The sequence below is a fragment of the Streptomyces sp. NPDC001153 genome (assembly GCF_053598315.1).
Window position 1 is genome coordinate 1 of record NZ_JBSFJZ010000019.1, and the last position, 180,531, is coordinate 180,531.

At 71.8% G+C, this 180,531-nt stretch carries 154 protein-coding genes, 2 tRNA genes, 3 pseudogenes and 1 riboswitch; of the genes and pseudogenes, 64 read left to right on the forward strand and 95 right to left on the reverse strand.

The genetic code is table 11. The features are described from left to right. Nucleotides 1-380: 380 nt before the first annotated feature. On the reverse strand, nt 381-1,388 hold the full coding sequence (locus ACWDEN_RS22190) for a stage II sporulation protein M (protein ID WP_351603086.1): 1,008 nt from the start codon (nt 1,386-1,388) through the stop codon (nt 381-383). A gap of 153 nt (nt 1,389-1,541) precedes the next feature. On the opposite strand from ACWDEN_RS22190, the gene ACWDEN_RS22195 reads away from it, so the two are divergent. Then, nucleotides 1,542-2,501, forward strand: a complete 960-nt coding sequence (locus ACWDEN_RS22195; RefSeq protein ID WP_351603084.1) for an RDD family protein — start codon at nt 1,542-1,544, stop codon at nt 2,499-2,501. A 106-nt stretch (nt 2,502-2,607) separates the two neighbouring features. Here the strand turns inward: ACWDEN_RS22195 and ACWDEN_RS22200 are convergent, their stop codons facing one another. Then, nucleotides 2,608-3,222 (reverse strand): hypothetical protein, encoded by a 615-nt coding sequence (locus ACWDEN_RS22200; protein WP_351603083.1) that lies wholly within the window; start codon nt 3,220-3,222, stop codon nt 2,608-2,610. Nucleotides 3,223-3,413: 191 nt separating this feature from the next. Next, complete coding sequence (ahcY, locus tag ACWDEN_RS22205; protein WP_351603082.1) at nt 3,414-4,871, reverse strand: adenosylhomocysteinase; 1,458 nt, start codon at nt 4,869-4,871, stop codon at nt 3,414-3,416. 492 nt (nt 4,872-5,363) lie between these two features. Here ahcY and ACWDEN_RS22210 point away from each other — a divergent pair, with 492 nt between their 5' ends. Then, nucleotides 5,364-7,706, forward strand: a complete 2,343-nt coding sequence (locus ACWDEN_RS22210) for a fructose-specific PTS transporter subunit EIIC (RefSeq protein WP_450859941.1) — start codon at nt 5,364-5,366, stop codon at nt 7,704-7,706. Nucleotides 7,707-8,147: 441 nt separating this feature from the next. Further along, nucleotides 8,148-8,807, forward strand: a complete 660-nt coding sequence (gene lepB, locus ACWDEN_RS22215) for a signal peptidase I (protein WP_450859996.1) — start codon at nt 8,148-8,150, stop codon at nt 8,805-8,807. A 9-nt stretch (nt 8,808-8,816) separates the two neighbouring features. Here lepB and ACWDEN_RS22220 read toward each other — a convergent pair whose 3' ends face one another. The 6 genes from ACWDEN_RS22220 to ACWDEN_RS22245 all read right to left on the reverse strand — a co-directional run bounded on the left by ACWDEN_RS22220 (nt 8,817) and on the right by ACWDEN_RS22245 (nt 14,665). After that, nucleotides 8,817-9,797 (reverse strand): cation diffusion facilitator family transporter, encoded by a 981-nt coding sequence (locus ACWDEN_RS22220; protein WP_450859942.1) that lies wholly within the window; start codon nt 9,795-9,797, stop codon nt 8,817-8,819. Between the two features lie 170 nt (nt 9,798-9,967). After that, nucleotides 9,968-11,119: a mannose-6-phosphate isomerase, class I gene (gene manA / locus ACWDEN_RS22225; protein ID WP_351603076.1), complete on the reverse strand. Its 1,152-nt coding sequence runs from the start codon at nt 11,117-11,119 to the stop codon at nt 9,968-9,970. A 112-nt stretch (nt 11,120-11,231) separates the two neighbouring features. Beyond that, nucleotides 11,232-12,359: an SIS domain-containing protein gene (locus ACWDEN_RS22230; protein WP_450859943.1), complete on the reverse strand. Its 1,128-nt coding sequence runs from the start codon at nt 12,357-12,359 to the stop codon at nt 11,232-11,234. 60 nt (nt 12,360-12,419) lie between these two features. Further along, the gene (locus tag ACWDEN_RS22235; RefSeq protein WP_351603072.1) at nt 12,420-12,590 is read right to left on the reverse strand and encodes a Trm112 family protein; all 171 of its coding nucleotides are present in this window, start codon (nt 12,588-12,590) and stop codon (nt 12,420-12,422) included. A gap of 146 nt (nt 12,591-12,736) precedes the next feature. Then, nucleotides 12,737-14,101, reverse strand: a complete 1,365-nt coding sequence (locus tag ACWDEN_RS22240; protein WP_351603070.1) for a phosphomannomutase/phosphoglucomutase — start codon at nt 14,099-14,101, stop codon at nt 12,737-12,739. A gap of 141 nt (nt 14,102-14,242) precedes the next feature. Continuing rightward, nucleotides 14,243-14,665, reverse strand: coding sequence for a DUF3499 domain-containing protein (locus ACWDEN_RS22245; protein ID WP_351603068.1), 423 nt, complete (start codon nt 14,663-14,665; stop codon nt 14,243-14,245). 590 nt (nt 14,666-15,255) lie between these two features. Between ACWDEN_RS22245 and ACWDEN_RS22250 the strand changes: the two genes are divergently transcribed. Then, a complete protein-coding gene (locus tag ACWDEN_RS22250) occupies nt 15,256-15,639 on the forward strand; it encodes a metallopeptidase family protein (protein ID WP_351603066.1) in 384 nt (127 codons plus the stop codon). A gap of 159 nt (nt 15,640-15,798) precedes the next feature. Here the strand turns inward: ACWDEN_RS22250 and ACWDEN_RS22255 are convergent, their stop codons facing one another. The 3 genes from ACWDEN_RS22255 to ACWDEN_RS22265 form a co-directional block, all read right to left on the reverse strand. Further along, entirely contained in the window at nt 15,799-17,340 is a 1,542-nt protein-coding gene (locus tag ACWDEN_RS22255) for a DUF5719 family protein (RefSeq protein WP_450859944.1), read from the reverse strand. Beyond that, nucleotides 17,337-21,053 (reverse strand): glycosyltransferase, encoded by a 3,717-nt coding sequence (locus tag ACWDEN_RS22260; protein ID WP_450859945.1) that lies wholly within the window; start codon nt 21,051-21,053, stop codon nt 17,337-17,339. Before ACWDEN_RS22260 ends, ACWDEN_RS22255 begins: the two co-directional genes overlap by 4 nt. Nucleotides 21,054-21,246: 193 nt before the next feature. Further along, nucleotides 21,247-21,510 carry a WhiB family transcriptional regulator gene (locus ACWDEN_RS22265; RefSeq protein ID WP_003975777.1) on the reverse strand — a complete coding sequence of 88 codons (264 nt, stop codon included), beginning with the start codon at nt 21,508-21,510 and terminating at the stop codon, nt 21,247-21,249. A gap of 615 nt (nt 21,511-22,125) precedes the next feature. Between ACWDEN_RS22265 and ACWDEN_RS22270 the strand changes: the two genes are divergently transcribed. The 4 genes from ACWDEN_RS22270 (at nt 22,126) to ACWDEN_RS22285 (ending at nt 26,048) form a co-directional block, all read left to right on the forward strand. Continuing rightward, nucleotides 22,126-22,620 carry a cysteine dioxygenase gene (locus ACWDEN_RS22270; protein WP_450859946.1) on the forward strand — a complete coding sequence of 165 codons (495 nt, stop codon included), beginning with the start codon at nt 22,126-22,128 and terminating at the stop codon, nt 22,618-22,620. A gap of 34 nt (nt 22,621-22,654) precedes the next feature. After that, the gene (gene cofD, locus ACWDEN_RS22275) at nt 22,655-23,614 is read left to right on the forward strand and encodes a 2-phospho-L-lactate transferase (protein WP_351603058.1); all 960 of its coding nucleotides are present in this window, start codon (nt 22,655-22,657) and stop codon (nt 23,612-23,614) included. Continuing rightward, nucleotides 23,611-24,930, forward strand: coding sequence for a coenzyme F420-0:L-glutamate ligase (locus tag ACWDEN_RS22280; RefSeq protein ID WP_351603056.1), 1,320 nt, complete (start codon nt 23,611-23,613; stop codon nt 24,928-24,930). The genes cofD and ACWDEN_RS22280 overlap by 4 nt, the downstream gene beginning before the upstream one ends. A 95-nt stretch (nt 24,931-25,025) precedes the next feature. Further along, nucleotides 25,026-26,048 carry a DNA-3-methyladenine glycosylase family protein gene (locus ACWDEN_RS22285; RefSeq protein ID WP_351603054.1) on the forward strand — a complete coding sequence of 341 codons (1,023 nt, stop codon included), beginning with the start codon at nt 25,026-25,028 and terminating at the stop codon, nt 26,046-26,048. A 172-nt stretch (nt 26,049-26,220) separates the two neighbouring features. On the opposite strand, the gene ACWDEN_RS22290 is transcribed toward ACWDEN_RS22285, so the two are convergent. Both ACWDEN_RS22290 and ACWDEN_RS22295 read right to left on the reverse strand, forming a co-directional pair. Then, nucleotides 26,221-27,303, reverse strand: coding sequence for a mannose-1-phosphate guanylyltransferase (locus ACWDEN_RS22290; protein ID WP_351603052.1), 1,083 nt, complete (start codon nt 27,301-27,303; stop codon nt 26,221-26,223). A gap of 186 nt (nt 27,304-27,489) precedes the next feature. Further along, on the reverse strand, nt 27,490-28,887 hold the full coding sequence (locus tag ACWDEN_RS22295) for a peptidoglycan recognition protein family protein (RefSeq protein ID WP_450859947.1): 1,398 nt from the start codon (nt 28,885-28,887) through the stop codon (nt 27,490-27,492). 129 nt (nt 28,888-29,016) lie between these two features. Here ACWDEN_RS22295 and ACWDEN_RS22300 point away from each other — a divergent pair, with 129 nt between their 5' ends. The 4 genes from ACWDEN_RS22300 to ACWDEN_RS22315 all read left to right on the forward strand — a co-directional run bounded on the left by ACWDEN_RS22300 (nt 29,017) and on the right by ACWDEN_RS22315 (nt 34,834). Then, entirely contained in the window at nt 29,017-29,772 is a 756-nt protein-coding gene (locus ACWDEN_RS22300) for a TIGR03089 family protein (RefSeq protein WP_450859948.1), read from the forward strand. Nucleotides 29,773-29,885: 113 nt separating this feature from the next. Next, entirely contained in the window at nt 29,886-31,106 is a 1,221-nt protein-coding gene (locus ACWDEN_RS22305; RefSeq protein ID WP_450859949.1) for an LCP family protein, read from the forward strand. 231 nt (nt 31,107-31,337) lie between these two features. Then, nucleotides 31,338-33,098, forward strand: coding sequence for an LCP family protein (locus tag ACWDEN_RS22310; RefSeq protein ID WP_351603044.1), 1,761 nt, complete (start codon nt 31,338-31,340; stop codon nt 33,096-33,098). A gap of 131 nt (nt 33,099-33,229) precedes the next feature. Beyond that, nucleotides 33,230-34,834, forward strand: a complete 1,605-nt coding sequence (locus tag ACWDEN_RS22315) for an LCP family protein (protein WP_351603098.1) — start codon at nt 33,230-33,232, stop codon at nt 34,832-34,834. Between the two features lie 39 nt (nt 34,835-34,873). Here ACWDEN_RS22315 and ACWDEN_RS22320 read toward each other — a convergent pair whose 3' ends face one another. Continuing rightward, the gene (locus tag ACWDEN_RS22320) at nt 34,874-35,911 is read right to left on the reverse strand and encodes a glycosyltransferase family 2 protein (RefSeq protein ID WP_351603042.1); all 1,038 of its coding nucleotides are present in this window, start codon (nt 35,909-35,911) and stop codon (nt 34,874-34,876) included. A gap of 128 nt (nt 35,912-36,039) precedes the next feature. On the opposite strand from ACWDEN_RS22320, the gene ACWDEN_RS22325 reads away from it, so the two are divergent. Further along, nucleotides 36,040-37,548, forward strand: a complete 1,509-nt coding sequence (locus tag ACWDEN_RS22325) for an LCP family protein (RefSeq protein WP_450859950.1) — start codon at nt 36,040-36,042, stop codon at nt 37,546-37,548. 13 nt (nt 37,549-37,561) lie between these two features. On the opposite strand, the gene ACWDEN_RS22330 is transcribed toward ACWDEN_RS22325, so the two are convergent. Next, nucleotides 37,562-38,110, reverse strand: coding sequence for an acyl-CoA thioesterase (locus ACWDEN_RS22330; RefSeq protein WP_351603038.1), 549 nt, complete (start codon nt 38,108-38,110; stop codon nt 37,562-37,564). Between the two features lie 119 nt (nt 38,111-38,229). Between ACWDEN_RS22330 and ACWDEN_RS22335 the strand changes: the two genes are divergently transcribed. After that, nucleotides 38,230-39,552, forward strand: a complete 1,323-nt coding sequence (locus tag ACWDEN_RS22335; protein WP_450859951.1) for an LCP family protein — start codon at nt 38,230-38,232, stop codon at nt 39,550-39,552. 88 nt (nt 39,553-39,640) lie between these two features. Here ACWDEN_RS22335 and ACWDEN_RS22340 read toward each other — a convergent pair whose 3' ends face one another. Next, on the reverse strand, nt 39,641-40,003 hold the full coding sequence (locus tag ACWDEN_RS22340; protein WP_351603034.1) for a four-helix bundle copper-binding protein: 363 nt from the start codon (nt 40,001-40,003) through the stop codon (nt 39,641-39,643). Nucleotides 40,004-40,168: 165 nt separating this feature from the next. Further along, entirely contained in the window at nt 40,169-41,326 is a 1,158-nt protein-coding gene (locus ACWDEN_RS22345; protein WP_351603032.1) for an acyl-CoA dehydrogenase family protein, read from the reverse strand. Nucleotides 41,327-41,507: 181 nt separating this feature from the next. Here ACWDEN_RS22345 and ACWDEN_RS22350 point away from each other — a divergent pair, with 181 nt between their 5' ends. Further along, nucleotides 41,508-42,851 (forward strand): UDP-glucose dehydrogenase family protein, encoded by a 1,344-nt coding sequence (locus ACWDEN_RS22350; RefSeq protein ID WP_450859952.1) that lies wholly within the window; start codon nt 41,508-41,510, stop codon nt 42,849-42,851. Between the two features lie 105 nt (nt 42,852-42,956). On the opposite strand, the gene ACWDEN_RS22355 is transcribed toward ACWDEN_RS22350, so the two are convergent. Then, entirely contained in the window at nt 42,957-43,463 is a 507-nt protein-coding gene (locus ACWDEN_RS22355) for a CGNR zinc finger domain-containing protein (protein ID WP_450859953.1), read from the reverse strand. Between the two features lie 95 nt (nt 43,464-43,558). Here ACWDEN_RS22355 and ACWDEN_RS22360 point away from each other — a divergent pair, with 95 nt between their 5' ends. Further along, a complete protein-coding gene (locus ACWDEN_RS22360) occupies nt 43,559-43,933 on the forward strand; it encodes a VOC family protein (protein WP_351603026.1) in 375 nt (124 codons plus the stop codon). A 20-nt stretch (nt 43,934-43,953) separates the two neighbouring features. Then, nucleotides 43,954-44,346 (forward strand): VOC family protein, encoded by a 393-nt coding sequence (locus ACWDEN_RS22365; protein WP_450859954.1) that lies wholly within the window; start codon nt 43,954-43,956, stop codon nt 44,344-44,346. Between the two features lie 2 nt (nt 44,347-44,348). Here the strand turns inward: ACWDEN_RS22365 and ACWDEN_RS22370 are convergent, their stop codons facing one another. The 4 genes from ACWDEN_RS22370 to ACWDEN_RS22385 all read right to left on the reverse strand — a co-directional run bounded on the left by ACWDEN_RS22370 (nt 44,349) and on the right by ACWDEN_RS22385 (nt 48,575). Continuing rightward, on the reverse strand, nt 44,349-45,443 hold the full coding sequence (locus tag ACWDEN_RS22370) for a dipeptidase (protein ID WP_351603022.1): 1,095 nt from the start codon (nt 45,441-45,443) through the stop codon (nt 44,349-44,351). 265 nt (nt 45,444-45,708) lie between these two features. Then, nucleotides 45,709-46,887, reverse strand: a complete 1,179-nt coding sequence (locus tag ACWDEN_RS22375) for a dipeptidase (RefSeq protein WP_351603020.1) — start codon at nt 46,885-46,887, stop codon at nt 45,709-45,711. A gap of 6 nt (nt 46,888-46,893) precedes the next feature. Next, entirely contained in the window at nt 46,894-47,415 is a 522-nt protein-coding gene (gene purE / locus ACWDEN_RS22380) for a 5-(carboxyamino)imidazole ribonucleotide mutase (RefSeq protein WP_351603018.1), read from the reverse strand. After that, nucleotides 47,412-48,575: a 5-(carboxyamino)imidazole ribonucleotide synthase gene (locus tag ACWDEN_RS22385; protein WP_351603016.1), complete on the reverse strand. Its 1,164-nt coding sequence runs from the start codon at nt 48,573-48,575 to the stop codon at nt 47,412-47,414. Before ACWDEN_RS22385 ends, purE begins: the two co-directional genes overlap by 4 nt. Nucleotides 48,576-48,757: 182 nt before the next feature. On the opposite strand from ACWDEN_RS22385, the gene ACWDEN_RS22390 reads away from it, so the two are divergent. Then, nucleotides 48,758-49,264 carry a GtrA family protein gene (locus ACWDEN_RS22390; RefSeq protein WP_351603014.1) on the forward strand — a complete coding sequence of 169 codons (507 nt, stop codon included), beginning with the start codon at nt 48,758-48,760 and terminating at the stop codon, nt 49,262-49,264. Nucleotides 49,265-49,270: 6 nt separating this feature from the next. Here ACWDEN_RS22390 and ACWDEN_RS22395 read toward each other — a convergent pair whose 3' ends face one another. Then, a complete protein-coding gene (locus tag ACWDEN_RS22395; protein WP_351603012.1) occupies nt 49,271-50,542 on the reverse strand; it encodes an ATP-binding protein in 1,272 nt (423 codons plus the stop codon). 44 nt (nt 50,543-50,586) lie between these two features. Beyond that, nucleotides 50,587-51,264: a response regulator transcription factor gene (locus ACWDEN_RS22400; RefSeq protein WP_020940464.1), complete on the reverse strand. Its 678-nt coding sequence runs from the start codon at nt 51,262-51,264 to the stop codon at nt 50,587-50,589. A 516-nt stretch (nt 51,265-51,780) separates the two neighbouring features. On the opposite strand from ACWDEN_RS22400, the gene ACWDEN_RS22405 reads away from it, so the two are divergent. Further along, nucleotides 51,781-53,286, forward strand: a complete 1,506-nt coding sequence (locus ACWDEN_RS22405) for a peptide MFS transporter (protein WP_351603010.1) — start codon at nt 51,781-51,783, stop codon at nt 53,284-53,286. A 90-nt stretch (nt 53,287-53,376) separates the two neighbouring features. On the opposite strand, the gene ACWDEN_RS22410 is transcribed toward ACWDEN_RS22405, so the two are convergent. The 7 genes from ACWDEN_RS22410 to ACWDEN_RS22440 form a co-directional block, all read right to left on the reverse strand. Then, entirely contained in the window at nt 53,377-54,654 is a 1,278-nt protein-coding gene (locus ACWDEN_RS22410) for a hypothetical protein (RefSeq protein ID WP_450859955.1), read from the reverse strand. Beyond that, nucleotides 54,651-55,706 carry a hypothetical protein gene (locus ACWDEN_RS22415; protein WP_450859997.1) on the reverse strand — a complete coding sequence of 352 codons (1,056 nt, stop codon included), beginning with the start codon at nt 55,704-55,706 and terminating at the stop codon, nt 54,651-54,653. The genes ACWDEN_RS22410 and ACWDEN_RS22415 overlap by 4 nt, the downstream gene beginning before the upstream one ends. Before the next feature lie 32 nt (nt 55,707-55,738). Then, a complete protein-coding gene (locus tag ACWDEN_RS22420; protein WP_450859956.1) occupies nt 55,739-56,704 on the reverse strand; it encodes a COG1470 family protein in 966 nt (321 codons plus the stop codon). A gap of 82 nt (nt 56,705-56,786) precedes the next feature. After that, nucleotides 56,787-57,461: an LPXTG cell wall anchor domain-containing protein gene (locus tag ACWDEN_RS22425; RefSeq protein ID WP_450859957.1), complete on the reverse strand. Its 675-nt coding sequence runs from the start codon at nt 57,459-57,461 to the stop codon at nt 56,787-56,789. A 178-nt stretch (nt 57,462-57,639) separates the two neighbouring features. After that, a complete protein-coding gene (gene serS, locus ACWDEN_RS22430; RefSeq protein ID WP_351603000.1) occupies nt 57,640-58,923 on the reverse strand; it encodes a serine--tRNA ligase in 1,284 nt (427 codons plus the stop codon). Nucleotides 58,924-59,295: 372 nt separating this feature from the next. After that, nucleotides 59,296-59,865, reverse strand: coding sequence for an ATP-binding protein (locus ACWDEN_RS22435; RefSeq protein WP_450859998.1), 570 nt, complete (start codon nt 59,863-59,865; stop codon nt 59,296-59,298). Between the two features lie 356 nt (nt 59,866-60,221). After that, entirely contained in the window at nt 60,222-60,599 is a 378-nt protein-coding gene (locus ACWDEN_RS22440; RefSeq protein WP_351602998.1) for an STAS domain-containing protein, read from the reverse strand. 246 nt (nt 60,600-60,845) lie between these two features. Between ACWDEN_RS22440 and ACWDEN_RS22445 the strand changes: the two genes are divergently transcribed. Then, nucleotides 60,846-61,742 carry an RNA polymerase sigma factor SigF gene (locus ACWDEN_RS22445; RefSeq protein WP_351602996.1) on the forward strand — a complete coding sequence of 299 codons (897 nt, stop codon included), beginning with the start codon at nt 60,846-60,848 and terminating at the stop codon, nt 61,740-61,742. Between the two features lie 312 nt (nt 61,743-62,054). Beyond that, nucleotides 62,055-63,638 (forward strand): RICIN domain-containing protein, encoded by a 1,584-nt coding sequence (locus tag ACWDEN_RS22450; RefSeq protein WP_450859958.1) that lies wholly within the window; start codon nt 62,055-62,057, stop codon nt 63,636-63,638. Between the two features lie 30 nt (nt 63,639-63,668). On the opposite strand, the gene hutI is transcribed toward ACWDEN_RS22450, so the two are convergent. Genes hutI through hutU form a run of 4 tightly spaced genes read right to left on the reverse strand, consistent with a single transcriptional unit; the run spans nt 63,669 to nt 69,092 of the window. Further along, nucleotides 63,669-64,844, reverse strand: a complete 1,176-nt coding sequence (gene hutI, locus ACWDEN_RS22455) for an imidazolonepropionase (RefSeq protein WP_351602993.1) — start codon at nt 64,842-64,844, stop codon at nt 63,669-63,671. A gap of 20 nt (nt 64,845-64,864) precedes the next feature. Further along, nucleotides 64,865-66,223: a formimidoylglutamate deiminase gene (locus tag ACWDEN_RS22460; RefSeq protein WP_351603094.1), complete on the reverse strand. Its 1,359-nt coding sequence runs from the start codon at nt 66,221-66,223 to the stop codon at nt 64,865-64,867. Further along, a complete protein-coding gene (locus ACWDEN_RS22465) occupies nt 66,214-67,431 on the reverse strand; it encodes an allantoate amidohydrolase (RefSeq protein WP_450859959.1) in 1,218 nt (405 codons plus the stop codon). The genes ACWDEN_RS22460 and ACWDEN_RS22465 overlap by 10 nt, the downstream gene beginning before the upstream one ends. Then, a complete protein-coding gene (hutU, locus tag ACWDEN_RS22470) occupies nt 67,428-69,092 on the reverse strand; it encodes a urocanate hydratase (protein WP_351602991.1) in 1,665 nt (554 codons plus the stop codon). The genes ACWDEN_RS22465 and hutU overlap by 4 nt, the downstream gene beginning before the upstream one ends. A gap of 158 nt (nt 69,093-69,250) precedes the next feature. On the opposite strand from hutU, the gene ACWDEN_RS22475 reads away from it, so the two are divergent. The 5 genes from ACWDEN_RS22475 (at nt 69,251) to ACWDEN_RS22495 (ending at nt 72,968) form a co-directional block, all read left to right on the forward strand. Continuing rightward, entirely contained in the window at nt 69,251-70,642 is a 1,392-nt protein-coding gene (locus tag ACWDEN_RS22475; protein ID WP_450859960.1) for a diaminopimelate decarboxylase, read from the forward strand. Nucleotides 70,643-70,821: 179 nt separating this feature from the next. Next, nucleotides 70,822-71,208, forward strand: a complete 387-nt coding sequence (locus tag ACWDEN_RS22480; RefSeq protein WP_351602987.1) for a hypothetical protein — start codon at nt 70,822-70,824, stop codon at nt 71,206-71,208. Beyond that, nucleotides 71,205-72,020 carry a transcriptional regulator gene (locus ACWDEN_RS22485; RefSeq protein ID WP_450859961.1) on the forward strand — a complete coding sequence of 272 codons (816 nt, stop codon included), beginning with the start codon at nt 71,205-71,207 and terminating at the stop codon, nt 72,018-72,020. The genes ACWDEN_RS22480 and ACWDEN_RS22485 overlap by 4 nt, the downstream gene beginning before the upstream one ends. A gap of 31 nt (nt 72,021-72,051) precedes the next feature. Next, nucleotides 72,052-72,573, forward strand: coding sequence for a roadblock/LC7 domain-containing protein (locus tag ACWDEN_RS22490; protein ID WP_450859962.1), 522 nt, complete (start codon nt 72,052-72,054; stop codon nt 72,571-72,573). A 20-nt stretch (nt 72,574-72,593) separates the two neighbouring features. Then, nucleotides 72,594-72,968: a roadblock/LC7 domain-containing protein gene (locus ACWDEN_RS22495; protein WP_351602982.1), complete on the forward strand. Its 375-nt coding sequence runs from the start codon at nt 72,594-72,596 to the stop codon at nt 72,966-72,968. Here ACWDEN_RS22495 and ACWDEN_RS22500 read toward each other — a convergent pair. From ACWDEN_RS22500 to ACWDEN_RS22510, 3 genes are all read right to left on the reverse strand, one after another. Beyond that, entirely contained in the window at nt 72,965-73,549 is a 585-nt protein-coding gene (locus ACWDEN_RS22500) for a hypothetical protein (RefSeq protein ID WP_450859963.1), read from the reverse strand. The genes ACWDEN_RS22495 and ACWDEN_RS22500 overlap by 4 nt on opposite strands. Before the next feature lie 92 nt (nt 73,550-73,641). Next, the gene (locus ACWDEN_RS22505; RefSeq protein ID WP_351602980.1) at nt 73,642-74,547 is read right to left on the reverse strand and encodes a MurR/RpiR family transcriptional regulator; all 906 of its coding nucleotides are present in this window, start codon (nt 74,545-74,547) and stop codon (nt 73,642-73,644) included. Then, nucleotides 74,544-76,070: an aromatic amino acid ammonia-lyase gene (locus ACWDEN_RS22510; protein ID WP_450859964.1), complete on the reverse strand. Its 1,527-nt coding sequence runs from the start codon at nt 76,068-76,070 to the stop codon at nt 74,544-74,546. The genes ACWDEN_RS22505 and ACWDEN_RS22510 overlap by 4 nt, the downstream gene beginning before the upstream one ends. Before the next feature lie 251 nt (nt 76,071-76,321). Between ACWDEN_RS22510 and ACWDEN_RS22515 the strand changes: the two genes are divergently transcribed. Continuing rightward, nucleotides 76,322-76,744 carry a hypothetical protein gene (locus tag ACWDEN_RS22515; RefSeq protein ID WP_351602976.1) on the forward strand — a complete coding sequence of 141 codons (423 nt, stop codon included), beginning with the start codon at nt 76,322-76,324 and terminating at the stop codon, nt 76,742-76,744. A gap of 4 nt (nt 76,745-76,748) precedes the next feature. On the opposite strand, the gene ACWDEN_RS22520 is transcribed toward ACWDEN_RS22515, so the two are convergent. Further along, nucleotides 76,749-77,510: an SDR family oxidoreductase gene (locus tag ACWDEN_RS22520; protein ID WP_450859965.1), complete on the reverse strand. Its 762-nt coding sequence runs from the start codon at nt 77,508-77,510 to the stop codon at nt 76,749-76,751. Nucleotides 77,511-77,657: 147 nt separating this feature from the next. Between ACWDEN_RS22520 and ACWDEN_RS22525 the strand changes: the two genes are divergently transcribed. Further along, on the forward strand, nt 77,658-78,524 hold the full coding sequence (locus ACWDEN_RS22525; protein ID WP_450859966.1) for a helix-turn-helix transcriptional regulator: 867 nt from the start codon (nt 77,658-77,660) through the stop codon (nt 78,522-78,524). A 374-nt stretch (nt 78,525-78,898) separates the two neighbouring features. Here the strand turns inward: ACWDEN_RS22525 and ACWDEN_RS22530 are convergent, their stop codons facing one another. Continuing rightward, nucleotides 78,899-80,290 (reverse strand): cystathionine beta-synthase, encoded by a 1,392-nt coding sequence (locus tag ACWDEN_RS22530; RefSeq protein WP_228624605.1) that lies wholly within the window; start codon nt 80,288-80,290, stop codon nt 78,899-78,901. A 159-nt stretch (nt 80,291-80,449) separates the two neighbouring features. On the opposite strand from ACWDEN_RS22530, the gene ACWDEN_RS22535 reads away from it, so the two are divergent. From ACWDEN_RS22535 to ACWDEN_RS22545, 3 genes are all read left to right on the forward strand, one after another. After that, entirely contained in the window at nt 80,450-81,469 is a 1,020-nt protein-coding gene (locus ACWDEN_RS22535; RefSeq protein ID WP_351602970.1) for an SGNH/GDSL hydrolase family protein, read from the forward strand. 174 nt (nt 81,470-81,643) lie between these two features. Beyond that, on the forward strand, nt 81,644-82,864 hold the full coding sequence (locus tag ACWDEN_RS22540; RefSeq protein ID WP_351602968.1) for an acetyl-CoA C-acetyltransferase: 1,221 nt from the start codon (nt 81,644-81,646) through the stop codon (nt 82,862-82,864). 289 nt (nt 82,865-83,153) lie between these two features. Further along, on the forward strand, nt 83,154-83,945 hold the full coding sequence (locus ACWDEN_RS22545; RefSeq protein WP_351602966.1) for a hypothetical protein: 792 nt from the start codon (nt 83,154-83,156) through the stop codon (nt 83,943-83,945). A 38-nt stretch (nt 83,946-83,983) separates the two neighbouring features. On the opposite strand, the gene ACWDEN_RS22550 is transcribed toward ACWDEN_RS22545, so the two are convergent. Continuing rightward, a complete protein-coding gene (locus ACWDEN_RS22550) occupies nt 83,984-84,295 on the reverse strand; it encodes a hypothetical protein (RefSeq protein ID WP_351602964.1) in 312 nt (103 codons plus the stop codon). Nucleotides 84,296-84,394: 99 nt separating this feature from the next. On the opposite strand from ACWDEN_RS22550, the gene ACWDEN_RS22555 reads away from it, so the two are divergent. Continuing rightward, on the forward strand, nt 84,395-84,625 hold the full coding sequence (locus ACWDEN_RS22555; RefSeq protein WP_020940491.1) for a DUF4287 domain-containing protein: 231 nt from the start codon (nt 84,395-84,397) through the stop codon (nt 84,623-84,625). A gap of 75 nt (nt 84,626-84,700) precedes the next feature. Here ACWDEN_RS22555 and ACWDEN_RS22560 read toward each other — a convergent pair whose 3' ends face one another. The 3 genes from ACWDEN_RS22560 to ACWDEN_RS22570 all read right to left on the reverse strand — a co-directional run bounded on the left by ACWDEN_RS22560 (nt 84,701) and on the right by ACWDEN_RS22570 (nt 87,167). Further along, complete coding sequence (locus ACWDEN_RS22560) at nt 84,701-85,561, reverse strand: Bax inhibitor-1/YccA family protein (protein WP_351602962.1); 861 nt, start codon at nt 85,559-85,561, stop codon at nt 84,701-84,703. Between the two features lie 186 nt (nt 85,562-85,747). Then, nucleotides 85,748-86,923, reverse strand: coding sequence for a 4-hydroxybenzoate 3-monooxygenase (locus tag ACWDEN_RS22565; protein ID WP_351602960.1), 1,176 nt, complete (start codon nt 86,921-86,923; stop codon nt 85,748-85,750). A gap of 157 nt (nt 86,924-87,080) precedes the next feature. Beyond that, nucleotides 87,081-87,167: transfer RNA gene (locus tag ACWDEN_RS22570), tRNA-Leu, on the reverse strand. Between the two features lie 426 nt (nt 87,168-87,593). On the opposite strand from ACWDEN_RS22570, the gene ACWDEN_RS22575 reads away from it, so the two are divergent. After that, nucleotides 87,594-88,364, forward strand: coding sequence for an ABC transporter ATP-binding protein (locus ACWDEN_RS22575; RefSeq protein WP_351602939.1), 771 nt, complete (start codon nt 87,594-87,596; stop codon nt 88,362-88,364). Beyond that, entirely contained in the window at nt 88,364-90,892 is a 2,529-nt protein-coding gene (locus tag ACWDEN_RS22580; protein WP_351602937.1) for an ABC transporter permease, read from the forward strand. Before ACWDEN_RS22575 ends, ACWDEN_RS22580 begins: the two co-directional genes overlap by 1 nt. A 57-nt stretch (nt 90,893-90,949) precedes the next feature. On the opposite strand, the gene ACWDEN_RS22585 is transcribed toward ACWDEN_RS22580, so the two are convergent. Beyond that, nucleotides 90,950-92,242 (reverse strand): class I SAM-dependent methyltransferase, encoded by a 1,293-nt coding sequence (locus ACWDEN_RS22585; RefSeq protein ID WP_450859999.1) that lies wholly within the window; start codon nt 92,240-92,242, stop codon nt 90,950-90,952. A 253-nt stretch (nt 92,243-92,495) separates the two neighbouring features. On the opposite strand from ACWDEN_RS22585, the gene ACWDEN_RS22590 reads away from it, so the two are divergent. Continuing rightward, nucleotides 92,496-93,092 (forward strand): hypothetical protein, encoded by a 597-nt coding sequence (locus tag ACWDEN_RS22590; RefSeq protein WP_351602935.1) that lies wholly within the window; start codon nt 92,496-92,498, stop codon nt 93,090-93,092. 106 nt (nt 93,093-93,198) lie between these two features. On the opposite strand, the gene ACWDEN_RS22595 is transcribed toward ACWDEN_RS22590, so the two are convergent. After that, nucleotides 93,199-94,578 (reverse strand): NAD(P)/FAD-dependent oxidoreductase, encoded by a 1,380-nt coding sequence (locus tag ACWDEN_RS22595; RefSeq protein ID WP_351602933.1) that lies wholly within the window; start codon nt 94,576-94,578, stop codon nt 93,199-93,201. Between the two features lie 561 nt (nt 94,579-95,139). On the opposite strand from ACWDEN_RS22595, the gene ACWDEN_RS22600 reads away from it, so the two are divergent. Further along, a complete protein-coding gene (locus ACWDEN_RS22600) occupies nt 95,140-95,397 on the forward strand; it encodes a hypothetical protein (protein ID WP_450859967.1) in 258 nt (85 codons plus the stop codon). Nucleotides 95,398-95,467: 70 nt separating this feature from the next. Here the strand turns inward: ACWDEN_RS22600 and ACWDEN_RS22605 are convergent, their stop codons facing one another. From ACWDEN_RS22605 to ACWDEN_RS22630, 6 genes and pseudogenes are all read right to left on the reverse strand, one after another. Beyond that, nucleotides 95,468-96,463, reverse strand: a complete 996-nt coding sequence (locus tag ACWDEN_RS22605; protein WP_351603090.1) for a Ppx/GppA phosphatase family protein — start codon at nt 96,461-96,463, stop codon at nt 95,468-95,470. Between the two features lie 204 nt (nt 96,464-96,667). Beyond that, nucleotides 96,668-97,069: pseudogene (locus ACWDEN_RS22610) on the reverse strand (DUF501 domain-containing protein); the annotation flags it as partial. A 27-nt stretch (nt 97,070-97,096) separates the two neighbouring features. Next, nucleotides 97,097-97,573 (reverse strand): FtsB family cell division protein, encoded by a 477-nt coding sequence (locus ACWDEN_RS22615; RefSeq protein WP_351602929.1) that lies wholly within the window; start codon nt 97,571-97,573, stop codon nt 97,097-97,099. Nucleotides 97,574-97,687: 114 nt separating this feature from the next. Next, nucleotides 97,688-98,974 (reverse strand): phosphopyruvate hydratase, encoded by a 1,287-nt coding sequence (gene eno, locus ACWDEN_RS22620; RefSeq protein ID WP_351602927.1) that lies wholly within the window; start codon nt 98,972-98,974, stop codon nt 97,688-97,690. A gap of 348 nt (nt 98,975-99,322) precedes the next feature. Continuing rightward, nucleotides 99,323-100,015 (reverse strand): transglycosylase family protein, encoded by a 693-nt coding sequence (locus ACWDEN_RS22625; protein ID WP_351602925.1) that lies wholly within the window; start codon nt 100,013-100,015, stop codon nt 99,323-99,325. 4 nt (nt 100,016-100,019) lie between these two features. Beyond that, nucleotides 100,020-100,192: riboswitch (cyclic di-AMP (ydaO/yuaA leader) on the reverse strand. A gap of 182 nt (nt 100,193-100,374) precedes the next feature. Next, the gene (locus tag ACWDEN_RS22630) at nt 100,375-101,466 is read right to left on the reverse strand and encodes a transglycosylase family protein (RefSeq protein WP_351602923.1); all 1,092 of its coding nucleotides are present in this window, start codon (nt 101,464-101,466) and stop codon (nt 100,375-100,377) included. A 300-nt stretch (nt 101,467-101,766) separates the two neighbouring features. On the opposite strand from ACWDEN_RS22630, the gene ACWDEN_RS22635 reads away from it, so the two are divergent. Then, nucleotides 101,767-102,450: a DUF899 family protein gene (locus ACWDEN_RS22635; protein WP_450859968.1), complete on the forward strand. Its 684-nt coding sequence runs from the start codon at nt 101,767-101,769 to the stop codon at nt 102,448-102,450. On the opposite strand, the gene ACWDEN_RS22640 is transcribed toward ACWDEN_RS22635, so the two are convergent. From ACWDEN_RS22640 to ACWDEN_RS22670, 7 genes are all read right to left on the reverse strand, one after another. Continuing rightward, nucleotides 102,444-103,754, reverse strand: a complete 1,311-nt coding sequence (locus ACWDEN_RS22640; RefSeq protein ID WP_450859969.1) for a cytochrome P450 family protein — start codon at nt 103,752-103,754, stop codon at nt 102,444-102,446. The two genes, ACWDEN_RS22635 and ACWDEN_RS22640, sit on opposite strands and share 7 nt — an antisense overlap. A gap of 427 nt (nt 103,755-104,181) precedes the next feature. Further along, entirely contained in the window at nt 104,182-105,252 is a 1,071-nt protein-coding gene (locus ACWDEN_RS22645) for a nucleoside triphosphate pyrophosphohydrolase (protein WP_351602917.1), read from the reverse strand. An 85-nt stretch (nt 105,253-105,337) separates the two neighbouring features. Next, nucleotides 105,338-105,991 carry a SurA N-terminal domain-containing protein gene (locus ACWDEN_RS22650; RefSeq protein ID WP_351602915.1) on the reverse strand — a complete coding sequence of 218 codons (654 nt, stop codon included), beginning with the start codon at nt 105,989-105,991 and terminating at the stop codon, nt 105,338-105,340. A 150-nt stretch (nt 105,992-106,141) separates the two neighbouring features. Next, nucleotides 106,142-106,969 carry a glycoside hydrolase domain-containing protein gene (locus ACWDEN_RS22655; protein ID WP_450859970.1) on the reverse strand — a complete coding sequence of 276 codons (828 nt, stop codon included), beginning with the start codon at nt 106,967-106,969 and terminating at the stop codon, nt 106,142-106,144. Nucleotides 106,970-107,052: 83 nt separating this feature from the next. Beyond that, entirely contained in the window at nt 107,053-108,546 is a 1,494-nt protein-coding gene (locus ACWDEN_RS22660) for a protein kinase domain-containing protein (protein ID WP_450860000.1), read from the reverse strand. Nucleotides 108,547-108,584: 38 nt separating this feature from the next. Then, entirely contained in the window at nt 108,585-109,235 is a 651-nt protein-coding gene (locus tag ACWDEN_RS22665; RefSeq protein ID WP_351602910.1) for a hypothetical protein, read from the reverse strand. Between the two features lie 111 nt (nt 109,236-109,346). Further along, a complete protein-coding gene (locus ACWDEN_RS22670; protein ID WP_450859971.1) occupies nt 109,347-111,641 on the reverse strand; it encodes an N-6 DNA methylase in 2,295 nt (764 codons plus the stop codon). Nucleotides 111,642-111,829: 188 nt separating this feature from the next. Between ACWDEN_RS22670 and ACWDEN_RS22675 the strand changes: the two genes are divergently transcribed. Together ACWDEN_RS22675 and ACWDEN_RS22680 are read left to right on the forward strand one after the other, a co-directional pair. Then, the gene (locus ACWDEN_RS22675; protein WP_351602906.1) at nt 111,830-112,504 is read left to right on the forward strand and encodes a hypothetical protein; all 675 of its coding nucleotides are present in this window, start codon (nt 111,830-111,832) and stop codon (nt 112,502-112,504) included. A 245-nt stretch (nt 112,505-112,749) separates the two neighbouring features. Beyond that, a complete protein-coding gene (locus ACWDEN_RS22680) occupies nt 112,750-113,469 on the forward strand; it encodes a hypothetical protein (RefSeq protein WP_351602904.1) in 720 nt (239 codons plus the stop codon). A 25-nt stretch (nt 113,470-113,494) separates the two neighbouring features. Here ACWDEN_RS22680 and ACWDEN_RS22685 read toward each other — a convergent pair whose 3' ends face one another. The 6 genes from ACWDEN_RS22685 to ACWDEN_RS22710 form a co-directional block, all read right to left on the reverse strand. Further along, nucleotides 113,495-114,238, reverse strand: coding sequence for an N-acetyltransferase (locus ACWDEN_RS22685; RefSeq protein WP_351602902.1), 744 nt, complete (start codon nt 114,236-114,238; stop codon nt 113,495-113,497). Between the two features lie 51 nt (nt 114,239-114,289). Next, complete coding sequence (locus ACWDEN_RS22690; RefSeq protein ID WP_351602900.1) at nt 114,290-114,784, reverse strand: hypothetical protein; 495 nt, start codon at nt 114,782-114,784, stop codon at nt 114,290-114,292. A 59-nt stretch (nt 114,785-114,843) separates the two neighbouring features. Then, entirely contained in the window at nt 114,844-115,557 is a 714-nt protein-coding gene (locus ACWDEN_RS22695; RefSeq protein ID WP_351602898.1) for an HNH endonuclease family protein, read from the reverse strand. 507 nt (nt 115,558-116,064) lie between these two features. Further along, the gene (mfd, locus tag ACWDEN_RS22700) at nt 116,065-119,598 is read right to left on the reverse strand and encodes a transcription-repair coupling factor (RefSeq protein WP_351602896.1); all 3,534 of its coding nucleotides are present in this window, start codon (nt 119,596-119,598) and stop codon (nt 116,065-116,067) included. Nucleotides 119,599-119,830: 232 nt separating this feature from the next. Next, nucleotides 119,831-122,410 carry an ABC transporter permease gene (locus ACWDEN_RS22705; protein ID WP_351602894.1) on the reverse strand — a complete coding sequence of 860 codons (2,580 nt, stop codon included), beginning with the start codon at nt 122,408-122,410 and terminating at the stop codon, nt 119,831-119,833. Then, entirely contained in the window at nt 122,407-123,195 is a 789-nt protein-coding gene (locus ACWDEN_RS22710) for an ABC transporter ATP-binding protein (protein WP_351602892.1), read from the reverse strand. Before ACWDEN_RS22710 ends, ACWDEN_RS22705 begins: the two co-directional genes overlap by 4 nt. A gap of 420 nt (nt 123,196-123,615) precedes the next feature. On the opposite strand from ACWDEN_RS22710, the gene ACWDEN_RS22715 reads away from it, so the two are divergent. The 3 genes from ACWDEN_RS22715 (at nt 123,616) to ACWDEN_RS22725 (ending at nt 127,502) form a co-directional block, all read left to right on the forward strand. Continuing rightward, nucleotides 123,616-125,121 carry an MFS transporter gene (locus ACWDEN_RS22715; RefSeq protein ID WP_351602890.1) on the forward strand — a complete coding sequence of 502 codons (1,506 nt, stop codon included), beginning with the start codon at nt 123,616-123,618 and terminating at the stop codon, nt 125,119-125,121. A gap of 210 nt (nt 125,122-125,331) precedes the next feature. Continuing rightward, on the forward strand, nt 125,332-125,859 hold the full coding sequence (locus tag ACWDEN_RS22720) for a DUF485 domain-containing protein (protein WP_351602888.1): 528 nt from the start codon (nt 125,332-125,334) through the stop codon (nt 125,857-125,859). After that, on the forward strand, nt 125,856-127,502 hold the full coding sequence (locus ACWDEN_RS22725; protein ID WP_351602886.1) for a sodium/solute symporter: 1,647 nt from the start codon (nt 125,856-125,858) through the stop codon (nt 127,500-127,502). The genes ACWDEN_RS22720 and ACWDEN_RS22725 overlap by 4 nt, the downstream gene beginning before the upstream one ends. 346 nt (nt 127,503-127,848) lie before the next feature. On the opposite strand, the gene ACWDEN_RS22730 is transcribed toward ACWDEN_RS22725, so the two are convergent. The 7 genes from ACWDEN_RS22730 to ACWDEN_RS22760 all read right to left on the reverse strand — a co-directional run bounded on the left by ACWDEN_RS22730 (nt 127,849) and on the right by ACWDEN_RS22760 (nt 134,919). Further along, a complete protein-coding gene (locus ACWDEN_RS22730; protein WP_351602884.1) occupies nt 127,849-128,736 on the reverse strand; it encodes a cellulose-binding protein in 888 nt (295 codons plus the stop codon). A 96-nt stretch (nt 128,737-128,832) separates the two neighbouring features. Continuing rightward, entirely contained in the window at nt 128,833-129,204 is a 372-nt protein-coding gene (locus ACWDEN_RS22735) for an EthD family reductase (RefSeq protein WP_351602882.1), read from the reverse strand. Then, complete coding sequence (locus tag ACWDEN_RS22740; protein WP_351602880.1) at nt 129,201-129,758, reverse strand: dihydrofolate reductase family protein; 558 nt, start codon at nt 129,756-129,758, stop codon at nt 129,201-129,203. The genes ACWDEN_RS22735 and ACWDEN_RS22740 overlap by 4 nt, the downstream gene beginning before the upstream one ends. Nucleotides 129,759-129,884: 126 nt before the next feature. Then, entirely contained in the window at nt 129,885-130,502 is a 618-nt protein-coding gene (locus ACWDEN_RS22745) for a sigma factor-like helix-turn-helix DNA-binding protein (RefSeq protein ID WP_450859972.1), read from the reverse strand. A gap of 30 nt (nt 130,503-130,532) precedes the next feature. Then, the gene (locus tag ACWDEN_RS22750; protein ID WP_450859973.1) at nt 130,533-130,820 is read right to left on the reverse strand and encodes a sigma-70 family RNA polymerase sigma factor; all 288 of its coding nucleotides are present in this window, start codon (nt 130,818-130,820) and stop codon (nt 130,533-130,535) included. A 63-nt stretch (nt 130,821-130,883) separates the two neighbouring features. Next, on the reverse strand, nt 130,884-133,889 hold the full coding sequence (locus tag ACWDEN_RS22755) for an SUKH-4 family immunity protein (protein WP_450859974.1): 3,006 nt from the start codon (nt 133,887-133,889) through the stop codon (nt 130,884-130,886). Nucleotides 133,890-133,899: 10 nt separating this feature from the next. Beyond that, the gene (locus ACWDEN_RS22760; RefSeq protein WP_351614231.1) at nt 133,900-134,919 is read right to left on the reverse strand and encodes an SMI1/KNR4 family protein; all 1,020 of its coding nucleotides are present in this window, start codon (nt 134,917-134,919) and stop codon (nt 133,900-133,902) included. Nucleotides 134,920-135,216: 297 nt separating this feature from the next. Between ACWDEN_RS22760 and ACWDEN_RS22765 the strand changes: the two genes are divergently transcribed. Beyond that, complete coding sequence (locus ACWDEN_RS22765) at nt 135,217-135,732, forward strand: YwqJ-related putative deaminase (protein WP_450859975.1); 516 nt, start codon at nt 135,217-135,219, stop codon at nt 135,730-135,732. Nucleotides 135,733-135,783: 51 nt separating this feature from the next. Continuing rightward, nucleotides 135,784-136,278: an SUKH-3 domain-containing protein gene (locus ACWDEN_RS22770; RefSeq protein ID WP_351614237.1), complete on the forward strand. Its 495-nt coding sequence runs from the start codon at nt 135,784-135,786 to the stop codon at nt 136,276-136,278. Between the two features lie 63 nt (nt 136,279-136,341). On the opposite strand, the gene ACWDEN_RS22775 is transcribed toward ACWDEN_RS22770, so the two are convergent. Continuing rightward, nucleotides 136,342-137,655, reverse strand: coding sequence for a sensor histidine kinase (locus ACWDEN_RS22775; protein ID WP_351614240.1), 1,314 nt, complete (start codon nt 137,653-137,655; stop codon nt 136,342-136,344). Nucleotides 137,656-137,821: 166 nt separating this feature from the next. Here ACWDEN_RS22775 and ACWDEN_RS22780 point away from each other — a divergent pair, with 166 nt between their 5' ends. From ACWDEN_RS22780 to ACWDEN_RS22810, 7 genes are all read left to right on the forward strand, one after another. Continuing rightward, nucleotides 137,822-138,694, forward strand: coding sequence for a hypothetical protein (locus ACWDEN_RS22780; RefSeq protein WP_450859976.1), 873 nt, complete (start codon nt 137,822-137,824; stop codon nt 138,692-138,694). 6 nt (nt 138,695-138,700) lie between these two features. Beyond that, nucleotides 138,701-138,771, forward strand: a tRNA-Gln gene (locus ACWDEN_RS22785). A gap of 113 nt (nt 138,772-138,884) precedes the next feature. Continuing rightward, nucleotides 138,885-140,333, forward strand: a complete 1,449-nt coding sequence (glmU, locus tag ACWDEN_RS22790; RefSeq protein ID WP_450859977.1) for a bifunctional UDP-N-acetylglucosamine diphosphorylase/glucosamine-1-phosphate N-acetyltransferase GlmU — start codon at nt 138,885-138,887, stop codon at nt 140,331-140,333. A gap of 154 nt (nt 140,334-140,487) precedes the next feature. Continuing rightward, on the forward strand, nt 140,488-141,468 hold the full coding sequence (locus ACWDEN_RS22795; protein WP_228624688.1) for a ribose-phosphate diphosphokinase: 981 nt from the start codon (nt 140,488-140,490) through the stop codon (nt 141,466-141,468). 207 nt (nt 141,469-141,675) lie between these two features. Beyond that, nucleotides 141,676-142,272: a 50S ribosomal protein L25/general stress protein Ctc gene (locus ACWDEN_RS22800; RefSeq protein ID WP_351614249.1), complete on the forward strand. Its 597-nt coding sequence runs from the start codon at nt 141,676-141,678 to the stop codon at nt 142,270-142,272. A 75-nt stretch (nt 142,273-142,347) separates the two neighbouring features. Then, nucleotides 142,348-142,953, forward strand: coding sequence for an aminoacyl-tRNA hydrolase (gene pth, locus ACWDEN_RS22805; protein WP_351614251.1), 606 nt, complete (start codon nt 142,348-142,350; stop codon nt 142,951-142,953). Nucleotides 142,954-143,005: 52 nt separating this feature from the next. Continuing rightward, nucleotides 143,006-143,521, forward strand: a complete 516-nt coding sequence (locus ACWDEN_RS22810; protein WP_450859978.1) for a hypothetical protein — start codon at nt 143,006-143,008, stop codon at nt 143,519-143,521. 243 nt (nt 143,522-143,764) lie between these two features. On the opposite strand, the gene ppc is transcribed toward ACWDEN_RS22810, so the two are convergent. Then, nucleotides 143,765-146,497 carry a phosphoenolpyruvate carboxylase gene (gene ppc / locus ACWDEN_RS22815; RefSeq protein ID WP_351614258.1) on the reverse strand — a complete coding sequence of 911 codons (2,733 nt, stop codon included), beginning with the start codon at nt 146,495-146,497 and terminating at the stop codon, nt 143,765-143,767. Nucleotides 146,498-146,798: 301 nt separating this feature from the next. Between ppc and ACWDEN_RS22820 the strand changes: the two genes are divergently transcribed. Genes ACWDEN_RS22820 through ACWDEN_RS22830 form a run of 3 tightly spaced genes read left to right on the forward strand, consistent with a single transcriptional unit; the run spans nt 146,799 to nt 148,998 of the window. Continuing rightward, on the forward strand, nt 146,799-147,806 hold the full coding sequence (locus tag ACWDEN_RS22820) for an acyl-CoA desaturase (RefSeq protein ID WP_450859979.1): 1,008 nt from the start codon (nt 146,799-146,801) through the stop codon (nt 147,804-147,806). After that, nucleotides 147,803-148,480 (forward strand): TetR/AcrR family transcriptional regulator, encoded by a 678-nt coding sequence (locus ACWDEN_RS22825; protein WP_067049993.1) that lies wholly within the window; start codon nt 147,803-147,805, stop codon nt 148,478-148,480. The genes ACWDEN_RS22820 and ACWDEN_RS22825 overlap by 4 nt, the downstream gene beginning before the upstream one ends. Nucleotides 148,481-148,509: 29 nt before the next feature. Further along, nucleotides 148,510-148,998 (forward strand): hypothetical protein, encoded by a 489-nt coding sequence (locus ACWDEN_RS22830; RefSeq protein ID WP_351614260.1) that lies wholly within the window; start codon nt 148,510-148,512, stop codon nt 148,996-148,998. Here ACWDEN_RS22830 and ACWDEN_RS22835 read toward each other — a convergent pair. Both ACWDEN_RS22835 and ACWDEN_RS22840 read right to left on the reverse strand, forming a co-directional pair. Continuing rightward, a complete protein-coding gene (locus ACWDEN_RS22835; protein ID WP_351614263.1) occupies nt 148,947-149,330 on the reverse strand; it encodes a VOC family protein in 384 nt (127 codons plus the stop codon). The genes ACWDEN_RS22830 and ACWDEN_RS22835 overlap by 52 nt on opposite strands. Nucleotides 149,331-149,332: 2 nt before the next feature. Further along, nucleotides 149,333-150,157 (reverse strand): trans-aconitate 2-methyltransferase, encoded by an 825-nt coding sequence (locus ACWDEN_RS22840; RefSeq protein ID WP_351614266.1) that lies wholly within the window; start codon nt 150,155-150,157, stop codon nt 149,333-149,335. 88 nt (nt 150,158-150,245) lie between these two features. Here ACWDEN_RS22840 and tamR point away from each other — a divergent pair, with 88 nt between their 5' ends. Continuing rightward, nucleotides 150,246-150,743: a MarR family transcriptional regulator TamR gene (gene tamR / locus ACWDEN_RS22845; RefSeq protein WP_351614269.1), complete on the forward strand. Its 498-nt coding sequence runs from the start codon at nt 150,246-150,248 to the stop codon at nt 150,741-150,743. Here tamR and ACWDEN_RS22850 read toward each other — a convergent pair. Beyond that, nucleotides 150,702-151,475: a LuxR C-terminal-related transcriptional regulator gene (locus tag ACWDEN_RS22850; protein ID WP_450859980.1), complete on the reverse strand. Its 774-nt coding sequence runs from the start codon at nt 151,473-151,475 to the stop codon at nt 150,702-150,704. The genes tamR and ACWDEN_RS22850 overlap by 42 nt on opposite strands. Before the next feature lie 257 nt (nt 151,476-151,732). Between ACWDEN_RS22850 and ACWDEN_RS22855 the strand changes: the two are divergent. Continuing rightward, nucleotides 151,733-152,170 (forward strand): annotated as a pseudogene (locus ACWDEN_RS22855) (GNAT family N-acetyltransferase); the annotation flags it as partial. A gap of 260 nt (nt 152,171-152,430) precedes the next feature. On the opposite strand, the gene galK reads toward ACWDEN_RS22855, so the two are convergent. The 3 genes from galK to galT are packed head-to-tail and all read right to left on the reverse strand — an operon-like array spanning nt 152,431 to nt 155,656. After that, nucleotides 152,431-153,597 (reverse strand): galactokinase, encoded by a 1,167-nt coding sequence (galK, locus tag ACWDEN_RS22860; protein ID WP_450859981.1) that lies wholly within the window; start codon nt 153,595-153,597, stop codon nt 152,431-152,433. Beyond that, nucleotides 153,597-154,574, reverse strand: a complete 978-nt coding sequence (gene galE / locus ACWDEN_RS22865; RefSeq protein WP_450859982.1) for a UDP-glucose 4-epimerase GalE — start codon at nt 154,572-154,574, stop codon at nt 153,597-153,599. The genes galK and galE overlap by 1 nt, the downstream gene beginning before the upstream one ends. Beyond that, on the reverse strand, nt 154,571-155,656 hold the full coding sequence (gene galT / locus ACWDEN_RS22870; protein ID WP_450859983.1) for a galactose-1-phosphate uridylyltransferase: 1,086 nt from the start codon (nt 155,654-155,656) through the stop codon (nt 154,571-154,573). Before galT ends, galE begins: the two co-directional genes overlap by 4 nt. A gap of 180 nt (nt 155,657-155,836) precedes the next feature. Here galT and ACWDEN_RS22875 point away from each other — a divergent pair, with 180 nt between their 5' ends. Together ACWDEN_RS22875 and ACWDEN_RS22880 are read left to right on the forward strand one after the other, a co-directional pair. Then, nucleotides 155,837-157,528, forward strand: a complete 1,692-nt coding sequence (locus ACWDEN_RS22875; RefSeq protein WP_351614282.1) for a sodium:solute symporter family protein — start codon at nt 155,837-155,839, stop codon at nt 157,526-157,528. A 21-nt stretch (nt 157,529-157,549) separates the two neighbouring features. Further along, nucleotides 157,550-157,894 (forward strand): hypothetical protein, encoded by a 345-nt coding sequence (locus tag ACWDEN_RS22880; RefSeq protein WP_351614284.1) that lies wholly within the window; start codon nt 157,550-157,552, stop codon nt 157,892-157,894. Between the two features lie 201 nt (nt 157,895-158,095). On the opposite strand, the gene ACWDEN_RS22885 is transcribed toward ACWDEN_RS22880, so the two are convergent. The 10 genes from ACWDEN_RS22885 to rsmI form a co-directional block, all read right to left on the reverse strand. Next, entirely contained in the window at nt 158,096-158,779 is a 684-nt protein-coding gene (locus tag ACWDEN_RS22885; RefSeq protein WP_351614287.1) for a helix-turn-helix transcriptional regulator, read from the reverse strand. 229 nt (nt 158,780-159,008) lie between these two features. Beyond that, nucleotides 159,009-160,763, reverse strand: a complete 1,755-nt coding sequence (locus tag ACWDEN_RS22890; protein ID WP_450859984.1) for an outer membrane protein assembly factor BamB family protein — start codon at nt 160,761-160,763, stop codon at nt 159,009-159,011. Between the two features lie 97 nt (nt 160,764-160,860). After that, entirely contained in the window at nt 160,861-162,645 is a 1,785-nt protein-coding gene (locus ACWDEN_RS22895; RefSeq protein WP_450859985.1) for an outer membrane protein assembly factor BamB family protein, read from the reverse strand. 576 nt (nt 162,646-163,221) lie between these two features. After that, nucleotides 163,222-165,030: an ABC-F family ATP-binding cassette domain-containing protein gene (locus ACWDEN_RS22900; RefSeq protein WP_450859986.1), complete on the reverse strand. Its 1,809-nt coding sequence runs from the start codon at nt 165,028-165,030 to the stop codon at nt 163,222-163,224. A 254-nt stretch (nt 165,031-165,284) separates the two neighbouring features. Continuing rightward, a complete protein-coding gene (locus ACWDEN_RS22905; protein ID WP_450859987.1) occupies nt 165,285-166,178 on the reverse strand; it encodes a 4-(cytidine 5'-diphospho)-2-C-methyl-D-erythritol kinase in 894 nt (297 codons plus the stop codon). Further along, nucleotides 166,175-167,125 carry a 16S rRNA (adenine(1518)-N(6)/adenine(1519)-N(6))-dimethyltransferase RsmA gene (gene rsmA, locus ACWDEN_RS22910; protein WP_450859988.1) on the reverse strand — a complete coding sequence of 317 codons (951 nt, stop codon included), beginning with the start codon at nt 167,123-167,125 and terminating at the stop codon, nt 166,175-166,177. The genes ACWDEN_RS22905 and rsmA overlap by 4 nt, the downstream gene beginning before the upstream one ends. A gap of 145 nt (nt 167,126-167,270) precedes the next feature. Continuing rightward, the gene (locus ACWDEN_RS22915; RefSeq protein ID WP_450859989.1) at nt 167,271-168,923 is read right to left on the reverse strand and encodes a ubiquitin-like domain-containing protein; all 1,653 of its coding nucleotides are present in this window, start codon (nt 168,921-168,923) and stop codon (nt 167,271-167,273) included. A gap of 188 nt (nt 168,924-169,111) precedes the next feature. After that, the gene (locus tag ACWDEN_RS22920; protein ID WP_450859990.1) at nt 169,112-170,008 is read right to left on the reverse strand and encodes a TatD family hydrolase; all 897 of its coding nucleotides are present in this window, start codon (nt 170,006-170,008) and stop codon (nt 169,112-169,114) included. 47 nt (nt 170,009-170,055) lie between these two features. Further along, nucleotides 170,056-170,484, reverse strand: a complete 429-nt coding sequence (locus ACWDEN_RS22925; RefSeq protein WP_450859991.1) for a hypothetical protein — start codon at nt 170,482-170,484, stop codon at nt 170,056-170,058. A 352-nt stretch (nt 170,485-170,836) separates the two neighbouring features. Further along, nucleotides 170,837-171,700 carry a 16S rRNA (cytidine(1402)-2'-O)-methyltransferase gene (gene rsmI / locus ACWDEN_RS22930; protein ID WP_450859992.1) on the reverse strand — a complete coding sequence of 288 codons (864 nt, stop codon included), beginning with the start codon at nt 171,698-171,700 and terminating at the stop codon, nt 170,837-170,839. A gap of 124 nt (nt 171,701-171,824) precedes the next feature. Between rsmI and ACWDEN_RS22935 the strand changes: the two genes are divergently transcribed. Then, nucleotides 171,825-173,573 (forward strand): dolichyl-phosphate-mannose--protein mannosyltransferase, encoded by a 1,749-nt coding sequence (locus tag ACWDEN_RS22935; RefSeq protein ID WP_450859993.1) that lies wholly within the window; start codon nt 171,825-171,827, stop codon nt 173,571-173,573. Between the two features lie 246 nt (nt 173,574-173,819). Then, entirely contained in the window at nt 173,820-175,490 is a 1,671-nt protein-coding gene (locus ACWDEN_RS22940; RefSeq protein ID WP_351614319.1) for a penicillin-binding transpeptidase domain-containing protein, read from the forward strand. Here ACWDEN_RS22940 and ACWDEN_RS22945 read toward each other — a convergent pair whose 3' ends face one another. After that, complete coding sequence (locus ACWDEN_RS22945; RefSeq protein WP_351614321.1) at nt 175,491-175,829, reverse strand: SsgA family sporulation/cell division regulator; 339 nt, start codon at nt 175,827-175,829, stop codon at nt 175,491-175,493. A 288-nt stretch (nt 175,830-176,117) separates the two neighbouring features. Here ACWDEN_RS22945 and ACWDEN_RS22950 point away from each other — a divergent pair, with 288 nt between their 5' ends. From ACWDEN_RS22950 to ACWDEN_RS22960, 3 genes are all read left to right on the forward strand, one after another. Further along, nucleotides 176,118-176,579 carry a MarR family winged helix-turn-helix transcriptional regulator gene (locus ACWDEN_RS22950; protein ID WP_351614323.1) on the forward strand — a complete coding sequence of 154 codons (462 nt, stop codon included), beginning with the start codon at nt 176,118-176,120 and terminating at the stop codon, nt 176,577-176,579. Nucleotides 176,580-176,686: 107 nt separating this feature from the next. After that, nucleotides 176,687-177,133, forward strand: coding sequence for an organic hydroperoxide resistance protein (locus tag ACWDEN_RS22955; RefSeq protein ID WP_450859994.1), 447 nt, complete (start codon nt 176,687-176,689; stop codon nt 177,131-177,133). A gap of 83 nt (nt 177,134-177,216) precedes the next feature. Next, on the forward strand, nt 177,217-178,377 hold the full coding sequence (locus ACWDEN_RS22960) for a serine hydrolase domain-containing protein (protein ID WP_351614327.1): 1,161 nt from the start codon (nt 177,217-177,219) through the stop codon (nt 178,375-178,377). A 37-nt stretch (nt 178,378-178,414) separates the two neighbouring features. Here ACWDEN_RS22960 and ACWDEN_RS22965 read toward each other — a convergent pair whose 3' ends face one another. Genes ACWDEN_RS22965 through ACWDEN_RS22975 form a run of 3 tightly spaced genes read right to left on the reverse strand, consistent with a single transcriptional unit; the run spans nt 178,415 to nt 179,869 of the window. Further along, a complete protein-coding gene (locus ACWDEN_RS22965) occupies nt 178,415-178,690 on the reverse strand; it encodes a DUF1876 domain-containing protein (protein ID WP_351614330.1) in 276 nt (91 codons plus the stop codon). A gap of 55 nt (nt 178,691-178,745) precedes the next feature. Next, complete coding sequence (locus ACWDEN_RS22970) at nt 178,746-179,636, reverse strand: NAD(P)-dependent oxidoreductase (protein WP_450859995.1); 891 nt, start codon at nt 179,634-179,636, stop codon at nt 178,746-178,748. A gap of 56 nt (nt 179,637-179,692) precedes the next feature. Then, entirely contained in the window at nt 179,693-179,869 is a 177-nt protein-coding gene (locus tag ACWDEN_RS22975; RefSeq protein WP_351614333.1) for a hypothetical protein, read from the reverse strand. Between the two features lie 220 nt (nt 179,870-180,089). Here ACWDEN_RS22975 and ACWDEN_RS22980 point away from each other — a divergent pair. Then, a pseudogene (locus tag ACWDEN_RS22980) lies at nt 180,090-180,531 on the forward strand (hypothetical protein); the annotation flags it as partial.

Here is a 180,531-nt window from a genome sequence, read left to right on the forward strand (position 1 = left end):
AACGGTCGCTTCCTTCGTACTCACCCTCTCGGGCTTTCCTCCGGGCGCTTCCCTTCGGTGTTTCCGACTCTATCAGATCTTTTCTCGATCCGATTTCCTCGGTGCTTTCCAGGTTCCCGCTCTCGCGTTTCCCTTTCCGGCGATTCCGACTTTATCAGAAGTTCTTGGCCGGTCTGACCGGCTGCTCATTTCTGAGTAATCGGGAGGTGCTCCTCGGAGATGTCGTTCTCGACTTCTCCGGAAGCTCGTAGAGTCTAACCTTCGCCGATGAACTTGTCCAGTTCCAGGCAACTGTTTGAATCTACCTCCCCGCGCCACCCGTGTCAACGGGTCTTGCGAGGCGAACAGGAGAGTAGCAGCTCACAGGGGTGGAACGCACATCAAGCAGCGGTGGGCACCGAGGCGCTGCGGTCCGTCGCTTCTAGATCGCCGGTCTCACCTGCGCGTACTGCTCGGCCCCCCAGGACGTAGACGTACGTCAGGAATGCCAGCTCGGCCAGGACGCCGATCCCGATGCGGGCCCAGGTGGGCAGGCCGGACGGGGTGACAAAGCCTTCGATGGCGCCGGAGACGAAAAGGACCAGGGCGAGTCCGATCGCCATGCCGACGGCCGCGCGTCCTTCCTCGGCGAGAGCGGTGCGCCGGCTGCGGGGACCGGGGTCTATGAGGGTCCAGCCGAGGCGCAGACCCGTACCGGCGGCGACGAAGACGGCGGTCAGTTCGAGCAGGCCGTGAGGGAGAACCAGTCCCAGGAATGTGTCGAGTCGGCCGGCGGAGGACATCAGGCCGAAGCCGACGCCCAGGTTGAGCATGTTCTCGAAGAGGATCCAGAGGACAGGCAGGCCCAGGAAGACGCCCAGGACCAGGCACATCGCGGCTGCCTGGGCGTTGTTCGTCCACACCTGGGCGGCGAAGGCCGCCGCGGGATGGCTGGAGTAGTACGTCTCGTACTCGCCGCCGGGGCGGGTCAGGTCGCGCAGCCGGCTGGGCGCCGCGATCGACGACTGCACGTGAGGGTGGGTGCCGATCCACCAGCCCAGGAGGATCGCGATGGCCGTGGAGACCAGTGCCGTGGGGACCCACCAGTGGCGAGCGCGATAGACGGCGGCCGGGAAGCCCTGGCCCAGGAAGCGCGTGACGTCACGCCATGAGGAGCGGCGGGTGCCGGTGACGGCGCTACGCGCGCGTGCCACCAGTTGGCTGAGCCGTCCTGTCAGCTGGGGGTCCGGGGCGCTGGACTGGATGAGGGACAGGTGGGTGGCGGTGCGCTGGTAGAGGGCGACGAGTTCGTCGGCCTCGGCCCCGTTGAGGCGGCGTCGGCGGCGGAGCAGGGCGTCGAGGCGGTCCCATTCGGCTCGGTGTACGGAGACGAAGACGTCCAGGTCCATCGGGTCTGCCTGCTCCTCGGCTGGTCGTCGACTGCTCGTCGTGGAGTCGTCGTGATGCTCTCGATCGCGGTCAGATAGTCGCACCGGCGCGCGATGTGCCCACAGCTTGGCAGACTTGCGCTTCCGGGGGCAGATCACGGAAGGACGGCGGGCGTGAGTGAGCTGGTGACGGGCGAGGCGGTAGCGCTCGAACTGCGGCCGGCAAAGCTGCCGAGCAGGGCGCTGGCCGTGTTGCTCGACCTCGTGGTGGCCGTGGTCGCGTACGTCGTCGTCACCATCGCGGTGGTGGTGTCGACCGCCTCGCTGGACGAGGCCGCGCAGGTGGCGCTGTCGATCGCGACGTTTCTGCTGGTGCTGGTCGGCGGGCCGATCGCGGTGGAGACGCTCAGCCATGGGCGTTCGCTCGGGAAGCTGGCCTTCGGGCTCCGCGTGGTACGGGACGACGGTGGGCCGATCCGGTTCCGGCACGCGCTCGTGCGGGGTGCGATCGGTGTGGTCGAGATCCTGCTGACCTTCGGCGTGATCGCCTGCATCGCCTCGCTGGTGTCGGCGCGGGGCCGACGGCTCGGCGACGTGTTCGCGGGCACCCTCGTCGTGCGTGAGCGAATACCGGCAGGACGGGCCGGGTTTCTTCCGCCGCCGCCTCCGTGGCTGGCGGGGAGGTTCGCCGGGCTGGACCTGTCGGCGGTGCCGGACGGGCTGTGGCTGGCGGTCCGGCAGTACCTGAGCCGGATGGGGCAGCTCGATCCGCAGGTCTCGATGGGGATGGCCCAGCGGCTCGCGGCCGACCTCGCGGCGCGGACGGGAGCTTCTGTGCCGCAGGATCTGCCGGCGGCGGCCTTCCTGGCGGCTGTGGTGCACGAGCGGCAGTCACGCGAGGCCCGGCAGGCGTTCGGCCCCGCTGGTTTCGCCCCACAGGCGGCCCCGCCCGGCGCACCGGCCGCTTATCGACCACCTGCTTCTGCCCAGCCAGCCGCTCCCCAGCCGCCCGCTCTTGCCGAGCCGCTCTCTCACGCTCGGCCGCCGCAGGCTCCGCTTCCGCCGTCAGCCGTACCGCCGCGGGAGGAGCCGCCTCCAGACTCCCCGAGCACCGGTTTCGCGCCGCCGGCGTAGAAGAGGTCTCGTAGAAGAGGTCTCTTCGATCCCCTTTCAACGTCCTCTCAACGTCCTCGCGGGTCCGAACCCGTCCGATGGTTCCGGCGGCCTTTCCCCTCGCCGTTCAGTCGAACGTCGACGGCGGTGACTGGAGGTCCTCCAGCTCGATCCCGGGTGCGGCCAGGACGACGTCCCCGGCGATGTGAACCGTGTGCCGCTCACCGGTGTCCAGGGCTGTGACCTGGTATTCGTCCACGACCAGGGGGCCGTTGTCAGTGGCGTGTGTTTCGCTGTTCACCAGGGCCCAGGACTGGTCCACGGTGCGGGGGGCGAGGACCGGGTCCGTGAAGGCGACCAGGCGTACGCGGGTCGCGTCGGAGGAGGGGGTGAGGCGCAGGAGACGAGCGGTGGCGACGAGGAATGCGGGGGACGTGCCGGTGAAGGCGTGGGCGCGCACATTGCCTTCTGTGGCATGGGTTCCGGTGGGGTCGGTCCGGACCCAGGTGACGCCGTCGAGGGCGGCGCCACGCACCTGCCACTCCCCTGCGTGGAGTTCGAGGCGAATGGGGCGGCCGAGGTCGTCCAGGGCGAGGTCGATCGAGCCGCGGTGCTCGCCGGCGGGGCTGGTCAGCCGGGAGACATAGCGCCAGCCGGAGGGGCCGGGGGCGCACTGGAAGTGTTCGTCGCCGAGGGGGGTGTGATCGTGCGGATCGTGGAGCGAATAACGGCCGCGGGGCATGGGGGTCCTGGGTCTTCGACGGGCTGACGGTCCGGCCGGGTCACTGGTTTCCGCGGTGCCGTCCGGCGGGACCGGCCAAAGGGACAGGCCCCCGGCACGGGGGTGCGGGGGCCTGCCTCGGGGGCCTGCTGCCGGGAAGCGCGCTGGTGCACAGTCTGCTCCCCGGCGGGCGGGACTACGGAGTCACCGGCTCAGTAGCGGTAGTGGTCCGGCTTGAACGGGCCGTCGACCTCCACGCCGATGTACGCCGCCTGCTCCGGGCGCAGGGTGGTGAGCTTGACGCCGAGCGCGTCCAGGTGGAGGCGGGCGACCTTCTCGTCGAGGTGCTTGGGCAGCACGTAGACGCCGATCGGGTACTCATCGGGCTTGGTGAACAGCTCGATCTGGGCCAGGGTCTGGTCCGCGAAGGAGTTGGACATCACGAACGACGGGTGACCGGTGGCGTTGCCCAGGTTCAGCAGGCGGCCCTCGGAGAGCACGATGATCTTCTTGCCGTCCGGGAAGGTCCAGGTGTGGACCTGCGGCTTGACCTCGTCCTTGACGATGCCCGGGATCTTCGCCAGGCCGGCCATGTCGATCTCGTTGTCGAAGTGGCCGATGTTGCCGACGATCGCCTGGTGCTTCATCTTCGCCATGTCCGAGGCGAGGATGATGTCCTTGTTGCCGGTGGTGGTGACGAAGATGTCGGCGGTCTCGACGACCTCGTCCAGGGTGGTGACCTGGTAGCCGTCCATCGCCGCCTGCAGGGCGCAGATCGGGTCGATCTCGGTGATGATCACGCGGGCGCCCTGGCCGCGCAGGGACTCGGCGCAGCCCTTGCCCACGTCGCCGTAGCCGCACACGACGGCGGTCTTGCCGCCGATCAGGGTGTCCGTGGCGCGGTTGATGCCGTCGACGAGGGAGTGGCGGCAGCCGTACTTGTTGTCGAACTTCGACTTGGTGACCGCGTCGTTGACGTTGATCGCCGGGAACAGGAGGACGCCATCGCGCTGCATCTCGTACAGGCGGTGGACACCCGTGGTGGTCTCCTCGGTGACGCCGCGGATCTCGGAGGCCAGCTGGGTCCACTTCTGGGGGTTCTCGCCCAGGGTGCGGTGCAGCAGCTGGAGGATGACGCGGTGCTCGTCGGACTCGGCGGTGTCCAGGGCGGGGACCTCGCCGGCCTTCTCGTACTCGACGCCCTTGTGGACGAGGAGGGTGGCGTCGCCGCCGTCGTCCAGGATCATGTTCGGGCCGCCGGTGGGGCTGTCCGGCCAGGTCAGCGCCTGCTCCGTGCACCACCAGTACTCCTCCAGGGTCTCGCCCTTCCAGGCGAAGACCGGGATGCCCTGCGGGTTGTCCGGCGTGCCGTTCGGGCCGACGGCGATGGCGGCGGCCGCGTGGTCCTGGGTGGAGAAGATGTTGCAGGAGGCCCAGCGGACCCGGGCGCCGAGGGCGACCAGGGTCTCGATGAGCACGGCGGTCTGCACGGTCATGTGCAGGGAGCCGGTGACGCGGGCGCCGGCGAGGGGCTGGGCCTCGGCGTACTCCTTGCGGATCGCCATCAGACCGGGCATCTCGTGCTCGGCGAGGGTGATCTCCTTGCGGCCGAACTCGGCCAGCGAGAGGTCGGCGACCTTGAAGTCCTGTCGGTTCTCGACAGTCGTCATTACGAGCTGCTCCTCGGGATCGGGGCGAGGTTGGGTACGGCTGGTCTGCGCGGCGGCGGACACAGGGGTGCCCGAGAAGAGGACACAGGCATGCCCACGTACGCGCAGCGCAGTCCGTCGGAGGCCCTCTCTCCCTCGGTCGGTCCACTCGGGACCGCCCGACCGCCATCAGCAGCGACGTCTGGCTCCGTCCCAAGCTACACCGGACGGCCCGGTCGGCCCCAGTCCGCCTCCGCATGGTTCGAGCCGTCCGGGAGGCGGTTTCGAGGCGCGGAGCGGGGGTTTCGAGGCGCGGCGCGGGGGCAGGAGCGGCGCCGACGCGGGTACGGAAAGCCCCGCGACAGGAGCCCACAGGCCCGTGGTGAAGGACGACTTCCGCGCCTTGGGGCCGGGGTCGGGGTGGTGCAGGATGCAGGGGGGCCGGGCCGTCCGGTCCCGGTCGCGGGGTGTCCGGGACGGCGCCTCGTGCGACGAAGGTGTGAGGAGACAGACGTGACCAGTCCGGCCGACCCTCCCTCCACGGGTGACCACGATGACGAGCGAGGGCGCGTGAAACTGCTGGCGGTGACCGCGTGCCCGACCGGCATCGCGCACACGTACATGGCCGCGGAGAAGCTCGCGCAGGCCGCGGCGAGCCGTGGCATCGAGATGAAGGTGGAGACCCAGGGATCCATCGGGGCCGAGAACGTCCTTGATGACAACGATGTCATAAGCGCGGACGGGGTCATCGTCGCCGCCGACAAGGACGTCGACCTGAGCCGTTTCGCCGGCAAGCGGGTGCTGACCGTCGGGGTCGCCGAAGGTATCCACCATCCCGAGCAGCTGATCGAGCGGGTGCGGTCGGCGCCCGTGTACGCGCCGGGCGGGGCCGCGAGTGGTTCGGCGACGGTGGCCTCCGGCGGCGGCAGGGAGCGGGGGCCGGTGTACAAGGCGCTGATGAACGGGGTGTCGTACATGATCCCGTTCGTCGTCGTCGGCGGTCTGCTGATCGCGGTGTCGCTCGCGCTCGGCGGCCATGCCACGTCCAAGGGCTTCGTGATCCCGGACGGCACCTTCTGGGCCCATGTCAACGCGATCGGCGGGATCGGCTTCCAGCTGATGATCCCGGTCCTGTCCGGCTACATCGCCTATGCGATCGCCGACCGGCCCGCGCTGGTACCGGGCATGATCGGCGGCTGGATCGCGAACACGGGCGCGCTGTACGACTCCAAGGCGGGCGCGGGATTCATCGGGGCGATCGTGACCGGGTTCCTCGCCGGGTACCTGGTGCTGTGGATCAAGAAGGTACGGGTGCCGAAGTTCGTGCAGCCGATCATGCCGATCATCGTGATCCCGATCGTCGCTACGACGGTGCTCGGACTGTTCTTCATCTATGTCATCGGCAAGCCGATCTCCTGGGTGTTCGAGCATCTGACGAGCTGGCTCGGCGGGATGACGGGGACGAGCGCGATCCTGCTCGGCGCGATTCTCGGGCTGATGATCGCGTTCGACATGGGCGGGCCGGTGAACAAGACGGCGTTCCTGTTCGGCGCCGGGCTCATCGCGAGCGGCAACCAGACGGTGATGGGCATGTGTGCCGCCGCGATTCCGGTGATGCCGCTCGGGCAGGGACTGGCCACGCTGATCCGGCGGGGGCTGTACACCGAGCAGGAGCGGGAGACGGGGCTCGCGGCGCTGTTCATGGGGTGCTTCGGCATCTCGGAGGGCGCGATTCCGTTCGCGGCGGCGCGGCCGGCGCAGGTGATCCCGGCGAACATGCTGGGTGGGGCGGTGGCCGGTGCGGTTGCGGGGGTGGCCGGGGTGAAGGACGCGGTGCCGCATGGGGGGCCGATCGTGGCGGTGCTGGGTGCGGTGAGTGGGGTGCCGGTGTTCTTCGTCGCCGTGGTGATCGGGGCGGTTGTCACTGCGCTGGCGACCGTGGCGCTGGTTGATGTGAGGGGGCGTCGGGGGCGTGTGGGGGCGGTTGGTTCGGGTTCGGGGGCGGCGTCCGGTGCGGGTTCGGGGGTGGTGGGGATTGGGTTCCCACTCGCACGACCCGTGCGGCAATCGTCGTCGGGCGTGGGTGGTGCCGGTGACGGGGTTGCCACCTCGGGGGACGGGCCGACGGGTGGCGCTGGTGAAGGGGCTCCCGCGTCGGAGGATGTGTCGGTGGGTGCTGGGCGCGCTGGGGAGAGGGCTTCCGTGGCGGAAGGGGTGGCGGTCGAGGGCGTCGTGCCTGGGCGGGCCGGCGCCGGGGCTCCGGGGGCTGGTACCGATGCCGTGGTTTCGGTGGGCTCGGTCCAGGCGGGCGCCGTTGAGGATTCCGCGGAAGGCGGGCAGCCGGAGGAGGACCGGGACGCCGGGCGGGCTGGGGATGCGGTGGTTGAGGATCGTGGGCCCGTGGTGTTGTCCGGCTATCTCGGTGAGCGGACCGTGAAGGGCGCGCTCCGGGCCGTGGAGAAAGAAGCCGCTGTCCGGGAGATGGCGGAGTTGCTTGCGCGGAGCGGGCGGGTCGCCGATGTGGATGAGCTGGTGGCGACCGCGCTACGGCGTGAGGAGCAGGGGACGACCGGGCTCGGGGAGGAGATCGCGATCCCGCACGCCAAGACGGACGCGGTGACCGCGCCGGTCGTCGGCTTCGCGCGCTCCGCCGAGGGCGTCGAGTGGGGCTCGCTGGACGGTACGAAGGCCCGGCTGATCTTCATGATCGCCGTGCCGGAGGCTGCCGCGGGCGACGAGCATCTGCGGATCCTCGCACTGCTGTCCCGCAAGCTGATGGATCCCGGTTTCCGGGAGCGGCTGCTGGCGGCACCGGACGAGCACGCGGTACTCGGCGTGCTCGCTGAGGTCGGGTGAGCTGAGAAAACCAAGGGGCTGGGGACCAGGAAGCAGGGAGGGGGAAGGGGTGCGGGGTGCGGGTTGCGGGTCCTTGGCTCGCCCGAAGTCCGGGGATCCGCGCTCCTGCTCTTCGGTCGCGGAGTCGCCCCCGTCTCGGGCCCGGATCCGCAACCGTGTCCTCGGTCCCGACTCGCAACTCGTAACCCCGCCTTCGCCCCGGACCCGCTGCCTCGCCTTCGGCCCGGCCGGGCCCCCCGGTCATCGGCCCGAACCCGCACCCCCCATCCCCCGCCCCGAACCACGCACCCACACCCGCACCCGCACCCGCCCGACAAACGCGCCGTGCCGCACGCCCTGCCGCACGCCCCCTTCATGCGGTGGCGCTGTTCTCCGCGCCTCGGATGGGCCGCTTGGGGAGGACGGGGTATGGCGGGCAGAAGGCGGGGGCGGGGGCTCGGGATGTGGGCGGTTCTCGTGGGGGTGTCGGGGCTGGTGCTGGGGGTTGGCGCTTTTGGCTGTGCAAGGGACGCGTACGGGGTCTCCACCGTGGGTGGCGGCAGCATGCGGCCGGCGTATGAGCGGGGTCAGCGGGTCGTCTGGGAGCGCGTCGACGGGAGTGGGGTGCGGCGCGGTGACGTCGTGATGTTCACGCCGCCGGAGTCGTACGGCTTCGCCGGGCAGCTGATGAAGCGGGTCGTCGGTGTGGGCGGGGATCGCGTGCGGTGCTGCACGCTGGTGGGTTCGCGGGAGCGGGTGACCGTGAACGGGAAGCCGATCGAGGAGCCGTATGTGTACGGCGGCGACGCCGACGGCGCGCACCAGCGGTATGACGTGCAGGTCCCCAAGGGGCGGCTGTTCCTCCTGGGTGACTACCGTGCGAACTCCAACGACTCGCGGTTCCACCTCGACGAGCAGGGCGGGACGGTCTCCGTGCACGCGGTACTGGGCCGGGTGACGGATGACCGCACGGTCCCCGCTCTGCTGGTGACGGCCATGCTCCTCGCGCTTGTGCTGCTGCTCATCGGCGTCGGCGTGGGCATCGGTTTCCTCGCCGTACGGCGGCGGAGGGCGCCGGAGATGCCGCGGATGCCCTGGCCGGTGCGGCCGAGCGGCAGCTGAGGTCCCGGTTCAGTGGCCGGCGGCGTGCGGGGTCGGGCCGCCCGGGGTGGCCTCCGGGTCCGGGCCCTTGGCCGCCTCGGCCTCGCTGTAGATGTCCGGTTCGAGGTAGATGACGCGGGCGATGGGGACGGCGGCGCGGATGCGGGCCTCGGCGGCGTCGATGGCGTTCGCGACCTCGCTGGCCGTGTCGTCGTGCCGGACGGCGATCTTGGCGGCGATGAGCAGCTCCTCGGGACCGAGGTGGAGCGTGCGCATGTGGATGACGCCGGTGACCGTGTCGCCGTCGACCGTCGCCTCCTCGATCTTCTTGATCACGTCCGGGCCCGCCGCCTCGCCGAGCAGCAGCGACTTGGTCTCGGCGGCCAGGACCAGGGCGATGCAGACGAGCAGGACACCGATGCAGACCGTGCCGACGCCGTCCCAGACGCCGTCTCCGGTGAGTACGGACAGGCCGACGCCGAGGAGGGCCAGGACGAGGCCGATCAGCGCGCCGAAGTCCTCGAGCAGGACGACGGGCAGCTCGGGGGCCTTGGCGCGGCGGATGAAGTCCGTCCAGGACTGCTTTCCGCGCAGTTCGTTGGACTCCTTGATGGCCGTGCGGAAGGAGAAGCCCTCGGCGACGACCGCGAAGATCAGGACGCCCACCGGCCAGTACCAGTGCTCCAGTTCGTGCGGGTGGCTGATCTTCTCGTAGCCCTCGTAGATGGCGAACATGCCGCCGATGGAGAACAGCACGATCGAGACCAGGAAGGCGTAGATGAAGCGCTCGCGGCCGTAGCCGAAGGGGTGCTGCGGGGTCGCCTCGCGCTGGGCCTTCTTGCCGCCGATGAGCAGCAGGAACTGGTTGCCGGAGTCGGCGAGCGAGTGGACGCCCTCGGCGAGCATCGAGGAGGAGCCGCTGAACGCGAACGCCACGAACTTGGATGCCGCGATCGCGAGGTTGGCGCCGAGTGCCGCCACGATCGCCTTCGAACCGCCTGACGCGCTCATGTGTTCGCGTTGTCCCTTCGCCCTGGTCGTCGCCCTGGTGCGGCGCCTTCGTACGGCCACGCCGTCAGGCGTGTCCCGGCTTTGCCCGGCCTTTGCCGGTGGGCCATTGTTGCAGCCCGGCCGGGCTCCGCCGCGTCAGGTATCCACACCCTCGGTCATACGATCACAGGTCATACGATCACAGTGGCGCGGAAGATCGTGCCCGTGCCCGAGATCTGCGCCGTCTCGCCGGCCGGGACGAAGACCGACTGACCGGGGCTCAGCTCGTGCTCGCCGGCGCGGACCGAGCCGGCCGTGCAGAGCAGGATCTGCGGGGTGTCGAGGGTGAGGTCGTGGGCGGCGGCGCCCTCGGGGAGGACGTACCGGGAGAGGCGGAACTCGTCGATCGGCGTCTCGTAGACCTCCTCGCCGGCCGGGGAGGCCTCGGGGCGCAGGACGCCCGGGTCGCCGGCCTCGAAGCGGACGACGCGCAGGAGTTCGGGGACGTCGACGTGCTTGGGGGTCAGACCGCAGCGCAGGACGTTGTCGGAGTTGGCCATGATCTCGACGCCGAGGCCGCTGATGTACGCGTGCGGGACTCCGGCGCCGAGGAACAGGGCCTCGCCGGGCTGCAGGCGGACGTGGTTCAGCAGCATCGCCGCGATGACGCCGGGGTCGCCCGGGTAGTGCTGGGCGAGGTCGGCGTAGGGGGCGTAGTCGCCGCCGAGGCGCGCGCAGGCGGCAGCGGCCTCGGCGACCGTGTGCGCCATCTCCTCCGGGTCAGCGGTGAGGATCGCGGTGAGCACCTCGCGCAGGGCCGCGTCCTCGGGGTGGGCGTGCAGCAGGTCGACGTACGGCTTGAGGGCGGGGACGCCGAGCCCGTCGAGCGCGTCGGCGGCCCGGACCGGGTCGCGGAAGCCGCACAGGCCGTCGAACTCGGTGAGCGCGCAGATCAGTTCGGGCTTGTGGTTGGCGTCCTTGTAGTTGCGGTGCGGGGCGTCGACCGGGATGCCGCGGCGCTCCTCGTCGGCGTAACCCTCCCCGGCCTGTGCCAGGTTGGGGTGCACCTGGAGGGAGAGGGGCGCGCCGGCGGCGAGGATCTTGAGGAGGAAGGGCAGGCGCGGGCCGAACTTCGCCACGGCCGCCTTGCCCAGCTCGTCCTCCGGGTTCGCGTCGATGACCTCGACGAGGCTCCCGCGTGCGGTGCGCGAGGGGGCTCCCGGGTGCGCGCCCATCCACATCTCCGCCTGCGGTTCACCGGTCGGCTCGACGCCGAGGAGGTGCGGGATGGCGGTGGGCGAACCCCAGGCGTAGGGGCGGACGGTGTTGTCGAGGCGGTCCATGTGTCTTCTCTGTCTCCGTACGTACGGCTGCCCCGGCGCCGGTGCTGGTGCCGGGGCCCGGTACTGGTTGCCGTGCTGATGGTGGGCGCGGTGGTTCCGGCCCGTAGCCAGATCAGGCCCTCGAAGCGAGCGCCAGGTAAACAGCGGCGAAATCCGTGACGGCGATCAGTTCCGCGAGCGTCTCCAGTTCGCCGCCCTCCTCCGGTTCGAGTTCGCTGATCGGCGTGTCGTGGCTGAGAGCCAGGTCACGGGCGGCGGGGGCGGCGGTGAGGCCGCTGATCGGGCGGTCGCGGAGCAGCACCACGCGCGCGTGCAGGGCGGGCGGCTCCTCGACGCGGTCCCGGAAGAAGTCCTCGGGGTCGGCGCTGGCGGCCAGCGGGCCGGCCAGCAGGGCGCTGTGTGCGGAGAGCGCCTCGGGGAGTTCGGCGACGAGCGCGGGGCGGCCGGCGAGCTCGGCGAGGGCGGCGGCGAAACGGCGCCCGGCGGGGCCCGCCGACGGCCCTTCCGCCCACACCACGGGCAGTGCGTCGGCGAGTTCGGCGGCGAGGGTCTTGGCCGGGTTGCTGTAGGTCGCGATGGCGGGGCCGCAGCGCTCGGCGATGTAGTCCAGGCGGTCGGCGATCTTCTCCAGGGCGTCCGGCGGGGCGCTGATCAGTCCGATCCGGTCCAGCAGCGCCAGCAGCGGGGTGAGCAGCGCCCAGAAGACGCCCGGGGAGGACGCGGCGAGGGGTTCCTCCTGGTCGTACGGCGCTGTCGCCATCGGTACGAACAGACCGTGGGCGCCGGCGACCGCCTCCGCGAGCGGGGTCTGGGCCGGGGCCACGGCGACGACCGAGACGCCGCGGCGGTAGGCCTGGTCGGTGAGGAGGGTGAGGCTCGGTTCGGTGCCGTCCGGGGTGGCGATCAGCAGCAGGTCCACGGAGCCGGCCCAGCCGGGGAGCTCCCAGCGCAGGGCACCCGCGGCCGGGGCCACGCCGGTCGGGGCCAGGCGGACCACGGGGCTGCCGACGCCGGCCAGGGTGCCGAGGAGGTCGGCGGTGTGGGTGGCGGCGGCGCCGGGACCGGCGATGAGGACGGCGCGGGGACGGCCGTCGGGCTTGAGATCGCCGACACCGGCCTCGACGGCGTGCCGGGCGGCGGTGCGCACGCGGGCGCCGGCCTCGGCGGCCCCGCGCAGCAGGCCTCGGCGGTCGGCCTCGGCGAGGCCCTCCGGGGTGTCGAGCAGCGATTCGTCCAGCATGGGCGGTTGCCTCCGATCGCCGGGGTCCTGTGTGGGTTGTCTACGACATGAGGGGCGTCGTCACTGGGGGCGGCGGGCCTCGTCCACGAGGAGGACCGGGATGCCGTCGCGGACGGGGTAGGCGAGGCCGCAGTCCTGACCTGTGCAGATCAGCTCGGTGTCCTGCTCCTTGAGGGAGGCGTGGCAGGCCGGGCAGGCGAGGATCTCCAGGAGGCCGGCTTCCAGCGGCATGGCGTGTCCCTTCGGGAGGCGTTGTTCGTGACTGTGGATGTGCCTGGTCAGCGTACCGCTGGTGGACGGGCCGGGCCGGGCTGTCGGCACCGTCCAGGGGGCGCCGCCCCCTGGACCGGCCCGGTCGGCCGACAGTGCCCGACGTCTCAGCCCCTGATGATCGCCAGGGCCTCGTCCCTGATCTTGGTCATCGTGGCCTCGTCCTTCGCCTCGGCGTTCAGGCGGAGGAGGGGCTCGGTGTTGGAGGGGCGGACGTTGAACCACCAGTCGGCGGCGGCGACCGTGAGGCCGTCGAGGTCGTCCAGGGTGACGTCGGCGCGGTTCTCGTACGCGGCGCGGATCGCGGCGAGGCGGGCGGACTGGTCGGCGACGGTGGAGTTGATCTCACCGGAGCCGGTGTAGCGGTCGTACTGGGCGACGAGGGCGGACAGCGGGCCCTCCTGGCCACCCAGGGCGGCGAGGACGTGCAGGGCGGCCAGCATGCCCGTGTCGGCGTTCCAGAAGTCCTTGAAGTAGTAGTGCGCGGAGTGCTCGCCGCCGAAGATCGCGCCGGTGCGGGCCATCTCGGCCTTGATGAAGGAGTGGCCGACGCGGGTGCGGGCCGGCGTGCCGCCGTTCTCCTTCACGACCTCCGGGACGGTACGGGAGGTGATGAGGTTGTGGATGATCGTGCCCTTGCCGCCGTTGCGGGCGAGTTCGCGCGCGGCGACCAGGGCGGTGATCGCGGACGGCGAGACCGGGTCGCCGTGCTCGTCCACGACGAAGCAGCGGTCGGCGTCGCCGTCGAAGGCGATGCCGAGGTCGGCGCCCTCCGCCGGGACGCGCTTCTGCAGGTCCACGAGGTTGGCCGGGTCGAGCGGGTTGGCCTCGTGGTTGGGGAAGGTGCCGTCCAGTTCGAAGTACATCGGGACGAGGGTCAGGGGCAGGCCGGCGAAGACCGAGGGGACCGTGTGGCCGCCCATGCCGTTGCCGGCGTCGACCACGACCTTCAGCGGGCGGATGGAGGTCAGGTCGACCAGGGAGCGGAGGTGCGCCGCGTAATCCTCCAACGTCTCGCGGGTGCTCAGGGTTCCCGGCTCGGCGACCGGCTCGGGAGCGCCCGACTCCAGCCACTGCTCGACCAGTTCGCGGATCTGCGCGAGACCGGTGTCCTGGCCGACCGGGGCAGCGCCCGCGCGGCACAGCTTGATGCCGTTGTACTGGGCCGGGTTGTGCGAGGCGGTGAACATGGCGCCGGGCAGGTTCAGCGCGCCCGAGGCGTAGTACAGCTGGTCCGTGGAGCACAGACCGATCTCGGTGACGTCCACTCCGCGGTCCGCCGCGCCGCGCGCGAAGGCGCGGGACAGGCCGGGGGACGAGGGCCGCATGTCGTGGCCGACGACGATGGCCGCCGCACCCGTCACCTCCGCGAAGGCGGCGCCGAAGAGCCCGGCCAGTGACTCGTCCCACTGGTCCGGCACCACTCCGCGTACGTCGTACGCCTTCACGATCTGCGACAGATCAGCAGTCACGGCCAACCCTCCTGAAAGTCCTATGGGTGCCCACAAACTACCCGGCGGGGGTAAGGGGGAGGTGTGCGGACACCGGGTGGTGGCCCAGTCGTGACCGGAGGTGGCGTACGGTGCGCCGGTTTGACGGCCGTGGAGGTGGGCTCAGCTGTCCGGGGAGCGCAGGACGCGCAGGTGGCCGCGGCGGGCGACCTCCATGGGGTCCGCCGTACGGCCTCCGCCGCCCGCCTCGGCCGCGCGCTCCTGGGGGCGGGCCGCCTCGCGCACGGCGTTGGCGAGCGCTTCCAGGTCGTCTCCGCTGGGCCGCGCGGGTGCGGAACCGTCGAGGAGGCGGACGACCTCCCAGCCGCGGGGGGCGGTGAGGCGTTCGGAGTGCTCGGCGCACAGGTCGTAGCAGTGCGGCTCGGCGTAGGTGGCGAGCGGGCCGAGGACCGCGGTCGAGTCGGCGTAGACGTACGTCAGCGTCGCGACGGCGGGTCGGCCGCAGGCGGTGCGCGAACAGCGACGTACAGGGCTCACGACGTTGGACGGTACCGCACTCTTGAGCGGGCCGCGACGACTCTCCACCAGGTCACTCCACCGTGTCGTGCTGTGAAACGCCCCACACACCCCTTCGGGGAGGCCCTGCTGACCTGCGCGGACGGGTTCTCGGCCGGTTTTGGGCGCGGCTCGATACGGTCATGAGTCAGTACAAACACCGTCAATTGCCTTGAGTTCGGCGGTCTTGGAGGGTTACGGAAACGAGCCAGACGTTGGCCGGAATGGTCAACCTGCGACATGGGAGCGGCGAGGGCCGATCGGAGCCGAACGGGGCCGATCGGCGGCGGGCTGATCGGCGGCGCCGCCGTCGGCCGAGAGGGGGCCGTGGGCGGGCGGGGAGCGAGCCCGTGGCTGGCAGGGAGCGGCGCCGTGGCGGGGCGTGGACGGGGAGCGTGGTCGGGGGGCTGATGGGGGCTGGTCGTGGGGGGCTGGTCGGCGGTGGGTGGCCGGGGGTGCTGGTCGAGGGTGGCCGGTCGGTGGCGTGAGGGGGGTGGGTTGCCGTGTGGGGTCGGGCGGGGAGGGCGTGCGGGGACTACCCTTCCCCAGTGATGGACAACCGTGTACCGCCCCGTGCCGCCGGCCCCGGGCCCCGTCGCCGTGATCGTCACGGCAGGGGCATGCGGGGGCCGATCGCACCGCCGCAGGTGCCGCTGGCGGCCAGCCGTGCCGATGTGTTCGCGGACCTGGTGCAGGACTCCGTGGAGCGTCTCGAGCGGCGGTGGCCGCAGCTTGCCGACATCGACTTCCTGGTGCTGGAGGTGCCCCGGCTGGAGGGGCGGGGTGAGCAGGTGTGGAGCGACGAGGCCGTGCCGTTGGGCGGGGTCGTTCCCGCGCGGGACGGGCGGCAGGCGCGGGTGGTCGTGTACCGGCGGCCGGTGGAGATCCGCACCAAGGGGCGGGACGAGCGGGCCGCGCTGGTGCACGAGGTGGTCGTGGAGCAGGTGGCCGAGTTGCTCGGGCTGACTCCGGAGACGGTGGACCCGCGGTACGGGGAGGATTAGGGCGGGCCGACGGGGTACGGCGTTGGGGCCCTGTGCTGTGGCTGGACGACGGGACGTCTCGCCTCCCCGCGCCTGCGGGTGCCGCCCCAGCGGCACGGCTGCCCGCAGCGGCGGCGGCACCCGCACCCGCACCCCGACGGCGCTACGAAACCCCGCCCCTCACTTCTGCAGCACCGACAGGTCCTCCGTCGTCTCCGGTACCGCCACCATGCCGCGGTCGTTCGGGAGGGTTTGGATGGTGAAGCCGGGGACTCCGGACTCCGTGGCGGTAAGGGTGCGGGAGGCGTAGACCGGGCCGCCGGAGGCGGTTTCGACGGTGAGGGCGTAGGTACCGTTGAGGCCGGAGGGGACGGGGACCGGAACGTCCTCGGTGGTGCCGGACTTGATCGTGTACGTCTTCGTCGTCGCCGTCCCGCCCTCGCTGCCCGCCGAGGCGGTCACCTTGACCGTCGCCGTGGCGGTGGGTGCGGTCAGGGCCAGGGTCGTGCCCTTGGCGCTGTTGTCGGCCGAGGTCGCGCGCGTGCCGACGGGGGCGGTGGCGGGGATGTAGGCCGTCTCTTGCTTGTCGCCCTTGCCGCGGACGACCCGGAGGGCCGCCACGACCGGGACCGCGTGGTCCGTGGGGGTCAGCACCAGGGAGCCCGCCTCGCCGCGGGTCACCGCGCCGAGGTCGGCCGTGGTCGTCACGCCCGACTTCACGTGCAGGGTCTCGTTGCCCGCCGGGGTGATCAGGCCGCCCGGTGCGGCCAGGCGGACCTTCAGGTCGGCGTCGTCGCCGCCGGGGGTGAAGACGATCAGGCGGACGTCGGTGGCGTCCTTCGGGATGCCGGGCAGGACCAGGCTGCCGGCCGGGTCGGCGGCCGCGGCCAGCCAGTCGCCGCCCGCCTTGTCGTCGAGAGCCTGCACCGTCGCGCCGACCCGGCCGCTGCGCACGCTGACGTGCACGGTCAGGTCGGCCTGCTGTGTGTCGGTGAGTGTGGACAGCAGGACCGGCTTGCTCGCGTGCGGCGGGACGGTGAGGTTCTCGCCGAGCGTCGACTTGATCGCGCCGTCCTTGCCGTACAGCTCGATGTCGACGACCGCGGCGGAGTCGTCGGGGTTGGTCAGGTGGACGTAGTCGGTGCGGCCGGTGGCCGTGCTGGCGCCCGGGAACCAGAAGTCGGTGTCCGCGGCGGTGCAGTTGACGCCCTGCAGGCCGCGGCCGGTGCCGGCGGCGACCTCGGTGGTCTCCTGGACGGTCCAGCCGGGCGCGTACTTCCCGTCGGCGGTGCCGATGAGCGCGGGCGCGTCGGCGCCGGAGGTGTCGCCGGTGACCGGGGTGCCCGGCGCCTTCGGGGTGAGCACCGGTTGGCCCGCCGTCTTCTTCCCGCTCTTGGACCCCTTCGAGCCCTTGCCCGTACCGGGGTTGCCCGTGCCGGGGTTGCCCGTGCCGTCCGCCGAGTCCTCGCCGGCCGCCTGGAGTTGGGCCTTGCCGTCGGTCGCCGTGCCCTGGGTGACGGGGGTGAACGACGTGTACGACGTGCTGGCGATGTCCGAGATGCTCGGCGCCGGGCACAGCAGGCTCGTGCGCTGGACCGGCAGGTTCGCGGCCGCCTTGGGGGCGGAGGCACCGGACGCGGACGGTCCGGCGAACGCGGCGAACGCGGTGACGGCGGCCAGCGCGCTGCCTGCGGCGATCAGGGACAGGGTGGTGCGGTTCACTGCTGGCTCCCGTCGGGGCGCTCGCTGCCGGTGCCGTGGGGGTGCTGGGCCTGGTCGTAGCCCTGCTGGGCGGGGTCGTACGCCGGGCCGTAGCCCTGCTGGTAGGCCGTCGGGTCGTAGGGCATCTGGTCGGCCGTACCGCCGTAGGCGTACGGGTCGTACTGGCCCTGGCCCTGGCCCGTCCGGTACGGGTCGGCGGCCGGGTAACCCTGCTGGTCGTAGCCGGAGTGCGGGTACTGGCCGCCGTTCTGGTACTGGCCGGTTCCGTAGCCCGCGTATCCGGCGTACGAACCCTGGTCCCACTCCTCGTAGGACTGCTGGTGGGGTACGGCGGCCGGGGGCTCCTCCGGCAGCGGCGGTGCTGCCGGCTGCTCCTCGCCGGCCTGCTCCTCCGTGGCCTGTTCCTCGGTGGCCTGTTCCTCGGCCTGGGCGCGCAGCCGGCGGGCGCGGCGGCCCTCGCCCTCGATGGCCTGGGCGGGCAGCGGCTCCTCCTCGGGCAGGTCGTCGTCGACGTCGCGGCGGCGGCCGGGCAGGGCGAGGACGACCAGGACGACGGCGAGCGCGCCCTGGGCCCACAGCCAGGCGGTGTGGGTGACCGGATCGCTGTAGGTGACGTCCAGCCTGCCGCCGTCGGCGGGCAGTTGGAAGCCCTGGGCCCAGCCGTCGAGCGTGGTGCGGGTGAGCGGACGGCCGTCCAGGGTGGCCGTCCAGCCGTCGGAGGCGGTGTCGGCGAGGCGCAGGACGCGGCCGGCCGGGCCGGCGGGGACGGTGGTGTGGATCTCCACCGGGCCGGCGGAGACCGGCCGGCCGGTGCCCGAGCCGCCGGCGGGGACGATCGTCGCGCGGGAGACCTCCTGGTCGACACGCCACAGGGCGCTGCCGTTCTGCTGGCTGAGCCGGGTCAGGCCGGGGGTGGTGTCGAGGACGCGGGTGATGTCGCGGGGCGCGCCCTTGTGGACGAGGACGTAGCGCACGGCGAAGCCGCCGAGTTCGTCGGCCTGGTCGGCGCCGGAGCCGGCGACGAGGTTGGCGACGACCTTGTCCAGCCGGGTGTTCTGGCCGTCGGCGGCGCTGATCTCGGCGTCGCCCATGCGGGCGCCGGAGCCGCGGACCAGGGTGTAGCGCACGCGCGCGGTGGAGTCGCTGTCCAGGATCAGGGTGCGGGCCCGGTCGCCGGTGGTGGAGTCCTCGGCGACGAACGCGGGCACCTGGGTCGGGTCGCGGCGCTCCAGCGGGCCGGCGGCGCCGCGGATCATCCAGCCGGCGGCGACGAGTAGCGGGCCCGCGGCGCAGGCGAAGGCGATCAGGGCGGCCACGGGCTGGCGCCAGCCGAAGCTCTGCTCGGCCACACGCGCGCGTGCGCCGTCGGCGCCGAGGGCGGCGGCGGCCAGCAGGGCGATGCCGTAGACGAGGGTGGCCGGTCCGGCCCAGGCGGACCTGTTGGACAGGGCGGCGAAGACGAGGCCGGCCAGGGCGACCGCCCAGGCGGTGCGGATGGCCGACTGCCGCTCGGAGCGCAGGAGTGCGGCGAGGGCGGCGAGGACGATGCCGATGAGCATCAGGCCGTGCACGGTGCCGGGGCCGCCGGGGCTGGCGCCGAGCAGGTCGAGCGCGGAGGCGGCCGAGGTGCCGTAGGCCAGTCCTGCTTCCTTGAAGAAGCCGGTCGGGAGCAGGGTCAGCGACCAGGGGGCGAGGACCAGCAGCGGGGTGCCGAGCTGGGCGAGGAAGCGCAGGAGGTGCGCGACGAGGTCGCCGCGGCGCAGCACGAGCACGCCGATGCCGAGGAGCAGCGCGATGGGCCAGACGATCGGCGTAAAGGCGGTGGTGATGGTCAGCAGCAGCGCGTACGCCCAGGTGGCGCGCCAACTGCCGCGTGCTCCGGAGCGGTTGGCGAGGCCGCCGGCGGCGATGCCGGCACGCGCGATGAGCGGCAGCAGCACGGCGAGCACGGCGGTGCCGATGCGGCCGCCGGCCAGGGCGCCCGTGGTGGCGGGCAGGAACGCGTAGGCGATGGCGGCCCAGGCGCGCAGCAGCCGGGAGGTGACGAGCGGCCGGGAGGCGAAGTAGGCGGTGAATCCGGCGAGCGGTACCGAGGCCACCATCAGGACCGTCATCGCGAGTCCGGTGGAGCCGAACAGGATCGTGGCGAGGGTGGCGACGATCGCGAGGTAGGGCGGGCCTGCCGGGGTGCCGCCCGCGCCGACCGGGTGCCAGGAGTCGGCGAAGCGGGACCACAGGTCGCCGGCGCCGGCCGGGGCGGGCAGCAGGGCGCCGCCCCCGAGCGCGCCGCCGCCGAGCAGGGCGCGGCAGGCGGCCAGGGAGATGAGCAGCAGGACGAGGAAGAGCACGGGGCCGGGTTTGCGGGCGATCCGCCTGAGCCGGGCGAACTGCTCGACCTCCAGGAAGTCGGCGTCGTCGCCGCCGGGCCCGGACTCCACGGCGCCGCCGTGCCGGCCGGCCCGGAGGGAGTCGTCGGAGCTGCTGGTGAAGTTGGCGGCGAGCTGTTCCACGGTGGCCCGGATGGTGGCGCCGGGCGGCGGGAAGAGCCGGCGCAGTTCGCCCTTGTCGATCTGCGAGGGCCCGCGGCGGCGCCGCGCGGCGAAGATCCGGCCCGGGCGCAGCAGGGTGGCGAGCAGGCCGCGGATCTCGTCGACGGCCTGGCCGGGCACCTTGCCGACCAGGTAGGCGACGGTCCGCAGGAGCGTGCCGAAAACGAGCCGCAGGAACGCCCAGGGCAGCGCGGCGCCGCGGGTGTTGACGAGCAGGGTGTAGACGGCGCCGGCCTTGTCGACCTTGTGCGGGGAGGCGGCGGTGCGGCCCACGCAGTCGACGGTGCGGCGCTCGCGGGAGGCGGCCTCGGCGTGCCGTACGACCGCGTCGGGGGCGATCAGGACGCGGTGGCCCGCGGTGTGGGCGCGCCAGCACAGGTCGACGTCGTCGCGCATCAGGGGCAGCCTGCGGTCGAAGCCGCCGAGCTGTTCGAAGACGTCGCGGCGGATGAGCATGCCGGCGCTGGAGACGGACAGCACGGTGCGCACGTGGTCGTGCTGGCCCTGGTCCTGTTCGCGGCGGTCCAGGCCGGTCCAGCGGCGGCCGGAGTTGGCGATGGAGACGCCTACCTCCAGCAGTTGCCGGCGGTCGTACCAGCCGCGCAGCTTGGGGCCGACGACCGCCACGTCGTCGCGGCCCAGTTCGAGTTCGTTGTCGACGACGCGCAGCAGTTCGGCGAGGGCGTCGGGGTCGGGCGCGCAGTCGTCGTGCAGCAGCCAGAGCCACTGGACGGGCTCGCCGTGCGGCAGTTCGGGCATGTCGTAGGCGTCGTCGCGCCACGTGCGGGTGACCGGGTCCCAGCCGCTGGGGCGCTTGAGGTACGGCAGCTCTTCCGGGGTGAGGACCGGGGCGGTGCGGCTCGCTTCCTCGACGGCCTGGCCGAAGCCGGTGCGGCGGGCCAGGTGCAGGACGTTGGCATCGCCGAGGGCGTCGGTGAGCAGCCGGGCGGAGTCGTCCGCGCTGCCGGTGTCGGCCGCGACCGCGTACTGCACGGGTCGCTCCTGGCCGAGCAGCCCGGCGAGGGCGTCGGGCAGCCAGCGGGCGCCGTCGTGGGCGACGAGGACCGCGGTCACCACGTGACGCGGGAACTCGGGTGGGCGGGACGGGTCAAACGCCGCGGCGGCATCCGGGTCTTGGACTGCCGTATGACTGTGCACGGACATCGAGGTACGGGCCCCGGTTCGATGGACTGCGGTGGACGCCCGCGCCCTCTCGGGAGCCGAGGGGACAGCGGGGCGTCTCGGACGAGCGACCACACTATCGGCTGACCATGACGTCGGCCCGCCGCCTGTGGATAACCCACCGGCAACGGGCCGTTCGTGACGTTTTGGTGTGGATTTGTGCGCGTCCGTGCGGTCAGACGGCCGCCTTCTTCAGCCGGCGGCGCTCCCGCTCGGACAGGCCGCCCCAGATGCCGAAGCGCTCGTCGTTGGCGAGGGCGTACTCGAGGCACTCGGAGCGGACCTCACAGGCGAGGCAGACCTTCTTCGCCTCTCTGGTGGAGCCGCCCTTCTCGGGGAAGAAGGACTCGGGGTCGGTCTGGGCGCACAGCGCGCGCTCCTGCCAGCCGAGTTCCTCGTCCGCGTCGTCGACCAGCAGTTGCTGCACCAGCTCGGTCATGTGCGCCCCTCGTCTGTCTTTCGCGTCCCCGTGTGCGTTGCCGTTACCGATTTCGGCTGAACGACACGAGTGAAATTACAAGTGTGCTGCTCCGGGCGAGTCAAGCCGAGATCTGCTATTGGGCCCGTTATTCACTCTGCGGAACCAAGCCCGTGCGGAAAGTGTTCAAATCGCCTTAAACCGTGACACGCAGACGAGGCCCGGAGGGGCACCCGGAACCCGTACGGACATCTATACGGAGAAGGACGCCCTGGCGTTCGATCGCGTTCCGCGCGGCTTGAGCGCCGGATGTGCCCCATGTGTCCCGACACCCCGATGAACAAACCTTTCACCTCCGAGATGAACCGGATGAGGTGAAACCTGTCCCACATGCCGGGCGCCGAGTTGACACTGCGGGTGTGAACCGATGTCCTAGTGGGCATGCTCGCGCACTTGGCACTCACCTCGACCCGCACCGCCGGGTCCCTCGGTGCTGCCCGGTCCCGCTGTAGCTGTTGTCGCTGTTCCGGCTGTTGAGCCCACCCTGCTCCAGCTGTGGGCCGCGTCCCCCGGGACCCGGTTCTCCCGTTCTCCGTTCCCTCCGGCCGTCTCCCACCGAGGAACCACCGCACCACCATGAACAGTGACAACGACCTCCAGATCGCCGGCGACATCCTCGAAGTCCCGCACCTGCTCCAGCCGCCGCGCGAGCACCCGGCCACCGTTGCCGAGTTCGTGGGTCTCGCCCGCCGGATCGCCGCCGACAGCTCCCAGTGGGAACACCTCGTGCGGTACGACGCGACGAGCCGCTGGTACCACCGGCTGCGCACCGGCCCCGGCTACGAGGTGTGGCTGCTGTCCTGGGTGCCGGGGCAGGGCAGCGGGCCGCACGACCACGGCCGCTCCTCCGGTGTCCTGACCGTCCTGGCGGGCACGCTCACCGAGCGCACCGAACGCGCCACGCGCGCGTTGACGGCGGGAGCACAGCGGGTGTTCGCGCCCGGGTACGTCCACGAGGTCGTCAACGACACCCTGGAGCCGGCGGTCAGCCTGCACGTGTACCACCCGGGCCTGACCCAGATGCCGATGCACACCTCCCCGCACTGCGAGGCTCGTCCGGTGACTGCCTGACGCGTTGTCGTACCCGCCTGCAACACTGGGCCCCATGCGCATTGTGGTTCTGGCAGGCGGCATCGGCGGTGCCCGGTTCCTGCGCGGTCTGAAGCGGGCCGTGCCGGACGCGGACGTCACGGTGATCGGCAACACCGGCGACGACATCCACCTCTTCGGGCTGAAGGTCTGCCCGGACCTCGACACGGTGATGTACACGCTGGGCGGCGGCATCAACGAGGAGCAGGGCTGGGGGCGGTCCGACGAGACCTTCCACCTCAAGGAGGAACTGGCGGCCTACGGGGTCGGACCGAACTGGTTCGGCCTCGGCGACCGGGACTTCGCCACGCACATCGTGCGCACGCAGATGCTCGGCGCGGGTTATCCGCTCAGCGCCGTCACCGAGGCGCTGTGCGACCGCTGGAAGCCGGGCGTGAGGCTGATCCCGATGACCGACGACCGCGTCGAGACCCATGTGGCCGTCGAGGTGGACGGCGAGCGCAAGGCGGTCCATTTCCAGGAGTACTGGGTACGGCTGCGGGCCTCCGTCCCCGCCGAGGCCGTGCTCCCGGTCGGCGCCGAGCAGGCCAAGCCGGCGCCCGGCGTGCTGGAGGCCCTCGCCCAGGCGGACGTCATCCTCTTCCCGCCGTCCAACCCGGTCGTGTCCATCGGCACCATCCTCGCCGTGCCCGGAATCCGGGAGGCGATCGCGGACGCGGGCGTACCCGTGATCGGCCTGTCCCCCATCGTCGGGGACGCCCCGGTGCGCGGCATGGCCGACAAGGTGCTCGCCGCGGTCGGCGTGGAGTCCACGGCCGCCGCGGTGGCCGAGCACTACGGCTCCGGTCTGCTGGACGGCTGGCTGGTCGACACCGTGGACGCGGCCGCGGTCGAGCGGGTCGAGGCGGACGGCATCCGCTGCCGGGCCGTACCGCTGATGATGACCGACGTCGACGCGGCCGCGCAGATGGCGCGGGAGGCGCTGGCGCTGGCCGAGGAGGTGCGGGAAGCGTGAGCGAGGAGCGCCCGGAGTGCCGCCCGGAGTACACGGTCCGGGCCCTGTCGGGCATCCCCGAGGTGCAGCCGGGCGACGACCTCACCAAGCTGATCGCCGCGGCCGAGCCGGGCCTGGCCGACGGGGATGTGCTGCTCGTCACCTCCAAGATCGTCTCCAAGGCGGAGGGCCGCGTCGTCGAGGCGGCCGACCGGGAGGCGGCCATCGACGCCGAGACGGTCCGGGTGGTGGCCCGGCGCGGCACCCTCAGGATCGTGGAGAACCGGCAGGGCCTGGTCATGGCCGCCGCCGGGGTCGACGCCTCCAACACCCCCGCCGGCACGGTGCTGTTGCTGCCGGAGGACCCGGACGCGTCCGCGCGCGCGATCCGCGACGGCCTGCGCGCCGCCCTCGGCGTCGACGTCGGCGTGGTCATCACCGACACCTTCGGGCGCCCCTGGCGTTCGGGGCTCACGGACGTGGCGATCGGCGCCGCCGGGGTGCGCGTGCTGGACGACCTGCGCGGTGGCACGGACGCGTACGGCAATCCGCTCAGCGCCACGATCGTGGCCACCGCGGACGAACTGGCCGCCGCCGGCGACCTGGTCAAGGGCAAGGCGGCGGGCCGGCCGGTCGCTGTGGTGCGCGGCCTGCCGCACGTGCTGGCCCCCGAGGACGGCGAGGGCGCGCGGGCTCTGGTGCGGACCGCGCGGGACGACATGTTCCGGCTCGGCACGTCCGAGGCGGTCCGCGAGGCGGTGACCCAGCGGCGTACGGTCCGGGCGTTCACCGACGAGCCCGTGGACCCCGGCGCGGTACGGCGCGCGGTGGCGGCGGCGGTGACCGCACCGGCCCCGCACCACACCACCCCCTGGCGGTTCGTCCTGCTGGAGTCGGCCCGGTCCCGGACCCGGCTGCTGGACGCGATGCGGGACGCCTGGATCGCCGACCTGCGCCGGGACGGCAAGAGCGAGGAGTCGATCGCGAAGCGGGTGCGCCGCGGTGACGTCCTGCGTCACGCGCCGTATCTGATCGTCCCCTGTCTCGTCATGGACGGCTCCCATCACTACGGAGACGCGCGGCGGGACGGCGCCGAGCGGGAGATGTTCGTCGTCGCGATGGGCGCGGGCGTGCAGAACCTGCTGGTCGCGCTCGCCGGGGAGCGGCTGGGCTCGGCGTGGGTGTCGTCCACGATGTTCTGCCCTGACGTGGTGCGCGGGGTGCTCGACCTGCCCGCGGACTGGGAGCCGATGGGCGCGGTGGCGGTCGGGCATCCGGCCGAGGAGCCGAGACCGCGACCGGAGCGGGACGCGGGGGCCTTCATAGAGGTGCGCTGAGTTCGGCGTACGCGGCCGTAGCCGGCGTACGACCGCCTAGTCTCGAAGGACGGCACAGGCTCCCTTGGGCCTCACAGCACCTCACAGGACCTCACGTGGCAGGACGTTTCGCTCAGCGCCCCACGCGTACGACCGTGCGCGGCGGCCATGCCGGCGTGCCCGCGGGCGGCGCTGCCGGGATACCGCGGCAGGCTTCGGCTCCGGCGCGGGTACGGCGGTGGGTGCCGGACGGGCCGCTCGATCTCGGGCTGGTGCTCGGACCGTTGCGGCGCGGGCCCGCCGACCCCACGTTCCGGGCCACCGCGGACGGTTCCGTGTGGCGGGCCGGCCGTACGCCCGCCGGGCCGGGCACGCTGCGGGTACGGGCGTACGGCGGTGAGGTGCTCGGAGAGGCGTGGGGGCCGGGCGCGGAGTGGCTGCTGGACCGGCTGCCCGAGTGGCTCGGCGCGGCCGACGAGCCGGAGGCGTTCGTGCCCCGGCACCGGGTCGTGGCCCTGGCGCGGCATCGGCGGCCGGGGCTGCGGCTGACGCGGACCGGGCTGGTGCTGGAGTCCTTGATCCCGTCGGTGCTGGAGCAGAAGGTCACGACGGATGAGGCGTACCGGGCGTGGCGGTTGCTCGTGCGGAAGTTCGGGGAGCGCGCACCGGGACCGGCGGGGGCTGGGGAACGGCCGATGTTCGTGATGCCGGCGCCGCGGACGTGGGCGTTGATTCCCTCCTGGGAGTGGCATCGGGCCGGGGTCGACGACAAGCGGGCGTCGACGATTCTGCGGGCCGTACGGGTCGCCGCGCGGCTGGAGCAGGCTGTGGGGATGCCGGCGGCCGAGGCTCAGGCGCGGTTGGAGGTCGTGCCGGGGATCGGGCCGTGGACGTCGGCGGAGGTGGTGCAGCGCAGTCATGGCGCGGCGGATGCGGTGACCGTCGGGGATCTGCATCTGCCGGGGATCGTGGGGTGGGCGCTGGCGGGGGACCGGCATGCCGACGATGCGGTGATGCTGCGCTTGCTGGAGCCGTATGCCGGGCAGCGGCACCGGGCGGTCCGGTTGATCCTGCTGAGCGGGAACGTGCCCGCGCGCAGGGCGCCGAAGATGCCCCGGATGGACATCGGGTTGCTGTGAGGCGCCCTGTGCTGGGGGACGCGGGGGTGGGGGGTGAGTTCGCTTGCCCGCGCTCGCGCAATCGCGAGCAACCACGACGCGCCCGCAGGCGAAGCACCCGCGGAACCGCCCCCGGCACATGAGGCCCCGGGGGCGCAGCCCACATGCGTGGCGGCGTCCCCGGGGGCCCTGGTTACTGGTCGGAGGAGAAGCGCACCGCGCCCGCCGGGATGCGGGCGTCGCACCACACGCGTACTCCCTCGCGGAGTTCGTTGTCGGCGCCGATGACCGCGCCGTCGCCGACGACCGCGCCGGTGAGGACCGTGCGTTCGCCCACGCGGGCCCTGGTGCCGATGAGGGAGTCGGTGATGACGGCGCCCGGTTCGATGACGGCCCCGGGGAGGATCGTGGAGCCGGAGACCCGCGCGCCCTCGGCCACGAACGCGCCCTCGCCGACCACCGTGCCGCCGGTCAGCTTGGCGTCCGGCGCCACCGTCGCCGTGGGAAGGATCAGGCGGTCGCCGCAGCGGCCGGGGACCGCCGGGGACGGGGCGCGGCCCAGGACCAGGTCGGCCGAGCCGCGGACGAACGCCGCCGGGGTGCCGAGGTCCAGCCAGTACGTGGAGTCGACCATGCCCTGGAGATGGGCGCCGGCCGAGAGGAGGTCGGGGAAGGTCTCGCGCTCCACGGACACCGGGCGGCCCAGCGGGATCGTGTCGATGACCGAGCGGCGGAAGACGTACGCCCCCGCGTTGATCTGGTCGGTGACGATCTCCTCCGGCGTCTGCGGCTTCTCCAGGAAGGCGAGGACGCGGCCGGTCTCGTCCGTGGGGACCAGGCCGTAGGCCCGCGGATCCGTCACCTTCGTCAGGTGCAGGGAGACGTCCGCGCCGGTCGACTGGTGGGTGTCGACCAGGGCCCTGATGTCCAGACCCGTCAGAATGTCGCCGTTGAAGATCAGCACCGGGTCGTCGGGGCCGGAGTGCAGACGCGAGGCGACGTTGCGGATGGCGCCGCCCGTGCCGAGCGGCTCCTCCTCCGTCACGTACTCGATGCGCAGGCCCAGGGAGGAGCCGTCGCCGAAGTACGGCTCGAAGACCTCCGCCAGATAGCTGGTGGCGAGGACGATGTGGTCCACGCCGGCCGCCTTGGCGCGCGCCAGCTGGTGCGTGAGGAACGGCACCCCGGCGGCGGGGACCATGGGCTTGGGCGTGTGCACCGTGAGCGGACGCAGCCGGGTGCCTTTGCCGCCGACCAGGAGGATCGCTTCTGTCACCTGTCGTCTCTGCTTCCTGCCGGGATCGGCCGACCTACTCGTTTCACTCGTTTCGGCCGGTCAGTGTATGCAGACCGTAGCGGCGGCTCCCTTGACAACCACCCGGTTTCCCACGAGATCGGTGAGAGAACGGTGTGAGAGCGGCGAGCCGACGATGACGGCGCCGAGCACGCACCCCCGGCCGGCTCAGCGCCCCTGGTAGCGCGCTGCGCTGGAACGGGCCGTACCGAGCTTGGCGTAAAGCCGTTTGCCGGGGCACTCGGTGGCGAATCCGTCCCGATGGCCGGAGATCACGTGCAGTCGTACCTTCTTACCCTTGGCGTAGAGGTTGCCACCACCCGACGTGAGATATGTCCTGCCGCGCGGATCGGCTCCGTAGAGTCCGAGCTTCCACGCGATGAGCCGGGCGACGGCCGTCACCGCGGCGCCGGACGGCTTCGCCGTGCCGTACGAGCCGATCACGGCGATGCCCATGCTGTTGTTGTTGAAGCCGAGGGTGTGCGCGCCGAGGACCGCCTTCGCCACGCCACCGGCCCGGCCCTCGTAGATGGTTCCGCACTTGTCGACGAGGAAGTTGTAGCCGATGTCCCGCCAGCCCATGCTCGCGACGTGGTAGCGGTAGATACTGCGGATGACGGAGGGGGCTTGCGAGCAGCTGTACTTGTTGCCGGAGGCCGTGTGGTGCACGAAAGCCGCCTTGAGCTTCTTCGTGTAGACGAACCCGCTCTGGCGCAGGGACTCGTCCGCGCCCCAGCCGCGGCGGGTGACGATCCGCGGGCGCGGCCCGATGTACGGCCTGGCCCGCACCGGACCTTCCAGGCGGGCGAGTTCCCGCTCGGTGGCCCGCTTGCCCAGCGCCGGGATCTCCAGGACGCCGAAGCGGGCGATGTCCGTGTTGGCGGCGGAGGCCGCGCGTGCCGCCTCCGAGCGCGGACCGGTACGGGGCGCCTGGGCCGGCGCGTCCCCGGGCGCCGCCTCCGCACCGGGGTCGACGAGTTCCAGGCGCAGGCCGGAGGGCAACGGGGGCTCCGGGCGCTGGAGTTCGGCCGTACCCCCGTCCCACGCCTCCCCGCCGGCGGCGCGCACCCGGAGGTCCACGCCGTCGGATTCGCCCACCCACAGCGGTGCGGTCGCCCCGCGCACCCGCCGCGCGTCGCGTTCCGCCGTACCCGGGTCGGCGCCGTGGTCGGCGTTGTGCGTCTCGACGTCCTGCCAGCCGGACCACTTCCCCGTCCGCGCCGACCGGGTCCGCACCTGGACCCGGCCGTGCAGTTCGGCGTCCGGGTCGTCCCAGACGACCCCGACCAGCGAGAAGTGCTCGCCGTCGGACCGGTACAGGCCCTGTTCCGGGGCGGTGCCGAGGACCCGCTCGCGGGACAGGGGGACGAGGGGCAGCGAGCGCGTGCTGCCCGGCACACCGGCCGCGGGCGGCCGTACGGATGCGGCGGCCACGGACGGCCGTGCGGGTGCGGCGGCCGCGGGCAGGGCCAGCAGCGGAAGCGCGAGGGCCGCGGCGCAGGTGACGCCGATCGAGGAGACGGCGATCGAGGGGGCGCCGTTGGACGAAGTCAGGAATCCACGCATAGCCATGATCTTGGGCATAGTCATACAAATCTGTCCATCCATGAACTGACGGACCGTCGGAAACCGTTCCGCCGAACCGGTGGCCCCACCGCACGCTGCGCGCGCCCGCCCGCGCGTACCCTTTCCCGGGTGAACGCCACCGATCGCACCCCTGCCGACCTGCTGGCTTCCGCGCTCGCCGCGGACCCCGGCCGCCCGCTGGTGACCTTCTACGACGACGCCACGGGCGAACGCGTCGAACTGTCCGTGGCCACCTTCGCCAATTGGGTGGCCAAGACCGCGAACCTCCTTCAGGGAGACCTGTCCGCCGGTCCCGGTGACCGGGTCGCGCTGCTGCTGCCCGCGCACTGGCAGACGGCGGTGTGGCTGCTGGCCTGCTCCGCGGTGGGGGCGGTGGCGGACGTCGGCGGGGATCCGGCCGCGGCGGACGTCGTCGTCAGCGGGCCGGACTCGCTGGCCGCGGCGCGGGCGTGCCGGGGTGAGCGGGTGGCGCTGGCGCTACGGCCGCTCGGCGGACGGTTTCCGCAGGCCCCGGAGGGGTTCGTCGACTACGCGGTGGAAGTGCCCGGTCAGGGGGACCGGTTCGCGCCGTTCGCTCCGGCGGACCCCGACGAGCCCGCGCTGATCGTCGCCGGGCGGGAGTTCAGCGGGGCGGAGGTCGTTCAGCGGGCCCTGGCCGAGGCGCCCTCGCTGGATCTGACGGGGCCCGGATCGAGGCTGTTGTCCGGGCTGTCGTACGACACCTGGGAAGGGGTCGGCGCGGGGTTGTACGCGCCGCTGGTCACCGGCGGATCCGTGGTGCTGTGCCGGCATCTGGACCGGCTGGACGAGGAGGCTCTCGCCAAGCGGATCGAGAGCGAGCGGGTGACCGCCGTGCGCCGCTGAGCGGCACCGCCGTCCCCCGAGTGGAGTAGCACAGGGCGCTTCCCCCGCCCTGCCCCGCCATGGTCGTAAGAGCAGGACGTGACGCTCGTACGCCATGAGGGGGTGCCCCGACCGTGCCTGACACCGCAGGCAAGGCCCTCGGTCCCGGCCCCGGTCCCGGGGCCTCCGCCACCGGCACAGGGCTCGTACGGCGGCGTCGGCGGCGGTGGCTGCGAGCGACGGCGCTCGGTGCCGCCGTCCTCGTCGCGGCGGCCGCCGGGACCGGCTGGGCCCTCTACGCCAAGCTCAGCGCGAACATCACGGCGGACGACGCGGCCGCCCGCGAACTGGCCCGGTACGAGCGGGAGCGGCCCACCGAACTGGTGCGGGGCGCGCAGAACATCCTGCTGATCGGGTCGGACACGCGGGCCGGGGAGGGGAACTCCGCGTACGGGCCGGATCTGGGCAGCGAGCGGTCGGACACCACGATCCTGCTGCATCTGGCCGCCGACCGGCGCAGTGCCACCGCCGTGTCGCTGCCGAGGGATCTGATGGTGGACATCCCCGGCTGCCGGCAACCGGACGGCAGCCGCAGCGAGCCGGTGTTCGCGATGTTCAACCACTCCTTCCAGCTGGGCGGTTCGGCGTGCACGATCCGGACCGTGGAGAAGCTGACGGACATTCGGATCGACCATCACGTGGTCGTGGACTTCAGCGGGTTCAAGAAGATGGTGAACGCCGTCGACGGGGTGCAGGTCTGCCTGAAGGAGCCCATCGACGACAAGGCGGCCCTGCTGAAGCTGCCCGCCGGCAGGGTCACGCTCAACGGGGAGCAGGCGCTCGGGTTCGTGCGGGCCCGCAAGTCGCTCGGCGACGGCAGCGACACCGAACGGATGGAACGCCAGCAGCGGTTCCTCGGCGCGCTCGTCGACAAGATGCAGAGCGGCGATGTGCTGCTGAACCCGGTGAAGCTGTATCCGGTGCTCGACGCGGCGACCTCCTCGCTGACCACGGACCCGGAACTGGCCAGTCTGCGTGGCTTGTACCAGTTGGTGCGCGGGCTGCGCCAGATCCCCACCGAACGGGTGCAGTTCCTGACGGTGCCGAGGGAGTCGTACGTCTACGACGCCAATCGTGACCAACTCGTGGAGCCGGAAGCCGAGAAGCTGTTCGCCCGGCTGCGGGCCGACCAGCCCGTGGCGGTGACCCGGGAGACACCGCAGCAGGCCCCGGAAACCGGGGCGGAGACGAGCGGGGGGACGGGCGGAACGGACGGCGAGGGCGAGCCGCCCGCCGGCCCGTCCCCCACACCGACATTCCGCGGGAACACCGCCGCCGAACACACCTGCCAGTGATGCGCACATCAAGACGGCGAACTTCCGTCCGGGAAATGAGGCGGATTGCCCAGTTGTAGGCACGGGGAATTTGTCACCGGCGTCGCTTGACGCTGAACTGGGCGGATAGTGTGAGCGATCCGGTGCACCCGGCCGCGAGATCCGTCCTGGGGCCGTGCACTGTTTCACCGAGACCCGAGCGTCTTTGAGGGGGAAGGCGCCGCGTGGCCCCGACGGAGGATTCGGACAACCGTGGACGCGCAAGGCCGTGGGCGGGCGGACAACATCGATCCCGCAGACCAGTGGGTGCTCAATCCGAACACCGGCGAATACGAACTGCGACTGGGCCCTTCCGCAGAGCAGTCGTCGGTTCCCGGACCCCGCAGACCCGCCTCCCGGGCGGGCTCCGGTGCGCCGCGCCGCCGTGACGACTCGGCACCCGGCGCGACGCGTGAGCCGCGCCAGGGGCGCGGGGACGCCGTACCGCCGCCGCGGTCGGGCCGGCGCCGGGGCGGCGAGCCGGAGACCCCGCAGGGGCGCAGGGCCGCCCGGCGGCCGGTGAAGAAGAAGTCGAAGGCGAAGAAGGTGCTGGCGTGGACCGCCGGCGGCACGGCCTTCGTGCTCGTCGCCATCGGCACCGCCGGCTATCTCTACCTCAAGCACCTCGAGGGCAACGTCACCACGACGGACGTCGGCAGCGCGGCCAAGAACGGCTTCAGCAAGGACGACGCCTTCAACATCCTGATCATCGGCACCGACAAACGCACCGGGAAGGGCAACACGGGCTACGGCGACAAGGGCAGCGTCGGGCACGCCGACACCAACATCCTGCTGCACGTCTCCAAGGACCGGACGAACGCGACCGCGCTCAGCATTCCGCGCGACCTCATCGTCAACGTGCCGGACTGCCCGACCAAGGAGGCCGACGGCACCGAGAAGGTCATCCCCGCTACGGAGAACGTCCGCTTCAACACCAGCCTCGGACAGGACGGGCGGGACCCCGGCTGCACCATGCGCACCGTCAAGGAGGTCACCGGCATCCAGCCGGACCACTTCATGATGGTGGACTTCAACGCGGTCAAGACGCTGACGACGGCCGTCGGCGGCGTGGACGTCTGTCTCGCGCACGCGGTGAACGACAAGGAGTCGCATCTCAACCTGCCCGCCGGCAAGCACAAGATCGAGGGCGAGCAGGCGCTGGCCTTCGTCCGCACCCGGCACAGCTGGGGCAACCAGGGCGATCTGGACCGCATCAAGGTCCAGCAGCAGTTCATGGCCTCGCTGATGCGGAAGATGTCCTCCAGCGACACGCTCACCAACCCGAGCAAGCTGATCGACCTCGCCGAGGCCGCCACCAAGGCGCTGACCGTCGACAAGGGCATCGGCTCCGTGGGCACGCTCAAGGACATCGCGCTGGAGCTGAAGAAGGTGCCGACGAAGAACATCACCTTCGTCACGGTGCCGGTGAAGGACAACCCGGCGGACGGTGTCGTCCACAAGACGGTGATCGTCGACCCGGCGGTCGCCCCGCAGGTGTTCGACGCGATCAACAACGACGTCTCCTTCACCGAGGTGAAGAAGAAGCAGAAGGCGGAGAAGGACGCGGAGGCCGCACGCCTGAAGGGCAGCAGGTCCGCGCCCTCCGACGTGCGGGTGCGGATCCTCAACGGCGGTGCCGTGGGCGGCAGCGCGCAGCAGACCCTGGACTGGCTGCAGAACCAGCAGGGCGTGCTCAAGTCGGAGAACGCGGGCAACGCGCCCGCGGAGCTGGACAAGACCACGCTGGAGTACGCGCCCGGCCAGGCGGCGCAGGCCCGCGAGCTGGCTCAGCTGATGGGGCTGCCCGGTTCCGCGCTCAAGCCCGGCAAGAGCGTGATCAACTCCCAGGGACTGCCGGCGATGACGCTGACCCTGGGCAAGGACTTCAAGGGCGCGGGTGTCTCGCTCACCGCTCCGAAGAAGGCTCCGGACGTGGACAAGTCCACGGCGGACAAGGTGAAGTGCGCGTCGTAGGTAACCCAACGGGCCCGTCGTGCGTCTAACCGGACGCGGGACGGGCCCGTTGTAACGCGCAAAGGGTGGGGAGGGCAGGAAGTTTGGCGCAGAGCGATGTGCGAGGGCAGGACCCTGCGGTCGACGACACGATGTCGCTCGCACCGCAGGACCGGGACACACCGGAGCGGTCCAGCCGGCACGGCGGGGGGCAGCGCAGAGGGGGTTCCACGGCCGAGCGGCCACGGCGCAGACGGCGCGCCCTGCGCTGGTCCGCGACCGTGCTGGCGGTGGTCATACTCGGTACGGCGGGAGCCGGTTACCTGTACTACCAGCACCTGAACGCGAACATCCGGAAGGGCGCGCGCAGCAGCGGCGACGGCAAGGCGCAGAAGACCGCACCGAACGCCGCCGGCCAGACGCCGCTGAACATCCTGCTGATCGGCTCGGACAGCCGTAACTCGGCCGAGAACCTGAAGCTCGGCGGCAGCAAGGCCAGCGTCGGCGGCCCCCCGAACGGGGACGTGCAGATGCTCATCCACCTCTCAGCGGACCGCAAGAGCGCCGCCATGGTGAGCATCCCCCGGGACACCCGTGTCGACATCCCCCCGTGCAAGGACCCCGACACCGGCAAGTCGTACCCGGCGACGAACGACATCATCAACACCACCCTGGGCCGTGGCGGGGCCGGCTGCACACTGTCCACCTGGGAGAACCTCACCGGGGTCTACATCGACCACTGGATGACGATCGACTTCTCCGGTGTGGTGCGGATGGCGGACGCCATCGGCGGGGTCGACGTCTGTGTGAAGCAGAACGTGTGGGACCACCCGACCCCTGCCCAGCCCGGCGGCTCCTGGCTGAAGATGACGGCCGGCACGCACAAGGTCCAGGGCGTGCAGGCACTGCAGTGGCTGCGCACCCGGCACGCCTGGGGCAGCGATCCCTTGCGGGCCCGCGCCCAGCACATGTACCTGAACTCGATGATGCGTACGCTGCGGCAGCAGAACGTCTTCACCGACACCGGGCGCCTGATGAACCTGGCCGAGGCCGCCACCAAGTCCCTGAAGGTGTCCGAGGAGATCGGCACGGTCAAGAAACTGTACGACCTGGGCATGGAGATGAAGTCGGTGCCGTCCGACCGCATCACGTCGGTGACGATGCCCAACCTCCCCGATCCGCAGGACCCCCGCAACCACGTCGTGCCGGACAAGGCGAACGCCGACAAGCTGTGGCAGATGCTCCGCGACGACGTGCCGCTGGACAAGAACGGCGACAAGAACGGCTCCGGTACGAAGCAGGTCTCGAGCAGGCCCGCCCCGGCCAAGACGCCCTCCACGGATCCGAGTCGGCTCGGGGTGCTGGTGCAGAACGGCACGCAGACCTCGACCGAGGCCGCCGTGCAGCACCGGGCTTCGGCGGTCAGCGACGTCCTCGTACAGGCGGGCTACGCCAGGGCGGCGGCCGACACCTCGGGCACGCGGTCGGTGGACAAGACGATCGTGCAGTACCCGAGCACGGATCTGCAGGGCGACGCCGAGGCCGTGGCCAAGGCGCTGGGGATCCCGGCGAGTTCGGTGACGCGCTCGACCGACGTGTCCGGCGTCACGGTCGTCGTCGGCGCGGACTGGCGCACCGGGACGTCGTATCCCAAGGAGTCGAAGCCGAAGGCCGGGGACATCCCGGACGGCACCGACGCCGTCAACGGCTCGGACACGTCGAAGTGCATGGACGTGTACAAGCCCTATCAGTGGTGACCGGTGCCGGGGCCCCGGCGACGGGGCCCCGGCACATGGTCAGGCGCTGTACACCGCCGGCCGCCGCGAGGCGATGACCTTCCGCGCCAGCGACTTCGGGCTGGTCAGAAAGCCCCAGCCCCACGACATGTGCATCGTGGCCAGGGCCACCGGGATCTGCAGCCGGGCCTTCGGGGACAGCCCCTTGCCCGCCGGGAGCGAGCCCGCGACGATCGCCGCCAGATAGCCGCCGGGCACGACGAGGGCCCACGGGGTGAGCACCACGCCGACCACTGTGCCGGCCGCTATCGCGCACACCGCCGCCGGCGGGGCGAGGTAGCGCAGGTTGATGGAGCCGGAGTGGTAGCGGGCCACGACGTGCCGCCAGCGGCCGTAGTCCTTGTACTGCTTGGCCAGCGCGCGGACGGAGGGCCGCGGCCGGTACGACACCTTCAGCTCGGGCGAGAACCAGATGAGTCCGCCCGCCTCCCTGATCCGGAAGTTCAGCTCCCAGTCCTGGGCGCGGATGAACTCCTCGTTGTAGCCGCCCTGCTGCTCCAGGGCCTCGCGGCGGAACACCCCGAGGTAGACGGTGTCGGCGGGCCCGGCCTCGCCGCCCGTGTGGAAGGCGGCGTTGCCGACCCCGATCTTCGAGGTCATCGCGGCGGCGACGGCGTGCTCCCAGTCGTTCTCGCCCTCGGCGTGCATGATGCCGCCGACGTTCTGCGCGCCGGTCTCCTCCAGGAGCCTCACAGCGGTGGCGATGTAGTTCGGCGAGAGCATGCCGTGGCCGTCGACGCGGACCACGATCGGGTGCCGGGAGGCCTTGATCGCCGCGTTCAGCGCGGCGGGGGTACGGCCGGTGGGATTGGGGACGGTGTGCACGCGCTTGCTCTGGGACGCGGTCTCACGGACCAGCTCGGCGGCGATCTCGTCCGTGCGGTCCGTGGACGGACCGAGGGCGATCACGACCTCCATCTCGCCGGCGTACTCCTGCGCGAGGATCGCTTGGACGGCCCCGCGCAGATGCCGCTCCTCGTTGAGGACGGGCATGATCACAGATACGGCGGGGTGTCGCACGTCGGGCTTGGCGTTCATAGGGGGCTCACGTTACCGCGAACGGGGGACACCGGTGCGCGCCGCCGGGGCGGAGGGCCGGGCTGGAGATCGTATCGGCCTACCGTGCTCACGGATCCCACGTACGGCCTCGTCCGGAGGTGTCCCCGTTGGCAAGCCCGCCCCGGTCCCCCGCTCGTCCGCAGCGCCGACCGCAGCCACCCCGCCGTGTGCCGCGTCCGCCCGAGCGGCCCGTGCGGTCCGTACGGCCGCCCCGGCGGCCCCGGTGGGCCATGCGAGCGGTGAGCACGCTGTCCGTCGTGGTGCTCGCCTCCGCCGGGATCGGGCACGCGGTGATGAGCAGCCTGGACGCGGGGATCGCCCGCATCGACGCCTTCAAGGACATGAAGAACCGGCCGCGCGCGGGCCAGGGCATGAACATCCTGCTGGTCGGCACCGACGGCCGCGACAGGATCACCGCGCGGGAGCGGCGGGAGTACCGGCTGGGCGGGGTGCCCTGCCACTGCACCGACACCATGATGATCGTGCACGTCTCGGAGAACCGGGAGCGGGCCACCGTGGTGAGCCTGCCGCGCGACTCCTACGCCGAGGTGCCCGCGCACACCGACGCCGCCTCCCGGCAGGAGGTCGCAGCGCACCCGGTCAAGCTCAACGCGGCCTACGCCGAGGGCGGTCCCCAGCTGACCATCCGCACGGTCGAGAACATGACCCATGTGAAGATCGACCACTATCTGGAGGTCGACTTCACCAGCTTCATGCGGACCGTGGACGTCCTCGGCGGGGTGAACGTCTGCACGACGACCCCGCTGAAGGACTCCTACACCGGCCTCGACCTCAGCCCCGGCACGCACATGCTGAGCGGCGGGCAGGCCCTGCAGTACGTGCGGGCCCGGCACGTGGACTCGGCGAGCGACTTCGGCCGGATGCAGCGGCAGCAGCGGTTCCTCGCCGCGCTGATCGAGCGGGCCACCTCCTCCGGGGTGCTGCTGAACCCGATGCGGTTCAGGGACGTGACCCGCGCGGTGCTCGGCTCGGTCCGCGCCGACGAGGGTTTCGGCACCGACGAACTGCTCGACCTCGGCCGGGCCATGCGGAACTTCTCCCCGTCCTCCTCCGAGTTCGCCACCGTGCCCATCGTGCAGATGAACTACACCGTCAAGGGCCTCGGCTCGACCGTGAAGTGGGACCAGGCCAAGGCGGAGCAGCTCTTCTCGGCCCTGCGCGACGACAAGCCGCTCACCGTGGACCAGCCGCAGCGCGGCCACGGCCCCGCGCCCTCGGCGCCCGTGGAGGTGGATCCGCGGCAGATCCGGGTCCAGGTGGAGAACGGCACCGGCACGATCGGCCTCGGCAAACGCGTCGACGCGGGGCTCGCGGCGACCGGCTTCGCCACGACACGCCTGCCGGTGACGGCCGCCGCGCACGTGCCGCACACCGTGATCTCCTACGACCCCCGCTGGGACCGCTCGGCCCGGGCCCTGGCGGCCGCCCTGCCGGGGGCCCAGCTGCGCGCCGTACCGGGCCAGGGCCCGCTGCTGAGGGTGATCGCCGGGGCGGACTTCAAGGACGTGCACAAGGTGCACTTCGAGGACCCCGCCCAGCCGCAGCAGACGGCTGTGCGCGGCAGCGAGGTCGTGTGCCCGGGCGCCGGCTCATGAGGCGCGGCGGCTGCTAGTCCTCGAAGCCTTCGGCGGCGCGCTTCTCCCGCAGCTCGCGAATGGCCCGGCGGCGGGCCAGGCGGTGGGTGCGGCGGATCTGGGCCTCCTGGTAGCGGCGGCGGTCGCGGTCGGTCTCCGGGACCACCGGCGGCACCCGGCGCGGCTTGCCGTCCGCGTCGACGGCCGCGAAGACCAGGTAGGCGGAGCCGACCTGGGTGGGCGGGGCCGACTCGTTCCAGCGCTCGGCGAGGACCCGGACACCGACCTCCATGGAGGTCCGGCCGGTCCAGTTCACCTGCGCCTTCACATGGACCAGATCACCGACGCGGACCGGCTCCAGAAAGGCCATCTCGTCCATCGACGCGGTCACGGCGGGACCGCCGGAGTGCCGGCCCGCCACGGCGCCCGCCGCGTCGTCGACCAGCTTCATGATCACGCCGCCGTGCACCGTCCCCAGCAGGTTGGTGTCGTTGTGGGTCATGATGTGGCTGAGGGTGGTGCGCGAGGCGGAGGTCGGCTTGCCGGGGATGTCCGGTTCCGCGTCCGTGACCTGGTCTGTCATGCCCTCCACCTTATGCCGAACGACATTCGCCGGATTTTGTGTCAGCTTCGCAACAGGGCCGCCCTTATTTTCCGACAGCTCTTGTAACCCTCACACCGGCGCCCTGCACACTGGGGCGCATGAATGACTGGCCCGAGGGATGGTCCGACGACAACGGCGGCCCGCGCTACGGACGCGGCAGTGCCGGCGCACAGCCGGAGGGCGCCCGCGTGATGCGGCAGGTGCGGCGCGGCCCGGCGGTACCGCCCGGGCAGCGCTCCTACGGCGACCCCGGCCCGGCGGCGCCGCCGTACGGGGCCGGAGTCCCCCAGCAGCCGTCGTACGTCGACGGCCAGGGATACGACGACGGCTCCGGTTACGACAGCGGCTACAACACCGGGCAGGTGTACGGCGGCGGGCAGCGCGGCGGCGGCTTCGTGCCCAACGACAACGACCCGGACCCCGAGCTCGACCACTACCGGCCGCGCCCGAACTGGCGGCGCCGGCTGAAGTGGACCGCGCTCACGCTCGTGACCGTGCTGGTCGTCGCGTCCGTCGCGACCTACTTCTGGGCCGACTCCAAGCTGCGCCGCGAGGTCGACCTGTCCAAGGTCATCGACCGGCCGGCCACCGGCTCCGGCACGAACTACCTGATCGTCGGCTCGGACAGCCGTGAGGGCATGTCCAAGGCGGACGAGAAGAGGCTGCACACCGGCTCCGCCCAGGGCAAGCGCACGGACTCGATGATGATCCTGCACGTCGGCGACAACGGCGACACGCTGATCTCGCTGCCGCGCGACTCGAACGTGACGATCCCCTCGTTCCAGGGCTCCACCTCCGGCAAGATCCGCCCCGCCATGGGCCAGAACAAGCTGAACGCGGCGTACGCGTTCGACGGCCCGACGTTGCTGGTGCGCACGATCGAGTACAACACCGGTCTGCACATCGACCACTACGTGGAGATCGGCTTCCAGGGCTTCGCCAAGATCGTGGACGCGGTCGGCGGTGTCACCATCAACATCGACAAGGGCTTCAAGGACTCGTACTCGGGCGCCGACTTCAAGGCCGGCAACCAGACGCTGAACGGCGCGCAGGCCCTCGCCTTCGTCCGCACCCGGCACGCGTTCGCCGCCTCCGACCTGCAGCGCACCAAGAACCAGCAGAAGTTCCTGTCGGCGCTGGCCCACCAGGTGGCCACCCCCTCGACCGTCCTCAACCCCTTCAGGTTCTACCCGACCATGGGCGCGGGCCTGGACTCCCTGATCGTCGACAAGGACATGTCCCTGTGGGACCTGGCCTCGATGTTCTGGGCGATGAAGGGCGTCCAGGGCGGTGACGGCACGTCGATGAACATGCCGATATCGGGCTCCGTCGGCGGCAACCTCGTCTGGGACAAGGCCAAGGTCAAGACGCTGGTGAACGAGCTGAACAACGACCAGAAGGTCACCGTCTCCGGCAACTGACCGACCCTTCGGACAGCACGTACGGAGAAGCCGTACCGAGAGCGAGGGCACCCCTGCGGGTGCCCTCGCTCTGCCGTCCGGGCAGGGCTCACATGCCGGCGCCCGCCATCGCCCGACAGGTTTCCGCGCAGCGGCGACACGCCTCCGCGCAGCGCATCATCTGCTGGTCGTCCGGCATGGACATACACGCCTCGGCGCACATCTCGCACACCTTGGCGCAGAGCGTGCACATCTCGGCGGACATGGGCGAGCGGCGCATCATCATGTCGGCGCACATGCGGGTGGTCTCGGAGCAGTCCATCAGGGCGCGCATGACCTGCATCTGCTGCTGGCCGCCCTTCTGCATGCAGGAGCTCATGGTCTCCTCGCACATGCCGTGGCAGTCCATGCAGGCCTCGATGCAGTCCTGCACCTGCTGGGTGAGCGCCGGCATCATCTGGGACTGGGTCATGGCTCCTCCTCGGAGAGGCGGGGGCCCGGGGCGGGCCCCGTGTGCTTTCCGTCCTACGTCGGCCGCGCCCGGCCCGCATGTGACCGACCGGTCGTAAGGTGCGGCCGAACAGCAGAAAGGCGCCCCGGAGGACGCCTTCTGGATGAGACCCGAAGCCCCTTGCCGCTACGGCAGGTTGCGGGCCATGACGATGCGCTGGACCTGGTTCGTTCCCTCGTATATCTGCGTGATCTTGGCGTCGCGCATCATGCGCTCCACCGGGTAGTCACGGGTGTAGCCGTAGCCGCCGAGCAGCTGGACGGCGTCCGTGGTGACCTCCATCGCCACGTCCGAGGCGAAGCACTTGGCGGCGGCGCCCAGGTAGGTGAGGTCGGCGTCGCCGCGCTCGGAGGCGGCGGCGGCCTGGTAGGTGAGGGCGCGGGCCGCCGAGATCTTCATCGACATGTCGGCGAGCATGAACTGGATGCCCTGGAAGTCGGCGATCGGCTTGCCGAACTGCTTGCGCTCCTGGACATAGCCCTTGGCGTAGTCGAAGGCGCCCTGCGCGACACCGAGCGCCTGCGCGGCGATGGTGATGCGGGTGTGGTCCAGGGTCTTCATGGCGGTCATGAAGCCGGAGCCCTCCTCGCCGATCATGCGGTCGGCGGGGATGCGGACGTTGTCGAAGTAGACCTCGCGGGTCGGGGAGCCCTTGATGCCGAGCTTCTTCTCCGGGGCGCCGAAGGAGACGCCCTCGTCCGACTTCTCGACGACGAACGCCGAGATGCCCTTCGAGCGCTTGGCGGGGTCCGTGACCGCCATGACCGTGTAGTACTCGCTCACGCCGGCGTTGGTGATCCAGCGCTTCACGCCGTTGAGGATCCAGTGGTCGCCGTCGCGGACCGCCTTGGTCTTCATGCCGGCCGCGTCCGAGCCCGCCTCCGGCTCGGAGAGGCAGTACGAGAACATCGCGTCGCCCTTGGCGAGCGGGGTCAGGTACTTCTTCTTCAGCTCCTCGCCGCCGGAGAGGATCACCGGGAGGGAGCCGAGCTTGTTCACGGCGGGGATGAGGGAGGAGGACACGCAGGCGCGGGCCACCTCCTCGATCACGATGACCGTGGCGAGCGCGTCGGCGCCGGCGCCGCCGTACTCCTCGGGGACGTGCACCGCGTGCAGGTCATTGGCGACGAGGGCGTCGAGGGCCTCCTGCGGGAAGCGGGCCTCCTCGTCCACCGCCGCGGCGTACGGCGCGATCTTCGCCTCGACCAGGGAGCGGACGGCGTCGCGGAGCATGTCGTGCTCCTCGGACGGGCGGTACAGGTCGAAGTCAGCCGATCCGGCCACGGTCTCTCACGCTCCAAAGACGCAGTGATACTGACGCTAATTACCGTTAAGTAACTCAAATTTTAGAGGGCCGCCCGCAGCACGCCTACGTGAGCTACACGACAGCGGGGAGATTGCCCGTCGAGGGGCCCGACTATGCTCAGGGGCCGCATCACCGACGTACCCGAGCTGGAGCGCATCCATGAGCCTGAAGATCACCGTGATCGGCACCGGTTATCTCGGTGCCACGCACGCCGCGGCCATGGCCGAGCTGGGCTTCGAGGTGCTGGGACTCGATGTCGTACCCGAGAAGATCGCCATGCTGGAGCGCGGCGAGACCCCCATGTACGAGCCGGGTCTCGAGGAGCTGCTGCGGCGGCACGTCGCCGGGTTCGAGGGCTCCACCGGACGGCTCCGCTTCACCACCGACTGGGCCGAGGTCGGCGCCTTCGGTGACGTCCACTTCGTGTGCGTGAACACCCCGCAGCGGCACGGGGACTACGCGGCCGACATGTCGTACGTCGACTCCGCGTTCTCCTCGCTCGCCCCGCATCTGCACGGCCCGGCGCTGGTCGTCGGCAAGTCGACCGTGCCGGTGGGCTCGGCCGAGCGGCTGGCCGGCCACCTCGCCGAGCACGCCCCGGCGGGCGCGGACGCCGAGCTGGCCTGGAACCCGGAGTTCCTGCGCGAGGGCTTCGCCGTGCAGGACACCCTGCACCCGGACCGGATCGTGGCGGGTGTGCGCAGCGAGCGCGCCGAGAAGCTGCTGCGCGAGGTGTACGCGACCCCGATCGGCGAGGGCACGCCGTTCGTCGTCACCGACTTCCCCACCGCCGAGCTGGTGAAGACGGCCGCGAACTCCTTCCTCGCCACCAAGATCTCGTTCATCAACGCTATGGCGGAGGTGTGCGAGGCCGCGGGCGGTGACGTGGCGAAGCTGGCGGAGGCCATCGGGCACGACGACCGGATCGGGGCGAAGTTCCTGCGCGCCGGGATCGGCTTCGGCGGCGGCTGTCTGCCCAAGGACATCCGGGCGTTCATGGCCCGGGCCGGTGAGCTGGGCGCGGATCAGGCCCTGACCTTCCTGCGCGAGATCGACTCGATCAACATGCGCCGGCGCGGGCAGATGGTCGAGATGACCCGGGAGGCGCTGGGCGGCGGCTCCTTCCTCGGCAAGCGGGTCGCGGTGCTCGGCGCCACGTTCAAGCCCGACTCGGACGACGTGCGTGACTCGCCCGCGCTGAACGTGGCCGGCCAGATCCACCTCCAGGGCGGCCAGGTCACCGTGTACGACCCGAAGGGCATGGAGAACGCCCGCAAGGTCTTCCCCACCCTGGGGTACGCCGGCTCCGCGCTGGAGGCCGTGCGGGGTGCCGACGTCGTCCTGCACCTCACCGAGTGGCGGGAGTTCCGCGAGGTGGACCCGGCGGCGCTGGGCGAGGTCGCGGCGGCGCGGCTGATCCTGGACGGCCGCAACGCGCTCGACCCGGAGCTGTGGCGCCGGGCGGGCTGGACGTACCGGGCGATGGGCCGTCCGACGGCCTGAGGACATACGGTGACGCCGGTTCGGCCGAGGCTCAGTCGGCCGAACCGGCGTCTTCCCGCATTCTGCACCACCGGACACATACGTGGCCGGTGAACTCCCTGTGTCCTACCCCTCTTTGGCCCGGTACCGGCGCATCTTCGCCCGCGCCCCGCACACCTGCATCGAGCACCAGCGGCCGCGGCCGGCCGGGCTGCGGTCGTAGTACGCCCAGTGGCAGGTCCCGGCCTCGCAGGCCTTCAGCCGCATCCAGGTGCCCTCCGCCAGCCCCGCGGCGACGGCGGCGGCGACCCGGGAGAGCAGCGGGGCGTCCGGGGCGGGGGCGAGGGCCGCGGAGCCGTCCCGTTCGTCGACCGCGACGTACAGCGGTGCGCGGGACAGCAGCGTGCCGAGCGGGGTCACCTCGCGGTGCGGCCGGTGCCCGGCGTGCGCGAGCAGCACGGCCCGCAGCGACTCCCGCAGCTCCCGTGCCTCCTCCAGCCCGTCCTCGGCGATCCCGAAGCGTCTCCGGCCCTCCTCGGTGTCCAGCGTGTCGGCGCCGGTCTCGAGGTCCAGCGTGTTGACCAGGGACTCGACCAGCGCCAGGGCTCCGGGGGCGGCCGATCTCTCATTCATGGTTGCGACGTTACCTCCAATGCGGGAGCATGCAGTAACCGTTACCGGTTGCCCGCCACTATGGGTAACTCGGTCTGTGTCACAAGGAGGTAGTCATGGCTCTCGCCAAGCTCGGTGTCGTGGTGCTGGACTGTCCCGACCCCCGTGCGCTGGCCGGCTTCTACGCCGAGGTGCTGGGCGGCACGGTGGAGGTGCAGGGAGACCCCGAAGACGACGGGTGGGTCGACCTGAAGGTGCCCGGCGGGACGGCGCTGGCCTTCCAGCGGGCGCCCGGGTACGTGCCGCCGCAGTGGCCCTCGCCGGACGCCTCGCAGCACTTCCATCTGGACCTGGTGGTGGAGGACCTCGACGCGGCGGAGAGGGGGGTGCTGGAGCTGGGCGCCAAGCCGCTGGACGCGGAGGACCGCGAGCGGACCTTCCGTGTGTACGCCGACCCGGCTGGGCACCCGTTCTGTCTGTGCGCCTGCTGAGCCGTCCGGAGGAGGACACCATGGCGTCCGTCGCCCGTTTCCGTTCCGTCGTGCTCGACTGTCCCGATCCGCACGCGCTGGCCGCCTTCTACGCGGCCGTGGCCGGGGGCACCCCGGACGCCGAGGACGACGACTGGGTCGTCCTGCGGGTGCCCGACGGGCCCCGGCTGGCCTTCCAGCGGGCCGAGGGGTACACGCCGCCGGAGTGGCCCCGCGCGGACCGCAACGGCCAGCAGTTCCACCTCGACTTCGACGCGGGCCGGACCTGGGCGGAGATCGACGTGGCCCATGAGCGGGTACTGGCGCTGGGCGCCCGGCCGCTGGACCTGGAGGACCGGGAGAAGAAGGACTTCCAGGTGTACGCCGACCCGGCCGGGCATCCGTTCTGCCTGTGCCGGATCGACCACGAGTGACGCTAGGGCGCGTCCAGTTCCCCGATCTTCGCGGTCGACGCCTCCCGGCGGTGCTGCGCGGCCTTCGCGGCGAAGTCCGCGCCGCGCAGCACCCGTTGGACGTTGCCCCAGGTCAGCAGGGCCAACTCGGGCTCGGACCAGCCGCGTTGGAGCAGCTCGGCGATCAGGTGGGGGTAGCGGGAGGCGTCGGCGAGGTCGCGGGGGTGGGCGGCGCCGGAGTCGTAGGTGCCGGACAGGGCCACGCAGTCCGGGCCGGCCACGTCGCGGACGTGGTCGAGGTGGTCGGCGACGTCACGGACCGTCGGCCCGGTCTGCTCGGCGGTCAGCGGCACCATGCACAGGCCCTTCGCCGCGCCCAGCGAGGTGAGCAGCTCGTCGGGCAGGTTGGCCGGGTGCGGGCGCAGGGCGCGGGCGGCGGAGCGGGTGCACAGCACCGGGGTCCTGGACAGCGCGAGGGCACGTTCGGTGGTGGCCCGGGAGGCGCCGGAGACATCGGCGAGCACACCGAGCCGGTTCATCTCGCGCACCACCTCCTCGCCGAACCGGGTCAGCCCCGGCTCCCCCGCCCAGGCCGTGCCCGCGAGCGTGAGCACGCGCAGGCCGAGGGCGTGCAGGACGCGCAGGATGCCGAGGGAGTCGTCGAGCGCGGTGGCGTGCGCGGGGCCCAGCACCACGGCGACCCGGCCGCAGTTGCGTGCGTCGATGATCTGCCCGGCGGTGCGCGCCAGGCGCAGCCCTTCCGGATGGGCCTCGATCACCGAGCTCGCCTGGTCCAGCTGTTCCAGGGTCGCGGCCGTCGCACGGTCGCCGCCGGGGCCCTCGGGCAGGTGCAGCGACCAGAACAGCACGCCCACGTGGCCCGCACGCAACCGGGGTATGTCGGTGTCGATGGCCGCCTCGCCCAGCTCCAGGTCGTACCAGGGCAGATGGCGCAGGGCCCACGGCAGTCCGCTGTAGCCGTCGGCGACCGGGTGGGCGGCGAGCAGGGCGTGGGCGCGCCGCAGGGACGCGGACTCGGAGGGGAAGGGGTCGTCCGGCAGGGCCTCGTCCTCGCCGACCTCGGTCGTGCCCGGGATGTCGTCCTGGAGGTCGGCCATGGCGGGGCTCCGTACGTCGTCGTTGCTTACGCCGGTCGTGAGCTACGTCGTGCTGGGTCGTATCGCCACGGTCGCACGGCGGGAAGGACGGCTTCCTGGTGAGTGGGGCGTTCGGGGGTACGGCCGGTCAGGCGTCCCGCACGCTCCTGGCTCGTCACCCGCCAGGGCCTGCGAGGCTCGTGGTCGTGTGCCGCCCATCCCTTCCGGTGGTACCGGAGAACCGGACTGCTTCGGTACGGCCTTCCGGTACCACGAGAGAGGCTGCTCAGCCGTCCAGCGACTCGATGGTGGCGTGCGACGGGGCACGGGTGGCCTGGAGATCGCGGGCCACGTCCTCCGCCGCGCCCAGCACCCGTACCGCGTTCTGCCAGGTCAGCTTGGCCAGGTCGGACCTGGACCAGCCCCGGTCGAGCAGCTCGGCGAGCAGGTTCGGGTAGCCGGAGACGTCGCTGAGGCCGTCCGGGGTGAAGGCGGTGCCGTCGTAGTCGCCGCCGATGCCCAGGTGGTCGACGCCGGCGACCTCGCGCATGTGGTCCAGGTGGTCCGCGACCGTGGACACCGTGGCGACCGGGCGCGGGGTGCGCTCCTCGAAGGCCGCGTGGATCTTCATCGCCTCGGGGCTGGTGTCGAGGTGGTGCAGGCCGTGGGCGCGCATGTTCTCGTCGGCCGCCGCCGTCCAGTCGACGGCCGCCTGGAGCACGAACTTCGGCACGAACGTCACCATCGCCATGCCGCCGTTGGCGGGCAGCCGCTCCAGGACGTCGTCGGGGATGTTGCGCGGGTGGTCGCACACGGCCCGCGCGGAGGAGTGCGAGAAGATCACCGGCGCGGACGTGGTGTCCAGCGCGGCCCGCATGGTCGTGGGGGCCACGTGGGAGAGGTCGACCAGCATGCCGAGGCGGTTCATCTCGCGGACCACCTCGCGGCCGAAGGCCGAAAGGCCGCCGACCTTCGGCTCGTCGGTCGCCGAGTCCGCCCAGTCGTTGTTGTCGTTGTGGGTGAGCGTCATGTAGCGCACGCCCAGCTCGTACAGACCGCGCAGGGTGCCGAGGGAGTTGTCGATCGAGTGCCCGCCCTCCGCGCCCATGAGGGAGGCGATACGGCCCTCGGCGCGCGCCGCCTCCATGTCGGCGGCGGTCAGCGCGGCCCGCAGGTCGGCGGGGTGCCGGGCGATGAGCTGCCGTACGCAGTCGATCTGCTCGAGGGTCGCCGGCACCGCCCCGGGCAGGTCCGAGCGCACGAACACCGACCAGTACTGCGCCCCCACCCCGCCCGCGCGCAGCCGCGGGATGTCGGTGTGCAGATGGGCGTCCTGGCGTACGGCGATGTCGCGGGCGGCGAGGTCGTAGCGGACCTGTTCGCGCAGCGCCCACGGCAGGTCGTTGTGGCCGTCGACGACCGGGAACTCGCGCAGCAGGGACCGTGCTTCGTCGGTTGAGGTCATTGCCTGTTACTTCCCGAAGCCGAAGCCGCTCGACCCCTCGACCTTGGAACGCAGCCGCTTGCCCTTCTCGGTGGCCTGGTCGTTGAGGTCGTGCTGGAAGTCGCGCATCTTGTGCAGCAGGTCCTCGTCGTGGGCGGCGAGGATGCGGGCCGCGAGGAGACCGGCGTTGCGGGCACCGGCGACGGAGACGGTGGCGACCGGGACACCGGCCGGCATCTGCACGATGGACAGCAGGGAGTCCATGCCGTCGAGGTACTTCAGCGGCACCGGCACGCCGATGACCGGCAGCGGGGTGACGGAGGCGAGCATGCCCGGCAGGTGGGCGGCACCGCCCGCACCGGCGATGATCACCTTCAGTCCGCGGTCGGCGGCCTGCTCGCCGTAGGTGATCATCTCGCGGGGCATGCGGTGCGCGGAGACGACGTCGACCTCGTAGCCGATCTCGAACTCGTCCAGGGCCTTGGCGGCGGCCTCCATGACGGGCCAGTCGGAGTCCGACCCCATGACGATGCCAACAACGGGGCTCATTCGGTGATCGTGCCTCTCAAGTAGCCGGCAGCGTGACGGGCGCGCTCCAGCACGTCGTCCAGGTCGTCGCCGTAGGTGTTGACGTGGCCGACCTTGCGGCCGGGCTTCACGTCCTTGCCGTACATGTGGATCTTGAGCTTGGGGTCGCGGGCCATGCAGTGCAAGTACGCGGAGTACATGTCCGGGTAGTCGCCGCCCAGGACGTTGACCATCACGGTCCACGGGGCGCGCGGGCGCGGGTCGCCGAGCGGGAGGTCGAGGACCGCGCGGACGTGGTTGGCGAACTGCGAGGTGATCGCGCCGTCCTGGGTCCAGTGGCCGGAGTTGTGCGGGCGCATGGCCAGCTCGTTGACCAGGATGCGGCCGTCGCGGGTCTGGAACAGCTCGACCGCGAGGTGCCCGACGACATCGAGTTCCTTGGCGATGGTCAGGGCCATTTGCTCGGCCTGGAGGGCGAGGGACTCGTCCAGGCCGGGCGCGGGGGCTATGACCGTGTCGCAGACGCCGTTCACCTGCCGGGACTCCACCACCGGGTAGGCGACGGCCTGGCCGTGCGGGGAGCGCACGACGTTGGCGGCGAGCTCGCGGACGTAGTCGACCTTCTCCTCGGCGAGGACCGGGACGCCGGCCCGGAACGGCTCGGTGGCCTCCTCGGCGGTCTCCACGACCCACACGCCCTTGCCGTCGTAGCCACCGCGCACGGTCTTGAGGACGACCGGGAAGCCGCCTGCGCCGGCTCCCTCCCACCCGCCCAGCTCAGCCGCGAACCGGACCACGTCCTCCGGGTCGGCGACGATCCGGTGCCGCGGGCACGGGATGCCGATCAAGTCGAGCTTCGCGCGCATCACGCCCTTGTCCTGGGCGTGCACCAGCGCGTCGGGCCCCGGACGCACGGGGATACCGTCCGCCTCCAGGGCCCTGAGGTGCTCGGTGGGTACATGTTCGTGATCGAAGGTGATCACATCGCAACCGCGCGCGAACTCACGCAGCGTGTCGAGATCGCGATAGTCGCCGATGACGACATCGCTCACGACCTGCGCCGCCGAGTCCTGAGGGGTGTCACTGAGAAGCTTGAACCTGATGCCCAACGGGATGCCCGCCTCGTGCGTCATACGCGCGAGCTGCCCCCCGCCGACCATGCCGACTACCGGGAACGTCACACCCCTAGCGTATCGGCCACGCCGGGGCGACCGGATCGCGTCCCTCACACGATCTCTTACCGGTCGCTTTCCACCCTCTTTCCGATCTGTTTCCTGGACTTGGGCTTGTGCACAGGCGGCGGTGGATTCACCCGGATAGCATGGCTGGGCTGACGAAACCTACCGACGGGAGCTGCACAGCCATGGAACCTCGTTCCTCGGGGCTGCAACGGCTTGTACGCGAGGTGGCCAAGTTCGGCACCGTCGGCGTTGCGGGCATCTTCGTCAACCTCGGCGTGTTCAACCTGGTCCGCCACGTCTCCGGCCTTCCGGTGGTGCGCGCCAGCATCATCGCGACGGTGGTCGCCATCGCGTTCAACTACGTCGGGTTCCGTTACTGGACGTACCGGGACCGCGACAGGGGCGGCCGTACCAAGGAGCTCACGCTCTTCCTCTTCTTCAGCGCGATCGGCCTGGTGATCGAGAACGGCGTGCTGTACGCGGCGACCTACGGCTTCGGCTGGGACAGTCCGCTGCAGAGCAACGTCTTCAAGTTCGTCGGCATCGGCGTCGCGACCCTCTTCCGCTTCTGGTCGTACCGCACCTGGGTGTTCCGCGTGCAGCCGACGCAGGAGGCGGAGTCGATCCTGGTGGCCGAGTCGAAGAGGCCCCACTCCGAGCCCGAGCCGAAGTCCCAGCGCGTTCCGTAAACCGGTTCAGCGCACCGTCGGCCGGTCCTCCTCCGGCTTGCGGGCCGGCGGTGTACGTGAGAGGAACAGGCCGAACACCGGCGGCTGGGCCTGGAGCAGTTCCAGCCGGCCGCCGTCGGCCTCCGCGAGGTCGCGGGCGACGGCCAGTCCGATCCCGGTGGAGTTCCGGCCGCTGATCGTGCGCTCGAAGATCCGCGCGCCGAGGTCGGCGGGAACACCGGGGCCCTCGTCGGTGACCTCGACCACGGCCTGGTTGCCGGTGACCCGGGTGCGCAGCGCGACGGTGCCGCCGCCGTGCATGAGGGAGTTCTCGATCAGCGCCGCGAGCACCTGGGCGACCGCCCCCGGCGTGCCGACGGCCTGCAGATGCCGCTTGCCGGAGCTGACGATGGCCCGGCCGGCGCTGCGGTAGGCGGGCCGCCACTCGGCGAGTTGCTGCTGGATGACCTCGTCCAGGTCGAAGGTGACGGCGGAGCCGGTGCGCGGGTCGCGGGAGTTCGTCAGCAGCCGCTCGACCACGTCGGTGAGCCGCTCGACCTGGGTGAGCGCGACGTTCGCCTCTTCCTTCACGATGTCCGGGTCGTCGGTGAGGGTGATCTCCTCGAGGCGCATGGACAGCGCGGTCAGCGGGGTGCGCAGCTGGTGGGAGGCGTCGGCGGCCAGGCGCCGCTCGGCGGTCAGCATGCGGCCGATCCGCTCGGCGGAGGAGTCCAGCACATCGGCGACCCGGTCCAGCTCGGGGACGCCGTACCGCTTGTGCCGGGGGCGCGGGTCGCCGGAGCCGAGGCGCTCGGCGGTCTCCGCGAGGTCGGTGAGCGGGGAGGCGAGCCGGTTGGCCTGGCGTACGGCGAGCAGTACGGCCGCGACCACCGCGAGCAGCGCCACCAGGCCGATGATCAGCAGGGTCCGGCCGACCTCGCGGGTGACCGCGGAGCGCGGCTCCTGCACGGTGACGGTCTCGCCCTCCTCGCCCTGCTGGGTGGCGTGGATGGCATCGCCCTGCGGCCGGGTCCCGATCTCTATCGGCTGCCGGCCGGGCATGCGGATGACCGCGTACTGGTCCTTGGCGACCGGATTGCGCAGCACGTCCGCGTTGACGTTCTCCGCGGCGAGGATCCGGCTGTCCACGATGCTGGCCAGCCGCACCGCCTCGGAGTCCACCCGTTCCTGGGCGCTGTTGCTGATCGTCCTGGTCTCGACGATCACCAGGGAGATACCGAAGACGGCGATCACCACGAGGACGACGGCGAGGGTGGACTGGATGAGACGTCGGCGCATGTTCTGTTACCTGAGGTGATCGCTGGTCCCCCGCGCGGGGAACCTCAGCTCTTCTCGAAGCGGAAGCCCACTCCACGCACCGTGGCGATGTAGCGGGGGTTCGCCGCGTCGTCGCCGAGCTTCTTGCGCAGCCAGGAGATGTGCATGTCGAGGGTCTTGGTGGAGGACCACCACGTGGTGTCCCAGACCTCGCGCATCAGCTGGTCGCGGGTGACGACCCGGCCGGCGTCCCGCACCAGCACGCGCAGCAGGTCGAACTCCTTGGCGGTGAGCTGGAGTTCCTCGTCGCCCATCCACGCCCGGTGCGACTCGACGTCGATGCGCACCCCGTGCGTGGCCGGCGGCTGCTGCGGCTCGGCGGCACCGCGCCGCAGCAGGGCCCGTACCCGGGCGAGCAGTTCGGCGAGCCGGAAGGGCTTGGTGACGTAGTCATCGGCGCCCGCGTCCAGGCCGACGACGGTGTCCACCTCGTCGGCCCGCGCGGTCAGGATGAGGATCGGCACGGTGTGGCCGTCGGCCCGCAGCCGGCGGGCGACCTCCAGGCCGTCCATGCCCGGCAGGCCCAGGTCCAGTACGACCAGGTCGACGCCGCCCTGCATTCCGGCGTCCAGCGCGGTGGGTCCGTCCTCGCGCACCTCGACCTCGTAACCTTCCCGGCGCAGGGCGCGGGCCAGCGGCTCCGAGATGGACGCGTCGTCCTCGGCGAGCAGTACACGGGTCATGGAGTGATGGTAGACCGCCCGCGTGCGGTGCTGGGGTGTGATCGTTCCAGGAACTCTTACCTTCGTACGCCGCCGGCGTGTCGCTGGTACGAACCATCGCTCTGGGGATGCGATCGTAGGAGAGACCTTCGATTCCGGTCCTGCGGTTCCTTCGACACCTGTGATCCGCGTCTCAAGTCCTTCCATATCCGGCAGTGTCCTGCCTTACAGTGACCTGAACGCCTGTAGTACACCAGGGGACCTTCGGCGGGCAGACGACGCTGAAGGTCTCTTTTGTGTGCGGGCTGATCAAGATCGCTCTTGGTCGGCCTTGAAAGGAATGACCTCTGGCCGGGCTCCGCAGCGCATCGACGCGCGACGGGGCGTGGATCCCGGTGGTCGCCGTCCACCGCTTCCGAGACCCGGAGGCGGACTCCCCTCGGGCGTTGGGGGCGGACGACCGACCCCGCCGGTGCCGGCCGCACCCCCACCGGGCGCGTAACGCTCTACGCGCGTCCCGACCAGCAAGGAACGACCATGGCGTCCAGCCTGACGAAGGACTCGGTCCGCCCGGGCACCCCCGGTTCCGAGAAGACCTTCTTCGGCCACCCCCGCGGCCTGGCCACTCTCTTCATGACCGAGATGTGGGAGCGATTCTCCTACTACGGCATGAGGGCTCTGCTCCCGCTGTACCTGGTGGCCCCGGGCGGCCTGCACATGAGCGCGGGCACGGCCACCGCGATCTACTCGGTGTACGTGTCGCTCGTGTACCTGCTCGCCCTGCCCGGCGGCTGGGTCGCGGACCGCTTCCTCGGCCCCCGCAAGACGGTCGCCGTCGCGGGCATCATCATCATGCTCGGCCACCTGTGCCTCGCACTGCCCGTGGCCGCCAGCTTCTTCGTCGGCCTGGGTCTCGTCGCCATCGGTTCGGGTCTGCTGAAGGCCAACATCTCCACGATGGTCGGCCACCTCTACAAGGGCCCGGACGACCCGCGCCGGGACGGTGGCTTCACCCTCTTCTACATCGGCATCAACCTGGGCGCCTTCGCCGCGCCGCTGGTCATCGGCACCGTCGGTGAGAACGTCAACTGGCACCTGGGCTTCGCCCTCGCCGCGCTCGGCATGGCCCTGGGTCTGGCCCAGTACCTGCTGGGCGGCCGCCACCTGAACCCGAGGAGCAGCGAGGTCCCGACCCCGCTGACCCCCGCGGAGAAGTCCGCCACCCTGCGCAAGGGCCTGATCTGGCTCGCCATCGCGGCGGTCTTCTACGGCGTCGTCGGCGGCACCGGCCACTTCACCCTGAACTGGGCGCTGATCCCGCTCACCCTCATCGGTCTGATCGTGCCGATCCTGGTCATCGCCCGGATGCTGCGCGACAAGGACCTGGACTCGGGCGAGAAGTCGAAGGTGTCGGCGTACGTCTGGTTCTTCGTCGCCGCCGCCGTCTTCTGGATGATCTACGACCAGGGCGGCTCGACCCTGTCGCTCTTCGCGGACAGCTCGGCCAAGAACTCGATCGCCGGCTGGACGTTCCCGGTCTCCTGGTACCAGTCGGTCAACCCGGTCATGATCATGGCGCTGGCGCCGGTCTTCGCCTGGGCGTGGCTGTGGCTGAACCGGCGCGGCAAGGAGCCGAGCACGATCGTGAAGTTCGCCTCCGGCCTGGTGCTGATCGGTGCGTCCTTCTTCCTCTTCCTCGCCCCGCTGTCGATCGCCGAGGGTGGTCACAAGGCCGCGGCGATGTGGCTGGTCGCGATCTACTTCGTGCAGACAGTCGGTGAGCTGACGCTGTCGCCGGTGGGTCTGTCGGTGACGACGAAGATGGCGCCGAAGAAGTACGCCTCGCAGATGATGGGCGTCTGGTTCCTCGCGGTCACCGCGGGCGACTCGATCACCGCGCTGGTGTCCAACCCGGCCGTCGGCGGCGTCAACCTCGACAAGATGGGCTTCGTCGCCCTGGAGGCCGTGCTCGCCGTGATCGCCGGTGCGGCGGTGTGGATGTACCGCAAGAAGGTCAACAAGCTGATGGGCGACGTTCACTAGTCGTCCGGACCTGGCCGAGAGAGGGCCGCTGCACCCCGGTGGGTGCGGCGGCCCTCTTTCATGTCGGGAGGGTCAGCCCTGTCAGGAGGATCAGCGGGCCCTTCGTTTCGGCATGAACGTGAACACCGCGCCGCCCAGCAGGATCGCCGTGCCCGCCACCAGGCCGAGGGCCTTCAGGGCGCCGTGGTCGCTCGCGCCGGTCTGGGCGAGGCCGCCGGAGCCGGAGGTGCTGCTGCCGCCGGCCGAGGAGGTGCCTCCGGACGTCGACGTGCCCCCGGACGAGCCGCCCGGCTGCCGGCTGGTGTCCAGGGTGAGCGAGACCTCGGTCTTCGTCGGCGTGCACGTCGTGGTCGTACCGAGCGCCTTGACCGTGAGGACGCCCGGGGACAGCGTCGAGGTGCCGCTCGCGCCGGGCTTGTAGGTGCCGGTGAGATCGGGGATCTCGATCGGGTCGCCGGACTTGATGTCCTTGGCGTTCGTCGGCCCCTCCACATGCACCGTGCCCTTGTCGGCACCGCCCAGCACCACCTCCATGGACGGCTTGACGGACCCCTTCGGGATGTCGGCGGGGCTGTTCATCACCGACTTCTTGAACTGCACGGTGAGGTCGAAGTCCCCGTTGTTCTTCCTGGCGTTGATCTGCACCGGCGAGGTCGCGTTCTTGTCGCCGATCGGGGTCTTGCAGGCGTAGGGGATCTGCACCTCCTTGCCGGTGAAGTCGGTCTGGCCACCACTGCCGCCGGTCGCCGTGGGGGAGGCCGTGCTCGTCGGTGTGGCCGACTGCGTGGGGGTCGTCGACTGGGTCGGTGTCGGGCTGGAGGTGCCGCCACCGCCCCCCGTCACCTGGATGGTCGCCGCCTTCTGCACGGTCTCCTTGGGCGTGCACCTGGTGTCGGTCGACATCGCGTTGACGGTGTACGCGTCCGGCGTCAGCGTCACCTCGCCGGCCGTCGTCAGCTTGATGCTGCCCTTCATGTCGGACAGCACCATGGCGGCGCCCTTGGGGATCGCCGGGTTCTGCCGGGGCCCCTGCATCGCGATGTCCGCGACCTGCGCCCCGGCCGCCTTCAGAATCCCGGACGGCTGGACCGAGTTGGCGGGCAGGTCGATGATGTCGGGGTTCTTGGACGCGGCCTGGACGAACTTCCACACGACGTCCACCGTGTCGCCGACCTTCGCCGTGGCCGGCGCGGTGATCTCGACCTTCGTGGTGCCGTCGATCGGGCTGATGCCCGCGGGCGGCACGCAGTGGGTGGCGTACGACACCTCGGCCGCCTGCGCGGGGCTCGCGGCCAGGCCCAGCAGGACGCCCGCACCGCTCAGCGCCAGCGCGGCGCCCGCGGCCGTACCTCTCCTTCGGATGCTCACGTCGGTCCTTTCGTGGTGGGAGTCGTGGGACTCGTCGGGCTGTCGGTGTGCGGTGCGGAGAGCCGGCCGGCCGGGTCGCCCGGGACGGAGTCCGGGGCGAACCACGGCAGGGTCGGGTTCGTGGGGGGCGCATCCCCGGTGCGGGAGCGCGGCAGCCGCAGGGCGGGCCGGGGCAGCCGCGGGGTGCCGGTACGGCGGGCGGCGCCGGGCCGGCATGGCCGCAGCCGGTCCACCACGGCCATGCCGATGCGGAACAGCGCGGCCGGGACGACCAGGCAGAGCAGGATCCAGAAGAGCGTCACGCCCCAGGGGCGGCCCACGCCCCACGGCTGTTCGGCGAGCACCCTGCCGTCGTACTCGAGGGAGACGGTGTAGTCGCCGTGCGCCCCGGCGGACAGCTCGACCGGCAGCCTGACCTCGGCCTTCCCGCCCGGAGCCAGGGTGCCGTGCCACTGCCGGTCGTCCCACTGCGGGGCGAAGACGCCGTGCGCGGAGCCGACCTGGAACACCGGGTCCTTGACCGTGCCGGAGCCGGTGTTGCCGACGGTGAAGACGAGGGTGCGGCTCGGCGGCGCCCCGAACCAGGTGAGCAGTCCGCTCGACCCGGTCAGCCGCGTGTCGGAGAGAATCGCCAGCCGGCCCCCGGACTGTTCGGCGGGCAGCGGAGCCACGGGATGCCCGGCGACCTGCAGGACGGCGTCCGCCTCCGCCCCGGGACCGGTGACGGTGGCCACGTGCACCACACAGGGGCAGGGCACGGGCGGCTCGGCGACCGGGAGTTCCCGGCCGAAGGCACCCTGGGCGTCGGTGGTCACGGCCCGGCCGTCGCCGTTCGCGCAGGAGTTGGTGCCGCCGATGACACCCCGGGCCGGTGTGGCCCGCCCACACACCAGCACCATCAGCAACGTGTGCGACCGCCAGCCGCTGCCCCTGACGGTGACCGAGCCACCGGCACCGGCCTGAGCCGCCGACAACGTCACGACGGGTCCGCCCGCGGCGGACGCCGGGCCACCGCCGGCCGTCAGCACAAGCAGCGCGAGCAACGCCGCCATGGCCGACAGCCGCAGGCCCCTCACCTTCCCGCTCACTTCACCGCGCCTTCCGTCAACTCACCTCGGGGGTGGGGGGTCTCGGCAACGACAGCGCCCCGCGGGCGCTCGGGCACCGGCCCCCCGGCCGCGGTACGGCTCCGCCGCCTGCGCACGGCGAGCACCGCGACCGTCCCCACCAGCAGCGCACCGCTCGTCCCCGCCACCGTCGGCCACGGCACGAACCGGGCCGACGTGGTCGCCGTGCCGTGGGCTCCGCCCGGGGCCGTGACCGTCAGCCGTACGTCGACCGCGTCCAGCGCGGGCCGGTCGGGCCAGGGCTCGGCGAGCCGCACGCGGGCGCCGGGGCGCAGGTGGACGGGGAGGGTGCGCGGCGCACGGTCCAGGAGCCGGCCGAGTACGCCGTCCGCGCGCACCGCGAGCCTCGGCACCAGGACGGTCGTACCACGGTTGACCAGCTCGTACGTGATGCGGTCGGCGTGCACGGCGAGGTGCTCGACGGTCAGCGCGGCGAGCGCCGGGCCACCGACGCGCAGCCGGACCGGGACGCTCGCCGTACGCCCCCGTGTGTCCCGCGCCACGACGGCACCGGAGCGGTCGCCGGGCGCGGCCCCGGCCGGCACGGTCACGGTGAAGGGCACCTCGGCGCGGGTGCGGGCCGGGACGCGTATCCCGCCCTCGGCCTTCTCCGCGAAGACCGTGGGCAGTCCCGTTCCGGACAGCCGTACGACGACGGGCGCCCGCCCGGGATTGGTGACGGACACCGTGTCCTGCAGGACCGTCCCCGGCGGGCCCTCGGCGTAGAAGGACGGACGGCCGCCGCCCGCCGGCGCGATGGACCACTGCGCGGACGCGGCGAAGGCGCCGGGTGCGGCGCCCACCACGGCTCCCCATGCGGCGCACAGGCACAGGGCCGCGGGCAGAGCGGCGCGCGCCGGAAGCGATGCGCGGGTCCGGGGCGAGCACCGATGGCGGGTCAGGGCGCGGGCGGCGGACGGCATGGGCGGCTCCGGCGGTTGGCCTGGGTTGCGGCGGTGGCTCGGCTTCGGCGGTCGGTCCGGTTTCAGCGGTCGTCGGTCCGGCTCAGCGGCGTACGGTCTGGCGGCGGGTCAGCCAGAGCGTGCCCGCCGCGCCGGCGAGGAGCACCGTGCCGCCGAGTGTGCCGAGGGCGATCGCGCTGTCCTCGGGGCCCGTCTGCGGGAGCTGCCCGCCGGAGGGCGAGGAACCGCCGGAGGAGCCCGACCCGCCGGCCGCGGTCACGTCCAGCGTGAGCCCCGGCTTGGGGCTGTTGGTCGGCGTGCAGGTCGTCGTCGTACCGAGCGCCTTGATGATCAGCGTGCCCGGCGTGAAGGTGACCTTGCCGGTCTTCTTCGGCGTGTAGGTGCCGCTCAGGTCGCTGATCCTGATGGGGGTGTTGGCGGGGATCGCGGCCGCGTTGGCCGGTCCGCTGACCGGCACCGTGCCGCTGTCGGCGCCGCCCAGCACGATGCTCGCGCTCGGGGTCATCGCGCCCTTGCCCAGCTCGACGGGGCTGGAGGAGACGCCCTTCTGCCAGGACATGGTGATCTTGTAGCCGCTGCCGCTCTTGACGCCCGTCATGTCGATCGGCGAGACGGCGCTCTTGACGCCGATCGGGGTCTGGCAGCGGTAGTTGACGTCGACGACATCGGCGTGGGCCGCCGGCGCGGCCAGCAGCACCACCGAGCCGGCCAGGGCCGCGGCGGACGCGAGCGCGGCGGTTCGTTTCGGGTACGACACGGTCGGTCCACCCCATTCGTTCCGGATTCGTTCGGACGAGCAGTTCCTGACGGCGTATCAGATTTGGCCGTCAAGGTACGCCCGGCGTCGCGAGGAGGGAAGACGCATCACACGCCGGAGTTGTGGCGATCCGGCGTGTGTGACGCGTGGCTGGAGTGGAGGGTGGGCCCGGGACGTCCTACGGCCTGCGCAGCACCTCCGGCAGGCCCCAGCGCCGCAGCACCTCGGGCACGGCGACCGTTCCGTCGGCCCGCTGGTGCTGTTCCAGGAGCGCCGGCACCAGACGGCTGGTGGCCAGGCCCGAGGCGTTGAGGGTGTGGACGTACCCGGCCTTGCCGCCGCCCGCCGGGCGGTACCGGATGCCGCCCCGCCGGGCCTGGTAGTCGCGGGCGTTCGACACCGAGCTGACCTCGGCGTAGGTGCCCAGGCTGGGCAGCCACACCTCGACGTCGTACGTCCTGGCCTGCGCGGCGCTGGTGTCCCCGGCGGCGAGCCGGGTGACCCGGTAGTGCAGGCCGAGACCGGCCACCAGCTCCTCCGCCCGGCCGAGGAGTTCCCGCTGGGCCGCGTCCGCGTCGGCGGGCCGGGTGAGCTGGAACATCTCGACCTTGTTGAACTGGTGACCGCGCAGGGTGCCGCGCTCGGCGGTGCGGTGGGCGCCCGCCTCCTTGCGGTAACAGGGCGTGTAGGCCACGTACTTGAGCGGCAGCTCGCGCTCGTCGAGGGTCTCGCCGTGGTGCAGGGCGGCGAGCGCGGTCTCGGCGGTGGGCAGCAGGAACCGCTCGGGGCGGCCGTCGGCCCCGCGGTCCGTGACGAAGACGTCGTCGGCGAACTTCGGGAACTGGCCCGCGGTGTAACCGGCCTCCCAGGTGAGCAGGTGGGGCGGCAGCACGAAGGTGTAGCCCGCCCGGCGGTGGCTGTCCAGGAAGTGGTTGAGCAGGGCCCACTCCAGCGCGGCACCCTCGCCCCGGTAGACCCAGTTCCCGCTGCCGGCGAGCGCGGCGCCGCGCCGGTGGTCGACCAGCCCGAGGTCCTCGGTGAGCCGCACGTGGTCGCGGGGCGGGAAGCCGAACTCCGGGCGGGTGCCCTCGGTGCGGACGACCTCGTTGTGTTCCTTGCCGCCCGCGGGCACGTCCGGGTCGGGGAGGTTCGGCAGGCCGTCGAGGAACGCGCGGTGTTCGGCGTCCAGCCGGCCGTGCGCGACGGTGGCCTCCGTGACCCGGTCGGCCAGTTCCGCGGCCGTGTCGAGGAGTTCGTCCGCCGGTGTGCCGGCCCGGCGGCGGGCCGCGATGTCCGCCGAGACGCGGCGTCGCTCGCCGCGCAGCCGCTCCAGGGCCGTACGGGCCTCACGCAGCCGTTCGTCGAGGGCGAGGAAGGCGTCGAGGTCCACGTCCAGGCCGCGTTTGGCGAGGCCTTCGCGGACGCGTCGGGGGTGCTGCCGGATGAGGGTGACGTCAAGCATGGTGCTGCCCAACTGGTCGGCGGGGCGGCACGGTCCGCCCCGGGTCGGTTCCCTCGGGGCGTGGGCGAGAGGGTGCTCGCGGTGCCACCACGCCTTCGCCGTCGTACGACGGCCTCTACGGGCCCGATGACGGGGGCCGGCCGGCGGGGCATGGGGGCCGTCGTGGCGCGGCGGTCCGTTCCTCCCCGCACTCGGGAGGGGATTCACGCCGGGGTGCGAGGCCGCCTTCACAGCGGCTGGCGGCTCTCTCGGCTCGCTGGGTCCCGGGCTACTTGTCTCCGTCAGCGCGTTGCGCCCAGCGTAGGCAGTGCCGTACCCGGCGAAAACCGAATTTCCACGCGCCGGGCACGGAACCGACCGGAGACCGACGGCCTACGCCGGAGCGCCCAGCTCCGCCCACACCGTCTTGCCCGGGCGGCCCGCGGTGCGGACGACTCCCCAGTCCAGGCAGAGCCGCTGCACGATGAACATGCCGTGGCCGCCGGGGCGGCCGGCGCGATGGGGGGTGCGGGGGGCGGGCTGGCCGGTGCCGCGGTCGGAGACCTCGATCCGGATCACCTTGTTGTCGCAGGCCAGGAGCAACTCGTCGGGGCCCTCGGCGTGCAGGCAGGCGTTGGTGACCAGTTCGGAGACGACGAGCAGCACATCCTCGGCCGCGGCCCGCTGGTCGGCGCCGGCGGCGGGCAGCCAGCCCCATGCGTACAGCGCCTGACGGGCGAAGTCGCGGGCGAGCGGGACGACCCCGCTCTCGCCCTGCAGGCCGATCCTGCGGACCTGCGGCCCGCCGATGCCCTGAGTGCCGCCGGCGGGCCCGGGCGGCACGGACGGCGCGGCTGCCCCCGTGGGCGCGCCTGCCGTCGGCGCACCCTCCTCGGACGCCCCGGAAGCGCCGCTGGGCTCCGGGCCGCGGTCGCCCGGCGAGTAAGGCCGGGTGGTCATCAGCGCTTCACCTCACCGATTCACCAGTTCATGGTCCAAAGGGCCGGCACTGCTCCGTGCAGGCCGGTCCGTACGTCGTCCGCCCGTGGTCCGTACCTCGTACGGCCACCGTCCGTACGTCGTCCGGCCGCTGTCCGCGCGGGGTGTCCCGCTCGCCCCTCCGTCCGTCGCACGTATGTCCCGTCCAGTCGTTTCGCCGGTGCCGGGGCGGTCCGGGACCGGCGCTCGTCAGGGTGTGCCCCGCCTCCTCCTGCCCTCTCCTGCCCGGCCGATCCGGCACAACACCCCTGTTTTCGGCGTTGCCGGGCGCGGGCGCGGCGCCCGGGTCCGGAGGCATGCGGGAGGGCGGGACGGCGGACTCAGTCGCCGCCGTCGGCCAGGGCCGCCTCCACGGAGTCGTGCACGGTGAAGACCGCCTCGGCCCCGGTGATCTCGAACACCCGGGCGACCACCGGCTGCATCCCCGCCAGATGGACCCCGCCACCGGCGGCCTCCGCCTTCAGCCGGGCGCCGAGCAGGACGTTCAGGCCCGTGGAGTCGCAGAACTCCAGGCGCGTGCAGTCCACGACGAGGCGTGAGAAGCCCTTGGCCAGGAGGTCGTCGAGGGGTTCGCGCAGAAGATCGGCGGTGTGGTGATCGAGCTCACCCGCCGGTGTCACAACGGCGCTGGAGCCCTCTTCCCGCACCTCCACCAGAAGCCGGCCCGACTGTGCGCTGCCGACCGTCCCGTGGTCCATGCCGTCTCTCTCCCGAGGTCGTGGACGCTGACTGCTCTCGAACATTACGCCCTCCATGTGCACTCCGGCACCCGAAGAACCTCACGGAAGTGGACATATCACAACAGAACGCACTTGCGATCGCCTCCGTCGAACGGGTAGGGCTAGTAGGAACATCTTTCGCTACACGCCGGCTTTGGAGGCGCCGCACACCGCAGTGCACGTATTGGCATCGGCAGCCATATGCCGAGAACGATGGAGGACACCATGTCACCCCGGCTCGACGCATCGCATACCCCGATCGCGACGTCGACACCCCCACCGGAACAACTGGATCATCCCATCGACCCCCTCGACCCCTTCGAGGGACTCCCGGAGATCCCCCCGTACGACGAGATCGGCCCGGTCGACGCGCGGGCCCTGTCCAAGACCCTGTTCGAGCGCCTGGAGTCGCTGGAGGAGGGGACGCACGAGTATGCGTACGTCCGCAACACCCTCGTCGAGCTCAACCTCGCGCTCGTCAAGTTCGCCGCCTCCCGCTTCCGCTCCCGCAGCGAGCCGATGGAGGACATCATCCAGGTCGGCACCATCGGCCTGATCAAGGCGATCGACCGCTTCGAACTCGCCCGCGGAGTGGAATTCCCCACCTTCGCGATGCCGACGATCATCGGCGAGATCAAGCGTTTCTTCCGCGACACCTCGTGGTCCGTGCGCGTTCCGCGCAGGCTGCAGGAGCTGCGCCTGGACCTGGCCAAGGCCGGGGACGAGCTGGCCCAGCGGCTGGACCGGGCCCCGACCGTCCCGGAGCTGGCCGAGAAGCTCGGCATCTCCAACGACGAGGTCGTCGAGGGCATGGCCGCCTCGAACGCCTACACCGCCTCCTCGCTGGACGCCCAGCCGGAGGAGGACGAGACGGAGGGGGCGCTCGCGGACCGCATAGGGTACGAGGACCACGGCCTGGAGGGCATCGAGTACGTCGAGTCCCTCAAGCCGCTCATCGCCGAACTCCCGCAACGGGACCGGAAGATCCTCGCCCTGCGGTTCGTGGCGAACATGACCCAGTCGGAGATCGGCGAGGAACTCGGCATCTCCCAGATGCACGTGTCCCGGCTGCTGTCCCGGACCCTGGTACGGCTGCGCAAGGGTCTGACGGTCGAGGAGTGACCTCCGCGTCCGCTGCGGTGACGCCTTGACGGCGGTCCGGCCACCCGTGCCGGGCCGCCGCGGCGTTCCCGTCGCCGGGCCCACCTCTCCGGTTGGCGCGGGTATCCACGAATCCGCCCGCCACACCGGATTCCTGGCACCCCTTCGGGCCAACTGCCCCCGTGATCCCAACCGTTATGCTGTTACCCGCGGAAACCTCTTTCCCCGGCCGTCCCCCTCGACCACTATGGCCCCCCGAACTGGCTACTGGCCGGTATGTCAGGCCCGGGACCGCAACGGCGCGGTTCCCGGTGGTACGAGGAGGCTGGACACATGGCTGAGGGGGACGGGGCCGGAGCGGGCGGAACCGAGGCGGGTGGCACCGGTCCGGGCGTCACCGGGACCGGCGGTGAGTACGAGGCCGCGCCGGACGCCCGGCTGGCCGAACTGCTCCGCTCCCCCACGGCGACGGCGTACCCCGCCCTGCAGGAACTGCGCCGCCGGCACCACCCGGCGGTCCTGGCCTACGCCCGGCTGTGCGCCGCGGGCGAGTCCGCCGCCCGCCGGCTGGCGGCCGAGGTGTTCACCACGGCGGCCCGCGAGACGGCCCGCGGTGTCGACCCGGCCGTACCGCTGCGCCACCGGCTGCTGCTGCTCGCCGCACGGCTGGCGGCCGGCTGGGCGCGCGACGAGCGCTCCGCCGGCGTGGACCCCGGGCTGCTGCTCGTGCTGAACGCCTCCGGCCTGCCCGAGGGCCCCACCCCGCCCCTGCTCCCGGCGTTCCGCTCGCTGCCCTCCCGTATCCAGGGCCTGATCTGGTACGGCGTGCTGGAGGCGGAGCCGCAGGCCAGCACCGCCGCCTTCCTCGGCCTGAGCGGCGTCGACGTGGCTTACGGCACCCCGCAGGCCCTCAAGGCCCTGGCCCAGGCCTGCCTCCGCGACCGGCTCGCCGCCTCCGACGACCCGCGCTGCGCCGACTTCCGCCGGCTGATCGAGGAGGCGGTACGGCCGGACGGCCCGCGCCGCAGCCCCGACCTGGACGCCCACATGGCCCGCTGCCCGCACTGCACGGCCGCCTTCGAGGATCTGCGGGCCCTGCGGGACGCGCCCCGGCAGACCCTGGCGGAGGGCCTGCTGCCGTGGAGCGGAACGGCCTACATACGCGCCGGGGAGCCCCCGGCCGCCCCCGGCCCCGCCGCCGTACGTCCGTCCTGGCCGCCCCGGAGGCGCCTCCTGCTGGCCTCGGCGGCCCTGGGCGTGGCCCTGACCCCGCTCCTGGTGTTCGCCCTCACCCCGGCCCACACCGACGACCAGCAGCCGACGGCCGCGACGCCCACGCCGCCACCGGTGACGGTGACGGCCACGGTCTCCGTCACCCCGTCCCCGTCGCCCTCCCCCACGAGCTCCCCCTCCGCCGGGTCCCCTTCCCCCACGCCGAGTCCGTCCCGCCCGGCCACGCACCCGCCGCGCACCCGGAAGCCCACCGCCACGCCGACGCCGTCGTTCGCACCGCCCGGCACCCTCTTCGCCCAGGTGGTGAACCTGGCGACGGGCCGCTGCCTGGACATCCGCGACGGCGATCTGTCGCAGGGCAACGACGTCATCACGGCCCCCTGCTCCTCCGCCGACACCCAGCGCTGGAGGTTCGACACCTATCTGGGCGTACTGCGCTCCGGAGCCGACGACACCTTCTGCCTGGACAGCCGGGGCTCGACCGACCGCGGCCTGGGCATCTGGACCTGCGACTCGGTCTACGGCGGCAACGGCGACAACCTCCGCTTCACCATCGACCCCGGCGGCACGATCCGCCCGGACATCGCCATCGAGACGGCGGTGACCCCGGACGGCGGATACGGCGTGTCCCTGCAGCCCCTGGACGACAGCGCGGAGCAGCGGTGGCGGGCGGGGGCGCGGTGAACCGGGCCGCCGCCCACAGGCGATCCCCGCTCAGACCACCCGAGCTCCGCGCCGCCACACCCCGCTGACCAGGGGCACGCCCGGCCGGTAGGCGAGGTGGACGTGGCTGGGGGCGTCCAGGAGGGTGAGGTCGGCACGGGCGCCGGGGGCGAGGCGGCCGATGTCGGTGCGGCGCAGGGCCGCCGCGCCGCCCGCCGTGGCCGACCAGACCGCCTCGTCCGGGGTCATCCGCATGTCGCGCACGGCCAGGGCGATGCAGAAGGGGACCGAGGAGGTGAAGGACGAGCCCGGGTTGCAGTCCGTGGACAGGGCCACCGTCACGCCCGCGTCCAGCAGGCGGCGGGCGTCCGGCCACTCGGCGCGGGTGGAGAACTCGGCGCCGGGGAGCAGGGTGGCCACGGTGCTGCCGTTCGCCAGGGCGTCCACGTCCGCGTCCGTGAGGTGGGTGCAGTGGTCGGCACTGGCCGCGTCCAGTTCTACGGCCAGCTGGACGCCGGGGCCGTAGGAGAGCTGGTTGGCGTGGATGCGGGGGTGGAGGCCCTTGGCCTTGCCCGCGGTGAGGATCGCGCGGGCCTGGTCGCCGTCGAAGGCGCCCTTCTCGCAGAACACGTCGATCCAGCGGGCGTGCGGCGCGCAGGCGTCCAGCATCTCGCCGGTGACCAGGGCGACATAGGCCGCCGGGTCCTCGGCGTAGTCGGGCGGGACGACGTGCGCGCCGAGGTACGTCACCTCGTCGGTGTGCCGGGCCGCGAGGCGCAGCGCGCGGTACTCGTCCTCGACGGTCAGGCCGTAGCCCGACTTGGTCTCGAACGTCGTCGTGCCCTGGCGCAGAGCCTCGTCGAGGTAACGGGTGAGGTTGGCCTCCAGTTCCGCGTCGCTCGCCGCCCGGGTGGCCGCGACGGTGGTGCGGATGCCGCCCGCCGTGTAGGAGCGGCCGGACATGCGGGCGTTGAACTCCTGCGTGCGGTCTCCGGCGAAGACCAGGTGCGAGTGGGAGTCCACGAAGCCCGGCAGCACCGCCCGGCCGCCCGCGTCGACCCGATTGTCAGTGGCGGGTGCTTTGCTGGATTCACCGGTCCACGCGACGGTGTCGCCTTCGATGACGACGGCCGCGTCCTGGATCAGGCCGAGGGGGGAGCCGTCACCGAGGGAGGGGTCGTTGGTGACCAGCGTGGCGATGTTGGTGATGACGGTGCTGCTGCTCATGGTGTCCTCGTGGGTGGTGGTCAGGAGCGGAGGGCTTCGACTGCCCGCGCGAGGGCCTGTGGCACATCGGGGACGAGCGTGTGCGCCCCGTCCCGTACGACATGCCGACCGCCGACGACCGTATGCCGTACGTCCGCTGCCGTCGCGGCGAATACGGCCGTCTCGGCGCCCAGCCTGGGCAGCGGGCCCGCTGTCCTGACCGAGTCCAGGGCGATCGTCGTGAAGTCGGCGAGCGCGCCGGGTTCGAGGGTGCCGGCCTCGTCCCAGCCGAGGGCGGCATGGCCGTCGGCGGTGGCGGCCCGCAGCAGGGCGGCCGCCGTCCAGTGCCCCCGGGTGCGGGTGCGCAGCCGCTCGTTCAGCTCCATCGCGCGCGCCTCTTCGAGCAGGTCGATGACGGCGTGGCTGTCGGAGCCGAGGGAGAGCGGGGAGCCGGCCCGCTGCAGGGCGACGGCCGGGCCGATGCCGTCGGCCAGGTCCCGCTCGGTCGTCGGGCACATGCAGGTACCGGTGCCCGAGCCGCCGAGCAGGGCGATGTCCTCGTCGGTGAGATGGGTGTTGTGCACACCGGTGGTGCGCGGCCCGAGGACGCCGTGGTCGGCGAGCAGCCGGGTGGGCGTGCAGCCGTGCGCGGCGAGGCAGGCGTCGTTCTCGGCGGTCTGCTCCGACAGGTGCACATGCAGCGGGGCCCGCCGCTGCTCGGCCCACCCCGCCACGGTCGCCAACTGCCCTGCCGGCACGGCCCGTACGGAGTGAATCGCCGCCCCGATCCGCGCGTGATCCCGCTCCTTGAGAACTGCACAGCGTTCGGCCCAGGCCTCCGCGCTGCCGTCGGAGAACCGCAGCTGGTGGGGGTTGGGCGGCTCGCCACTGTGCTTGTTCACGATGGCGGAGGACAGGTAACAGGTGTCGAGGAGGGTGATCCGGATGCCGGCCTCGGCGGCGGCGGCGACCAGCGCCTCCCCCATGGCGTTGGGGTCGGCGTAGGAGGTGCCGCCGGGCGCGTGGTGCACGTAGTGGAACTCGCCGACGCAGGTGACGCCGGCCAGGGCCATCTCGGCGTACACCGCGCGCGCCAGGGCGTGGTAGGTGTCCGGGGTCAGGTGGTCGGCGACGGAGTACATCACCTCGCGCCAGGTCCAGAAGGTGCCGGAGCCGACCTGGACGGTGCCGCGCAGCGCCCGGTGGAAGGCGTGGCTGTGGGCGTTGGCGAGCCCCGGCAGGGTGAGCCCGCGCAGCACCTCGGCGCCGGGCGGCGGAGCGGGCGTCCCGGTGCGGACGGCACTGATCCGGCCGTCCTCGGTGTCGAGGGCCACGCCCGGCTCGACGTTCGTGCCGAGCCAGGCGTGCTCCAACCAGTAGGTCCGCTTGGTCACCTGCAGGCCAGCCCTTCCAGTACGTCGGCGAGCGCGCGCACCCCGGCCACGCAGTCGTCCTCGGCGGCGAACTCGGCCGGGGAGTGCGAGACACCGGTGGGGTTGCGCACGAACAGCATGGCGGTCGGAATGCTGCCGGAGAGGATTCCGGCGTCGTGTCCCGCCCCGGTCCCGAGGACGGGCACCTTCAGGCCGGTGTCCTTGCCCAGGATGCGGGCGAGTTCGTCGCGCAGGGCGTGGTCGAACTCGACGACCGGGGTGAAGGACTCCCGGACCACGTCCAGGTCGATGCCGTGGGCGTCCGCGTACTCCCGGGCGGCCTTCTCGATCCCGCCCACCACGGTGTCCAGGGTGTCCTGGTCGGCGGCGCGGGAGTCGAGCCAGCCGCGCACGAGGGAGGGGATCGCGTTGACCCCGTTGGGCTCCACGGCGATCTTGCCGAAGGTGGCGACGGCACCGGCGAGTTCGGCCTCGCGGCGGGCGGCGAGCACGGTCTCGGCGTAGGACAGCATCGGGTCGTGGCGGTCGGCCAGCCGGGTGGTGCCGGCGTGGTTGGCCTCGCCCCGGAAGTCGAACCTCCAGCGGCCGTGCGGCCAGATGGCACTGGCGATGCCGACCCGGTCGCCGGACAGGTCCAGCGCACGCCCCTGCTCGACGTGCAGCTCGACGAAGGCGCCGATCCGGGCCAGCCGCTCCGGGTCGGCCCCGATGTCCTCGGGGTCGTACCCGGCGGCCTCCATGGCCTGCGGGAGGCTGATCCCGTCGGCGTCGGTGAGCCGGTGGGCCTGCTCGGCGCTCAGCTGTCCGGCGGTGAGCCGCGAGCCGACACAGGCGAGCCCGAACCGGGCGCCTTCCTCGTCACCGAAGTTGACGACGGCCAGGGGCTTCGCGAACCGCAGGTTCCTGCTCCGCAGCTCGTCGAGGGCCGCGAAGGAGGACACCACACCGAGAGGGCCGTCGAAGGCACCACCGTCGGGTACGGAGTCCAGGTGGGAGCCGGTGACGACGGCGTCCCCGGCAGCGGGGTCACCGAACCAGGCCCACTGGTTGCCGTTCCGGTCCACCTCGTACGTCAGCCCGCGCGCCCCGGCCTGCTCCTTGAACCAGGCCCGGCAGTCGGCATCGGCACCGGTCCAGGCGTAGCGCCGGTAGCCGCCGGAGGCGGAGCTGCGGCCGATCGGCAGCAGCTCCGCCCACATGCTGTGGAAACTCACGCGTCGTCACCCTCGCGCATGGGCACCCGGACACCGCGCTCCCCGGCCACCGACTCCGCGATGTCGTACCCGGCGTCCACGTGCCGGATGACACCCATGCCCGGGTCGTTCGTCAGCACCCGGCGAATCTTCTCGCCACCCAGCTTCGTGCCGTCGGCCACGGTCACCTGCCCGGCGTGAATGGACCGGCCCATGCCCACGCCGCCACCGTGGTGGATGGACACCCACGACGCGCCGGAGGCCACGTTCACCATGGCGTTCAGCAGCGGCCAGTCGGCGATCGCGTCGGACCCGTCGAGCATGGCCTCGGTCTCGCGGTACGGCGAGGCCACCGAGCCGCAGTCCAGGTGGTCGCGGCCGATCGCCAGCGGAGCGGCGAGCTCGCCGGAGGCCACCATGTCGTTGAAGCGCTCGCCGGCCTTGTCGCGCTCGCCGTAGCCGAGCCAGCAGATGCGCGCGGGCAGACCCTGGAAGTGGACGCGCTCGCCGGCCATCTTGATCCAGCGGGCCAGGGACTCGTTCTCCGGGAACAGCTCCAGGATCGCCTTGTCGGTCTTGGCGATGTCGGCGGGGTCACCGGACAGGGCCGCCCAGCGGAAGGGGCCCTTGCCCTCGCAGAACAGCGGCCGGATGTAGGCGGGGACGAAGCCGGGGAAGGCGAACGCCCGGGCGTAGCCGGCCAGTTGGGCCTCGCCGCGGATGGAGTTGCCGTAGTCGAAGACCTCGGCGCCGGCGTCCATGAAGCCGACCATGGCCTCCACGTGCTTCGCCATGGACTCGCGGGCCCGGGTGGTGAAGCCCGCCGGGTCCTTCGCCGCCTCGGACGCCATGTCCTCGAAGGCCACACCCACCGGCAGGTAGGACAGCGGGTCGTGGGCGGAGGTCTGGTCGGTGACGATGTCGATGGGGGCGTTCATCGCGAGCAGCTGCGGGACCAGCTCGGCCGCGTTGCCGAGGACGCCGATGGACAGCGGCTTGCGCTGGTCGCGGGCCTCCACCGCCAGCTGGAGCGCGTGGTCGAGGGAGTCGGCCCTGACGTCCAGGTACCGGTGCTCGATGCGGCGCTCGATGGCGCGCGGGTCGCAGTCGATGCAGATCGCGACGCCGTCGTTCATCGTCACGGCGAGGGGCTGGGCGCCGCCCATGCCGCCGAGGCCGGCGGTCAGGGTGATGGTCCCGGCGAGGGTGCCCTCGAACTTCTTCGCGGCGACGGCGGCGAAGGTCTCGTAGGTGCCCTGGAGGATGCCCTGGGTGCCGATGTAGATCCAGGAGCCGGCGGTCATCTGGCCGTACATGGTCAGGCCGAGGGCCTCCAGGCGGCGGAACTCCTCCCAGTTGGCCCAGTCGCCGACCAGGTTGGAGTTGGCGATGAGGACGCGCGGGGCCCACTCGTGGGTCTGCATCACGCCGACCGGGCGGCCGGACTGGACCAGCATGGTCTCGTCCTGCTTGAGGGTCTTCAGGGTGCGGACCATGGCGTCGAAGGAGCGCCAGTCACGGGCGGCCTTGCCGGTGCCGCCGTAGACGACGAGCTTGTCGGGGTGCTCCGCGACCTCCGGGTCGAGATTGTTCTGCAGCATGCGCAGGGCGGCTTCCTGCTGCCATCCCAGGGCGCTCAGTTCCGTGCCGCGCGGTGCTCGTACGGGGCGGGGTCCCGACATCGTCTGCCTCCTCCTGTTGCCATGTCTATTCACATCCTGTCGCTCTGAATAGACCTAGTCAATACATCGGGGCGACCCCGTCCGCACGCCGTCGGTGTTTGGCTGGATGTACGCGAGACGGACACGCGGGGACACGAGGGGACACGAGGGGAGAGGCCGTGGAGCGGGACCTCGAAGTGGAGCGGGACCTCGGAAGGGAGGCCCTGAAGCGCGCCGCGCGGCGGGACGAGGCGGTGCGGGCCGCCGTGGAGCAGGGGCTGCTGGGGCCGGACGCGGCCGTGGCCGGGCTGCTGGACGTGACCGGGATCCGGGAGTCCGCGGCGGCCCTGCGGGCGGCGTTCGACGCGGTCGTGCCGCCCGGGACTCCGGTGCTGCACGCCTTCGCGGTGAAGGCGACCCCGCTGGTGCCCGTACTGCGGCTGCTGCACGAGGCGGGCATCGGCGCGGAGGTGGCGAGCCCGGGCGAGCTGGCGCTGGCGCGGGCGGCCGGGGTGCCGGCGGCCCGGACCGTGCTGGACTCGCCCGCCAAGACCCCGGCGGAGCTGCGCGAGGCACTGGCGCTGGGCATCGCGGTGAACGCCGACAACCCGCAGGAGCTGGACCGCCTGGACGCCCTGGTGCGGTCCGCACCCACCGGCTCCCCGCTGGGCATCCGGGTGAACCCGCAGGTCGGCGGCGGCACGATCGGGGCGACCTCGACGGCGACGGCGACCTCCAAGTTCGGGGTGGCACTGCGCGACGAGGGGGCGCGCGAGTGGGTCGTACGCGCGTATCTGGACCGGCCGTGGCTGACCCGGCTGCACGCGCACACCGGCTCGCAGGGCATCCCTGTGGCACTGCTGGCGCGGGGCGTGGCGGAGACGTACGCGCTCGCGGAGGAGATCAACGAGCGGGCGGGGCGGCGGCAGATCGACACCCTCGACATCGGCGGCGGACTGCCGGTGAACTTCTCGGCCGAGGCGACGGCACCCTCCTACGCGCACTACGCCCGGTTGCTGGCCGAGCGGGTGCCGGGGCTGTTCGACGGGCGGTACGGGCTGGTGACCGAGTTCGGCCGGTCACTGCTGGCCAAGCACGGGACGGTGGTGGCCCGGGTGGAGTACGCCAAGAGCGCGGGCGGGCGGCGGATCGCGGTGACGCACGCCGGCGTGCAGGTGGCGACGCGGACCGTGTACGCGCCGGAGGCGTGGCCGCTGCGGATCGCCGCCTACGACGCCAAGGGGCGGCCGAAGCCGGGACCGGAGGTGGTGCAGGACGTGGCCGGGCCGGCCTGCTTCTCGGGCGACCTGCTGGCGGAGGGGCGCGCGCTGCCGCTGCTGGAGCAGGGCGACTACGCGGCCGCGCTCGACACGGGCGCGTACTACTTCGCCCACCACTACGCCTACAACTCCCTTGTCCGGCCGGGCATTTACGGCTTCGCACCGGACGGCTCGGCGGGCGTCGCCTTCGCGACCGTACGGGAGCCGCAGACCATCGCGGAGGTGGTGACGGAGTCCGGCGGAGCGCACCCGGACGCGCTCACCACCCTGGGGACCCCGGGAAGCCGTTGACGCACCCCCGGCGCCCTCGAACAAATGGAGCAACTCTCCTGACACAGTGGCCAGTTGACCCACACTAGTACGCCGGACGCATGTTCCACCGGAAAATGCCAAAGGCTCCACCTTCCCCGCGCACGGTGCGTAGTGTCGCTGTCACTCAGCCGGAGAACCAGGCGGGAGGGGAGCCACCGGTGCCCGGAATCGACGAGTGCCTGCTGGAAGCGATGCGATTGCCCGGTGCCCGGGGAGCGGCACTGGTGGACTGGACGAGCGGACTGGCCCTCGGCACGGTCGGCGAGGCGCCCGGCGGCGACCACGAGACGACCGCCGCCGAGGCCGCCGAACTGGCCCGGATGGCCGCCGAGCACGGCGCCTTCGCGGCCCGGACCGACGACGGGCACCCACCCGTCGAGGACGTGATCGTCAGCAACCGCGACAGCTACCACCTGCTGAGATTCGTGGACACGTCCTTCGACAGCAGCGTCTTCCTGCACCTGTGGCTCGACCGCGAGGAGGGCAACCTCGCGCTCGCCCGGATCCGGCTCGGCGAGATGGCGGCCCGGCTGGTGCTGGGATGACCGTGGTGCAGATACCTCCGCCCCCGCTGCCGGTGCGGGACAAGTCGGCCACGCGGGCGCTGTCACCGATGCTGACCCGGCTCGCCGAGGAGCGGGCCACCGGCGTCCTGGTCCGCGAGCACGGCACCCTGTACCTCGCCGAGGGCCGGGTGGTGCACGCCGAGAGCCCCTTCGCCCCCGGTCTCGACGTGCTCCTCACGGCCCACGGCACCCTCGCCGCCACCGCCTGGCAGCGGGCCGCAGACCGGACCTCCGGCCCGCTGCACGCCGCCGAACTCCTGCTGGACTCCGGGCTGTTGCCCGCGGGCGCGCTGGAGCTGTGCCATCTGGACGCCCTCTACGACGCCGGGTACTTCGCACTGGCCCCGAGCAGCGCCCCGGGCCGCTTCCGCTACGACAGCGCGCCCCGGACCGGCCCGCTGCCCTCGGTCCCGGTCGTCGCCCTGGAACGCGAGACGCTGCGCCGCCGGCTGCTGCTGCACCGGCTGTGGCCCGACCCGGCCGCCGACAGCGCCCCGCTGATCCGTGCGGACCCGGCGGGAGCACGCACCGCCGCCGCGCCGGTCACGCCCCGGCAGCGGGCGGTCCTGGACCGCGTGGACGGCGTCCGCACGGCCCCCGGGATCGCCCGGAACCTGGGCCGGCAGGCCTTCCACACGCTGGTCGACGTACGCCGGCTCGTGGCCGCCGGCCATGTCGCACCCCGGCCGGCAGCGCCCGCACCGCCGCCCGCACCGCCGCCCCCACCCCCGGTCACCGACCCCGACATCGCGCTGCTGAAGAGGCTCAGGGATGCGCTGGAGGCACTTTGAACGGCACCGCCCCGCCGAGAGGAGAGAGCTGATGGCGTCCGAGGAGGACCTCGAGGCCGTCGTGGACGAACTGCACCGGCTGCGCAACCGGGTCCCGCAGCTCACCGGCGCCCTGGCGGCCGGCGTCGACGGTCTCGTCGTCGCCCACGACGCGCCCGGTGTCGACCCGGAGGGCCTGGCGGCCCTCACCGCCGCGGCACTCGGCGTCGCCGTACGGGTCGCCGACGCCACCGGCAACGGCGGCTTCCGGGAGCTGCTGGTGCGCGGCGAGCACGGCTATGTCGCCACCTACGCGGCCGGCCGCACCGCCGTACTCACCCTGCTCGCCGAGGGCCGGGTCAACGTCGGCCGGCTGCATCTGGAGGGCCGCCGCGCCGGAGCCCGCATCGGGGAGCTGCTCGACGCCGCCGACGCCGCCGCCCGGGAGGCCGGCCGGCGCGGACGGCCGCTGGGCGCCGCCGGCACCGCACCCCCGGCCCGTACCCGCACGACCCGCACACCCCGCACGCCCCGCGCCACGAGCGCCGACGCGCGCACCGCAACCGACAGTTGAACCGTCAGAGAGGATCCACCATGGCCAACACCGAGACCGCGCTGAAGGAAGCCCTCACCTCCATCGAGGGCGCCACCGGGGTCGCGCTCGTCGACTACACCAGCGGGATGGCGCTGGGCACGATCGGCGGCAGCAAGACCTTCGACCTGAACGTGGCCGCCGCGGGCAACACCGACGTGGTCCGCGCCAAGATGCGCGCGATGGAGATGCTGGGCCTCAAGGGCGAGATCGAGGACATCCTGATCACGCTGTCCGACCAGTACCACATGATCCGCCTGCTCAAGGGCCGCGGCGGCAACGGCCTGTTCCTGTACCTGGTCCTGGACGCCGGCCGGGCCAACCTGGCGATGGCGCGGCACCAGCTCAAGAAGATCGAATCGGAGCTCGAGGTCTAGACCAGTGCGCCGGTGCGGCGGCGGGCCCCGCCCGGGGCCGCGTCGCCGGCCGCGATGCCCGTACCGCGCAGGCCCTTGACGGCCTTGCCCGCCGGGCTGCCGCCGCGCCGGTCGAGCCAGTCCACACGCACCCACAGCAGCGTGTCCTCGGCGCGTTCGCGGCGCCCGATCCAGGCGGCCTTCAGCCGCAGCCCGGCGCCGAGCCCGGCCAGCAGCATGCCGCCGGCCGCGGGCACCGCGAAGGCCGAGCCGAGCGCCACGGCGAAGGCCGCCAGCAGCCACCAGCGGTGGCCCCGGCGCCAGTTGCGCACGGTCACCGCCCGGTCCTGCAGCACGTCGTACTTGCCCGCGCGGGCCGCGCCCCGGGCGAGGGCGCCGTACCGGCCCCGCCGCACCAGTGCCACGACCGCCGCGCCGACGAGGAACAGCGCCGCCCCGGCGAGCACCCCGGTCCGGCGCCCGGTCAGCCCGGACGGCAGCACCCCGAACCCCGCGGCGAACACCCCGAACCACCACAGCGGTGCGGCCCCCGCCCGTACGACGACGGCCACCCGGGCCAGCCCCTGTCCTCCGCGCGCCACGTCAGCCTCCCGTGTCACGTGTCCGCAAAGCGTTTTGAGTCTTGGGGGGAAGCTAGCGGGCGAACGTGAGACGAATCTGAGAGCGCGCAGGCCTATTCGACGAAGAGCCCGCGGGACGCCGCCGTGGCGTCGAACTCCTCCAGCCGGGCCTGCGCCTCGGGCAGGTCGTCGCAGAGCGCCTCCAGCAGCACCCGTCCGAGCAGCATCGGCGCGCACGCGGTGTCGAAGGCGAGCCCCGTGCCGACGGCTGCGGGCAGCAGCAGGTCGGAGTACTTGGCGACCGGCGCGAACGCGGAGTCGGCGACCGTGACCGTCGTCAGGCCGACGTCCTTGGCGTAGGCGAGGGTGTCGACGACCTCGCGCGGATGCCGGGGCAGCGCGAAGCACAGCAGCGCGGAGGCGCCCGCGCGGACGGCCGCGTCGATACGGTCCTGGATCATGGTGCCGCCCTCGTTGAGCAGCCGGACGTCCGGGTGGACCTTGGCGGCGAAGTAGGCGAAGCCGTACGCCTGGGAGGCGGCGGCGCGCAGGCCGAGCACGGGCAGCGGGCGGGAGGCGGCCAGGATCCGCCCGGCCCGCTGCACCGGGCGCGGGTCGGCGAGCAGGTCGGCGAGGTGCCTGAGGTTCTCGATCTCGGCCTCGACGGCCTGCTGGTACTCGTTGAAGGCGCCCGCCTCGGCGGCCGGTTCGGCGGGGACGACCTCGCGCAGGTGCTTGCGCAGCGCCGGATAGCCGTCGAAGCCGAGCGCCACGGCGAACCGGGTGACCGACGGCTGGCTGACCCCGGCCAGTTCGGCGAGCTCCACGCTGGACAGGAAGGGCACGTCGGCGGCCCGCCGGACCATGCTGTGCGCGATCCGGCGCTGGGTCGGCGTGAGCCGGTGGCCCTCGAACAGCGCCTGGAGCCGGTTCGCGGGGCTGTCCGTGACACCGGGGACACCGGGGGCCGTACCGGACGGGACACTCTCCGTCGCGTCAGCACTCCTGTCCACGCTCATGACGTGCTCCCCCTCCAGATGTCCGTGAACCGGTCGAGCAGTGCGGCCGCCTCCGTCACGTCGTCCGTGAGCGGCCGGTCGGCCGGATCGGCGTCCAGGACCGACTCGGCGAGCGCGAACGCCCGGCCGGCCGGCAGCCCCGGGTCGGGCCGCAGGTCGCGCTGGCGCAGCGCACGGACGGCGGCGACGAGCTCGCAGCCGACCACCAGACGATACGCAGCGCACGCGCGCAGGGTCTGCCGCGCGGCGAGCGAGGCGAAGCTGGCCTGTTCCTCGACGCCCCGGGAGAGTACAGCGTGGCCGAGCGAGGCGGGCGCGGAGAAGGCCCGCAGATCGCCGAGGGCCGCTCCGGCCGCGTACTCCAGGATCATCACGCCGGAGGAGGCCGGCTCGTGGTCGGCGAGGAAGGGGCGCAGCCGCGTGTAGGCGGGCTCGTTGAGCGTGGACAGGCGGGAGGTGGACAGCCGGGCCACCTGGGTCAGTGCGAGCCTGAAGTGGTCGAGGGCGAGAGCCAGTTGGGCCTGGTAGAAGCCGCCGTGGTGGTAGGCGGCCTGGTCCTCGGGGGCGATGAGCGGGTTCTCGGCGGCCGCGTTGATCTCCACGGTCAGCACCTGCTCCAGGGCGTCGGCCGCGTCGTGCGCCGGGCCGTGGATCTGGGGCAGGCAGCGGAAGCCGTAGGGGTCCTGGATCCGGCCGAGCGGCGGGGTCGGCCGGTCGGCGGCACCGATCAGCTCCCGCATCCGCCGGGCCACCTCGGTGCTGCCCCGGTGCGGGCGGGCGGCGTGCACGGGGGCGGCGTACGCCTCGTGGGAGCCGTCGACGGCGATGAGGGACAGGGCCGCGACGACCTGGGTGGCGCCGACGAGCCCGCGCAGCTCGTGCAGGGCCAGCGCGGACTGGCCGAGAGTGAGGGCGTTGCTGCTGATCAGGGCGAGGGCGTCGTTGTTGTCTAGGGGTTGGGCGGCGGGGCCGCGGGCGCCGCGCCAGGGGTGTTCCCCGGCGAGCGCGAGCCCGACCTGGGCGAGGGCGGCTATGTCGCCGGTGCCGACGGAGCCGAACTCGTTGACGACCGGGTACGCGCCGCTCTCCAGGGCCTCGCACAGGGCGGTGACCACGCCGGGCCTGAGGCCCGCGCCGCCGGCCAGCAGCTGGTTGGCGCGGACGGCGAGCATGGCGCGCACCTGGCGGGCGGGGAGCTCCTCGCCGATGGCGCCGGCGTGGCTGCGCAGCAGGCGCAGGCCGTGGCCGGCGGCGGCCTCGGTGGGCACGTCCTCGTTCCGGTTGGCGCCCACGCCGGTGGAGCGGCCGTAGACGCGCCCGGTGGCGGCGATCTGCCGGGCGGCGTTCCAGGAGTGCTCCGCGCGCCGCAGCGCGTCGGCCTCGGGGACGGGACGCGCGGCGCCGTCGGCGAGCCGCACGACGTCCTCGACGCCGAGCCCGGCCCCGTCCAGGACCACGGGCGCGGACCGCCCGGACGGCAGGGACGGCACGGACACCGGTGCGTCCACGATGCGAGACGACATCAAGCCCAGACTCCCCTCGACCCGGACACCTGTTCTCGCCCTTACCTCACGTCGACGAGCTATTCACACACCAAGAACTCTGCATGATGTTATGCAGCCGGGCAAGGGACATCTCATGATCCGGTTCGACGACCTCCGATGACGTGGCGAACGCCCACGCCGGGCAGCACGGCCCGGTGAGGTGGCCGGGTGTCCGAAGAGGGGGGCTGTCCCCAGTGCGGAAGGTCTGAGCGCTGCCTAACGTATCCGTCATGACCGGAACGGACGGGCGGGACACCGACCTGAGAAAAGAACTCGACGCCACCCTCCAGACCCGCAGGGAACTGGGCGAGGAGTACGAGTCGGCGCTGGTCGACTCCTTCCTGGAGAAAGTCGACCAGCGCATCGACGGCGCGGTCGAGCGGCGGTTGAGGCGGACACTGGCCGAGCAGCGGATGCAGGTGGCGCGCGGCAGCCGCACCGGGGACGGCGCGGACTCCTGGGCCGAGCGGTTCGGCCTGGCCGTCATCTCGCTGGTGCTGGCGATCCCGCTGTCGGCGATCGGCGCCTACAGCGTCGGCCTGTCCGGCCTGCTGATCTCCTGGGGCGGCATCGTCGGCGTCAACCTCGTCCAGGCCGCCCGCACCAATCCGGACCTGCTCAGGGGCCGCCGCCGCGCCTCCGAAGAGGACTGACCCCTCACGCCTGCCGGGTCGGCAGGACCATGATCTGGCGGAGGTTGACGTGCCGGGGCCGGCTGGTGGCGTAGGCGACGACATCGGCGACCTCGGCCGCCGACAGGCTGCCGATCGCGTCGAGCATGCCGTCCAGCTGGCCGGACAGTTCCGCGCTGTCGATGTGTGTCGCCAGCTCGGTCTCCGTCAGCCCCGGCTCGATGTTCGTCACCCGCACGTCGAGCGGCCCCAACTCGGAGCGCAGGTTGTTCGAGAGATGGGTGACGGCCGCCTTGGTCGCCCCGTACACCGCGTAGTTGGGGAAGGTGAGGTGGGCGCCGATGGAGGAGACGTTGACGAGGTCGGCGGTACGGCCCTCGCCGGCGGCGCCCACCAGGTCGGCGGTGAAGGCGCGGATGATCCGCAGCGCTCCGGTGACGTTGGTGTCGAGCATCCGCTGCCACTCGTCGAGCCGGCCGTCGGCGACGGGGTTCGGGAGCATCACTCCGGCGTTGTTCACGACGAGGTCGACGGTGCCGAAGGTCTCGTGCACCAGATCCCGGGCGGCCGTCACGGACGCGTCGTCGGTGACGTCGGCGGTCACGGCGAGCGCCTCGCCCCCGCCGGCCCGGATCTTGTCCACCAGTTCCTGAAGCCGGTCCGCGCGCCGGGCGAGCAGCGCCACCCGGGCGCCCTCGGCGGCGAGTTGCAGCGCGACGGCCTCGCCGATGCCGCTGGCGGCTCCGGTGACGACGGCGGTACGGCCGGACAGGTTCTCGTACGACATGGGTGTTCCCCCTGGTGATGGGCGCCGGGGCGGCTCCCCGGCGGCCGGCACCAGCCTTGCCGCCTCCGCCGGCCGTACCCAGGGCTGGGCTTTTCCTGGGTCTGCCAGTACCAGGTTGGCGACCGGCCGCTCCCCTACGATCGAGGTATGGACGGGGACTGGCTGGAAGGGGAAGTCGGCGACTTCCTGCGCTCGCGACGTGCACGGATCCAGCCCGAGGAGGTGGGGCTGCCCAGCCACGGGCGGCGCCGCGTACCGGGCCTGCGCCGCGAGGAGGTGGCCCAGCTCGCGGGGGTCAGCGTCGACTACTACATCCGGCTGGAACAGGGCCGGGGCACGAGCGTGAGCGACGCGGTGCTGGACGCGATCGCGCGGGTGCTGCGGCTGGACGAGACCGAGCAGGCGTACCTGCGGACGGTGGCGCGCCCGCAGCACCGGCAGCACGGGCGGCAGGGGCAGCGGGCGGTCCCGCCCCGCATCCGTCCGGGCATCCAGGTCCTGCTCGACGGCATGGAGCGCAACCCGGCCTTCGTGCTCGACCCCCGGATGAACGTCGTGGCCTGGAACGCGATCGCCGACGCGCTGAGCGGCTTCGGCCGCATGACACCGGGGGAACGGAGCGTGCCCCGGCAGGTCTTCCTCTCCCCGGACGGCCGGAACCTCTACCCCGAGTGGGCGGCGGTGGCCGCGCAGACGGTGGCCCATCTGCGGGTGCTGTCGGGCCGGTACGCCGACGACCCCGAGCTGTGCGCGCTGGTCGGCGAACTGTCCCTGAAGAGCGAGGACTTCCGCCGCCTGTGGGCCGACCACGAGGTCAGGGAGTGCGCGTACGGCGTGAAGCAGGTACGACACCCGGTGGCGGGCCTGCTGACCCTGCCGTACGAGACGCTCACGATGCCGGCGGCCCCGGACCGGACGATCGTGGTGTACACCCCCGAACCGGGCTCGGAGACGGCCGAACGCCTTGCATTGCTGGGCAGTTGGAAAGCCGCGACGGCCGCAACCGCTCATTGAGGAACCACGACGGCGGGCAACCACCTCCGCGAGAGCGGCGCCGGCTCAGGCGCAAAAGGGGTGTGCGCGGGGACCGCCGCACCCCCGTTGCCGGGGGGCGGGACGACGGCGGTCCCCGCGAAGGACGCGGGCCGGGTCAGGGCCGGACTTCTCGCGTCCGTGGCGTCCATGGAGGTCCGGGAGCCGCTCCGGAGGTCCTAGGCGCCGTTCGGCGCCGGCCGGGGAGGGGAGCCGCTCCCGCCCCCGCCGACACCCACCAATGTGCCGGACCCGTGTTAAGCCGGTGCTGCGCGCACGTGACGCGCTCGTACCACTTCCGCGAACCCCGCACCGCCCGAGCCACGCCAGTGAACCCCCAGTTCACCGGGGGTTCGCTACTGCTTCCCGCCCTTGGCGAGGAAGGCCAGCAGGTCCTGCCGGCTGACCACGCCGGTGGGCTTGCCCTCGACCAGGACGATCGCCGCGTCGGCCGAGCCGAGCACGCTCATCAGGTCACCGACCGGCTCGCCGGAGCCGACCTGGGGCAGCGGGGCGGACATGTGCTTCTCCAGCGGGTCCTCCAGGGAGGCGCGCTTGGAGAACAGGGCGTCCAGCAGCTCCCGTTCCACCACGGACCCGACGACCTCGGCGGCCATCACGTCCGGGTGACCGGCGCCCGGCTTGACGACCGGCATCTGCGAGACGCCGTACTCGCGCAGCACCTCGATGGCCTGGCCGACGGTCTCCTCCGGGTGCATGTGCACGAGGGAGGGGATGGTGCCGGCCGCCTTGTCGTTCAGGACGTCACCGACGCGGGCGCTCGGGCCCTCGTCCTCCAGGAAGCCGTAGTCGGCCATCCACTCGTCGTTGAAGATCTTGCTGAGGTAGCCGCGGCCGCTGTCCGGAAGCAGTACGACCACGACGTCGTCGGGCCCGAGCCGCTCGGCGACCCGCAGCGCCGCGACGACGGCCATACCGCAGGAGCCGCCCACCAGCAGGCCCTCCTCCTTGGCGAGCCGGCGGGTCATCTGGAAGGAGTCCTTGTCGGACACGGCGACGATCTCGTCCGCGACGGTGCGGTCGTAGGCGGTCGGCCAGAAGTCCTCGCCCACGCCCTCGACCAGGTACGGCCGCCCGGACCCGCCGGAGTACACCGAGCCCTCGGGGTCGGCGCCGACGACCTTGACGCGGCCGTCACTCACGTCCTTCAGATACCGGCCGGTGCCGGAGATGGTGCCTCCCGTGCCCACGCCCGCCACGAAGTGGGTGATCTTCCCCTCGGTCTGCTCCCACAGCTCGGGACCGGTCGAGTGATAGTGCGAGAGCGGGTTGTTGGGGTTGGAGTACTGGTCCGGCTTCCAGGCGCCCGGGGTCTCGCGGACGAGCCGGTCGGAGACGTTGTAGTAGGAGTCCGGGTGTTCCGGAGCGACGGCGGTCGGGCACACGACGACCTCGGCGCCGTAGGCCCGCAGCACGTTGATCTTGTCGGTGGAGACCTTGTCGGGGCACACGAAGATGCACTTGTACCCCTTCTGCTGAGCCACGATGGCCAGGCCCACACCGGTGTTGCCGCTGGTCGGCTCGACGATCGTGCCGCCCGGCTTGAGCTCGCCGCTCTGCTCGGCGGCCTCGATCATGCGCAGGGCGATGCGGTCCTTCACGGAACCGCCCGGGTTGAAGTACTCCACCTTGGCCAGCACGGTGGCCTGGATGCCCTCGGTCACGTTGTTGAGCCGCACCAGCGGGGTGTTGCCGACGAGGCTGATCATCGAGTCGTGGAATTGCACCGTTGTCTCCGGTTGCTGCAAAAGATGTGGTCTTAGTGGTGCCGCCAGCCTAAGGCCAGCTGTGTGGCCGGGGCGGCCGTTCACTCCCCGTTGAGATTGACGCACGGTCCGTACGGGGCAAGGAGTGGGTGAACGGCTACGAGGAGGTGGCGGCGACGCATGACGAGCATGTCGAGGGCGAGGGTGGCCCGGCGGATCGCGGCCGGAGCGGCGTACGGCGGTGGCGGGGTCGGGCTGGTCGGGGCGGCCGCGGTCGGCCTGCTGCTCGCGGAGGTACGGCTGGCCCGGCGCCATGTGGGCAACCACAGCGGCGGCCGCGTTCCCATGGCCGACGGCGTGTACGGCCACACCTACGACGTCCCCGGCGAACCGCCCCTCCGCCTGACCATGCTCGGCGACTCCACGGCGGCCGGCCAGGGCGTGCACCGGTCGGGCCAGACGCCGGGCGCGCTGCTGGCGTCGGGGCTGGCGGCGGTGGCGGAACGCCCGGTGGAGCTGCGGAACGTGGCGCAGCCGGGGGCCCGGTCCGACGACCTGGACCGCCAGGTGGCGCTGGTGCTGTCGGGGGCGTCGCCCGTCCCGGACGTCTGCGTGATCATGATCGGTGCGAACGACGTGACCCACCGGATGCCGCCGACCCGTTCGGTACGGCATCTGTCGGCGGCGGTACGACGGCTGCGCACGGCCGGTGCGGAGGTGGTCGTCGGCACCTGTCCCGACCTCGGCACCATCGAGCCGGTGCAGCAGCCGCTGCGCTGGCTCGCCCGGCGGGCCTCGCGGCAGCTGGCGGCGGCGCAGACGATCGGGGCGGTGCAGCAGGGGGGACGGACGGTGTCGCTGGGCGACCTGCTGGGACCGGAGTTCGAGGCGAACCCGCGGGAGCTGTTCGGGCCGGACAACTACCACCCCTCGGCCGAGGGGTACGCGACGGCGGCCATGGCGGTGTTGCCGACGGTGTGCGCGGCGCTGGGCCTGTGGCCGGCGGAGGAGGAACGGCCGGACGTGTCGCGGCGCGAGGGCTTCCTGCCGGTCGCTCGCGCGGCTGCCGAGGCGGCGTCGGAGGCGGGTACCGAGGTCACGGCGGCGATGCCGACGGGGCCGCGGGGACCGTGGGCGCTGCTGAAGCGGAGGCGGCGGCGCCGCGTACCGGAGGCCGAGCCCGCCCGCCCGTCCCTGTGACCTGGGCGGCGACCGGGCCCGCCCGCGCATGACCGGCCGAGTCACGGGAGGCAAAAGCAAGCGCTTAGTAAACTGCGGCCAGTGTCACACCCCGACACCGGTGACCTGGACCATACGTAGCGGTAACTTCCCAACCGGCCCTGCCCGTACAAAACCCCGTTCACTGGAGCCGTGATGCCCGAAGCCGTCATCGTCTCGACCGCCCGCTCCCCCATCGGCCGCGCCGTCAAGGGCTCCCTGAAGGACCTGCGCCCCGACGACCTGACCGCCACGATCATCCAGGCCGCCCTCGCCAAGATCCCCGAGCTGGACCCGAGGGACATCGACGACCTGATGCTCGGCTGCGGCCTCCCCGGCGGCGAGCAGGGCCACAACCTGGGCCGTGTCGTCGCCGTGCAGATGGGCATGGACCACCTGCCGGGCTGCACCATCACCCGCTACTGCTCCTCGTCCCTGCAGACCTCCCGCATGGCCCTGCACGCCATCAAGGCCGGTGAGGGCGACGTCTTCATCTCGGCCGGTGTCGAGACGGTCTCCCGCTTCGTCAAGGGCAGCTCCGACGGTCTGCCGGACACCCACAACCCGCTGTTCGCCGAGGCCGAGGCCCGCACCGAGGCGGTCGCCCAGCAGGAGGGGACGACCTGGCACGACCCGCGCGAGGACGGCCTGCTGCCCGACCCGTACATCGCGATGGGCCAGACCGCCGAGAACCTGGCCCGCGCCAAGGGCATCACCCGCCAGGACATGGACGAGTTCGGCGTCCGCTCGCAGAACCTGGCCGAGCAGGCCATCAAGAACGGCTTCTGGGAGCGCGAGATCACCCCGGTGACCCTCCCCGACGGCACGGTCGTCAGCAAGGACGACGGCCCGCGCGCCGGCGTCACCCTGGAGGGCGTCGCCGGCCTGAAGCCGGTCTTCCGCCCGGACGGGCTCGTCACCGCCGGCAACTGCTGCCCGCTCAACGACGGCGCCGCCGCCGTCGTCATCATGAGCGACACCAAGGCCCGTGAGCTGGGCCTGACCCCGCTCGCCCGGATCGTGTCCACCGGCGTCTCCGGCCTCTCCCCCGAGATCATGGGCCTCGGCCCGGTCGAGGCGAGCAAGCAGGCGCTGCGGCGCGCCGGTCTCACCATCGACGACATCGACCTGGTCGAGATCAACGAGGCCTTCGCCGCCCAGGTGATCCCCTCCTACCGGGACCTCGGCATCGACATCGACAGGCTGAACGTCAACGGCGGCGCCATCGCCGTCGGCCACCCCTTCGGCATGACCGGCGCCCGGATCACCGGCACGCTCATCAACTCCCTGCAGTGGCACGACAAGCAGTTCGGCCTGGAGACCATGTGCGTCGGCGGCGGCCAGGGCATGGCGATGGTCATCGAGCGCCTCAGCTGATCTGATGCACCGTCCGTGACGGGACAGGCACGTCACGTCAGGAAACGGCCCGGAACCGAGGAAACCCCAAGGTTCTGGGCCTTTTCGTGATCCAATTTCCCCCAGGATGTGACCTATCTCGCCCCCTGGACACATCGGTGCAGGTCAGCGTGGGTCGTCGCGGTACGCGAGGACGCCGCGAACCCAAAGTCCTGTCCGTTTCGTGACGTTACGCACTGACAGCTCGATAGTCCGCCCTTCAAGCTGATGTAGGAAAGTCGGGGGTCGACTTTGAACCGGGAGTACGTCAGTGAGCGCCATGCCGATCGCCCTGCTGCTCACCACGGCCGCCACCGGCGCCGTGGGCGTCGCCGTCCTGCGCACCGTTCTGAAGCTGCGCCGCCAGCTGGCGGAGCTGCAGACCCAGCTCGCCGAGAACCAGTCGGCCGCCATGCGCGCGCTGCTGCCGAACGCCCGCAGCGGCGCGGAGGCCGACCAGATACGCGCCGCCGTGGCCGAGGCGCTCGCCGAGGAGCGGGAGCGGGAGCTGGCCGAGGCACGTGCCTTCTGGGCCGCACAGGAGGCCCGTGACGCCTCCGACGCCCCGACCCTCCTCGGCCTGCCCGACACCGAGGTGTTCCTGCCCCGGCAGACCGACTTCGCCGGCCTGGAGCCGGTGTCCGAGCCGACCGCCGACGCCGACGAGTTCGCCGGGGAGTCCCCGGAACTGGCCGCGGCCCGCCGCCGTCACCCCTCGCACCCCGACTTCGTCCCGGTGCAGTCGCCGGGGGTGAACGACCACGAGCGCACCGTGACCACGCTGGAGCAGCTGGCCGCCGACCGCGTCGAGCTCTCCGACGTCCGCCCGGGCCCGCTCGGCACCCTCGACGTCTACGTCTTCGCCGACGGCACCACCCTGTGCATGACCCCGGGCCACCGCGAGACCGCCGAGCGCCTGGCGGCAGCGGTGGAGGCGGGCGAGGCCCCGTACCTGCTGGGCGGGTCCGGCATCTCCGGCGCCTACACCCTGACCTTCGCCTACGGCGAGGACGGCACGAACATGGTCTACATCCTGGCCGACAGGGTCATCGCGTCGCTCTGAGGGCGTGGACGGGGCGAGGACAGCGCCCCTCGGGCGCCTCAGACCCCCGCCCTCTGACGCGCCTCCTCAACCACCCGCACCGCTTCGGCCACTTCGTCGTCACTCCGCAGCACCACCGCCAAGTCATGCGCGGCCACGAGAATCTGATCGGCCACGGCGAACATCCCGGCGTCCGGCATCTGCCGGGGCTCGCTCCCGGGCTCCTCGACGGCCTGGGCCCGCCGGGCCAACTCCCTGGCCAGCTCGAGAGCCTCGGCCGCGGCACCCCGCTGAAGCCGGCTCTGCGGCGCCGCGCGCAACCTGTCGGCGAAGTGATCCACTGCTCGGGTCAAGGGCGTCGTATCAACCACGCGCCGAGCGTAACGTGCCGCACTGTTGCCAATACGCGAACGCTCAGGCACCGTGACGTGAAGGACCGGCTTACATCCCCTTTGCGTTCGGAGGCGCCGATGTCCCAGCTCTTCTCGGAGGAGACCCACCGCAATCTGCTCGCCCGCATTCCCCACTGCACCGGTCGCGAGGTTTCCGACTGGCTGCGCACCGTTGAAGAAGGCCCCGCCCTGTTCCGCTTCGAGGAGAAGGTCAGCTGGCTCCGGCACGAGTACGACCTCGCGTACGGACACGCGAAGGCGATCGTCCACGAGTACGACCTGAGGAGGGCGGCACGCAAGCTGCTCTAGCCGCCGCAGACGGCGAGCAGACGGCGAAGGGCCCCGGGTCGGAGCCCGGGGCCCTTCTCATGACCGGCGCGTGCGCTAGTCGTTGTTGGTGAAGATCGCCACCAGCCGCAGCATCTCCAGGTAGATCCACACCAGGGTCACGGTGAGACCGAACGCGGCGAGCCAGGACTCGTTGCGCGGGGCGCCGTAGGCGATGCCGTCCTCGATCTGCTTGAAGTCGAGGGTCAGGAAGAACGCGCCGATCACGATGGCGACGATGCTGACGAGCGCGCCGAGCGGGCCGAAGCTGCGCAGACCGCCGTTCTCGGCGACGCCGAACACGACCAGCAGCAGGTTGACCGCCATGACCACCAGGAAGGCCATGGCGATGGCCATGCCGATGCGGGCGTAGCGGGCGGTGACGCGGATCCAGCCGGCCTTGTAGACGAGCAGGGTCGCGGCCGAGACCGCCATGGTGCCGAGCACCGCCTGGAAAGGCGCGCCCTGCCAGCGGCTGTTGTACATCTCGCTGATGACGCCCAGGAAGACGCCCTCGAAGGCGGCGTACCCGAGGATCAGCGCGGGCGACGGGGTGCGCTTGAAGTTCTGGACCATCGCCAGGACGAACGCGACGATCGCCGAGCCGACGGCCAGGCCGTAGCTGGTCGCCGTGACCGGCAGCAGCGCCCAGGCGAGGACCGCGCCGACGACGACGGTGCCGAGCGTGAGGGCCGAGCGGACGACGACGTCGTCCATCGTCATCCGGCCGGTGGTGGCGGGGGCCTGCGGCGGGGCGCCGTACTGGAGGTCCGCCTGCGCGTACGGGTTCTGGGCGTAGGGGTTCTGCGCGTACGGGTTGCCCTGTGCGTACCCGGCCTGCGGTGCGGTGTTGAAGCCGGCGTAGCCGTTGTCGCGGCTGAACCCCCGTCGCGAGAAGACCGGGTTACTGCTCCTCATTTCACTCCTCCATGGCTGCCGTGCGCGGCCTTGGCTCAAGAGTAATGGATTGGCAAAGGACCGACCATGATACCTGAGGAGGATCTTTCCCCTGCCGTGCTGCCCAACACGCTACGCGTACCGGTGATTCCCGGCCAAGGATGATCGCGTTCCATGACGAACCTGCTACCTCGCCGAGACGTGCCGCTAACCCAGCGGGAACCCGGTGTACGCCTCGGCCAGGTCGGTCTCGGCCGCGCGGGAGGAGGCGATCCGCTCCAGCCGGGCCAGTTGGAGGCGGGCGTCGAAGGGCGTGGCGTCCGGGGCCGGATGGAGCATCGTCGTCATGTCGCAGGAGAACCGCTCGGCCTGCCAGACGCGGCGCAGACAGGTCGCGGAGTAGGCGTCGAGGAGGTCCGCCGAGCCGGTCTCCTTCTCGTGGGCGAGAGCGCGGGCGAGGGTGACGACGTCTCCGACGGCGAGGTTCAGCCCCTTGGCTCCGGTCGGCGGCACGATGTGGGCGGCGTCACCGGCGAGGAAGAGCCGGCCGTGGCGCATCGGCTCGTGCACGAAGGAGCGCATCGGCGTGACCGACTTGTGGGTGACGGGGCCGCGTTCCAGCCGCCAGTCGTCCTCGGTCTCGAAGCGGCGCTCCAGCTCCGACCAGATCTCGTCGTCGGTCCAGTCGTCCGCCTCCGCGCCTGCGGGGACCTGGAGGTAGAGGCGGGAGACGGACGGGGACCGCATGGACAGGAGGGCGAAGCCGCGGTCGTGGCGGGCGTAGACGAGTTCGTCGTGGGAGGGTGCGACGTCGGCGAGGATGCCGAGCCAGGCGTAGGGGTACGTCCGTTCGAACACGCGGGACAGGGCGGCCGGGAAGGCGCTGCGGGCCACGCCCCAGAAGCCGTCGCAGCCGACGGCGTAGTCGCACTCCAGCAGGTCCTCGCGGCCCTGGCGCCGGAACCGGATGCGCGGCCGGTCGCCGTCGGCGCCCTCCACCGCCAGCGCCTCGGCCCCGAACAGCAGCGGCCCGCCGTCCTTCAGCTGAAGGGCGATCAGGTCCTTGCAGACCTCCGTCTGGGCGTACACCATCACGGACCGGCCGCCGGTCAGGCCGGGGAAGTCGACGCGGTGGCGGCGCCGGCCGAAGCGCAGCTCGATGCCGTCGTGCCGCAGGCCCTCCCGGTCCATCCGCTCCCCGGCGCCGGCCGCGCGCAGCACGTCCACCGTGCCCTGCTCCAGGATTCCGGCGCGCTGCCGATGTTCGACGTAGGCGCGGTCGTGGCTCTCCAGGACGACCGAGTCGATACCGGCGCGGTGCAGCAGCCGCGCGAGCAGCAGTCCGGCCGGTCCGGCTCCGATGATCCCGACGGTGGTGCGCATCGGCTCTGCCCCTTCCGGTGGCGCCCTTGCCCCAGGCGGCGAAGTGTTCGCCTGGTGAAGTTTTCTTCACTGATGTCGGGCGTGAGTCTGCGCCGGGAGGCATGTGATGTCAATGGGATGCGCAGCGGCGACGTCCACGCCTGCGGCGGAGGCGCGGTGGTGCCCGGAGCCGGACTTGAACCGGCACGCCCGCGAAGGGGCAGCGAGGTTTAAGCTCGCCGTGTCTGCATTCCACCATCCGGGCAGGCCATGGGCTCCGCTTCGAGGTTCGAGCCTATCGGGACGCATCCCCCGAACAGCGGATGGGCGGACCGATGTTGTCTTATTTTATTGACGTCTGAGGGTGCATCAGCCCATGGAACGGGCCATCCGCACTTGCCAACAGCGTGACGTGACGGGGCTGCGGCCGTACGTGGAATGACGGAATTTCACCGTCCGAACGAGGGTGTTCCACCCGTTCTCGACACCGGCTGGACAGCGGTTCGAGGGCGATCCGGGTCGGCGACGCTCTCAGGGTCCGCCGTCCTCCCCAGGTATGACACGGCGCTCTCCCGTCCGACCCCAGGCGGCCCCCGGAACCGGAACAGCGACTGACTACACGCGCGCTCGGCGCCGGGACGATGGAACGGTCCCCATGGAACACACGTCGTCCCGACAGGAGCACCGTCCCGTGACCACCACACCCACCGCCGACCGGACCACCGCCGTGGCCGCACGCGCCACGGAGCTGTCGAAGATCTACGGGCAGGGTGAGACCCGGGTGGTCGCCCTGGACCAGGTCTCCGTCGACTTCCGGCAGGCCGAGTTCACCGCGATCATGGGCCCGTCCGGCTCCGGCAAGTCCACCCTGATGCACTGCGTGGCCGGCCTCGACACCTTCTCCTCCGGATCCGTGCGCATCGGTGACACCGAGCTGGGCTCCCTGAAGGACAAGCAGCTCACCAAGCTCCGCCGGGACAAGATCGGCTTCATCTTCCAGGCCTTCAACCTGCTGCCGACGCTGACCGCCCTGGAGAACATCACCCTTCCGATGGACATCGCGGGCCGCAAGCCGGACAAGGCCTGGCTGGACCAGGTGATCGCGATGGTCGGCCTGTCCGGGCGGCTCGGCCACCGGCCCTCCCAGCTCTCCGGCGGCCAGCAGCAACGCGTGGCCGTCGCCCGCGCCCTCGCCTCCAGGCCCGAGATCATCTTCGGTGACGAGCCGACCGGAAACCTCGACTCACGCTCCGGCGCCGAGGTCCTCGGCTTCCTGCGCAACTCCGTGCGCGAGCTGGGCCAGACCGTCGTCATGGTGACCCACGACCCGGTCGCCGCCGCCTACGCCGACCGCGTGGTCTTCCTCGCGGACGGCCGGATCGTCGACGAGATGTACGGCCCCACGGCCGACTCCGTCCTCGACCTCATGAAGCAGTTCGACGCGAAGGGCCGTACCAGCTGATGTTCCGCACCGCCCTGCGCAACGTCCTCGCGCACAAGGCCCGGCTGCTGATGACCGTGCTCGCCGTGATGCTCGGCGTGGCCTTCGTCACCGGGACGCTCGTCTTCACCAACACCATCTCCGACGCCTACCAGAAGAGCTCCGCCAAGGGCTTCGACCAGGTCGACGTCGCCGTACAGCCCAAGTACCAGGACTCCAAGGGCGATCAGGTCGGCAGACTGTCCGACCTGACCCAGGCCACGCTGGACAAGGCCGCGAAGGTCCCCGGCGCCGCCTCCGCGACCGGTGTCGTCAGCGGCTTCACCGCCGTCGCCGACAAGGACGGCAAGCTGGCCGGCGGCGACTGGCAGTCCAACGGCGGCAACTACTGGGGCACCAAGGACGCCCGGTACCCGCTGGTCGGCGGCCACGCCCCGCACGGCGCGGGCGAGGTGCTGCTCGACTCCAGGACCGCCAAGCGCGCCGGCTACCAGGTCGGCGACACCGTGCGCCTGTCGGTGAACGGCCCGGTCCTCACCCCGACCCTCGCCGGCATCTTCACCACCGACGACGGCAACGTCTCCGCCGGCGGCAGCCTCGCCCTGTTCGACACGCCGACCGCGCAGAAGCTGTTCGGCAAGAAGGGCACGTACGACGAGATCGACGTCAAGGCCGCGGCCGGCACCAGCCAGACCGCGCTGAAGGCCGAGCTGGACAAGGCCCTGCCGTCCCACCTGGTCGAGAACACCACCGGCAAGACGCTCGCCGACGGCCAGGCCAAGCAGATCGCCGACTCGATGAGCGGCCTGAAGCAGGCCCTGCTGGTGTTCGCCGGCATCGCGCTGTTCGTCGGCACGTTCATCATCGCCAACACCTTCACCATGCTGGTCGCCCAGCGCACCCGCGAACTGGCCCTGTTGCGCGCGGTCGGCGCCTCCCGCCGCCAGGTGACCCGCTCGGTGCTGATCGAGGCGTTCGCGGTCGGCGCGGTCGCCGGTGTGGCGGGGCTCGCCGCCGGCATCGGCATCGGCGCGGGCCTGCGCTCGCTGCTGGGCTCCTTCGGCGCGAGCGTGCCCGACGGGCCGCTGGTGATCAGCCCCGGCACCGTGGTGTCCGCCCTCGCGGTCGGCATCCTCATCACCATGCTGGCCGCCTGGCTGCCCGGCCGCCGGGCCGCGAAGATCCCGCCGGTGGCGGCGATGAGCAGCGTGCACGCCAAGGCCACCACCAAGTCGCTGGTGCTGCGCAACACGCTCGGCGCGCTGTTCGCGGCGGCCGGCGTCGCGGTGGTCCTCGCAGCCACGTCGATGGACACCGACTCCGCCCAGGGCCCGATGGGCATCGGCGCGGTCCTGCTCATCATCGGCGTGTTCATCCTGACCCCGCTGCTGTCCCGCCCGCTGATCGCGGCCGCCGCCCCGGTGCTGCGCGCCTTCGGTGTCTCGGGCAAGCTGGCCCGCCAGAACTCGGTCCGCAACCCGCGCCGTACGGCGGCCACCGCCTCGGCGCTGATGATCGGCCTGACCCTGATCACCGGCATGACGGTGATGGCGGGCAGCCTGCAGACCGCGATCGACAAGATGGCCTCCTCGGCGATCCGCGCGGACTACGTCGTCTCGATGGCCAACCGCTCCCCGCTCTCCCCGGACGTGGCGACCAGGCTCGCCGCCGCCGACGGCGTCACCGCCAGCAGCCCGCTGCGCAACGCCGAGTCCCGCATCGACGGCAGGACCGAGTTCCTGACCGGTGTCAACGGCTCGGCCATCGGGAAGCTGACCGATCTGAAGGTGGACGAGGGCACGTTCACGGTGGGCGGCTCGCAGATCGTCGTGGACAAGGACCGGGCCAAGGAGCACGGCTGGACGCCCGGTTCGCACGTCACGGCGCACTTCGAGGACGGCACGGCACGGCAGCTGACCGTCGCCGGTGTCTACGAGGGCAACGACATGATCAACGGCATCATGCTCGACAACAAGGTCCTCACCCCGCACCTGAAGCACCCGGCCGACATGCAGGTCATGGTCAAGACGGCGGACGGCGCCTCCGACGCCACGAAGACCCGGCTGACGAAGGTCCTCGGCACCAACCCGGCGATCAAGATCCAGGACAAGCAGGACATCTCCAACAGCATCGCGCAGATCTTCACGACGATGCTGAACATGCTCTACGGCCTGCTCGGCATGGCGGTGATCGTCGCGGTCCTCGGGGTCATCAACACCCTGGCCATGTCCGTCTTCGAGCGCGCCCAGGAGATCGGCATGCTCCGCGCGATCGGCCTGGACCGCAAGGCGGTCAAGCGGATGGTCCGCCTGGAGTCCCTGGTGATCTCCCTGTTCGGCGGGGTGCTCGGCATCGGACTGGGTGTGTTCTTCGGCTGGGCGGCCGGTGAGCTGCTGGGCACGAAGATGCCGACGTACCAACTGGTCCTGCCCTGGGGCCGGATGGCGGTCTTCCTGCTGCTGGCGGGCATGGTCGGCGTCCTGGCCGCGCTGTGGCCGGCCCGGCGCGCGGCCCGGCTGAACATGCTGGCGGCGATCAAGTCCGAGTAGCCGTACGACGACCGGAGGGGCCTCGCAGCCGCGGGGCCCCTCGTGTCGTACCGGCTGTCAGGTGTTCCAGGTGCGGGTGCGCAGCGGCAGGCCGGACGCGCCCGGCTCCGGGGTGCGGACGGCCAGGACCTGGTTGACGCCGATCCGGTTGCGTTCGAAGGCGAGCGCGGAGGCGGCCATGTACAGCCGCCAGACGCGGGCCCGGCCGGGGCTGGTGAGGCGGACCGCGCGGCCCCACTCCCCCTCCAGGTTGGCGACCCACCGGCGCAGGGTGCGGGCGTAGTGCTCGCGGAGGGACTCCACGTCCCGCACCTCGAACCCGGCCCGCTCCAGCAGGGTGACGGTGGTGCCGATGGGGGCGAGTTCGCCGTCCGGGAAGACGTAGGCGTCGATGAACTCGTCCACGGAGTACGCCGTTTCGTCGCGCTGCGGGCGGCGGGCGATCTGGTGGTTGAGCAGCCGCCCGCCGGGCTTGAGCAGGCCGTGCAGCCGGCGGGCGTACTCCAGGTAGCGTTCGGCGCCGACGTGCTCCGCCATGCCGATGGAGGAGATGGCGTCGAAGGGGGCGTCCGTCACGTCCCGGTAGTCCTGGACCCTGATCTCCACCCGGTCGGTCAGCCCCTCGTCGGCGACGCGCTTACGGGCGTACGCCGCCTGCTCCTGCGACAGGGTGACCCCGACGACGCTCACGCCGTGCTCGCGGGCCGCGTGGACGGCCATCGAGCCCCAGCCGCAGCCGACGTCCAGCAGCCGCTGACCCGGTGCCAGGCCGAGCTTGGCGCAGACGAGTTCGAGCTTGTCGCGCTGGGCGGTCTCCAGGGTTCCGCCCTCCTCCCAGTAGGCGCAGGAGTACACCATGGAGGGGCCGAGGACGATCTCGTAGAAGTCGTTGCCGACGTCGTAGTGGTGGCTGATGGCCTGCCTGTCGGTGCGCCGGGTGTGCAGATGCCGGCGCGGCCTGCGGACCTCCTCGCGCGGCGGGGCGGGCGGGAGAGGCGGCCCGGCCAGCTTCAGCAGCTCGCGGACGGCGGACCGGACGGCGGGGTCGCGCAGGGCCTGCAGGAGGCCGGGGGCCTCCTCGCCGCGCTCCCACACCAGCCCTGCCAGGGCCTCGAGCGCGGCGTACAGGTCGCCCTCGATGTCCAGGTCGCCGGCGACCCAGCCGCGGACGAGGCCCAGCTCGCCCGGTTTGAACAGCATGCGGCGCAGGGCCCGGCGGTTGCGCACGACGAGCGCCGGCGCACCCGGCGGCCCGGCCTGCGACCCGTCCCAGGCACGGATCCTTAGCGGGAGCGGGGTTCCCAGCAGTTGCTCGGCAAGACTCCTCAGCCGCGGCGCGGCGTCGACCATGGCGCACACCTCCAAGACGAGATCCCGGATGCCGGTAACCACGTAAACACCGTTGGCCGTTCGGCGCAGTCCCGCAAAGGAGTTACAAGTCGGCAAAACGGCTGCATATGCCATGCAGATGGGGCGGGGAGTGTGCGGGAGGCACCGCCCGTCGGTCAAGTCACGACTTGCAGGGGCATGACGCGCCTCGGGGCCCGGGCCGTAATGGATGACGTACCCGGCTTCCCCTTCTCCCCAACGGATGTGCATGGCCATGGTTCGTCTTTCCACGTTGCACCGCCTCGCCCTGCTCGCTGCCTCGACCACGGTGATCACCGGAGGTGTGCTGTCGCAGGGCAGCGCGTTCGCCGCCACGCAGTGGCAGAAGATCACCGACGCCCCGAGCGGGATCACCGTCCGGCTCCCCGGAAGACCGGCGGTGCAGAAGTACAGCGATCACGGGGTCAACAGCCGTGACTATGTGGTGCCGACCGGATACGGAGCCCTGGGCTTCTCGGTCTTCGACGGGCCCGGCAAGGCCCCGGACAAGCCGTGGGACCTGAAGACAGGTCTCAAGGCCGCGGTGGACGGCTACAACAGCTCCGATGCCGAGGCCAGGCTGCACAGCACCGGCGTCCATGACGGCACCGAGGACGGCGACCACTATCTGGAGGCGGGACTCGTCGGCGCCGACGGCAAGGTGGGGCACATCCGCATGGTCGACCACGGCAGGCAGGCGCTCATGATCATGACGATCGGCACCGGCGACCGGCGGGACGCCGTGGACCGCGACTACCGGCAGGTGCTCGACAGCATCAAGACCCGCGACCACGGCCCCCGGCAGGCCGGGGAACCCGCCGTGGCCACCTGACCGGAGTGCGTCACCGGCCCGGCGGGGCCGGGGTCCGCACACGCCGAAGGGGCCGCCCGCACCACGGATGGCAGGCGGCCCCTTCGGCGTGTTCAGCCGACCGAGGTCAGGAGGCCTTGGCCTTCTCCTCGGTCTTGGCGGCGGCGACCGGCGCGGGCTTCGCGGCCTCGTAGAACTCCTCGCGCGGGTTCTCCATGGCGCCCAGGGAGACGACCTCGCGCTTGAGGAACATGCCGAGCGTCCAGTCGGCGAAGACCCGGATCTTGCGGTTCCAGGTCGGCATCGCCATGCCGTGGTAGCCACGGTGCATGTACCAGGCGAGGCGGCCCTTGAGCTTGATCTTCATCTTGCCCATGACGATCATCGCCACGCCCTTGTGCAGGCCGAGACCGGCGACCGCACCCTTGTTGGCGTGCTCGTACTCCTTCTGCGGGAAGCCCCGCATGCCGGAGACCACGTTGTCGCCGAGGACCCGGGCCTGGCGCAGCGCGTGCTGGGCGTTCGGCGGGCACCAGGCGTTCTCGTTGCCCGCCTTGCGGCCGACGAGGTCCGGGACCTGTGCGTTGTCACCGGCGGCCCAGATGTAGTCCGTGCCCTTGACCTGGAGGGTGGGCTCGCAGTCCACGTGGCCGCGCGGGCCGAGCGGCAGACCGAAGCGGGCCAGGGCCGGGTTCGGCTTGACGCCGGCGGTCCACACGATCGTGTTGGAGTCGACCTCGAGCCCGTTCTTCAGCACGACGTGGCCGTCGACGCAGGAGTCCATGGAGGTGGAGAGGTAGATCTCCACGCCGCGGCCCTCGAGGTGCTCCTTGCCGTACTGGCCGAGCTTGGGGCCGACCTCGGGGAGGATCTTGTCGGCGGCGTCGACGAGGATGAAGCGCATGTCCTCACGGGACACGTTCTTGTAGTACTTGGCCGCGTCCCGGGCCATGTCCTCGACCTCGCCGATGGTCTCCGCACCCGCGAAGCCACCACCGATGAAGACGAAGGTGAGCGCCTTGCGGCGGATCTCCTCGTCGGTCGTGGAGTCGGCCTTGTCCAGCTGCTCCAGCACGTGGTTGCGCAGGCCGATGGACTCCTCGATGCCCTTCATGCCGATGCCCTGCTCGGCGAGGCCGGGGATCGGGAAGGTGCGGGAGACCGCGCCCATCGCGATGACGAGGTAGTCGAAGGGCAGCTCGTACGCCTCGCCGACCAGCGGGGCGATCGTGGCGACCTTGCGGTCCTGGTCGATGGTGGTGACCCGACCGGTGAGGACCTCCGCCTTCGGCAGCACGCGCCGCAGCGGGACGACGACGTGGCGAGGGGAGATGTTGCCGGCGGCGGCTTCGGGGAGGAAGGGCTGGTAGGTCATGTACGACCGGGGGTCGACGACCGTGACGGTCGCCTCGCCGTAGCGCATCTTCTTGAGAATGCGCCGAGCTGCGTACAGGCCTACGTACCCACCGCCTACTACGAGGATCCTGGGACGCTCCGTGGTGCTCATGCCATCGAGTATCCACCCGCACCTGGAGGGTCGCTCGTGCGCCCCTTCACAAGGTCCGACAGGCCCTGTGCTACACTGCGCGACCCGCGTGACGCAGATCATGACCCGCGAGGGGAACCGCAGCACCCTTTGAGCCGTTGTCAAGGCCGCGTGAGCTGCCTCTCTCGGCGACGGGCGGGAGCGTGAGCCATCCGGAACACCCCCGTCGACACGCGATCCGAAGGCGCCGTACACCCTCGATCTGAACACGTTCAAGGGCCTCTTGGCCCCCTGAAAGGGCCAACGGACCGCCTTGTGTGCCACGACCTGGCCGAAATCCTTGTGAAGAACTTCACGAAGGTTTCCGACGCGGCGTCATCACGAGGCCCCGACGACGTCCGACGGGCCGTCCGGCGGCCGCTCAAACGTTATCCGACCTGCTCAGCAGTTGGCTACCCATCAGTAACAAAAGAGAGCCGGGCAACAGGGCTTCACCCGGCCGGACCGTTGGGGCGGACCCCTGTTCACCCGGTCGGCCACGCACCGCGCGATATCGGGCAGAGTGGCCCATAGCGTGCCTGCATGAGCACTTCACCGAAGGCCTCCAAGAAGGCCATTTCGCGCATACGCACGGTCAGCGCGGTGCTGGGCATCGCTCTCGCGGCGGGGACGGCGACGGCCGCGTCCGCGGTGGCGGCGACGCCCGCCTCTCACCTCACCGCCAAGGTGGCCGCCCCCGCGGGCGGCCATGACCAGCACCATGGCTCTGGCGGGCACCACGGTTCCGACGATGACGACGAGGGAGGGTGCCAGGGCCTGCTCGTCCTGCTCTGCAACTGAAACGGCCGGCCCGCCCGGGCCGGGGTGACGGCCCCGGCTCCTGCTCATGAGGAACCGGGGCCGTCCCACGTCATCGCAGGCGGGCGGCTTCCTCGCCCGACGCCGCCGCCTCGGCCGCGCTGAAGGCGATGCCGTCGAGGATGTCGTGCTCGCTCACCACGACCTCCTCGGCACCGATCCGCTCCATGACCGAGAGCAGCACGAGGGCGCCCGCGCCGATGACGTCGACCCTGCCCGGGTGCATGGACGGGATCGCGGCGCGCTCGGCGTGCGTGGAGCGCAGCAGCCACTCGGTGATCTCGCGGACCCGGTCGCGGGAGACGCGGGAGTGGTGGATGCGCGCGGAGTCGTACTCGGGCAGCTCCTGCGCGATGGCCGAGACGGTGGTGACGGACCCGGCGAGGCCGACCAGGGTGTGCGCCTCGCGCAGCGGGACCGTCTCCTCGGCGAGGTCCAGGGCCGCCTCGATGTCGGCCCTCATGGCGGCGACCTGCTCCTCGGTGGGCGGGTCGGAGACCTTGCCGCCCCGCACCAGGTGACGTTCCGTCATCCGTACGCAGCCGACGTCCACGGACCGCGCCGCCCGCACGTGGTCGTCGCCGACGACGAACTCGGTGGAGCCGCCGCCGATGTCCACCACCAGGTACGGCCTGGTGAGGTCCTCACGCCCCTTCAGTTCCTCGGTGGCGCCGGTGAAGGAGAACCCGGCCTCCTGGTCGCCGCTGATCACCTCCGGCTCGACGCCCAGGATGTCCAGCACCCCGCGCACGAAGTCGTCCCGGTTCTCGGCGTCGCGGGAGGCGGAGGTGGCGACGAACCGCACCCGGGCGGCGCCGAGTTCGCGGATCACCCCGGCGTACTCGCGGCAGGCGGCGAAGGTCCGCTCCAGCGCCTCGGGCGCCAGGCGGCCGGTGCGGTCCACGTCCTGGCCGAGCCGCACGATCGTCATACGCCGGTCCAGTTCCAGCAGCTCGCCGGTGACCGGGTCGACGTCGGCGACGAGCAGCCGGATGGAGTTCGTGCCGCAGTCGACGGCGGCGACCCTGAAGAAGCCCTCCGGAACCATCGGCCGGTCCGCGAAGAAGCCGCTGCGGACCTCGGCGGGGTCGAGGACGGCGCCCTCCTCACCGGGGTGCTCGTCCGCCGGGTCGGGCGCCTGGAGCGGCTGCACGCACGGCCCCTTGCGCCACCACTCCGGCAGCATCGCGATCGCCTCGTCGCCGAGCGGGTTGACCCCCGGCCCGGCGGCCAGCGAGTGCGCGACCAGCACGTGCAGGCACTTCACGCGGTCCGGCATGCCACCTGCGCTGGGGAAGCCCTGAAGGACCTCGATCTCGTCCCGGCGCCGGATGTAGTCCTCGTGCGCCGCCCGGTAGGCGTCGGCCAGTTCCGGGTCCGTCTGCAGCCGCTCCGTCATCTCCTTCATGACGCCGTCCGCCTCCAGCGTGCCGATCGCCGAGGCGGCACGCGGGCACGTCAGGTAGTACGTCGTCGGGAAGGGCGTGCCGTCGGGCAGCCGGGGGGCGGTCTCCACGACGTCCGGCTGACCGCACGGGCAGCGGTGCGCGATGGCCCGCAGGCCCCGCGGCGGGCGGCCCAGCTGCTGCTTGAAGGCCTCGACGTCCGCGTCGGTGGGCTCGGTGCGCGGCGTGGCGGGCGGGGGCGTTTCCATGACTGCTTCAGGTCGGCTTTCTATCGATTACTGGTCGGAGGCGTCGGACTTGTCGACGCCGTCCCAGACGTTCGCGTACCAGGGCCGGCGGGCGGCCCTGAGGTCGGTACGGGACTGCTTGGCCGCGCCGGGGTCGACGACGATGTACCCGGTCTCCCCGGGCATCACATAGTGCAGCCGGCGCCGGATCTGCTGCTCGGCGTAGGAGTCGTCCTGCCAGCGGGCCTTGAGGTCGCGCAGCTGCTCGACCCGCTTGCGGGCCTGCTCCTGCTGCCGCTGGAGGTCGGAGATCTGCGCGCGCTGGGAGACGTACTGCCGCATCGGGTAGGCGAGGGCGACGATCAGCGAGCACAGCACCAGGGCGAGCAGCGCCGCGCGGCCGGTGAGCCGGGAGCGGCGGGCCTGGCGCCTGGTCTGGGAGCGGTAGACCCGGGCCGCCGTCTGCTCGCCGAGCAGCCGCAGCCTGGTCGCGGTGGAGAAACGGTCCCGGTCCCTCACGGCCATCGGTCCTCCGCTCCCCTTGTGTCCGGGTCACACACGTGCGTACGTCCCCGGACACGGTACGGGACCGGGTACGGGGACGTACGTATGACTGGCTGAGACTTAGCCCGGGTCGGCTCAGCCCTTGAAGCGCGGGAACGCGCTGCGGCCGGCGTACACCGCGGCGTCGTCGAGGATCTCCTCGATGCGCAGCAGCTGGTTGTACTTGGCGACGCGCTCGGAGCGGGCCGGGGCGCCGGTCTTGATCTGGCCGCAGTTGGTGGCGACGGCGAGGTCGGCGATGGTGACGTCCTCGGTCTCGCCGGAGCGGTGGGACATCATGCACTTGTAGCCGTTGCGCTGGGCCAGCTCCACGGCGTCCAGGGTCTCGGTGAGCGAGCCGATCTGGTTCACCTTCACGAGCAGGGCGTTGGCGGTGCCCTCCTCGATGCCGCGGGCGAGGCGCTCGGGGTTGGTGACGAACAGGTCGTCGCCGACCAGCTGGACCTTGTCGCCGAGACGGTCGGTGATGACCTTCCAGCCGGCCCAGTCGTCCTCGAACAGCGGGTCCTCGATGGAGACGAGCGGGTAGGCCGCGACGAGCTCCTCGTAGTACTCCGTCATCTCGGCGGCGGAGCGGTCCTTGCCCTCGAAGAGGTACTTGCCGTCCTTGTAGAACTCGGAGGCGGCCACGTCGAGCGCCAGGGCGATCTGCTGGCCGGGGGCGTAACCGGCCTCCTTGATGGCCTCGATGATGAGGTCGAGGGCCTCGCGGTTGGAGCCGAGGTTCGGGGCGAAGCCGCCCTCGTCGCCGAGGCCGGTGGACAGGCCCTTGCTCTTCAGGACCTTCTTCAGCGTGTGGTAGACCTCGGTGCCCCAGCGCAGGGCCTCGGAGAAGGACTCCGCGCCGACGGGGGCGATCATGAACTCCTGGATGTCCACGTTGGAGTCCGCGTGCGAGCCGCCGTTGAGGATGTTCATCATCGGCACCGGCAGCAGGTGCGCGTTGGGGCCGCCCAGGTAGCGGAAGAGGGGGAGGTCGGACGCCTCGGAGGCGGCGTGCGCGACGGCGAGGGAGACGCCGAGGATGGCGTTGGCGCCGAGGGAGCCCTTGTTGTCGGTGGCGTCCAGGTCGAACATGGCCTGGTCGATCAGGCGCTGCTCGGTGGCGTCGTAGCCGACCAGCTCCGGGCCGATCTGCTCGATGACGGCGAGGACGGCCTTCTCGACGCCCTTGCCCTGGTAGCGGTTGGGGTCGCCGTCGCGGAGCTCGATGGCCTCGAAGGCGCCGGTGGAGGCGCCGGACGGGACGGCGGCACGACCCGTGCTGCCGTCGTCGAGGCCGACCTCGACCTCGACCGTGGGGTTGCCTCGGGAGTCCAGGATTTCCCGGGCTACGACGACGTCGATGGACGGCACGAGCATCTCCTTCGTGGATGTGACGCTGGTAGTGCGGGGCTGTGTGCCTTACGGCTGTGCCTTGCGCCTAGAGCCTAACCGCCCCCGGGCCGTCGGCCACCGACCGACCGTCCCGTGGACGGGAGGGACACGCAGACGGTACCCATTGTTCACCCACGGAACAAAGGGGCCTGCCGGTGAGGCCCGGCTGAAGAGTGGGGAAACAGCACGCGGAAACAGAAGACCCCGCCCCGGCGCGTACGGGGGAACACGCGCCGGGGCGGGGAGTCCGTGGGGACGGGGGTGGCCCTCACGAGGCCTTCAGTGTGCGGGCCGGGGATGTGAGGGCACTGTGGGTCCGCTCGGAGCCAGATGTCACTTCAGGTGCAGCTGCTGGCCCGGGTAGATGAGGTTCGCGTCCTCGACGATGTCCTTGTTCAGCTCGAACAGCTTCTGCCAGCCGCCCTTGACGCCGTGCTTCTCGGCGATGGAGCTGAGGCTGTCGCCCTTGACGACCTTGTACTCGCCGTCGCCCTTCTTGACCTTCTTGCCGGTCGGGGTGCTGACGGTCTTGCTCGCCGACGGGGCCGTGCGCGTGGTGGAGCGGGTGGCGGCCTGCTGGTCGGTGGAGCGGGTGGTGGTGCTCTTGGCGGGGGCGCTCTTGGTGGTCGCCGCCGGGGCCGAGCCGTTGTACGCGGCGCTCGACAGGCCCGTGCCGCAGACCGGCCAGGCGCCCTTGCCCTGGCCCGCGAGCACCTTCTCGGCGACGGCTATCTGCTGCGCCTTGGTGGCGAGGTCGGCGCGCGAGGCGTAGGCGGTGCCGCCGTACGCGGCCCAGGTGGAGTTGGTGAACTGCAGCCCGCCGTAGAAGCCGTTACCGGTGTTGATGGACCAGTTGCCGCCCGACTCGCACTGGGCGACCGCGTCCCACTCGGAGGCGGTGGCGGCGGAGGCGTTGCCGGCCGCCATCAGCGGGGCGGCGACGGCGGCGCCGGTGACACCGGCGAGCGTGATGGCGCGGACGGCCTTGGACGGGCGACGGTGCTTGCCCTTGCCGGAAAACAGCATGGATCGATCCCCTCACCGACGCCTGCGAGGTGAGCTGTCGGGTTCGGGCCGGTTGAGTTGCCCGGCCGCGCACTCGTTTTTCCGAGGCGCGGCTTCACCCCAAGCCGGTCCAGCGTCAACCGCTGGGCCCGGCGCTTACCTTGGGTCCCCCGCTCCTGCCTACGGCGCTTGACGCGACGACTGTTCCCGGGCAACCGCTGGCAGGATTCGGCGTTGCGGCTGCCGGGGCTCGTGGTGACGAGCGGTCCTGACCGTAGACATGCGATCGGCGGAATTTCAAAGACGATCAGGGCTTCTGAGACTCATCCCACACTTTCGCCAAACCGGACATCAGTGGCGAAGTGGGGCGTCAACTGCCGCTAGCCGTCGCCCTTTTCGGCAGGGACTTCCAGGGTCTGACCGGCGGCGATGTGGTTCGGGTCGGCGCCGATCACCTTCTCGTTGCCGACATAGAGGGCATGCCACCCGCCGTCGACGCCAAGGGAGTCGGCGATGGAGGCGAGCGAGTCGCCCTCGCGGACCGTGTAGGTGCCCGGTTCACGGCCGGCGTGACGGCCGGAAGGTGCGGCGTTCTGACCGTTTGTCACGTTTTCGTCCGCGCTCTCGCCGCGGTGACGTCCACCACTGCTGAGCGCGCCGGTGTCGACCAGGCTCCAAGAACCGCCACTCTGCTGGTAATTGTCCGAGTTGTCGGTACCCGGCGCCGCCACGGGAGAGCTGTCGCCTCCCTGCGGGCTTCCGCTGTCGCGTGAGCCCGGCTTGTCGGTCTTGTCGGACTTGGGGGTGCTGGTTCCGGCGGAGCCGTCGGCCGCGCCGGGAGTGCCGGTGGTGTCCTTGCTCGGACTCGGGCTCGGGGTCGGCGTAGCGCTCGAGTCCGAGGAGGAGCCGGAGGAGTCCGAACCGGAGGAGGAGCCGGAGTCCGAACCCGAGCCCGAATCGGAGCCCGAACCGGAGCCAGGCGAGGACGAATCCGGCAGACCGGACGAGTCGGAGCCCTGGGCCGAGCCGGACGCGCCGTGCGACCCGTCACCACCACCGGAGCCGCCGACGCCGGTGTCGACGTCGACCGAGGCGGAGTCGGAGGTCAGCCCGGAGAGCAGGGCACAGGTGGCCCACGGCTTGGTGCCCTGGTCGGCGAGGATCTTCTCGGCGACGGCTATCTGCTGGGAGCGGCTGGCCTGGTCGGCGGTCTCGGCGTACTGCGTGCCGCCGTACTTGGCCCAGTCGCCGAGCGAGATCTGCAGACCGCCGTAGTAGCCGTTCCCGGTGTCCGCACTCCAGGAACCGCCGCTCTCGCACTCGGCGACCTTGTCCCACGTGGTGCCGTCGGCCGCGTTGGCACTGGCGGCGCCGAGCAGAGGGATGGCGATGGCGGAGCCGGTCACGCCGGCCGCGACGAGGAGAGCCGGAGCCTGACGGGGGCGACGGTGACGACCGTTCCCGGAGAGCATGCGGAAGCCTTTCGTGCGACAGCAGGACCGGCGCGGCGACCGAAGCGGGGCCGCCACACTGATGGGTGAACGTATCGGCAGACGATCACTTGTCACAAGTTCATGCCGCGCAGATCACGTGAAGATCACGAAGTTGAAGGTTTGTCATTTCCGCCTGCGCGGCGGCCGTTCGTCCCCTCTTGCGCCCTTTGTCACCCGTCGGGAACGGCGGCGCCTCACGCCTGGCGCGCGATCGGGCCGGAACCATGGGCTCGCCCCGACCCGGGGGCTTCCCATCCAGTTCCCCTCCAGGAGGACACGATGCTGCGGCACACCCGGTTGCCCGGAGAGCCGGCGGACTACCTCGCCGCCCGCGAGGAGCTCCGCCGCGCCGAGATCGAACTCATGCGCCACCGCGAGAGGGTCGCGGCCCTGCGCAGGGCGCTGCCACAGGGCGCCGAGGTCGACGACTACGTCTTTCTCGAAGGCCCCGCCGACCTCGGCGCCGACGACACACCCGTCCGCGAGGTGCGGCTGAGCGAACTGTTCACCGCCCCGGACCGCCCGTTGATCGTCTACCACTTCATGTACGGCAAACGGCAGACCCACCCGTGTCCGATGTGCACCCTGTGGATCGACGGCTTCAACGGCGTCGCCCACCACGTCGCCCGGAACGCCGACCTCGTGGTCGCCGCGGCCGCCGACCTGCCCGCACTGCGGCAGCACGCCCGGAGCCGCGGCTGGTCCCGGCTGCGCCTGCTGAGCGCCGGGGACAGCACCTTCAAGTACGACCTCGGCAGCGAGGACGAGAACGGCGTGCAGGACTCGACCGTCTCCGTCTTCACCCGGGACGCGGACGGCACGGTCCGCCACTTCTACTCCGCCCATCCCCGCATGGCCGAGGACATCGACCAGCGCGGCATCGACCTCCTCAACCCGGTCTGGCACCTCCTCGACCTGACGCCGGGCGGCCGTGGCGACTGGTTCGCGGGACTGGACTACTGATAGCCGGTGCCTGGCAGGACCGGCGTGAACTCGACGGGCAGGGTGCGCAGGCCCCGCATGATGAGCCCGCCACGCCATCTCAGGTCGGCCGGATCGACGGCGAGCCGCAGGTCGGGCAGGCGGGTGAGCAGGGTGGCGAGCGCGGTCTGGCCCTCCAGCCGGGCGAGCGGCGCGCCGAGGCAGTAGTGGATGCCGTGGCCGTATCCGAGGTGCTGGTTGTCGCGGCGGGCGAGGTCCAGCACGTCCGGGCCGGCGAACCGCTGCGGGTCCCGGTCCGCCGCCGCGAGCACCACGAGCACCGGGTCCCCCGGCGCGATGTCCTGTCCGCCGATGGTGAGCGGCTCGGTGGCGAACCGCCAGGTGGCCAGCTCCACCGGACCGTCGTAGCGCAGGAGTTCCTCCACTCCGGTCTCCAGGAGGTCCCGTTCCCCCCTGGCCAGGGAGTCCTGGAGGCGCTCGCGCTGCCCCGGGTGCGTGAGCAGGGCGTAGGTGCCGTTGCCGATGAGGTTGACGGTGGTCTCGAAACCGGCGAACAGCAGGATGAAGGCCATGGCGGCGGCCTCGTTCTCGGTGAGGTGCTCGCCGTGATCGGAGGCGCGGATGAGGCCGGAGATCAGGTCCTCGCCGGGCGCGGGCTCGGCGGGCAGCGCCTCGCGCTTCTTGTGGATCAGCTCGGCGAGGTAGCCGCGCATCTTCTTCACCGACCGTGCGACCCCGCCCCGCGGCCCTCCGCCGTGCCGGATCATCATCCCGGCCCAGTCCCGGAAGTCGTCCTGGTCCTCGCGCGGGACGCCGAGCAGGTCGCAGATGGCGTAGATGGGCAGCGGGAAGGCGAACTCGTGGATGAGGTCGGCGGAGCCCTTCGCCGCGAACCGGTCGATGAGGTGGTCGGTCAGCTCCTGCACCCGGGGCGCGAACTCGGCGACCCGGCGCGGGGTGAACGCCTTGCTGACCAGCCGGCGCAGCCGGGTGTGGTCCGGCGGGTCGATGTTCAGCAGATGGGTCATCAGCTCGGCCTTGCGCTCGCCGGGAATGCCGGTCTTGCCCTTGGCGTGCGCGGGCTCGTCGTGATGCGCCGGGTTCTTGCTCAGCCGCTGGTCGGCGAGGGCCTGCTTGGCATCGGCGTACCGGGTGACCAGCCAGGCCTCCACACCGCTGGGCAGCCGCGTCCGGTGCACCGGCGCATGCTCGCGCAGCCAGGCGTAGGCGGGGTAGGGGTCGGTGGCGAACTCCCAGGTGAACAGGGCGGGAGCGGAGTCCGCGGCCGCGTCGGCAGCGGTCTGGCGGTGAGGCTGGTCGGTCACTCCTCGACGGTATCCGGATCCCGGTGAACCTCCGCGGCCCGGTGGCCGACGGGGGTGTGGGTATTGCCTCGGGGCGTCTGCCTCCGCAGGTCCCGGTGGCCGCCGGGGGGCCGCGGTCATCGCCTCGGGGCCTCTCCCTCCGCAGAGTCCCCGTGTGCCTCCGCGGCCCGGTGGCCGACGGGGGCCGCGGTCATCGCCTCGGGGCCTCTGCCCCCGCAGGGTCCCCGTGGACCTCCGCGGCCCGGTGGCCGACGGGGGCTGCGGTCATCTCCTCAGCGGCTGCTCCCTCCGCTCCCTCCGCAGGATCCCGATGGCCCTCCGCGGCCCGGTGGCCGACGGGGGCCGCGGTCATCGCCTCGGGGCCTCTCCCTCCGCAGAGTCCCCGTGAGCCACCGCGGCTCGGTGGCCGACGGGGGCGGGGCTGCGGCTATCGCCTCGGGGCGTCTTCCTGCGCAGGGTCCCGGTGAGCCTCCGCGTCCTGGTGGTCGCCGGAGGGTGTGGGTATTGCCTCGGGGGCTGCTCCCTCCGCCTGCCGGATGGCGTCCCGGTACGCACGCGCCGCCGCGCGCAGGGCCGCCTCCGGGTCCACGCCCTCCGCCTCGGCGCGGGCCGCCAGGGCCAGCAGCTCGTAGCCGATGCCCTCGCCCTGCGGGAGCGGCACGTCGAGACCGGCCGTGCGCGCGCGAGAGGCGAGCTTGGCGGCGAGGGCCAGGCCGGGCTGGCCCAGCGGGACGCCCTCCGTGACCGAGGTGCGCCGCTTCTCCTCGGCCTTGGTGCGCAGCCAGTGCTCCTTGACGTCCTCCGGCGTCTCGGCCTTCTCGTCGCCGAAGACATGCGGGTGCCGGTGAACGAGTTTGGCGACGATGCCGCCGGCCACGTCGTCGACGGAGAACGGCGCGTCGGGGTGCTCCTCGGCGATCCGGGAGTGGAAGACGACCTGGAGCAGGACGTCGCCCAGCTCCTCGCGCAGTTCCTCGCGGTCGCCGGCCTCGATCGCCTCGACCAGTTCGTACGCCTCCTCGATCCCGTACTTGGCCAGGCCCTCGTGGGTCTGCCGGGACGACCAGGGGCATTCGGCGCGGATGCGGTCCATGACCTGGACGAGGTCCAGCAGACGGGCGCCGGGCAGGTCGTAGGAGGCCGGGAGCAGCTCCAGCTCCGGCATCGCGACCCGGCCGGAGCCGGCCAGCCGGGCCAGGCCGTCGGTGAGCGCGGGCTCCCCCTCACCGGTGGCCACGACCACCACCGTCCGCCCGCCGGCGCAGGCGTCGACCAGCTCCTGCGCGATCGGGGACGCCTCCTCCACCGCTATCCCGGCCTCCCGCAGATACGGCAGCTGCGGATGCGCGCCGTCCGCGCACAGCACCGCGTCGGCGCCGTGCAGGGCCTGCCAGGCGGGCCAGGACAGCAGGCCGGGCGCGACGCGGTGGCTGGTGGTGAGCAGGACGATGCGACCGGGGTCGGCGGCGGGGGCGAGGTCGGGGCTGGATGCGTTCACGCTCCGAACGTAACCCACGGCGGCAGGGAGCGGATTCGGTTGTCCACAGGCCGGGGACGATCGTATGAACGTATGACCGGCTGCCCTATGCCGTCACCGGCTGCCCGCCCGACACCGTCGTGACCTCCCGCACCCACGGCGTCTTGGCGTCCACCCGGCTGCTCTTCTGCACGTCCCAGGCGCCGTAGCGCGGGTTGACGTCGATGCGGAGTTCCTGGGAGGCCTTGGACAGCGCCTTCCAGAAGGCGGGCTGGGTGGTGTCGGTGCCGAGCTGCTGGGCCAGTTTCTGCGCCTCCAGCTGGAGCCGGAGGTTGTCGTCGAGGTGGGCGGGGGCGATGCCGTACTTCTGCAGCCAGGCGGTCTGCAGCCCCTTGGCGCCGCCGGCCTGCTGCTCCAGCCCGGCGCGCATCTGCTCGACCTCCCTGCGGCTGACCGTGATGCCCGCGTCCTGCGCGGCGCGGTGCAGCACCCGGTCGAGAACCATGTTGTGCAGGGTGTCCCGGGTGAGGCTGCTGGTGGAGGCGAGGACCTGCTGGTACTGGGCCTCGTCCGGAACCGCGGCCCGCTGTGCCCTGCGGACCTCGTCGACCCGGCTCTCCAGCTGGGCGACGGTGATCCGCTGCCCTCCGACGACGGCCGCGGCACCCGCGTGCGCATCGTTTCCGCAGGCGGTCAGCAGGGGTGCCGCGGCGGCGATCGCGGCGGTGAGGACGAGCGCGGTGCGACGGCGGCGGTGCAAGGAAACCTCCAGAGGGGAGATTGTGCGACGGTGCACAAAGTCTTGCGATGATCGATGGTAGGCAGTGGGAAGGCCGGGGCCAACCCATTCGACCAACGATTCGTACGCGCTTCGGGCACCGTCGCGCCCCCGGCCGGAGCAGGCCCCGGCTCAGCCGGTGACGGCCACCGGCGCGTCCCACGCGTCACGGTCGACGGTGAGCGTGACCCCGCCGTGCGACTCCTTGCTGTTGACCAGGTACTGGTGGCCGCGGCTGTGGTTGGTGAACTGGGTGGAACCCCACGGCCAATCCGCCGTCGTCGTGTTGTTCTTGTCCCACAGCGCGTACCAGAGGTTGCCCGGCAGGTCCGTCCTGTCCGTCGCCGTGGCGATGGCCTTGGCGCTGGAACTGCTGAAGCCGTAGTAGCCGGCCCGGTACGTCTTGGCGTGCAGCCCCTTGTCGAAGGCGCGCACATATGTCAGCACGGCGTCGTTGCTCGACGTGTTCGTGGTGTCGTACGCCTCCATGTCGAGGTAGATCGCGCTGCCCGCCTTCATGCCCAGGGCGGAGGCCTTGGCCACGGCGTCGGCGGCGTCCGTCGCCCCGAGGGAGGCGGCGGTGGCGGAGGTCAGCTTCTCCGGGTTGGAACCGGACTGGCAGGGCGGCTGGGCGCCGACGTAGAGGGGGACGAGCTTCCAGCCCAGGGAGCTGACCGACTTCACCCAGGAGGCGGTGAGGTTGGGCTGTGCGCAACCCCGGTTCCTGCCGCCCACATAGACGGCGGCGGCACCGTAGAAGCCGGTGTGCCAGGCCTTCATCGCCGACAGCGAGGGCGCGGCACAGGTGTCGAACGCGCGCCCGGTGAAGGTGTTCTGCGCGGGCCACGCGGTGGCGGCCATGGAGGTCTGAGCGGCGATGCCGGCGCCGGCGACGACGGCCGCCCCGGCCACCGCCCATGTGATGTATCTGTGCTTCTTCGACTGCCGATGGCCGGCCATGAAACCCACCCCTGGTGCGTGTGTGCCCTACGTCGATACCGCGCCACGGGAGTTCACAGGAACCTCCCGGGGCAACGGCATATTTAACCGCGCACCTGTCCGAGCCATTGCAGGGTGCGCCGGATCTCCATGGCCATCGGGTAACCGGGGCCGTGCAGCCGCTCCACGTCCATCAGCAGCCGGGCGAGGGTGTCGTGGGCGGACGGCCGGTCGCCGAGGGCGAGCAGCAGAAGGCCGATGCGCCGGCGCACGTCGTGGGCGAGCTGCGGGTCGCCGGAGACGTACTGGTTCTCGTAGTACGGCAGCAGCGCGCGGTACTCGGCGAGCGCCGCCGCCGGCTGGCCCAGCTGCTCCAGGCACTGCGCGGCCTCGTAGCGGTAGCGCAGGGAGTGCGGGTCGGCCTGGCCGGCCTCGGCGGCGCGTTCGTCGGCGAGGCGGCGCAGTTCGGGCAGCGCGCGCCGGTACTGGCCGTCGTCCATGAGCGTGGCCGCGTACTGCTTACGCAGGGTGCGCACGACCGGGGAGTGCTCGCCGTGCTGCTCGGCGGCGGCGGGCAGGATCGCGCCCAGGATGTCCACGGCCTGGGTGATGCGCCCCTCCCCGAGCAGGCGCTTGACCTCGTCCACGGCGGCGGCGACATCGGGCTTCTCGGCCACCGGCGGCGCCGGCGCGACGGGGGCGGGCTGGGGCGCGGGAGTCCGCGCGCGGTCCGGCCAGGGGGCGTGCGGGCGCAGGAAGGGGCGCGTGGGGTCCAGGGGCGCCCCGGTGGGCGTCCCGCGCGCGGGCAGGAGCGCCGCCAGTTCCTCGTACACCTCCTGCGCGGAGCCCGGACGGTGCTGCGGGTCCTTGGCGAGCAGCCGCAGCACGAGCCTCTCCAGCGCCTCGGGGACCTCGGGGCGGATACGGCGCACGGGCAGCGGAGGCTCGTACAGGTGCCGGTGCAGCACGCCGAGCGCCGTCGAGCCCGCGAACGGCACGTCACCACTGAGGAGTTCGTGCATCAGCACACCGAGCGCGTACAGGTCGGTGTACGGGCCGACCGCGCCGCCCATCGCCTGTTCCGGCGCCATGTAGGCGGGCGAGCCGATCGGTGAGCCGGTGTGGGTCAGGCGGGTGGTGTCGGTGTCCATCACCGAGGCCACACCCAGGTCGAGCACGGTGACCGTGCCGTCCTGCTTCACCATCACGTTGCGCGGCTTGAGGTCGCGGTGCACGATCGGCACGGCGTGCACGGCGCTCAGCACGGCGCACAGTTGCGCGGCCACCGCGACCGCCCACTGCCACGGGTACGGATCGTGTTCGGCGAGGTGGTCGGACAGGTCGGCGCCGTCGACGTACTGCATGACGAGGAACAGTTCCTCGCCCTCGCTGCCCGCGTCGTGCACGGTCACCAGGCCGGGGTGGTCCACCTGGGCGGTCACCCGGCACTCGCGCATGAACCGGCGGCGCAGCTCGTCCGCCTCCTGACCCGCCACCTTGTCGGGGCGCAGCAGCTTCACCGCCACGCGCCGGTCGAGCCGCCGGTCGTACGCCGTCCACACCTGCCCCATGCCGCCCTGTCCGATGAGCGTGGACAGTTCATACCGGCCGGCGACGACACGCCCTGCCGCCACACTCACCGTCCGCTCTCGTGACCGTCGTGCCGTCCGTCGTGCAGGCCGTCAGGCCGGCCGTCGTGCCGGCGCAGGTAGTCGCTCAGCTCGTCCAGTTCGGCGCGGACCTGCTCGATGTGGCTGGGCGCCGGGCGCTGGGGCGGTGCGGGGACGTGCGGCTGGGGCGCGGGGATGTGGGGCATCGGGGCCGGCACGTACGGGGGTCGCGGCGTGCTCGGCCTGCTCGGCGCGGTCGTCGCGGTGAACGGCGAGACGGACTGGGGGTATGCGTAGCCCGGCCCCAGCGGCACCTGGCCGGCGTAAGCCTGGCGGAGCCGCTGGAAGTGGCGTATGTCCGCGTAGAGGTAGTAGGCGACACAGGCGACGGCGTTCAGCAGCAGCATGCTCATGCCCAGAGTGCCGTTCGGCGAGCTGAAGTCGTCGGTGTGGTCGGTGCTGAAGAGTGCGAAGCAGATGCCGAGGACGGTCACGGATCCGCCGAAGAACCACCACTCGGCGGGCCTGCGGGTCACGATCGCCGCGCGCAGCGGCGCCACCCACGCCAGGAATCCGATGCTGAAGAGCGCCACCGCCACGAAGATCACGCGCAACACGACCAGCACCCCGGTCGAGGGTGGCTGCGGCGGTGGCGGCGCGTAGCCGTGGCCTTGCATGGCTGCTCCTGGAGGCCTGATGCGTGCGGACGTGTGTGCTGAGTCCGAGCGTATAGGCCGCCGAGGACAGCCGGTCCCGGGTGTACCGAACCGTTGCCGCGCTCCGGGCCCTCAGTCCGGTGCCACCGTCCCGTCCGTCAGCCCGTCGTACATCCCGCGCACGAGTTGCTCCCCGAGCCGGCCCGCAAGCCGCAGCGCCCGCTCGAACTCGTCGAGTGCGCGGAAGCGCGCGCCGTAGCGCCGTTGTTCGTCCAGCGGGAGCCGGGGCAGCTGCAGACGGCGCACGTCCAGCCGGGTCGCGGTGGAGGCATAGCTGCTGGCCTGCCGGTTGTTGGCGGTGCCGCGCAGGAACCCGGCGAGGAACCACGGGTCGAGCGCCGTGCGATCGGGGCGCAGCAGCACAAGGTTGCGCCCCAGGGCGGCGCCCCCCGTCGCCTCGTCGATCACGCGCGCCACCGAGCCGCCGCCCAGCACCGGTACGACGACGTCGCCCGGCTCGGTCAGCACCGCCTCCTCTTCGCTCTCCGGAAGCGTCCCGGAGGGCGCCGTGCCGGCGAGGACGTCGTGGTCGGTGAGGACGGGCACGCGCGCGTGGCCGCCGTTTCCGCCGGTGCGCATCACCAGCGCGCCCCCGCGCGCGAGTTCACCGATGGTGGTGAGCGGCCAGCGCGCGTCCGGCGCGGGGGCGGCGGGCGGCGGAGTGAGCTCGGCGGTCAGGCGCAGGGTCGTGCCGAGGCGCTCGCGCACCTCCGTGAGCTGCTCCGCGCCGTCGGCCACGGCCGCCGGCGGCAGATGGCGGGCGGGGGCCAGGTCGACGTCGTCGTCGAGGAGTTCGATGACCGGCACGGAACGGGCGAGCCCCGGCCGCTCCGCCGGCCGCCCCGCGTGCTCGAAGGCACGCCAGGCGTCGAGGACGGCCTCGCGCACCGCCGGCCAGTCCGGCCCGCCGCGCCCCTCCCTGGCGAACCTGCCGGTGTCCACGAGCAGCACCTCGGGCGCCGCCGGCGTCCGGTCGGGCCGGCGCAGCACCCACACGTGCAGCGGGATGCTGTACGGCGGCGCCGCCCCGGCCGGCAGCGCGATCACGGCCCGGAGCGCGCCCCGGCGCAGCAGGTCGGCGCGGATCCGGCGCCCGGAACGGCGGGAGGCGGCGGCCGGCGGCATGAGCAGCACGGCGGAGCCGCCGTCGGCCAGCCGGGCCAGCGCGTGCTGCACCCAGGCCAGTTCGGACTCGGTGCGGGCCGGGAAGCCGTACTCCCAGCGGGGGTCGTAGGCGAGTTCGTCATGGCCCCAGTTACGCTCGTTGAACGGCGGATGGCACAGCACGGCGTCGGCGCGCAGCTCGGGGTAGGCGTCGGCGCGCAGGGTGTCGCCGGCAGCGCCGCGTACGCCGGCCCGGGAGTGCAGGGCGAGCCGCAGCGCGGTGAGCGCGGCCAGGTCGGGCGCGCTGTCCTGGGCGTACAGCTCCTGGTCGGGGCGGGTGTCGACGGCCCGCAGCAGGGCGCCTGTGCCGCAGGCGGGGTCCAGGACGGTGCGGGCGGGGCCGGCGAGGTCGGCCATGAGCCCGGCGAGTTCGGCCGGGGTGAGCGTGTACTGGCGGGGGTTGGCATCCAGGTGCCGGCCCAGCAGGAACTCGAAGGCCTGCCGTGCCCCGGTCTCGGCGGCCAGCTCGGCCACGCCGCGCAGGAGCGCTGCGGAGGGGAGGAGTTGGGGGCCGGTGGGGGTGCGGAGGGCGGGGGTGCGGGGGGTGCGGGGGGTGCCGTGAACGGCGGTGGCGTTGTGAACAGCTGGTGGGGCGTTCACAGCCTGCTCGGCGGTTGAGGAGTTCACAGCGGGGGGCGTGCGCGCTGCGTCCACAGCGGGCGCCGCGGAATCCGGGTTCACATCGGCTGTCCCAGAGGCGGCGTTCACACCGGGCACCCCGAAACCCGCGCTCACACCAGGCACCTCGGAACCTGAGTTCACACTCGACGCCCCCGAGCCGCCCCGCCCGGCCCGCCGCCCCCGCGCGGTGCCGAGACGCGCCGCCAGTACCTCCTCCAGCGCGCCCGGCAGCATCGCGGCGAGGCGTGCGTCGGAGCCGGCGCTCGCGTCGAGCCAGACGGTGGGGCGCTCGTGGATCAGGAGCAGGACGCAGCCGGCGTGCACCAGGGCGGTCAGCGGGCCCTCGGGATGTCCCACGAGCTGCTGCCAGACCCGTTCCCGCAGCGGGACCTCGGCGAGTTTGCCCTGCTTGCGCAGCCAGGCCTCGACCTCGGCGAGCGCGAAGGACGGGCTGGTCTCGGTGCCGCCGACCGGTTTGGGGAAATCGGCGTGCCGGCGGCGCCAGTTGCTGACGGCGGCCCGGCCCACTCCGGCGAGCCGGGCGATTCCGGCAGCGGTCACCTCTGTCGCGTTGTCCTGCACCGGCCCCACTCCCCCTCGTCCCGTGTGTGTGCCGAGCATACCGGCGTACACAAGATCCCTGCATTCACGCCGTGTACCCATCGGATGCTGTGAACCTTGTTGACTCGGTTCACAGGCTCTGCTCTTATTGACCCAGCGAACCAGCGGCCACCGGAGGGGGAGGCCGCCGTTTTGGGGAGGGATTCGCCATGGGCATGAAAGCCAAGGTCGCGCTGGGCGCCGTCGTGGGGGTCGTCGTCATCGGTGCCGTGTCGGCGAACGCCGGCAGCAGCGGCAAGGACGGCGGTCCCGGCGGCAGTGGCAAGGGCTCTTCCGCCTCCGCCGGGCACACGCCCGGCAGCACCAAGGACAAGAAGAAGGCCGCCGCGATCGCCGGCGACGGCGAGTACCAGGTCGGCTCGGACGTGAAGCCGGGCACCTACCGCACGACCGGCAACACCGACGACATGTGCTACTGGGAGCGCGCCAAGGACGCCAAGGGCGAGACGGAGTCGCTCCTCGCCAACGACAACGTCACCGGCACGAGTTACGTGACCATCAAGCCCACCGACAAGATCTTCAAGTCCACCGGCTGCAAGGACTGGGAGGCCGTCGGCCCCAGGACGAAAGGCACGCCCGCTTCCTCGATGAACGGCGACGGAGGCATGTTCAAGGTCGGTACCGACATCGCGCCGGGCACCTACAGGTCGACCGGGAACACCGCCGACGACAACTGCTACTGGGAGCGCGCCAAGGACGCCGAGCACGGGCCGAACTCGCTGATCGCCAACGACAACGTGACCGGCACGGCCGTCGTCACCATCAGCCCGGGCGACGCCTACTTCAAGACCAGCGGCTGCGGCGACTGGAAGAAGGCGGCCTGAACCGGCCCGGCCGGTCCCACCGCCGCCCCCGCACACCGCTCGCCGGCCGCGCACCGCACGCACCCGCGCAGCGCACCCCCACCCCCCCCCCCCCCACCGCGCACACGCGCACCGCACCTGTCCCACCGGCTCCGGCTGCCCGGGCCCGACCCCGCGCTGCCGGACCGGACCGGACGCCGTACGGCACACCGTTCGGCGCGCCGTACACACATCCCCGTAACACCCAGCTCTCCTGAAGGACTGTCATGCGCCTCACCCCCCGTGTCGCCACGCTCCTCGCCGTCGCGGCGCTCCCGCTGGCCCTCACCGCCTGCTCGTCCGGTTCCTCCGCCGGCCACGAGGGCACCGGCGCCAAGCCGGCCGACGCGAAGGACCTGAACGCCGGTCTCGCCACCGGTACGCAGCTGAAGAAGGCGCTGGCGCCGGCGTCGGTCTTCCCGTCCGGGTTCGCCCCCGAGTCCGACGGTGCCTCCGACAGCGGCACCCAGTTCCTCTCCCCCGCCGCCCGGAGCACCGCGAAGCCGGACTGCACCCGGCTGGAGGGCACGTCCTGGATACAGGTGACCGGCTTCAAGGGAGGCGTGTCGTTCGCGCAGAACGACTACGTGAACCACGGCAAGACCGAGGAAGTGGCCCAGGAGATCGACACGTTCCAGGGCACCACGGCGAACACCGTGATGAAGCGGCTGCAGACCGTCGCCGGCGAGTGCGCCGCCTTCACGGACACCGACGCTCACGCCAAGGTGAAGCTCACGGGCACGTCCACGGCCGGGCTCGGTGACGAGGCCTACACGATGACGCTGACGAGCGGTGCGTGGCAGAACGGCTCGACACTCATCGCGGCGCGTACCGGCAACTCCGTGATCACCGTGCTGTCGACGGCGGGCACCGACAACGGAGCCGCCACCGCGAAGAAGGTGACGACGCAGATCCTGGGCAGCCTGAAGGGCCTGAAGACCGCCTGACCGGGGGAGTGGACGCGGCGCCCGCTCACAGCGGGTGCCGCATCCACACGTTGGGCTCGACGTAGACGGCGTATCCGCGCTGCGGTTCACAGCGGACCGGGACCAGTGCGCCGGGCACCTCGACGTCGGCCGCGGTGTCGAACGGCAGCCCGGTCCAGCGGCGCCACTCCTCCAGCGAGGCGCCCACGGTCATGGAGGCCGGCGCGATGGAGTCGATGGTGGCTCCGGCGCGCGCGTGGACGCGCAGCCACGGGTCCTCGGGCAGGTCGTCGGGGCGGACCCGGTGGACGTACTCGGTGATCGGGGTGTGTGGTTCGCGGTGCTTGGCGCTGGGACGGACGGGGGCGACGACCTCGCGGAAGCCGAGCGCGCGGGCGTTCTCCCGCATCGCCGAGAGCATCACCGCGGACAGGCCGTGGCCCTGGGCGTGCGGGGCGATGGTGACCGAGATCGCGCTCACCGTGTCGGGGCGGGTGCCGCGGCGCAGGTCGGCGAAGGCCCACAACAGGATCTGGTCCCAGCCGCGCGCGGGCAGGGCGCGCCGGCCGTCGGTGTCGAGGGCGAAGGGGACGCTGAAGGCGTGGGCGACGATGTCGCCGTGCTCGTCCTCGGCGAACAACGCATACTGCGGCAGTTCGGCGGGGATACGGCCGTAGTGGGCGTTGCCCACGGGGTCGTTGGTCACGAACTCGGGCCATGTGTCGGCCATCTCGAACAACACCGGCAGCCGGTCGGGCCGCTCGGCGATGCTGCTCACCCTGACGTGCATGGCGCTCACGGTAGGCGGCGCGCCCCCGGCCCGGGTAACGGTTTTCGCCGGTCAGCGGGGCGGGTGCGGCGGCGCACCGGCCGTGCGGGCCACGCGGTCGGTCAGCGGGTCGTATCCGAGGAACGGATGGCCGCAGGCGCCCTCGGGGTCCATCAGCACGGGCTTGTGCAGGTGCCGGCCGAGGGACCGCAGGAATCCGCAGAAGAGGTCCAGCCGTTCCTGGCCCTGCAGTTCCCGCAGGTCGACGTCGAAGTCGATCTCCTCGGCCCCGAGGAAGCGGAAGACGGCGAGCATTCCGGGCACCGGCCACACCCGCAGCTGCGGGCACTCGGCGCCGGGGGGCCGGCCGAGCACGTGCGCCGCCCGCGGCAGGGGCCGTACGGCGTCACCCTCCAGGTACTCGTGCCGCCAGCCGCTCGCCACGACCAGGTCGAGGAGAGCCTGCCAGTCCTCGGCCGAGGTACCGGGCACGCTCAGGTCGGGCAGCGCGCCCGTCTCCTCGGGGTCGAACCAGCCGGAGACGTCCTCCCACAGCAGATCGCGCATTCCGCCATGCTGCCCGCCGGCCCGGCCGTGGCGCATCCGTGTTTCCCCCGGTCCGCGGCTCAGCGGGCGCGGAAACGTTCCGGTGCCTTGGTGGGGTTGCCACCCGTGGGGAGTTTCTGGGCGGGGCAGCCGTCGAGGACCCTCTTCATGGCGGCCTTCTCGGCGGCGGTGACCCACAGGCCGTACTTCTTCTTCACGGCGACCTGGGCGGCCACATAGGTGCAGCGGTACTTGCCGTTGGGCGGGAGCCAGGTGGCGGCGTCGCCGTCGCCCTTGCCGCGGTTGGTGCTCGCGTCGACCGCGATGAGGTTGAGGGGGTCGTTGGCCAGCGCTATGCGCTTGCTTGCGTCCCAGTACTGGGCGCCCTTCTGCCAGGCGTCGGAGAGGGGGACGACGTGGTCGATGTCGACCTGGCTGCTGCCGCGCCGGTAGGTGATGTCCTTGCCGGAGTAGGGGTCGGGCTCGAGCAGGCCGTAGGAGACCTTGCAGGTGCCGCCGGTGAACCTCACGGCCTTCAGGTCGCGTTTGAGTATGTCGTCGCGGGTGTCGCAGGAGTTGGAGTCGGTGTCGGCCCACGCGGTGCCGAACCGGGCCCGCGAGTAACCGGTCTTGGGTGCCCGGCCCTTGACGGTCAGGGCGTCGACGGCGGCCAGGACCGCGCCGCTGCCCCCGGCACCGGCACCGGAGGTGCCCTTGCTCTGCCCGGACTTGCAGCCGGCCACGGCGACCAGTACGGCCACGGCGGCGACCACCGCACCCCTCGGACGCGCCACGGTGCGTCCCCCCTCACTCGCCCGGGTCCGCCCGTCGGACACAGGCGGAATCGTTCCGTCCCTTACGGTAACCGCCGCGAGGCCCACTTCAGATGGGGGCCAAGGCGGTTTTTCGGGCGACCGGTGGCCGAGTTGGGGCATGCCGGTGCCGTACGGGGGGAGCACGGCCGGCACGCGCATGAGCCCGCTCACAACGGGCCGCCGGGGAGCTTGCCCCTGACGTTGGCATCAGGGGGGGCGCCGGGGGCGATTGAGGCACCGATGGCCGGCCGCTCCGGGTACAGCCCCGAGCAGCGGGCCGTGGTCCGCGTGTGGCAGCCCGGCCACACCCCGCTCGTCCGGGTCGGCCGCCCCGACTGCGGTGTGCTCGGTAGCCGCTGGCGGCGCGTTGGGAGGTGATCAGGCCCGCCGGTTCGTGGTGGCGCAGGGCGCGCGGCGGCGCGCCGGTCGCCGCCGCCGGCTCACCGGTCCTCATGCCCCCCTTACGCAGGACCCCCCTAGCGACGCCTACGACCCCAGGATCGAGGCGAGGAACTCACCGACCCAGCCCAGCAGTTCACGGCCGACCAGCGGCTTGCCGCCGACCTTCGCGGTCTTCGGGCGCGGGACCAGCACCTGGTGCACGGCCGGCTTGATGACCGTGCCGGGGTAGAGGCGCTTGACCCGCAGCTCCTGCGACTCGCGCAACTCCACCGGCGCGAAGCGGATGTTGGTGCCCTGGAGCACGATCTCGCCGACGCCGCACGCGCGCGCGAGCATCCTGAGCCCGGCCACCAGCAGCAGGTTCTCCACCGGTTCGGGCAACTTGCCGTAGCGGTCGGTGAGTTCCTCACGGACGGCCTTGATGTCCTCCTCGGAGTTGGCGGAGGCGATGGAGCGGTAGGCCTGCAGGCGCAGCCGCTCGCCGGGCGCGTAGTCGTGCGGGACGTGCGCGTCGACGGGCAGCTCGATCTTGACCTCGAGCGGCGCCTCCTCCTCGATCTCGCCGGTCTCCAGCTGGCGCCGGTAGTCCGCGACCGCCTCGCCGACCATGCGGACGTACAGGTCGAAGCCGACGCCCGCGATGTGCCCGGACTGCTCGCCGCCGAGCAGGTTGCCCGCGCCGCGGATCTCCAGGTCCTTCATCGCCACGTACATGCCCGCGCCCATCTCGGTGTGCTGGGCGATGGTGGCCAGGCGCTCGTGCGCGGTCTCCGTCAGCGGCTTCTCCGGCGGGTAGAGGAAGTAGGCGTAACCGCGCTCACGGCCGCGGCCGACGCGGCCGCGCAGCTGGTGCAGCTGGGACAGGCCGAAGGTGTCGCCGCGCTCCACGATGAGGGTGTTGGCGTTGGAGATGTCGATGCCGGACTCGACGATCGTGGTCGAGACGAGCACGTCGGACTTCTTCTCCCAGAAGTCGACGACGACCTGCTCCAGCGTCGACTCCGACATCTGGCCGTGGGCCGTGGCGATGCGTGCCTCGGGGACGATCTCGCGCAGTCTCGCCGCAGCGCGGTCGATGGACTCGACGCGGTTGTGGATGTAGAAGACCTGGCCCTCGCGCAGCAGTTCGCGGCGGATGGCGGCGCCGATCTGCTTCTCCTCGTACGGTCCGACGAAGGTGAGCACCGGGTGGCGCTCCTCCGGGGGCGTGGTGATCGTGGACATCTCGCGGATGCCGGTCACGGCCATCTCGAGGGTCCGGGGGATCGGGGTCGCGGACATCGTCAGCACGTCGACATTGGCGCGCAGCTTCTTCAGCTGCTCCTTGTGCTCGACGCCGAAGCGCTGCTCCTCGTCGACGATGACCAGGCCCAGGTCCTTGAACCTGGTCTCGGAGGAGAACAGCCGGTGGGTGCCGATGACGATGTCCACCGAGCCCTCCTTCAGGCCCTCCAGGACGGCCTTGGCCTCGGTGTCGGTCTGGAAGCGGGACAGCGCCTTCACGCTCACCGGGAACTGCGCGTACCGCTCGGAGAACGTCCCGAAGTGCTGCTGCACCAGCAGGGTCGTCGGCACCAGGACCGCGACCTGCTTTCCGTCCTGTACGGCCTTGAAGGCGGCCCGTACCGCGATCTCGGTCTTGCCGTAGCCGACGTCGCCGCAGATCAGGCGGTCCATGGGGACGGACTTCTCCATGTCCTCCTTGACCTCGGCGATGGTGGTGAGCTGGTCGGGGGTCTCGGCGTAGGGGAAGGCGTCCTCCAGCTCGCGCTGCCAGGGCGTGTCGGCGCCGAAGGAGTGGCCGGGGGCGGCCATGCGCGCGCTGTAGAGCTTGATCAGGTCGGCGGCGATCTCCTTGACCGCCTTCTTCGCGCGTGCCTTGGTCTTCGTCCAGTCGGCGCCGCCCAGGCGGTGCAGGGTGGGTGCCTCGCCGCCGACGTACTTGGTGATCTGCTCCAGCTGGTCGGTGGGGATGTAGAGGCGGTCGCCGGGCTGGCCGCGCTTGGCGGGCGCGTACTCGACCACCAGGTACTCGCGGGTGGCGCCCTGCACCGTGCGCTGCACCATCTCGATGTAGCGGCCGACGCCGTGCTGTTCGTGGACGATGTAGTCGCCCGGCTCCAGGGTGAGCGGGTCGATGGTCTTGCGGCGGCGGGCCGGCATCCGGGCGCCCTCGCGGCCGGTCGCGCGCTGGCCGGACAGGTCGGTCTCGGTGAGCACGGCGAGCTTCAGTGCCGGGTCCACGAAGCCGTACTCGATCGAGCCGCAGGAGACGTGCACGACGGAGGGGCTGAGGTCGCCGAGGTCGGCGTCCAGGCGGGCGGGGATGCCCTCGCCGCCGAGCACCTCCGCCGTACGGGCGGCCGGGCCGTGGCCCTCGGTGACGAAGACCGCGCGCCAGCCGTCGGCGAGCCAGCCCTTGGTGTCGGCGAGGGCCCGCGCGGTGTCGCCGCGGTAGGCCTCGGGTGCGTGCATGCCGAGCTTGAGGGTGTCCGCGTCGAGCTCTTCGTCGGCGGCGAAGGGGGACACCGACCACCACATCATGTCCAGCTCGCGCGCGCGGTCGCGGACGTCGGCGATGGACCACAGGGAGGCGGCGCCGACGTCGATCGGGGCCTCGCCGCCGCCTGCGGTGGCCGCCCAGGAGGCCTGCAGGAACTCCTGGGAGGTGGCCACGAGGTCGGCGGCACGCGTGCGTACCCGCTCGGGGTCGCAGACCACGGCCATCGCGCCCTTGGGGAGGACGTCGAGCAGCAGCTCCATGTCGTCCACCAGGACGGGGGCGAGGGACTCCATGCCCTCGACCGCGATGCCCTCGGCGATCTTGTTCAGGAGTTCGCCCAGCTCCGGGTGCTCCTCGGCGAGGGCACGCGCGCGTGCGCGGACGTCGTCGGTGAGCAGCAGCTCGCGGCACGGGGGTGCCCACAGGCCGTGCTCGGCGACTTCGAGGGAGCGCTGGTCGGCGACCTTGAAGTAGCGGATCTCCTCGACGTCGTCGCCCCAGAACTCCACGCGCAGCGGGTGTTCCTCGGTGGGCGGGAAGACGTCCAGGATGCCGCCGCGCACGGCGAACTCGCCGCGCTTCTCGACGAGCTCCACGCGCGCGTAGGCGGCGGCCGCGAGGGCTTCCACGACGTCGTTCAGGTCGGCGGTCCGGCCGGTCCTCAGGGACACCGGCTCCAGGTCGCCGAGGCCCTTGACCTGGGGCTGCAGCACGGAGCGCACGGGTGCGACGACGACGGAGACGGGGCCGGTCCCGGGGTCGTCCGGGCTGGGGTGGGCCAGGCGGCGCAGGACGGCGAGGCGGCGGCCGACGGTGTCGCTGCGCGGGCTGAGCCGCTCGTGCGGGAGGGTCTCCCAGGAGGGGTACTCCACGACGCCCTCGGCGGGCAGCAGGGAGCGCAGGGACGCCGCCAGGTCCTCGGCCTCTCGGCCCGTGGCCGTGACCGCGAGCACCGGGCGGCCCGCCGTGCGGGCGAGGGCGGCGACCGTGAAGGGACGGGCCGCCGGGGGCCCGACGAGGTCGATGTGCATGCGGTTGCCGTCCGCGGCCGCCTGAATCGCTTCCGCGAGGGCGGGGTCCTTGACGACGGCGTCGAGCAGACCGTGCAGGCTCATGGAGGGGCTTTCCGTCCGGTGGTGGGCAACGCGAATAACCCGACGCGTGTGACGGCCGGGGGTGTCCAGCGTACGACTCCGCCGGGGTTGGTGCCGGGCCTGTGGACAACCCCTGTTTCCCTTGAGGACAAAAGAACCCGGTGCCGGGAAGTCCTCGAAGACTTCCCGGCACCGGGCCTTTCCCCCGCAACCCCCGTATGCGGTGGTCGTGGCGTCGGTCCAGCCTGAGCGGCTAGTCCGTCGCGATGGCGTTCAGGACGTTCATGCGGCCCGCCCGGAACGCCGGGATCAGCGCGGCGAACAGGCCCACGAAGGCCGAGGCGATGAAGACCGTGATGATCGTCGGCCAGGGGATGTCGAGGACCTTCAGGCCCTGGAGCGCCAGGAGCTTCTGGGCGGTCGCGCCCCAGCCCATGCCCAGGCCGAGGCCGAGCAGGGCACCGAAGACGGCGATCACCACGGACTCCAGGCGGATCATGCGGCGCAGCTGGCGGCGGGAGAGGCCGATGGCCCGCATGAGGCCGATCTCCCGGGTCCGCTCGACCACCGACAGGGCCAGGGTGTTCACCACACCCAGGACCGCGACGATGATCGCCAGGGCCAGCAGGCCGTAGATCATGTTCAGCAGCTGGCCGATCTGGTCCTTCAGCGCCTTCTTGTAGTCGGTCTGGTCGCGCACGGTCAGCTCCGGATACCTGTGCAGCGCGGTCTTGAGCGCCTTGTAGGCGGCGGCCTGCTGTCCGTCCTTGGCGGAGGCGAAGACCAGCTCGTCCAGCGGCATCCTGTCGGCGGGGATGTACTTGGCCATGGTGGCCAGGGAGGTGTACATCGCGCCCTTGTCGATGACGGTGTCGTCGCTGGTGATCGCGCGCACCGTCAGGTGGGCCGTGGAGCCGTCCTGGAAGGCCACGGTGATCCTGGAGCCGAGGTGGATGCCGTGGTCCTCGGCGAACTTCTGGTGGACCGACATCGAGTCGGGCCGGTAGGCGTCCTTGAGGTCACCGGCGACCGTCTTGGTGCGCAGGTCGGTCGCGTAGGTCGGGTCGGCACCCGTGATGGCGGTGTCCTTGAGGGTCCTGCCGTCCGGGGTGGTGAAGTCGGCCTGGGCCGGCCGGTACTCGGTGACCCGCGCCAGGCCCGGGGCGGACTTGACGGCCTGGACCTCCTGCGGCTTGATCAGCTGCTGGTTGTCGGGCGAGATGATGAAGTCCGTCCCGACGGTCTTGTCGAGCTGGTCGGTGGCGGAGGCCACCATGGAGGAGCCGACCACCGACAGGCAGGCCACCAGGGCCAGGCCGATCATCAGGGCCGCGCCGGTGGCGCCGGTGCGGCGCGGGTTGCGCAGCGCGTTGCGCTCGGCCATCCGGCCCACGGGACCGAACATCCGCAGCATGACCGCGCCGAGGACCCGGACCAGTCCGGCGGCCAGCAGCGGGCCGATGACGACGAAGCCGATCAGCGTGGCGACCACGCCCAGGCCCAGCCAGCCCGAGCCGGCCTTGGCCTTGTCGGCGGTCGCGGCGACGTACAGGCTCCAGCCGCCGGCGGCGGTGAGGAGCAGTCCGATCACGGCGCGGACGGTGCCGGCCTTGGCGTCGGCCGGGGCGCCGGCGTCGCGCAGGGCGGCCATCGGGGAGACCTTGCCGGCGCGCCGGGCGGGCAGGTAGGCGGCCAGGACGGTGACCACGACGCCGAGGAGCAGGCCGACGGCCGGGGTCGTCCAGGCGACGGTCAGGTCGTCCGTGGACAGATGCATGCCCATCGTGCCCATGAGCTTCATCAGGCCGACCGCGATGCCGACGCCCGCGCCGACGCCGAGCACGGAGCCGATCGCGCCGAGCAGCAGCGCCTCGATCAGCACGGACCGGTTGACCTGCTTGCGGGAGGAGCCGATGGCGCGCATCAGGCCGATCTCGCGGGTGCGCTGGGCGACCAGCATGGAGAAGGTGTTGATGATCAGGAAGATGCCGACGAGGAAGGCGATCCCGGCGAAGCCGAGCATCGCGTACTTCATGACCTTCAGGAAGCTCTCGACGCTCTTCTGGTTGGCGTCGGCGACCTCCTTGGCGGTCTGCACCTTGTAGCCGTGGCCGAGGGCGGCCGAGACGTTCTTCTTCAGCTGGTCGTTCGTCACGCCCTGGGCGGCGGTGACGTTGACGTTGGTGTAGACACCGGTCCGGCCGACCAGGATCTGCTGGGCGGTCTTCGTGTCCAGGTAGAAGATCGCCGCGCCGGGGTTGGTGACCTTGAAGGCGGCGATGCCGGACACGCGCGCGTGGTGCGTGCCGACGACCGAGATCACGCCGATGTCGTCACCGAGCTTCAGGTGGTGCTTGGAAGCGGTGTCCTCGTCGACCATGACCTGGTCCGGGCCCCTGGGCGCCGTACCGGAGGTGATCTTCATGGTGCGGGCGTCGTTGCCGTTCCAGCTGCCGACGATGGTGGGCGCGCCGCTGCTCGGCGACAGCTTGTCCTTCTTGGCGTCGATGACGGTCACCGAGGTGGAGAACACCGTGCCCTCGGCCTTCCGCACGCCCTGGGCCCCGCGGACCTTGCCGACCACGGAGGCCGGCATGACCGGCGGCCTGCCGGTGCGGGAGGTGGTCTCACCGGTGTCGGAGGAGCCCTTCGCGCTGACCGTCACGTCCGAGGCCGTGGCCTGGAACAGCTTGTCGAAGGTGGTGTTCATCGTGTCGGTGAAGACGAGGGTCCCGCTCACGAAGGCCACCGACAGCAGGACCGCGATCGCCGAGAGCGCCATGCGGCCCTTGTGCGCGAAGAAGTTGCGCAGGGAGGTCTTCAGGACGGTCATGACGTGCGCCCCCGGGCGTCGAAGTCCTTCATGCGGTCCAGGACCTGATCGGCCGTCGGCTGGTACATCTCGTCGACGATCCGGCCGTCGGCGAGGTAGAGCACGCGGTCGGCGTAGGAGGCGGCGACGGGGTCGTGGGTGACCATCACGATGGTCTGGCCGAGTTCGTCCACCGAGCGGCGCAGGAAGCCGAGGACTTCGGCGCCGGCGCGCGAGTCGAGGTTTCCGGTCGGCTCGTCCCCGAAGATGATCTCCGGGCGGGCGGCGAGGGCGCGGGCCACGGCGACGCGCTGCTGCTGACCGCCGGAGAGCTGGGCCGGCCGGTGCTTGAGGCGTCCGGCGAGCCCGACGGTCTCCACCACGCGGTCCAGCCAGGCCTTGTCCGGCCTGCGCCCCGCGATGTCCATGGGCAGCGTGATGTTCTCGAGGGCGTTCAGCGTCGGCAGCAGGTTGAACGCCTGGAAGATGAAGCCGATCCGGTCCCGGCGCAGCTGGGTGAGCTTCTTGTCCTTCAGGCCGGTGATCTCGGTCTCGTCCAGGTAGATCTTGCCGCTGGTGACGGTGTCGAGCCCGGCGAGGCAGTGCATGAGCGTGGACTTGCCGGACCCCGAGGGGCCCATGATGGCGGTGAACTGGCCCCGCGCGATGTCCACGTCGACGTGGTCGAGGGCGACGACACGGGTCTCGCCGGCCCCGTACGCCTTCACGACCTGCCGCGCCCGCGCGGCAACGGCCGTACGCCCTCCAGTGCCCCCGTGCCTGGGAATGGTCACAGCCGATGTCACGGTATGTCTCCTATGTCGGTCGGCAAATCGGTGAGTGGTGCCCCGGCGTGCCAGGGCGTCGTCTCGGGTACGTCGTCGAGTCTCGCGGTCGGCGGGGCCCTCGCGCGCTGGTGCGAAGCCCCCTCTTTCCCGGGGGAGAACCCCACCCCGCCGGTGCGGTCAGCCGCCCCCCAGCGGCGTAAAGCCAGGTTAAGGACCGGGCCCCGCCCCTCTCGTCCTCCGGGGGGACGAACCCTCCCCGGGCCGTAGTACGGAGGTACCCCTAGGGGTGCTCCACCCCCGGGCGGAGCCCTCCTCGGGGTCGTCTCCACCCTTCGGCGCGAAAAGCCTCCACCCTGCCCTTGCGTCAGGGTCAAGTTCCGGCTGCCGTGGGAAGCTGTCGTACCGGAAATAGGTGCAAGGGGCACGGGAGGGGATCCGGTGGGGGGTACGACACCCGCGATACGCGGCGGCAGGCTCCGCGAGCAGGACACCCGGCGCCGAGGCGCCGTCGTCGCCGCGCTGATGCTGGCGATGGCGCTGGCCGCGCTCGACGCCACCGTCGTCTCCACGGCCGTACCGCAGATCGTCGGCGACCTCGGCGGGTTCTCCGTCTTCTCCTGGTTGTTCTCCGGCTATCTGCTCGCCGTGACCGTCACGCTCCCCCTCTACGGCAAGCTGTCCGACACCTTCGGCCGCAAGCCGGTGCTGGTGACGGGCGCGGCCGTGTTCCTGCTGGGCTCGCTGCTGTGCGCGGGCGCCTGGAACATGGCCGCGCTGATCGCGTTCCGGATCGTGCAGGGGCTGGGCGGCGGGGCGTTGCAGGGCACCGTGCAGACGCTCGCCGCCGATCTGTACCCGCTCGCGGAGCGCCCGAAGATCCAGTCCAAGCTGTCCACCGTGTGGGCGGTGTCGGCGGTGGCGGGGCCGGGGCTCGGCGGGCTGCTCGCCGCGTACGCCGACTGGCGCTGGATCTTCCTGGTCAACCTGCCGATCGGCGCGGCCGCGCTGTGGCTGATCGTCCGTCATCTGCACGAGCCCGAGCGGGAGACACCGGAAGACGGCGGCCACGCGCGCGTGGACTGGGCCGGGGCGCTCGCGGTGTTCGCGTGCGGCGGCGTGCTGCTGACCGCGCTGGTGCAGGGCGGGGTCGCCTGGCCGTGGCTGTCGGCGCCGTCGCTCACGCTCTTCGGCACGGGCCTGGCACTGGCCGGAGTGGTGGTCGTGGTGGAGCGGCGGGCGGCGCAGCCGATCATCCCGGGGTGGGTGTGGCGGCGCCGGACGATCGCGGCCGTCAACCTGGCGCTCGGCGCGCTGGGGCTGCTGATGGTGGCGCCGAGCGTGTTCCTGCCGACGTACGCGCAGTCGGTGCTCGGACTCGCGCCCGTGGCCGCCGGTTTCGTGCTGTCGGTGTGGACGCTCAGCTGGCCGGTGTCGGCGGCGCTCAGCCAGCACGTCTACCGCCGCATCGGCTTCCGCGACACCGCGCTGCTCGGCATCGGTGTGGCCGCGCTGATCCTGTGCGCGTTCCCGTTCCTGCCCTACCCCGGCTCGTGGTGGCAGCCGACGCTGCTGATGCTCCTGCTGGGCGCGGCGCTCGGGCTGTTCCAGCTGCCGCTGATCGTCGGGGTGCAGTCGACGGTGGGCTGGTCGGAGCGGGGCACCACGACCGCGTCCGTGCTGTTCTGCCGGCAGACCGGACAGACCGTGGGCGCCTCGCTGTTCGGCGCCGTCGCCAACGGGGTGCTCGCCGCGCGGCTGGGCGGGGCGGGCGATCTGGACACCGTCACGCGCGCGTTGGACGCCGGCAGGGCCCCCGAGGCGACCCGGCGCGCGATCGCCGACGCGGTGCACGCGGTGTACCTCGGCGCGGCGGCCGCGGCGGCACTGGCCTTCCTGGTGCTGCTTCTGGTGGCGCCGCGGCGGTTCCCGGTGCGCGACGAGTGACCCCGCCCGCCGGCGTCCGCCGCAAGAACGCAGGTTAACGCCGGTAACAGGCCCCCTCGGCGCGCGTCTTCCGTAGTAAGCGCATACCGACTGGCCAGTTTGGTGAAAACGTCACGCGGCCCGGAACTCGCGAGTAGCGTGCGTGGCTCCACGCCCCCCACCTCCCTGCGGTCCGCCGCCACGGACCCGAGCCACGCAAGGAGCCCCGGGATGTCCTACGACCCGCCGCGCCCGTCGTACACCCCGCCCCATCCGCCCTACGAGCCGCCCCGCCCTCCGTACCGACCGCCCCACCCCGCCTACGGCCCACCCTCCCCCTACGACTCACCGCCCTCCTCCTACGACCCACCACCCTCCGCCTCCCTCACCTACCCCTGGCAGCCCCCACCCCCGCAGCCGACCCGCCCGGACCGCCGACCGCCCCGTGAAGCCCTCGGCCACCACAGCGACCTGCGGGTGCTGCGCAGCGCCTACCGCTGGCAGCGGCGTACGGCCACGCTCACCGCGCTGGGCTACTTCACGCTGTTCCTGGTGCTGTCCGCCGCCGCACCCGGCGTGATGACGCGCACGGTCGCCGACGGCATCCCCGCCGGTCTCCTGCTCGCCGCGATCCAGGTCCCGGTCACCTGGCTCGCGATCGCGCTGTACGAGCACACCGCACGCCGGCACGTCGATCCGCTCGCGGACCGCATCCGCAAGGAGGCCGAACTGAACGCACGCCGAGGAGCCGCCCGATGACCGCCGCCGCCGGCACTCCGGCCGTGGGGGGCTTCGCCGGTTTCAGCGGCACGGCCCAGTCCATGTCCCTGGTCGCCTTCTCCACCGTCGCCACGGTGACCCTGCTGCTGTGCGTGATGACCGGCCCCGACCGCGACGACCTCGACGAGTTCTACACCGGCTACAACTCCCTGTCCCCGCTGCGCAACGGCCTCGCCATCGCGGGGGACTACATCTCCGCGGCCACCGTCCTCGGCACCGGCGGAGTGATCGCCCTGTGCGGCTACGACGGAGTCGTCCTCGCCCTGAGCACCGCGCTGTCGCTGATGCTGCTGATGTTCCTGCTCGCCGAACCGCTGCGCAACGCGGGCCGGTTCACCATGGGCGACGCGCTCGCCCGCCGGCTGCCGGGACGCTGCGTGCGCATCACGGCCTGCGCGGTGACGATCGCCGCGCTGCTGCCGCTGATGCTGGTCCAACTCGCCGGAACCGGGCAGCTGATGGCGTTCATCCTGGGCTTCACCGACGAGTCGCTGAAGACCGCGTGCGTCGTCGGGCTGGGCGCCCTGATGATCGCCTATGCGGCGATCGGCGGCATGAAGGGCACCGCGCTCATCCAGATCCTGAAGATCGTGATGCTGGTCGGGTCCGGCGCCGTGGTGGCCGTGCTGATCCTGCGCCACTTCGACTGGGATCCGGGGGCGCTGTTCGCCGCGGCCTCGCGGCAGAGCGGCGCCGGGCCCGCCTTCCTGCGCTCCGGGCTGCAGTTCGGCACATCGGGCAGGTCCCGCCTCGACATGATCGCCTCCGAGCTGACGGTGGTGCTCGGCGGTGCCGTCCTGCCGCACATCACCATGCGCATGTACACCGCCTCCAGCGCCCGCCAGGTGCGCCGCTCGATGTCCTGGGCGGTGTCGATCGTCGCCCTGTTCGTGCTGATCATCACGGTGGTCGGGTTCGGCGCCACGGCGCTGGTCGGCCGAGCCGTGATCGCCGGCGCCGACCCGCAGGGCAACACCGCGTATCTGCTGGGCTCGCGGGCGGTGTTCGGCGCGGACGTGTCCACGGCGGAGACCTTCCTGTTCACCATGGTGACGACGGCGATCTTCCTGACCCTGCTCGCCTCGGTCGCCGGGATGATCCTCGCCTGCGCCAACTCCCTCGCCCACGACGTGTTCGCGGCCCGCGTGCAGGAGATGCCGGCCCCGCGCGAGATGGCCCTCGCCCGCGTCTCGGCGCTCGCCATAGGCGTGCCCACGATCCTGCTCGCCACGATGGTGCAGCACCACAGCCTGCAGCCCCTGGTGACGCTCTCCTTCTGCCTGGGCGCCTCGGCCATCGCGCCCGCCCTGGTGTACGGGCTGTTCTGGCGCCGCTACACCCGCAGCGGGCTGCTGGCGACGCTGATCGGGGGCACGCTGACCGTGCTGCTGCTCATGCCGGGCACCAATCTGGTCTCCGGCTCACCGGTCTCGGCCTTCCCGCACGCCGACTTCAACTGGTTCCCGTTCACCACAACCGGCATCGTCTCCATCCCCGCCGGCTTCCTCTTCGGCTGGCTCGGCACGATCGCCTCGGGCCGCACCAAGGCAGAACAACAGCGGCACCAGTACGAGGCGGTGGAGGGCTGGATCCTGGCCGGGGCGGTGCGGAAGAGCGGGTAGCGGGGGTGCGGGAGGCTTGTGGCTGGGCGCGGGGACTCGGCTGGGCCGGGGCTTGCCAGTGGCTCCAGGACGGGGTGGGGGCTCTTCGCCGGGCGCCGGGGACTCGCGGCCGGCGCGGGCGCACGCCCCCGGCGCACCGGCGTCCGCCGACGGGCTCGGCGCATGGGCCCGCATGCACTACCCCTACGCACTACCCGGCGCCCACGGGTACGACCCGGTGCGCACGCCCCAGGCGCACGGCCCAAGCGCACAACCCCGGGCACGGCACCAGCGCACAACTCGGGGCGCACGAAGCCGGACGGCTCGGACTCGATGCCGGCCGGAGCCGGAGGACGGAGGGGCGACGCTATTCCAGGACCGCTCCGCCGGTCAGGGAGATCAGGCTGCTGCGGACCTCGTCCATGGTCGCCTGGACGACGTCCCAGGTCTCGCCGTGCTCGCGCAGCACCTGTTCCGTCTGCCGGGCGATGCGCTCCTCACGCACGCGCGCGTCGGCGATGATCTCGGCGGCACGCGCGTGTGCCTCTTCCTGGCTGCGCCGCGCGTACTCCTCGGCCTCCCCGAGGGCCCGCTCGGCGTCGGACAGTGCGGCCTCGGCCCGGCTCACCCGCTCGGCGTACCGAGCGTCCAGTGCGGCGATCCGCTCCGCCTCCTCGCGCTCGGCCTCGGCCCACCGCTCGGCGTACCCCCGGGACTGCTCGGCGAGCATGCCGGTGGTGCGCTGCCGTGCCTCGCGCAACGCGGTGAGCGCCTCCGAGCGCTCTTCCTTCACCGCACGCCGGGCGCCGACGCGGATGTCGTCGGCCTCGGTGCGCGCGGCGAGGAGCAGTCGGTGGGCGCATTCGTCGGCTTCCGCGCAGAGCGCGTCCGCCGCTTCCTGCGCCTCCCGGCGTACGCTCTCGGCGCGCGCTTCGGCCTGCGCGATGTGCTCGTGCGCTGCACGCCGCGTGCGCTCACGAAGGTCCTCCGCCTCCTCCAGCACGAACTGGAACAAACGCCGTGCGCCCTCCCCGAGCGACTCGTAATCCTGCGGTGGGAGCTGGGCGACGGCCTCGCGCATCCGAGCGGCCTCCGCCTCCATGTCCTTGGCGAGCACGGTCAGCCGCGCGGCCCGTTCCCACGCGGCGTCGCGGTCGTACGACAACTCCTCCATGTACGCGTCGACCTGACCGGGGCGGTAGCCGCGCCCCCGGACGGTCACGAAGCCGTGCGGCGGCATCGATGCGCTGCTCACCGTGGGAACCCCTCTCCACCGGACATACACGACAGGATGATTTCGCGCACATCTTGATGGATCGGGCGTAAGCGTGCATAACGCGACACTCCGCAGTCACGTCACGCTCTGCATCCCGCACTTCGCGATCGGCGCGGCGGGCGGGGCCGGCTGCAGCACGTCCTCCTCAAGGGTGAGGATCAGGCTGTGGACGGGCGCCAGCTCCGCCAGACGCGCCGCGTCCGCCGCCGTCGCGCGCCCCTCGGGCGAGGCGAACGCCGCGCGCAACTCCGCCGCCGAGTCCCACTCCAGCGTCGCGACCAGGTAGTACGGCGCACCCCCGCGCACCGGTGCCGTCTCCCGGCCGACCGTGTAGCGGCGCAGACCGGGCAGCCGTCGGCCGAGCGGGATGTGCACCTCGCGGTAGTGCCGGTCGAATGCCTCGGGGTCGGCAGGGGTCTCGTACAGGGCGAGGAAACGAACCGTCACCGTGCCGCCCTCCCATGGCGGGTGAGGACGGCGGCGCCCACCCGTTCGGCCGACAGGCACTCCAACCCGGCAGGCTCACTCCCGGCAGGGAACAGCCGCCGGCCCTGCCCCAGCACCACCGGGAAGGTCAGCAGCCGGTACTCGTCCACCAGGTCCTGCTCCCGCAACGCGGCCACGACGGCGAGGCTGCCGGTGACAACCACGTCCCGCCGCTCGGCGCGTACGACGTCAGTCAACTCCTCCTTCGTCAGGCGCGAGTTGGCCCATGCGGACACGTCCGGGGTGCCGCGGGAGACCACCAGCTTCGGTACGGCGTTCATCCGCGCGGCGAAGGGGTCGTCCCGTCCCGGCCACAGCCGCGCGAACAGCTCCCAGGTGGTACGGCCCAGCAGCAGGACCCCTTCGTCCAGCACACGGCCGAGGCGGAACTTGTCCCCGGCGACCGCCTCCGGGCCGTGCCGGAAGGCCCAGCCTCCGTAGGGCGTACCCGCGGACCCGTCCGGGTCGGACACGATCCCGTCCAGGGTGATGAACTCGATGACGACGACACTCACGACGACGGTCCCTTCGCTCGGTTGCTCACGGGTACCTACCGGCGGCACCGGCCGGACTCATCGCTCCCACCGGAAAGGACCGCACAGGGGCGTGGTGCCGGGAGGCAGCTCCGTATCAGCGTCGTGTCAGGGGGCGCCGGCGCCGGTGGGCGCGGGCGGCGCGAACGCGGTCAGGACGCGCGGGTCGGCGAACACCACGTTCCGGGCGACCCGGCCGCCGGTGACCGTCAGAACCTGCACGGTGTGGAGCGCGTGGCCGCCACCGGGCTCCGGCGCGTACGCCGCGAGCGCCGGCTGCCCGTTCGCCGCCACACACTCCACCCGCCAGCCCGTGCCGCGCAGCGCGAACACCCGCTCCATGAACAGCCCGTAGTCCCGCCTGCCCCGGTACCACAGCGGCACCGGGGGCATCTCCAGGACCGCGTCCTCGGTGAGCAGCCGCACCAGCGCCGGCACGTCGGCCGCCTCGAAGGCGCGCATGTAGCGCCGCACCACCGCCCGCACCTCGGGATCCTCCGGCTCACCGACCTCGTCGATCACGCCGGCCGCGTCGCCGCGCGCGAGGGCGGCGCGCGCCCGCTGCAACGCGCTGTTGACCGCGGCCACCGACGTCTCCAGCTGCCCGGCGACCTCGGCGGCGGAGAACTCCAGCACCTCGCGCAGCACCAGCACGGCCCGCTGCCGCGCCGGCAGCAACTGCAGCGCCGCCACCAACGCCAGCCGCAGGTCCGCGCGCGCCTCCACGTCGTACCGCGCCTCGGGGAACGGCTCCAGTCACGGCACCTCCGGCGCGGGCGTCAGCGGCGCGCCGGGATCGTCGGAGGGCGCTCCCAGCCCGGACGGCAGGGGGCGGCGCGAACGGCTCTCCAGCGCGCTCAGGCAGGCGTTGGTCGCGATGCGGTACAGCCAGGTCCGCACGGACGCGCGCGTGGCGTCGTAGCGGTCCCGCGCCTTCCAGGCCCGCAGCATCGTCTCCTGCGTCAGATCCTCGGCCTCGTGGAACGAACCGAGCATGCGGTAGCAGTACGCCACCAGCTCGCCCCGGTACGGCTCGAAGTCCACCGGCCCATCATGCCCTCCACGCGCGCGTGAAGGGCATGATCCGCGAACCTCCGAGCGACGTACCTACAGCAGCCCGTCCCACATCTGCTCCAGCAGCACCGACCACCAGCTCTCCGGCGAACCGAGTGCCGCCGGGTCCAGGGCGGCCAGCTGCGCCTGGAAGTCGACGGTCCAGCGGCCCGCCTGCTCCTGGTTCAGCCCGAACCGCAGGCGCCACATGCGGCCCAGCAGCGCCAGGCAGCGCGCGAACTCCGGCAGCCCGGTGTTCACGAACTGCGGCGGCACCGGGGCCCCGCCCGGCCCCGCCTCGACCGGCACGGCCACGATGTTCGCCGTGCCGTACTGCACACAGATCGCCTTGCCGAAGTCGGTGCCCATGACGAGGTACGAGCCCGCGTCCGAGGCCGACTGCACCCCGCGCTCGGCCGCCAGCTCCGCCAGCGTCGGCACCGGGCGGCCCGGCTGGGCCTGCGCCCAGAAGAACGGGCCCATGTCCACCGGCAGACCGGCCACCACCAGCGTGTGCGCCACGATCGGCGGCACACCCTGCCGGGACACCGCCTGCTGCTCGAACCGGAAGACGCCCGGCCCGAACGCCGCCGCCAGCTCCTGCCCGATGCCCTCCGGCGGGACGGGCGGCGCGGCTTGCACCGGCGGCAGCGGCGCCCGCACCGGCGCGGGCCGCGCCGGCCCGTCCGCCACCTGGTGCAACTCGCCCTGGTGCGCCAGCAGTTGCTGCATGCCCTGCTGCCGGCTCCCGTGATCCGTGCCGTACGGCGCAATGCTCGTGATCCGCGCCTGCGGCCACTGCTCGCGGATCATCCGCGCGCAGTAGGCACCCGGCAGCTCGCACGACTCCAGCTCCGTGTGCAGCTCCAGCACCTGGTCCGCCGGCACGTTCATCGCGCGCAGCTCGTGGAAGATCTGCCACTCCGGGTGCGGCGTACCCGGCGCCGAACGCCGGATCAGCTGCTGCTCCGAACCGTCCTGCGCGCGATAGCGCAGCACGGCCTGATAGCCGGGGCCCACGGTCGGCTGCGCCTGCTGCGGATACCCGTACGCCGGCGGCTGCCCAGGCGCGCCCGGAGGCATCGGCTGCGGGGCGCCCGGAGCACCCGGGGGCATGCCGGGGGCGGGCGGCGGCGGGGGTGCGCCCGGACCGGCCACCGGGGGCGCGGCCAGCACGGTCTCCGCGTGGTGCACGGCCCCGCGCCCGCCACCAGGCGCACCAGGCATGCCGGGACCGGCAGGGGCGCCTGGAGCCTGCGGCGCACCGGGGGCTCCGGGAGCCGAGGGGACGCCCGGAGGCTGCGGCGCGCCAGGCATGCCCGGGGCGCCCGGAGCCGCCTGGGCGCCGGGCGGATACGGCATGCCCGGGGCGCCCGGAACTCCCTGCGCGCCCGGCATACCCGGAACCCCCGGAGCGCCCGGAGGCTGCTGCGCACCCCCGCCCAGCCGGCTGGGGTCGGCCAGCACCGTGGCCGCGTGATGCACGTTGCCCGGAGGCGCAGCAGGCGGGTTAGGGGCGCCCGGAGGCTGCGGCGCACCCGGCGCCTGCGCCCCGTCCGCACCACCCTGACCCCCGGGCCCCTCCGGCCCGAGCGCCGACACCAGCCGCGTCGGCACATACCCACCGGCAGGCGCACCCGGCGCGGGAGGCGCCGCCGCACCGCCCGGGCGCGCGCCCGGCGTACCAGGGGCACCCGGCGGCGGAGGCGGCGCACCCACACCACCGCGCGCCTTCTTCGGTGGCGGCGCGGCCTTGCTCGTCGCGGCATCCGCGATGTCCCCGGCGTTCGGCGCGAGCCGCCGCGCCGAGGCGCCCGCGTCGGCCGGAGGCTGCGGCACACCCGCCGCACCACCCGGCGCAGGCGCCGGCGCCTGCGGATAGCCGTAACCAGGAGCGCCCTGCGGAACGCCGGGACCCTGCGGATAGCCGTAGGTGGGCGCGCCCGGGGGCGGCGGAGGCGTGCTGCCCTGCGGGGCGCCCGGGGCACCGGGAGGGGCAGGGGGCGCGAGCGGAGTGCCGGGCGCCGGCGGGTACGCGGGTGCGCCCGGCGCAGGTGTGCCGGGAACCGCCGGCGGCTGCGGGTAGCCGTACGGCGGCGTACCGGGCGGCGGCGGGGGCGTACTGCCCTGCGGAGCCCCCGGCGCACCAGGAGCACCGGGCGCCACGGGCACACCAGGTGCGCCCGGCGCACCGCCAGGGGCGGACGGGCCACCCGGCGCGCCCGGCGGGAAGCCCTGCGCACCTGGCGGGAAGCCCTGCGCGCCCGGCGTGTTCGAAGGATCGAGCGCCGGCGCGACCGCCGTCGGCGGCAGCTGGCTGCCCCCCGACATCAACGCCGTCTTCGCATCCGGCGCACTCACCGGCGGCCGCGGAACCTCGTCGTCGGAATCGCTCAACGGCGGCGCGAACACCGTCGCGGGCAACGGCACCGAACGGTCGTCCTCACCGGAGTCCGCGTTCGTGTCCGTACCGGCCCAGGGCGTGGCCCCCACCGGCACATCCGCGGAAGGCGCGCCCACAGGAGCGGGCGCCCCGGACGCACCCGCCGGCACCCCTGCCTGCGTTTCCGCCGGCCCAGCCCCACCGGACGAAGTCCCACCGACACCGGAACCGGAACCCACACCGGAACCGGCACCCGAACCGGCCCCCGAAGCACCCCCGCCCCCCGGCCGCCGCTCCCCGATGCCCAGCTTGTCCGCCGCCTCCTGCAACCACTCCGGAGGAGTCAGCAGGAACGACGTCTGATTCAGATCCACCCGCGCGGCAGCCGGCGCCGGAACCGCGTCCCGCGGCTCGTCGCCACGGCCGTACTCCTCCTCGTACCGGCGGATCACCTCACCCACCGGCAACCCCGGCCACAGCGTCGCCTCCCCGCTGTCCCGGGCGATCACCAGCCGCTGCGCACCCGCGTCCGAACGCGGCCCCTCCGCCCGGTCCTCGCCCCACACGACGAAACCCAGCTCGAACTCCCGCACCCGCACCTCACGATGCTGGTACGCGGGCACGTCACCGTTGATCCACTCCTCGGCGCGCTCCTGCGCCTGCGCGTAGGTCACCATCGTCTGAAGCTCACTCCCCCACCGGACCGGAAGACACCGCACCGGAAGAACCGGAAGACACCGGGACGACACGCGCGAAACCGCCGTCGACCATCAGATCCGCCACCGTCTCCAACTCCGGCGGACTGCCCGCCAGCCGCGACAGAAAGGCGTCGAAATCATCACCGCACGGCAGCAGCAGACGCTCCACCCGCTCCGCCGGCGACCACGACGGATCCACATCACGCACATCGTCGTACGCGCAGAACCACACCGAACCGGGCCGCTCGCCCCTCACCTTCACCGCGAGCAACCCGCCCTGCACGAACACCACCGCGAGGTAATCCTTCGTCAGATGGTCGCGCAGACATTTGTTCACATACACCAGGTCATTGACGGCCGCCTCCTCACGCACCGTGAAGAACGGCTGGTCCAGCAACAGACCCAGTTCCGCGTCCAGAGCCGTGCCCACCGGCGCACACCCACCCGCAGCCTTCAGGAACGAGCGGTACGCGCCCGGAAGCCGGTAGCCCAGGTCCTCCTCGACACCCTGAACCTGCGCCTCCGACACCGCCACACCCGACTTCGGCAGCCCGAAATGCGCCGGCCGGGTCTCCTGCAACGGCCGCGTCCCCCGCTTGGCGTGGTCCACCGCCGCCGTCGCCACCCCACCGTGATGCCGCAGCAACGCCTTCACCTCGACCGGAACCAGCTCCAGCCGCCGCGTCCCCGCCACGTGATGCCACGTCCAGCCGTGCGGCGTCGCCACATCCGGCACCGTGTCCCACAACTCGTGCCGCTCCGCCGCCAACGCCGCGTTCGCCGACACATAGTCCGTCAGCCGCAACTCGTCGACACCGAAACCCTCCGGCGGCTCGGCGATCTCCACCGCCACACGCGCGTACGGAGAGAAATCCGGGTAACCACGCTCATCGACCCGTACCCCTCTCGGGTGACGTGCCGCCCGGACCGGATCCGGAAAGTGCACGACCTGCCCGGCGTAGGCCGCGTTCGGCGGCGCGGCTTGCTGCCCGAGCCGACCTGTCGTCATGGCGGTAGCCCCCTGCGGCGTTCTCTCTGGCCTTGATACGGCGCTGTCGATCGCGGATGCCGACAGCCTATGCGGTACGCGAACCCCGGTCACCGGCCCACCACACCCCGGGGGAACCACCCCTCCACATCCCCGGAAAAACCACCCACCGCATCCGTGACCAGCCGTCACCCCACCGTGACGACCTGCCCCGACCCGGGCGTGTCGCACCGCCCCAGCTTCCGCAGCCGCCACGGCATTTGGCACCCTGTGTCCTTCGGGGGATGCCGGGGAACGCCCGGGGAGGGGAAAACGATCATGAATATCTTGCGAACCGGAGGTACCGACGTGCGGGCCGGCGACCCACGCATCGGCTGGAGCGGCACCGACACACCCCCCGCCCCCACCCTCCGCCACCGCCGCGACGGCATCCTGCCCACCATCGCCGCCGCCCTCTCCGTCCGCGGCGCCACCCTCACCGGCACCGCCGCCCGCGGCGACCAGCCCCCACCCCTGCACCCCCTCGTCCAGGACTTCCTCGACACCCTCACCAGCGGCGAACGCGACCGCTTCACCGGACGCTGCGCCGAAACCATCCTCATCTCCCGCCACCTCACCACCGCCGACGCCGCACGCAGCAAACGCGCCGCCCGCAAACCCATGACCAACGGCGAAGCCCGCAAAGCCCTCAAGAACGCCAAACTCACCGCCCGCCGCATACGCGAGGACGGCGACCCTCTCCACGGCAGCTTCGCCGCCCCCTGCCGCGCCTGCACCGCCCTCAGCGCCCACTTCGGCATCCGCGTCGTCGACCCCACGGCAACCGACGGCTGACAGCCCCCGTCAACACCAGTAGCACCAGCAAGCTCGACGAACGAAGGGCCGATGCACGCCGACCGCACGTCCACCACACGCTTCCCCGTACTCGTCGACGCCGCTCTGCGCGCCGCCGGCTGGCAACCCGGACGCTGGGACATAAAGCAGGCAGAGATCTGGGCCGACGCCCTGCGCGAACACACCTCACCCGCCGGACACCGGCACACCGTCTTCCCCGCCGCCGTCGAAGCCTGGGCCGAATTCGGCGGCCTGACCATCACCCCGGGCGGCCCCGGCCGCCAGATCGCCCCCGCCACCCTGCACCTCGACCCCCTCCACGGCCTCCACCACGCCCGCACCCTCGGCGACCTCGGCCGCGCCCTCGGCACCGAACTCTGCCCCCTCGGCCAGGAGACCGAGACCGCCGCCGTCCTCACCATCGACACCGAAGGCCGCGTCTACACCCTCGACCACACCGGCGACTGGTACGTCGGCCCCGACATCGACCACGCCCTCACCACCCTCGTCACCGGCATCGAACCCGTACGCCTCACCGCCGGCTGACCCCCGCAGAAGACACACGCGCAGCGGACACACACGCAGAGGGCACACGCGCAGAGGGCACGTCTACGCCGCCGGAATCACCGCCGACACCCGGAAACCCCCCGCATCCGTCGGCCCCGACACAAACACACCGCCCAGCGCCACAACCCGCTCACGCATCCCCACCAGGCCGTTCCCGCCCGACGGCAACCCCGCCGCCGACGCCGACCCCGGCTCCGGCGGCGGCTCGTTCTCCACCTGCATCGCGATCTCCGACACCCGATGCGCGAGCCGCACATGCGTCTTCGCACCCGCCGCATGCTTGTGCACGTTCGTCAACGCCTCCTGCACCACCCGGTACGCCGTCTGCTCCACCTCCGCCGCATACGACCGCGCCTCCCCCTCCACCGACAGACGCACCACCATCCCCGCAGCCGCCGACTGCCCGACCAACTCCTCCAGCTCCGACAGACACGGCCCGTCCACCACGCCGTCCGACTCCGCCACCCGGGAAGCCGCAGCCGCAGCCGCCACCCCCACCGCCGCCAACGGCACCGCGGAGGCACGCCGCCCCGGCTCCTCCCCCGCCCGCAGCACCCCCAGCATCTCCCGCAACTCGGTCAACGCCTGCCGCCCCATGTCCCCCACCAGCGCCGCATTCCGCACGGCCTTCTCCGGATCCTTCCGGGCCACCGCCTGCAACGCCGCCGCATGCACCACCATCAGACTCACCCGATGCGCGACCACGTCATGCATCTCACGCGCGATCCGGGTCCGCTCCTCGTTCCGCGCCCACTCGGCCCGCTCCTCCGCCCGCTCGGCCAGCAACTGCAGCTCCCGCTCCAGACTGTCCGCCCGCTCCCTGAGACTCTCCATCAACCGCCGCCGCGCCCCCACATACAAACCCAGCAGCACCGGCGGAGCCGTCAGCCCCAACGCCGTCGTCACCGCCGCGAACGGCACGAACCAGTCACCCAGCGTCAGATCGCCCCGCGCCATGTCCTGCCGCACCCGCACGAACGTCACCACTGCCGTACCCACCAGCGACATCCCCGCCAGCGCCCCGATGATCCGGCGCGGCAACTCACACGCGGCCAGCGTGTACAGGCCGACGACACCCAGCAGGAACCCCATCTGCGCGGGCGTGATCGCGATCGCTACGAGTACGACGGCAATGGGCCACTTCCGCCGCACGAGCAACACGGACCCGGCGATCACACCGAAGACGATCCCCACCGCCGGCGGGATCCCCGCGTCCCGGGCGAACGGAACCCCCTCGGCTCCGCACTCCACGGCCGACACCAGCGCGAGACTCCCGTCGAGCACCGCACTGCGCCACCTGGTCCACCACCACGGCCCCGTCCGGGCCCTGGCGTTCTCTTCCCCCGTCGTGGTCATGCCTCCAGCCTACGGGCGACGGCTGCGGCTTTTCCGGTGACTTTCACCGGCCTCCACACACCACGCCCCGTAACCGGACGACCTCGAAACCCACCGGTATCACTCGAACTGGTGAACCCTTCCTGTTCAATCCCGGAACGCTCCATTCCGGCCGGACGGTATGCCCATGGCACATTCGATCAGCAAATACGCCGACTTCGAGGACTTACGGGAACGGGCGGTCGCCCTGCGGCGAGCCGGCTACAGCCTCCGGCAGATCCGGGACGAGCTCCGCGTCCACAACAAGGAGATCCTTCAACGCCTCGTTGAGGGCGAGCCGCCGCCGGAGTGGACCAAGCGCCCGCGAGCCAAGGACGAGCTACGCGAGAGGGCGCGAGAGCTACGACTGCAGGGCCGGACGTACAACGAGATCCAGGCGGAACTCGGTTGCTCCAAGAGTTCAGTCTCACTATGGGTGCGCGATCTGCCGCACCCCGAACCCAAGTGCACCCCCGAGGAACAGCGGGCACGCATGAACGCTGGGTTGGCAAGGTTGCGGGCATCGCAGGACCGCGAGCGAACGGCGACCAAGCAGGCAGCGGCAGCAGTGATCGGCAATCTCACGGATCGGGAGCTCTTCATCACGGGCGTCGCCCTGTATTGGGCCGAGGGGACGAAGGACAAGCCGCACGCTCGTCGCGAGAGCGTGGAGTTCGTCAACAGCGACCCAGGAATGATCTCGGTCTTCCTCGCCTGGCTGGACCTGCTGGACGTGGGACGCGATCGCCTGCACTGCCGAGTCATGATCCATGAAACCGCAGACGTTGACGCCGCCGAGCACTATTGGGCCGACCTCGTCGGCATCGACAGGGCGCTCCTCGGCAAGACCATCCTCAAGAAACACAACCCCGCGACCGTGCGCAAGAACACCGGCGCCACCTATCGGGGGTGCCTCGGAATCAAAGTGCGACAGGGGGCGGATCTGTACCGTCGCATCGAAGGCGCTTGGTACGGCATAGTAGGTGCTGTCCTTCCGGGCGATCTATCGAACCGGACATAAGGGCTATCCCGGGTCGTCTAAGGGCAAGACGGTGTCTTTTGGTGTCACTTATGGGGGTTCGAGTCCTCCCCCGGGAGCCCAGTAAGTGCGGGCCCTGACCACCAGGTCAGGGCCCGCTCTCACCTCCCCCCAGAAGCACCCCGGTATCCTGCGGCTGTCACCCCACCACCCACAGCCGAAGGGCAACCCCGTGAGCGCCATTCGCCCGGCAGCCGTCGTCGTTCTCGCAGCGGGTGAGGGCACCCGTATGAAGTCGGCCACACCCAAGGTCCTGCACGAGATCTGTGGCCGTTCCCTGGTGGGCCATGTGCTGGCCGCCGCCCGTGAGTTGGACCCGGAGCACCTGGTCGTCGTCGTGGGGCACGCCCGGGAGCAGGTCGCCGCCCATCTGAGCGAGATCGACCCGGGCGTGCGCACCGCCGTGCAGGCGGAGCAGAACGGGACCGGGCACGCCGTGCGCATGGGTCTGGAGGAGTTGGGCGGGGCGGTCGCCGGGACTGTTGTGGTCGTGTGCGGGGACACGCCGCTGCTCACCGCCGAGACGCTCGGGCGGCTCGCCGGGACGCACGCCGCCGACGGCAACGCCGTGACCGTGCTGACGGCGGAGGTGCCGGACGCCACCGGGTACGGGCGGATCATCCGTGACGAGGCGACGGGTGCTGTCACCGCGATCGTGGAGCACAAGGACGCGTCCGAGGTCCAGCGGGTGATCCGGGAGATCAACTCCGGGGTGTTCGCGTTCGACGGGCAGTTGCTGGCGGACGCGCTGAAGAAGGTGCGGACGGACAACAGCCAGGGTGAGGAGTACCTCACGGACGTGCTGGGGATCCTGCGGGAGGCCGGTCACCGGGTCGGTGCGTGCGTGGCCGGCGATCACCGGGAGATCGCCGGGATCAACAACCGGGTGCAGCTGGCCGAGGCGCGCCGGATCCTGAACGACCGGCTGCTGACCGCTGCCATGCTGGACGGGGTCACCGTCGTGGACCCGGCCTCGACCTGGGTCGATGTGACCGTGTCCTTCGGGCGGGATGTCGTCGTTCATCCGAACACGCTGCTCACCGGGTCGACGCATGTCGGTGAGGGTGCGGAGGTCGGTCCGAACAGCCGGCTGAAGGACACGCGGGTGGGTGCGGGGGCGCGGGTGGACAACACCGTGTCGGAGGGGGCTGTGGTCGGGGCGGGGGCGTCCGTGGGGCCGTACGCGTATCTGCGGCCGGGGACGCGGCTGGGGGCCAAGGGGAAGATCGGGACGTACGTCGAGACGAAGAACGCCTCGATCGGTGAGGGCACGAAGGTGCCGCATCTGTCGTATGTCGGTGACGCGACGATCGGTGAGTACACGAACATCGGCGCGGCGAGTGTGTTTGTGAACTACGACGGTGAGAGCAAGCACCACACGACCGTCGGGTCGCATTGCAAGACGGGTTCGGACAACATGTTTGTGGCTCCTGTCACGGTCGGGGACGGTGCTTACACCGCCGCCGGGTCTGTGATCACGAAGGATGTGCCGCCCGGTTCGCTGGCCGTGGCCCGTGGTCAGCAGCGGAATATCGAGGGTTGGGTGGCTCGGAAGCGTCCGGGGAGCGCGGCGGCGAAGGCGGCCGAGGCGGCGTCCCGGAGGGGTGAGAGCGAGGACTGACCGGAAACGGGTGCGCCGGACACGGCGTACCGTGATAAGTGCACATCCGCACACGTGCACCCGCACCCCTACCAGCTGATTCGGCCTCTCATGCCCAGGCGGGAGGTCGGGGTAGCAGTCGGCTGGCTGAGACAACCTCTGAGGAGACTGTGCTGTGACCGGGTTCAAGACGACCGGCGAGAAGAAGATGATGTTCTTCTCCGGCCGCGCCCACCCCGAGCTTGCCGAGGAGGTCGCCCACGAGTTGGGTGTCGGGGTTGTCCCGACGAAGGCCTTCGACTTCGCGAACGGTGAGATCTACGTCCGTTACCAGGAGTCGGCGCGTGGTGCGGACTGCTTTGTGATCCAGAGCCACACGACTCCGATCAACCAGTGGATCATGGAGCAGTTGATCATGATCGACGCGCTGAAGCGTGCGTCGGCTCGCTCCATCACGGTGATCGTGCCGTTCTACGGTTACGCGCGGCAGGACAAGAAGCACCGGGGTCGTGAACCTATTTCGGCGCGTCTGATCGCGGATCTGATGAAGACGGCGGGTGCCGACCGGATTCTGACCGTGGATCTGCACACGGACCAGATCCAGGGTTTCTTCGACGGGCCGGTGGATCATCTGTTCGCGCTGCCGCTGCTCGCCGACTATGTGGGCGAGAAGGTGGACCGGGACAAGCTGACGGTCGTGTCGCCGGACGCGGGCCGGGTGCGTGTGGCCGACCGGTGGTGTGACCGGCTGGGTGCGCCGCTCGCGATCGTGCACAAGCGGCGTGACAAGGATGTGGCGAACCAGGTGACCGTCCACGAGGTCGTGGGTGAGGTCAAGGGCCGGGTGTGTGTGCTGGTCGACGACATGATCGACACCGGTGGGACGATCTGTGCCGCTGCCGATGCGCTGTTCGCGCACGGTGCGGAGGATGTGATCGTCACGGCGACGCACGGTGTGCTGTCCGGGCCCGCGGCGGACCGGCTGAAGAACTCGCGGGTGAGTGAGTTCGTGTTCACGAACACGCTGCCGACGCCGGCGGAGCTGGGCCGGGATCTGGACAAGATCACGGTGCTGTCGATCGCTCCGACGATTGCGAGCGCGGTGCGTGAGGTGTTCGAGGACGGCTCGGTGACCAGCCTCTTCGACGAGCAGTGAGGTTTCTGCGACCCCGCTGCGCGAGGTAGCCGGAGATCCTTTTGGTGCGGCCTCCCGGTCCGAGTAGACTGCTGCAGTTGCTCGGCGAGGGAGGCCGTTCTCCGTTTCTGACGGGGTACGGCGGTCCGTTATCGACGCGCTCTTCGTAGCAGGCCGTTCGTGGCCGGGTGACCACGTCCGTTCCGAGTTCTACGAGGAGTGATCATCATGTCCGAGGTGAAGCTCACCGCCGAGACCCGTACCGAGTTCGGCAAGGGTGCCGCCCGTCGCCTCCGCCGTGCCAGCAAGGTTCCGGTTGTTCTCTACGGCCACGGCACCGAGCCGCTGCACCTGACCCTGCCGGGTCACGACCTGCTGCTGGCGCTGCGTACGCCGAACGTCCTGATCTCCCTGGACATCGACGGCAAGACCAGCGAGCTGGCGATCCCGAAGGCCGTGCAGCGCGACGCGATCAAGGGCTTCCTGGAGCACGTCGACCTGCTGCTGGTCAAGCGTGGCGAGAAGGTCACGGTCGAGATCCCGGTCCACACCGAGGGCGAGCTGGCCGCCGGTGGCAACCTGCTGGAGCACGTCCTGAACGCGCTGCCGGTCGAGGCCGAGGCGACGCACATCCCCGAGGCCGTCACCGTCTCCGTCGAGGGTCTGGAGGCCGGTGCCTCGGTCCACGCCAAGGACATCACCCTGCCGAGCGGTGTCTCGCTGGCCGTGGACGAGGACGCCGTCGTTCTCCAGGTGCTGCAGGCCCAGGTCGAGGTGACCGAGGGCGAGGCCGCCGAGGAGGGCGAGGAGGCGGCCGAGGCCTGAGCCTCGCCGTAGTCGTCAGTTGTTCAGCCGCCGCTTCCCTCGCGGGGAGCGGCGGCTGGCGCGTATCAAGGAGACATGGACGTGACCACTCCCGCCAGCACTGATCCCTGGCTGATCGTCGGGCTCGGGAATCCCGGGCCGGACTACGCCATGAACCGGCACAACGTCGGTTTCATGGTGGCGGACCTTCTCGCGCAGCGGATCGGGGGGAAGTTCAAGCGGGCGGGCAAGGCGCAGGCGCAGGTGCTGGAGGGCCGGATCGGTCCGGCGGGGCCGGCGAACCGGCGGGTGATCCTGGCGAAGCCGATGTCGTACATGAACCTGTCCGGTGGTCCGGTGAACGCGCTGAAGGACTTCTACAAGGTGCCGGTGGCGAACATCGTGGCCGTGCATGACGAGCTGGACATCGACTACGGCACGCTGCGGCTGAAGCTGGGCGGTGGGGACAACGGGCACAACGGTCTGAAGTCGATGACGAAGGCGATGGGTTCGGACTATCACCGGGTGCGGTTCGGGATCGGGCGGCCTCCGGGTCGTATGCAGGTGGCGGACTTCGTGCTGAAGGACTTCTCGTCGTCGGAGCGCAAGGAGCTGGACTACTTCGTGGACCGTGCGGCGGACGCGGTGGAGTGTCTGGTGATCGAGGGGCTGGAGCGGGCGCAGAGCGCGTACAACTCCTGACATGTGCTTGTACGGCGGACAGCGAGGTTGACCTCCCGTACGGGTATGGCCAATGATCCCGGCCATGTCTGCCACAGCCAGCACTGCTCGCCAGGCCTCCGTGACCGCGTTGCGGTGGGGGCGGGTCGGGGCGATGGGTGCGGTCGCCGCGTTGATTCTGTTCGCCGGGGTGTGGGGTTCCTGGGGGACCGCGCAGCAGGTGATGCTGTCCAAGGGGCGGGAGCAGGGCACGGTGCGGGTGACGTCGTGTTCGGGTGACACCTGCAGCGGTCCGTTCTCGCCGACGTCGGCGGGGGCGCAGGCACGCGCGCGTGTGGAGATCGCGCAGCCGGTGGCGGTGCGCAGGGGGCGGACGTACGACGTCGTGCTGAAGCCGGGTACGGCGGACGCGGTGCGGTCGGGTCCGGCGGGGATCCTGTACGCCTGGGTGCCGTTGGGCGGGGCGTTGCTGCTGGCCTCGGTGGTGGTGGCGGGCGGGATGCGGCTGACGCGGGCGGCGTGGGTGCTGGCGGGGTGCGGGACGGCCTTGCTGACGGGCGCTTTCCTGGCGGTGTCCGCCGGTTCGTGAGTCCGCGCGCCGGTCGTGGCGCGCGGGTGGAGCGGCGTGCGCCGCGGGCGCGGGCGCGGGCGCGGGAAACAGCGCTGCCGGGTGTTCCGGCGGGTGCGCTGTCGGTGTCGCGGCCGTGCTGGTCGGCGCGCCGGGCGGCTACCTGGTGGTGCGGCGCCGGAGGGCGCGCCCCTGACCTGAGCCGCGTACAAGGGTGCCCCCGGGGTCGTACGGCCTCGGGGGCACCCTGGTGTGTGGTGGCGGTCAGCCGGTGTTGCGCAGGCCGGCTGCCACACCGTTGACGGTGAGGAGCAGGGCGCGGGAGAGCAGCGGGTCGGGGGTGAGGCCGGCCGCGGCGGCGTCGCGCTGGCGCTTGAGCAGGGTGACCTGGAGGTAGGAGATGGGGTCCAGGTAGGCGTCGCGGATGGCGAAGGTCTGCTTCAGGACGGGCTGGGCGTCCAGGAGTTCGCTCTCGCCGGTGACCCGCAGGACCTCGCGAACGGTCAGCTCGTGTTCGGCCTTGATGGTGTCGAAGACGTGCTTGAGCTCGTCGGGGACGAGGGTGTCTACGTAGTGCTGAGCGATGCGCAGGTCGGTCTTCGCGAGGGTCATCTCGACGTTGGAGATGAAGTTGCGGAAGAAGTGCCACTGCTGGTGCATCTCGTCGAGGACAGTGTCCAGGCCGGCCTCGCGCAGGGCCTTGAGGCCGGAGCCGACGCCGAACCAGCCGGGGACGATCTGCCGGGACTGGGTCCAGCCGAAGACCCACGGGATGGCGCGCAGGCCGTCGAGCGAGACGCCAGAGCCGGGGCGGCGGGAGGGCCGGGAGCCCAGGTGCAGGTCGGCGAGCTGGTCCACCGGCGTCGACGCGAGGAAGTACGTCGGCAGGTCCGGGTCCTCGACGAGGGCGCGGTAGGCCGCGTGCGCCGCGTCCGACACCACGTCCATGGCGGCGTCCCAGCGGGCGAGGGCCTCGTCGGACTGGCGGGGGGCGGTGTGCAGGGCGGAGGCCTGGAGGGTGGCGGCGACGGTGAGTTCCAGGTTCTCCCGGGCCAGGGAGGGGATGAGGTACTTGTCGGAGATGACCTCGCCCTGCTCGGTGACCTTGATCTCGCCCTCCAGGGTGCCCCAGGGCTGGGCGAGGATGGCGTCGTGGGAGGGGCCGCCGCCGCGGCCGACGGTTCCGCCGCGGCCGTGGAAGAGCCGGAGGCGTACGCCGTACCGGTGGGCGACGTCTCGCAGGCGCCGCTGGGCGCGGTGGATCTCCCACTGGCTGGTGGTGATGCCGCCGAACTTGGAGGAGTCGGAGTAGCCGAGCATGACCTCCTGGACGTCGCCGCGCAGCGCGACCAGGCGCCGGTAGGACGGGTCGGAGAGCATGTCCTCGAGGATGGTGTCGGCGGCCTTGAGTTCGTCGGTGGTCTCCAGGAGGGGGACGATGCCGATCTTCGCCCAGCCGGCGTGGAGGTCGATCAGGCCGGCCTCCCGGGCGAGGACGGCGGCGGCGAAGACGTCGTCGGCGCCCTGGCACATGGAGATGATGTAGGACTCGATGACCTCGGGGCCGAAGACCTCGAGGGCCTTCTTGACGGTCCCGAAGACGCCGAGGGTCTTCTGCCCGGCCGCGTCGACGGGTGCCGGGGTGGGGGCGAGCGGCCTGCGCGAGCGCAGCTCCTTGGCGAGGAGCTTGGCGCGGTACTCGCGGGGCATGTCGGCGTAGCGCCAGGACTCCTCGCCGAGGCGGTCGAAGAGCTGGCCGAGGGCGTGGTGGTGGGCGTCGGCGTGTTCGCGGACGTCCATGGTGGCGAGCTGGAGGCCGAAGGCGGCCAGGGTGCGGATGGTGCGGGCCAGGCGGCCGTCGGCGAGGAGGCCGCCGCGGTGCTCGCGCAGCGAGACCTGGATGAGGCGGAGGTCGGTGAGCAGCTCGCTGGTGCCGAGGTAGTCGCGGCCCGCCTCGTGCGGGGTGCCCTTGGCGAGGCGCTGCTTGGTGTTCTGCAGCTTCTGCCGGATGCAGGTGGCCTTGAGCCGGTAGGGCTCCTCGGCGTTGAGGCGCTTGTAGCGGGGGCTGATCTCGGGGAGGAGTTCGAGGTCTGTGTTCAGGGACTGGAGGAGCTCTTCGGTGGCGCCGGTGTAGCGGATGGAGTTGGAGAGCAGTCCGCGCAGCTCGTCGATCATCTCCAGGGCGTCGTTGATGCCGTGCTCGTGCTGGAGGATGAGGACGTCCCAGGTGACCTGGGGGGTGACGTTGGGGTTGCCGTCGCGGTCGCCGCCGATCCAGGTGCCGAAGGTCAGCGGGCGGGTGTCGTCGGGGAGCCTGACGCCGACCCGCTCGAGTTCCGCGGTGAGGTCCTCCAGGACGTCGCCGACGGCGTTCGCGTGCAGCTCGTCGAGGTAGTAGATGGCGTTGCGGGCCTCGTCGGCGGGCTCGGGGCGTACGACGCGCAGCTCGTCGGTCTGCCACACCAGGTCGATGTTCTCGGCGAGGCGGACGTCGTGGCGGCGGCGGTCGGAGCCCTGGACGGGGGCCTCCAGGAGCGCGGCGATGCGCCGGAGCTTGTTCAGCACCGAGCGGCGCGCGGCCTCGGTGGGGTGTGCGGTGAACACCGGGCGAACGTTGAGGTGCCGGACGGTCTGCTTGAGGTGTTCGGGGTCGGCGTCCTTGAGCCGGTCGGCGGTGCGGGCGAGGAGGCCGCCCTCGGCGGCGCGCCGGGCGCGCAGTTCGCGGCCGCGGTGCACCTGCTCGGTGACGTTGGCGAGGTGGAAGTAGGTGGAGAAGGCGCGCACCAGCTTGGCGGCGGTCTCCAGTTCGGTGCCGCGCAGCAGCTCGGCGGCGGCCTCGCCGTCCTCGCGGGTGAGGCGGCGGACCTTCTCGACCAGGTCGAGGAGCTCGGGGCCTTCCTGCCGTACGAGGGTCTCGCCCAGGAGGTCACCCAGCCGGCGGATGTCGGCGCGCAGCTCGCTGCTGGTCGTGGTGGTCTGGTCGTCGGCACTGCTCACAGGTGCGGCTCCTTGCAGTGTGGAAGCTCGTCTGGAGGGAACCCGGGCGGCTGCCGCGCGGCGGGCGCCGCATACGGGCCTCAGCGTCCGGGAAGGAAACTTCAGCGGACCGCGCTGTCCGACCGAGTTCAAGGATAGGTGTCGATGGGGACGCGCAGGCTCTGGGGCTCTTGCCGCCGCTCGACACGCTGCCATACTTACGACGCCGTAGGTTACGGAACCGTAGGGAAGTACCGTCGCCTTCCGTCCGGTCCCGGCGGCCCGGCACCTGCCTCGACCCTCGACCCCACAGGGGACGCGCATGACCTCAAGTTCCGATGTGATCGAAGAAGCCCTTACGGCCGACGACAATCCGATCCCGTCCGCCACGCTGGGTGGCGAGCAGAAGCATTCGATCGAGCAGATCACGCTGCTTTTGTTCATCACCGTGCCGTTCCTGGCGCTCGTGGCGGCGGTGCCGCTGGCCTGGGGCTGGGGGGTGAGCTGGCTCGATCTGAGCCTGCTGGTGTTCTTCTACTTCCTGGGGTGCCACGGCATCACGATCGGTTTCCACCGGTACTTCACCCATGGTTCGTTCAAGGCCAAGCGGCCCCTGAGGATTGCGCTGGCGATCATGGGTTCGCTGGCGGTCGAGGGGCCCCTGGTGCGCTGGGTGGCCGATCACCGCAAGCACCACAAGTTCTCCGACGCGGAGGGCGACCCGCACTCTCCGTGGCGGTTCGGCGAGACGGTTCCGGCGCTGATGAAGGGCCTGTGGTGGGCTCACATCGGCTGGATGTTCGACGAGGAGCAGACTCCGCAGGACAAGTACGCGCCGGATCTGATCAAGGACCCGGCGATCCGGGCGATCTCCCGTCAGTTCGTGTACTGGACGGCCCTCTCCCTCGCCCTGCCGCCGCTGGTCGGCGGTCTGGTGACGATGTCCTGGTGGGGCGCGTGCACGGCGTTCTTCTGGGGTTCACTCGTCCGAGTGGCGTTGCTGCACCATGTGACGTGGTCGATCAACTCGATCTGTCACGCGGTGGGCAAGCGGCCGTTCAAGTCGCGGGACCGTTCGGGCAACGTGTGGTGGCTGGCGGTGCTGTCGTGCGGTGAGTCCTGGCACAACCTGCACCACGCCGACCCGACCTCGGCGCGGCACGGTGTGCTGCGCGGCCAGATCGACTCCTCGGCGCGGTTCATCCGCATCTTCGAGCTGCTCGGCTGGGCGCATGACGTGCGCTGGCCGTCACGCTCACGTATCGATTCGCGCCGGAACACCGGGGAAGACGGCTCCGAGCACCGGAGGGAGACCGCGAAGGCGGCATGATTGACGCCGTGGCGACCGACTCCAGCAGCACCTCCAGCAACGACAAACCGCGGCGGACCCGCCGGACCCGTATGACCGGTGCCGAGCGCCGCCAGCAGCTGCTGGAGATCGGTCGCACCCTCTTCGCCGCCAAGGGTTTCGAGGGCACCTCGGTGGAGGAGATCGCGGCGAAGGCCGGGGTGTCCAAGCCGGTGGTGTACGAGCACTTCGGCGGCAAGGAGGGCCTGTACGCGGTGGTGGTGGACCGCGAGATGCGGCGGCTGCTGGACATGGTGACCAGCAGTCTGACGGCCGGCCACCCGCGTGAACTGTGCGAGCAGGCGGCGTTCGCACTCCTGGACTACATCGAGGAGTACACGGACGGCTTCCGCATCCTGGTCCGTGACTCGCCCATCCCCCAGTCCACGGGCTCCTTCGCCTCCCTCATCTCGGACATCGCCACCCAGGTGGAGGACATCCTGGGCCGCGAGTTCAAGTCCCGCGGTTTCGACCCGAAACTGGCCCCGCTGTACGCGCAGGCGCTGGTCGGCATGGTCGCGCTGACCGGTCAGTGGTGGCTGGACGTGCGCCGCCCGAAGAAGGCGGAGGTCGCGGCACATCTGGTGAACCTGGCGTGGCACGGCCTGGACGGGCTGGAGCAGAAGCCGCGGCTGATAGGGCACCGCAAGGCGTAGCGCCGGGGGCGGGGTCGTACGATCGCCCGGTGGCCAGACGACTCAGGGTCCGCACAAGGCGGCAGAAGGCGTGGGGAACGGTCATGTGCGGCGTGCTCGCCGCCGGCCTCCTCGGTGGAGGCGTCTACCTGGGTCTTTCGGCCGTGGGTCACCTGGGTCTGATCGGGCGTTCGCAGACGATGCGGGTCGCGTTCTGCGACACGACCTCGCCCGCCACGACCTCGCGCGGCGGGTACACCTCGTCCGCCGACCTGTACTGCGTGGGCTACGTCGACGGGGGCCGGAGGATCAGGGCGACCGGCTTCTCCTCGTATCCCCGCATCGATCTGCCCGTGGAGATATCCAGGGAGCCGTGGGGGTCCTGGGTTCCGGTGGACCAGGGCATCTCCCACAAGCTGTCCCGCGTACTCTCCCCACTGGCGCTCCTCGCGATCTCGGTCGTGTTCGCCAGGTGGACGGTGATCAGTTACCGCGACTGGAGGAACTCCAGCCGGTTGCCCGCCGGGTCCTCCGAGTAGAAACGGAGGTGGCCGGGGAGGTTGTCGTCCCAGGTGACCGGTGCGCCCTTCGCGGCCAGCCGGGCCGCGTACGCCTCGATCTCCGTCACCCTGAGCCCCGGGTGGGCCTTCTTCGCCGGGCGGCAGTGGCATGTTCCGCCTCCGGCGGGGGCCTCCTCGATCCCGAGATGGATCTGCACGGCACCCGCCTGGAACCAGCAGCCGCCCCGCGCCGCGAGCACGGGGGGCTTGGGGATCTCCGTCATCCCGAGGACGTCGGTGTAGTACGCGCGCAGCGCGTCCTCCGAGCCGGGCGGGGCCGCCAGCTGCACATGATCGATCGCGGCGAGCATGCTCAGGCCTCCTTCACGGCGACGGCGAACAGGCGGCGGAAGGGCAGGACCGTGCCGTACGGCGCGCTGGGGTAGGCCTGCCGGAGCAGCTCCCGGTACTCGGAGAGGAAGGCGCCCCGGGCCTCGGGGTCGTCGGCGAGGGCGGTCAGCGCGGGCCGCAGCCCGGTGCCCTTCACCCAGTCCAGAACGGGATCCTCACCCTGCAGGACGTGGAAGTACGTCGTCTGCCACACGTCGGCCGCACAGCCGAGGCGGGCGAGGCGGTCCAGATAGGCGCCGGGCGTGTGCACGGAGTCGGTGCGGCGCAGGACGTCGGCGAGGCGGGACTTCCAGCGGGGGGTGGCGGCGAGTTCGCGCATCAGGGCGTGCAGCGGGGCGTCGATGTTGTCGGGCACCTGGAAGGCGAAGGTGCCACCGGGCCGGAGGCCGCCGATCCAGTCGGCGAAGCGGCCGGCGTGCCCCGGCACCCACTGGAGAGTCGCGTTGGAGACGATCAGGTCGTACGGCTCCTCGGGCGCCCAGGTACGCGCGTCGGCGTGGGCGAAGTCCAGCCGGCCGCCCCCGGCGGTGGGGCCCTCGTGCTCGGTGTGGGCCTTGTCGAGCATCTCGGGCGAGTTGTCGTAGCCGGTGACGTGGGCGGTGGGCCAGCGTTCGGTGAGCAGCACGGTGACGTTGCCCGGGCCGCAGCCGAGGTCGGCGATGCGGGGCTGCCCAGCGGGCGGTTCCGCGGGCAGGGCGGGGACGCGGGCGAGGAGGTCGGCGAAGGGGCGGGCGCGGTGACCGGCGTGCCGCAGGTACTGGCCGGGGTCCCAGGTGGGGTTCGTCATGTCTCCCACTTTCCCGCCCCACTTATCTCGATGTCAAGAGACTCGAAATCAAGAGACTTCATGTCGACACAACCACTACACTGATCTCATGGAGGACGAGGTCGATCGGCTGGTCGCAGCGTGGCGCCGGGAACGTCCGGACCTCGACGTGGAGCCGCTGGAAGTGCTCAGCCGGGTGAGCCGACTCGCCCGGCATCTGGACCGTGCGCGCCGGCTCGCCTTCGCCGAGCACCAGCTGGAGCCGTGGGAGTTCGATGTGCTGACCGCGCTCAGACGCGCGGGCACGCCGTACCAGCTCTCCCCCGGTCAGCTGCTGACGCAGACCCTGGTCACCTCGGGCACCATGACCAACCGGATCGACCGGCTGGCCAAGAAGGGCCTGGTGGAGCGGCTGCCCGACCCGAGCGACCGGCGGGGCGTGCTGGTCCGGCTGACCGACACCGGCCGGGACCGCGCCGACCAGGCACTGGCCGGGCTGCTGGAGCAGGAGCGGGCGATCCTCGCCGAGCTGTCCCCCGCCCAGCGTACGGAACTGGCCGGTCTGCTACGCCAGTTGACCGCCCCGTTCGACAACATCCCCGGCTAGTTCGGCCGGCCCGACCCCCGCCCGGCGGGCGAGGGCGACGGCGGCCAGCGTCGAGTGGACGCCCAGCTTGCCGAGGACGTTCTGCATATGGGTGCGCACCGTGTGCGGGGAGAGGAACAGCCGCTCGGCGACGGCCTTGCGGCCGAGGCCCGCGACCATGCAGCGCAGCACCTCCCGCTCGCGCGGGGTGAGGGACTCCACCAGCCGCTCGCTCTCGGTGCGGTGCCGGCGGGCCGCCGTCAGCTCCCTGAGCACGCCGGTGAGCAGGGCGGGCGGCAGATGGGTCTCGTCGCGCAGCACGCCCCGGATCACCGTCAGCAGCCGGGACAGCGAGCAGTCCTTGGCGACCCACCCCGAGGCACCGGCCTGCAGGGCGAGCGCCGCCCGCCGGGGATCGTCCTTCTCGGCGAGCACGACGATCCGTACGGCCGCCTGGGCGGCCCTGACCCCGGCGACGAGCGAGATCCCGTCGACCAGCCCCTCCTCGTTGCCGTCCTGCACCGGCACGGGCAGAGCCGGACGGGTGCCGGGCACCTGGCCGCCCAGGTCGGCGTCGACCAGCAGCACGTCGAAGCGGCGGCCCTCACCGGCCGCCCGCTCCAGGCAGCGCAGCGCGGCGGGGCCGCTGCCGGCCGCGGAGACGTCGACGTCCGGCTCGGCGGCCAGGGCGGCGGCGAGCGACTCGGCGAAGATGCGGTGGTCGTCGACGACCAGGACTCGGATACGAACCACGAAACTCCTCCCGGACCGGGCCTGGCCCTCCGGAGAACGACGACCCGCGCGGGTACGGGCACCCACGGAAAGGACACGCGCCGCGCGGCCGCCGCCGTCGCGGAAACTGTTACCCCCACCGCGGGCGCCGTACCCGGCTGTCTCGCCCCCTGAACAGCACCGGCCCCCACCGGTGCTGTTCCACAGAGTACGGATGGGAGCACGCAGCGGAAGGAGATTTGCAGAACTGGCCGCCCAGCGCGTTTATCGTGTGCCGCATGTTTCGTATTGAGGCGGAAGTCGACAAAGGCCGACGTGATCTGCTCCGCTCGCGGCTACGGGACACCAACACGGCGGCGTCCCCGGTCCTGGCCGCCCTGCGCGGCACGCCCGGCGAACGCGAAGTCCCCCTGCACGTCTGGGCGCTGGACTCCTCCGGCGGTCTGGCGGGCGGTCTGGTCGGCCACACCTGGACCATGTGGCTGCACGTCACCTACCTGTGGGTCGACGCCGCCCACCGCGGCACGGGCCTCGGCTCACGCCTGCTCGCGGAGGCGGAGCACATCGCCGCCACCGGCCGCGGCTGCACCGCCGCCCGCCTGGAGACCTGGGACTTCCAGGCCCCCGGCTTCTACCGGAAGCAGGGCTACGAGGTGGTGGGGGTGATCCCGGACTATCCGCCGGGGGTCACGGAGTACACCCTGACGAAGCGGCTGGCCCGACCGGCGCTCACTCCGACACCGACGGGGGCGGCGGCGGAGGAGGCGGGGACAGCCGGGGCTCCGTCGACCGCCGAGGACGGGGGGCCGGCCGCCGGAGCGTGAGCGGCGGCGCCGGGGCCGGCGGCTCACCTCCCACCAGTACCGGGGTCGTCATCGCGCCGGAAGAGCGGCACGAGGCTTCTGCGGCCCTGCTGCACGGCCGCGCCTCCCGTGACAGCCCGTGAGCCCCGCACCCTTGTACGGGGCCGACGGGATCACCGACCGGCTCGGACCACCTGCCGCGCCCCCGCCGAAGGCACCGCCTCGAACACCCGCGGGGCCTTGAAGCCCGCTGCCGCGAAGGCCTCCTCGACGGCCTTCGTGAGGGTGTCGACGTCCGTCGCCTCCGTCAGGACGATCGCCGAGCCGCCGAAGCCGCCGCCGGTCATGCGGGCGCCCAGGGCGCCGTTCGCCAGGGCCGTGTCGACGACCAGGTCCAGCTCCGGGCAGGAGATGCGGAAGTCGTCGCGCAGGGAGGCGTGCCCCTCGGTGAGGACCGGGCCGATCGCGCGGGTCTCACCGGCGCGCAACAGCCCGACCACCCGCTCCACGCGGTGGTTCTCCGTCACGATGTGCCGGACCAGACGGCGTACCTCCTCCTCGTCGCCCAGCCGGGCCAGCGCCGAGTCCAGTCCGGCGTACGGCACGTCCCGCAGGGCGTCCACGCCGAGCAGGGCCGCGCCCTTCTCGCAGCCGGCCCGCCGCTTGCCGTACTCGCCGCCGCTGTGCGCGTGCTTGACCTGCGTGTCGACCACCAGCAGGCGCAGGCCCTCGGCCGCGAGGTCGAAGGGGATCTGCTGCTGGGACAGGTCTCGGGTGTCCAGGAAGAGCGCGTGGCCCTGCTCGCAGCAGGCCGACGCCGTCTGGTCCATGATCCCGGTGGGCGCGCCGACGTAGACGTTCTCGGCGCGCTGGCACAGCCGGGCCAGCTTCCAGCGCGGCAGGTCCAGTCCGTACAGGTCGTTCAGCGCCAGGGCGATCACGACCTCCAGCGCGGCGGACGAGGACAGGCCCGCGCCGGTCGGCACCGTGGAGGACAGGTGCACGTCCGCGCCCGTCACCCCGTGTCCCGCCTCGCGCAGCGCCCAGACCACGCCCGCCGGGTACGCCGTCCAGTCGTCGTCGCTCTGCGGGGCGAGGGCGTCCAGCCGCAGTTCCCTGACGCCGCCCTCGATGTCCGCCGAGTGCAGGCGCAGGACGCCGTCGGTGCGGCGGGACACGGCCGCGACCGCTCGGTGCGGCAGCGCGAACGGCATCACGAAGCCGTCGTTGTAGTCGGTGTGCTCGCCGATCAGGTTGACGCGGCCGGGTGCTGCCCAGACGCCCTCCGGCGCGGCCCCGTACAGCTCGGCGAAGCGCTCCGCGACCTGCTGTGCCCCCACTAGTGCTCCTTCGTGATGCTCTGCGTGAACTCCCACGCGTCCGCGACGATGCCCGCGAGATCCGCGCGGGAGGGGTTCCAGCCCAGCTTCTCGCGGGCCGTGTCCGCCGAGGCGACCAGGACGGCCGGGTCGCCGCCGCGGCGCGGGGCCACGATCTCGGGGATCGGGTGGCCGGTGACCTGCCGGACGGTCTCGATGACCTGGCGGACGGAGAAGCCCGCGCCGTTGCCGAGGTTGCAGATCAGGTGCTCGCCCGGGGTGGCGGCCGTCAGGGCGAGCAGATGGGCCTCGGCGAGGTCCGCGACGTGGATGTAGTCGCGGACGCAGGTGCCGTCGGGGGTCGGGTAGTCGTCGCCGTAGACCGAGATCGCCTCTCGGCGGCCCTGGGCGACCTGGAGGACCAGCGGGATGAGGTGCGACTCGGGGTCGTGGCGCTCGCCGACCATGACACCGGAAGACGTGCCGTAGGCGCCGGCCACGTTGAAGTAGCGCAGGGAGACCGCGGCCAGGCCGTGGGCGTTCGCCTCGCCGGTGATCATGTGGTCGACGGCCAGCTTGGAGGCGCCGTAGGGGTTGGTCGGCCTCGTCGGCGCGCTCTCCACGATGGGGACCTGCTCCGGCTCGCCGTACGTGGCCGCCGTCGAGGAGAAGACGAGCGTGCGGACGCCCGCCTCGCGCATCGCGCCGAGCAGCGCCATGGAGCCGGCGACGTTGTTGTCCCAGTACTTCTCCGGCTTCACCACCGACTCGCCGACCTGCGAGGACGCGGCGAAGTGCAGCACGCCGTCGTAGGAGGGGTCGAGCCACTTGGCGGCGTCGCGGATGTCGCCCTCGACGAAGGCCGCCCCGGCGGGCACCCCCGCGCGGAAGCCGGTGGAGAGGTTGTCGAGGACGGTGACCTCGTGGCCGGCCTCCAGCAGATGCTGGGTCACGACACTGCCGACGTAACCCGCGCCACCCGTCACCAGGTACTTCATGAACTCGCTACCTCTCGCAGTCGCTCGGCCGCGCGCTCCGGCGGCACGTCGTTGATGAACACGCTCATGCCGGACTCGGAACCCGCGAGAAACTTCAGCTTGCCGGAAGTGCGGCGGATGGTGAAAAGCTCGAGGTGGAGCGCGAAGTCGTCCCGCAAGACACCGTCGAACTCCTCCAGCGCACCGAACGGGGCCTGGTGCCAGGCCGCGATGTACGGCGTGGGAGGGTCACCCGCAGCGTTTTCCCCTCCGTCCCCCCCATCGAAGATCCGGTCGAAGCGCCTCAAGAGTTCCAGATAGACCTGGGGGAATTCTGTGCGTGCCGCCTCGTCCAGGGCGAGCAGGTCGGGGACGCGGCGCTTGGGGTACAGGTGGACCTCGTACGGCCAGTGCGCCGCGTACGGCACGAACGCCACCCAGTGTTCACCCTCAAGGACGACCCGCTCACCGGCGAGTTCGCGCTCCACGACGGCGTCGAAGAGGTTCTGGCCGCCGGTCGCCTCCTTGTGCGCGGCGAGCGAGCGGAGCATGAGCGCGGTGCGCGGGGTGGTGAAGGGGTATGCGTAGATCTGTCCGTGCGGGTGGCCCAGGGTGACCCCGATCTCGGCACCGCGGTTCTCGAAGCAGAAGACCTGCTCCACGGAGGGCAGATGCGACAGCTCCGACGTACGGTCCGTCCACGCGTCCAGCACCAGGCGCGCCTGCTCGACGGTCAGGTCGGCGAAGGAGGCGTCGTGGTCGGAGGTGAAGCAGACGACCTCGCAGCGGCCGGAGTCGCCGGCGAGGGAGGGGAACCGGTTCTCGAAGACGACGACGTCGTACGACGAGTCGGGGATCTCGCTCAGCCGGTCGCCCCGCGTGGGGCACAGGGGGCACTCGTCGGCCGGCGGATGGTACGTGCGGCCCTGCCGGTGGGAGGCGACGGCGACACAGTCGCCGAGCAGCACGTCACGGCGGATCTCGGACGTCGTATGGGTCCGCTCCAGCGGGCGGCGGTCGACGGCGTCCCGCACGGTGTCGTCCCGGAGGTCGTAGTAGATCAGCTCACGACCGTCGGCCAGCCGTGTCGAGGTCTTCTTCAACGCCGGACTCCTCTACGTCCCGCACCCAATCACTCAACACAATCAAACATAACAGATCACAACTCGACAACATTCAGGACCATCACAATCAAACAAAGAACACCAACAGAAGTGTTCAATTTCTGAACGCGGAGGCGTAGGTTCCGCTCTGGATCAGTTCGCGCAACGAAGCGAGTACTCATGCAAACCCCCACAGACAGCCCCCTGTATCTGGCGGCGGGGCTACGGCTCCCCACCAACTGGCTGGACTACACGATCCTGGCGATCTACTTCGTCGTCGTCCTCGGCATCGGCTTCGCGGCCCGCCGCTCGGTGAAGACCAGCCTCGACTTCTTCCTCTCCGGACGCTCGCTGCCCGCCTGGATCACCGGCCTCGCCTTCATCTCGGCGAACCTGGCGGCCACCGAGATCCTGGGCATGGCCGCGAACAGCGCCCAGTACGGCGCCTACACCGTGCACTGGTACTGGATCGGCGCCATCCCCGCCATGGTCTTCCTCGGCCTGGTGATGATGCCGTTCTACTACGGCAGCAAGGTCCGCTCGGTCCCCGAGTTCCTGCTGCTGCGCTTCGACCGGGGCGCCCACCTGCTCAGTTCGATCCTGTTCGCGTTCGCCGCCATCCTGATCGCCGGCGTCAACCTCTACGCCCTCGCGATCGTCGTCGAGGCCCTGCTGGGCTGGCCCCAGTGGGTCGCGATCGTGGTCGCCGGCGCCTTCGTGCTCGCGTACATCACCCTCGGCGGCCTGTCCTCGGCGATCTACAACGAGGTCCTCCAGTTCTTCGTGATCCTGGCCGCCCTCATCCCGATCACCGTCCTCGGCCTGAAGAAGGCCGGCGGCTGGAGCGGGCTGACCCACAAGCTCACCGCGACGCACGGCGCGGACTTCACCACCGCCTGGGGCGGCACCGGCATCGGACACGTCAACCCGCTCGGCGCGAACTGGCTGACCATCGTCCTCGGCCTCGGCTTCGTGCTGTCCTTCGGCTACTGGACGACCAACTTCGCCGAGGTGCAGCGCGCCCTGTCCGCGAAGAACCTCTCCGCAGGTCAGCGGACCCCGCTGATCGCCGCCTACCCGAAGATCTTCATCGTCTTCCTGGTGATGATCCCCGGCCTGGTCGCCGCCGCGCTCGTACCGAAGATCGGCACCCCCGGCTCGGGCCTGCAGTACAACGACGCCATCCCGTACCTGATGCAGGAACTGCTGCCCAACGGCGTGCTCGGCATCGCCGTCACCGGTCTGCTCGCCGCGTTCATGGCCGGAATGGCGGCCAACGTCTCGTCCTTCAACACGGTCTTCACGAACGACATCTGGGCGAAGTACGTGGTGCGCGGCCGCGAGGACGCCTACTACGTCAGGTTCGGCCGCCTGATCACCGTGATCGGCGTCCTCGCCTCCATCGGCACGGCGTTCCTGGCGTCCTCGTTCTCGAACATCATGAGCTACCTGCAGACGCTGTTCTCCTTCTTCAACGTGCCGATGTTCGTGGTGTTCATCGTCGGCATGTTCTGGAAGCGCGCGTCCGCCAAGTCCGGCTTCTGGGGCCTGCTCGCGGGCACCGTCACCGCGATGATCAACTACTTCGTGTTCTACAAGAAGGGGATCATCTCCATCCCCTCCGACCAGGGCGCCAACTTCGTCTCCGCGATCGCCGGCTTCGTCGCCGGCGCGGTCGTGATGACCGCGGTGTCCCTGTTCACCAGCCCCAAGCCGGCCGGGGAGCTCCAGGGGCTGGTCTACGGCACCCGCTCCCCCGGCATGTCCGAACCCCCCGCACCCGGCGACGAGGCCTGGTACCGCCGGCCGGCCCTGCTGGGCTGGGGCGCGGTCGTGTTGGCCGCCGTCTGCTACGTCCCGTTCTCGTTCTGACGCGGGAGGATCGAGGAAACCATGTCCGAACACGCCGAGCACCCTGACCGTCACCACCACTACACCGAGGACGAGGTGGCGCGGGAAGTCACCGAACTGGAGGGCAAGTCCGCGACCGCGGCCCGCATCTTCGACCTGCGCCGCATCATCGGCGGCCTGTTCGTCCTCTACGGCGTCATCGTCACGATCGCCGGCATCACCGACTCCCAGTCCGCCATCGACAAGGCCCAGGGCGTCAACATCAACCTCTGGACCGGGATCGGCATGCTCCTGCTGGGCATCTTCTTCCTGGCCTGGCTGAAGCTCCGCCCGACCCCGCCGCCGCTTCCTCCGGAGGGGCTGCCGGAGGAGAAGCAGGGGGACTGAAGCGCCGCCCCCGTCCGCGGGTGCGTGGGGGGGCTGGTCGCGCGGCTCCCCGCGGAGTGACTGCCGGCCGGGGGCGGCAGCGCCGCGGGGGTGCGGGCCGTCCCCGGCTGCGGATGCGTCATGGCCGGTTGGTCGCGCCCAGCGAAGGCGCACATCGGCACAGCCCCGCGCCCCTTCGCAGGCGCCGGCGGCGCCGGACGCCTACTCCGGACCGAAGCCCAGCGGCCCCGCCCGGTCCAGCAGCCCCGTCCGTGCCGCCAGCGCCGCCGCCTCCAGGCGCGAGCCGACCCCCAGCTTCATCAGCACCCGCTGGACATGGGTACGGGCCGTGCTCGGCGCGATCCCCATCCCCGCCGCGATCAGCCGGGTGTCCTCCCCGTCGGCCACCCTGACCAGCACCTCCACCTCCCTCGGCGTCAGCATCGACAGCAACCGCTGCGCCTCGTCATCGGGCTGAGCGGCAGGATTGAGCAGCTCCCCGAACGCCCCCTGCAGCAACTGCGGCGCCACCGCGGCCTCCCCCGCCCGCGCCTTCATGATCGCCCGCTCGACGCCCTCGATCCGCTCGTCGTGCCGTACGTACCCCGACGCCCCGGCCGCGAACGCCGCCGCGATGCCGCGCGGCGAGGGCACCGGGCCGAGCACCAGCACCGCCACCTGCGGCCGCTCCCGCTTGATCTTCGCCACCGGGTCGAAGACACCCGGTTCGGCCGGCGCCGCCGTACCCAGCAGGCACACCTCCGGCGCCCGCGCGATCACCAGGTCCGCCGCGCCCGCGGCCGGCGCCGCCGCGGCGAGCACCCGGTGCCCGCGCAGCTTGAGCGCCGACGCCAGCGCCTCCGCGAGCAGGCGATGGTCGTCGACGACCATGAGCCGCACTCCCATAGAGCAACCCCCCAGTCCCCCCCCATGGATGCCCCACTATGGACGCCCACCGGTCCGCAAGGACAGAGGGCCCCCCGGCACCTCGTCCTTCATGCCCCCGGAAGCTACACGCTTGTTCGACCTCGCGCTGCCCCTCCTGATGAGAAGTGCCCCGGATCGATGAAATCCGGGGCACTTCTCGGTAAGTCACCCATTCGGGCGAGACCCGCCGACCACGTCGGCGACGCGGTCAGCCCTTCGGGCCGAACGCCAGAACCAGGTACTTCTTCTCGTACGCGTCGCCCTTCTTGCTCGCGAAGACGTCCGACATGTACAGGCGGCCGTGCCCGAAGAGGATCTCCGCGTAGTCCGGCATCATGGTGCTCTCCGCCTGCCGCACGCTCTGCGTGGACGGATTCTCCAGCAGCTTGCTCTGCTTGAACGACCCGCCGTCGATGCTGACCACCTGACCGCCCTTGTCGTACGGCGGCCGCTTGTACGCGAGCAGGTTCGAGCCGTCCATGCGCAGCGGGGAGAGCGTGTAGCCGTCCCCGGCCTCGGCGCGCTGACCGGTCGGCTTTCCCGTGTTCAGGTCGAAGGAGACGATCTCGTTGGTGCGGCTGTAGTTGCCGCTGCCGTCGTGCTCCGCGGTCGGCAGGTACAGCTTGCCGCCGCCGACGGCGATCTCCTTGCAGTCCTCGATGCGGGTACCGCTGTCGCACCTGCCGCCGTAGGCCTTGCCCGGCGCGGAGATGTGGGCGAGCAGCTTGCCGGTCCTGCTGTCGATGGAGAAGTAGTCCAGGGCCTGGCTGTCGGAGCCGGCCTCGGCGGCCACCACCAGCGGGTCGGTGGAGACGACCGAGGCATAGCCGATGCCCGGGTCCATCCGGTACTCGGAGATCACCTTGCCGGTCTTCGGGTCGAGGGTCTGGATCAGCAGCCGCTCGTTGTCCAGGCCACCGCAGTGGCGCACCGCGACGAGCTTGGCGCCGCCGCCGTAGCCGGCGTCGTAGCAGTCGTCGCCCGGCTTCGGCAGCCACAGCGGCTTGCCGGAGTCGATGTCGAAGGCGGCACCGCCGTCGGTGTCACCGACCGCGACGGTGCGCTGAGCGACCGTCACGTTCTCGTAGCTGACCGGGTAGTCACCGGACTTGACCGTCTGGGTCCAGAGCTTCTTGCCCGAGTCGAGGTCGATCGCCGCGATCTGGGTGCAGCCCGCGATGGTCTTCCCCGTGTCCCACTTCGGCTGGTAGGTGATCGCGGTCTTGTCGTCCGCGGTGGCGTGCTTGCTGGCCGAACAGACCGGACCGGGCAGCTTGAGCGTCCACAGCCTGGTGCCCTTGACCGGGTCGTAGCCGGCGACCTCGGCGACGCCGGTCTTGACGTACACCTTGTCGGTCAGCCAGGAACCGACGGTCCTGACGATGTCGTTCGCGGTGGGCATCGGGGCCTGGAACAGCAACTGGCCCGAGGCGTCGGCCGGCACCTTCTCCTGGCCGCCGCCCGTGCCGCCACTGCCGTCCTTGCCGCCGGTGCCGCCACTGGAGGACGCGGTGTCGTGCTTCCTGCCGCTGTCCCCCGAACTGGCGTACCAGATACCGCCGCCGACGATCAGCGCGATGGCGACGACCGCCGCGACGACGATGAACAGCGCGGTGTTGTTCCGCCCGCCGCCGCTCTGCCCCGGCTGCGGCTGCATGGGCATGGTCGGCGGATGGCCCGGATAGCCGTAACCCGGCTGCGCGGGCTGGGCGTACGGGTTCTGCTGCGCGCCGGGGTAGCCGTAACCGAGCTGGGGCGGCTGCGGCGGCTGGGGGGCCGACGCGGGCTGCGGGTAACCGTAGCCCGGCTGCGGCTGCGGGGGCTGCGGGGGCTGCGGGTAGCCGTAGCCCGGCTGCGGGGGCTGGGGGGACTGAGGGGGCTGAGGGGGCTGCTGCGGGCTCGGGGGGCCGAAACCGCCCTGCTGCGGGGGCTGGTTCGGCGGCGGAGGGGGCGGCTGGGTCATGGGACGGGTACCTCGGTGAGGCCGGAAAGGCCGGACGGCGAAAGGATTCGGTAGGGACGGGGAGATGCCGGTACGGGCGGGAAGCCGGGACGGCGGCTCAGTTGCCGAAGGCCATGATCAGCTTCTCCTTCGCCTGATCGCCGCCGGACAGCCGGCCGGTGGAGATGAAGAACCGCCCGTCGGCCCAGTCCACGACGGAGTCGAAGAAGGTGCCCTCGATCTCGGCGGTGCCCTGCGGGTTCTGCAGCAGCTTGGTGGGCGTGTGGGAGGAACCGGAGGCCGGGATCGACACCACCTGGCCGCCCGCGTCGTACGACGGCTGCACATAGGCGACGAGCTTGCCGCCGTCGGCCTTCATCGGATACATCGGCTCGTCGGCCGGGGACCTGGCCCGCCACTTCGCCTTGCCGGTGACGAGGCTGACGGCGACGACCTCGTTGGCGCTGTTCGTGCTGTCCGTCGGCAGGTACAGCGTGTCGGCGTCGGCCACGACGCCCTGACAGCCCTCCAGACCCTGGTCGAGGAAGCCGCAGCGGGGGGCGAACTTCTCGTCGACCTTCACCTCGGAGCGGAACGTGCCGTCCTTGGTGAACGTGGAGATGTTCCAGGCCTTCTTGTCCGGGTTGGTCAGGTACACCACGAGCGGGTCCACGGAGTACACCTTGGTCACCTGCCAGCCCTTCTTGACCGGCTGGGACCACGTGACCCTGCCGGTGGCCGGGTCCAGTTCCTGGATCTCGTCGTGCTCGTTGGGCGCGTACGCGGCGCAGGAGGACGCCTGGATCAGTCGGCCGGCGCCACCCGCGTACCCGGACGGAGCGCACGAACCGCCGTACTCCCCCTTCTCGTACAGCTTCTTGCCGCTGTCGATGTCGTACGCCGTGCCCGCACCCACGCGGCTCACCATCAGCGTCCTGCCGCTGACGGCCAGGTGGATCTCGACCTGGATGTCGAACGCCCCGCGCTTGTCGACCGTGCCGCTCCAGCCCTTCCGGCCGGTGTCCAGGTCGATCTGCTGCAGCTGGTTGCACACGGCGTTGTCGCCCGCGCCGCTCATGTACGCCACGACGACCTTGTCGTCCGCCGACTTCTGCGGCGTGACGGCGCAGATCTTCTGCGGGAAGGAGATCGGGCTCCAGGCGGGCCTGCCGTCGCCGACGCCGTAGCCGAAGACCTGCTGGTACGCCGCCTTCACCACAGCCTTGCCGGTGACCCACATGCCGGGCGCGTCGGCGCCCGAACCGGGGGCGTCCGGTGCCGACTTGTACCAGAGCACCTTCGCCTCACCGGCCTTGCGGCCCGCGTTGAGGTTCTCCGGGTCGTCACCGCCGCCGCCCGACGCGCTCGGCGAGGCGGAGGCGGGCGGCCTGGGATCGTCGCTGTGCTGGGCGACCGGCTTCTTCTTGCCGCCGTCGTCCCCGCCCGTGACCGCGTACACCGTGCCGCCGATGACGAGCAGCGCGGCCGCCGCGGCACCGACGATCAGCGCGGTCCTCGCCCTGGACTGCCCGCCGGGCGCGGCACCGGGCACACCCGGGTACGGCGGCTGCTGCGGCTGGCCGAAACCGGGCTGGGGCGCCGCCCCGTAGGGGCCGGGCTGCTGCGGATGTCCGTAGGGGCCCGGGGTGCCGGGCGCGGTGGGGGCGCCGTACGGCCCCGGCTGCTGGGGGTATCCGTAGCCCGGCTGGGGCGGCTGCGGCGGGACGGCGGGCGGCTGGGCCGGCGGCGGGGGCGTGGGAGGTATGCCCGGGGTGCCCTGCGGGGCGCCGAAACCGCCCTGGGCCGGTGGCGGCTGCGGGGCGCCGAAACCGCCACCCTGCGGTGGCCGGTCCTGCGGCGCCCCGAATCCGCCCTGCGGCGGTTGGCTGGGCGGCTGGGTCATCAGCGGTCTTCCCCCTCGTTCACTGATTTTTCGCCACGCCCTGAGGTTCTCGACGGCCCCTGGGTCGTTACTCAGACAGTTCTCAGACGGCTCTTTCTATCACCCGGTACCGACAGCCCACGGGCTCGGTTCCGCCGCTGTTCCCAAGGGACGACCAGCCCGTGATGCCGCCGTTACGCGCCTTCACGCCCCCTTCACGCAGCGCACGCGACAGCACCGCGCGCCGGGGACGGGCGCCGGCGCGGTGGGGTGTGGGGTGCTGAAGTGGGCGCGCAGGGTGGCTGGTTCACGCCGGGGGGTGGGCGTGAGCGGGGGCGAGGGCGCGGGGCTCGGGGCGCGGGTTACACAACGAGGGGCGTGCGCCGGTTGCGAGCGCCGTACCTGGCAGCGCTCACGACCGCACCAAGCGCCGCGCTCGGCAGTGCGCGCGACCGGACCGAGCGCCGTACAAGGCGGCGTGCACTACAGCTTGAGCGCCGCACTTGGCAGCGCGCGCACCCCCGCCCCGAGCGCCGTACAAGTCAGGCGCGCGCACGCTCGGGCGCGCGCCCGTGCCCCGCGCGCCCCGGCTCCCGTCTACGCGTCCTCCGCCAACTCCAGCCAGCGCAGTTCCAGTTCCTCACGCTCGCCGGCGAGGTCGCGCAACTGGGCGTCCAGGTCGGCGACCTTGGCGAAGTCGGTGGCGTTCTCGGCGATCCGGGCGTGCAGCTTGGACTCCTTCTCGGAGATCTTGTCCAACTGGCGCTCGATCTTCTGGAGTTCCTTCTTGGCGGCGCGCTGGTCGGCGGCGCTCTTCTCGGTGGTGGCCGGCTTGGGCGCCGCGGCGGCGGCCTGCGCGGCGACCGCCTCCTCCATGCGCTGCCGCCGCTCCAGGTACTCGTCGATCCCGCGCGGCAGCATCCGCAGCGTGCCGTCGCCGAGGAGGGCGAAGACCCGGTCCGTGGTGCGCTCGACGAAGAACCGGTCGTGGGAGATGACGATCATCGAGCCGGGCCAGCCGTCGAGGACGTCCTCGAGCTGGGTGAGGGTCTCGATGTCGAGGTCGTTGGTGGGCTCGTCCAGGAACAGGACGTTGGGCTCGTCCATCAACAGGCGCAGCAGCTGCAGGCGGCGGCGCTCGCCACCCGACAGGTCACCGACCGGCGTCCACTGCTTCTCCTTGTTGAAGCCGAACGTCTCGCACAGCTGCCCGGCGGTCATCTCGCGCCCCTTGCCGAGGTCGACGCGTTCGCGGACCTGCTGTACGGCCTCCAGGACCCGCCAGGCGGGGTCGAGTTCGGCGACCTCCTGGGAGAGGTAGGCGAGCTTGACGGTCCTGCCGACGGCGATACGGCCACCGGCCGGCTGCTCCTCGCCCTCGGTGCGCGCGGCGTCGGCCATGGCGCGCAGCAGCGAGGTCTTGCCGGCGCCGTTCACGCCGACGAGACCGATCCGGTCGCCGGGGCCCAGCTGCCAGGTGACGTGCTTGAGCAGCACCTTGGGTCCGGCCTGCACCGTGACGTCCTCGAGGTCGAAGACGGTCTTGCCGAGCCGCGAGGAGGCGAACTTCATCAGCTCGCTGCTGTCCCGGGGCGGCGGCACGTCCGCGATCAGCTCGTTGGCGGCCTCGACCCGGAAGCGCGGCTTGGACGTACGGGCGGGGGCCCCGCGCCGCAGCCAGGCCAGCTCCTTGCGGACCAGGTTCTGCCGCTTGACCTCTTCGGTGGCCGCGATCCGCTCGCGCTCGGCACGCGCGAAGACGTAGTCGGAGTAGCCGCCCTCGTACTCGTAGACATCACCGCGCTGCACGTCCCACATGCGCGTACACACCTGGTCCAGGAACCACCGGTCGTGGGTGACGCACACCAGCGCCGAGCGCCGGTTCTGCAGGTGCTTCGCGAGCCACGCGATGCCCTCGACGTCGAGATGGTTGGTGGGCTCGTCCAGGACGACCAGGTCCTGTTCCTCGATGAGCAGCTTGGCGAGCGCGATACGGCGGCGCTCACCACCGGACAGCGGCCCGATGACGGTGTCCAGCCCCTTGGGGAAGCCCGGCAGGTCGAGTCCCCCGAACAGCCCGGTCAGTACGTCCCTGACCTTGGCGTTGCCGGCCCACTCGTGGTCGGCCATGTCGCCGATGACCTCGTGGCGGACGGTGGCGGCGGGGTCGAGGGAGTCGTGCTGCGTGAGCACGCCGAGGCGCAGCCCACCGGAGTGCGTGACCCGACCGGTGTCGGCCTCCTCCAGCTTGGCGAGCATCCGGACGAGGGTGGTCTTGCCGTCGCCGTTGCGTCCGACGACCCCGATCCGGTCCCCTTCCGACACGCCGAGCGAGACGCCGTCCAGCAGGGCACGGGTGCCGTACACCTTGCTGACGTTCTCGACATTGACGAGGTTGACGGCCATTTCACTCCTGTGCGCGGGGCTGTGTCGGCATGCGGCTCCGCCGCGTGGGTCAGCCTTCTAGCGTAGGGCCTGCCGGGGTGAAGGCGGTGCGCGAGGGAGGTGTCACTCTTTGTGGTGACATGAGCGGAATACGACGCGGGTCGAGCCGACCGGACGCGCGTCGAGCCGATCGACGGTGAGCCAGTGGGCCGGCGGCCCAGTGAGCCGGTGGGCCAGTGAGCCGGTGGACCGCCGTCGGCGCCCTCCGAAGCCCGTCAGACGACCGTTGCCCCCGCCACCGGCCCCACTGCCGTCCGCACCGCCTTGCACGTCCCCGACGCCCGCAGCACCTCCGCCACCTTCTCCGCCGTCTCGGCATCATGCGCGAGGAAGGCCGTCGTAGGCCCGGAACCGGAGACCAGCGCGGCAGCCGCCCCCGCCCCGCGCCCCGACTCCAGCGTGTCCGCCAGCTCCGGGAACAGGGACAGGGCGGCGGGCTGGAGGTCGTTCGACACAGCAGCGGCCAGTGCCTCCACGTCCCCCTGCGCCAGCGCCTCCAGCAACTCCGCCGAGGCCACCGGCTCGGGAATCTCCCGGCCCTCCGCCAGCCGGTCGAACTCCCGGAAGACCGCCGGAGTCGACAGGCCCCGCTCGGCCATCGCGAACACCCAGTGGAAGGTGCCGCCGACCTCGAGGGCGGTCAGTTGCTCGCCCCGCCCGATGCCGAGAGCCGCGCCCCCGACCAGACTGAACGGCACGTCGCTGCCCAGTTCGGCGCAGATGGCGAGAAGCTCGGCCCGCGACGCCGCCGTACCCCACAGCGTGTTGCAGGCGAGCAGCGCGCCCGCGCCGTCCGCGCTGCCGCCCGCCATGCCGCCCGCGACCGGGATGTCCTTGGCGATGTGGATGTGGACGTTCGGCTCGATGCCCCGGCGCGCGGCGAGGGCGATCGCGGCGCGCGCGGCGAGGTTGGTGCGGTCCAGGGGGACCTGGTCGGCGTCCGGGCCCTCGCAGGTGACCCGGAGTTCCTCGGCCGGGGTCACCATCACCTCGTCGTGGAGGCCGACGGCGAGGAAGACGTTGGCGAGGTCGTGGAACCCGTCGGGGCGGGCGGCGCCGACCGCCAGCTGGACGTTGACCTTGGCCGGGACGCGTACCGTGACGCTCACGTGCCGCTCTCCTCGTGCTCGGTGATACCCGCGTCCTTGTGCTCGTCGGGTTCGGCGATCCGCGCGTCCTTGTGCTCGGCGATCCGCGCGTCCTTGTGCTCGGCGATCCGCGCGAACTCCTCCACCGTCAGCGACTCGCCGCGCGCCCGCGGCGAGACCCCGGCCGCGACCAGGGCGGCCTCGGCGGCAGCGGCGGACCCGGCCCAGCCGGCCAGTGCCGCCCGCAGGGTCTTGCGGCGCTGCGCGAAGGCCGCGTCGACGACGGCGAAGACCTGGGCCTTGGAGGCGGTCGTCCTGACCGGCTCGGCCCGCCGGACGAGGGAGACCAGCCCGCTGTCGACGTTCGGCGCGGGCCAGAAGACGTTGCGGCCGATGGCCCCGGCCCGCTTCACCTCGGCGTACCAGTTCGCCTTCACGGACGGCACGCCGTACACCTTCGAGCCGGGCGCGGCGGCCAGCCGGTCGGCGACCTCGGACTGCACCATGACGAGGGTGCGCTCGATGCTCGGGAAGGTGTCGAGCATGTGCAGCAGCACGGGCACGGCGACGTTGTAGGGGAGGTTCGCCACCAGCGCCGTCGGCGGGGGGCCGGGGAGTTCGGTGACGTGCATCGCGTCGGAGTGGACGAGCGCGAACCGGTCGGCGCGCGCCGGCATGCGCGCCCCGATGGTCGTGGGCAGGGCCGCGGCGAGCACGTCGTCGATCTCGACGGCGGTGACCCGGTCGGCGGCCTCCAGCAGCGCGAGCGTGAGGGAGCCGAGCCCCGGGCCGACCTCGACGACCACGTCGTCGGGGCGGACCTCGGCGGTGCGGACGATACGGCGCACCGTGTTGGCGTCGATCACGAAGTTCTGGCCGCGCTGCTTGGTGGGACGGACACCGAGCGCTGCCGCCAGCTCACGGATGTCGGCGGGACCGAGGAGGGCGTCGGGGGTGGGGCTGCTCACGGGACAAGGGTACGGGGGCCCGCCCGGCCGGATCGCCAGGCGTCCCGGTGCCGAGGCCCGGCACGGTGTCGCAGCCCCACGGGGCCCGCACCCGGCAGACGGCCCGCGGCCCGGGGACCGCCCCCGCTCAGCCGTGAACCCCGCGTCAGCCGTGCAACCGTGCCCCGCAACTCGGCCAGGGCGTGGACCCCCGGCGCGTGTACAGCTTCTTCGCGCGGAAGGTCTGTTCCTCCACCGGGGCGTCCTGGGGCCGGCCGCTGCCGCCGAGGGCGTGCCAGGTGCCGATGTCGAACTGGTAGAGCCCGCCGAACGTCCCGGAGGGGTCGACCGCGTGCGGGCGGCCGCCGGACTCGCAGGCGGCGAGGCCGTGCCAGTTCAGGTGGTCGGCGCCCTTCACGGAGGTCGGCCGCGCCTTGGTGCCCACCTTCACCACCTGCTTGCGCGGCTTGCGCACGACCTCGGACTTCTCCCGGCGCGGCTTCTCCCGGACCCCGTTGACGATGCGCAGCAGATAGGTGTCGCGGCGCAGCCCGGGCTGTCCGACCTGCGTGACGACCTCGGTGCCCTTGAAGAGGGAGGGGTCGTCGGTGCGCTCGACATCGAACGGGATCTCTTCCTCGCGGACCTCCCGGGAGCCCTTGATCCGGAGCACGGTCACCGTCTGCCCGTCGCGCGGGAAGCTGTCCAGCGGGACGGAGGTGGTGTCCTGGCCCTGCAGGCCGATCCCGGCCTCCTCGACGGCCTCGCGGACGGTGGCCGCGTTGGTGCGGATGGTCCGACTCCGGCCGTCGGCCATGATCGTGACGGCCCGCTCGGTGCGTACGTCGAGGGCGAGCCCGGCGCGTCCGATGGTCTGGGAGCCGGAGGCGGACAGGTATGCGCCCTCGGCGCGCACTCCCAGCTCGTCCAGCGCGCCTGCCACCGTGTGCGCCGTCGTCCACACTTCGCGCCGCTGGCCGTCGAGGGTGAGCCGGACGGGGCGCCCGTAGCGCACGGCGACCGCGTCACCGCTGGTGAGCGCCTTGCCGGGGGCGGGCGCGACCATGTCGTGCGCCCCCACCCGCACGCCCTCCTCGGCGAGCAGCCCGCGCACGTCGTCGGCGAAGGTGTGGAGGGTGCGCTGCTTGCCCTCGACGGTCAGCTCGACCGCCTTGTCCTTGGCGACGAACGCGGTGGTGCCGCCAGCGAGGAAGGCCACGACCAGCGCCTGCGGCAGCAGGCGGCGCACGGCGGACTCCGGGCGCTCGGCGCAGCGCGCCTTGCGCCGGCGATCGGCCCGCCCGCTCACACCGGCGGACACCCCGGCGCCGCACTCCCCTTCCTCGCCGAGCACGCCCGGCGCATCCAGCGGGCCGCCCGCGCCCCCCACGTCCCGCACGCCTCCCGCGCCAGCGACGCCCGGCGCACCGGCGACGCCCGCCGCGCCCCCGGCGGTCTGCGTGCCCCCGGCGGCCTGCATGTCCCCGCCGGCCTGCGGGCCTCCCGCACCACCGGCATCCTGCGCGCTCCCGGCCCATGGCACGCCGCTCCCGCCCTGCCGCGGCAGCACCGGATCGGCGACGAAATGGGCCTGCGCCTCGTATGCGGGCCGGTAGGTGTCCTCGTACAGCTCATAGGGGCCGTACGGTCCGTATGGCCCGTACCCGCCGTACGACAGGGTCTCCGCCGTGTGCACGGAGGTGTCGGGGCCGTACGGCTCGTATGGCCCGTATGGCCCGTACGAGCCGTAGGGCTCGAACGTTTCGTACGGCCAGTACGGCTCGTAGGCCTCGAACGCCTCGTACTGCGACTTGCTCACGCCGACACGCTCCAGAGGGCAGAGGGGTCCGGATCGGGCCCCCAGAACCTAGCGGAGCGGTCGTCACTCTCCAAAGCGGCACGGCTACGCACTGTTGCCCGTCGAGCGCGCGCCCAGTGCCCGAACAGGCGACTCACCAGAACAGCAGATGCAGACTCAGAACTGGAGACACATGAGTCTCAGCAGCCTCAGTAGCCGAAGGCGCGGGCGGTGTTGACGGCGAGGGCCGTCGCCAGCGCGTCCTCGTCGATGCCGCGCACGGCGGCCATCGCGCGCACCGTGACGGGGATCAGGTACGGCGCGTTGGGGCGCCCGCGGTACGGCGCCGGGGTCAGGAAGGGCGCGTCGGTCTCCACGAGGACCAGCTCCAGCGGGGCGACGGCGAGCGCGTCCCGGAGGTTCTGGGCGTTCTTGAAGGTGACGTTGCCGGCGAAGGACATGAAGTAGCCCTCACGGGCGCAGATCTCCGCCATCTCGGCGTCGCCGGAGTAGCAGTGGAAGACGGTGCGCTCGGGGGCGCCCTCCTCCTTCAGGACGCGCAGGACGTCGGCGTGCGCGTCCCGGTCGTGGATGACGAGCGCCTTGCCGTGCCGCTTGGCGATCTCGATGTGGGCGCGGAAGGACCGCTCCTGGGCCGCCTTGCCCTGGGGGCCGGTGCGGAAGTAGTCCAGGCCCGTCTCGCCGACGCCCCTCACCTGGGGCAGCCCGGCGAGCCGGTCGATCTCCGCGAGCGCCTCGTCCAGCGCCGCCTGACCGCCCGGCTCCCGGGCGCCCTGCCGCGACCAGCCGTCGGGGTCGCCGTGCACGATGCGCGGGGCCTCGTTGGGGTGGAGGGCGACGGCGGCGTGGACACTGTCGTGGGTAGCGGCGATTTCCGCGGCCCACTGAGAGCCCTTGATGTCGCAGCCGACCTGCACGACCGTCGTCACACCGACCGACGCGGCCTTCGCGAGGCCGTCCGCGACCGTGCCGGACTGCATGTCGAGGTGGGTGTGCGAGTCGGCGACCGGAACCCGCAGCGGCGGCGGAAGCGGCGGTGCGGCGTTCTTGTCGCCCTTGGAGGTCTGGCCGGCGTTCGAAGGCATGCCCCGATCCTACGAAAGGGGCATGCCCGCACCGGCAGGCGATCCGCTCAGCCGGCCTTGCGATGGAACGGGTGCAGGAGATCGGACAGGTGCCAGTGGTGCGGCTCCCCGGACTCCCCGGCCCTCGCGGGCTCCCCCGTCTCCGCGGGCACCACGGGCGCCTCGACCGGGCCCGCCTGCGGCACGGCGTGGTGCCGCTCGGCGGTGCCGCGCACCGACGAGACCTGGCCCGCGCGCATGATCCGCACGACGTGGCCGTCGCAGTTGTGGCAGCTGGGCCGGCTCAGCGGCGACGGCACGACCCGGCCGCCGGCCACGTACCGCACGAACTCGTGCCCGTCGGCGTCCACGTGGTGCTCTATCTCGTACGACTGCTCCCAGCCGTGCCCGCATCGCATACAGGCGAACGAATACGACTCGTGAACGACGGCTGTGGGCGTGCCACGGAGGCCGGTCCGCCCTGCGATCTCGCTCATGCCAGCTCCTCTTGTCCGCTGGACAAAGGCCCCGCAAACGGGGCGTCTCTTCAACCAGTGGACGCCTTCACCAGCGCGAACGCACCAGGGCTGTCGAGTGTTGGAGGCGATTTGAGTCTTCCTTGCAGAAAAGCCCCCGACCGGCCCCGTTTCCCTTTGCCATCGGCGACAGCCCTTTGCCGTCCCATGGCCCACTCGCTCACCCGAGAACAGCCCTGCTCAGAGGGGTTGTCGGCGCGGGCCGGGGCAGCGCCCGAGGGGCGCGGGCCCGTATCGACCTGCGGCTCCGCCGCGTGGGCGCGACCCGCCACGACGCTCCCGCACCCCGCCACGAATCCCCGGCCCGGCGGCGCTACCGGGCCCCGGCTCCCCCGTCGGAGCTCTTCGCTGCAACCACCGCATCGAAAACCACCCGCTTCGGCACCCCCGCCTCCACGGCCACCGCCGCGATCGCCTCCTTGCGCCGCTCCCCCGCCTCCTCACGCGCGCGTACCCGGCGCACGAGCTCCTCCGCGTCGAGTTCCTCCGGCCCGGCCTCCGGCGCCCCCTCGACCACCACGGTGATCTCCCCGCGGACCCCCTCCGCGGCCCATCGCGCCAGCTCGGCCAGCGGGCCGCGCCGTACCTCCTCGTACGTCTTGGTCAGCTCCCGGCACACGGCGGCCCGCCGGTCCGCGCCGAAGACCTCGGCCATGGCGGCGAGGGTGTCGTCGAGCCGGTGCGGGGCCTCGAAGTAGACCAGCGTGCGCCGCTCGGCGGCGACCTCCCGGAGCCGGGAGAGGCGCTCGCCTGCCTTGCGCGGCAGGAAGCCCTCGAAGCAGAAACGGTCGACGGGCAGCCCGGACAGCGCGAGCGCGGTCAGCACGGCGGACGGCCCCGGTACGGCGGTGACCCGGATGTCCTTCGCCACGGCGGCCGCGACCAGCCGGTAGCCCGGGTCGGAGACGGACGGCATCCCGGCGTCGGTCACGAGCAGCACGCGCGCGCCGCCGAGCAGCTCCTCGACCAGCTCCGGCGTACGGGCGGACTCGTTGCCCTCGAAGTACGACACGACGCGGCCCTTGGGCGTGACGCCGAGGGCCTGGGTGAGCCGGCGCAGCCGCCGGGTGTCCTCGGCGGCGACCACGTCGGCGCCGGCGAGCTCCTCGGCCAGCCGGGGCGGCGCGTCCGCGATGTCGCCGATGGGGGTACCTGCGAGGACAAGGGTTCCAGTCACGCTCCCCATCCTCGCAGGAACCACTGACAGCCCCGCCGACGATGACGGCGGAAGGACGACCGCATCCCGACCGGTACCCCACATGCACGGGACTCGCACAGAACGGTTCCCTACCATGGCGCGGGTGACCAGTACCGCGTCCTCCATGGACCTCCGGCAGGGCCAGGCGCCGCACGACCAGCGACCGTCGTGGCAGCAGCGGCTGCGCCGATTCGGGTACGTACCGGCAGGGAACGCGCCCTCGGGCGGCGTACGCGACCGGCTGGTGCCGCCGTACGCCGAGCCGGCCCCCCGGCTGTGGCAGGTGCTCGGCGTGCCACCGGTCCTCGCCGACCGGATCACCCGCTGGGCGGGCTGGGGCGGTCCGCTGCTGGTGACGCTGATGGCGGGCCTGACGCGGTTCTGGAACCTGGGCAGCCCGCGCGCGGTGATATTCGACGAGACGTACTACGCCAAGGACGCCTGGGCGCTCGTCCACCGCGGGTACGAGGTCAACTGGGACAAGAACGCCAACGACCTGGTGCTGCAGACGCATGGCCATCTCGCGATCCCCACGGACGCGGCGTACGTCGTGCATCCGCCGGTCGGCAAGTACGTCATCGGGCTCGGCGAGCTGATGTTCGGGTTCGACCCGTTCGGCTGGCGGTTCATGACCGCGCTGCTGGGCACGCTCTCCGTCCTGCTGCTGTGCCGGATCGGGCGCCGCCTGTTCCGCTCGACCTTCCTCGGCTGCCTCGCGGGCGCCCTGATGGCGGTGGACGGCCTGCACTTCGTGATGAGCCGGACCGCGCTGCTCGACGGCGTGCTGATGTTCTTCGTGGTGGCCGCTTTCGGCTGCCTGGTCCTCGACCGGGACCGGTCACGGGAGAGGCTGGCCGCGGCCCTGCCCGTGGACGCCGACGGCCGCGTCCGCCCGGACGAGCATGTCGCCGATACCTTCCGCTTCGGCCTGCGTCCCTGGCGCTGGGCGGCCGGGCTGATGCTGGGCCTGGCCGTCGCCACCAAGTGGAACGGCCTGTACATCCTGGTGGCGTTCTGTGTGATGGCGGTGCTGTGGGACGTGGGCGCCCGCAGGACCGCCGGCGCGCAGCACCCGTACGCGGCGGCGCTGAAGTACGACACGGGCATCGCCTTCCTGGCGACGGTTCCGGTGGCGATCGCCGTCTACCTGGCCTCCTGGACCGGCTGGATCCTCTCTCCGACGGACGGCACCGGCGGCTACTTCCGCAACTGGGCGGCCACCGACGGCAGGGGCGGCAGCTGGACCTTCCTGCCGGACTGGCTGCGCAGCCTGTGGCACTACGAGCACGAGGTCTACAAGTTCCACGTCGGCCTGACCTCCCCGCACACCTACCAGTCCAACCCGTGGAGCTGGATCGTGCTGGGCCGCCCGGTGTCGTACTTCTACGAGTCCCCGAACCCCGGCGCCGACGGCTGTCCGGCGAACGCGGGCGAGAAGTGCGCCCGTGAGGTGCTGGCGATCGGCACTCCGCTGCTGTGGTGGGCTGCCTGTTTCGCGATCCTGTACGTGCTGTGGCGGTGGGCGTTCCGCCGGGACTGGCGGGCCGGTGCCGTCGCGTGCGGGATCGCGGCGGGGTATCTGCCGTGGTTCCTGTACCAGGAGCGGACGATCTTCCTCTTCTACGCGGTCGTCTTCCTGCCGTTCCTGTGCCTGGCGGTGGCGATGCTGATCGGCGCGATCGTCGGCCCACCGGGCTCCTCCGACACCCGCCGCCTGATCGGCGCGTCGGCGGCGGGCGTCCTGGTCCTGCTGATCGCCTGGAACTTCATCTACTTCTGGCCGCTGTACACGGGCACCGCGATCCCGATCGACTCCTGGCGGTCGCGGATGTGGCTGGACACCTGGGTCTAGCCGGGCGAAGCTCCGTCGAGACCGGCCGGCAGCTTGCTGGCGCGGGCCGCTGTCCCCCACGCGCGCGTGGGGGGGGCGTTCGTGCACGCGCGTGTGCCGGGGCGCTCGCCCGGGCTGATTGTCGCAAGCGTGCTACGGATTCGCCTCCGGGATCACCCTCCGAGGCGGGGACCTTAAGGTGAGTGCCGTCGTTGGGGAGTGTGAGGGCTACGGGGACCCCGGGGAAGACACGGAGGAACTGAGGCTGTGGGCAAGAGAAGGCACGTCGCCGAGCGACGGAGGACGACCGGGCCCGCCGTGATCGGCGGGGTGATCGCCCTGGTCGTCGGCGGCGCCGGGTTCGCCGTCTACGCGCTGACCAACGACGGTGCGGCCGCCGACGAGCGAACGTCCGCCTCGGCCGGCCACAAGAACGTCAAGACCGGACCGCTCAGCGCCGCCGAGGTCCGCACGGCCTCCACCCGCTTCCTCACCGCGTGGCAGCAGGGCAGGATCGGCGAGGCGGCCGCAGCCACCGACGACGCCACCGCCGCGACCGGGCTGCTGACCGGCTTCACCAAGGACGCCCACCTGAAGGGCGTCACGCTCACCGCCGGCACGCCCACGGGCGCCAAGGTGCCGTTCTCCGTCAAGGCGACGGTGTCGTACCAGAACCTCGGCAAGCCGCTGGCGTACGGCAGTTCGCTCACCGTGGTGCGCCGGGCGAGCGACGGCGCGCCGGTGGTCGACTGGCACTCCGCGGTCGTCCAACCGGACCTCAGGGACGGCGACACGCTCGTCACCGGCGAGTCCGGCACCCCGCCGGTCAAGGCGCTGGACCGTGACGGCGGCGAGCTGACGACCGCCAAGTACCCGTCGCTGGGCGCGGTGTTGGACGGGCTGCGGCAGAAGTACGGCAAGACGGCGGGCGGCAAGGCCGGCATCGAGCTGCGCGTGGTACGCGGCAAGGCCTCGCAGAAGGCCGGCATGTCCGACAAGACGCTGGTGGAGCTGAGCAAGGGCACGCCGGGCACGGTGAAGACGACGCTGAGCCCCACCTTCCAGGCGGCGGCCGAGCAGCAGGTGGCCAAGCAGGCACGGGCGTCCGTGGTCGTCGTACGGCCCTCGACCGGCGAGATCCTCGCGGTCGCCAACACGGACCACGGCTTCAACGTCGGCTTCCAGGGCTCCCTCGCGCCCGGCTCCACGATGAAGATCGTGACGTCGACGATGCTGTTCGAGAAGAAGCTCATCACGCCGGACGCCTCGCACCCGTGCCCCAAGACGTACAAGCTGGCCGGCTGGACGTTCCACAACGACGGCGACTCCGAGATCAAGAAGGGCACGTTCAAGCAGAGCTTCGGAGCCTCCTGCAACAACGCCTTCATCGACTTCGCGCCGAAGCTGTCCGCCGGCGACCTGACGAAGGAGGCGCAGCAGGTCTACGGCCTCTCCATGGACAACTGGGCCATCGGCGTCCCGTCCTTCGACGGCTCCGTCCCGGTGCAGAGCGGCGCGCAGATGGGCGCCTCGCTGATCGGGCAGGGCGGCGTGCGCATGAACCCGCTGAACATGGCGTCGGTGGCGGCCACGGTGGAGTCGGGCGCCTTCCACCAGCCGTACCTGGTGTCCCCCTCGGTGGACAACCGCACGCTGGCGAAGGCCGCGCGCACCATGTCCGCGACCACGCAGTCCCAGCTGAAGGACGTCATGCGGTTCACGGCGGACTACGGCACGGCGGCCAAGGCGATGGCGGGCATGAGCGGCGACTACGGCGCCAAGACGGGCTCGGCCGAGGTCGACGGGCAGAAGAAGCCGAACGGCTGGTTCACCGCCTACAAGGGCGATCTCGCCGCCGCGGGTGTGGTCCAGGCGGGCGGCCATGGTGGCGACACGGCCGGGCCGATCGTGGCGGCCCTGCTGAAGATGGGCGGCTGATCAGGTCCGTACCGGCTCCGCCGTGTACGTCCGGCGCAGAAATCTCACCAGCGCCTTCGAATCGAACTGGACCACCTCGACACCGTTGTCGGAGTGGAACTCGACAACGGCCTGAACGCGTCCGCACGGCCACACCCGTACCGCGCCGCTCTCCACCGGTGCCCGCAGACCTCGTTCGAGCAGCGCGCGCGAGAAGGTCCATTCGTGCGGGCCCGGCAGGCCGACCCGGACCGACCGTGGATCGGAATCGGGGTCGTACCGCAGCACCACCGGTACGGCCCCCGGGTCCTCCTCGTCCGTGACGATATGGGCGCGTGCGTACTGCTCGACCACAGACATCGGACAGACCTTTCACGCTGAGTCACCGATACGGAAGCCAGGCTTCCTTTTCTTCTCTAATGTCCCATATTTTCCGTTTTGCGCCACGGCGAGGTGGCGTGCGCGGCCTGGGGCAGCGGCTCGCGTTGCGCGTGAACGGCGCACTGGCGGACGCTCCGGCGCCCGTGTGGAGCGCCCACGGCGCCCATGACGGCGCGCACCTCCCTGCGCGCGCCGTGGGTGGCGGGGTCGATCTCCTCGCATGCGCCCTGGAGCCGCGTCCGATCCGGAGTCCGTGACAATGGGCGCGTGACGAACGAGGACCGCGCCACCGAAGGGTCGCTGCTGCTGGACGACCAGCTGTGCTTCGCGCTGTACGCCGCGCAGCGGGCGGTGACCGCCGCATACCGTCCGCTTCTGGACGACCTCGGACTCACCTACCCGCAGTACCTCGTGCTCCTGGTGCTGTGGGAGCGCGGCGAGACCAGCGTGAAGGAACTGGCGTGCGCCCTGCGCCTGGACTACGGGACCGTCTCGCCGTTGCTGAAGCGGCTGGAGGGGGCGGGTCTGGTGCGCAGGGAGCGCGCGGCCGGCGACGAGCGCTCGGTGCTCGTCGCGTGCACGGGGCGCGGTGAGGAACTCAGGGAGCGCGCGACGCGCGTACCCGGCGCGCTCCTCACCACGACGGGCCTCGGCGCGCAGGAGGTCGCACGGTTGCGTGAGGCGTTGTGGAGCCTCACCGAGCGTGCCGACGCGGCGGCCGACCGCTGATCTCGGGTTACCCACGGTTGCCACCCCCTGGCGCCCGCTGCTGACCTACCAGCCAGTACCTTGTGCGCGATGTACTTGTGCGCCACTTGTTCCGGGGGAGGCCGGCCATGACCGAGGACACCGCTGTCGACACCCGTCCGACGAAGATCATGTACGTCGCCGAGGCCACCGCCCACGGCGGCCGTGACGGTTACGTCACCAGCCAGGACGGCCGGATCGAGCTGAAGGTCGCGATGCCTCACGAGCTGGGTGGCGACGGCAACGGCACCAACCCGGAACAGCTGTTCGCGGCCGGCTACAGCTCCTGTTTCCACAACGCGCTGATCCTGGTCGGCAACCGCGAGGGCTACGACCTGACCGGCTCCACGGTGGCTGCCAAGGTCGGCATCGGCCCGAACAGGCACCGCGGCTACGGCCTCGCGGTCGCCCTCAGCGTCTCCCTGCCCGTGCTGGACCCGGACATGGCGGCCCGGCTGGTGGACGCGGCGCACGAGGTCTGCCCGTACTCCAACGCCACGCGCGGCAACATCGATGTAACGATCCTGCTGGGCTGATCCCACCGAGGAATCACAGGCGCACAGCCGGCGTTGCACGCACTGTCGCAGGCGATGGACAGTGATCGAAAGGACGGGCGGGCGTGGACGTGAACGGCGCAGTGGCCGAGGGCTTCGAGCCGGTCAGGGAGGCGTTCGCAGCGAACTTCGCGCTGCTCGGGGAGCGCGGCGCGGCCGTCGCCGTGTACCGCGACGGGCACAAGGTCGTCGACCTGTGGGCCGGCACCAGGGATGTGGACGGTACGGCGCCCTGGGAGCCCGGCACCGCGCAGATCGTGCACTCCGCCACCAAGGGCGTCGCCGCCGCCGCGCTGCTGCTCCTGCACCAGCGTGGCGAGCTGGACCTGGACGCCCCCGTCGGCACGTACTGGCCCGAGTACAAGGCGGCCGGCAAGGAGCACACCCTCGTCCGGCACCTCCTCGCCCACCGCGCCGGCGTGCCCGTGCTGGACCGCCCGCTGACCCCCGCCGAGGCCGCCGACCCCGACCTGGGCGCCGCGGTGATCGCCGCGCAGGCGCCGGTGTGGGAGCCGGGCACGGACCACGGCTACCACGCCCAGACCTACAGCTGGCTCACCGGCGAGCTGATCCGGCGGATCACCGGCCGGCCGGCCGGCGCGTGGATCGCGGACGAGATCGCGCGTCCCGTCGGCGCGGAGCTGTGGCTCGGCCTGCCGGAGTCGGAGCACGCGCGCGTGGGACGCGTCGGACCGGTCGAGGCGCCCGAGGCCGTCGGCGGCCTGAGGACCCGCCCCAAGCGCGCGGTGGCCGAGGCCTACGCCGACCCGGACTCGCTGACCCGGCGCGCTTTCGCCGCGATCACCCCGCTGCCCGACGAGAACGACCCCGCCTACCGCGCGGCCGCCCTGCCCGCCTCCAACGGCATCGCCACCGCCGACGGGCTGGCCCGCATCTACGCCTCGCTCATCGGCGAGGTGGACGGCGGGAGCCGGCTGTTCACCCCGGAGACGAGGGAACTGGCGCGCGCCGAGCAGTCCGCGGGACCGGACCGGGTCCTGGTGGTCGGCACCCGGTTCGGCCTCGGCTACATGCTGCACGGCGCCGCGTCCCCGCTGCTCTCCCCCACTTCCTTCGGCCACCCGGGCCGGGGCGGCCCCCTCGCGTTCGCCGACCCGGAGACCGGCATCGCCTTCGGCTATGTCACCAACGGCTTCCGGAAGGGCGTGACGGCGGACCCGCGGGCGCAGGCGCTGGTACGGGCGGTGCGCACGGCGCTCGCATAGGGCGCGTCGTGCGCCGTGCGCGCCGTGTACGGCGGTGTCAGACGTTGATCGTGTGCGAGGTGCGCCCGGACGCCGCGTCGATCTCGTCGTGGGCCTTGGTCAGCAACTGCATGGCCAGTTCGTTGAGGGCACGTGCGCCGGCTATCTCCTCGCCGACCCTGGGCTGGTTGGCGTCGACGCGGTGCCGGGTCGCGTGGCCGTGCGCCCGCACCTCGCTTCCGTCGGGCAAGCGCACCAGGGCCGCCGCCTTCGTGTGCTGATCATCCTCCTTGAACTCCAGCTCCACGTGCCATCCCACAGTGGTGTGCATCATGACGATCACCTCCGAAAACCCTTGCTTCCAGGGTGCGCCCCGGCACCCCGGCCCGTCATGTCGACGCCTCGTCCTCGAAGCTGGCGAAGTACGCGGCGGCCATGTCCTCGTCCGCGTGCCCCTGGGCGGCGGCGCGGGCGAACCGTTCCGCGGCCGCGGCGGCGACGTCGAGCCGTACCCCGCCCCGCTCCCCCGCCTGGACGATGAGCCGGGCGTCCTTCTCCGCGGTGGCCACCGCGAACGACGGCGGGGTCAGCCTGCCGTCGAGCACCAGCGCGGACTTCGCGCGCAGGTACCCCATGTCGAGCGGACCGCCCTCGATGAGGTCGAAGAAACCCTGCGGATCCACGCCGAGGGCCCGGGAGAGGGCGAGTACCTCGCCGGCCGCCGCGGTGGCCGCCAGCACCCAGCTGTTGGCGACCAGCTTCAGCCGGCTGGCGCTGCCCGCGCCGCCGTCGTTCCCGGTCCACATGGTCTTGGCGCCGACCGCGTCGAAGACGGGCGCGACCGTCCGCCGCCCCTCCTCCGGCCCGGCGGCCAGCACGGTCAGCTGACCGGCCTCGGCGGGCTGCCTGGTACCGAGGACGGGTGCGTCGTAGAAGACGAGTCCGTGCTCGCCGGCGAAGGCGGCCAGGTCGGTGACCAGGTCGATCCCGGCGGTGGTGCACTGCGCCCACACCGTGCCGGGCCGCAGCGCCGGCGCGGCCTCGCGCATGACGTCCAGGACGGTGTTGCCGTCGTACAGCATCGTCAGGACGACGTCGGCGCCCTCGACGGCCTCCGCGGGTGTGCCGGCGATCCGTGCGCCGTCGGCGGCGAGCGGCTCGGCCTTCTCACGGGTGCGGTTCCAGACGCGCACGCCCAGCCCGGCACGGCACAGGTTGCGGGCCATCGCGGCCCCCATGATGCCGGTGCCCAGAACACTGACGGTCGGTTTGTCGGTCATTGACGGCTCCCTGTCGTCCCATTGCTGCCCAGCGCTTCTCACTGTCAACTACCCGACTACCCGGCGTGCATCATCAACCCTCGATCCACTGCCGTATCTCGCAGGCCAAGGACGAAGATCGGACCGGAGTCGACCGGCAGGAACACATCTGCCGGGACATCGCCGAACGGCTTCAGCTCCGTGTCGAGCCGGCCCACGATTACGTGGACAACAACCGGTGTGCTCGTCGTCATGTTGCGGAGGGGTGCTTCTCCAGCCGGCGGCGAGCGCCTGCTTCGGCGGCGGATTCGCGAACGGTCAGGACGACGAGGAACTCGCCGACGCCGTACGCGAACACCGCGGGCATGACGGGCATCACGACCAGCCAGAGAACACGGCACCGCTGACGCCTCCGGCAACGCCACCATCACGGTCACCCCGACCAGCCGCACCAACACCCTGTCGGTCACCAGCATGTCCGCGGGAGGCAACTTCGGCGGGACGGCGACCATTGCCTTCAACTCCGCCGCGCCGACGACCCATCAGGCCGACGGCGACCTGACCGGCGACGGCATCCCCGACCTGCTCACCGTCGGCGCCCAGAACGGGCTTCCCTCAGGTCTGTGGCTGGCCCCCGGTACCGGTGATGGACACGTCAGCACCGCGCCGACGGACATCGGCGTCAACGGCAACGGCTTCAACGCCAACGGCTCGCCGTCGGACTTCGACGGCTCGGCGGTCGTCGCCGGACGGTTCACCGGCGGCACCGAACAGGACGTGCTGGTCTACTACCCCAGCGGCAACGACGCGGGCGGCGGCGTGATCATCAAGGGCAACGGAGACGGCGCGCCGCTCAACCCGGTCAGCGGGAACACTGTCAGCATCCCGGCCGGGGCGTTCCAGGACATCAACGGCA

Bases quoted from the DNA above. Each gene is read 5' to 3' on its own strand.
- ACWDEN_RS22820 (WP_450859979.1), top strand. From the start codon at position 146,799: ATGACCTCAAGTTCCGATGTGATCGAAGAAGCCCTTACGGCCGACGAC.
- ACWDEN_RS22885 (WP_351614287.1), bottom strand. From the start codon at position 158,779: ATGGGAGTGCGGCTCATGGTCGTCGACGACCATCGCCTGCTCGCGGAG.
- ACWDEN_RS22655 (WP_450859970.1), bottom strand. From the start codon at position 106,969: ATGGCCGGCCATCGGCAGTCGAAGAAGCACAGATACATCACATGGGCG.
- ACWDEN_RS22445 (WP_351602996.1), top strand. From the start codon at position 60,846: ATGTCACCCCGGCTCGACGCATCGCATACCCCGATCGCGACGTCGACA.
- ACWDEN_RS22810 (WP_450859978.1), top strand. From the start codon at position 143,006: ATGATCCCGGCCATGTCTGCCACAGCCAGCACTGCTCGCCAGGCCTCC.
- ACWDEN_RS22515 (WP_351602976.1), top strand. From the start codon at position 76,322: ATGACCGGAACGGACGGGCGGGACACCGACCTGAGAAAAGAACTCGAC.
- ACWDEN_RS22920 (WP_450859990.1), bottom strand. From the start codon at position 170,008: ATGCCTTCGAACGCCGGCCAGACCTCCAAGGGCGACAAGAACGCCGCA.
- ACWDEN_RS22440 (WP_351602998.1), bottom strand. From the start codon at position 60,599: ATGGACCACGGGACGGTCGGCAGCGCACAGTCGGGCCGGCTTCTGGTG.
- ACWDEN_RS22390 (WP_351603014.1), top strand. From the start codon at position 48,758: ATGGAACCTCGTTCCTCGGGGCTGCAACGGCTTGTACGCGAGGTGGCC.
- ACWDEN_RS22495 (WP_351602982.1), top strand. From the start codon at position 72,594: ATGGCCAACACCGAGACCGCGCTGAAGGAAGCCCTCACCTCCATCGAG.
- hutU (WP_351602991.1), bottom strand. From the start codon at position 69,092: ATGTCGGGACCCCGCCCCGTACGAGCACCGCGCGGCACGGAACTGAGC.
- ahcY (WP_351603082.1), bottom strand. From the start codon at position 4,871: ATGACGACTGTCGAGAACCGACAGGACTTCAAGGTCGCCGACCTCTCG.
- ACWDEN_RS22615 (WP_351602929.1), bottom strand. From the start codon at position 97,573: ATGGCCGTGAGGGACCGGGACCGTTTCTCCACCGCGACCAGGCTGCGG.
- ACWDEN_RS22420 (WP_450859956.1), bottom strand. From the start codon at position 56,704: ATGCCGTCCGCCGCCCGCGCCCTGACCCGCCATCGGTGCTCGCCCCGG.
- ACWDEN_RS22680 (WP_351602904.1), top strand. From the start codon at position 112,750: ATGCGCCTCACCCCCCGTGTCGCCACGCTCCTCGCCGTCGCGGCGCTC.
- ACWDEN_RS22635 (WP_450859968.1), top strand. From the start codon at position 101,767: ATGCTGCGGCACACCCGGTTGCCCGGAGAGCCGGCGGACTACCTCGCC.
- ACWDEN_RS22580 (WP_351602937.1), top strand. From the start codon at position 88,364: ATGTTCCGCACCGCCCTGCGCAACGTCCTCGCGCACAAGGCCCGGCTG.
- ACWDEN_RS22685 (WP_351602902.1), bottom strand. From the start codon at position 114,238: ATGCACGTCAGGGTGAGCAGCATCGCCGAGCGGCCCGACCGGCTGCCG.
- ACWDEN_RS22665 (WP_351602910.1), bottom strand. From the start codon at position 109,235: ATGCAAGGCCACGGCTACGCGCCGCCACCGCCGCAGCCACCCTCGACC.
- ACWDEN_RS22760 (WP_351614231.1), bottom strand. From the start codon at position 134,919: ATGACGACAGGTCGGCTCGGGCAGCAAGCCGCGCCGCCGAACGCGGCC.
- ACWDEN_RS22375 (WP_351603020.1), bottom strand. From the start codon at position 46,887: ATGACCTCAACCGACGAAGCACGGTCCCTGCTGCGCGAGTTCCCGGTC.
- ACWDEN_RS22560 (WP_351602962.1), bottom strand. From the start codon at position 85,561: ATGAGGAGCAGTAACCCGGTCTTCTCGCGACGGGGGTTCAGCCGCGAC.
- ACWDEN_RS22595 (WP_351602933.1), bottom strand. From the start codon at position 94,578: ATGAGCACCACGGAGCGTCCCAGGATCCTCGTAGTAGGCGGTGGGTAC.
- ACWDEN_RS22535 (WP_351602970.1), top strand. From the start codon at position 80,450: ATGACGAGCATGTCGAGGGCGAGGGTGGCCCGGCGGATCGCGGCCGGA.
- ACWDEN_RS22525 (WP_450859966.1), top strand. From the start codon at position 77,658: ATGGACGGGGACTGGCTGGAAGGGGAAGTCGGCGACTTCCTGCGCTCG.
- ACWDEN_RS22320 (WP_351603042.1), bottom strand. From the start codon at position 35,911: ATGAACGCCAAGCCCGACGTGCGACACCCCGCCGTATCTGTGATCATG.
- ACWDEN_RS22490 (WP_450859962.1), top strand. From the start codon at position 72,052: ATGGCGTCCGAGGAGGACCTCGAGGCCGTCGTGGACGAACTGCACCGG.
- ACWDEN_RS22895 (WP_450859985.1), bottom strand. From the start codon at position 162,645: ATGACCCAGCCGCCCAGCCAACCGCCGCAGGGCGGATTCGGGGCGCCG.
- ACWDEN_RS22540 (WP_351602968.1), top strand. From the start codon at position 81,644: ATGCCCGAAGCCGTCATCGTCTCGACCGCCCGCTCCCCCATCGGCCGC.
- ACWDEN_RS22705 (WP_351602894.1), bottom strand. From the start codon at position 122,410: ATGACCGTCCTGAAGACCTCCCTGCGCAACTTCTTCGCGCACAAGGGC.
- mfd (WP_351602896.1), bottom strand. From the start codon at position 119,598: ATGAGCCTGCACGGTCTGCTCGACGCCGTCGTCAAGGACCCCGCCCTC.
- ACWDEN_RS22340 (WP_351603034.1), bottom strand. From the start codon at position 40,003: ATGACCCAGTCCCAGATGATGCCGGCGCTCACCCAGCAGGTGCAGGAC.
- ACWDEN_RS22840 (WP_351614266.1), bottom strand. From the start codon at position 150,157: ATGACGAACCCCACCTGGGACCCCGGCCAGTACCTGCGGCACGCCGGT.
- ACWDEN_RS22890 (WP_450859984.1), bottom strand. From the start codon at position 160,763: ATGACCCAGCCGCCCCCTCCGCCGCCGAACCAGCCCCCGCAGCAGGGC.
- ACWDEN_RS22250 (WP_351603066.1), top strand. From the start codon at position 15,256: ATGCGGGGGCCGATCGCACCGCCGCAGGTGCCGCTGGCGGCCAGCCGT.
- ACWDEN_RS22510 (WP_450859964.1), bottom strand. From the start codon at position 76,070: ATGTCGTCTCGCATCGTGGACGCACCGGTGTCCGTGCCGTCCCTGCCG.
- ACWDEN_RS22400 (WP_020940464.1), bottom strand. From the start codon at position 51,264: ATGACCCGTGTACTGCTCGCCGAGGACGACGCGTCCATCTCGGAGCCG.
- ACWDEN_RS22520 (WP_450859965.1), bottom strand. From the start codon at position 77,510: ATGTCGTACGAGAACCTGTCCGGCCGTACCGCCGTCGTCACCGGAGCC.
- galE (WP_450859982.1), bottom strand. From the start codon at position 154,574: ATGAAGTACCTGGTGACGGGTGGCGCGGGTTACGTCGGCAGTGTCGTG.
- tamR (WP_351614269.1), top strand. From the start codon at position 150,246: ATGGAGGACGAGGTCGATCGGCTGGTCGCAGCGTGGCGCCGGGAACGT.
- ACWDEN_RS22555 (WP_020940491.1), top strand. From the start codon at position 84,395: ATGTCCCAGCTCTTCTCGGAGGAGACCCACCGCAATCTGCTCGCCCGC.
- cofD (WP_351603058.1), top strand. From the start codon at position 22,655: ATGCGCATTGTGGTTCTGGCAGGCGGCATCGGCGGTGCCCGGTTCCTG.
- ACWDEN_RS22265 (WP_003975777.1), bottom strand. From the start codon at position 21,510: ATGACCGAGCTGGTGCAGCAACTGCTGGTCGACGACGCGGACGAGGAA.
- ACWDEN_RS22505 (WP_351602980.1), bottom strand. From the start codon at position 74,547: ATGAGCGTGGACAGGAGTGCTGACGCGACGGAGAGTGTCCCGTCCGGT.
- ACWDEN_RS22200 (WP_351603083.1), bottom strand. From the start codon at position 3,222: ATGCCCCGCGGCCGTTATTCGCTCCACGATCCGCACGATCACACCCCC.
- ACWDEN_RS22875 (WP_351614282.1), top strand. From the start codon at position 155,837: ATGCAAACCCCCACAGACAGCCCCCTGTATCTGGCGGCGGGGCTACGG.
- ACWDEN_RS22295 (WP_450859947.1), bottom strand. From the start codon at position 28,887: ATGCGTGGATTCCTGACTTCGTCCAACGGCGCCCCCTCGATCGCCGTC.
- ACWDEN_RS22600 (WP_450859967.1), top strand. From the start codon at position 95,140: ATGAGCACTTCACCGAAGGCCTCCAAGAAGGCCATTTCGCGCATACGC.
- ACWDEN_RS22765 (WP_450859975.1), top strand. From the start codon at position 135,217: ATGAATATCTTGCGAACCGGAGGTACCGACGTGCGGGCCGGCGACCCA.
- ACWDEN_RS22330 (WP_351603038.1), bottom strand. From the start codon at position 38,110: ATGACAGACCAGGTCACGGACGCGGAACCGGACATCCCCGGCAAGCCG.
- ACWDEN_RS22415 (WP_450859997.1), bottom strand. From the start codon at position 55,706: ATGGCGGCGTTGCTCGCGCTGCTTGTGCTGACGGCCGGCGGTGGCCCG.
- ACWDEN_RS22780 (WP_450859976.1), top strand. From the start codon at position 137,822: ATGGCACATTCGATCAGCAAATACGCCGACTTCGAGGACTTACGGGAA.
- ACWDEN_RS22395 (WP_351603012.1), bottom strand. From the start codon at position 50,542: ATGCGCCGACGTCTCATCCAGTCCACCCTCGCCGTCGTCCTCGTGGTG.
- ACWDEN_RS22350 (WP_450859952.1), top strand. From the start codon at position 41,508: ATGAGCCTGAAGATCACCGTGATCGGCACCGGTTATCTCGGTGCCACG.
- lepB (WP_450859996.1), top strand. From the start codon at position 8,148: ATGTGGGCGGTTCTCGTGGGGGTGTCGGGGCTGGTGCTGGGGGTTGGC.
- ACWDEN_RS22485 (WP_450859961.1), top strand. From the start codon at position 71,205: ATGACCGTGGTGCAGATACCTCCGCCCCCGCTGCCGGTGCGGGACAAG.
- ACWDEN_RS22975 (WP_351614333.1), bottom strand. From the start codon at position 179,869: ATGACGACGAGCACACCGGTTGTTGTCCACGTAATCGTGGGCCGGCTC.
- ACWDEN_RS22775 (WP_351614240.1), bottom strand. From the start codon at position 137,655: ATGACCACGACGGGGGAAGAGAACGCCAGGGCCCGGACGGGGCCGTGG.
- ACWDEN_RS22190 (WP_351603086.1), bottom strand. From the start codon at position 1,388: ATGGACCTGGACGTCTTCGTCTCCGTACACCGAGCCGAATGGGACCGC.
- ACWDEN_RS22335 (WP_450859951.1), top strand. From the start codon at position 38,230: ATGAATGACTGGCCCGAGGGATGGTCCGACGACAACGGCGGCCCGCGC.
- ACWDEN_RS22590 (WP_351602935.1), top strand. From the start codon at position 92,496: ATGGTTCGTCTTTCCACGTTGCACCGCCTCGCCCTGCTCGCTGCCTCG.
- pth (WP_351614251.1), top strand. From the start codon at position 142,348: ATGGACGTGACCACTCCCGCCAGCACTGATCCCTGGCTGATCGTCGGG.
- ACWDEN_RS22965 (WP_351614330.1), bottom strand. From the start codon at position 178,690: ATGATGCACACCACTGTGGGATGGCACGTGGAGCTGGAGTTCAAGGAG.
- hutI (WP_351602993.1), bottom strand. From the start codon at position 64,844: ATGAGCAGCAGCACCGTCATCACCAACATCGCCACGCTGGTCACCAAC.
- ACWDEN_RS22970 (WP_450859995.1), bottom strand. From the start codon at position 179,636: ATGACCGACAAACCGACCGTCAGTGTTCTGGGCACCGGCATCATGGGG.
- ACWDEN_RS22720 (WP_351602888.1), top strand. From the start codon at position 125,332: ATGTCCTACGACCCGCCGCGCCCGTCGTACACCCCGCCCCATCCGCCC.
- purE (WP_351603018.1), bottom strand. From the start codon at position 47,415: ATGAGCCCCGTTGTTGGCATCGTCATGGGGTCGGACTCCGACTGGCCC.
- ACWDEN_RS22625 (WP_351602925.1), bottom strand. From the start codon at position 100,015: ATGCTGTTTTCCGGCAAGGGCAAGCACCGTCGCCCGTCCAAGGCCGTC.
- ACWDEN_RS22690 (WP_351602900.1), bottom strand. From the start codon at position 114,784: ATGCGCGATCTGCTGTGGGAGGACGTCTCCGGCTGGTTCGACCCCGAG.
- ACWDEN_RS22370 (WP_351603022.1), bottom strand. From the start codon at position 45,443: ATGGCCGACCTCCAGGACGACATCCCGGGCACGACCGAGGTCGGCGAG.
- ACWDEN_RS22725 (WP_351602886.1), top strand. From the start codon at position 125,856: ATGACCGCCGCCGCCGGCACTCCGGCCGTGGGGGGCTTCGCCGGTTTC.
- eno (WP_351602927.1), bottom strand. From the start codon at position 98,974: ATGCTCGTGCCGTCCATCGACGTCGTCGTAGCCCGGGAAATCCTGGAC.
- ACWDEN_RS22675 (WP_351602906.1), top strand. From the start codon at position 111,830: ATGGGCATGAAAGCCAAGGTCGCGCTGGGCGCCGTCGTGGGGGTCGTC.
- ACWDEN_RS22945 (WP_351614321.1), bottom strand. From the start codon at position 175,829: ATGTCTGTGGTCGAGCAGTACGCACGCGCCCATATCGTCACGGACGAG.
- ACWDEN_RS22220 (WP_450859942.1), bottom strand. From the start codon at position 9,797: ATGAGCGCGTCAGGCGGTTCGAAGGCGATCGTGGCGGCACTCGGCGCC.
- ACWDEN_RS22835 (WP_351614263.1), bottom strand. From the start codon at position 149,330: ATGCTCGCCGCGATCGATCATGTGCAGCTGGCGGCCCCGCCCGGCTCG.
- ACWDEN_RS22800 (WP_351614249.1), top strand. From the start codon at position 141,676: ATGTCCGAGGTGAAGCTCACCGCCGAGACCCGTACCGAGTTCGGCAAG.
- ACWDEN_RS22260 (WP_450859945.1), bottom strand. From the start codon at position 21,053: ATGTCCGTGCACAGTCATACGGCAGTCCAAGACCCGGATGCCGCCGCG.
- ACWDEN_RS22770 (WP_351614237.1), top strand. From the start codon at position 135,784: ATGCACGCCGACCGCACGTCCACCACACGCTTCCCCGTACTCGTCGAC.
- ACWDEN_RS22605 (WP_351603090.1), bottom strand. From the start codon at position 96,463: ATGGTTCCGGAGGGCTTCTTCAGGGTCGCCGCCGTCGACTGCGGCACG.
- ACWDEN_RS22755 (WP_450859974.1), bottom strand. From the start codon at position 133,889: ATGGTGACCTACGCGCAGGCGCAGGAGCGCGCCGAGGAGTGGATCAAC.
- ACWDEN_RS22450 (WP_450859958.1), top strand. From the start codon at position 62,055: ATGGCTGAGGGGGACGGGGCCGGAGCGGGCGGAACCGAGGCGGGTGGC.
- ACWDEN_RS22955 (WP_450859994.1), top strand. From the start codon at position 176,687: ATGACCGAGGACACCGCTGTCGACACCCGTCCGACGAAGATCATGTAC.
- manA (WP_351603076.1), bottom strand. From the start codon at position 11,119: ATGGACCGCCTCGACAACACCGTCCGCCCCTACGCCTGGGGTTCGCCC.
- serS (WP_351603000.1), bottom strand. From the start codon at position 58,923: ATGCTTGACGTCACCCTCATCCGGCAGCACCCCCGACGCGTCCGCGAA.
- ACWDEN_RS22235 (WP_351603072.1), bottom strand. From the start codon at position 12,590: ATGCCGCTGGAAGCCGGCCTCCTGGAGATCCTCGCCTGCCCGGCCTGC.
- ACWDEN_RS22900 (WP_450859986.1), bottom strand. From the start codon at position 165,030: ATGGCCGTCAACCTCGTCAATGTCGAGAACGTCAGCAAGGTGTACGGC.
- ACWDEN_RS22825 (WP_067049993.1), top strand. From the start codon at position 147,803: ATGATTGACGCCGTGGCGACCGACTCCAGCAGCACCTCCAGCAACGAC.
- ACWDEN_RS22270 (WP_450859946.1), top strand. From the start codon at position 22,126: ATGAACAGTGACAACGACCTCCAGATCGCCGGCGACATCCTCGAAGTC.
- ACWDEN_RS22405 (WP_351603010.1), top strand. From the start codon at position 51,781: ATGGCGTCCAGCCTGACGAAGGACTCGGTCCGCCCGGGCACCCCCGGT.
- ACWDEN_RS22565 (WP_351602960.1), bottom strand. From the start codon at position 86,923: ATGCGCACCACCGTCGGGATCATCGGAGCCGGACCGGCCGGACTGCTG.
- ACWDEN_RS22630 (WP_351602923.1), bottom strand. From the start codon at position 101,466: ATGCTCTCCGGGAACGGTCGTCACCGTCGCCCCCGTCAGGCTCCGGCT.
- ACWDEN_RS22315 (WP_351603098.1), top strand. From the start codon at position 33,230: ATGTCGCTCGCACCGCAGGACCGGGACACACCGGAGCGGTCCAGCCGG.
- ACWDEN_RS22360 (WP_351603026.1), top strand. From the start codon at position 43,559: ATGGCTCTCGCCAAGCTCGGTGTCGTGGTGCTGGACTGTCCCGACCCC.
- ACWDEN_RS22880 (WP_351614284.1), top strand. From the start codon at position 157,550: ATGTCCGAACACGCCGAGCACCCTGACCGTCACCACCACTACACCGAG.
- ACWDEN_RS22355 (WP_450859953.1), bottom strand. From the start codon at position 43,463: ATGAATGAGAGATCGGCCGCCCCCGGAGCCCTGGCGCTGGTCGAGTCC.
- ACWDEN_RS22925 (WP_450859991.1), bottom strand. From the start codon at position 170,484: ATGAGCGAGATCGCAGGGCGGACCGGCCTCCGTGGCACGCCCACAGCC.
- ACWDEN_RS22585 (WP_450859999.1), bottom strand. From the start codon at position 92,242: ATGGTCGACGCCGCGCCGCGGCTGAGGAGTCTTGCCGAGCAACTGCTG.
- ACWDEN_RS22365 (WP_450859954.1), top strand. From the start codon at position 43,954: ATGGCGTCCGTCGCCCGTTTCCGTTCCGTCGTGCTCGACTGTCCCGAT.
- ACWDEN_RS22230 (WP_450859943.1), bottom strand. From the start codon at position 12,359: ATGCTGGACGAATCGCTGCTCGACACCCCGGAGGGCCTCGCCGAGGCC.